Genomic DNA, 230686 nt, shown 5'->3' on the forward strand with positions numbered 1-230686 from the left:
GTCGGTCGTCCACCCGGGCCTTGCCGCGGGTATCTGTTGGAAGATGCGGCTCAAGCCGCGCGAACTGCTCGTCCGTCAGCCAGAAAACGTGCGTGCCCATCCGATGGCTCCCTTCGGGAACTTTGAATCAGAAAACGCTTAAAAGCGAAACTGTTTTTATGGGTCCGGAGCCTAGTGGATTGACCGAAACGAAAGAGTCCTGCGAGGGATTCGCCGCTTGCATTCCGTGAGAACCTTGGTCATGCGCACTGGTATTTCCTTTACTTTTTGCGGAGCTGACCGTCGGCGTCTTGAGGCACTGATCGCCGACCGCAACACATCGCAGAAGCATGCCTGACGCGCCCGGATCGTGCTGATGAGCGCCGACGACGTCGGCACATCAGCTATCATGGCAGAGGCCGGAACGGCGAAGACGACGCTCTGGTGGCGGCAGGCCCGCTTCATGGAGGAAGGCGTCGACGGTTTGTTGCGCGACAGGTCCCGGCCGCCGGGGAGAGCCCCCGGTCGCTGACCACAAGACCGCGACGATCGTGGCGATGACGCTGGAGCCCCCGCCCTTCGAGGCGACGCATTGGACCGCTCGCGCCATGGCCAATGTCGCGGGGCTAGCGGTCTCTACGGTCCAGAAGATCTGGAAGGCCCATGGTTTCGCTCCGCATCGGTCGCGGCGCTTCAAGCTCTCCAGCGATCCGGCCTTTGCCGGGAAGCTGGCGCGACGTCGTTGGGCTCTATGTCAATCCACCCGCTCACGCTCTGGTGCTCAGCATCGACGAAAAGTCACAGACCCTGGCGCTCGATCGCACGCAGCCAGGACTGCCGCTGAAGAAGGGGCGCGGCGCGATCATGACCCATGACTACAAACGAAATGGCACGACCACGCTGTTCGCGGCCCTCGACGTACTGACCGGGGAGGCGTTCGGGCGCAACATGCGACGCCACCGGCATCAGGAATTCATCCGTTTTCTCAATGCCCTTAAGCGCGCGACATTCCGGCAAGCAAGCTGGTCCACGTCATCCTCGACAACTACGCCGCCCACAAACATGAAAAGGTGCCCGTCTGGCTCGATCGACACCCGCGCTGGACGTTCCACAGAGCAGGCTCCGATTGCCCCACCATTCCCTCAACACCTGGATCCCTGTCTAAACGAGCAAAATTTGCGAAGGGCCATTTCGGCGCGTTGACAGCTGGACAGAACCACGAGAGGAAGCTGTGCATGTTCAGTCATTCCTTTGTTCAAGTTAGGTATGCGCACGCCGCGTAGGGCCCAGGAGGTGATTTGTGTGGAAACAGCTAGAAGCGGCCGCGTTCCGGTACTGCCCCGTCGTGTACCTTTGCATAAGTCTGCCAATTGTCCTGTTTCAGGTTTTCGTCTTGCCACCGTTTCAAGGAGCCGACGAAGCCGCACACTTTCTCAGGGTCGCCCATCTCACCAATGGGCATGTGATTGGTGAGAGGTTTGGGGAATTTTCATCGGGCGGCCCAGTTCCTCCCGCTGCAAACATGGTTCATCCCCCGTTTGCCTACATGCTTGCCAAGCCGGCTGCGAAGCTAGATGGCAGCAAATTGACTGAAGCGCGACAATTATTCTGGCGTGGAGCTGAACGGCCATCAACCTTCGAGACGAGCGTCATTTACCCACCACTCATGTACCTTCCCGCTATTGTTGGCTTAAAGATTGGTCAGGTCACCGGAAAGAGTGTGCTGGATTCCATTTATATGGCGCGTTTTTTAACTGCACTCTCCGCCATTGCGATATCTACAGTAGGTTTGGCACTAGCAGGACCTGGAAGAGCAACAATGTTTGTATTGTTATGCTTCCCCATGACCCTGCATCTTTACTCCTACGTGACGCAGGATGCGCTGCTGATATCGCTTGCTGCATTGATCGCCGGGTTGCTTTCGTACGCCTACGCGTCCGGAAAGCGGTTCCGGCTATCCAGTGGCCTGCTACTTTCGATGATAGTAGGATGCATGGTCGCAGCACGGACGCCGTTGTTTCCCATTATCGCAATCTTCCTCCTCCCTCTCTTCGCTCCCCAGATTGGAACCGTAAACCCAAAATGGCACGGGGACCGGCGCGTCCTGTACCTCGCCCTCTCAACGGCAATCGCCATTTCCTGGGTGCTGCTAGGCGCTGCACCCGTCAAGGTGCCGTTTAAATTGGAAGACGGCATATCCATAAGTGGGCAATTGGATTTCATACTTGGTCATATGACCCACATCCCTTCAATTGCGTTCAATACGTTAGAGTTTTACGCTATTGGATATCTTCAGCAGATTGTTGGCGTCCTAGGTAACCTAGATACCCCTCTCCCCCAGTGGTATTATGGATTGGCGGTTGCTCCCGTGTTTGCAGCTATGCTGGGCGACTATATGCGTCCGCAGAACAGCATGCGAATGCGTGACGCGTGGCTCATTCTGGGTCTTTGCGTTGTCGTGGCTGCGGCAATTTTCGCAGCCCAATATCTAAGTTGGACGCCTGTCGGCGCCAGCCGTGTGGAGGGTGTTCAAGGGCGATATTTCATTCCGGTTTTGCTGCTCTGCGCCATCTGCGTGCCCTGCCGATTAAGGGCGCGAGGTGGTGAGGATGAGTTTACGGCAGCGGTGACTTCTAGCAGCTGGCTCATAGTCTACGGCTATGCTTTTTACGGTGTGTGGCTTGTCCCACGCGTCATCTTTAGTCGCTTCATAGGTTGATTCGGCTTCACCGAAGCGATCCCTCGTTCGGCCGCTGTGTCTGGTGCGCCGACATTACGTACATTCCGATGCAGCGGGGCTTCCTCTATCTCGTCGCCGTCATGGACTGGGCGTGACGTTGCCCCCAAGTTCTATCCAGCCCCGAGTTCGACCTGGCGGTTGTGGGTTGTCTTTGCACGGATGGTTGAGGCGGGATCTGTCGTGGAGCCCGCGACCTGGCGCAACGGCAGATCCCGCCGCTGCGCAAACGTGGCCGAGAAGGCGGCTGGTGTCTGCCACGCCAGCGCAGAATGTGGGCGGGCCCCGTTGTAATCGACCCGCCATCTGTCCAGTTGGGCGCGCGCCTGGGTCAGCGTGGAGAATAACGTCTCATTCAGGAATTCGTCTCGCAGACGCCCATTGAAGCTCTCGATGAACGCATTCGGCATGGGCCTGCCCGGCGCGATGTCGTGCCTGCGCACCTTTGAGCTGTCTGCCCATGCCAGAATGGCGTTGGAAGTGAACTCACTGCCATTGTCGCTGACAATCATGGCTGGCTTGCCCCGGGCGCCTGTCAAGGCATCCAGTTCACGCGCCACCCGGGCGCGTGAAAGGGAAGTGTCAGCCACGAGCGCAAGGCACTCGCGGGTGCAGTCGTCGACGATTGTCAGCACGCGGAAGCGCCTGCCATCCGTCAGTTGATCCGACACGAAGTCCAGTGACCAGCGTTCGTTCGGCAGCAACGGGGTCTGCATCGGCGCCCGTGTCCCGATCGCCCGCTTGCGACCGCCGCGACGGCGCGCACCGAGCCGCTCCTCCCTGTATATCCGGAAAAGCCGCTTGTGGTTGATCTCAAAGCCTTCACGACGCAGTAGAACATGCAGACGCCGGTAGCCAAACCGCCGGCGTTCATGGGCCAGTTCTTTCATCCGCGTGCGCAGGACACCATCGTCCCTGCGCTGCGCCTGATAACGCATGCTCATGCGGCTGAAGCCGGTGGCTTTACACGCCCGACGTTCGCTCATCCCGTGCTGCTGCGTGAGATGGCCAACGGCTTGCCGCCTTGTGGCGGGCGTCACCACTTCTTTCCCAACAGGTCCTTCAGCGCCACGTTGTCGAGCATGGCATCGGCCAACATACGCTTCAGACGACTGTTCTCGTCTTCAAGGGCCCGCAGCCGTTTGGCCCCGGACACCTCCATGCCGCCAAACCGCGCCTTCCACTTGTAGATGCTGGCGTCGCTGACCCCGTGCTTCCGGCAGAGTTCAGCCACCGGAATGCCGGCCTCGTGCTCCTTCAGGATCGCGATGATCTGCTCTTCTGAAAATCGGGTGCGCTTCATACCTGGTCCTCTCAGCAGGGCCAGATCGAACTTCAAACCGGAATAGGGCACGGGGGCAACGTCAGTGAAAACTTGACCCCCCGATAACTACGGCACCATAAAACGCGTGGGTCACTTCTCGGTGCAAATCCCGGGTCAGTTCTCAGCGGAAATCAACAGTCTCCACATCGAAAGTGTGAATCACGCCAAAAGCCGATCATCAACCTTTTTCAAAAAACCTCTTAAATCCTGTAAAAGTCAGCGACCTCGTTCCAGGCAGTTTCCTCATCCCAGTCGGTAACGTAACGTTCAGCATTGTCCGTGTTCACGCGCATCAGCGGCTCTGAGAAGTCGGATTGCGTTCGCAATTCTACCTCGCAGGCCATCCCAAGGCGGGACCGCATGGCAGAAGCAAACCGCAGAGCAAAAGAGCCTTGGCTCTCGATATAACCGCTTGGGCTCATTTGGCGTATGGTTTGTCCGCCAGTTCCGTGTTCGGCAACAAATCGAACGTAGGCGCGCGCAAGCAGCATTACATGGATGTTGTCGCGGACATAAGCTGGCGTGTTCACAGCCGCAGTTTCGCCCTTCCTCCAAGTGCGGATGAGATAATTACAAAAGCGCGGTTCTTCCAAAGGTCCGAACGGATTTGGAATGACGAATTTCCCGTAGATAAGACCGGCCTCTCGACAGCGATACCTAACTACTTCCGCTGTGAGCCCTTTGGAAATACCATAAGGCGAGAACGCAACAAGCGGGTGCTCTCCGGCACCTTCATTCTGCTCGAAGACAGAGCCAGTCAGAACCACCCCCTTCAGTCCGCCCTTGCTAAGCGCTTCGAGTACGGCGCGAAGATTATGAGTGTTTTCCTCCAAGGCGCCGGAAATGTCGAAATCAGGGCTGCGGTAATCACCGACCCGCGCTGCATGATGACACAGCACGTCGAAACTGCCCGCTCTTGCGATATCGAGAAAGCGATCCGATCCGAAGGATGAGTGCTCCACAATTTCACTCACCCTCGCAAGCCGGCGAACTCGCTCGGCACGTATGCCGTCCCCATAATCAGCGACGCCCAGTCGCAGCGGGGCGACAACATGGACGCCTGCTGCCGCGAGGCTGTGGGCGAACCAATAGCCAGTAAATGAACTAGCGCCCGTAAGTAGGACTTTCATCAAAGCCCCCGCATCGCTTCGAAACCGTGGAAGGTCTCGTTGAGATCAGGCCACTTCGCGTCCTTCTCAGATATTTCGGTTGGTTGAATTGGCCATTCGATTCCGATTGCGGGATCATTCCAACGCACACCCCGCTCGCTCTGCGGGCCGTAGAACGCGCTCACGAGATACAAGGCCTCCACATTGTCGGTTAGCGTCAAAATGGCGTGTGCGAATCCGCGTGGCACATACATCATGAGCCGGTTCTCGTCATTCAGTTCCGCACCGAACCACTTGCCGAAAGTAGTCGACCCCGCCCTCAGGTCGACGATACAGTCCCACAGCGCGCCTTTGACAGCACGTACGACTTTGACCTCTCCGTCGGGCGGCAGCTGGTAGTGGAGTCCGCGTAGAGTTCCAGCCTTAGAACTCAGGGAGTTGTTGACCTGAACAAAGCGGGTATCCAGCCCATGATCCGCAAACTCCTTCTCACAGAAAAAGCGCGCGAAAAAGCCCCGATCGTCACCACGACGCTCCAACTCAATGAGATAGGCACCTTCAAGGGGCGTTTTATGAAATTTCATTCCCAAACTCCTCAGTACCGACCGCCGGCGCACCAGCGCAAGTCCATGCCAAGTCGGTCGGCCGACATAAGACTTTCCAATGTCTTCAAACGCATAAACTGGGAATTGCGGAAGTCCTTGTCAGCGAAAGCCATACCAATCAGGCCGTTCGTCAGCCGTTCGATCGATTGTCCAAGGCTCACCTGTGGAATCGCTTCTGGTGCCAGTTCCTTGAACAGGGAGAAATCTACTTTGTAGGAACGCTTATCGGGAGGTGCACTGGTATTAATCGACACCTTAGTGTTCGGGATATGGTTGGCTACAGCAGCAGCCAGTTCCGACACTTGATAATTGCCCTCGTCGCGTCCGGCATTCACAGCGAGGAATCGACCACCATTCGTAGCCTGACGCTGAATGGCCCAGCAGATGGCACGCGCCATGTCCTGAACATCGATCAACGGACGCCAAGGGGTGCCATCGCTGAGGACGGTAATTTCACTGGACGCAATAGCGCAGGCGACAAAATCATTAAGAACGAGATCTAGACGGAGCCTGTCAGACATGCCACACGCCGTAGCAAAGCGCAAGGATGTAACGCTCATGTCGCCGAGATCAATCTGCCCGAAAGCGTTTTCCGACCCGATTTTGGAGCGGGCGTAAGCTGTGAGCGGGTTGGTTGGATCCTTCTCCGAACGAGCCCCTCCCTCCGCATACCCGTACATAGAGCAGCTCGACGCAAAGACAAAATTCTTCACCCCACGCGCCGCTGCCGCTTCGGCCAATCTTGCGCTGGCAAGCTGGTTGATTTCATGGGTCACCGCCTCGAATTTGTTACCCATCGGGTCGTTCGAAACCGCGCTGAGATGAACAACAGCATCGATGCCATCGAGAATTTCGACTGGGAAGTCACGGATGTCACCGAATACCTGACGGTTGAGCAACGTCTCCGGCAAGGTGGAGGCATTGGTAAGACAATGCCCGAAAAAGCCCGCATCAAAGCCAACGATCTCGGTTTCAGGCGTTGAATCGCGCAAAAACCGCGTGAGGACGGGCCCGACGTAGCCCATGTTGCCGGTGATCAAAACGCGCATTCTTGAAGTCCTTTACGATTCACCACGTTTTCCAAGGTGCATTGCCGGAAGCCCACAATGCTTCCAGATGGCGCTTATCCCTGAGTGCATCCATCGGGTGCCAGAAACCACGATGGAAATAAGCTGATAGATTGCCTTCTTCCGCTAACGCACAGAGCGGCTCCTGCTCCCAGACGGTTTCGTCGCCGGCAATGTACTTACCGACCTCGGGAGAAAGCACAAAGAAGCCGCCATTGATCCAACCTCCGTCACCAACCGGCTTCTCCTGGAAGCCGGTAACGCGGGTACCGTCGAAATCGATGGCACCGAAACGTCCGGGCGGCTGAACAGCGGTCAGGGTTGCCAGCCGTTTTTCCTGACGGTGCAATGCGATTGCAGCGGTTATGTCGACATTTCCGACGCCATCCCCATATGTCAGGCAAAATTCCTTGTCGTCGCCGATATAAGGCAAGATGCGTTTAATCCTACCTCCGATCATCGTCGTCTCGCCCGTATCCACGAGAGTAACGCGCCAAGGTTCGGCGTCAACGTGATGCACTTCCATTTTATTATTCTTTATATCAAACGTAATATTTGACATATGCATAAAATAATTATCAAAATACTCCTTGATGAGGTACCCTTTGTAGCCCAAGCATATGACGAAATCGTTGATGCCATGGGTAGAGTAAATTTTCATAATATGCCAGATAATCGGCTTACCACCGATCTCAATCAGAGGCTTTGGACGAACATCCGTTTCCTCGGCAAACCGGGTACCTAAGCCTCCAGCTAAAAGAACCGCTTTCATTCCGACCACCATCTGCATTGGCAGAGATCTATCACATCGCTCAGATGGATAGACTCCTTTTCAAGGGACGATTCCAAAATCGAAACCATGTTGGTTTCTGGCGTCAGCGCCGACCCGTAGGGATCATACGAGCGCACGTCTCCCGTCAAGCCACAAAAGTCGGATAATGAAATTGGACGGTTCGAAAAACCTGGTGCTTTGAGGTCTGTGCTGAGAACCTGAGCAGGTCAGCTTTCGGAAGCGTCGATGGCCAGTCAGCCCGGTTTCTTTGATCTTGGGGATCGTTATACAGTTCTGAGCGCCACCGGCGATCCCCTTGAGCGGCTGGCGTCAGTCGTGGATTTCGAGACATTCCGGACGCCACTGGTTGGAGCTCTTCACCGGGCGACGAGGGGCAAGGGCGGGCGACCGCCGTACGACCTGGTCATGATGTTCAAGATCCTCGTCCTTCAGGCCCTTTACTCGCTGTCAGATGAGGCCACGGAGTTCCAGATCCGCGACCGCCTGTCGTTCCAGCGTTTCCTTGGGCTGGGCCTTGAAGGAGCCGTGCCGGACGCCACGACCGTCTGGCTTTTCCGTGAGCGGCTGGTGAAGGCCAAGGCCATCGACAGCCTGTTCGCCCGCTTTGACGCCGCCCTGACAGAGCGGGGCTTTGTCGCCATGGGTGTTGCGGACGACGCCTTCATCGCGAACTTTCACGCGCAGGGCGTCGAAAAACACCAGCGGATAAACCGGCTCCAGCGGCCGGGCCTGCCAGGCGGCGACTTCTTCGAGGACAGCGTCGGTGACAGCGCTGATCAGATCGGGCGAAACGTCAATGCCGTAGAGCTCGCGCAGATGCCCGACAATCTCACGCGCGCTCATGCCCCGGGCATATTGAGACGATCTTGTCATCAAAGCCGGGGAAACGGCGCCGGTAGCTGGCGATCAGTTGCGGATCGAAGGTCGCCTGCCGGTCACGGGGGATGTCCAGCTCGACCCGGCCTGTCTCGGTTGTGACAGTCTTGCGCCCATAGCCATTGCGGCTGTTGCCCGCTTCATCGGCCGCCAGATGATGATCCATCTCCGCGTTCAGGGCCCGTTCGGCCAACGCCTTCTTCAGATCATCGAACAGCCCATTGGCGTCAAAGGCCGTCTTTGGGTCTGCCCCAGCAAGCAACTGGTCAAGAAGCGCGTCTGGAATGCGGGGTGCTTTGCGTCGTGTCATCGGGAACCTCCATCAGGTCCAGTATGACCGCCCGCACACGAAATTCCTGACAGTCCCCCGTTGCGCTCGTGCCGGCCGGCGCCGATCAGGCCGTCAACGTCGGCCTCCATGATCAGCTGCATCACGCTCTCGGCGATCGCCCGCAAAAAATCTCCGTCACCGGTCTTCGCGGCAAGCTCTTCAATCAGTAGTCTGTCATCGGTCATCGGGAATTCCTCTTCGTCAGGGTTGAAGTCGTCAAACTCCACCATAACGATGAGCCCGGTGGCCACCAGAGACGCGGTATTCCGGGGTGGGGACCACGAACGCGGACGCTAACTCCAAAATCCTGCGACCATCTCTGCTGCGCTAGGGAGCACCGTATGAGCAACTACCAGACCGACGCCATTGTCGTGGGCGGCGGCGTCGTGGGCCTCGCCATCGCCCGCGCCATCGCCGCCACGGGCCGCGAGACTATCGTACTGGAGCGCCAGGCCGGCGTGGCCCGCGAGACCTCAAGCCGCAACTCCGGCGTGATGCATGCGGGCATCTATTACGCTCCGGGCTCGCTCAAGGCGCGGTTGTGCGCCCCCGGCCGCGCCATGTTGCAACGTTATTGCGCCGACAAGGGCGTGGATTTCCAGCAGTGCGGCAAGCTCATCGTGGCCACCGGCGATCAGGACGCGTCGGCGCTCCCTTCCCTACGTGACAAAGCGCGGGGCAATGGCGTGGCCGACATCGAACTGCTTGAAGGCAGGGAAGTGCGGCGTCTGGAGCCGGAGGTCGCCTGCGTGGCGGCCCTGCATTGCGGCGACACCGGCATCGTCGACGCCCTCGCCTACGCCGCCAGGCTCGCAGGCGACCTGACGGCGGCGGGCGGTGCCATCGCCTTGGGCACGACCGCCGTCGCCGTCATTCCAACGGGCGACAGCATCTGCGTGCAGGCGACCGACGGCGAGACGGAGACGGAGATCGCAGCACCCCTCGTGATCAATGCCGCCGGCCACGGCGCGCCGCGAATGGCACGCGCCACGCGGGGCCTCGCCGATCACGGCCAGCCGCAGCAATGGTTTGCCAAGGGCAATTATTTCGCCTTCACCGGACGCAATCCGTTCTCGCACCTAGTTTATCCGGTGGGCGCCGCCGCCAGCGGCCTCGCTGCCGGTCTTGGCGTTCACGCCACCATCGATCTAGGCGGGCAATTGCGCTTCGGCCCGGACGTGGAATGGGTGGAGGCGGAAGACGACTATACGGTGAGCGCCCACCGGCTGGAGATGTTCGAAGCCGCGATCCGCGACTGGTGGCCGGACCTGCCAGCAGGCGCGCTCGCGCCAGCATGGGCGGGGGTGCGCCCCAAGCTGCATGGCCCCGGCGAGCCCGCGCCCGACTTCCGCATCGATGGCCCGTCCGTCCATGGCGTGCCAGGGCTGGTCAACCTGTTCGGCATTGAAAGCCCCGGCCTCACCGCCTCGCTGGCGATCGCGGAACATGTGATGGCGATGCTCACCGATTGACGTCTGGCGGCGCTGCGGCGGCACGGCCAAAGAATGGCAGGGCCCATCTGGCCTACAACTTTATCCGGCCGGCATAGCTGGAGGGGGGAAGTGCGCCGCCGAGCGCCAGGCCGAGATGGTGAACGATTATCTCCAGTCGCTGGGTGCACCGACCATGGCGGGCCAGCACGTTGTCGCCGAACCGCTCGCAAAAGATCCGCCGGCCACACTGGACAGCATCGCACCAGAAACGACGCGCCATGATCGTCAGCATCACCCGCCAGCCGCCGAGAGGCAGGTCGGCCGGCCGCCGTGCGTATCGGCTCTGAACCCGGCGGCTTTGCCGCCCGCAATCTGGGCAGGTTCCTGCAATCTGACCAGAACGAGCAGCTTGACGTCAACGCCCCCTTCAGAGAAGGCTCTTAGAGTCCTTTTGAAAAAGAGGTCAATGAGCAATGCGTCTGATGAGGAGTGCACCGAGAGCGATGTGGATCATGGCCTCGGAAACGTCGATGCGCTGCTCATAATCGCGCACGAGGCGTCTCCAGCGCATCATCCATCCGAAGGTTCTTTCCACCACCCATCTGCGAGGCAGGACATGGAAGCCTTGCACGCCTTCGATACGGCGCACCACCTCGACGACGAAGTCGAGGAAGGCGGCCCTGTCCAAGAGCTTCGCCCGGTCGTAAGCGCCGTCGGCGAACAGATGCTTCACAAGGGCCATGGCGGCCTGAGTTTCTTCACGCCGCCCGCACACGAAATTCCTGACAGTCCCGCATACGCCTCCAGTTGATCGCCCAGTTCGCTCAGGCGCTTCAGACGCTCGTCGACATCAAAGAAGCCCGGCATCCCCGACCTAGACCCGTCTCCCTGCGCCAATGCCTCACATCACCACAAAATGGCCAAATGCGTGAGGTTCTTCGAACCCTCCACCTTCTCAAACGTGCGTTAATAGGCAATGTACGCATCAAGCCGCCTATGGGGTGGAAGCTGACCAGTGCTCGTGGATGGGACTAAATGAATAGCCATATCGACTCCATTCCTGAGAGGATTGTATCCGAACCGTTTCAGGAGGATCGACTCGCGTGGATAGGCTCTTCCGCTTTCTGGCCGCCTCAACACGTCGTCGAATCGGCTTGGCTGGAACATGCTCCCTTTGCGTTCTGGCTTGTGGATGCCATCCGCCCAGATACTTTTGTCGAACTCGGGACCCATAACGGCTTCTCCTATTTTTCTTTTTGCCAAGCGGTACAGTGGTTGCGGCTCTCGACGGCCTGTTATGCTGTCGATACCTGGCTTGGCGACGAGCATGCCGGTTCGTATGGCGAGGAGGTTTTCGAACAGGTTGCGGGTACAAACGATAAAGGCTATTCAGGCTTCTCGCGCCTGTTGCGTTGTCGTTTTGACGAAGCATTGCCCTATTTCGATGATGCTTCCATCGATCTGCTGCACATCGATGGTCGACATTTCCTCGATGATGTGCGCCAAGATTTCGAAACTTGGCGCCCGAAATTGTCGTCGCGTGGCGTGGTGCTGTTCCATGACATCAATGTGCGCGAGCGCGACTTTGGCGTCTGGCGCCTCTGGGCGGAGTTGTCCGCGCAGTATCCCTCCTTCTCGTTTCCACATGGTCATGGCTTGGGCGTGCTGGCGATCGGTCCGGAGATTCCGCACGGCTTACAGCCATTGCTGAATGCCGGTCCCGGCCGAACAGACCTCATCCGCACGGCCTATTCACGACTAGGTCTGGCCGTCAGGCGACAGAGTGAGCACGAGCGTACGCACGCCCACCTCCATGAGACTACAGTGGAGCGGGATCGCCTCCGTCAAGATCATCAGGCGGCACGCGCCGAGCTGGGCAGGCTCCAAGACGAGTGTCAGGCGGCTCTCACCGAAAGGGACAGGCTCCGGGGCGAGCATCAGGTGGCTCTCGCCGAACGGGACAGGCTCCAGGGCGAGCATCAGGTGGCTCTCGCCGAACGGGACAGGCTCCAGGGTGCCACGGACGATCAGGCAAAGGTCGCGGTAGAGCTACGCGACGCGTTGGCTCGAGAGGCTGCGGCCACTCATGCCGCAAGAGCGCATTCCCAACTTATCGAACAGAGCACTTTCTGGCGGGCTTCCGCCCCCCTCCGCGCGATCCTCGGCCGGACACCGCTATCGGTGCGGCGGACGCTCCGGCGCGCGACGAAAGCGTTGTGGTGGGCTGTCACTCCCCACCGCTTGCCCACACGCATGGCCTTTCTACGCGCCCGGCGTCGCGGCGAGCCGGTGCTCTCGACCGCCCCGGAATCCAGGTCGCCCCAAATCGTCGCGTTCGATCGCGGCTGGTTCGATCCGGACTACTACTTGAACCAAGAGCCCAAACTGGAGGGCATCGATGTCGATCCTTTCACGCATTATGTGACGATCGGCTGGCGCCAGAACCGCAATCCCCATCCACTGTTCGATGTCCAGTGGTGGTTGAAGCATCACCCGCCGGGCCCCGACGGCGAGATCGAGCCGCTGCAGCAGTTCCTGTCGCAGATCAGGTCCGAGCCGGCAGCCGCCGATGCCGGCGCTCCCAGAGGCTGGGCACGCTCCGCCCGCGACTTCGGAGGCATCCCCACCCGCGTCCCGGTCCCTTACACCCCACCGGAACGGGCGCATCTACCCAGCACCCAGGATGCGGCAGTTCTCGACCGGCTGGAGTCCGTCGAGGTCCTGTCGCTGGATATTTTCGACACCGCGCTCATCAGGCGGGTCGCCCACCCAACCTCGGTCTTCGACCTGGCGGAGGCGGCGGCGCGCACCATCCATCCACGCTTCGGCACGTTCGCCGATTTGCGTTTCTGGGCCGAACGCGAGGCACGCAATATCGGACAACGAGAAGCCGGGACGGTGGAGATCGGCCTGCGGCACATCTACGATGTCCTGCAGAAAGAGCTGGAGCTCAACGATGGCGAGCGCGATCGACTCGAACGGTTGGAGCTGGATATCGAACGACGGATGCTCCGCGCCAACCCGACGGTGCTGGGCTGGTATCGGAAAGCGAAAGCGGCGGGGAAGAAGACGATTTTCGTCAGCGACATGTACCTGCCTTCCGCCTTCCTGGCGGAAGTGTTGTCCGCTGCCGGCTACGAGGATCCGGTCGTCTATGTCTCCAACGAATACGGCGTAGGCAAAGGGCAGCTCGGCTTGTACGAGAAGGTCGCCGCGGATCTGGGAATTCCCGGCGAGAAGATCCTGCATCTGGGCGACAACCATCAGTCCGACAAGCAGAGCGCCGAGGCTATGGGCTGGAATGCCGTCCACTATGTCGAGCAGGCGTGGGAGCGGCCTTATGCGCTGCAGATGGCCGATGTCTCGACGCTCGACATCTCGAACGCGGCTGCATCCGTCGGACTGGGCCTGGCGCGGGAGCATCGCGTCCGGATCGAGGCCACGGATGTCGATGCCGCGGAACGCATCGCTCGTCATGTCGGCTATGAGGTTGTCGGACCTACGGCCCTTGCCTTTGCCGGATGGGTCGCGAAGCGGGCCAGGGCCGATGGCTTGGACAAGGTCCTGTTCCTAGCGCGGGATGGTATCCTGATCCAGAAAATCTATGAGCTCCTACGTGAAACGGGATTTTCTGTCGGCGAATCCCATTATATACTGGCCTCCCGTAGCCTTTTGTACAGTCAACGTATGCTCACGCTCGACCAGCTTCGGGATTCGGCCGCGAAACTGGACTTTTCGCGAGCCACGACGCTGCGTGATTACCTCGACATGTTCCTGATCCGAAACGACGACATCATCGTCCAATGCGCCAGCAGACTGGGCATCGGCGATGTCGATGCCCCGATCCTGGACCAACTCGGCAAGCGCGACGATTATGGCGCGGCCAAGCGCTTGCTCGGGGAGGCGCTCGCAGACCTTGCGCCGACGATCCTGGAACACGCGAATGCGGCATCGGACGATCTGTTGCGATACTATCGGGATGCCGGCGGCATCGAGGGCAGCAAGGCCATCGGGCTGGTCGATCTCGGCTGGTCAGGCAGCATCATGCCGTCGCTGAAATCCCTTTTCGCAACCCTGGCTCCCGGCGCCACGATGAGGTCCTACTTCTTCGGCCTCGTCCACAATCGCAAAAACCACTTGCCGGCGGACCTGCCGGCGGACGCGTATTTCTTCTCGGATGGCATATTCGAGTCGTACCCTTACACACCGCTCCGGATGCCCTCGCCTCGACAGCATGTCGACGTGATCGGAGCCTGTCCGGCACTGATGGAAGTCCTGCTCAGCGAAAACACGACCACGGCCATCGGGCTTCGATCCGACCCCGCGACAGGAGCGTTGAGCGCGGTCCGCTCCCAGGATACCTTGTCGACCGAGCAGCGGCGCCTGATCGCCATCATGCACGAGGAGGCTCTGCGCTTCGCCCGCGATGCCGTGGATATCCTGGGGAGCGATCCCGGCCGGTGGGATTTCAGCTCGCTGCTAGCCCAAGCTTGGAATCGATTGCTGTCCAGCCCCGATAGCGCGGAAGCGAGCCTGCTCGGCACGTTTCCGCACCGGGCGGATGCTGGGGGCGGGGCCGCGACCTCCACCCTGGTTTGCTCCGGATCCTATCATGGACGAGCCACCTTATCCGATGCCGGCCAGGTGCTGTGGCCTGCTGGATGGTTTGCCCTTCTGGATTCCTCGGAACGGGCTTTGCTGCTCGAACGGTTGCATGCTACGGCCATGGCATGACTTCTGGTTCGAGTTTTGGACAGCTCATGAACGCCTCCGAAAGCCCCCACCCGCTGATCGACCTCGCCTGGATTCGGCAGGCCAGCGGAGCCCCCGACCTGCCTTTCCAGGAGTGCCTGTGGCAGGCGGACCTGGTCGGTCCCAACATCCTGTTCGACGTTTTCTACTACCGCCAGACCTATGGACATGAGATGCCCGCCGGGATGACGTGCCTTGAGCATTTCTGCCGCCAGAGCGTGGACAGGCCTCGTAACCCCAATGCGTTGTTCTCAACCCGGCAATGGCACGAGACCATCGGTGAACATCTGGCCGATCGCACGGCCTGGCAGAACGTCCTGTTTCGGACATTGGCGGACGAGGCGCGCTTTTCCCGGGACGAGCAGCGCAAGCATGAAACCGGCGCAGTGATCTTGTCCAACCTCGAGCTCGGTCCCGCGCCCGCAGCGGAAGAGACGATCTGCCTGTTCGCCCATTACGATTTGCGGAGCGAGGTTCAGGACTACGTCCTGGATTATATCGACGCGATGCGCGCGCAGGGATGCTGCATCGTCTTCCTGACGAGCAACAGCGAGCTGACCCTGGAAGCCTGCTCCAAGCTTAGGGGCCGGGTCTGGCGTTTGGTTCATTGCGAGAACCTCGCGCGGGACTTCGGGCTCTATGCCATCGGGGTCCGCCTGCTCGACCGCCTCGGCGTCTCCGGTCATTCCGTCATCTTGGCCAATGACAGCGTCATCGGCACGATGAACAGCTTGGCCCCCCTGTTCGAGGTGGCCCGCTCGGGCCGGTTCGATATCACCGGCGCCGTGGATTGCCGGCTTCACAACTGGCACCTTCAATCCTTCTTCCTCTATTGCACGGTCGATCTGGTTGCCAGCGACATATGGGGGGGCTTCTGGGACGCCTATAAGCCACATAGTGACCGCTGGTTCGTGGTCAACAGCCATGAATCCGGTTTCTCCCGCTGGATGAACGGCCGGGGAGTCCGTATGGGCTCGGCATGGCGCTATGATGAGATCATTCGAAACGCAGCGGCGGATTGGAAGATGAACAATCCACAGGCGCATGATTGGCGGACTGGAGTTCTCAAGGGAGACATTCCCACCAATCCGAGCACCGAGCTCTGGGAGGTCATGCTGAAAGCCGGTTTCCCCTTCCTGAAGAAAGCCATCTTCACGACACCGCTCTTGTCTGAGAACCTCCTCGGGATCTGCAACGTGCTGAGTGCGCGGGCTCCAGTCGCGCCAGGGCGGCCATCTTCACCGCATCGAAACTGATCGTCCCCACAAGGCGATGCTGCTATCTGTGTGGTACGACCTGTCGGACGTGAAGCTCGCCGAAGCGCTGGACGACCGTGCTTCGTTCCGGCATTTCTGCGGCTTCTCGTTGTCGGAGCCGATGCCGGAACGCACCGCCTTCGTGCGCTTTCGCAAGGCGCTGGTCGAGCGGAACCTGGACACGGTGCTGTGCGGCGCGATCACCGGGCAACTCAAGGCGAAGGCGATCGGGGTCAAGACCGGCACGCTGGTTGACGCCACCATCATTGCATCAGCCAGCGAAGCCGATACCGAGGCCCATTGGTGTTGATTTCCGCTGAGAAGTGATGGCGTGGATGCCCCCTCCCGATGCTTGTGGCCGCTCAACACGGACCACGTTCCAAAATCCTGAACGGAGCAGTCACCATCAGGCTGAAGCCCTAATCACCCCATCTGTTTGGAAATGAAGCGGCCCCGAATTCCCCGGACATGTCTCACCCTTAAAATAAGGGTTGGGAGCAATGTCGTGGCTATGACTGGTTCTTATCCGAAGGCCGAGGTCCTGATCGGACCGGAGCGGCGTCGCCAATGGTCGGTTGCGGAGAAGCTGGAGATGGTGGCGCAGACGCACGAGGCGGGCGTCACGGTCAGTCTTGTCACGGTCAGCCTTGTCGCACGCCGGTGCGGCGTGTCATGGTCGCACCGCGCCCTTTCTTCAGCGGCAGTCCCGGTTGCGTGCGATCCAGAGCATGGATTTCTGACTTCCTGTCGATGCTGAGCACCAAGGCGTGGGCCGGTGGACTCACGTAGAGCCCGACCACGTCGCGCAACTTCCCAGCGAAACCCGGATCGTTAGAGAGCTTGGAGCGCCGCCAGCGATGCGGGGCGAGGCCGTGGGTCTTCCATATCTTTTGGACCGTGGAAACCGCCAGTCCCGCGACGTTGGCCATGGCGCGCGGTCCAGTGCGTCGCCTCGAAGGGCGGGGGTTCCGGCATCATCGCCACGATCGTCGCGGTCTTTTCGTCAGCGACCGGTGGCTTTCCCGGCGGCTGGGACCTGTCGCGCAACAAACCGACGACGCCTTCCCCATGAAGCGGGCCCGCCAACGCCAGACCGTCGTCTTCGCCGTTCCGGCCTCCGCCATGATGGCTGATGTGCCCACGCCATCGGCGCTCATCGGTACTATCCGGGCGCGCCAGACATGCTTCTGCGGTGTGTTGCGGTCCGCGATCAGTGCCTCAAGACGCCGACGGTCAGCCCCGTAAACAGTGATGGAAATCCCGGGGCACGGGAACGCAAGCGGCGGAATGCCTCGACGGACTCCTTCGTTTCGGTCAATCCACCAGCTCTGAGCATTCAGAGCACTCTTTCGCTGCCGTAGACCTCTTTACCACATGGATTCGGCGTCAAATCTCACGAGGCTGCGCGGTAGCGCGCTAAACACCTCCCTCAGCAAGGTTTTCACCACTTCCCCACTTTCGGCCTCCACATACACCCGCAATTCCGGCGCGTTGCCTGAGGCGCGCAGGTGCAGGGTGGAGCCGTCGCCGAGGGTCATGCGCAGGCCGTCGCGGCGGTCACGCGCCACCACGCCGCCGCGGCTGGCGAAGGCGGCGTCACGAAATGCTGGATCGTCATCATCGAGCCGGGCGATGAGCGCGGCGGTTTTCTCCTGGGGAACATTCTGCAACCGGTCGGACAGCGCGCAGTAAAACCCCGCCTCATTCGCCAGTTCCGCCAACGGGCGGCCCCGTCGCGCCGCAAGATCAAGGCAGGCAAGAATGGGCAGCATGGCGTCGCGCGTCGACAGGGCGGGCAGGCTGCGGCCGCCGCGCTGCACATCCGACCCCAGCAGCACGCCGCCGTTGGCCTCAAAGCCAACCACGATCGCAGCGCCTGCGGCTTTGGCCTCGGCCATGCCCGCGATAACGTAGGGACTTCCAACTTTGGTGCGCAGCACCTGACGGAACTGGCCCAGTTTTTCGAGCGCGGAATTCGACGTCACCGGCGTGACGATAACGTCAGCGCCCAGCGCCGTCGCCGTCAATGCGCCCACCAGATCGCCGCGCAGGAAGGCCCCGCTGGCGTCGCTGACCAGCGGGCGATCGGCGTCTCCATCCGTCGAAACGATGGCGTCCAGCTTCTGCTCGCCGGCCCACTGACGTGCAAGCGCATTGTCCTCCGGGCGCAACGCCTCCGTGTCGACCGGAATGAACGAGGACGCGCGTCCCAGCGGAACGGGCGTGGCGCCGGCGGCGCGCAGCACGTCGCACATGACGTCGCGGCCGACGGACGAATGCTGGTAGACGCCAACGGTCATGCCCTTCAGGGCGTCCGGACCGAAGAATGCGGCGTAACGATCAAGATAGGGCGTCAGGGCGTCATGGGCGGTTGCCCTGGCGGTGACAGCTGGCGCCTCCGTAATGGCGAGCCGCGCCTGCCAGGCAGAAATACGAGCCTCATCACCCTTGTTGATCTCTCCATCCGGCCGGTAGAATTTCAGCCCGTTGCGATCTTCCGGAATGTGGCTACCGGTCACCATCACCGCTGGCGCGCCAGCCGCCATCGCGGCCAGCGCCAGAGCCGGCGTCGGAACCGCGCCGCAATCCACTGGCGCAAAACCGGCGTCAGCGATCGCCTGAATGCACAACGCCGCGATCTCCGGGCTGGACGCGCGCAGGTCCCGGCCAACCATGACGGGCCCCGTGACGCCGCCCTCGCGCATCACCTCGCAAAACGCCCGCGTCCAGGCGTAGGCCGGCATACCCAGCAGTTCCGTAACCAGTCCCCGGAGGCCGGAGGTGCCGAACTTCAGCGACGTCATGTTGATCCAGGCTCCCTGTCTGCCGGGTACGCGTTCGACCGCGAAACGGAGGCGTGTGGCGTAACGGATCTGCGCCGCGCCACGAACTCGGGCTCACCGCAGTGGCGTCACAGAGGGTTGGCCGGCTCGGGCCGTTAGCTCCCGTACGGGCCGCCATCCTTTGAACAGGCGCGGTGCAACCGCAACCACGCGCCGTCGTGGATAGCAGAACAGGCGCGACCATCATGAAGGGGCGTGCTGCGGCCAGGACTTTCGCTGAGCGAGCCAGAGTTCTGAACTGCCATTACAGCATGTCCTCCGCGCCGGAGCGCCCTTCGCCCAGACGTTCGCGCACAACGTCAGCCCAGCTCATCTGGCCAACCGGGCACACCCTCACACCCGCCTGTAGATGTCCTCAATACGGACGATATCGTCCTCGCCGAGATATGAGCCGACCTGCACCTCAATCAGTTCCAGGGCAATTTTTCCGGGATTGGCCATACGGTGCACGGCCCCTATCGGCAGATAGATTGATTCATTTTCATGAACCACCAGTATCTCGTTGTTGCGCGTCACCTCGGCGGTGCCGCGCACCACGACCCAGTGTTCCGCGCGGTGATAATGCTTCTGCAACGACAGGATGCCGCCCGGCTTTACGGTGATTCGCTTCACCTGATGACGATCGCCCATATCGATCGACAGATACTTGCCCCAGGGACGCTGGATCTCCCGGTGCTGTCCCGCCTCCGCCTCGCCCTGACGGGCAATCAGCTTCACCATGTCCTTCACTTTGGCGGCCTGGGCGCGCGGGACCACCAGCGTCGCATCGCGCGTCGAAATCACGGCGACGCCGTCGAGGCCGATTACCGCGACAAGCCCTTCCCCGGAGTGGATCAGATTGTCCTTGCCGTCGAGCACATAGCCCCGCCCCTGAATGGCGTTGCCGTCTGCGTCGCGGTTTGAAAGCTCCCATACCGCGCCCCAACCACCGACATCAGACCAGCCGAAATCCCCGACGACGACCGCCGCCTTGTCCGTCTGCTCCATAACGGCGTAGTCGATGGAAATGGCTCTGGCCTTGCCAAATGCTGCGCCGTCGAGGCGCAGGAACGACAAATCCCGCTCGGCGCCAGCCACGGCGCTGGCCACCGGCTGCTGCACATCTGGCGCAAGCCGCTGCAACTCCTGTCGCATGAGCCGGGCGGGAAAGATGAAGTTCCCCGAATTCCAGAGATAACCTTCGAGCAGATATCCGGCCGCCCGGGCGGCGTCGGGCTTTTCGACGAAAGCCTCGACACGACGGCCGCCGCCGCCAATATCCTCGCCCGGACGTATATAGCCGTAGCCGGTCGCCGGACCTGTCGGCGGAATGCCGATGGTGACAATGCGCCCTTCCGTCGCCACCCGCGCGGCCAACTCGCAGATTTCTACGAACCGCCGGCCATCCTGAACCACGTGGTCGGCGGCGAAGACGCCAACGATCGCGTCCGGGTCGCGAAGCGCCGCCAGTTCAACGGCCGCCGCGACTGCGGCGGCTGAATCACGGCGCGCCGGCTCCAGCACGATCTCCGCGTCAACCCCGGCCTGCGCCAGTTGGTCCTGGACTGTGAACCGGTATTCGGCATTGGTAATGACAATCGGCCTGCCAAAGACCACAGCATTGTCAAGCAGGCGCATGACGCGCTGGAACGTCGACTCGCCGCCAAACAGCGAGATGAACTGTTTGGGCATCGAGTCCCGGGAAACTGGCCACAGACGCGTGCCGGCGCCGCCGCACATGATAACCGGGATGAGCTTCGTCAGGTCAGACATTCATAGCCCCGTCGCCAGAAGTTCCTGATGGCTGGACGACTATGGGGCCGGGCAAGCATAACTGCAATCAGCTTATAACGAACATGTTTTTTTCTTTGACTTACTGCGATTGGCAAAAATCCATATCCGTTCCGGCATCATCGTTTGTCACAAAAGAATGACATGATCCGCCAGCTCATTCTCCTTTTGGCCAGGGAGCGCCGGATGATGGAGAGCGAGAATGGCGCCAATGCGCGTCACCACGGCGACCAGGCCGTCGGCGACGCGTTCCGCCTGGATGGCGCCGACCAGATCGTCCACGGCCGTGCGCCACGCCGCCTCCTCCACGCATGAAGCGACGCCTTCGTCAGCGATCACCTCGACGTAGTGCTCGCCAGCGGCCAGAAAGATCAGCACGCCGGTGCGGCCGCTGGTGGCCGAGAGGCCGCGCGCCGCGAACTGGCGGTGGGCGGCCTCGCGCGCCCGCTCCCGCTTCAAAAAACCCGGCGTCAGGGCCAGCCGCGCCGGGCGCCAGGCGAGAATGCCCCCCAACAGCGCGGTGACGATGATCTGCGCCAGCCAGATGCGTCCGGCGCCCCACCCGGTTGTCAGCAGCAGCACGCCGGGGGTGGCGAAACCGGCCGAAGCCGCCAGAAACAGGGCCCAGCTGCGATATTCGCTGGCGGCGCGCGCCACGATGCAGACGATCTCGCCTGTCGTCCGTTGCTCGGCGTCGGCGATGGCCGCTGCAACCCGTTTGCGCCCGGCTTCATCCAGCATGTCGTATGTTCTCCCCATGGCGGTCCCGCCTCTCCACCAGAGAGGACCAGCCGACGCCGCTCAATCACCAGCTCCCCGACGCGCCGCCGCCGCCTGAGGAGCCGCCGCCGCCGCTAAAACCGCCGCCGCCAAAACCTCCCCCTCCGCCGCCGAAACCGCCGCCCCAGCCACCGCCCCAGCCGCCGCCGACAGGCGGCAGCACCACCGGCCCCCAGCGCCCGGTGCGGCTGCGGTGCATGCCGTTGCGACCGCCGCCGCCCGCCATGCGCGACATGATGCGGATGAAGATCAGCAGCAGGATGACATAGAAGATAACGGCCATGATGGACGGGCCATGGTCCTCCGCCCGGGCATCAGCGCGCCGGCTCCACGTTTCGGCGTCGCCGGTCAGCACGTCGACCATGGCGTCGACGCCGGCCTCGACGCCGCCAGCGAAATCTCCCTGGCGAAATTTCGGGATGATGGCGCTGTTAATGATGACGCTGGAGATGGCGTCGGTCAGGCCGCCTTCAACGCCATAGCCAACCTCGATGCGCACCTTGCGCTCGCGCGGCGCCACCAGCAGCAGCGCGCCGTTGTTTTTCTCGCGCGTCCCCAGCCCCCATTGCCGGAACAGGCGGTTGGCGTAGTCCTCAATCGGCAACCCGTCCAGCGAGGGCACGGTGGCCACCACGACCTGGTCGCTGGTTTTGGCCTCATAGGCCGCCAGCCTGTCAGCGATGCGCGCCCGCGTCGCGTCATCCAGAATATGCGCCGCATCGACCACCCGGCCGGTGAGGCGCGGAAACGAGGTCTTGCCGGGCGTGGCGTCCGCGGGCGGAGCCTCCTGCCCTGCCACCGGCGCAGGCTGCTGCGGAGCGCTTTGAGATGACGGGGCGTTTTGGGGCGGCGGCGCCGGGGTAACGGGCGCGGCGCGCTCTTGCGCCGAAACATGCCCCGGCTGCGCCGTCACGGCCACGCCCGCCAGCAGCGCGCCCACGGCCAGCAGCGCCAGGGCTGACGCACAGCGCCGCCAAACCCAGGTCGATGCGCCTGTCAGCGCCATGGCGTTCTGCCTCCGGTTGTCAGGTGTGTGGCGGACAGCATGTCCGGCCGGCGGCGCTGATCGGCGCCCCAGCCGGACAATGCCCTGGAGCGGTTTTCGCCCAATCCGGATCGGAAACCGCTCCAGCTTTCTTGAGCGAATTCTGACCGATCAGCCATCTGGCTGACCGAAAAGCGGGCTAAAACTTCACGGTCGGCGCGGTCTGCGCGCCCTCTGCGGCGGCGAAAGTCTCCATGGGTTTGGCCGACGGGTAAAGTATCTTCGCCACCCATGCGCCGGGAATGGTCGTCAACTCGGTATTGTAAGCCCGGACCGCCTCTATGTAGTCGCGTCGCGCAACAGAAATGCGGTTTTCCGTGCCCTCGAGCTGCGATTGCAACGCCAGGAAGTTCTGGTTGGCCTTGAGGTCCGGATAGCGCTCAACACTGACCAGCAGGCGGCTGAGGGCGCCGCTGAGTTCCGACTGGGCCTGACTGTACTGTTTGAACTTTTCGGGATCGGTGACGGTGGAGGCGTCCACCTTGACCTGGGTGGCCTTCGCCCGGGCCTCGACGACCTGGGTCAGGGTTTCCTGCTCGTGGGTGGCGTAACCCTTCACGGTCGCCACCAGATTGGGGATCAGATCAGCGCGGCGCTGGTACTGGTTCTGCACCTCGGCCCATTTGGCCTTGGCCTGCGCCTCATAGGTCGGCACGGCGTTGATCTGGCCGCAGCCGGCGAGCGGCGCGGCGATGACAAGCGCTGCGAGAACCATGCGAATTCGGGAAAACAGGGCCACTGGCGCCTCCGGTTGGCGGGCATTCCATACAGAATGCGGTTGAGCGGAATCTCAGGCCTCAGGAAATTTTCGCCAGCGTCGCCGGAAAGCTCCGGTTGCAACGCCGGCGCGTTGCACTAAACCAGAATAGCGCCAAACGGTTCCGCGTGCGACGTCTCCAACGTTCCTGTGAGCGCGGCCGGGCAGGCCCTTCCGGCATGTCCGGCCGGGCCCGGGGCGCCAGATACATGTTCAGGCGATATTTCCCATGGATTTCATACCCACCCTTCCGATACTTGCATCCTATACGCTGGCCTGCATTATCCTGTTCATCACGCCGGGCCCGGACATGAGCCTGTTCCTCGCCAAGACCATTGGCGAAGGCCGCCGCCCGGCCCTTGCGGCGGTGGCGGGGGCGGAAAGCGGCTGCCTCATCCACACCCTGCTGGCGGCGCTCGGCGTTTCCGCCCTGCTGGCGGCGTCGGCGACGGCCTTCCTGGTCCTGAAGATCGTCGGCGCCCTGTATCTTCTCTGGCTGGCCATTGGCGCCATCCGCCATGGTTCGGTGCTGAAGGTGGAGGCCCCCGTGCGGGCGCGAAAGCCGTCGCCGCTGTTGCAGTCCTATCTGACCGGCCTTGGCATCAACCTCACCAATCCGAAGGTGGTGCTGTTCTTCGTGACCTTCCTGCCGCAGTTCGTCAGCGCCCATGATCCGCACGCCATGGGCAAGCTGGCGTTTCTGGGGGTGTGGTTTGTCGTGCTGACTGCGCCGCTGTCGGTGTCGCTGGTGCTGGCGGCGGGAGCGATTGTCCGGGGCGTGCGCGCCCGACCCTGGCTGGTGCGGGCGCTGGACTATCTGTTCGCGGGAATTTTCGGTCTGTTCGCCCTGAAAATCCTGGCGACCCAGAGCCGTGGCGCCTGAGCGTCAGGGCGCGGAGGGCGTGCCGGCGCCTGGCGCAACCGCCGGCGCATCCGGGCGCGGCTCGCCCCCGGCGCTGCGGCCAGCCACCAGCCAGTAGGCCAGTCCGGCCATGGCCCCGCACAGGAACAGCGCCAGCGTCACCCGGCCCTCGCCCCAGTTGCCGGACAGCGGATCGGCCGAATAGCCGGTGCGGGCCGCCCAGGGCAGGGCCGCCGTCAGCACGCCGGTCGCGCCGGAATACCAGATGAACGAGCGGATGCGGGCGATTTCGCCAATCAGGCCGATCAGCGTCGGCGGCCCGGCCAGCACAATGGCCAGCACCGTCCACATGCGCATCAGCAGCTCAAACCCGGCGCGCGGATCATCATAGGCCAGGGCGTTGAACGCGTAGTCGATCAGGGACCGGGCGGCGAGCGCGATCATGCGGCCAAAGGCCGGCTCGGCCAGCGCCGCGAACCCCAGGGTCAACGCCCCAACCGAGAAAGCGCAGCACAGGGCGAACAGGATGAGAAAAGCCCGACCGATCACGCCCATGGCGGCTCCTTCAGGGTGTCCAGCGAGCAGGGCGCCGCTTCGCCGCAAACGCGCCAGTTCGAACAGGTAGAGCAGTTTTCCGGAAAGGCGGCGGCCATTTTGCCGGAAAAGCGCGTCACATCAGACAGTCGCACAAAGCGCCGGCCCGGTCAGGATGTCGAGGCCCGTTCCGGCCCCGCCACCCGCCGCCTTCGGCCGGCGCCCATCGTCCGAACCTTCGCCCGAACCTGCGCACGGCGCGGGCCGTCATCTGCTGTAGCGCCTTGTATATGGCGCCTTGCGCGGAAAATGGCAGGCCCTCCGAAAACGCCCGCCTCAGGAAGCCGCTTCCGCGGCCGGATCGCCGCCGTTTTCCAGCATCAGCCGGGCGCGGGCGCGCAGCTTTTCGGTTTCGCTCTTCAACTGGCCGCAGGCGGCGAAAATGTCGCGGCCGCGCGGCGTGCGCACCGGGCTGGCGTAGCCGGCGCGGAACACGATCTCGGAGAACGCCTCGATGGTGTCCCAGTCCGAGCACTCATATTTCGTGCCCGGCCACGGATTGAACGGAATGAGGTTGATCTTGGCCGGAATACCCTTGAGCAGGCGCACCAGCTCGCGCGCATGGGTCGGGCTGTCGTTGACGCCCTTCAGCATCACATACTCGAAGGTGATGCGTTTGGCGTTCGACAGGCCAGGATAGTTACGGCACGCCTCCAGCACCTCGTCGATCTTGTACTTCTTGTTGAGCGGCACGAGGCCGTCGCGGATCTCGTTGGTGGTCGCGTGCAGGGAAATCGCCAGCATCGCGCCGATCTCTGCGCCCGCCTTCCCGATCATCGGCGCCACGCCCGCCGTCGACAGGGTGATGCGGCGCTTGCCGAGGCCGATGCCGTCGCCATCGCTCATGGTGTCGACGGCGGCCTTGACGTTGTCGAAATTGTACAGCGGCTCGCCCATGCCCATCAGCACGATATTGGTGACCAGTCGCCCGGCCGGAACCGCGTCGTCATCGTGCTGAACGGCCTTCGAGGCCTTGTTGGGTCCAGGGACGCTCCAGTCACCCAGCCGGTCACGCGCCACCATCACCTGGCCAACGATCTCCGCGTCGCTCAGGTTGCGCACCAGCCGCTGGGTGCCGGTGTGGCAGAAGGTGCAGGTCAGCGTGCAGCCCACCTGGCTGGAGACGCACAGGGTGCCGCGATCCGCTTCCGGAATGTAGACGCACTCAATCTCCGCGCCCCTGTCATGCGGCCCGGTCGCGGGCATGCGCAACAGCCACTTGCGGGTGCCGTCGACGGAAATCTGCTCGGAAATCACCTCCGGCCGGTCGAGGGTGTAGCGCTCCGCCAGCGCGGCGCGCAGAACCTTCGAGATGGTGGTCATCTCCTCGAAGCTGACGGCGCCGCGCACGTAAATCCAGTTGAACAGCTGGGCCGCGCGCATGCGCAGCTCCCGGTCCGGCACGCCGATCTCCGCCAGCGCCTCACGCAGCCCGTCGCGAGACAGGCCAGCCAGCGAACGCCGGGCCGGCGCCGCGACGGCCTCCGGCTGCGGCGCGGCGACAACGGCGTCCGGCTGCGGCGCAGCCGGGCGTCTGGCCGGGGAGTTGAGATCGATCAGGACGGTCATGGCGGTTTACTACGGTCAGAATGTGGGCGGGGTAAGGCCGCGGCGCAGGCTGGCCGCCGTCAGGGTATTGGCGAGCAGGCAGGCGATGGTCATCGGGCCGACGCCGCCGGGAACCGGGGTGATGGCGCCGGCGATCTCCTTCGCTTCCTGGAAAGCCACGTCGCCGACGAGGCGGGTCTTGCCCTCGCCGCGCTCCGGCGCCGGAATCCGGTTGATGCCGACGTCGATAACCACGGCGCCTGGCTTGATGTAATCACCACGGATCATCTCCGGGCGGCCAACGGCGGCGACCAGCACATCGGCGCGGCGGCAGACCTCCGGCAGATCGCGGGTGCGCGAATGGGCGACGGTGACCGTGGCGTTGGCGGCCAGCAACAGCTGGGCGATCGGCTTGCCGACCAGGTTGGAGCGGCCAACCACCACCGCTTCCTTGCCGGAGAGGTCGGGCAACACCGAGCGGATCAGCATCATCGAACCCAGCGGCGTGCACGGAACCAGGCCAACGGCGCCATTGGCGAGACGGCCGGCGTTGGCGTGGGTCAGGCCGTCCACGTCCTTGTCCGGATGGATGGCGGCGATCACCGGCTCGGCGTCGAGCCCCGCCGGCAGCGGCAGCTGCACCAGAATGCCGTCCACCTCCGGGTCGGCGTTCAGACGCGCCACCAGCGCCTCCAGTTCCTGCTGCGACACGTCGGCCGGCAGCCGATGCTCGAACGAGCGCATGCCGACCTCGACAGTCTGGCGCGCCTTGGAGCCCACATAAACTTCGCTGGCCGGATCATTGCCCACCAGCACCACGGCAAGACCGGGATGCACGCCGTTGGCCTTCATGGCCTCCACCGCAGTGGCGATCCGGCCGCGCAGGCCTTCGGCGAAGCTTTTGCCGTCAATGATCGTGGCGCTCATGAATGTCGGTCTCCAAAGGGCGTCGGCAGGCGCCTGCCCGGCTATCCCGGCTTCGGAATGCCAATAGCCGGTCGGGGCGAGCGCCCCGCCGGTTCCGTGCCGGTCCTGAAATTCCGCCTGTTCCTATAACATTTTCAGGCGCGGTGAAAACCGCCTTGCGCGCACAAATCCGCGCCTGGCGGTCGCCCTGGGATCAGTCGCCGCCCGCCAGCCCGGCCAGCCGGGCCGCGAGCTCAGCGGGGCTGGCCGCGCCTGCGGCGATGCTCAGCGTCTTGACCCTGGCCGTATGGCCGCCCGTTACCTCGACCTGGGACGCGGCGACGCCAAGGCTCTTCGCCACCAGCCTGGTCAGGGCGGCGTTGGCCTGCCCGTTCTCTGGCGCGGCGCGCACCCGGGCCTTCAGCACCGGCCGGCCGTCATCGCGCATCTCCACCCCTTCAAGGGCGTCGCGGCCGCCGCGCGGCGTCAGGCGCACCATCAGGCGCAGGGCGCCGTTGTCGATGCGCCAGGGGCGCTCCCCGTCCGCCATGATCTGTCCGTCCCCGGTCAGATCACCGCCGGGTAGAGATAGAGCACGATGACGCGCTGCAGGAAGAAGATGATCAGCAGCAGGATCACCGGCGAGACGTCGACCCCGCCCAGATTGGGCAGGATATTGCGGATCGGCCGCAACGCCGGCTCGGTGACGCGCTCCAGGAATGTCCATATGGCGCGCACGAAATCGTTGCGGACATTCATGACATTGAAGGCGACCAGCCAGCTCAGGATCGCCGATGCGATGATGAGCCAGGTGTAAATCTCAAGAACGACCATGAGGACGTCGAGAATAGCGCGCATAAGCCCTCTCACCTGCAACAGAAACCTGCCGCCGGTTTAAACCGGAACCATAGCGCGAACAAGCGTGCTGGCGCACGCACACGTCGTCGGCGCGTCAGGCCGCCGTGCGCAGCAGGTCGGTGACCACCCGCTCAAGCTCCTTCAATGAACCGCAGCTGATGCTGCGGTTGCAGTAGGCGGCGTAGATGGGCATGACGCTGTCGCCGCTACCCCAGCGGCTGCGGTGCTCGGGGTTGAGGAACAGCACCCGCTTCGCCCGCTGCTGGATGGTTTGCAGGATGTCGGCGCGCGGGTCGCCATTATTGTTGCGGGCGTCGCCGAGGATGATCACCGTCGTGCGCCGGTCCACGTCGTCCAGCGCCAGCTGCTCGAAATCGCGGAAGGCGTGGCCATAGTCGGTGGAGCCGCCAAAGCGCTGCAGCGTGCGGCCCATGGCGACGTCGGGCGGATAATTGTCAAACAGCTCCGTCACCTCGCCCAGGTTGCTGGAGAAGGCGAAGGAGCGCACCTCCGGCAGCACCTCGTGCAGGGAGTGCAGGAACAGCAGCAGGAAGCGCGACACCTGGGCGACCGATCCCGAGACGTCGCAGATCAGCATCACCCTGGGCCGGTCGACCTTCGTGCGCTTCCAGATGGTGTGGAACGGCACGCCCTCGAACTGGATGTTGGCCCGGATCGTCCGCCGCGCGTCCAGCGTCCCGCGCCGCGCTTTGGTGCGCCGGCGCGAGTGCAGCGACACCAGCCGCTTGGCCATCTTGCGCACCAGCCCCTGCATGATCTGCATGTCGGAGCGTTCGATCAGGCCGATGCGCTGGCTGGCCAGCATGTCCTCGCGCAGCCGCCGGCCCTCATTGCCGGCGAACAGCTGCATCTGGGTTTCCACATACTCCCGCACCTGCTCGTGCAGGCCCGCGCGCAGGCCGCGCAGCCGTGTGGCCCGCGCCGCGGCGGCCGCGTTGGAGCCGCCCTCCGCCTGGTCGATCCAGCGGCCCAGCTCCTCGCTGCCCATCAATTGCAGGATGCGCCACTGATACATGCCGCGCTGGGTGAAAAAGCGGATATCGGAAAGCCCGGCCTGCTGCGCCGCTTCGGCCAGACGCAGCGCCAGGTGGGCAGCGTCGCCGGCCTCGAGCAACTGCGCCAGTTCCTCGGCCATGGTCAGGCTCTCGCCTTCCGCCCCGAACATCCCGGCGTCCTGGTCGCCGCCGGCCTTGTCGCCAGGTTTGCCCTCGCCCTTGCCGGTCGCCTTGCCGGAGCCCTGGCCCGAACCACCCGAGGACGCCATGCCAGTGACGCCGGCTTCCTCGTCGTCGCCGTCGGCCTGGTCGTCAGGGCCCTGCTCTTCGGCGTCGCAGTTACCGGCGGCGCTGTTGGCGGGTTCCGGCGGCGTGAACGGCGCGAAGGCGAAGAACCTGTCGAAGACGTCCCAGAACGCCTCCTTGTCAGCGTCGGACTTGGCCAGCGCCTGGGAGAGCCCGTGCGCCAGCAGCATACGGTCCTCATAGCCCACCAGCCCGAGCACGGCCTCCGCGTCGATCACCTCGGACGGCGAAATGCGTACGTCGGCCTCGCGCAGGGCCTTGATGAATTCGCCGAGAACCTGGGTCATGGCTTCCTTCCGGAGCAGCGGCGCGCGGGCGAGGGACCCGCGCCGCCTTCTCCCGTCTTGCTGTTCAGCGCAGGTTCGATTTGGCCTTGCCAACCAGATCGTTCAGCTTCTCGCCGACCCGCTCGATATCGTCCTGGAACTTCAGCAGCACGTTGAGGGTGTTCTCCACCAGCGCGCGGTCGAGTTCGCGGGCGTGCAGCAGCACCAGGGTGCGGGCCCAGTCGATGGTTTCGCTGATGGCGGGGACCTTCTTGAGGTCCATCTCCCGCAGCGACTGCACGAAGGCCACCAGCTGGGTGCGCAGCTTTTCCTCGGCGTCCGGCACGCGCGAGCGGATGATCGCCCGCTCCAGCGCCTGGTCCGGGAACGGAATGTGCAGGTGCAGGCAGCGGCGCTTCAGGGCGTCGCTGAGGTCGCGGGTATTGTTGGAGGTGAGGAAGACGATCGGCTTCTGGCGCGCCCTGATCGTGCCCAGTTCCGGAATCGAAATCTGGTAGTCCGAGAGCAGCTCCAGCAGAAAGGCCTCGAACTCGTCGTCCGCCTTGTCGATCTCGTCGATCAGCAGCACCGCGCCTTCCGGCTCCCACAGGGCCTTCAGCAGCGGGCGCGGTTCGAGGAATTCCTCGGAGAAGAAGGTGTCGTCGAACTCGTGCAGCCGCGCCACCGAGGCCTTCAGCCCCTCGGCGCCGGAGAGCACGTCGGCCAGCTTGTCCTTCAGCACCTGGGTGTAGAGCAGCTGCTTGGAATATTTCCACTCGTACAGCGCCTTGGCCTCGTCGAGGCCCTCATAGCATTGCAGGCGGATCAGCGGCTTGCCGGTGATGGCGCTGACCGCCTTGGCCAGCTCGGTCTTGCCGACGCCGGGCGGTCCTTCCACCAGCATTGGCTTTTCAAGGCTCTGGGCGATGAAAAGGGCCGTGGCGATGGCCTCGGAGGAAATATAGCCCTGCGCGCCCAGCAGACGGTGAATGCTCGCGACGCTTTCGGACGGCGTGCGCGCCGCGTCGTTCGCCGCGCGCAGGCCATCCCTGGCCTGGTCGCCGGCGGGCGCGTTCTGATGAATGGCGGTGGTCATGGAAATGATCTGGCCTCTTTAACCCGGATCAGCGCGATGCGGGGATACCTTTGGGATATCTTTGCTGGAGCATGTCCAGGAGGATAACCGGTGAAAATGCTGTCTCACTCTGTTGAGCCGGCGCCGGCGCGAACCCGCTCCGCCAGGCGCGCCTGGTAAACGCCCCGGGCATGACGCGCCACCGTGGCCATCAGCGCGAACCATTTGAACAGCCGCTGCGCGTCCGCGCTGTCAGCCCCGCCGCCCGGCAGGACCGCAAGCCGCTCCAGCGCCAGCGCGTTCAGGTTCTTGACGCCCACCAGCGTGGCGATGTCATGGTGCTCGCGCCCCGGGCCTGCGTCCAGGGCGCGGGCGGCTTTCTCCGCGCCCATATGGATCAGCGCGGCGAAACCGGCCAGGGCGCCAATCTCACCGTCCGCTTCCGCGGGAGCCGCGGTCGCCGCCTTCGCCAGCAGCGTCTCAAACGCCGCCGCCTGCACGCTCAGCCCCACGGAATCCTCCAGCGTGCGGAACGGCAGCGCCAGCCGGGTGAAGGCGTCGCCGTCAACCGGCAGCAACGCGTCATCTGACAGGAAGACGTTGTCGAGCACAACCGGGCAATGCTTGCCATGCTTGCCCGCGTCGTCGCCGGCCTGGATGTCGAGCCCTTCGGCGTCGCGCGGCGTCAGGAAGGCGCCAAAGCGCTTGCGCCCCTCCACCTCCCCGACAATGGCGATCACGATGATCAGCCCGGCGACCGGCGCGTTGGTCACCCAGGCCTTGCGGCCGTTCAGCCGCCAGCCGCCGGGCGCCTTTTCAGCGCGGGTTTTCAGCAGCTTCGGACGGGCGCCGGCGTCCGGCTCCGAGACGGCCAGGGACAGGGCGATGATCTCGCCCGTGGCCAGGGCCGGCAGCCAGCGCTGCTTCTGCGCCGGCGAACCATGCTCACCGATGAACGCGCGGGTGGCGATCTGGCGCACCGCATAGGCCATGCCCACGGAGGGGTCGCCCGATTCCAGCGTCAGCGCCCGCGCTGTCGCGGCGATGTCAGCATAACCGCCGCCATCGCCCCACGGCGCCGGAAGGCCGACGCGGAACAGGCCGCGCCGTTTCGCTTCCGCCATCCAGCCGGCGGCGGACTGATGCGCGGCGTGGCCGGCCGGCTCGGTCATGATGTCTCTCCCGTTAGAGCCGGACCTGCTGATGTTGAGGCGCTTTTGCGACCCAACAGGCGCCTCCGTCTCGTTTGGCGCGCTGGCGCGCCCTGGGGCGTCCGCGTGCTTTTTATTTTACCGCAAAGGGCGGCGGCGTCGCCCGGAGAGGACGCCGCCGCCGGTATCCCGACAGGGTCTTAACGCCGCAGCAGGCTGGCCGGAACCTTCACCGGCATGTCGAGCAGCTGCTGCGCCTTGCCCTTGGCCAGCGGATCCATGCGCAGGCTGGCGAACTGGCCGCCGCCCAGCGCGTCCATCAGGTGGAAGTTCATGGCGTTGAGGCCCGGCAGTTCGTAGGTCCGCACTTCCGGATTTGCTGCGCCCTCGAATTCATGGGCGAAGAACTTCAACAGCGCGTCCTGGGTCAGGGCCCGACGGATCACCGGCAGCAGCGCCGGATCACGGGCAATGACGCCGACGTTGAAGGCGTCGCCCTTGTCGCCGGAACGGGCCCAGGCAATGTCGACCAGCGGAACCTCCACTTCGTCGTCATTGGCCGGCAGCGGCGCCTCGCTGATCTGCGGCCGCACCAGGCGGGCCGGATCGAACGGCTGGGCCGACGCGCCTTCCTGCACGGCGATGCGCTGGTCGCCCAGCGAGATGACCGGCGTCACTTCAGAGCGCGGGATCAGGAAGGAGAACACGCGCGCCACCGGCGAGATCGCCGGACGGCCGCCGAACCAGCCGGTGGTGCCCACCGACATCGAGGTGGTCGGCGCGTCGAACTCGCGCAGGAACAGGTCCATGGCGCGGCGGTCGTCGTGCTCGACGCCGATGCGGGCGACGACTTCGCGCACGCCCAGATCACGCCCCTGCGCGCCATAGCTGGCCTCGGCGCCCAGGATTTCCACGCGCGAGGCGCGGAAAGGCCCAAGATTGCGCTGGCGCAACATTTCATCGAGGCGGGTCAGCACGGCTTCAGCCTGCCGCTGCGCCTTGCGCGCCGCGTCGCGACCCACCACCGGGCTGGCGGCGATGCAACGCCAGCCGTCTGTCCACGTCACCGACACCTTGTAACAGCCGGAAGGCGCATAGCCGCGCGTGTTGTCCACCAGCACCCGGTTCTCGCCGACCGGTTTCACCGTGACGGCCGAGAAATCGCACACCACGTCCGGCAGGGCGTAGGCCTGCGGGTCGCCAACCTCGTAAAGGATCTGCTCGGCCACCGCGGCCGGCGACACCAGCCCGCCCGTGCCCGGCGGCTTGGTGACGACGAAGCTGCCGTCCGCATGGCATTCGATCACCGGATAGCCGATGTGCGCCCAGTCCGGCACGTCTTCCCAGTCAGTGAAGAGCCCACCGGTCGCCTGGGCGCCGCATTCGATGACGTGACCGGCCAGCGAACCGGCGGCCAGCTGGTCGTAATCCGTGTCCTTCCAGCCGAACTCATGGATCAGCGGGCCGAGCGTCAGGGCGGAATCGACGACGCGGCCCGTGATCACCACGTCGGCGCCCTCGGCCAGGGCGCGGGCGATCGGGAAGCCGCCAAGATAGGCGTTGGCGCTCAGCACCGCGTCGGCGGCCGGGAAGGCGTCGCCCTTGAACATCTCGGTCTTGCCGGCGAATTCCGGCAGGCGGCCGATGAGATCGTCGCCTTCAATCACCGCGATCCTGAAGGAAAAACCGGCGTCAGCGGCGATTTTCTCCATGCGCGCCCGGCAGGCGTGCGGATTGACGCCGCCAGCGTTGGTGACGATGCGCACGCGCTTCTCGCGAATGGCGGCGAGATTGTCTTTCCACACCCAGTCCGTGAAGTCGCGGGCATAGCCCTCATCCGGCTTCTTGCGGCGCACACGGCCCAGCACCGACATGGTGGCCTCGGCCAGATAGTCCAGAACCAGATAATCGAGGTCGCCGCCGGCGATCAGTTGTGGCGCGGCGACTGATGAGTCGCCCAGAAATCCGCCTGCGCCGCCAATCCTCACGGCTTTCTTGCCGGCCATGGTATGCCTTCTCCCGAACAATCGCTTGATTGGGGAGGCACGTTACATGGCTTGCCCAGGGGCGGCAATGTTCACCAGAGCATGGACGGACGCCCTTTCCGGCGACCAGCACATGACGCAACGGCGCCAGATCATCGCATCCCTGGACGCGACGTCACCGGCGCCTGCCGCCGCCCCGACCTGAACCGGGCCGCCCGCACTGGCCCCGGACCGTGATCAGCGGACGCGGCGAATGACGCGCGGCAGGTCCGGCTCGACGACATGCGCCGCGCCTTCCGTTTCCGCCAGCAGGCGGTCGCCATGGTGCGGCGGGGCCGGATGCGCGCCCGGGTCACCGGCCATGGGATGCGCCGGCGTCCCGTCCAGGCGCTGCGCGCCGCGCCCGCCGTCGAGCCAGCGATCGAGAAACATCCCCAGCCACAGCCGCACCGCCGGATCGTACATGAAGCGGCCGCGATGGTGCAGCGGCGCCGCCTGGGCGCCTGGGGCATTCATGCGGGCGGCGGCCAGGGTGGTCCAGCGATACACCATGGCGTGCGTCACTTCCGGGTGAAACTGGAAGCCGAAGGCCGCGTCGCCGTAACGGATGGCCTGCACGGGAAAATCGTCGCCCTCGGCCAACGCCACCGCGCCGCGCGGCGTGTCGAACCCCTCGCGGTGCCAGTGGTAGACGTGGGTTGGCCACGGCGCGCCGAGCTCATCGGCGAAATCAAGGCCGGCGCGGGTCGGGCGGATGGGGTAGTAGCCAATCTCGGCCCGGCCGTCCGCATGGGCGCAAACATTGCCGCCGAGGTGGCGGCACAGCATCTGGGCGCCAAGGCACAGCCCGAGGAACGGCTTCTCTTCCTTCAACGCCACGCCGATGAAATCCGTCTCCGCCCGCAGCCAGTCGTCCCCGTCGTTGGCGCTCATGGGCCCGCCGAAAATCACCACGCCGGCGTGCAGCGCCAGGGTCTCCGGCAGGCGGTCGCCCAGGCGCGGGCGCCGGATATCAAGCGGGTGGCCACGCTCCGCCAGCAGGCGGCCGACGCGCCCCGGCGTCGAGCCCTCCTGATGCAGAATGATGAGAACCGGCAGTTTGTCCGCGCTCGCCGCAGGGCGCCTGACAAGCTGTTCATCACGCCGCGCGCCGGCGTCACTGAATTTCATCACCATGTCCCAGTCCTGCCGCAGCGCGCAGCTCCGGTATGCTTTGCCTCCAGCCTGCGACCCTGCGGACGCGCCTGTCGGCCAACGATCAATATTTTGGAATCCCGAAGCGCGACAGATGAATTTTCCATCGCGCGCCTCTCCATAAGGTTAATATATTTGCGGCGCGGCCATGGCGCCACGTGCATGGATGCACGCCTCCAGAGGCAACGTTGCAACCGGCGCGTGTCCGGCCCCCAAAGTCGCCGGTCAGGCGCGGATCACCATGCGGCCCGTTATGCGCGGCCGACCATCTGAAGGAAGATTGCGGCATGAGACGGGCGCGCCTCACCTGGACTTTCCTGCTTGCCGCCAGCCTGGCGGGCGTCGTGGAGGCGCGCGCGGCGCTGGCGCCCAACTACCAGCGTCTGGCGGAACTGCGCGCCATTCTTGATGATCCGGCCGTGATCGCGGCCTTCGGCGCCGCGCCCATTACCAGCATCACGCATGTTGGTTCCGACAGCTATCTGGTCGCCAGCGAAACCTGTCAGCTGTCCGTACGCATCGTCGGCCATGCCCTCCCTTCCGGCATGGTCGGCCCGCGCCGTTTTTCCGTGAGCGCTGGCAAGGCAAGCTGTCGCGGCGGCCGGTGAAAACATCAGGGTTGAATCATTAAAAAAACGGGTGACACGGAACACGTGTACCGTATATCCTGCCATCCAGGGCATGAACGACCTTGGCCGCCCCGCGCGGCGCGTACCGGATTGGCAAAAATATCCGGACGGTTTCACAAGCCCGGGAGGACGCACATGACGCAGCAGACAACGGCGGCGACATCGCCCGCTCTTGACCTCGATATTCCTGAAAATCTGGCGCGGGCCCTTGTGACGCCGCGCAGCTACGCCACCGGCGAAACCACCGAAGCGCACCGTTGGCTCCGCGCCAACAATCCGCTTGGCGTCGCCCGGCTCGAGGGCTTCGATCCGTTCTGGGTCGTCACCAGACACGAAGATCTCGCCGCCATCTCCCGCAACAACAAGCTGTTCCTTAGCGGCGAAAAACCAACCACCCTCACCGACCGGGCGACAGACGAGCGGGCGCGGGAAATCACCGGCGGCTCGCCCCACCTGGTGCGCTCGCTGGTGCAGATGGACGCGCCGGACCACCCCAAATACCGCGCCCTGACCCAGGGCTGGTTCATGCCGCAGAACGTCAAAAAACTTGAGGCGGCCATTCGCGGAATCGCCCGCAAGAACGTCCAGAAATTCCTCGACACCGACGGGACGTGCGACTTCGTCAAGGACGTGGCGCTTGGCTACCCGCTTCACGTCATCATGAGCATTCTCGGCGTGCCGGAGCAGGACGAGCCGCGCATGCTGAAGCTGACCCAGGAGCTGTTTGGCGCGCGCGACCCCGAGCAGACGCGCGTCATGGGCGAAATGACGCCCCAGCAGCTGGCGATGATGATCAAGATGGTGCTGGATGACTTCGCCAGCTACTTTGGCGCGATCAGCGAAGCCCGTCGCAAGGAGCCGCAAGACGATCTCGCCACGGTGATCGCCAACGCCATCGTCGATGGCGAGCCGATCTCCGACCGCGAAGCCGCCGGCTACTACACCATCGTCGCCACCGCCGGCCACGACACCACCTCCACCACCACCGCCACCGCCATGGCGGCGCTGGCGGACAATCCGGAGTTGCTGCGCGCGCTGAAGGCTGACCCGTCGAAGATCGGCGCCTTCATTGATGAAGCCATCCGCTGGGCCTCGCCGGTGAAGACCTTCATGCGCTCAGCCAGCGAAGACACCGAGTTGCGCGGCCGCAAGATCGCCAAAGGCGACTGGCTGATGCTTTGCTATGAATCGGCCAACCGTGACGAGGACGTCTTCGAGAAGCCGTACGAGTTTCGTCTCGACCGCACGCCGAACCGCCAGATCTCCTTCGGCGGCGGCGGCCACGTCTGCCTTGGCCAGCACCTCGCCCGCATGGAAATGCGCATCCTTTACGAAGAGCTGCTGCCTTATGTGGCCTCCGTCCGGCGTAATGGCGAACAGCGCATTTCCGAGAGCACCTTCGTCTGCGGCCTGAAGACGCTGCCGATCGTGTGGGAGCGCGATGCGTCGGCGCCCGCGCCGTAACGCCAGAACCGGCGCGACCCGCCAGGCGTGATTGGGCGTGACCTGGCACGGCACGGCATGGCGTGGGACGGGCGGCGACTGACGCCGCGCCGCCGGTGCCATCACGCCTTGCCGCTGGCGATGCCGGCGTGACGCCGCAAGCAGCATCCGGCGCGGTTCGCCGCGCCGCCCCTGTCATGGAGCAGCCCGCCCTGGCGGCCTCGCCAGGCGGGCGCTTCCCGCATGCTGAAAGTCCATCATGAAAGTTCAGGCCGCGGTCGCCGTTGGCGCCGGACAACCCTTCGTATTGCAGACACTCGACCTTGACGAACCGCGTGACGACGAGGTGCTGGTGCGCATCGCCGGCGTCGGCGTCTGTCACACCGACCTCGTGTTTCGCGAGGCCGGCGCCATCCCGGCGCCCGCCGTGTTCGGGCATGAGGGCTCGGGCGTCGTCGAGAAGGTCGGCGCGAAGATCAGCAAGTTCGCGCCGGGCGACCGGGTCGCCATCACCTTCCGCTCCTGCGGCGACTGCGTGCGCTGCGGCTGCGGCGACGCCGCCTACTGTCTGACCATGCCCCAGCTCAACTACGCCGGCATGCGCCCGGACGGCACGCGGGCTTTCCGCGCTGACGACGGCGCGGCTGTCGGCAGCAATTTCTTCGGCCAGTCGTCCTTCGCCACCCATGCGCTCACCTATGAGCGCAATCTGGTGAAAATCCCCGATGACCTGCCGCTGGAACTGATGGGTCCGCTTGGCTGCGGCGTGCAGACCGGCGCCGGGGCGGTGATGCGCTCCATGGCCTGCGAGCCCGGCTCATCGCTGCTGATCACCGGCGGCGGCCCCGTCGGCCTCAGCGCCGTGATGGGGGCGAAGATCCGCCGGTGCGCCACGATCATCGTGGTGGAGCCGCACGAAGCGCGGCGCGCGCTGGCGCTGGAGTTCGGCGCAACCCATGTCATTGATCCCGCCGCGACGCCGGACCTCGCGGCTGCGGTGCGGGCCATCATACCGGACGGCGTCAATTACGCCTTCGACACCACCGGCATCCCCGCCCTGCACGCGGCGGCCCTCGCATCGCTGGCCCCCAAGGGCACGCTTGGCATTGTCGGCGTCGCCGCTCCTGACACCCCATTGCCTGGCGACATCAATACGGTGATGACCTTTGGCTTCACCATTCGCGGCATCATCGAGGGCGACAGCGACCCTGGCGTTTTCCTGCCAGGACTGCTCGAATACTACCGCAAGGGCGAACTGCCGTTCGACCGCATGATCCGAACCTGGCCGTTCACACAGATCAATGAAGCCATCGCCGCCCAGCACATGGGCGAATGCATCAAGGTGGTTCTGTTGATGGACGAGACGGCGTAAGCTGCCGTCGCAACGATCGAAGATGACTGGCCCGCATGCGCCGGCCATGCTTTCTGGGGGAAATGCGCCATGATTTTCAACGACGTTTACGAAATGACGATCAACGGTCGCGGCGTCGCCGGCAGCGCGACCATCGACGTGATCAACCCCGCCACTGGCGAGGTGTTCGCGAAGGCGCCCGACTGCTCGCCCGGGCAGCTGGATGAGGCGGTGGCCGCCGCCAAAGCCGCCTTCAAAACCTGGCGCAACACCCCGATCGAGGAGCGCCAGGCGCTGGTGCGCAAGGCTGGCGAGGCCATCGCCGTCCATGCCGAGGCGCTCGCCCGCCTGTTCACCCGCGAACAGGGCCGGCCCGTCGACGCCGCCATGATCGAGGTCAATGGCGCCACCCAGTGGATGCAGGCGGTGTCGCAGATGACGCCGCCGGTGCATGTGTCGGAAGATTCGGACGACCAGCTGATCGAGACGCGCTATGTGCCGCTTGGCGTCATCTGCGCCATCGCGCCATGGAATTTTCCCATCTCCATGGCGATCTGGAAAATGGCTCCCGCGCTCGTCGCCGGCAACACCATGGTGCTGAAGCCGTCGCCGTTCACGCCCCTGTGCACGCTGAAACTCGGCGAGATTTTCCGCGACATCTTCCCGCCTGGCGTGATCAACATCATCTCCGGCGGCGACCAGCTTGGCCCGCAGATGACCGCGCACCCCGGCTTCGCCAAGATTTCCTTCACCGGCTCCACCGCCACCGGCAAGAGCGTGCTGGCCTCGGCGGCGAAGGACCTGAAGCGCGTCACGCTGGAGCTGGGCGGCAACGACGCCGCCATCGTCATGCCCGACGTGGACCTGGACGCCGTCGCCCAGAAGATTTTCTTCGGCGCCTTCTACAATACGGCTCAGATCTGCGTCGCCACCAAGCGGCTTTATGTGCACGAGGACGTCTATGACGGCCTGCGCGACCGGCTCGCCGGCATCGCCAAAGCGGTCAAGGTGGGCGACGGCGCCGAGCAGGGCACGGTGCTCGGCCCGATCCAGAACCGCCGCCAGTACGAGCGGGTGATGAACCTGCTGGACGACGCGAAGAAGAATAACCTCACGTTGCTGCAGGGCGCCGACGTGCCGGCGAATGGCGGCTACTTCATCCCGGTCACCATTGTCGACAACCCGCCGGAAGACTCGCGGGTGGTGCAGGAGGAAGCCTTCGGCCCGATCCTGCCGATGCTGAAGTTCCGCGACGTGGACGAAGTCATTGAGCGCGCCAACGCCAGTGACTATGGCCTCGCCGGCGCTGTCTGGTCGAAGGACACGGACAAGGCGGTGGAGATCGCCCGCCGCATCGAAACCGGCACCGTGTGGGTCAACCAGAACCTGAACCTGCGTCCCGACACGCCCTTCGGCGGCCACAAGCAGAGCGGCTTCGGCGTCGAGAACGGTATGGAAGGCCTGCTGGAATATATGGTTCCCCAGGCAATCTACGTGGCCCGCAGCTAATCGCCCCACCCGGGGCGGCGCGTCGCCTTGCTGTCAGCAATGGCGATGCGCCTGATCAGGCCTGGCCTGTCGCGGCGGCGTCCGCGCGACCGGCGAAGCGTTTTCCAGCGAAGCCTTTTCCAGCGAAGCCGGGGCCGCGCCTGGCTTTGCCTGGCCGGGACAGAGCGCTTTCCGGTCAGCCAGAACCGGGCTGATCGACCAGAGTTCGCCCAAAACAGGGAAAGCCGGGCCGTTTCCGATCCGGATTGATTGACACCGCGCCAGCCCGGCCATGAGCGCGCGAGGTAAAACGACCACGCGGCCCAAACCGCCGCGCATGGTGATCACCCGGTCGCCAGACTTCCGCCGACGCATTCGCTCCAGCCGCACCTGCCGCCTGCCGCCTGCCGCCTGCCGCCTGCCGCCTGCCGCCTGCCGCCTGCCGCCTGCCGCCTGCCGCCTGCCGCCTGCCGCCTGCCGATCGCGGCTGGGGCCTTCCCGTCGCGCGGTCAATGCTTCAGAGCGTCTTTGCATTTTCTCCCTCGCTTCGCCAGAAACTGAAGAAATAAATATAATAATTTCATCGCAAATTCAGTTGATGTTCCATTATTTTGAAATACTTGAAAATATTTGATCAACACTGAATCACCGAACGTTTCAGCAATTGGCAAATGTCGGCAAATTTCCCGAAACTGATCTGGAACAATTGTGTTTCTCGGGCGTTTCCCAACCACATTTTTGCGTCCGCCGCCCGCCATGGGCGCGCCGGCCGACTGACAGGAGCTTTGCGGTATGTGTGGAATTTGCGGAGAAGTGACATTCAACGGTACGCAAGCCTCACCATCCGCCATCGCAGCCATGAACCAGGTGCTCGCCCCGCGCGGCCCGGACGCCGAAGGCGTGGTGACCCGGGGGCGGTGGGGGCTTGGCCATCGCCGCCTGCAGATCATCGACCTGTCGGCCCGCTCCGAACAGCCGATGACCGCCCCCGATCTCGGCCTCACCGGCGTGTTCAATGGTTGCATCTACAATTACCGCGCCCTGCGCGCCGAGCTTGAGACGCTGGGCCACCGCTTCTTCTCGGAGGGCGACACCGAGGTGGTGCTGCGCGCCTACGCCCAGTGGGGCCTCGATTTCGCCAGCCATCTCACCGGCATGTTCGCCGTCGCCATTGTCGAGCGCGACAGCGGCCGCCTGATTCTCGCGCGCGACCGTCTGGGCGTAAAGCCGCTCTATCTTGCCCGCACGGCCAGCGGCCTGCGCTTCGCCTCGACCCTGCCGGCGCTGCTTGCCGGCGGCGGCGTCGATACGTCGATCGACGCCGTCGCTTTCCGCTTTTACATGAGCTTCCATGCGGTCGTGCCGCCGCCGCGCACCATTCTGAACGGCGTGAAGAAGCTGCCGCCGGCCACCATCCGCGTCATCGACGCCGCCGGCGCCGAAGAGGATCACGTCTACTGGCGCGTCTCTTATGACCGCTCCCGCGAGGACGCCGCGCGCCCGGCGGCGGAGTGGCGCGAGATGCTGAAGGCGTCGCTGACGGAGGCCGTGCGCCGGCGCATGGTGGCGGACGTGCCGGTTGGCGTGCTGCTCTCCGGCGGCGTCGATTCCAGCCTGATTGTCGGCCTGCTCGACGAGCTGGGCCAGAAAGACCTGCGCACCTTCTCCATCGGCTTCGAGGCGGCCAACCAGGAATCCGGCGACGAGTTCGTCTATTCCGACCTTATCGCCCAGCACTTTGCCACGGCGCACACCAAAATCTTCGTGCCCTCGGCGGATCTGCTTGGCGCCCTGCCCGGCGCCATCGCCTCCATGTCCGAGCCCATGGTGTCCTATGACAATGTCGCCTTTTACATGCTGTCGCGCGAGGTCGCGAAGCACGTCCGGGTGGTGCAGAGCGGCCAGGGAGCCGATGAAGTATTTGCCGGCTATCATTGGTATCCGCCGATGGCCAACGCGCCCGACCCGGTGGCCGCGTATGCGAAGGCCTTCTTCGATCGCGACAACGCCGCGCTGAGCCGGCAGATCGGCCCGGCGTACGCCGGCGACGACGTGGCGCTGGCCTTCGTGCGCGAGCAGTTCGCCAGGCCTGGCGCCGATGATCCGGTGGACAAGGCGCTGCGCCTCGACACCACCGTCATGCTGGTCGATGATCCGGTGAAGCGTGTCGACAACATGACCATGGCCGCCGGCCTTGAGGCCCGCGTGCCGTTTCTCGACCATGATCTGGTGGAGCTGGCTGCGCGCATGCCCGCCAGCCTCAAGCTGGCGGATGGCGGCAAGGGCATCCTCAAGGACGTGGCGCGCACGGTGATTCCGCCGCAGGTCATTGACCGGCCCAAGGGCTATTTCCCGGTGCCGGCGCTCAAATATCTCGACGGGCCCTATCTGGAGCTGGCGCGTGACGCGCTCGGCTCCACGGCGGCGCGCCAGCGCGGCCTGTTCCGGCAGGACTGGCTGGAGACGCTGTTCGCCGACCCGCGCGCCCACATCACGCCCCTGCGCGGTTCGGAGCTGTGGCAGACGGCGCTGCTGGAAATGTGGCTGCAGACCCAGGGCGTCTGAGGGAGGTCGCGGCGATGAACGACACCAGAAGCAACGGCAAAAGCGGCGCCCGCGAACGCAAGACCCGCTCGCGCATGATGGCCCACCGCATGCAGCGGCTGCGCGAGCACGGCCTCAAGCCGCCCGTGGAGCACGATCAGGAGCCATCGGGCGAGAACGTCACGCTGGAGTGCGGCTGGGGCCGGCTGCTGTTCAGCCACACGTTCCGCACGCCCGAGGAACTGGCCGCGGCGATGCGCGCCGAAAAGCCTGGCCAGCGCGATATCGCCGTCTATATCCGCGATCCGCACGTGGCCATCGCCGCCGCGCCGCAGGAGCTGTTCCTCGATCCCTCGCACACCTACCGGCTCGACCTGGCGACCTACCGCCCCGAGCACCGGCGCGGTCGTGGCTTCACCATCCGCCGGCTGTCGTCGATGTCGGAAGCGGACGCGGTCAACAACATCTACCTGCGCCGCAAGATGGCGCCGGTGCGGCCGGAGTTCTTCCTGTCCAAGGCGCGCAACGCCCGCGCCCTGATCCACCTCGTCGCCATCGATCAGGACACCAGGCGCGTGCTGGGCACGGTGACCGGCGTCGATCACGCGCGCATCGAGGGGGTGTCCGAGGCCGGCTCGTCGCTGTGGTGCCTGGCGGTTGATCCGCAGGCCCCGCGCCCTGGCGTCGGCGAGGCCCTGACGCGCCATCTCGCCAGCCTGTTCCATGCGCGCGGCGCGCCCTGGATGGACCTGTCGGTGCTGCATGACAACGCCCAGGCCATCGCGCTTTACGAGAAGCTGGGTTTCGTGCGCGTGCCGTTCTTCTCGGTAAAGCACAAGAATTCGATCAACGAGCCGCTGTTCGTCGGCCAGCCCGCCGACGAGGAACAGCTTAACCCCTACGCCGCCATTATCGTCCAGGAAGCGCGCCGGCGCGGCCTGCTGGTCGAGGTGACCGACGCCGAAGGCGGCTTTTTCCGCATCACCCATGGCGGCCGCTCGGTGCACTGTCGCGAAAGCCTCAGCGAACTGACCTCGGCGGTGGCCATGTCAATCTGCGACGACAAGCAGGTGACGCGCCGCTTCGTCGGGACGGCCGGGGTCCGCGTGCCCGACCAGATCGAGGCCGACGACATCGAACGGGTCGATGCGTTTGTGGCGAAGCACGGCAAGGTGGTGATCAAGCCGGCGCGCGGCGAGCAGGGCAAGGGCGTCGCCGTTGGCCTCGACGCCGATGACGACATCGCCGGGGCCATCGCCGCCGCCCGCGCCTTCAGCGACCGGGTGCTGGTCGAGCAATATGTGGAGGGGCAGGACCTGCGCCTCGTGGTCATCGATTACCAGGTGGTGGCGGCGGCGGTCCGCAGCCCGGCCAGCATCATCGGCGACGGCCAGCACACCATCGTTGACCTGATTGAACGGCAGAGCCGGCGCCGCGCCGCCGCGACCGGCGGCGAGTCACAGATACCGCTGGACAATGAAACCCGCCGCTGCGTCGCCGCCGCCGGCTACGCCATGCGCAACGTGCTGCCGCCGGGCGTGGAGTTGCAGGTGCGCAAGACCGCCAACCTGCACACCGGCGGCGCGATCCACGACGTCACGGGGTCGGTGAATCCGGCGCTGGCGGAAGCGGCGGTGAAGGCCGCCCGCGCCATCAATATTCCGGTCACCGGCATTGATTTCATCGTCCCGGACCCGGCCAGCGCGGACTATGTTTTCATCGAGGCCAACGAACGCCCCGGGCTCGCCAATCACGAGCCGCAACCGACGGCCCAGCGCTTCATTGACCTTCTGTTCCCCCACTCGCTCCCGGCCGCGTCCCGGCCATGATCCCCGCGCGATCCCCGCGCGCGCATCCCTCGCGCGCAATGGACAGCCGCCGCTGGCGCTCCAGGGCGCCCGGGCTTTCAGGACGTGGATAGCGCGGCATCGCCCGCGTCCCGTTCACCGCGCCAGACATTGTCCCATCAGGGAGACCAGACCTTCCCATGACCCGCAAGCCCACCGAACCAACCCAGGCGCAGCCGGAAGCCTTCCAGCCGTCCGGCGTCGACACCGTCTACCTCTGCAATGTCCTGCGCCGTCTGCTCGACATTCCAAGTCCCTCGGGCTTCACCGACAATGTGGTCCGCGCCTGCTGCGAGGAGCTGGCGGCGCTCGGCGTCAACTATGAGATCACCCGGCGCGGCGCCATCCGCGCCTGCCTGTACGGTGAGGAGCGTCGCCCGGCGCGCGCCATCATTGGCCACCTCGACACCCTGGGGGCCCAGGTGCGGGCGCTGAAGGACAACGGCCGGCTTGAGCTGGTTTCGATCGGCACGTGGTCGGCCAGGTTCGCCGAGGGCGCGCGCTGCACCGTGTTCATGGAAAACGGTTCCTGCCGCGGCACCATCCTGCCTCTGAAAGCTTCCGGCCATACCTATGGCGATGAGGTCGACACGCAGCCCACCGGCTGGGACCACATCGAGCTGCGCATCGACGAACACGCCGCCACCCGCGCCGATCTGGAGCACATTGGCGTCGCCATTGGCGATGTGGTGGCGATTGATCCCCAGCCGGAGTTCCTCGACAACGGCTTCATCGTTTCCCGCCACCTCGACGACAAGGCCGGCGTCGCGGCGATGCTGGCGGCGATCAAGGCGCTGGCCGACGCCAGCAAGGAAACCGGCCAGCGCCCGCCAGTCGACACCTGGTTCATTTTCTCGATCACCGAGGAGGTTGGCGTCGGCGCCGCCGCCGTGCTCACCGGCGACATCGCCTCCATGGTCACCGTCGACAACGGCACGACAGCGCCCGGCCAGAACAGCCGCGAAACCGGCGTCACCATCGCCATGGCGGATATGGGCGGGCCATTCGACTACCACCTGACGCGCAAGCTGATCCGGCTGTGCCAGGACAACGCCATCGCCTTCCAGCGCGACATCTTCCGTTACTATCGCTCAGACAGCGCCTCGGCGATTGTCGCCGGTCATGACGTGCGCACGGCGTTGATCACCTTCGGCGTCGACGCCAGCCACGGCTACGAACGCATCCATCTCGACGCGTTGCGTTCCGTCGCCGAACTGACCGCCGCCTACGTCAGCAGCGACATCGAGATCGGCCGCGACGCCATCGACCTCGGCCCGCTCACCGGCTTCACCACCCAGCCAACGGCGGAGGACTGAGGAAAGAGCGATACGGCGCGCTGGCTGACAAAACCTGTCATCACCGGCGCTGCCGGATCAGCAACGCCGCCAGTCCCGTGAAAATCAGCGCGATCAGAATTGTTTCGGTCAGTATCCCTGTTCCCATGACGCCTGTTTTCGCCCTTCTGCTTTTATTGCAGAGCCATCGTGCGCCTCCCCGCGACGGCGCTTATGTGCGCGCGCGCATGTCGTGACCCGCCCTGTTGCTGCAAATTGAACAGGCGGGCCTGCAGGTGGATTTGCAGGCAATTGGATTTGCAGGCGATTCTTCGCCGTGCGTCGCGCGCGTCGGGGCGCGCGGGAGGCGATCCAGGGGCCAGGGAGCGCATGGCGCATACGCGGAAGCAGCGCCCCACCCTCCGGGGACCAACTCCTGACGCAGCTGTCCGGCCGCGCCAGCGGCGGCGGGCCATATGGACTAGCGAAGCTTTGGAGGAAGTGGTGCCGCAGAAGGGATTCGAACCCCCGACCTACGCATTACGAATGCGCCGCTCTACCGACTGAGCTACTGCGGCTTCCGGGCGCTTCCTTGCCCCAAATGACGCCCGTTTGCAAGCCTCATGCCGCCGCAAACCACAACCCATGCGCTTCACACACGCTCCATAAGCCCCGCGCGGCCCCAAACGGCCGGATCGCGACGTCGTGGGCGCGCCCGCGACACGCGCCCGGCGCCCCCGTGCGTTGGCGCAGAATCGCGCCCGCGCGCGTCGTGGCCCGCGCCACATGGCGGCGGGCCGGACGCGGTTTTGCGACGTGAAAAAATCAGACGGCGCCATGCCCCTTCGCGCGCGCCCTTGCCGAAAGCGCCCATATGTTGCCTGATCGTCGCCGCCGCCGCATGACCGCGAAATGACGCCGCCGGTTTTGCGGCCATGTACAACAAGAGTGCTGGAACAGCAGGAAGGCCAATCCATGCAGGGCTTGCTCAGGCTGCAACTTCTCGGCCGCTACGCCGTTTTCGTCTGTTGCATTGTTCTGATGATTCTGTGCGGCCTGTTCGCCGACCACCTGTTGTTCGGCCGGTTTTGGGCCTGGCTGTTCGCGGCGCTGACGCTGGTCGGGATTTATGACCTGTTGCAAACCCGGCACGCCATCACCCGCAACTATCCGGTTATTGGCCACATGCGCTTCATGTTCGAGGCCGTGCGCCCCGAGATGCGCCAGTACTTCTTTGAAACCGACGCGGAAAGCCTGCCATTCTCGCGGGCGCAACGCTCGCTGGTCTACCAGCGCGCCAAGGCGGAGCCGGACCAGCGCCCCTTCGGCACCACGCTGGACACCTATGCGGACCGCTATGAGTTCATGGGCCACTCCATCCGCACGGCTCCGCTGGCGGACCCGAAAACCTTTCGCATCACCATCGGCAACAGCCAGTGCGGCCAGCCCTATTCGGGTTCGGTGCTCAACATTTCGGCCATGAGCTTCGGCGCCATCAGCGCCAACGCCATCATGGCGCTGAACCGTGGCGCGAAACTCGGCCAGTTCTGCCAGGACACCGGCGAGGGCAGCGTCAGCCCCTACCACCTGCGCCACGGCGGCGATCTCGTCTGGCAGATCGCCAGCGGCTATTTCGGCTGTCGCAACCCGGACGGCTCCTTCTCGCCGGAAAAATTCGCCGCCCGCGCCGCCGATCCGCGTATCCGCATGATCGAGATCAAGGTCAGCCAGGGCGCCAAGCCTGGCCACGGCGGCATTCTGCCAGCCAGCAAGATCACGCCCGAGATCGCCGAGACCCGCGGCATTCCCCTGGGCCACGACTGCGTCTCGCCGCCGTCCCACAGCCGCTTCCACACGCCGCTGGAGATGATGGCTTTCGTCAAGGAGTTGCGCGAGCTGTCCGGCGGCAAGCCGGTAGGCTTCAAGCTGGCGATCGGCCAGCCCTGGGAGTTCATGGCCATCGTCAAGGCGATGCTGGAGACGGGGATCGTTCCGGATTTCGTCGTGGTTGACGGCTCCGAGGGCGGCACGGGCTCGGCGCCGGTCGAGTTCACCGACAACATGGGCGTGCCGCTGCGCGAGGCGCTGCTGTTTGTCCACAACACCCTGGTCGGCGCCGGCCTGCGCGACCAGATCCGCGTCGGCGCCGCCGGCAAGATCATCTCGGCGTTCGACATGGCCTGCGCCATGGCGCTGGGCGCCGACTGGGTCAACAGCGCCCGTGGCTTCATGTTCGCCGTCGGCTGCATCCAGTCGCGCAGTTGCCACACCAATCACTGCCCGACCGGCGTCGCCACCCAGGACCCCTTGCGCCAGCGCGCCGTCGTGGTGACCGACAAGGCCGAACGCGTCGCCAATTTCCATCGCAGCACCCTGCACGCCCTGGCGGAACTGCTGGCGGCCGCCGGCCTGCGTCACCCATCGGAAATCGCGCCGCACCATATCGCGCGCCGGGTCAATTCAACGGAAATCCGGCTGTTTTCGCACCTCTTCCCGTTCCTGGAGCCTGGCGAACTCCTCGAAGGTCGCGGCGAGCATCCCTTTTACGCCGACACCTGGCGCATCGCCCGCGCCGACAGCTTCGCCCCGGCCGACGCCCCGCGCACCGATATCCGCGCCAGGGCGGCCTGAGGCCCGGAGCCGGACGCCCGGAGCTGGGAGCGGCGGCGGGCGGGACGCGTGCGCCCCGCCTGATCCAGGCTGGTCAGAGGTTGATGCGCCGGGAAACCTGCGGCGACCCTTCATCGTCGTCAGCGACCGGGCCCGGATCATCCGGCGCATGCGCCATCGGGAAGATCACCTCCGACGGCGGCCGCGATGCGACCACGCGCGGCCTGGGGGACGCTTCCCCTGCTCCGCCTGTCGCCACATCACCCGCCGCGCCGGCAGCCGCCGCCGGAACAGCGGCGGCCTGTTGCGTGGTTCCCGCGCCTGCCGGCGGCTGCGGAGCGGCGGCGCCTGATGGCCCGCGCGCTTCCGTTGCGCGCTCGGGCGGCGGCGCTGCGGACGCCACGGCGGCCGGCGACGGCTTGCCGGCTGTCGCCGCGACCGACGCCTCGATTAGCCGGCCTGCGGACGGAGCCGGCGCACCGGCCGCATCCTCCAGCCCGGGCAGATCGCCGGCCGCCATCGTCTCGTCGCCATCGGCGATCACGTCCTCCGATGTCCAGGCGGTGGGGTGGGCGCCCAGCAGTTCAGTCGGCGCCGCCCACACGAAGGCGTCGAGTCGGCCGCTAACCGGCGAGATCGGCTCCCAATGGTCGGACACGACGCCATCGGCGATCCACGCCGGATCACGCGGCGCCCGCGACGCCCGCGCCAGCCATTCGCGCACCGCGCCAGCGCCTGCCGGGCCGTGTTCCGCGATTTCCGCCATCATCAGGCAGACCCGCGCCGGCGGCCGGTCCTTCAGCAACGGCTCCAGCGCCGCCCGAGCCCGGTCGTATTCGCGGGCGTCGATGGCGGTCCGCGCCACGATGATGCGCGCTTCCTCGTGACCAGGCGTCAGCCGTTGCAGGTTGCGGGCCCGGTCGAGCCGGTCCAGCGCCGAATCGCCTGGCCGCATGTCGATGTAGGCGGCGGCGATCTCGGGATGCTGCGCCTGCTTCCAGCCAGCCTCCAGCACCCGCGACGCCTTGCGCAGGGCGCCCTGGCGCGACAGCAGCCGCCCGTACAGCGCCACCGCCGGAACCAGGTCCGGCGCCAGCTTCGTCGCCTGGCGCGCCGCCTCCAGCGCGCCATCTGGATCGGTATCGGCGCTGTCCAGCGCGTCAGCCGTCAGCAGCACCGCCCGCTGGCGACGGGCGAGGTCCCTGTCCATGCGGCCGGTGGCGAGGCGGCGCTCAAGCATGCCCAGCGCGTCGCGCCAGCGCCGCTGCGCCCCCAGATGCTCCAGCATGGCCTCATTGGCCCAACCCACCGCGGGATCGAGCTGCGCCGCCTTGCCGGCGAAGGCGAAAGCGTTGGCAAGGTCGCCCTTGCGCCGCGCCTCCACATACAGGCCGCGCAGTCCAAGCACCCGGGTTTCCGGCTGCTCCAGCATGGCATTGAAGGCGGCCTCCGCCGTCTTGCGGTCACCGGCAAGCTGCGCGGCCTGCGCGCGCAGCAGCAGCGTCATCGGCTCCCGCCCGAGCAGCTTTCCCGCTTCCAGCGCGTAGCGGCGCGCCATGGCGGCGTCGCCAGAGCCAACGGCGATCATGCCGCGCGACAGGGCGGTGAAGCCACGCGCCCGCCGCCGCCCGCTGGTCGCGGCCCCCACCAGGTCCGGCGTGCGCAAAATCATCCGCAACACGGACCAGGCCAGCAGCGCCGCCACGACGACCGCCAGCACCAGCAGCACCGCCACCGCCACCGACGTTTCGATGTGATAGCCCTGCCAGACCACGGCCACGTCGCCAGGCCGGTCCGCCAGCCAGGCGGCGCCGGTGGCGAGCACGGCGATGATGACGATGTACCAGAGGATGCGAATCATGGCCGCGCCCCCTGCCCGGCCCTGGGGGTGCCCTCGTGTTTGTCCGTTTCTGGCCGGGCGAGCGCCGCCAGCGCCGCGTCGAGGGCGCCGCGCGCCGCCCGCTCGGCGGCGACCCGCGCGGTGAGCGCCGCGCCAAACTCCGGCACCGCATCGCGCAGGGGCTGCGGCAATGCCCGCCAGGCGGCTTCGGCTCCGGCGAGATCACCGGCGGCAAGCAGGTCGGAAACCCGGTCCACCGATCCTTCGGCGGCGGCGATGGGCCGCCCCTCCTGATCAATCGGCCGCACTCGCACCAGGCGCGATGCGCTGGCGGTGAGCCGGTCCAGCACGCCTTCGTTCTGGTGCTGCAGGGCCGCGAGCCGGTCACGCACGGCGGCGAAATCATGTTGCAGCCTGGCTGTGGTGGCGACGCCGCCCGCCTCCACGCCCATCAGCGGCGTGGCGGCGCCCTGGCCGCCGGCGGCCGCCAGGTTCGCCACATCGCGCGGCAGTGGTCGGCCGTTACGAATCGCCGCCAGCGCGTCCGCCGCCGCCACGGCCTGGACCAGCGCCTTAACGCGTGGATCCTCGCCCCCGTCCGCAACCTGCCGCGCCAGATCGTTCAACCGCGCGTCAAGACCGCTGACGCGTCCGTCCGCCTGCTCGGCCAGACGCGTCGCGTTCTGCGCCGCTGCCTGCGCGGCCGCCGGATCGCGTTTTTGCACGGCCTCGTCCAGCGCCCGGACCTGGCCGCTCACGTCGTCGAGTTTCGTATTTGCCTCCCGGGCCGCCTGCTCGGCGCCGCCGAGGCGGCTTTCCAGCGCCGCGATCTGCGCTGTCAGCGCCGTATTATCCGCGGCGTCGTTCGCCGCCTGGGCATCGCCAGGGCCGGCCGGCCGCGCCGCCAGGGCGCGGATGTCAGCGCCGGTCCGCTCGCCCAGGGCCGCAAGCTGCTGGTTGAGGGCGGTCAGCCTGTCGGCCAGGGCCGCCACATCGGTTTTCGGCGCCATCGCCGCCATGCGGACCGACAATTCCTGCTCCACAGCCGAAATCCGCTGCTCGATGGAGCCATCCTGCTGGATCGTCGCAATGGAGCCGGGATGGATCACCGAAACGACCCAGGCCCCGGCGACGCCGGCGGCGGCGCCAATCACCGCCGCCAGCACTCCGCCAGCAAAGCCAAGCCCGGCCCTGGGCGAAGCTGGCGGCGAGGCGGACGGTGACGAAGCGGACGGCGGCGCCGACGCCCCGGCGGGCGGGCGCCGCGCCGCCTGGTCGGCGCCGCGACCCGCCGCATCGCCCGGCTTTCCTGATCCGCCAGCGGCGCCCGCTTCCGCCCGCCCGGCCGACGCCATGTCCGCGCCGGCCCGCGTCGTGGTCCCGGGGGAGTTCGCCGCGCCGGGCGGCGCGGGGGCGGCGGCGGACGGGGATGGGGCGGACGTGGTGGAGACGGTTTTCGGACCCGTCGCCGATGCTGGCCCGGAAGCGGTCGCCGCGCCGGCTGATGCGGCGGCCGCCGTGTCCGCCGCCGGCGGCTGGCCGGAGGCTGGCGTCGACGGGGCCGCGGGCGAGGCGGCGCCGCCAGGCTCGACGATCGAGGACGCCGTCGCCTTCAGGTCGATGGTGGTGGGCTGGCGCAATGATTTGCCGGCCGTGGACCTGCCCTCGCTTCCTGTTGAGCCGCCAGCGGCGCCGCCGGCGCCAGGGGAGCCTTTTCCAGTCGAAGAGCTGTCCGTCATCGTCCGTCGTTCTCCGTGAAAAAATTGTCTCAAACTTGCCTGGAAAGCTGTCCGCCGGCGTTACCTGGCCGCCTCCAGCTCCTCCAGCGCCGCCATCACGCCATCTTCGTCCGGATGGCGCGCCGTCACGATGCGGCCGACGCCAGCGTCCCGCAGCACCGCCGCGGCGTCATCGGAGATGGCGACATGGGCGATGGCGCCCACCGCCTCGCGCACGCCGGCCTGTTCGGCAAGCGCCATGAAAACCCCGGCGCTGCGCGGCGAATAATGCAGCGCGCAATCAATCCGCCCGTCGGCAAGGGCGCGCGCCGCGCCGGGCGGCAGCGCGTCGACGGCGTCAGCATGATAGCAAACCCAGATCACCGGGTCGTGGCCGGCGTGGCGCAGCAGATCGGCCAGGTCTTCCTTGCGCTCGCGCCCCACGGCCATCAGCAGGCGGCGCTCCGGCGCCAGGGTTTCGCGCGCCATGTCCGCCAGATCGAGCCGGTCGCCGGCGGCGGACATCACATGCAGGAAGCCGGCGCGGCGGGCGTCTTCCGCCGTGCGGTCGCCCACCGCCAGCACCGGCAGATGCACGGGCGGCTCGGGAAACGCCAGCAGGGCGCCAGGACTGGTGAGAATGATGGCGTCGAACACGCCATGCGGCATCGGCTCGCCGCTGGGAACGATCGTCAGCACCGGGGCGCGGACCACGTCATGCCCCATCGCGCGCAGGCGTTGCTCGGTCTGGCCGGCGCGTGATCCTGGACGCGTGACGAGTATCCGCATGGGCCTCTCCCGATCCGCCGCGACCTTCGCCAGAGGTCCCGCATTCGCGTACAACCGGCGCCGGCCGCATTCCCGGAAGGCATTGTGAACCGGTTCCCGGCAAAAGGCGACTGCGACCCGTGAATTCAATCGGCCGGTTACCGGCTCAGTTCCGGTCGCCCTGATGCTGCAACAACGCCGGGTTGGCGCGGGCCTGGATATCGCGGCCGGCGTCGTCGCCAAGCGCCCGGGCGTCGCTGACCGGTCCCTCGCGCACCGTCTCCACCCATTCGGAGCCATCGAGCGCCAGCAGCAGGCCGCGCAGCAGCAGCCGGCCGTCCCGCACCTGGGCGAGGCCGGCGATCGGCGTGCGGCACGAACCGTCGAGCACCGTCAGGAAGGCGCGCTCTGCGGCCAGCGCATGGCCGGTGTCGGGGCAGATGATGCGGTCCAGCGCAGCAAGCACCGGCGTATCGCCGGTGCGCGCGGTGATGGCGATGGCCCCCTGACCGACGGCCGGCAGCATCTCGTCCAGCTCAAGAATGGTGGCGGAAGGATCGGCCACGCCCAGCCGCCGCAACCCCGCCGAAGCCAGCAGGGTGGCGTCGAAACGGCCTTCATGCAGGCGGGCGAGACGGGTCTGCACATTGCCGCGCAACAGGCCCGTGGTCACGTCCGGGCGCAGGCGCCGCACCTGGGCGGCGCGGCGCAGCGAGGCCGTGCCCACCACGGCGCCAGGCCGCAGATCGGCCAGCCCGCGCGCGTTCGGCGCGATGAGCACGTCGCGCACGTCCTCGCGCTCCAGATAGCCGGCGATCGTCAGGTCGTCGGGCAGCCAGGTCGGCAGGTCCTTGGCCGAATGCACCGCCAGATCGATGGCTCCGGCCTGCAGCGCCGAATCCAGCTCCTTGGTGAACAGTCCCTTGCCCCCCGCCTCGGACAGGGCGCGGTCCTGGATCATGTCGCCGGTGGTGCGGATCACCTCCAGCACGACCTGATCGGGATCAAGGCCAATGCCGGCGATCAGACGGTCCCGCACGATGTTCGCCTGGGCGAGGGCCAGCGGGCTTCCGCGCGTGCCGACGACAAGGCGGGAAATGGACATGTGGCGGTCCTGTCTCAAAACAGGCGGGCGTCCCGGCGGCCAGCCGGAACGCCCGCTGCAGCATCGGCTGCGAAATCCGGGTGTCGCGCGGCGCGTTCCTGGCGGACAAGACCATCCAGGCGCGCTCCGGCGCGGTCTCTATAAAACATTGGTTGCAAAAGTGGGAGCCGATTTGCGGACAGGTTGCCGCAACCGCCGGCGCGTCGTCCACAGGGCCGCCGCCGCGGCCAGCGCGCGCGCCCTGCCGGCGCCGGGTTCCCGCGCTTGGCAATTTCCTTTGCCTGTAACATGCTCTAAAGCATCCCCAGACGGATCCGGCGCGGCTTCGCATCAGGAAAACGCGTCAAATCAAAACGATAGGGCAGACATCCTTCAACCGGGCGGGGCCTTCATCCTCCCGGAAGCCCGTCAGCGGCGGAGTTACGGGAGCACCATGCGCGTCCTCGGCATCGAGACCACCTGCGACGAAACGGCGGCGGCCGTGGTTGAAACCGACGGCGCCGGGCGTCCGATCATTCGCTCCAGCGAGGTGCTGAGCCAGATCGCCGCCCACGCCGCCTATGGCGGCGTGGTGCCGGAAATCGCCGCCCGCGCCCATGTGGAGGCGGTGGATCACATGGTCGCCCGCGCCCTGGAGCGCGCCGGCGTCGAACTCTCCGACATCGACGGTTTCGCCGCCGCGGCCGGCCCCGGCCTGATTGGCGGCGTCATGATCGGCCTCACCACCGCCAAGGCGCTTTCCCTCGTTACCGGCAAACCGCTGATCGCCGTCAACCACCTGGAAGGCCACGCCCTGACGCCCCGCCTGATCGAACAGGTGCAGTTCCCCTATCTGCTGCTGCTCGCCTCCGGCGGCCACACCCAGCTCATCGCCGTGCGCGGCGTCGGCGATTACGTCCGCCTCGGCACCACCATCGACGACGCCATCGGCGAGGCGTTCGACAAGGTGGCCAAGATGTTGGGCCTGCCCTATCCCGGCGGCCCGCAGGTCGAGCGCGAGGCGAAGAAAGGCAACCCGGAGCGCTTCCACCTGCCGCGTCCCATGCAGGGCCGGCCGGTGGCCGATTTCTCCCTGTCCGGCCTGAAAACCGCCGTGCGCCAGGAAGCCCAGAAAATCCTGCCATTGCGCGCCTCCGACGTCTCGGACCTGTGCGCCTCCTTCCAGGCGGCGGTGGTCGACGTGGTGGCGGACCGCACCCGCGTCGCCCTGCGCGGTTTCCGCGATATCGCCGGCCACCCCACGGCGCTGGTCGTCGCCGGCGGCGTCGCCGCCAACATGGCGATCCGGCGCGGGCTGGAGCGGCTGGCGGCCGAAGCTGGCGTTCGCCTCGTGGCGCCGCCGCTGGCCCTGTGCACCGACAATGGCGCCATCATCGCCTGGGCCGGGCTGGAGCGCCTGCGCATGGGCATCCAGGACGATCTCACCGTCGCCGCCCGTCCACGCTGGCCGCTGGACGCCAGCAAGGACACCCGCGCCGGCGCCAAGGCCTGACGGCGATGGCGGAGGCATCTGACGCTTTTGCGTCGCCCCTGCGCATCGCCGTCATCGGCGCCGGCGCCTGGGGAACCGCTTTGGCCAACGCCGCCGCCCGCGCGCAGCCTGACGTCATGGCTAGCGCGGAATCCGTTCCCCTGTGGGGGCGCAACGCCGCCGATATGGCGGCCATGGCGACGCGGCGCGTCAACGAACGCTTCCTGCCGGGGGTCACCCTCGCCGACGGCGTGGCGCCATCGTCCGACCCCGCCGTCATGGCGGGCGCCGACGCCGTGCTTCTGGTCATCCCGGCCCAGCAGATCCGCGCCGCCCTTGCGGGGCTGAAGCCGCATCTGTCGCGCCCGGGCCTGCCGGTCATCATCTGCGCCAAGGGCATCGAGCGCGGCTCCGGCCTGTTCATGTCGGACATCGTGCGCCAGTCCCTGCCGGAAGCTGTTCCCGCGGTGCTCTCCGGCCCCAGCTTCGCCGCTGACGTGGCGCGCGGCCTGCCAACGGCGGTGGTTCTGGCGGCCGATGACGAATGGCTGGCGGCGCGGCTGGCGCGACGCCTCTCCGGCCCGACCCTGCGCGTCTATCACAGTGGCGACATGCGCGGCGTCGAGATCGGCGGCGCCGCCAAGAACGTTTTGGCCATCGCCTGCGGCATTGTCATGGGGCGTGGCCTCGGCGAGAGCGCCCGCGCCGCCCTGGTGGCGCGCGGCTTCGCCGAACTGGTGCGCTTCGCCACGGCTTTCGGCGGCGAAACCGCGACGCTGATGGGACTTTCCGGCCTCGGCGACCTGGTGCTGACCTGCGGCTCCGCCCAGTCGCGCAACTTCGCCTTCGGCGAGGCGCTGGGCGCCGGCGTCGCCCTGGCGGCGGCGGGCGGCGGCAAGCTCACCGAGGGCGCGGCGACAGCGCCGGTGCTGTTGCAACGGGCCCGCGCCGCCGGCGTCGACATGCCGGTGGCGAGCGCCGTCGCCGATATCCTCGACGGACGCCTTGGCGTCGACGACGCCGTGGACGCGCTGATGATGCGACCGCTGCGGCGCGAGAGTTGACGCGCCATCGCGAAAAGCGGACGCCGCTTTCCGTGCGGGAATGCCCGCGAACACGGGCGAACGGGTTAAACCAGATGGAGGCGCCGAGGTCTGGCGCGGCGTGAGGGGAATTGCCCTGACCGCCGTTTCGTGGCCCCTCCAGATCAACCGCCAGGACTCAGGAGCAGAATTCATGGCTTACTGGCTGTTCAAATCCGAACCAGATACGTGGTCGTGGGAACAGCAGGTTGCGCGCGGCGACGCCGGCGAGCACTGGAACGGCGTGCGCAACCATGTCGCCAAACAGAACATGATGGCGATGAAGGTTGGCGATCGCGGCTTTTTCTACCACTCCAACCAGGGCAAGGCGATCGTCGGGATCGTCGAGGTCATCAGACCCTATTACCCCGATCACACCGATCCCACGGGCAAATTCGGCATGGTCGACATCAAGGCGATCGAGCCGCTGCCGCGCCCCGTCACCCTGGAGGAGGCGAAGCACGAGCCGCGCCTCAAGGACATGGTGCTGGTCAACAACTCCCGCCTGTCGGTCCAGCCGGTGAGCGCGGCGGAATGGCGGGTGATGCGCGAACTGGGCGGCCTGCCGGCCGAATGACGCCGCGACGATGCGGCGTCCACCGCCCTGATCCATTGGCCGCCTTGCGCCGCGCGGCCGCGCCCGGCTAACCTCGCCGCCAATCGTCCATATGAACGACGCGCGCCCCGGGGGACAGCGGTCCCGCCTGGCGGCGCCAGATTTACTGGGGAGCACGCAATGACCGATCTGTCCCACGGCAAGACCTATCCGCCGCCTCCCGAATGGCAGCCGCGCGCGTGGGTCAATCCCCAGACCAGCCGGGAGATGTACGACGCCTCGATCGCCGATCCGGAGCTGTTCTGGGACGAGCACGGCCAGCGCATCGACTGGTTCAAACCCTATACCCGCGTCAAGAACACCAGCTTCGCCCCCGGCGCCGTGTCGATCCGCTGGTATGAGGACGGCGTCACCAACGCCGCCTATAACTGCATCGACCGTCACCTGGAGACGCGCGCCGATCAGGTCGCCATCATCTGGGAAGGCGACGATCCGTCCGAGTCGAAGCACATCACCTACCAGGAGCTGCACGACGAGGTCTGCCGCTTCGCCAACGTGCTGCGCAACCGCAATGTCGGCAAGGGCGACCGCGTCACCATCTACATGCCAATGATCCCCGAAGCGGCCTACGCCATGCTGGCCTGCGCCCGCCTCGGAGCCGTGCATTCGGTGGTGTTCGGCGGCTTCTCGCCGGATTCGCTCGCCGGCCGCATCGAGGATTGCGGCTCGCGCGTCGTCATCACCGCCGACGAGGGCCTGCGCGGCGGCCGCAAGGTCGCCCTGAAGGCCAATGTCGACGCCGCCATCGACCGCCTGCCGCCTGGCGTTGACGTGGACCACGTGATTGTGGTGCGGCGCACCGGCGCCAATGTCGCCATGGATCCGCTGCGCGACGTCTGGTACGACGCGGCGCGCGAGATGGTCACCGCCGAATGCCCGTGCGAACATGTGGAGGCGGAGCACCCGCTGTTCATCCTGTACACCTCCGGCTCCACCGGCAAACCCAAGGGCGTGCTGCACACCACCGCCGGCTATCTGGTCTATACGTCGATCACTCACAAATATGTCTTCGACTACCATGACGGCGACATCTACTGGTGCACCGCCGACGTGGGCTGGGTGACCGGCCACAGCTACATCCTCTACGGACCGCTGACCAACGGCGCCACGACGCTGATGTTCGAGGGCGTGCCCAATTATCCGGACATGTCGCGGTTCTGGCAGGTGATCGACAAGCACCAGGTCAACACCTTCTACACCGCCCCCACCGCCCTGCGCTCGCTGATGCAGGCCGGCGACGCGCCGGTGAAGGCGACCTCCCGCGCCTCCCTGCGCCTGCTGGGCTCGGTGGGCGAGCCGATCAACCCCGAAGCCTGGGAGTGGTATCACCGGGTCGTCGGCGACGACCGCTGCCCCATCGTCGATACCTGGTGGCAAACCGAGACCGGCGGCGTGCTGATCAGCCCGCTGCCCGGCGCCACCACGCTGAAGCCTGGCTCCGCCACCCTGCCGCTGTTCGGCATCCGGCCCGAACTGGTCGACGCCGACGGCAAGGTGCTGGAGGGCGAGGCCGAGGGCAATCTGGTGATCGCCGACTCCTGGCCTGGCCAGATGCGCACGGTCTACGGCGACCACCAGCGTTTCATGGACACCTATTTCGCCACCTATCCGGGCAAATATTTCAGCGGCGACGGCTGCCGCCGCGACGCCGACGGCTATTACTGGATCACCGGACGCGTCGACGACGTCATCAACGTCTCGGGCCACCGCATGGGCACCGCCGAGGTGGAATCGGCGCTGGTGGCGCACGCCAGCGTCTCGGAGGCGGCGGTCGTCGGCTACCCGCACGACATCAAGGGGCAGGGCATTTACGCCTACGTCACGCTGATGTCCGGCGTGGAGCCGACCGAAACCCTGCGCAAGGAGCTGGTGGGCTGGGTGCGCCAGGAAATCGGCCCGATCGCCACGCCCGACCTGATCCAGTTCGCGCCCAATCTGCCAAAAACCCGCTCGGGCAAGATCATGCGCCGCATCCTGCGCAAGATCGCCGAGGACGATTTCGGCGCCCTGGGCGACACGTCCACCCTGTCGGATCCGGCCGTGGTGGATGAGCTGGTCAACAACCGCCAGAACCGGCGAGGCTAAAACGCTGTCCGGTCAGCCGGAAACGGCTGATCGACCAGGCTGCCCCCCACGCGTGCAGAACCGGAGCATTTGCTGATCCCGATGGATCGAAAAATGCTCCGGGACATTTTCTGAAAAAGGAGTTTCCACCTCCATCAGGAAATGCGTTGAATGAAGGCGACCAGCGCGCCTCCGTAACCAGATTTAAACGAAGCGCCCCAGCGCACGGTGCGAACAGGCCGTTAAAGGCTGTTCGCGAACAATCTTGCGTTCAAAAAAGATGGGAGGGGTGATGCAACACAACCGCATCCCGCTCCAGATTTGTCATTCCATCTCCATATGGGAGCCGACACGCCATCTGCTCCGCTCCAGAATCACCACGTCCTTACCGGCCGCCGCCGTCCCGGGCGTGATATGACTATGGAGACGCGTATGACACGGCTGATCATCATGACGTGCGCCGGCCTGCTGACCACCAGCGCCATGGCGCTCGATCAGACGCCGAAGCCTGTTTCCCAGGAAATATGGCAAACATGCGTGAACCACTGTCTGTGTCAGGCGCCCGAAGTCATCCTTACATGCGTCGAGGACTGCATCACACGCCTGTCGGGGCAGTGACATGAACCGATTGTCCGCAACGGTCTGGCGCAGATCGTCTGCCAGGGAACGATCCGGATGAAAAGACGGGCGCGCGCATCAGAGAAGTCCCGCAACTCCTTCAGGCATTGACCGCGCGCCCGCCTGTGACCAGCCATACTCAAAAGTCAGAAGGATATTTGCATGCTTCGGCCCGTCATCTGGGCGCTCATGATGCTCGCCGGTTCAGCCTCCGTCGCCGCCGCCGCCCCGGAGGATTCAACAGAGCAGGAAGTCATCTACTGCCAGAGCTACTGCATGGCGAGGCATCCGCTCCGCCCGGATAAATATGAGCAGTGCACCTATAACTGCCTCGCCCGCCACAGGCAGATCAGGCACGGCCGCCGTGGCTACTGAAACCAGCGCCCATCTGTCCGACAACGCGGCGGGCGGCGTGAAGCCCGCCGCGGGCGCTTAACGCGCCTCGGGCAAGCCCGCGATGGCCCGGGCGAAGTCGCGGGCGGAAAACGGCTCCAGATCATCGACGCTCTCGCCGACGCCAATGAAATGCACCGGCAGGCCAGATTTCGCCGCGATCGACACCAGAATGCCGCCGCGCGCCGTGCCGTCGAGCTTGGTCATCACCAGCCCGGTGACGCCAGCGGTTTTCGCGAAAATCTCCACCTGATTGACAGCGTTCTGGCCGGTGGTGGCGTCCAGCACCAGCAACGCCGCATGAGGCGCGCCGGCGTCGAACTTTTTCACCACGCGAACGATTTTCTCCAGTTCGGCCATCAGGCCGGCCTTGTTCTGCAGACGGCCGGCGGTGTCGATCATCAGAACGTCGACGCCGCGTTCCTTCGCCTCCTTCAGGGCGTCGAAGGCCAGGCCCGCCGCGTCCGAACCCTGCGGCCGGGCGATGACCGTCGCGCCGGTCCGCTCGCCCCAGACCTTGAGCTGCTCGATCGCCGCCGCGCGAAAGGTGTCGCCCGCCGCCAGCATCACCGAACGGCCCTCGGCGCGAAACTTTTGCGCCAGCTTGCCGATGGTGGTGGTCTTGCCGGCGCCGTTGACGCCGATCATCAGGATGACGAACGGCTTGTGGTCCGCGTCGATGACCAGCGGCTGCGCCACCGGCGTCAGCGTCGCCTCCACCTCGCGCGCCAGAACCTGCTTCACCTCATCGGCGGAGATTTCCTTGTCGTAACGGCCAGCGCTGACCGCCTTGATGATGCGATCCGTGGTGTCAACGCCGAGGTCGGCCTGGATCAGGATGTCTTCCAGATCCTCCAGCGCCGCCGCATCGAGTTTGCGGCGCACGAACAGATCGGTGATGCCGGTTCCGATCGAGGATGAGGTGCGGGAAAGCCCGCCCTTCAGCCGCTGCCACCAGCTTTGTTTGACTGGCGGGGTCGCAACGACCGCGACCGGCGTCGCGGCAGGATCGGGCGCCGGGGCAGGATCGGGCGCCGGGGCAGGCGTTGGGGGAGCAGGAATTGGCGCGGGCGCAGAAACCGGCGCGGGAGCGGAAGCCGCCGCGGCAGCCGGATGTGACGGAGCGGCTGGCGCGTCCTGCGGCGCCGGGGCAGATGTCTGCGGAGCAGGCGTCGCGGGCGCAAGCGCAACAGGCGAAGTAGCAGGGGTCGGCGAGGCCGGCGCAGGCGCAACAGGAGATGGCGCAACAGGAGATGGCGCGACAGGAGATGGCGCGACCGGCGCCGGCGGGGCAGGCGTTTCGGTTGCGGACACCGGCGCCGGCGTCACGCCAGGCGCCGGGGATTGCGCGACAGGCCCGGGCGCCGTGGCGGCGTGATCCGGTTTCGCAGCCGGCTCTTCCGGTTTCGCCGCTTCGTGGTCGAGCTTTTCGGGCGCTTCGGCAGGCTTTTCCGCTTCAGCGGCGTTTTTCTTGCCGCCGAACAGCCGCGAAAAGAAACCCTTCCTGTCGTTGTCGCTCATGTCGTTCCCAATGATCGCCGGCCATTGCCGTCCGTCTGTCCGCGTCCATGACGCCATGAATGCCGGCCATCACGGATGCGGGCCCGCCGCATTGTTTCCACGCCAGAATTCCGCGCGCGCCGCCGGCCTATGGTCTTAACCGCCGGCGCGGCGATGGCAACCGCAACCTGTCGGAATATGGCGACGCGGGGCAAAATTTGCGCCGCCCGCCGCACCGCTTTACAGCGGAGCTGACGACCGGACCCCGATGACCGCATGCCTCACGCCAACGCGCCTTCTCCCCCGACCCTCGACGACCTGCGCGCCGGCATGGCCGACCGGGTGCTGTATCGCGATGGGCTGATGCTGGTCATCAACAAGCCGTTCGGCGTGCCGGTGCATCGCGGGCCGGCGGCGGCGGACTGGAAAAACGCGCCGGATCTGGAAAGCGCCTTCGATGTCCTGCGCTTTGGCCTGCCGCGCATTCCCGCCCTCGCCCACCGGCTCGATCGCGACACCTCCGGCTGCCTGGTGCTCGGCCGCCACCGCAAGGCGCTCGACAGGCTGGGCCGCATGTTCAGGGCCGGCGACATCGACAAGACCTATCTGGCGGTGGTCGAGGGCCGCCCCGAAACCGACGCCGGCGAGATTGACCTGCCGCTGGGCAGGCGCGACCCGGATCGCGGCTGGTGGATGAAGGTCGATCCGGCCGGGCTGCCGTCCCTCACCCGCTGGCGCGTGCTCGGAGAAATGACCGCTAACGGCGCGCCGCGCGCTTTGGTGGCGCTGGCGCCGGTCACCGGGCGCACCCACCAGTTGCGGGTGCACTGCGCCGCCATGGGCTGGCCGATTCTTGGCGACGCTGTCTACGGCGCCGCGCCCCGCCATGGCGGCCCTGGCCTGCATCTGCACGCGCGCTCGGTGACTATTCCGCTCTACCCCAACAAGCCGCCGGTCGTGGTGACGGCGCCGCCGCCGCCCCATATGACCGCGATGCTTGAGACGATGCCTGGCTGGAGCGTGGTCGAGGAAAGCGGCGCCCACCCCCGGTGAACAACATGCGCCGCATGACAGGGCGTTTCCGGCGAACCGGACTTCACCGGGCATGCCCCAGGAGGCGATCGATCTGGCCCGAAGCAGCGGTGATCCCGCCGCAAGGCCCCGCGTTACTCCATCCGCTCATCCAGCACCGGTTCCTGCTGCGAGCGGGCCAGTTTGAGGCGCATGGGCGCGGTCATCACCTCGGCGCGCAACGCTTCGGCCAGGGCTTCCGGAGACATCAGTCCCTCCTCCAGAACGATGTCCGCCACCCGGCGGTTCTCGCGCAGCGCCCGCTTTGCGATGCGGGATGCGGCTTCGTAGCCGAGCGCCGGCCCCAGCGCCGTCACCAGACCAATGGCGTTGTCGACGCCGGCGCGGCAATGCTCCCGGTTGGCCTCGATGCCCTCCACGCAGCGCAGCCGCAGCGTTTCGATGGCCGCCGTCAGATGCCGCAGCGATGACAGCAGGCTCCAGGCGATGGTCGGCTCGAACGCGTTCAGTTGCAGCTGGCCGCCTTCGGCGCACATGGTCACCGTCAGGTCAGCGCCGATCACCAGATAAGCCACCTGATTGACCATCTCCGGAATCACCGGATTGATCTTGCCCGGCATGATCGACGACCCCGCCTGCACGGCGGGCAGCGTGATTTCGTTGAAGCCGGCGCGCGGGCCACTCGACAGCAGGCGCAGGTCATTGCAAATCTTCGACAGCTTGACGGCGAGGCGCTTCAGCACGCCGGAGAACAGCACGAACGCCCCCATGTCGGAGGTCGCCTCGACCAGATTGGCGGCGGGCGTCATCGGCTCGCCGGACAGCCGCGCCAGCTCCTCAACCGCCAGGCTGGCGTAGCGGGGGTCGGCGGTAAGGCCGGTGCCAATCGCCGTGGCGCCGAGATTGACTTCATGGAACAGAACGACGGCCTCGCGCAGTCGCCCGATATCCTCACGCAGGGTCGCGCTCCAGCCATCGAACTCCTGCCCCAGGGTCATGGGCACCGCGTCCTGCAACTGGGTGCGGCCAATCTTCAAGACGTCAGAGAAGGCGACGGCCTTCGCCTTCAGCGCGTAACAGAGGTCATCGATCGCCCGCAGCAGCGGCCGCGTCGCCGCGATCAGCGCCAGCCTGACCGCCGTGGGATAGGCGTCATTGGTCGACTGGGACATGTTGACGTCGTCATTGGGGTGCAGGCAGGCGTACGCGCCCCTGCCGCGCCCCATCAGCTCCAGCGCGAGGTTGGCGATGACTTCATTGGCGTTCATATTCGTGGAGGTGCCGGCGCCGCCCTGCACCACGTCGACGACGAACTGGTCATGCAGCCGGTCGCCGGTGTGAATCATGACGCAGGCAGCCGCGATGGCGTCGGCTTTCACGGGCGGCAGCAGGCCAAGGCGGCGGTTGGCCAGCGCCGCCGCGTGCTTCACCAGCGCCAGGCTCCGCACCAGATCGGGAAAATCACCGACCTTCACGCCGGTCACGGGAAAATTGCCAATGGCGCGTTGCGTGTGCGCGCCCCAATAGGCGTCGCCCGGCACACACACCGCGCCAAGGGAATCCGCCTCCCGCCGGACGGACGCGCCGGCGCCGTATCCATTCATGTCAGCGGGGCCGGTCGGGCCGGCGGCAACCGGCGGCGCATCGATATGGATGATGGGATCTGTTTTGCTGTCGCCGCTGCTCGCCATGGGCCACCACAGGCTGGCGCGGCGCAAAACCTGCGCGCCGCGCGCTCAAAAGCCCCCCGCCCCAATGATCTGTTACCGCAAATACATCATGCGATCCAGCTATTCATTTTTTCCTGTAATTAATTCCGACATGGATAGCCGTCGCAATTTTTGAAATTAGCATCGATATTCAATAATTTCACGCCGCAACTGGCGGAGCGTTACTGTTCGACGCCGCCCGCCGGACAGCGACTGCCTGATCAACCCGCTCATGTCTCGCGCCAGGCAGGCCTGACGCCGGGCAAAGTCTGACACGGGGCAAAGTCCGACACCGGGCAGCCCGCCCCGTGTGGCGGAGCCTGCCCCAGGGCCAGGCCCATGGGGACAGGGCGCGGGGCGGGTGAACGCCGCCGCGCCCCGCGATCAGTTCAGGGCGGCGCCGGCGGGGCGGGCGGCCTCGGGGCCAACCGCCATGTCGCCGACCGTCAGGCCAAGCGGCCCGGCGTTCACCGAAACCGCGTCGCCGTCCTTCACCTTGCCGGCCAGGATCAGCTCGGCCAGCGGATCCTGCACGTTCTTCTGCACCACCCGCTTCAGCGGACGGGCGCCGTAAGCCGGATCGTAACCGCGCCCCGCCAGCCAGTCGCGCGCCTCGTCGCTGACATCGAGCGTGATCTTGCGCTCCTCCAGCAGCCGCGCCAGGCGCTTCAGCTGGATGTCGACGATCGCCCCCATCTGGTCGCGCTTCAGCCTGTGGAACAGGATGATCTCGTCGACGCGGTTGAGGAACTCCGGCCGGAAGTGGCTGCGCACCACCGCCATCACCTCGTCGCGCACCGCATCCGAATCCTCACCCTCCTTCTGGTTGACCAGATATTCGGCCCCCAGGTTCGAGGTCATGATGATCAGCGTGTTGCGGAAATCGACGGTGCGACCCTGGCCGTCGGTGAGACGGCCGTCGTCGAGCACCTGCAGCAGCACGTTGAACACGTCCGGGTGCGCCTTCTCCACCTCGTCGAACAGCACCACCTGATAGGGCCGGCGCCGCACGGCCTCGGTCAGCGAACCGCCTTCCTCATAGCCGACATAGCCGGGCGGCGCGCCGATCAGCCGCGACACGGAGTGCTTCTCCATGTACTCGGACATGTCGAGGCGCACCATGGCGTTCTCGTCGTCAAACATGAACGACGCCAATGCCTTGGTCAGCTCGGTCTTGCCGACGCCCGTCGGGCCGAGGAACATGAACGAGCCGATCGGCCGGTTCGGGTCCTGCAGACCGGCGCGGGCGCGCCGCACCGCCGTCGACACGGCGATCACCGCCTCATGCTGGCCGACGACGCGCCTCGCCAGCGCCTCCTCCATGCGCAGCAGCTTGTCACGCTCGCCCTCCAGCATCCGGTCGACGGGCACGCCGGTCCAGCGCGACACCACCTGGGCGATATTGTCGGGCGTCACGGCCTCCTGCACCACGTCCTTGCCGCTGCTTTCGGTGTCGGCCAGTTCCTTCTCCAGGCCGGGAATGACGCTGTAGGTCAGCTCGCCGGCGCGCTGGTATTCGCCGCGCCGCTGGGCGATGGCCAGTTCGTTGCGGGCTTCATCCAGCTTGCGCTTCAGGTCGGCGGCCTTGCCGAGCTTGTCCTTCTCCGCCTGCCATTTGGCGGTCAGGGCGGACGACTGCTCCTCAAGGTCGGCCAGTTCCTTTTCCAGCCGGGCGAGCCGGTCCTTCGAGCCGGCGTCGCTCTCCTTCTTCAGCGCCTCGGCCTCGATCTTCAGGCGCACCACTTCGCGATCGATCGAGTCCAGTTCCTCCGGCTTGCTGTCCACCTGCATGCGCAGGCGGGCGGCGGCCTCATCGATCAGGTCGATGGCCTTGTCCGGCAGGAAGCGGTCGGTGATGTAGCGGTTCGACAGGGTGGCCGCGGCGACCAGGGAGGCGTCCTGGATGCGCACCCCATGGTGCTGCTCATAACGCTCCTTCAGCCCGCGCAGGATCGAGATGGTGTCCTCCACCGTCGGCTCGGAGACGAACACCGGCTGGAAACGCCGCGCCAGCGCCGGATCCTTCTCCACGTGCTTGCGATACTCGTCGAGCGTGGTGGCGCCGACGCAGTGCAGCTCGCCGCGCGCCAGGGCCGGCTTCAGCAGGTTGGAGGCGTCCATGGCGCCGTCGGTCTTGCCGGCGCCCACCAGCGTGTGCATCTCGTCGATGAACAGGATGATGTTGCCTTCGGCGGACTGCACCTCCTCCAGCACGCTCTTCAGCCGCTCCTCGAACTCGCCGCGATATTTCGCGCCGGCGATCAGCGAGCCCATGTCGAGAGCCAACAACTGCTTGTCGCGCAGGCTCTCCGGCACGTCGCCGTCGACGATGCGCCGCGCCAGCCCCTCGACGATGGCGGTCTTGCCGACGCCCGGCTCGCCGATCAGCACCGGATTGTTCTTGGTGCGCCGCGACAGAACCTGGATCGTCCTGCGGATTTCCTCGTCGCGGCCGATCACCGGGTCGATCTTGCCCTCGCGGGCCGCCTGGGTGAGGTTGCGGGCGTATTTCTTCAGGGCGTCATAGGCCTGCTCGGCCGAGGCGGAATCGGCCGTGCGGCCCTTGCGCAGCGCCTCGATGGCAGCGTTCAGCCCCTGGGCGGTGACGCCGGCGGCGGCCAGCGCCTTGCCGGCCTCACTGTCTTTCTCGATGGCCAGCGCCAGCAACAGCCGCTCGACCGTCACGAAACTGTCGCCCGCCTTGTCGGCGGCTTTCTCGGCGGCGTCGAAGACGCGGGCCAGCGCCGGCGACAGATACACCTGGCCGCTTCCGCCCTGCACTTTCGGCAAACGGCCCAGCGCCTGCCCGGTCTGCTGCAGCGCCAGACGCGAGTTGCCGCCAGCGCGGTCAATCAGCCCGGCGGCGAGGCCCTCGGGATCATCCAGCAGCACCTTCAGCAGGTGCTCGGGCGTGAACTGCTGGTGATTTTCACGCAGGGCAAGCCCCTGCGCCGACTGGAGGAAGCCCTTCGAACGGTCGGTGTATTTGTCAATGTTCATGCGCATCTCCTTTCGGGCCCCCGCATATGGGGCGACCCGCGACGGCGGCCCCTCGGGAGGCGACTGCCGGAATACGTCGCTGGCGCACTGCGCCGGCACTGACGTATCTGGGTGTTGCTGACCGGCAACACCAGAGGGGACGGTTGTTTTTTATCAGGCCCGAAAGCCCCGCCTCCGCCGGTGAGACACGGACCTGATCGCATGCGTCAGCAGCATCCGGCGCGCCCCGGCAATGCGCCAGACTGGATGCTGCTTCAGAGAATACAGGAATACATGGGGAGCCCGCCACGCGGGAAACCGGCGCAAGCCGATGAAATACGCCGGTTTCGGCGCGGCGCCGTCCGCATCCCTTCACGATCGCGCGCGCCGGCCGGAACCGGAGCCCGCTTCCCGGCCCATGCCCGTTCGAGCGAAATTCAATTCCACTGCGACCGATGCTCCCCTAGACTGCGCCGCAAGGGCGAAGACCCGCAACATATTGGGAGGGAAGTCATGTCGCAGGTGCTGTCCGGCGTCCGCGTGCTGGATTTTGGCCGCTTCATCGCTGGCCCCTATTGCGCCGCGCTGCTGGCGGATTTTGGAGCCGACGTCATCCGCATCGAAAAACGCGAGGGCGGCGAGGACCGTTATATCGCGCCGATCTGCGAGTCCGGCGCCGGCGGCATGTTCATGCAGATGAACCGCAACAAGCGCGGCATGACGCTTGATCCCATGAGCGAGGACGGCGCCGCCATCGTCCGCAAGCTGGTCGCCTCCGCTGACATTGTCGTCGCCAACCTGCCGCCGGACACCCTGCGCGCCATGAAGCTGGATTACGACAGCCTCACCGCCGTCAAACCCGACATCATCCTGGTCACCGCCTCGGCGTTTGGCGCCGTTGGCCCCTATCGCGACCGCGTCGGCTTTGATTCCATCGGCCAGGCCATGTCGGGCGCCGCCTACATGACCGGTCAGCCGGGCCAACCCGTGCGCGCCGTCGCGCCTTATGTCGATTTCGGCACCGCCTTCGGCATGGCGTTCGGCGCGCTGATCGCGCTGATGGACCGGGCGCGCACCGGCAAGGGGCAAATCGTTGAAGGCGCGCTGCTGCGCACCGCCGTCAACATGATGGGCTCCACCCTCATCGAGCAGGCCGCCATCCAGATCAACCGCACGCCAACCGGCAACCGCGGGCAAACCTCCGCCCCCTCAGACATTCTGCCGACGAAGGACGGGCATGTGCTCGTCGCCGTCACCGGGCAGCCCATCTACAAACGTTGGGTGAAGCTGATGGGCGATGAGGATTACTGGCTGAATGATCCGAAATTCGCCAACGACCTGGCGCGTGGTGACAACGCGGCGCTGATCAGCGCCCGGCTGGCCGCCTGGCTGGCGGAAAGAACCACCGATGAAGCGATCGCCGCGCTGGCGCAGGCGCGCATCCCCGCCGCGCCGGTGCTGACGCCGCAGGAAGTGCTGGAGGACCCGCACCTGCGGGAAACCGGTTACCTGCAACCGGTCGACTTCCCGGGCATGGCGCAGGCCGCCCTGCTGCCGCAGCCGCCCATGGTGCTGTCGCGCACCCCGGGCGAGATCCGCTCGCGGGCCCCCCTGAACGGCGAGCACACCGACCAGATCCTGCGCAGCATCGGCGTTGATGAGGCGGAGATCGCGCGCCTGCGCGAGGCGCGCGCCATCTAGGGCGCGACCGAAAAAGGCGCCGGGCGCAAAAAAAATCTGGCCGGAACACCCGGCCAGATCACACATGGCGGCGGGGCTGAAAAGCCTCAGCCCATATGGAAAACGCAGACCTTGTTGCCTTCCGGGTCGCGGAAATAGGCGCCGTAGAAGGTCGGCATGCGCTCGCCAGGCGCGCCCTCATCGGTGGCGCCGTTGGCCAGCGCCGTCTGGTAGGCCTTGTCCACCGACGCGCGGTCGGGCGCGGCGAGCGCCGGCATCACGCCATTGCCCACCGTCGCCGCCTTGCCGTCATAGGGCTTGCAAACCATGATCCCGGCGGCGCCCTTGCGGCCCCAGCCGATCATGCGCTCGTTGTCGACCGTGCGCCTGGCGCCAAGGTCGGCGGCAATCGCGTCATAAAACTTGCCTGCGGCGTCCAGGTTGTTGGAGCCGAGGGTCATGTAACCAAGCATGTGTTCCTCCCGATGAGCCTGAATTCCGGGCGTCCGCTCCGGCCAGACCTTGCCGCGCATGGCGCCCTGTTTGCGCTCCGCCGTCAAGCGGGATGTACAGGCGGATCGCGGAAATAGACAAGCTGATGGCTTGTGGCCAGCAGGGTTCCGTCCCGGCTCCACAACTCGGCCGACTGGTCGTGATAGCCGTGGTTGTACACCCGCGTGTCGGCGTGGCCGATCAGGGGCGCCTCGCCCTGCCGCGCCAGGGCCTCGGCTGTCGCGTGGAACCAGGTTGTCATGGAAATGGTGCCCACCGGCATCAACGTTCCGCGCGCCACGAACACCCGCGCGAAGAAACAATCGGCGAAGGCCGCCAGCGAGACGAAATCGAGCGGCCTTGGCGGCTCATCGCGCATCAGGCCGGTCTGGGCGCCGGCGACCGGCTCCGCCAGGGGCCGCGGCGCCAGCGGCGTGTAGCGATCGAGCCGCACGTCATAACGCGACATCCAGGCGCAGGGCGATTTCTCCCATGGAAAGCGCACCAGCTCCGCCTCCGGCGGCAGCGACGGCGGCTGCGCCGGGCGGTGGCTCCAGGTTTCGGGGCGGGCGCTGCAAATGGCCGTGGCGGTGATGGCCGGCGCGTCGTCGCCCTGGGCAAGCTCCAGGAACCAGTGCTGGGTCGATCGGTTGGTGCGGGCCGCCCGCAGGCTGATGCGGAGCGGACCTTCAGCAATGGTGGCGCAATAGTTCACAGTCAGGGCGATGGGATCGCCGCGCCGCTCCGGGTGCTGCATGAGCGCCCGCATCAGCAGGGCGGCGGTCAGCCCGCCATAGGGACCGGCGAAGTTCCAGTAAGCCCGCGTCATCAGACCGGTGAAGCCATCCCCGGTCCAGGTCAGTTGCGTCGCCGCGTCCAGCGGATGCAGCGCCCCATCCACCATGTTTCCGGCGTCGCTGTCGTGCGCCCGTTGCATCGATCCATCCTCCCCCCGGTCGGCCATAACCGCCAGCCATTTCCGGGCGAAGCCGCCCGTCATCGTATTGCCGGCAATGTGCATGGTCCCGCCGCGCCGGTCCAGCCCGGCTTCTGGCGTGCGCCAGACGCCCATGGCGCCGCCGTTACCTCCCGCGTAATCGCCAGGGCTCATGCGGCCGCGCATGATGACGTCACGATCCGCTGCAGGATCAACGCGAAAGGATACGTCATGCAACAGCAAGCCCATCTCCCTGCGGAAGCCGCCCGGCGCCTCGCGACGCAGTACATCGCCTTATGGAATGAGGCCGACGCCACCCGCCGGCAGGCGCTCGCCACGGAGCTGTTCACCCGCGGCGCGGCCTATCTTGATCCGATGATGGCCGGCGAAGGTCCTGACGGCATCTCCGGCATGGTCGGCGCGGCGCAGCAACAGTTTGCCGGCTTGTCATTCAACCTGCGCGGCGAACCTGAAGCCACCGGCGACTGCGTGCGCTTCTCCTGGTCGCTGGGGCCGGCCGGCGGTGCCTCCGTCGCCGCCGGAACCGATTTCGCCCGCGTCGACGGCGGCCGGTTCAGCAACGTCACCGGCTTTATCGACCAGAAGCCCGGCGATCCGCCGCCCGCCAGCTGATCGCCCGCGGCCCGGAGCAACACACCAACCAGGGAGTCCGGTCATGACCCGTTTTCACACCAGCCCCATGCTGCGCAACCTTCTTGTTCTTGACGCCGTGACCTGCCTTGGCGCGGGCGCGCTGATGGCGATCGGCGGCGGCCATCTGGCGTCGTTGCTGGCCCTGCCAGAACCGCTGTTGCGCTATGCGGGGGTATTCCTCATTGTCTTCGGCGGCGCCGTCGGCCTGCTGGCCCGCAGCGCCCGGGTCCCCCGGGCGGCTGTCCTGGCGGTCGTTGTCTGCAACGCGCTATGGGCGATTGAGTCGGTCGCGATCATCGCCGCCGGCTGGGTGACGCCCAACGCCTTCGGGGTCGCATTTGTCCTTGCCCAGGCGGTGTGGGTCGCGGCGTTGGCCGCGCTGCAATACGCCTGCCTGCGGCGCCAGGCCGTTGTGGCGTCCGCGCCGTGAGGCGCCGTTCAGTTCAGATCATCGGGGAGGGCGGGCAGCGGCATGATGTCGACGCCCTCCTCCAGCAGCGCCCGCACCTCTTCCGGCCGCGCTTCGCCGCGAATGGCCCGCGCCTCGGCTTCGCCAGAATGGATGCGCCGCGCCTCGTCAGGAAATTGCGCGCCCACGTCGATGGTGTTCTGCACCACATAATGGCGCACGGCGCGCATCACCGCCCGCACCCGCCGGGCGGCTTCGTCGCTCATGACGTCGGGAACAGCCGCCGCCGGCTGCGCCGGCCCGGCGGATGCTGGCGGGGCGTCGACCGTGACGGCGCGATCATGCGCGGCGGAGCGGGCCAGCGCCGGAGCCATGATGGTCTTGCCGACCTTCAGCGAACCGCATTGCGGACATGAGACAAAACCCGCCGCCGCCTGGGCGTCATAAGCCTGGCTGTCGGCGAACCAGCTTTCGAATTCGTGCCCCTGATCGCAGGCCAACGTGTAACGGATCATCCGCGCAGCGCGCCTCTCGCCCCTGGCTGCCGGCTGGCGGCGCCAGCCTGAATGGTGGTTGCGGCCGCGTCCCGCGTCCCGGTCGCCGGGCCTTCGCGGATCGCGCCACAGGCGTCAGATAAGCACTTTCGCCGGACTTTTCCACCAGACGGCTCAGCCGACCCGGCGCACCGAAAATGGCCGGGTGTGCCGCAACGCCGGAATGCGCTGGCGCGCCGCCGCCACCGCCGCCAGATCGATGCTGGCCAGAATGACGCCGGGCGCCTCGCCGGCTTCCGCCAGCACCACGCCCCACGGGTCGACGATGATGGAATGGCCGTACGTTTCGCGGCCATCCGCGTGCCGCCCTCCCTGGGCCGCCGAGATGACGAAGGCGCCATTCTCGATGGCGCGGGCCCGTTGCAGCACCTGCCAGTGCGCCTCGCCGGTCTGGCGGGTGAAGCAGGCGGGCGCGGTGAGGATATCGGCCCCGGCCTCCGCAAGGGCGCGATACAGATAGGGAAAGCGCAGGTCGTAGCAGATGGTGACGCCGACGCGCCCCACCGGCGTGCGCACCACAGGCGCCACGTCGCCGCCCGTGTAGGCGCCCGACTCGCGCCAGCTCTCGCCATTGGGCAAATCGACGTCGAACAGGTGAATCTTGTCGTAGGTGGCGAGGATGTCGCCGCTGGCGCCAATGATGATGGCGCGGTTGGCCACCTTGTCGCCGGCGCGCAAGGCCAGCGACCCAATGTGAACGGTGACGCCGCGCCGCCGCGCCAGGTCCTGCACGGCGGGAATCAGCGGGTCCTCATCCTGGCTATGGATATTTTCCATCAGGCCAGCGCGCGAGCGCTCGACCAGCCCGGTCATTTCCGGGGTCTGGATATAGGCCGCGCCGGCGTCCGCCGCCTCGCCGATCAGGCGAATGGCGGTTTCGCGATTCTCCGCCGGGTCACGGCTGGAGCGCATCTGCACGCAGGCGACGGTCAATGGCGTGGTCGGCGGCGTCGCGCCATGGCCTGAGCCGCGCGTCGCGCCGGTCGCCGGCGAAGGCGCATCCTGTTGTCCGGCCGCGGCGGCGACTCCTGCTTCCTCGGTCATGGCGGCCTCCTCCGGGCGTGGCGGCGTCAGAGCAAACATCCCGCTCAGGCAGTCTGTGCTCCGTTCTGAAATACCGGGCGCCTGCGCCCGAACATGCTGGAGCCTGGCTCCATTCCCGCAAACCGCGAGGCGGCGATGCCATCCACGCTCCCGGGACCGGAGCCAGGGCGTTAGCCCTTCAGCAGGGGATCAAGCTTGCCGGCGGCGTCGAGCGCATGCAGATCGTCGCTGCCGCCCACATGCTGGTCGCCAATAAATATCTGCGGCACGGTGGTGCGCCCGCCAGCGCGATCAATCATTGTCGCCCGCTGCTCCGGGTGTTGCAGGATGTCGATCTCCTCGAACGTCGCCCCTTTGGCGTTCAGCAGCTGCTTGGCCGCGTGGCAATAAGGGCAGGTGGATTTGGTGTAGATGGCGATGTGCGGCACCGGTAACTCCATGCAACCGTCGTAAAGCTGTCCAGGTTCATTATATGGCGCGCCGCGCCGCCGCCGTCACCCATCTGACCGGCCATGTTCAAACCTGCCGGTTTCATCCGGCGCGAACCACCAGGGCAAAGGTCAGCACGTCCACCTGCGCCGCGCCGGCCTTCAGCAGCGCCCGCGTCGCCGCGGCGGCGGTGGCCCCGGAGGTCATCACATCGTCCACCAGCAACACCCGCTTGCCCACGATCCGGGCCCGGGCGCCGGGCGCCACGACGAACGCCCCCCGCAGATTGCTGGCCCGCGCCGTGCGCGTCAGCCCCACCTGCGGCGCCGTGCGGCGCACGCGGCGCAGGATGTCGGGAACCGCTGGCGGCCCGCCATGCCGGCTCACCGCCGCCGCCAGCGCCGCCGCCTGGTTGAAGCGCCGGCTCCACAGGCGCGTCCGGTGCAGGGGCGTCGGCGTCAACAGGTCCGCCTCCGCCAGCAACCCCGCGCCGGCGGTCGCCATCATCCGTCCCAGCAAATGGGCGATGTCGGGGCGGTCGCCGAACTTCATCGCGTGCACCAGATCGCGCGCCACCCCGTCATAACGCACCGCCGCGCGGGCCCTGCTCCAGGGCGGCGGATCGGCGATGGCCGCCGGCGACACAACGCCCGCGCCGGGATCCGTGGCGAACGGCGCGCCGAGGCGCTCACAGCAGGGCCGGGTGATGAAGCCGAGGCTGCGCCAGCAGGCCGGGCACAGGGCGTGCGGCGCGCTGATCGCCTGGCTGCAATGCAGGCAGATGGGCGGGTACAGCATATTGAGGCCGGCGCGCCGCACGCCGGCGAACAGCGCCGGCAATCGCCGCCACGCCGCCAGGCGAGCCTGGCCATCATCTTCGGGAGCGTATTGGGCAGCGTTCTGGGTTTCCGTCATCCGGGCGGCTTCCCTGCTTTGACCGTGGACCGCCACGCGCCATATAAGCGGCATCATAAATGGCCGCCGCGCAGGTTGAAGCGGATTTCACGCCATCTGCGGGGCAAGGGCCGGCAGCCGCCGGAGCCGGAAGCCCGGAACAGGAAAGCCGCATGTCCGCTCCCGATACGCCTGAGGGCGCCGCCGCGCCGCTGGTTTTCGATCGCCCGCTGGCGCGCCGTTATCTTGAGCGCGCCGCCAGGGCCGGGCTGGCGGATTTTCTGGTCGACCGGGTGGCGGAAGACCTCGATCTGCGCCTGTCGGCGATCAAACGCGACTTTTCCTGCGCCCTCGATCTCGGCGGGCCGGGCGAGCAGGTGCGCGACGCATTACGCCGGCGCGGCGTCGCGCGGGTGGTGCGCGCGCCCGTTGGCCAGGGGCTTGGCGGCGACGTGGTGGTTGATGAGGAAGCGCTGCCGTTCGCGCCGGAATCCTTTGATCTGATCGTCGGCGTGCTGTCATTGCAGGGGGTGAACGATCTGCCGGGAGCCATGGCGCAGATACGCCGGGCGCTGAAGCCGGACGGCCTGTTCATCGGCTGTCTCCCCGGCGGCGCCACGCTCACGGAACTGCGCCAGGCGTTCACCCAGGCGGAGGCGGAGACGACGGGCGGCGTCAGCCCGCGCGTGGCCCCCTTCGCCGACGTGCGTGACATGGGCGCGCTGCTGCAACGCGCCGGCTTCGCCCTGCCGGTCGCCGACCTGGAAAGCCTGACGGTGCGCTACGGCCACCCGTTGCGCCTCGCCGCCGACCTGCGCGCCATGGGCGCCGGCAACGCTTTGGTCGATCGCCTGCGCAAACCCCTGCGCCGCGACACGCTGATGCGCATGGCCGAGGTGTATCTGCAACGCTTCGCCGATGCGGACGGGCGGGTGCGCGCCACCTTCGAGCTGGTGTGGATGTCCGGCTGGGCGCCGCATGAGAGCCAGCAGAAGCCGCTGCGGCCTGGCTCCGCCAAGGCCCGCCTCATCGACGCTTTGAAGGTGGACGCAGACGCCATGGCGGCGGTTCCGCGGCGCAAGGGCTGACAGGACCTTTCCGCGCCGATGAAATCCGCCCCGCCTGGCGGGAAAATGATCCACGGGCAGATGACATCGGCGCCAATTGGGGCCAGGCTTGCCCGACGCTGCCAGAACCGGTCGCAGGGGCAATACCGCCGACGCGCCGCGCCTCCAGCGAAGCGGAGCCCGGCCGCGCCGCGACGCCCGGCCCGAATGCTCCGACAGATGACGCTGGAGCGGTGGGCCTGGGCCGGTTGGGCGCGGGACCATGGGGGCTCCTGCATGACGGGAGCCGCCGCCATGAAACCGTTCACATTCGACACCGCGCATTCCATCGTTTTCGGGGCTGGCGTTTCAGGGCGCATTGGCGAACTGGCGCTGCAACGGCTTTGCGGGCCGGCTTCTGGTGAAGCGGCTTCTGACGGCGCCAACGCCCGGGTGTTGCTGGTGACGGACCAGGGCGTCGTCGCCGCGCACCTGCTCGACCCGGCGTTGCGATCCCTGCGCGCCGCCGGCCTTGCGACAGAGGTGTTCGATGGGGTCGTCGCCGATCCACCCGAGGCGGTGGTGCTGGCCGCCGTGGCGCAGGCGCGCGCCATGCGGGCCACGGCGGTGATCGGCTTCGGCGGCGGTTCGCCCATGGATACGGCCAAGCTGGTGGCGCTGCTGGCGCGAACCGGCGCGGCGCTGGGCGATATCTACGGCGTCGGCAAGGCCGTGGGGCCACGTTTGCCATTGATGCTGGTTCCGACCACGGCGGGCACGGGCTCGGAAGTGACGCCGGTGGCGGTGGTCACCACCGGCGCCCGGGAAAAGCAGGGCGTGGTGTCGCCGTTGCTGCTGCCGGACGTGGCGCTGCTCGATCCGGAGCTGACCTATGGCCTGCCGCACCATGTCACCGCCGCCACCGGCGTCGACGCCATGGTGCACGCCATAGAGGCGCACGAATCGCTGAACCCCAACAACAACCCGCTGTCCCGGCTGCTGGCTCGCGAGGCGCTGCGCCTGCTCGGCGACGGCATTCGCTCCGCCGTGCGCGAGGGCACCCACCCGGAGGCGCGCTGCCAGATGATGCTCGGCGCCATGCTGGCTGGCCAGGCCTTCGCCAATTCGCCGGTCGCCGCCGTGCATGCGCTGGCCTATCCGGTCGGGGCGCACTTCCATGTGGCGCATGGCCTGTCGAACGCGCTGGTGTTGCCGCACGTGCTGCGCTTCAACTGCGAAACCGACGGCGGCGCCTATGCCGGGGTCGCGCCGGCCCTGTTCCCGTTTCTCGCCGGGACGCCCGCGTCAAGGCGCGGTCTGGCGCTGGCCGATGCGCTGGCCCACCTGATCGAAGAAATCGGCCTGCCCACGCGCCTGCGCGACGTCGCGGCGGGAAACGGCAACCGGGCCGGCCGGGAGGTCCTGCCCGGGCTGGCGCGCGACGCCATGAAGCAGACCCGGCTGCTGGTCAACAATCCGCGCCCGCTGTCGGAGGCCGACGCCCTGGGGATCTACGAGGCGGCCTGGTAGGACGCCGGCGCGGTGCGAACCAGGCATGTTCATGCGGGGAGCCGGAGGCCCCGTTCGACCAAAGACCCATGCGCCGGAAGCGGAAGCCGCAAGGCGCGCGACTTGCGGGAATGGTTGCGACTCCCTTATAGAACACTATCAGAACGGGCGGCGAACAACGCCGTCTTTCGTCCACTCCGCGCGACTGGTCCCCGGTGGCGGAACGTGCCGGAAATCCGGCCTGAGCGAGGTGCTTGCTGATGCGAGGCGCTCTTGGCGGCCCACGCGTGCTCCTGCGCCGTCTCCGCGAGGTGATGGCGGAGACAGTCAGCGCCCAGGAGAAGCTCGACCGCATCGTCGTTCTGATCGCCAGCAACATGGTGGCCGAGGTTTGCTCGGTCTATGTGCTCCGCGCCGACGGAAACCTGGAGCTGTACGCGACGGAAGGCCTCAAGCGCGAGGCCGTTCACCGCACCATCATCAATTCCGATGAGGGCCTCGTCGGCCTGATCGCCGCCAGCGCCGAACCGCTGGCCCTTTCCGACGCCCAGAGCCACGAGGCGTTCTCCTACAAGCCGGAGACGGGCGAGGAAATCTATCACTCGTTCCTTGGCGTGCCGATCCTGCGCGCCGGCAACACCCTTGGCGTGCTGGTGGTGCAGAACCGCGCCTACCGCATCTACACCGAAGAAGAAATCGAGGCGCTGCAGACCACCACCATGGTCATCGCCGAAATGGTGGCCTCGGGCGATCTGCAAACCCTGGTGGAGCCTGGCCAGGACATCGCCATCCGCCGCTCGCTGGCCCAGCGCGGCGCCTCCCTGTCGGAGGGCATCGGCCTTGGCTACGTGGTGCTGCATGAGCCGCGCGTGGTGGTGCAGAAGCTGATCGCCGACGACGTCGCCGGAGAACTGGCGCGCATCGACGGCGCCATCACCAGCCTCAGGGCGCGCATCGACAACCTGCTGGCGCGCGGCGACGTCGCCCATAGCGGCGAGCACCGCGACGTGCTCGAAACCGTGCGGATGTTCGCCAATGACCAGGGCTGGCTGCGGCGGATACGCGAGGCCATCCACACCGGCCTGACGGCGGAGGGCGCGGTCGAGCGCGTGCAGTCCGATACCCGCGCCCGCATCCTGCGCCAGACCGACCCCTACCTGCGCGAGCGCCTGCACGACCTGGACGAACTGGCCAACCGGCTGCTGCATGAACTGTCCGGCGCCAATTTCACCGCGGCGCGCGAGGAACTGCCGGACAACGCCATTCTGGTGGCGCGCTCCATGGGGCCGGCGGCGCTGCTCGACTATGATCGCTCCCGCCTGCGCGGCCTGGTGCTGGAAGAGGGCGGCAAGACCAGCCATATCGCCATTGTCGCCCGGGCGTTGGGCATTCCGGCTGTCAGCGAGATCGACAATATCGTCTCACTTGTCGAAGCGGGCGACGCCATCATCGTCGACGGCGTCGCCGGCGAAGTCCAGATCCGCCCGCAGCCCAATGTGGAGGCCGCCTATGCGGAAAAGGCCCGGCTGCGCGCCCGCGCCCAGGCCAAATACAAGCGCCTGCGCAAGCTGCCCTCTACCTCGAAGGACGGGGTGCACGTCCGGCTGAACATCAACGCCGGCCTGCTGGTCGACATGCCGCATCTGGCCGAATCCGGCGCGGCGGGCGTCGGGCTGTTCCGCACCGAACTGCAGTTCATGGTGGCGGAAAAGCTGCCCTCCACCACAGAGCAGCAGATGCTTTACGAGCAGGTGCTGCAGGGCGCGGGTGAAGCGCCGGTGACGTTCCGCACCCTGGACATTGGCGGCGACAAGGTGCTGCCCTACATGGAGCGCGTCGAGGAGGAGAACCCGGCCCTCGGCTGGCGCGCCATCCGCATCGCCCTTGACCGGCCGGCGCTGCTGCGGGCCCAGATGCGCGCCCTGCTGCGCGCCGCCGCCGGCCGCTCGCTGCGCGTCATGTTCCCGATGGTGGCGACCGTCGACGAGTTCCTGCGCGCCCGCGCTTTGGTGGCGCGCGAGCGGGCCTACCTGAAGCGGCATGGCCATGCCGTTCCGGCGGAGGTCAGGCTCGGCGTCATGGTCGAGGTGCCGTCGTTGCTGTTCCAGCTTGAAGAAATCTGCGCCGAGGCCGATTTCATCTCCGTGGGCTCGAACGACCTGATGCAGTTCCTGTTCGCGGCTGACCGCGAAAACCGCCACGTGGCTGGCCGTTTCGATCCGCTCGGCCCGGCCGCGCTGCGCGCCTTGCGGCATATCGCTCACACCGCTGCCCGTCACAATTGTCCGGCCACGGTGTGCGGCGAGATGTCGGGGCGGCCGCTGGAGGCCATGACGCTGGTGGGTCTCGGCTTCCGCGCCCTGTCGATGCCCCCCGCCTCCGTGGGGCCGGTGAAAGCCATGCTGCTGGCCCTGGACGTGGCGCCGTTGACCGCCTTCCTCGACGAAGCCCTGCGCTGCGATGGCCAGCTTGAGACGCTGCGGCCACGGCTGGAGGCGTTTGCCGAAGCCAACTGCATCCCGGTATGAACCGCGGCGCCCCTGTCATGCGCGGCGCCGGCCCTGAAACTGGCGGCTTTTCACCGGCCGCGCTTTCTGCCATTGCGAAGCGATGAACGGATTCAGGCCTCCCGAGGACCGGCTGGACGCGATTCTCGCGCGTCACGCCCAGTTGAACGCGACCCTGGCTGAGGGACCGGACGGCGCCACGTTCGCCCGCGTTTCGCGTGAGCTGGCGGCGCTTGAACCCGTCGCCGCGGCCATCGCCGCATATCAGGGCGCCCGCGACAATCTCGCGGATCTTCAGGCCGTGCTGGACGATCCCGCTTCTGACGCCGACCTGAAGGCGCTGGCCCAGGACGAAATCGCCGGCGCGGAGGACGCGCTGGAGCGCCTGTCGCACGAGGTGCGGCTGATGTTGCTGCCGCGCGACGAGGCGGATGAAAAATCGGCCATTCTGGAAATTCGGGCCGGAACCGGCGGCGACGAAGCCTCGCTGTTCGCCGGCGACCTGTTCGGCATGTACAGCCGCTACGCCGCCCTGAAAGGCTGGACGGTGGAGCCCCTGTCGGTGAGCGAGGGCGTGGTTGGCGGTTACAAGGAAATCATCGCCGAAGTGCGCGGCGCCAGCGTCTTCGCCAGGCTGAAATTCGAATCAGGCGTCCATCGCGTGCAGCGGGTGCCGGCGACGGAGAGCTCCGGCCGCATCCACACCTCGGCGGCGACAGTGGCGGTGCTGCCGGAGGCGGAGGACGTCGACGTCGACATTGACGAAAGCGATCTTCGCATCGAGACCATGCGGGCGGGCGGCGCCGGCGGCCAGCACGTCAACAAGACCGAATCCGCCATTCGCATCACTCACGTGCCAACAGGCACGGTGGTGCATGTGCAGGAGGAGCGCTCGCAGCATCGCAACCGGGCGAAAGCCATGAGCCTGCTGCGCGCCCGGCTGCACGACGCAGAGCGCGGCCGCAAGGACGCCGAGCGCGCCGCCGACCGGCGCTCCCAGGTCGGCTCCGGCGACCGTTCCGAGCGGATCCGCACCTATAACTTCCCGCAGGGGCGTGTGACCGATCATCGCATCGGCCTGACGCTCTACAAGCTGGATGAGGTGATCGCCGGCGCCGCGCTTGATGAACTGGTGGACGCCCTGACGGCCGCCCGCCAGGCCGAATTGCTGGCCTCGGATGACGCTCCGTGAGCAGCGCTGTCGCCAATGACCGGGCGCGTGAAGGCCTGGCGATGCTCGACGCTTTGCCGGCTGGCTCCGGCCGTGGCGCAACCCTGACGGCGCTGGGCAAGGCCCTGGCCTTTCCCGACGCGGGCGAAGGCGCCCGCATCGCCCGCATCCTGTTTGCCGGCGTGCTTGGCCTTGAACTGGTCCAGGTCGTCGCCAGTCCTGAAACGCCCCTGTCCGGCGATGAACGGGCGCGGCTGCGCGCGGCGGCGGCCCGTTGCCTGGCGGGCGAGCCGCCGGGGCGGGTGCTGGGCAGGCGGGCGTTCTGGGGCATGGAGTTCCGGCTTGGCCCGGAGACGCTGGAGCCGCGCCCCGACACGGAAACCCTGGTGGAAGCCGCGCTCACGCGCCTCGGCGCGCAGCGGGCCGGCCAGCCGTTGCGGCTGCTTGATCTGGGGACCGGCACGGGGTGTATCCTGATCGCCCTGCTCAACGAACTGCCGCGGGCGTTTGGCGTCGGCGTCGACCTGGCTCCAGGGGCGGCGATGATCGCTCGCGACAACGCCCGCGACAACGATGTCGGCGGCCGCAGCGCTTTTGTGACGGGCGACTGGGCGACGGCCATCGGCGCGGCCCCGTTCGATCTGGTCGTCTCCAACCCGCCCTATATCGAAAGCCACTCCCTGGCCGGGCTCGACGCCGGGGTGCGCCTGCACGATCCGGTTCTGGCGCTCGACGGCGGCCCCGACGGGCTTGCGCCCTACCGGCTGCTGGCGCCGGAAGCGATGCGGCTGCTGCGCCCGGGCGGCGTGGCGGCCTTCGAGGTTGGCGCCGGCCAGGCGGCTGATGTCGCGGCGTTGATGCGCGCCGCCGGCTTTGCCGCGACGCAGGTTACAGCGGATCTGGCGGGCGTGATGCGGGTCGTTTCTGGCGCCAGACCTTGAGCGGCAAGGACGATGATCCTGAATTTCTGCTTGGCGATGGCGAACGAAACAGGTAATGTACCCGACATACGACGTGATTTGAGCCTGTGATCTGGCGCTTCGGAGGGAGAAGCGGCCTTACGGGCGCGTCGATCGGCCGTACCTCCCCGGCGTCTTTCCTGCCAGATCAGCGTCTGGCCGTCGGAAAGGTCCCAGGATTCAGATTGTTGGAGTTTGGTCTGGTCACCCGGATCCCGGGTCTGGACCAGTTGCGCTCTGACAACGGCTGATGGACGATTACGGAAGCATCCGCAGACCAGAGCATTTGAACGCGAAAGAAACCAGTTCGCGGACGGGAATGCGCCAGGCGGGAACAAGCCTGGTCTGGCGTCTGTCCGGGCGATTGCCGGTCAGGGACCGGCTTCGTTTCGGGGACCCGCCGGCGGCCGGATGCGCGCCGTCATCAGTTGATCACCTGAGCAAGGGGTATCGGCTTCTCCGCAGAGAGGCGCCCTGTAGCTCGCTGTGGATGTTGATCCCGGCCGTCCAGCGCGCGAAGCCGGCGCGGATCGGAAAGTAGTGCAAGACAATGGCTTCACATGAGAGACAGATGAGACCAGGTCAGAACAGGCGCGTGCGGGGACGGAACAACCGCAAGGGCCCCAACCCCCTGACGCGCAGCTACGAGTCCAACGGACCGGATGTGAAGATCAGGGGCACTGCCCAGCATATTGCCGAGAAATATGCGCAGCTGGCCCGCGACGCGCAGGTCACCGGCGATCCTGTCGCCTCCGAGAATTATCTGCAGCACGCGGAGCACTACTTCCGCATTATCGCGGCGGCCCAGGCGCAGTTCCAGCAGGCCTACGGGGCGCTGCCCCGCGCCTTCGATGACGCCGATGAGGGTGAGGTCGACGACGAATACGGCGCCGACGCGCCGGTCGCGACCCAGCGCCTGCCGCAGGGCGGCGACGAAGCTTATCCCGCCGGCGCGCCGCAACCCGGCCAGGGCGCGTCCTCCTATCGCGAACGGCAGGAGCGGTTCGATCGCCCCCAGCGCGGCGAGCGTTATGAGCGGCAGGATCGCGCTGAGCGGCAAGATCGCGCTGAACGACAGGAGCGCCCGGCGCGTGGCGAGCGCCAGCCGCGCGTGAACGCTGGCGATAACAGCGAACCCCGTCCGGCTGGCGAGCGTGAGCCACGCGGCCGTCGCGAGCGCTTCCGCCGTGACCGCGACGTCGCTCCGGCGCGTGACGTGGAGCTCCCGACGGACGAAGCGGACGCCGGCGGTTTGCCCGCTTTCCTGACCACGCCGCTGCGCGCGGCCCCCACGCCGGTGGAAACCCAGCCGGAGCCGGTGGCGGAAGACAATGCGGGCGCGTCAGAAGCTGCGCAGGCGCAGGATGACGCTGGCGTCGATGAGACGGGCGAGCGCTTTCCTGTCCGCGCCCGCCGGCGCCGGGGCCGCACCCGCGCTGACAGCGCGACGGATTCGGCTGATATCGAGCAGTCCGCCGCTGGCTGATCGCCGCGGTCGTTGACAGATCATGAAACCGGGCGACCCGCTGGTCGCCCGGTTTTTTTTTGCTTCCGCCTCCTCGTCATCCGGCGTTTTTGAACGCGCCAGGATCCAGGTGACCGCCGCTGGGGCGATATTCTTTCATCCACGGATGATCCCTGGCGGAGAATACCGGCGGCGCCCGGCGCGAACCGGAGGCCGCGTCACGGCCGGAACCGGCATGCGCCCGACGCCTTCCATGACCTTGCGGGTAATGGACGCCGCCCGGTCGCCATGGCCCATTTGGCGGCGCAACGCCTGGCGGCGGCCGCATCCTCGCGTGGCGCGCCAGGACACCGGGAAAACCTCCATGTCTGTCACCGCCGCCCCTGCCGCCAACGACGCCGCCGCGCTTCAGGCCCCGTGCCCGTCAGCGCCCGCGACGACCAGTTACGCCAGCCTGTCGCCGCGCACCCGCTGGCTGCTGGAAGGCCCCGTGTTCGGGCGCCTGCTGGTGCTCGCCGCCCCCAACGTCGGCGAGGCGATCGCCCGCATCACCTTCATTATCGCCGACGCCTTTTTCGTTTCCTGGCTGGGACCGGAGGCGCTGGCCGGCGTATCCGTGGTGTTCCCGCTGCTCATCATCATGCAGACCATGACGGCCGCCGGAGTGGGCGCCGGCGTGTCATCGGCGGTGGGCAGGGCGCTTGGCGCCGGCCTTATCGACGACGCCCGGCGGCTGGCCGGCGTATCCGTGGCGCTGGCGCTGGCGGGGGCCGCCCTGTTCACAGCGCTGGCCCTGGCGGGAGGACCGGCGCTCTACCGCATCATGGGCCTCAGCGGCGGCGCCCTGGAGGCCGCCGTCATCTACAGCGCCGTCGGCTTCAGCGGCTGTGTGCTGATCTGGCTGCAAAACATTTTCGCCAACATCTGCCGGGGCGCGGGCAACATGCTCGTGCCGGCGACGGCGATTGTCGTTGGCGAGCTGGCGCATCTGGCCCTGTCGCCAACGCTCATCATGGGGTGGGGGCCGTTCCCCCGGATGGGCGTGGCGGGGGCTGGCGTCGCGTTTCTCTCCGCCTATGCGGTGGGATCGCTGATCATTGGCGCCTATCTGCTGTCGCCCCGGGCGCTGGCCCGCCTGCGGCTGCGCGCCATCCGTCTTGACTGGCCCCATGTGCGCGACATCATGAGCGTCGGCCTGCTGGCGGCGATTTCAGCGCTGCTGTTCCAGATGGCCCTGTTTATCGTCACCGGCATGGTTGGCCGCTTCGGCAACGCCGCGATTGCCGGCTACGGCGCCGCCGCCCGCCTCGACCTGTTGCAGGCGCCCATTACATTCGCCTTCGGTTCGGCGGTCATCGCCATGGTCGCCACCGCCGTTGGCGCGCGCGATCTTGTCCGCGCCCGCCATGCGGCCTTTGCCGGCATGACCATCGCCGCCGGCATCGGCCTGGCGTTCAGCATCGTTTCATGGAACGCCGGGAGCTGGATGGCGCATTTCACCTCAGATCCGCAGGTTTCCCGCTATGGCGAACTTTACCTGCATTGCCTGACGCCGATTTTCCCGATCCTCGGCGCCGGGCTTGCCGCCTATTTCGCCTGCCAGGGCCTTGGCGATATCCGCCGGCCATTCATCCTGTCGATCGTCCGTTTTGTCATCGCCATCGGCGGCGGCTGGCTGGCGCTGGCGCTGTGGAACGACGTGCTCGGCGTCTATCTCGCCAGCGCCCTCGCCTCCCTGGTCTTCTCCGTCGCCATGATCGCCATGGCGACGCAGGCGTTCCGCCGGGCCGCCTGACGCGCCGGGCCGATCCCTGATGAAGGGCGTTTGCGCTGGAGCTCTCCGGTCAACCTGGGCCGGAAATGCTCCAGCTTTCTTTACTTTGGGCGGCTTCTGATCGATCCGCCGATTCTGGCTGATCAGAAAACGCCCTGGCCGCCCAGCCGTCTGGCCGACAGCATGTAATTGACGTCCGTGTCCCGTGAGCGGCGCCAGACGTCGCGCCAGGGCTCGTAGACCACGCCCTCGGTGCGCTGCACGGTCATGCCGCCGCCGGCGATGAAGGCGGCAAGCTCCTCGGGCGTGACGAAGCGGTTCCAGTCATGGGTGCCGCGCGGCACCCAGCGCAGCACATATTCGGCCCCTACGATGGCCAGGGCCCACGCCTTGCGGGTGCGGTTCAGCGTCGCCATCAACAGGACCCCGTCCGGCTTCACGGCGGCGCAGCAGGCGGCGACGAAGCCTGCCGGGTCCGGCACATGCTCGATCACTTCCATGGCGGTGACGATGTCAAAGCGCTCGCCAGCCGCCGCCACGTCTTCCACCAGTTCGCCGCGATAGGCGATCTCAAGACCGCCGGCCTCCGCATGCGCCCGGGCGACAGCGATGTTTTCCGGCGCCGGATCCAGCCCGGTGACGGCGGCGCCCATGCGGCGCAGCGGCTCACACAACATGCCGGCGCCGCAACCGACATCCAGGGCGGTCAGACCGGCGAACGGCGCGGTTTCCCGCGCGTCGCGGCCAAAATGCTCGCAAACCACATCGCGGATAAAGGCGAGCCGCACGGGGTTCAACCGGTGCAGCGGCTTCATCGGACCGTCCGGGTCCCACCACCGCCGCGCCAGGGCGTCGAAATGCGCCACTTCCGCCGGATCGGCGCGAGGGGGAAACGGCGCGGATGAATCATTGCTCACGGGCCACATTTCCTTGCAATCAAACCTGGCTTCCAGGAAAACGTCCTGTAACCTGGCCGCGCGGACGCCAAGGCATCCGCGACGCTGTGAAGCCCAGGCCGCCCGGGCTTCACCGGAACCCGATCAGCCAGGCTTGTCGGGCTCTGGTCTTACCATCACCGCTGGCGCGCGCCTAACCTGTCACGGGACGGTTTCCCGCATCTGGCAGGCTCCGCCGCGCGCTGCAGCAAGCAACCGCCTGCGGCGCCGCGCCACCGCGTCTTCGCGCAAAAACCGGCTCCCCTTTTCGCGCAAACTGGTTTACCTGCGCGCATTCGCACCCCGGATCAAAAGTGTCACGCCTCCAGACTGTTATACGCAAGACCGGCTCCCGCGTCGCCGGCATCCTCATGCTCGGCGCCGTGCGCGCCATCTTTGGCTTCTTTCGCCTGCTCGGGCCGGACCGCTCCAGCGCCCTCGGCGGCGCGCTGGCCCGCGCCATTGGGCCGCTCATGGGCGTCAATCGCGTCGCCATGGCCAATCTGCGGGCCGCCTTCCCGGACAGGCCTGACGCGGAGCTGAAGGCGATTGCCCGCAAATCGTGGGAGAATCTGGGGCGCACCGCCGGCGAATATCCGCATCTGGCGGAGATTTTCGACTACAACTACGACAATCCCGACCCGGACGGCCGCATTCAGGTTTCCGGCATCGAGCACTTCATCGCCCTGCGCGAGGACGAGAAGCCAGGCATCATCTTCTCGGCGCATCTGGCCAACTGGGAGCTGCCGGCGATCTGCGCCGCCCGTTACGATCTTGCGGTGACAGCGGTGTTCCGGGCGCCCAACGATCCGGCCATCGCCGGCGCGGTGCAGGAAATTCGCAGCCAGACCATGGGCGGCCTTGAGGCGGCGCGGCCCGGGGCCGCCTTCGCCATGGTCGAGGCGCTGGAAAACGGCGGCCACCTTGGCATGCTGATCGACCAGCATTTCACCCGCGGCGTGGTCACGCAGTTCCTCGGCCGCCCCTGCCTCACCAATCCGATCATGGGCAAATTCGCCCGTCGCTTCGATTGCCCGGTGCACGGCGCCCGCGTCATCCGCCTTGACGGCGCCCGTTTCCGCATCGAACTGACGCCGCCGCTGGAACTGCCCCGCGACGCCGGCGGTGAAATCGACGTGGCCGGGGCCATGCAGGCGATGACCGACGTGGTGGCGAACTGGGTGCTGGAGCATCCCGAACAGTGGCTGTGGATGCACCGCCGCTGGCGGCCGCAATTCATCAAGGCCCAGAAATCGCCGGACCAGAAGCCGGCGGAGCCCCCGCGTCCTGCGGCCTGACGCCGCCAGCCAGCGCCAGCACGAAAAAGGCCGGGCTTTCGCCCGGCCTCATGCTTTCAGCCTGTCCCGACCTTACTCGGCGGCCTGCTTGGGCGCGCCCAGAACGGCCTTGACCTCGAGGAACTCGCCAAAGGCGTGATCGCCCCACTCACGGCCGTTGCCGGACATCTTGTAGCCGCCGAACGGCGCCATCAGGTCCGGCGCGGCGCCGTTGAGGATGACCTGGCCAGCGCGCAGGCGCGACGCCACTTCACGTATCTTGGCCGGGTCCGACCCCGAGACATAGGCGGCGAGGCCATACTCGGTGTCATTGCCGATACGCACCGCCTCGTCCACGTCCTTGTAGCCGATGATCGACAGCACCGGGCCGAAGATCTCTTCCTTGGCGATGGTCATCTCGTTGGTGACGTTGGCGAATACGGTCGGCTTGACGTAATAGCCCTTGTCGAGACCTTCCGGGCGGCCGGGACCGCCGGCGACCAGGGTCGCGCCTTCGTCGACGCCCTTCTGGATCAGCCCCTGGATCTTCTTGAACTGGGTCTCGGACACCACCGGACCGATGGTGACCTTGTCCTGGGGCTTGCCGACCACGGTGGCTTCCGCCGCCGCGCGGGCGATGTTGATGGCCTCTTCCATGCGGGCCGCCGGCACCAGCATGCGGGTCGGGGCGTTGCACGACTGGCCCGAGTTGTTCATGACGCTGCGCACGCCGCCGGAGACGGCGCGGTCGAAGTCAGCGTCATCGAGAATGATGTTCGGGCTCTTGCCGCCCAGCTCCTGGTGCACGCGCTTGACGGTCGGCGCGGCGTTCTTCGCCACCTCGATGCCGGCGCGGGTCGAACCGGTGAACGACACCATGTCGATCAGCGGGTGCGAGCTGATGGCGGCGCCCACGGTCGGGCCGTCGCCATTGACCAGGTTGAACACGCCGGCCGGCACGCCAGCGGCGTCCATGATCTCGGCGAAGATCTGGCCCGAGAACGGCGCGATCTCGGACGGCTTCAGCACCATGGTGCAACCGGTGGCGAGCGCCGGCGCGACCTTGCAGGCGATCTGGTTCACCGGCCAGTTCCAGGGCGTGATGAAGCCGCAGACGCCGATCGGCTCCTTGACGATGATGGTGCCGCCGCGCTCTTCCTCGAACTTGTAATTCTTGAGAACGTTCAGCGCCGTCTGCAGGTGGCCAACGCCCATCGGGGCCTGGGCGCGCTGGGCGAGAACGGTTGGGGCGCCCATTTCTTCGGTAATGGCCGCGGCCATGTCGTCGAAGCGCTTCTTGTATTCCTCGATGATGCGCTCAAGCAGGGCGATGCGCTCTTCACGGCTGGTGCGCGAGAACGTCTGGAACGCCCGGTGCGCCGCCTTTGCCGCGGCGTCCACGTCCGCCGCCGTGCCCAGCGAAATGCGACCCGCAACGGATTCGTCAGCCGGATTGATCACGTCGAGGGTTTTGGCGCCGGCGGCGGGCTCAACCCATTTTCCGTCGATATAGAACTTCGTGTAATCGCGCATGACGTTCTCCCTGCCTTTCCGCCGAATTCGGGCCCGGGGGACCCGGCTGACGATGAACCTGGATGTTTTTGTGTACGGCCCGCCACAGGCGGCGCAACAGCGGCGCGCGGGGGCCGTCCCGCTTCATCAGATAGGGCGCCGGCGGCGCCTTCGCTACCGAAATCAGCAATTGTCCTGCGCCAGTATCGCCCGGGGCTGAGCGGCGTGACCAGAACGGACGCCAGCGCGACGCCCCCCATGGCGCCGCCAGCGCCGCGCCCCTGACGGCGCCCGCGCGCCAGGAGCGCTGGAGCGCATCGCCTTCCTCACGCCCTGGCGTTGCATGTCTCCGTCAACGCCTTGCGCACCGCATCCCGGTAGGCTGCGAAAATGCGCGGGGTGTCCGCGTTCGGCCCGCGCCAGTTAATGGTGAAACAGAACGTCGCCGGCCCGCCTGCGGTCAGCACCTGGCCCGCGAGGCTGAAGCAATGGAAGTCGCCCCAGTCAATGCTGCCGCCCTTGCCCCAGGCCAGGATGTCTGGCGGAACCACCTGCGGCAAGGCGTCGGCCATGGCCATGATGCGCCGGTACTGCTGCAAGGTTTCAGGCTTCTCAAAGAAGCGTCCGGTCATGGCGGCGCGGTGCCAGGCCACCAGGTCGCTCGCCGTGCTTCGCATGCTTGGGCCGTCGCCCGCCATCGGGCTGCGGCTGTTTGGCGGCGTGGATCCGGCGGCGATCGCCTGCAGCCCCTGCCAGCCCGGGTCAACGCCGGCGTCGCCGCCAGCGAGCCAGCCGAACAGCGCCCGGGTCGAATCCGGTATGCGGGTTTTCGTCAGTCCCGCTTTCTGGATCAGCGCCCGGACGTTGGCCGGCCCCGCAGCCGCCAGGGCGACGTCGGTCGCGGTGTTGTCGCTGTGGGTGATCATGGCCTCCAGCACGCTGACATGGGGCGTGCGGCCGGTCAGGTTGAGGAACACCGGGCTCGACAGCGAGCGCACAGAATCATCAATGAGAGCCTGGGCATTGAGGGAAACCTTGCCCGCCTCATGCTGGCGGAGAAATTCGGCCAGAATGAAGGTTTTGATGGCGCTGCCGACGAACAGCGGCTCGTCAGGCGCGTGCGACGCCCGCCACAGCGTTTTGGGTTCCGGGCCGCCAGGCTGCTCCTTGCCCCCCTTGCTCCCCTGACTATCCGCCTGTGGCCCGCTGGCTGGCGCGTTTGCGCCAGCGCGCGCATCGGCGACGATCAGGCAGGAGGCGCGGCCATCGGCCCCGAAGTCCAGGCTGGCGAAACCGCGCATCGCTTCATTCACCGCCTCAGGCGCCGCCGGCGCAGGCGGCTCGTGCTTCGCCGCCTGACGGCGCGGAGGCTTTGCCCGCGCCGGCGCGGCCAGACCAGCCGCGGTCGCCGCGGCTACTGATGCAAGCAGGAGTGTGCGCCTGTCCATGAATCCTCGCGCAAAAGCAGCTCCGGCTCCGCGCCGCATCACCCGCCCGCGGGGGAGAGGGGGCACGGCAATCCGGAGGTCCGGGACGATGTCGTGCGAAACGGACGCCATTTCGCGGGAAGAAAGCGCGGCCAGATCAGACGCCGGGTCGATGCCGGACGGAAGACCGTGCTCCGGCAGGCGGCCGTTCACGCCCTGACAGGTGCGTCAGACGATTTCCCGCGGATACAACCGCGCCTCCCGGCCGATGATTGTCGCACGCCCTGTGTCATGCAAGGGCCTGGCCGGTCCCGGTGGGATAATTTCAGCGCCGTGTGGCTCCGGCGGGACGAACCGAACTGGTCAGATCGCCGGCGGCCGGCTGGGCGCAGGCCGATGTCGGCGACGCATTGGCGGCGAACAGGGCGGCAATCTGCGGCTCATCCTGATCGCGCTGCCAGCGAACCGCATCGATAACGCAGGCCGCGGCCTCAGGCGCGGGGGGCGCATCGCCGTCGAGGCAAATCCAGCCGCTCAGGCGCAAATCTGGCTGGGCGCGCACCTGCCTGAACGTCACGCAACTGCGCGCGCCGGCATGCCCGCCAAAACGGGCCAGGGCAACGTCGACCGGCCCGAGCCGGGTTTCCAGGGACGGCAGGGGCGCGAATCGCTCCACCCACATGCCGGCCTCGCCGGCCCGCCGCGCCACATCGACAAAGAACGAGCCGCCAGGCTGCGGCTCGGAGCCAGGCCGGTACAGGGAAAGGCGCAGCAACGGTCCCGCCTGGCCAGCGTCGCCAATGATCAGCGCGTCGTCACGGCCGCCGCCGGAGGCGTGGAGCACCCCCTCGACCGCTCCGGTCATGGCCATCAGTCCCCTGAGCGCCGCCGTTCCCGGCAATTGCGGCAGGGGATCAAGGCGGAACGCCGGCTGCTCCTCACGCGCGGCCACCCAACCCGCCGCCGGCGATTTGTCCGGTTGCCCGGCTGTCTGGGCGCCGGCCTCGCCAGACTTCACGGCGTCCTGACCATTGACCATCTGAACCGCCGGCCGTTCCGGGGCGACCGGGCCTTCAGCGCTGGCGCGGGCTGGCGCGCTGGGCGGCGCACTGGCCGGCGCCGGATCGTCGCCGCCGGACATCGCCATGAACGCGGCGAAACCGCCGAGCAGCAGCGCCGAGAGCGCCGCCACGCCGCGCCATGAGCCCTTGCGGGCGGGCATGTCCTGCATTGGCGCGCGTCGCGTCGGTTTGCCGGCGGCCAGCCTGTGTCCGGTCAATCCTGCGCGCGCCAACGTTCCAATGCGTTTCATGGATGCAAAACCCTCAGGGCGCGGCCAGTCGCCGCCGCGCGTCCTCGCGTTGCTGGAAGGCCGCATCACGCGAAAAACGTGAGGCATACCTGCCGCCAGCGCCAGCTTTGCGCCGGATCAGGTTAACGTCCGCTTCACATGGCCAGCAGGCCCCCGACTTCCCCACGTTGTTCACGCAAATATTGACAACAGCGCCAGTCCCGTGCTTGTGGAAGCCAGCCGCGACAGGTGCGGCTTGCAGGACGTTTGACATGCTTCCGCTCAGGTTCTCTGGAAATCTGGCGAATGGCGCATCGCTGGGGACGGCGACCGCCGCCGCATCCACCATCATTCCGTCCACCACTCTCCGGATAAAAACGGCGAAACCCTGAATCGCGCCCTCTCCCGCGTCCTCCGACGGGTGAGGACGGCGTGTTGACGACCGGCGTGGCCGGCGCGGAGGGTGACGGCAATCCGGCGGCGACAGGGCCTGCGCCGGAATTGCCTCAGATCAGGAATACAGGCGTTTCCGCGATTTCATCATGTGAACGGGAATGACCTGAACGTGGTTTGTCCGGCGCAGACTCCCCATATGCGCGGACGGAACGCCAGCAACCTGGAACGGGACTGTCTTCCAGCCGGCTCTGGGGCGGAAAGGAACATCACCATGGGTTACAAGGTCGCCATCGCCGGCGCCACCGGCAACGTCGGGCGTGAGATGCTGCAAATCCTTGCCGACCGGGCCTTCCCGGCGGACGAGGTCGTGCCGCTGGCCTCGCGCCGCAGCCTCGGTCAGGAAGTCTCCTACGGTGATCGCACCCTGAAGGTGAAGGATCTCGCCACCTACGACTTCTCCGACGTCGATATCTGCCTGATGTCCGCCGGCGGCGACGTGTCGAAGGAATGGTCGCCGAAGCTGGGCGCCCAGGGCGTCGTCGTCATCGACAATTCGTCGGCTTTCCGCATGGACCCGGACGTGCCGCTTGTTGTGCCGGAGGTGAACGGCGACGCGGTGCGCGGCTTCACGAAGAAGAACATCATCGCCAATCCGAACTGCTCGACCGCCCAGCTCGTCGTGGCGCTGAAGCCGCTGCACGACAGGGCGACCATCCGGCGCGTCGTCGTCTCGACCTACCAGTCGGTGTCCGGCGCCGGCAAGGACGCCATGGACGAGCTGTTCAACCAGACCCGCTCGATCTTCACCGCCGGCGAACTGAAGACCACCAAGTTCCCGAAGCGCATCGCCTTCAACCTCATTCCGCAGATCGACGTCTTCATGGAAGACGGCTTCACCAAGGAAGAGTGGAAGATGGTGGCTGAGACCAAGAAGATCCTCGATCCGAAGATCAGGCTGACCGCCACCGCCGTGCGCGTGCCGGTGTTCATCTCCCATTCGGAATCGGTGAACATCGAGTTCGAGAACCCGATCACCGCTGACGAGGCGCGTGACATCCTGCGCAATGCGCCGGGCTGCATCGTCATCGACAAGCGCGAACCCGGCGGCTACATCACCCCGCACGAGGCGGCCGGTGAGGACGCCACCTATATCTCGCGCATCCGTGAGGATCCCACCGTCGACAATGGCCTCGCCATGTGGGTGGTTTCGGACAACCTGCGCAAGGGCGCGGCCCTCAACGCCGTGCAGATCGCGGAAGCGCTCATCAACCGCAAGCTGCTGACCCCGAAGAAGCAGGCGGCCTGATTACACAAGGTGTCCTAAACTGAAGACGCCGCCCTTTCGGGCGGCGTCGCCGTTTTCAACGCGCGCCGCCGCGGTTCAGTCGCAGCGCGGCGCCAGCCGGCCCAACGCCTCCAGACCGTCCACCGCCGGTTCGAATGCACCGGTTTCCGGGTTGCGCACCCGCAGCACGCCGTCGACCACGCCGAAATAGGCGCCGTGCAGCGCGATCTGGTTACGCTCCGCCAGAATGCGGACGCAGGGGAAGGTCATGAGATTGCGGAGCGACAGCTCGATGGCCGCGAACTCCAGCCGGGTGATGTAATCGGCCGCGTTGCGGGCCTGCGGACCGAGCGCGTCGGCCGCCGGCTGGATCTGCGCCATCCATTTGCCAATGAAATCACCCGGCGACAGGGGATCGGCATGATTGGCGAACGCCTTGATGCCGCCGCACATCTGGTGGCCGAGCACGACGATGTGCTTCACCTTCAGGGCCTGCACGGCGAACTCGAGCGCCGCGGACGTGCCGTGGAAATCACCGCCGGTTTCAAACGGCGGCACCAGATTGGACACGTTGCGGACCACGAACAGTTCGCCAGGGCTGGCGTCGAAAATCACCTCCGGCGACACGCGGCTGTCGCAGCAGCCGATAATCAGCGTCTCGGGACTCTGCCCGCGCTCGGCCAGAACCTCGAAGCGCTTGCGTTCGCTGGGAAAGCGCCCGTTCAGGAATGCCTTGTACCCCTCCGTCAAACGGCTGGGAAATGCGGGGGTGACAGCTTCTCTGGCCATGGGCGCTCCATGTCATGGGTGGTGACGATGTCCCGGGACACGCAGCCGGCGACCCTGACGCGCCGCAAAGGACGCGTCCTGGCAACACGCGCGACCGGCGCCCCGCAGACGGATTGCAACACCGTTTGCGCCCGTAAAGCCTTGTACGCAATCATTTTATGCACCATTGAAAAATGTGGAATTTGCCGGCGCAATAGCAGACGTCGGCGTCCGCACGCGTCTGCGACCCCGAACGTTTGCGGCCGTGCGCGGCTTGACGCCATGGGTCGCCGCCATGGCGAAGCCCTGAGGCATCCTGGCTGAATGGCTCCGGCGCCAGGCTTGCGAAATTGCGGAAATCCGGCACAAACACCTCCAGAAACACGCGCCGTTCCAGACAGGACGGCGACCACACACGCCAGGAGTTTCTGATGACCGCCATTCGCCCCCGCCGCAGCGTTCTTTACATGCCGGGCTCGAACGCCCGCGCGCTGGAGAAGGCGAAAACCCTGCCGGCCGACGCGCTGATTCTTGACCTGGAAGACGCGGTGGCGCCTGACGCCAAGGCCAGCGCCCGTGACCAGGTGTGCGGCGCCGTGAAGGCCGGCGGTTATGGCCCCCGCGAGGTCATCATCCGCGCCAATGGCCTCGACACCCCCTGGGGTCGCGATGACATCCTCGCCGCCGCCGCAGCGCGTCCCGACGGCATCCTGATTCCCAAGGTGTCCAATCCGGAAACCCTGCAGGAGGTTGGCAAGCTGCTGGCCGGCGCGCCGGACAACATTCGCGTCTGGGCCATGGTCGAAACCCCGGCCGCCATGCTCGACATCGCCCGCATCTCCGCCGCGGCCCGCGACAGGTCCACCCGCCTCGCCTGCTTCGTCATGGGCACCAACGACCTGGCCAAGGAAACCCGCGCCCGCTTCGTACCTGGCCGCGCGCCCATGTTGCCATGGCTGTCGCTGGCCCTCACCGCCGCCCGCGCCGAGGGTCTCGACATTCTCGACGGCGTCTACAACAACATTTCCGACATGGATGGCTTCCGCGCCGAGTGCGAACAGGGCCGCGATTTCGGTTTTGACGGCAAGACCCTGATTCACCCGACCCAGGTGGAGCCGGCCAACGAGATTTTCGCGCCGCCAGCCGCCGAGGTGGCGTGGGCCCGCAAGATCATCGCCGCCTTCCAGCTGCCGGAGAACGCCGGCAAGGGCGTGCTGTCGGTGGACGGCAAGATGGTCGAGATCCTGCACGCGGAAATGGGCAAGCGCGTCGTCGCCGTGGCCGACGCCATCGCCGCCCGCCAAGGCTGAGGCGGGTTGCCGGGCAGACGTGGCCGGGCAAGCGTTACCGGAGCTCAACGGACGCGCCAGGGCGTCCGGGCGCCCCTGAAGCGCGTGGGGTGGCGACAAACCGCTGCGGCGCGCCCATATAGGGACCATCCGGATGACCTGACCATAACCTGGCCAGTCGACCGGACCAGGGGACTTGCCAGGGGAACCTGGCGAGAACCTGGCTTCCACCTGGAAGCGCCCCCCTCAACCCAGAAGGCGCCGACCATGCCGGAGAATCGCTGTCCGCTCCGGCCAACCGGTCCAATGCCTTTCCGGGAAGCGGCCTTCCGCTTTCCGTAAAGGCGCCGGCGCTCCGGCCATGTGATGAGCAAACACACCTTTTCCGCCCGCGGCTCCCTCGCTCCTGGCGAACGCGCCCGCGGCGTCACCGCCATTCTCGGGCCCACCAACACCGGCAAAACCCATTTGGCCATCGAGCGTCTCGTGGCCCATGGCGAGGGCATGATCGGCCTGCCGCTGCGGTTGCTGGCGCGCGAGGTCTACCAGCGCGTGGTCGAGAAGGTTGGCGCCGCCCATGTCGCCCTGATCACCGGCGAGGAGAAGATCAAGCCGCCGCGCCCGCGCTACTGGATCTGCACCATCGAGGCGATGCCGCGCGACATCTCTGTCGCCTTCTGCGCCATCGACGAAATCCAGCTGGCGGCGGATTTCGGCCGCGGTCACGTCTTCACCGACCGGCTGCTCAACATGCGCGGCCGCGATGAGACGCTGATCATCGGCTCCCTGACCATGAAGCCGCTGATCCAGAAGCTGCTGCCGGGCGCGGAGATCGTCACCCGTCCCCGCCTGTCGACGCTGATGTTCGCTGGCGGCAAAAAAATTACCCGCCTGCCGCCGCGCTCCGCCATCGTCGCCTTCTCGGTAGAGGAAGTGTACGCGGTCGCCGAACTGATCCGCCGCCAGAAAGGCGGCGCGGCTGTGGTGCTGGGCGCCCTGTCGCCGCGCACCCGCAACGCCCAGGTGGAGATGTTCCAGTCGGGCGAGGTTGATTATCTGGTCGCCACCGACGCCATCGGCATGGGCCTCAACCTCGACCTGCATCACGTCGCCTTCGCCAGCGACCGCAAGTTCGACGGTTTCGGCTTCCGCCGTCTCAATCCGTCCGAGTTCGGCCAAATCGCCGGCCGCGCCGGGCGCTACATGCGCGATGGAACCTTTGGCACGACCGGACGTTGCCCCGCGTTCGAGCCTGAGCTGGCCGAAGCCATAGAGGAGCACCATTTCGATCCGGTGCGCGTGCTGCAATGGCGCAATCCCGACCTGAATTTCCGCTCGATCCGGGGCCTGCTGGCCTCGCTGGCCGCCACGCCGAAAGAAGGAGGCCTGACGCGGGCCCAGACCGCTGATGACATGGCGGCGCTGGAGGCGCTGGCCGGCGACGTCGGGGTGACCGGCCTGGTGCGTCACCCCCAGCATATCGCCCGTCTGTGGGACGTCTGCCAGACGCCCGATTACAGAAAAGTCTCGCCACACGCCCATGCAGACCTTGTCAGCACGATATTTCGTGCTCTGATGCGCCACGGCAGCCTTGATGAAACCTGGTTCGCCCGGCAAATAGCCGCTGTTGACCGCACCGACGGGGACATTGACGCCCTGTCGGCGCGCATCGCCCAGGTCCGAACCTGGACTTATGTCGCCAACCGCCCCGACTGGCTGGCCGATCCTGAGCATTGGCAGGAGCGCGCCCGTCAGGTAGAGGACAAACTTTCGGATGCATTGCACGAGCGGCTCGCCAGCCGTTTCGTGGACCGGCGCACAAGCGTGCTCATGCGGCGCCTCAGAGAGAACGCGCATATGGAAGCAGTAGTCACGCCCACGGGCGAAGTCAGCGTCGAAGGGCAGCACGTGGGCAATCTCCGCGGCCTTCATTTCGTGCCTGACCCGCAGGCGGATGGATCGGAAGCCCGCGCCTTGCGCGCCGCCGCGCAAAAATCGCTTGGCCCCGAGCTTGAAGCCCGGGCCGAGCGGGTGTCGATGGCGGTGGACGAGGCGTTTGTGCTGTCCAACGACGGCTCCCTGCGCTGGCTGGGCGACATCGTCGCGAAGCTGGCCCCCGGCGACAAACTGCTCGAGCCGCGCGCCATCCTGCTGGCCGATGACATGCTGGCGGGCGAAGCGCGCGAGAAAGCCCAGGCGCGCGTCGATCTCTGGGTGAAGTCGCACATCGCCAAACTGCTTGGCGCGCTGACCGCGCTGGAAGAGGCCGCCGACATCGAGGGTCTTGCCCGCGGCGTCGCCTTCCAGGTGGTGGAAGCGCTGGGCGTGCTGGAACGGTCGAAAGTCGCGCAGGACGTCAAGAGCCTCGACCAGAATGGTCGCGCCCAATTGCGCAAATATGGCCTGCGCTTCGGCGCCTACCACATCTACCTTCCGGCCTTGCTGAAGCCGGCGCCGCGCGCGCTCGCCGTGCAGCTCTGGGCGCTCAAGCATGGCGGCGCCGAGACGAAGGGCCTGGACGAACTGCCGCATCTGGCCGCCTCCGGCCGCACGTCGATCGTGCTCGATCCCGAAATCGGCCGCGACCTTTACCGGGCCGCCGGCTTCCGCGTCTGCGGCGCCCGCGCCGTGCGCGTCGACATCCTGGAACGCCTGGCTGACCTGATCCGCCCGGCCGTGACCTATCGCCCCGGCGTAACGCCGGGCGAGCCGCCGGCTGGCGCGGCCGATGGCGACGGCTTCGTCGTCACCGTGGCCATGACCTCGCTGGTGGGATGCGCCGGCGAGGATTTCGCCTCGATCCTGCGCTCCCTGAACTACGCCCCGGAGCAGCGCGAAGGCCCGGCCATCACCGTGCCGCTGGTCCCCCGCGCCGCGACCGCGCCGGCGGAAGCCGCGCCGGGCGAGGACGGGAAGGACGAAGCCGAAGCGAACCAGGCCGGGACCGATGAAAGCGCCGGGCCGGTTGACGCCGGCGCCGCTCCGGAAGAAGTCGCGCCTCCGGCGGCGGAAGCCCCAGCGGTAACCGAAGCCGCCGCCGAAGCGACGGCAACGCCGGCGCCGGAAGCAGACGATTCGGCGGCTGAAGCCTCCACGCCAGCCCCGGACGCCTCCGTCGAACCGCTGGCGGCCGGGCCCGCTGGTGAAACAGCCGGCGCGGAAGCAGCGGTGGAAGACGCCGCCACAGCGGAAGAGGTCGGGCCGGTCCTGCTCGAAATCTGGCGGCCGCAACGTCACCAGCACCATCGCCACGGTCGCGGCGGCCGTGACAACGCCGGACGCGGCGGACGCGGACGTGGCGGCCCGGGCAATCAGCAGGACGGCGAGCGCGGCGGCGGTCATCGTGGCGGCCAGCGTCAGGGCGGCCAAGGCCAGGCGGACGCTGGTGAAGGCGGACGCCGTGGCGACGACAGGCGCAAGGGCGGCTTTCGCGGCGGCTTTACGCCAGGTCAGGAAGGTACGCGCCCGCGTCCCCGACATGAGGGCCAGGGGCGTCAGGACAACCGTCACGAGGCCCGGGGCGACCAGCGCGGCGATCGCAAGCCGCAGCGGGCGGAAAAGCAGCCTGACCCGGATTCGCCCTTCGCCAAGCTGTTGGCGCTGAAGGAGCGGATGCAGTCCAGCGACAAGAAATCCTGATCCCCGGGCGCATCCCCGCGAAACGTCGCCATTTCGCGGGCAGGGCGCGCGTCAGCGCCGGTTCCAGGCAGCCAGATCCCGGTGACAGGATCTGGCGGTGCTGCTGCAAACGCCCCCCTTCGCCGCCGGGGTTGCGTTGCATCAAACAGCCTGTCCCCGTCGCGGGCTAAAGTCCGGCCTGAAGCGCTAGGGCGTCCACGGAACGGTTTTGGAACCCGCGGAGGCCGGAAACCGTCTCGTCCAGGCGCCGCGTCGCCAGCGGCGCGCGGGATTCTCCCTAGTGACGCCAGGCGCAGGAACGTCTGACCGGATGACAGAAACCCAGGAGCGGCAACGCATCGACAAATGGCTCTGGTTTGCCCGCATGGCGCGCACCCGGTCGCTGGCGGTCGCCCTGGTCGCCGGCGGCAGGGTCCGGCTTAACGGGGCCCGCGTTGACGCGCCGGGCAAGGGCGTAAAGATCGGCGACGTCCTGACGCTGAACCTGCCGCAGGGCGTGCGCGTGGCGCGGATTCTTGGCCTGCCACATCGGCGCGGCCCGGCGCCGGAAGCGGCGCAATGCTGGCTGGACCTGACCGGGACGGCTGGACCGGAGGACAATAGCCCGGGACGCGGCGTGGATGAGGACAATGCTGATTCAACCACGCTGGAAATGTGAAATAACTTAATCAACATTCCCGGTTGAGTATGGCGTCGTCGCGGATTATTTCAGCATCGTCCGGGCCACGAGGGATGCGCCGCGCGCGGGATGTTTGCGCCGCAAGCGCGTCCCGCCAGGTCCGGCGCGCTTTGCGAGCATGCCGGCCTTCAGGCGCGGCGGTCAGGCGGAGCTCCGGTCATGGCGGACCGGCATTCCGCCATTGATGCGTTATCCGCTGGCAGGGGTTCGCAGCCCCGCGTGGAAAACGCTCCAGGAATGCCTCTGGCGTCGTCCGCCAGGGCTCATACGAGGTCGCGATGACATACGTCGTCACTGAGAACTGCATCAAGTGCAAGTATACGGACTGCGTCGAGGTCTGCCCCGTTGACTGCTTCTACGAGGGTGAAAATTTCCTCGTCATCAATCCCGACGAATGTATTGACTGCGGCGTCTGTGAACCCGAATGCCCTGCCGAGGCCATCAAACCCGACACCGAGCCGGGGCTTGAGGACTGGCTGAAACTGAATGCCGACCTGTCCGTCTCCTGGCCCAACATCACCCGCAAGCGTGACGCGCCGCCAGACGCGAAGGAGTGGGACGGCAAGCCGGGCAAGCTGCCCCTGCTGTCGCAGGAGCCGGGCGAAGGCGACTGATCCCGCCTCCCCTGCGCCCAAACGCCTCACGATTACCCCGGGGAGCGGTTCGCCGGCCCGCGCTGGCGGAAGCGCGGCCCCCGAGCGGACGGGGTCCGGCTGCGTGAAAGCGCCTTCGGGACGTAACGGCAGTCAGGGCCGGCAAATCACGCTACGCCGCGCATGTCCCAACGGCAGGGCTGGCCTCGCGGCCGCACGCAGACATGCGCCCGGCGCGCATGCCGTCAGGCAAATGCTTTGATTCTTTGCAAATTTGTGATATGCAATGTGCTGAATGGCCGTTGCCCCATAAGTCATGGCGCAATTGCCCATCCAGGCATCAGGCAAATGAGTTTCTGTTTGTGGCTTCAACCCGTTTGGCGTCGCAGGCGGAGATGTTTTGCGAGCACCTTGTAGCGCGCAGGCGCAGCGTTTGTGTTGCACCCGCGTGACAATGGCGATTGTCCGCCCTGACCGTCGACGACCACGTCCCAATGGACCGTGATCAGGAGGCTTTCCGAATCATGACTGCAAAGAAAACAGCTAACAAGCTTGGTTTCAAGACTGGAGAGGCCATTGTCTACCCCTCTCACGGGGTTGGCCACATCCTTGCCATCGAGGAGCAGGAGGTCGCCGGTTTCAAGCTGGAGCTGTTTGTGATCAGCTTTGACAAGGACAAGATGACCCTCCGTGTTCCGACCTCAAAGGCAGCGAGCGTCGGCATGCGCAAGCTGGCGGACGGCGAGGTGGTGTCGAAGGCGCTCGTGACCCTGACCGGCCGCGCCCGCGTCAAGCGCACCATGTGGTCGCGCCGGGCGCAGGAATACGAAGCGAAGATTAACTCCGGCGATCTCGTCAGCATCGCCGAAGTCGTGCGCGACCTGCACCGCTCCGACGCCCAGCCGGAGCAGTCCTACAGCGAGCGCCAGCTTTACGAGGCTGCCCTGGAGCGGGTGATTTCGGAGCTCGCCGCCGTCAACCGCATTACCGACACTGAAGGGCGCAAGCTGGTTGAGGAAGCCCTCGCCAAGAGCCCCCGCGGCGCCGGCAAGACCGATGCGGCGGCTGCGTCCTCCGAGGACGACGAGGTTCAGGAAGAGGCCGCCTGATCCAGGCTGCCGATCAAAGCTGCCCCAAACCGCGGGACATTCCGGCGATGGCGGGCGACGCCGTTGCCAAAAAAGCCCTGTTGACGCCTCCGGTTCCAATGAGCCGGAGGCGTTTGCTTTTTGGGCGCGCGATTGCGAGCGGGCGCGGACGGCCCGCAAGGCAGCGGGACGTCGGCTCACACAGGAGGCTGACGCCCTTCATCCATATCCCGGACACAACGCCCTGACGCCCGCCCGGCCACGGGCCCCCACCGCCCTGCCGGGCCGGAAGCGGCCCGACGTCCACGCCCTGGCGTCCGGCCTGTCCGTTGTCCGTCAAGACGATTGCCCACCGGCAGGGCGTCAGTCGACGATCTTGTAGGAATAGCCGGGAACGGGCGCTTCCCCCTCGCGCAATCCATTGATGGCGGCGAAGCGCGCCAGCGGATTGTCGACGCCCTGCATGCGGGCGGCCAGGCTTTGCTGGGTGTCCTCAGGCCTGGCGGTCACGATGCGGATGCGCAGCGGCGCCACGGCGCGCGCTTCTTCCGCCGTCAGCTTCCGGATGCTGCGCAGGCTTTCCTCAAACCTGGCGCGCTCCTGGGCGCCTGGAGCGCGCGTGGCGTACAGCAGGCGATAGGTGATGTTGTCGATGCGAACGGCGCCCAGCAGGAACATCCAGTCTCTCCCCTGGGCTTCGGCGACAACCATCGGCGCGGCGCCGCCGTCAAGCGCGTGAATGTTCCGCGCTTCCAGGCCATCGATCCATCCCGACGCGATGAACGCCTCCAGGCTGTCGCTGACGTCAGCGATATGGTCGAAGCGCAACGCGCCGGCGGAGCCGCCGTGGGCAAGGCCAATAACCGCCTCCGGCGACGCCTCCAGCGCATAGCCCTCCGGCGCCGTGAAGGTCACCGCAAGGCGGGGACTGGCGAACACCCGCCCGCGCACCACGCCCGCTGACGGATCGTCGCCATAGAGCATGCCGTTGATCGCCCCGGCGTAGTCCTCCGCCGCGCCGGCGGTGGTTTCGCTGGCGCCAGTTTCACGCGCCACCGAGATCGCCGCCGCCACCCGCTCCGGCGTGGAGGGATGCGACGAGAGAAAGTCCGCGCTCTTGCCGCCATTGCCGCTGCGCAGCTTCGCGTGGCGATCCAGCGCCACCAGGAAACGCGCCGCGCTGTAGGGATCATAGCCGGCGCGGGCGATGACGTTGACGCCGATCCTGTCCGCCTCCAGCTCCTGGGCGCGCGAGAAGCGCGCCAGCGTCACCCGCCCCTCGCTTTTCGCCACCCGGCTGGCGTTGGGATCGTTGAGCACATCGGCCACCACGCGCGTCACCAGCGCCGAACGCTGCGCCAGTTCGGCGCGCGCCCGGGCGTGCTCAAGCGTCACATGGGCGATTTCATGGGCGATAACCGCCGCCACCTCACCCTCGTCCCGCGCAAGTTCAAGCAGACCACGGGTTACGTAAACCTTGCCGTTGGGCAGGGCGAAAGCATTGATGGTGGGCGAATTCAGAATCTCGACGCTGTAGGCGTTGGCCGGCCGGCCCGTGACCCTGGCGATGCGCTCCACCACCCGGTTCAGCAGGCCGTCCATCGGCGCCCAGCGATAGCGCCCGCCCAGCGAGGCCGCCAGCCGCTGCTGCTCACGCTCCACGGCGCGCTCCACCCCCGTGACCCGGGGGGCGCTTTCCGGAACCTTCAGGCTGGCGATGGCGTCCGGGTCCGCCGACACGCACCCGGCAAGGAGCAGCGCGACCGCCGGAACGCTCACGACGCGTCGCGTGATGCCGGGGAAACACAGCGCTCGTCTCGTCAAGGGCGACTTCCCGTTTCTGCGATTTCAAGCTCGGCGGGCGAAGCAAGCTCGATCATCGGACCGCCCCTGCTCTCGACAATACCCCTGACGCGGACCACGCGCCCCTGCAGCCGGGCAACCGTCAGCCCGCTCCTCTTAACCATACGCCAGATTCGCGCCGGCGCCGAGACTGTCATGTCTTCAGACCATCGTGAGCCGAAATTCAGCCAGGTCAGGCCCGGTCGCTCGTTAATACTCGTCACCGCGCCCTCAACGATCACGAAACGTCCCTCCCGCCGCAGGATGGCCTGCGGTAAATCGGCCGGGAGCGGCGCATAGGCCGGATCGGCCCACAAGGCAAGCCGGGCCGCCCGCGCGGCCGCCTCCGCCTTCCGCCAGGCCTGAAGTCCGGCGGGCGCGGGCTCATTGGCGGATTCCGGTCGCAGCCGCGCCAGCCCCTGCCCCAGCAACCAGGCCTGGACGTTGACGCATGGCTCCTTCGCGTCTCCCCTGGCCACGGCGACGTCGGCGACCACGCCAAATCCACCCCAGCGGTCATGCGCGCCGCCATTGCGCGCCCGGATCTCCGACGGGGGGGCTCCGGCGCCGCCAAGCAGCTGTTCAAGCGCCGCCTTGCGCGCGGGCAGCCAAGGCTCCGGCGTGTCAAGCCACGCGAGGCGCGCCACCGCGCCGCCTGCCAGCAACAATGCCCCCTGCCCGGTGACGCCCATGACCGCCAGCCGCACATCATCGGGCGCGGACCAGCACACAGGGGCGCCGTCACCGGCCGGAGCGCCGGCCATCACCTGTCCGGTCACGCCGCAGAGCCCCATGGACATGGCCATTACCAGGGTCCGCCAGCCAGGCGCGCCATGCCTCGCCATCTCCCCTCCGGTCACCAGGTTCACCGCATTCTGGAAAAACCCGCGAGCGTACGTGACGGCGGCCCGCGTCCGCGCTATATGATCCGCGTATCTTACATGCCCGCGCCTGCCGCGGCCATGCGGGACTCCCGGTAGCTCAGCAGGATAGAGCAACGGTTTCCTAAACCGTAGGTCAGGGGTTCGAATCCCTTCCGGGAGGCCATTTTTTTCGCGCCGCGCGGTCCATCGCCGCCTGGGTGGCCGGCCGTTTCGCAATATTCCGCCCCGTCGTGTTGCCCCGGCGCCGAATTGCCGGCGGTCCCCCCGCGTGATAGCCACCGCCGCATGAGCAAGCCGAAGCGCAGCGCCGCCCTTGACCTGAGCGGCGACACCATCGCCACCATCCGCCGCCTCTGGCAAAGCCAGATGCGGGCGCACTGGCGCATGCTCGCCGTGGTGCTGCTGTGCATCGGCCTGGTCGCCGGCGCCACCGGCCTCTATCCGGTGCTGATCAAGCACGCCTTCGACGCCTTCACCAACAAGGACACGCAGGCCATTCTCTATGCGCCGCTGTTCGTCATCGCCGTCACCTCGGTGCGCGGCTTCTCGCTGCTGGCGCAGAGCGTGCTCACCAACAAGGTGGTGACCCAGATCGAAGCGGACATGCAGACCGACCTGTATGGCCATCTGATCGACGCCGACCTGGCGCAGCTTGGCGAGGAAAGTCCCGCCGCCCTCACCCAGCGCTTCACCACCGACTTCGCCTTCATCAAGGAGGCGCTGACGCGGATCTCCACCGTGTTCCTGCGCGATCTTGCCCAGATCATCGCGCTCATCTGCGCCATGCTGTGGATCGACCCGGTGCTGACCATCGCCGCCGCCCTGGTCGTGCCTTTCGCCGCCATCCCCATCGGCCGCATCGGCAAGAAACTCCGCCGGGTCGCCAACTCCACCCAGGAGCAGATCGGCGCCATGGCTGGTCTGGTGTCCGAAAGCCTCTCCGGCGCCCGCGTCGCCAAGACCTTCAGCCTCGAAGGCTATCTCAAGCAACGCGCCTGGCGGGCGTTCGACGAGGTGCGCAAGCTGAAGATGAAGGCCGCCAACGCGCGCGGCCGCCTCGATCCGCTCCTGGAAGTCGGCGGCGGCGTCGCCGTGGCTGGCGTGCTGGTGCTCATCGGCCTGCGCATTTCGCGCGGCGAGAGCACCGTTGGCGAATTCACCGGCTTCGTCACGGCGCTGCTGCTTGCCGCCCAGCCGATGCGTTCCATCGGCAATCTCAACGCCATCGTCCAGGAGGCCATGGCGGCGCTGAAGCGTTATTACGCCATCATGGACCGGAGCCCGACCATTGTCGACCAGCCCGGCGCCGCGGACCTGCAGGTGAGCGCCGGCGCCATCGCCTTCGACCGGGTCAGCTTCCACTACCATAGCGGGGCGACGGCGCTGCGCGACGTCACCCTCAACGTTCCGGCCGGCGCGGTGACGGCGCTGGTTGGCCGCTCCGGCTCCGGCAAATCGACGCTGATGGCGCTGGTTCCGCGCCTGTACGACGTGACGGACGGGGCGGTGCGCATCGACGGCGCCGACGTGCGCGCCGTGACGCTGCAATCATTGCGCCGCCAGATCGCCGTGGTCAGCCAGGACGTGGTGCTGTTCGACGACACCGTGCACGCCAATATCGCCTTCGGCCGCCCCGACGCCACCGACGCCGAAATCCAGGCGGCGGCGGAAGCAGCGGCGGCGCACGGCTTCATCAGCCGCCTGCCGGAAGGCTACGCCACCCGCGTCGGCCATGGCGGCTCGCGCCTCTCCGGCGGCGAGCGCCAGCGCATATCGCTGGCCCGCGCCATTCTCAAGGACGCGCCGGTCCTGCTGCTGGATGAGGCCACCAGCGCTCTCGACGCCGAAAGCGAGCAGATCGTCCAGACCGCTTTGGCCCGGCTGATGCGTGGACGCACCACCCTCGTCATCGCCCACCGCCTCGCCACCGTGCGGGAAGCGGACCAGATCGTGGTGATGGATCAGGGCCAGATCATCGAGACAGGAACCCACGCCGTCCTGGTCGAAGCCGGCGGCGTCTACGCCCGCCTCAGCCGCATGCAGCTGGTGGACGACAGCCCCGTCGCCACATCGCCCGGCGTCGCCTGAGGCGCCGGCGTTTCCAGCGAAACGCGTCCCGTTGGCCCGGCGCCGGCCGCCGAAACAGCCGCCAGCCGGAAAGACAGGCGAAATCCGCTTCCCGTAAGCGGACTCCCCGCTGTAAAAATCAGTTCACTCGCGGCGGATGATGCGGTCGACCACCAGATCCGAGAGCAGCCCCGGCCTGAAGTCGCGCTTGACCGCTTCCGGGTCATAGATGGTGTCCACCCAGGTCAGGAAGTCGACGCCCTTCGCCTCGCCCTCACGCAGATAGGCGTCGAAGAAAGCGTCGAGCACGCCAGTGCGGGCGAAACGGAAGTGGCCATAGCGCCAGGACAGCTGTCGCATGGCTTCCCGCACCGGCAACTTCTCGTGCAGGATCAGGTACAGCGCCGACATCATGCCGGCCCGGTCGGCGCCGGACTTGCAATGCACCAGCGCCGGATATTCCAGCGTCTCGAAAAACCGCTTCGCCGCGTGGATGGTTTCGCGATCCGGCGCCTCCCGCGAGCGCACCACGAACTCCGTCAGCGTCACGCCGTGGCGCTCGCAGGCCTCGCGCTCCAGCGGCCATGAGCCGTATTCGCGGCCGCCACGCAGATTGACGATGGTGCGCAGGCCCTGCTTCGCCAGCCGGCCAATCTGGGTCGGCGTCGGCTGGGCGGCGCGCCAGAACCCGGGCGTCACCCGGAACAGGTTGAGGTAAACGACGCGGAACACGCCGTGGTCCACCAGCAACATGTTGGTCCACGCGCGCATGCGGTCCCATGCGCCGCCGACGGGCCTGTCCCAGCGGGCGATCCGCGCCATGCGCCGCGCATAGCGCTCCTCGTCCTTCAGTGGTCGACCAAACCCCATCTGCCTTCCTGATCAATCGCATCCGCCCATCGGGCCGCGCTGTGTAGCAGACAGTCGCAACAATCCAAAGCGACCGCCGCTTTTGGCTGGCGGTCCATGTCGCCGGCGGTTTTACCTGGGCGGCGGCCACAAATATACTTTACGCTGACGCCTCACGCTTTCGTCAGAACAGCACAGCTTGTCGATCCCGGCGCTGTTACATACGCTCTCCTTATGCGTGAACTTGTCATCAGCATCCGTCGCGCCAGACTCTCCGACGCCGAGGGTCTTTCAATCGTGCACGATGCCGCCTGGCGTGAAGCGTATCAGGGCGTATTGCCCGGCGTCGCCCTGGAGCGGATGATTGCCCGGCGCGGCCCTGAATGGTGGCGGCAGAACGCCGCGCGCGGCAACGAGCCCGGCAGCCGCCAGATGCTGGTTCTGGAAGTCGGCGATCAGGTGGGCGGTTATGTCATTTATGGTCAAAACCGCATGCTCTCCCTGCCGCAGCGCGGCGAGATCGACGCCCTGTATCTGGACCCGGTCTGCCAGGGGCTGGGCCTTGGCCGCCGGCTGTTTCGGGCGGCGCGGCGGGATCTGTCGGGGCGCTCCCTCGGCTCCACGGTCATCTGGTGCCTCGACGCCAACGCGCGCGGCAGCCAGTTTTACGCTGGCCTTGGCGGCGCGCCGCAAGCCCGCGCCGCGTTCCGCATTGGCGGCGAGAACTTTCCCGCCAGCGCCTGGGCCTTCAGCTAGACGCGCCTGATCCGGGCCAGCCCTGCTCATCCCGCTTCCGGATGAAAAAAACCTCTGTCTCACTTGTTGTTGCGGCCGATCGGACCTAAACAGACGCCGTTCACGGGACAAACCGTCCTGCAATCCATTCACGGCTTTTACCGGAAGACTTCCCATGCGCCTTGACGCAATTTCGATCGGCAAGAATCCGCCCCACGACATCAATGTCATCATTGAGGTTCCGCTCGGCGGCGAACCGATCAAGTACGAAATGGACAAGGATGCGCAGATCCTGACCGTGGACCGCTTCCTGTACACCCCGATGCGTTATCCGGGTAACTACGGCTTCGTGCCCCACACCCTGTCCGAGGACGGCGATCCGATCGACGTGCTGGTGGCCAACACCCGACCGATCGTGCCGGGCGCCATGATGAACTGCCGCCCCATCGGCGTGCTGAAGATGGAGGACGACGGCGGCGGCGACGAGAAAATCATCGCCGTGCCGTCCACCAAGCTGACGCGCCGCTACGAGAACGTGCAGAACTACACCGACCTGCCCGAGATCACCTGGAAGCAGATCGAGCACTTCTTCCTGCACTACAAGGACCTCGAGGCCGGCAAATGGGTCAAGCTGAGCGGCTGGGGCGACGCTGAGGAAGCCCGGCGCTACATCGCCGAGGCTGTCGAGCGCGGCAAGAAGCTGAAGGCCTGATTTTCAGCCCGTGCAGAACGCGAAAAAGCGCCCGGGAGGGCGCTTTTTTGTTGGTTGGGGCCCGATGAACCATCGGGGTGGCCGGCCTTGTTTTTCACGTCACGCCGGACCGCGAAAAGGCCGGCGCGCCGGCCTTTGCAACGCTCACGCCTTCCGGCGCACATGACGTTGCAGCCCCGCGGCGCCGCCCCTGATCGGCAGGCCTGCCGGTGGCCGTCACTCCGCGGCGCCGGCCTTGTCCTGGTTGTCGAGCGAGCGCTGGACCACGTGAACGATGCCCTTCATGACCTCGTCGAGGGCATAGTCCTTCGGCGTGTAGACCGCGGCGACGCCGATATTCTTCAGCACCAGCTCATCCTCCGGCGGCACGATGCCGCCGACCACCACCGGAATGTGATCGAGCCCCTCGGCGCGCAGCTTCGCCTTCACCTCGCGCACCAGCGGCACATGCGAGCCGGAGAGGATCGACAGGCCGATAACGTGGGCGTTTGTCTCACGGGCCCGGCGCACGATCTCGGTCGGCGTCTGGCGGATGCCTTCGTAGGTCACGTCCATGCCGACGTCGCGGGCGCGCAACGCCACCTGTTCGGCGCCATTGGAGTGCCCGTCGAGGCCCGGCTTGCCAACGACAATGCGCGGGGCCGCGCCGATGCGATCGGCGAGATCGGCGACCAGCAGCCGCACTTCACGCTCGATTTCCGGGGACTTCGTCTCGATGCTGACGCCAGTCGGCGCGCGGTATTCGCCGAAGATGTCGCGAAGGGTCTGGCCCCATTCGCCCGTGGTCACGCCGACGCGGGCGCAGGCGATCGACGGCTCCATGACATTGCGCCCTTCACGCGCCGCAGCGGCGAGATCGGCGAGCGCCGCGTCCACCGCCGCCTGGTCGCGGCCGGCGCGCCAGGCGCGGATCTTGCTCACCGCCTCCATTTCCACCGTCTCGGGAACGGTCAGGATGGAGCCTTCGCCGGCGGTCAGCGGCGATGGCTCGCTCTCCATCCAGCGGTTGACGCCGACGACCACCAGCGAGCCGTCCTCGATGGCGGCGAGCCGGCGGGCGTTGGATTCCACCAGGGCGCGCTTCATGACGCCATTCTCGACCGCGACGATGGCGCCGCCCATGGCGTCAATGCGGGCCAGTTCTTCCCGGGCCGCCGCCTTCAGCTCCTCCACCTTGCGGGTGATCTCGACGGAGCCGTCGAAGATGTCGCCATAGTCGAGCAGGTCTGTCTCATAGGCCATGATCTGCTGCATGCGGATCGACCATTGCTGGTCCCAGGCGCGCGGCAGGCCAAGCGCCTCGTTCCACGCCGGCAACTGCACGGCGCGGGCGCGGGCGTTCTTCGACAGCACCACCGCCAGCATCTCGATGAGGATGCGGTAAACGTTGTTCTCGGGCTGCGGCTCGGTCAGGCCCAGCGAGTTCACCTGCACGCCGTAGCGGAACAGTTTCTGGCGGGCGTCGGTGATGCCGTAGCGCTGGGTGCAGATCTCGTCCCACAGTTCGACGAAGGCCCGCATCTTGCACATTTCGGTGATGAAGCGCAGGCCGGCGTTCACGAAGAACGAGATGCGCGCCACCACCTTGCCGAAGCCGGCCTCGTCAACCTCACCGGAGGCCTTCACCGTGTCGAGCACGGCGATGGCCGTGGCGAGGGCGTAGGACAGCTCCTGCACCGGCGTCGCCCCAGCCTCCTGCAGATGGTAGGAGCAGACGTTCATCGGGTTCCACTTGGGAACCTCACGGGTGGTGAACAGCGCCACGTCCTTGATCAGGCGCATGGACGGCGCCGGCGGGAACACATAGGTGCCGCGCGACAGATATTCCTTGATGATGTCATTCTGCGTCGTGCCGGTGAGCGAAGAGCGCGGCGCGCCCTGCTCGTCGGCCACGGCGATGTACAGCGCCAGCAGCCAGGCCGCCGTGGCGTTGATGGTCATCGAGGTGTTCATCGTCGCCAGCGGAATGCCATCGAACAGCGCCCGCATGTCGCCGATGTGCGACACGGGCACGCCCACCTTGCCGACCTCGCCCCGCGCCAGTTCGTGATCCGGGTCGTAGCCGGTCTGGGTCGGCAGGTCGAAGGCCACCGACAGGCCGGTCTGACCTCTGGCGAGATTGCTGCGGTACAGGCGGTTGGACTCAACCGCCGTGGAGTGGCCGGCGTAGGTGCGGAAAATCCAGGGTTTGTCGCGTGCAACCGTCTTGCCGGCGTCGGCGCCTGCCGCGGTGCTGTCCTGTGCGCTCATCAAGCCACTCGCTCATAAGGTCCGGCCCACCGTGCTTCAGCGCCGGCGGCGGACAAAAACCTGCGCCCCGCGCGGGGCCATTTCACAAGTCGCCAATCTAGCCCGAAGATGACGAAACGTCTGCCGCACAGGCAACAGAAGCGCATCAAACTTTTGGCCAACTTCCGACTGCCCTCTTGCGTGTCTATATCTCGGGGGCTGGCGTTGTCGCGGTTCCGGGGATCGCTGACCGGCCGCCAGCCGCGCCGGATGTCCGGCCGACGCCGGCGCACGGATTTCGCGCCACAGCATTGCCTCACGCGGGGCGCCCGCGCCTCGTCAAGGGAAAATGCGGCAGATCAGCAAGGCGGAGCATGGCCCGGCCAACGGTCATGTTTCCGCCAGTCATCATAGCCCTTCCGTCCGGGCCATGGAGTGGAACATCATCATGACCGCCGTTCAGAAGTCGTCCAGTGGAGCGCAGAAGGATCTGTACCGCATGGGCGAAGTGCCGCCGCTCGGCCATGTGCCCGCCAACATGACGGCATGGGTGGTGCGCAAGGAACGCCACGGCCCGCCGGACACCGCGATGCTGCTGGAAACCGTGCCGACCTGGACTGTCGGCGAGGACGAGGTGCTGATCTATGTGATGGCCGCCGGCGTCAACTATAACGGCGTCTGGGCCGCCCTTGGCGAGCCGATTTCCGTGCTCGACGCCCACAAGCAGCCGTATCACATCGCCGGCTCCGACGCTTCGGGCGTTGTCTGGGCCGTTGGCAGCAAGGTCAAGCGCTGGAAGGTCGGCGACGAGGTCGTGGTGCACTGCAACCAGGACGACGGCGACGATGAGGAGTGCAACGGCGGCGACCCGATGTTCTCGTCCTCCCAGCGCATCTGGGGCTATGAGACGCCTGACGGCTCCTTCGCCCAGTTCTGCCGCGTGCAGTCGCGCCAGCTCATGGAAAAGCCGCGCCACCTCACCTGGGAGGAGGCCGCCTGTTACACGCTGACGCTGGCCACCGCTTACCGCATGCTGTTCGGCCACGCGCCGCACACCATCAAGCCCGGCGACAACGTGCTGGTCTGGGGCGCCTCGGGTGGTCTCGGCGTGTTCGGCGTGCAGCTCTGCGCCGCCTCCGGCGCCAACGCCATTGGCGTGATCTCGGACGAATCGAAGCGCGACTACGTCATGCAGCTCGGCGCCAAGGGCGTCATCAACCGCAAGGACTTCGACTGCTGGGGCCAGCTCCCCAAGGTCAACTCGCCGGAATTCAACACCTGGACGAAGAACGCCCGCGCCTTCGGCAAGGCGATCTGGGACATCACCGGCAAGAAGGACGTCGACATCGTCTTCGAGCATCCCGGCGAGGCGACTTTCCCGGTCTCCGCCCTGGTGGCCAAGCGCGGCGGCATGGTGGTGTTCTGCGCCGGCACGTCCGGCTTCAACATCACCTTCGACGCCCGTTACGTCTGGATGCGGCAGAAGCGCATCCAGGGCTCGCACTTCGCCCATCTCAAGCAGGCGTCGTCGGCGAACCAGTTCGTCATCGACCGTCGCATCGATCCCTGCATGTCCGAGGTCTTCCAGTGGAATGACATCCCCGACGCGCACATGAAGATGTGGCAGAACCGCCATGCGCCCGGCAACATGGCCGTGCTGGTCAACTCACCCCGGGCCGGCCTGCGCAACCTCGACGACGTCATCGAGGCCAGCAAGGGCGGCTGAGCCCCGTCCTGACGAACGCCGGGGGCGGGACAGACGCCGACCATCCCGCCAGGGCGCATGCGTTGCGCCCCCTGCGCGCCCCCTTCGCGGAGCGTCAACCGACACAAAAAACCGGCCCATGGCGGCCGGTTTTTTTTTGCATGAGCGAACCACGATTCTTCAGTCGCTCTCCTCCGCATGGTCGATCAGCGCCGCATTGACCTCGCCGCCGAGCAGGAAAAGCGCGCCCAGCACGTAAAGAAACACCAGCGCGATGGCGACCGAGGCGAGGCCCGCATAGGTCGTGACATAGCCCCGCTGGCCGAAGTCGGCGATATAGGCGCCAAAGATCGCCCCGCCCACGAACCAGGCGATAATCGTCAGCGCCACGCCCGGCATCACCTGGCGGAAGCTGCGCCGGCCGGCGGCGATCAGCAGGTGCGCGGCCGTCAGCACCACGAACATCACGGCGCCGGTCACCACATAGCGGATCACGCCAACAAGGAAACGCAGCGGCTGCAATTGCGCTTCCAGCGCCGGCGCCCACGCCATCACCGTCTGCCAGAGCACCGGCCACAGCACCACCAGCACGGCGAAGATCATCAACGCCGCGGCGCTCACCAGCACGAACAGGATGGATTCCAGCCGCGTCCAGTACCAGGCGCGCCATTCCACCGCCCCATAGGCGCGGTTGAGGCCGATGCGCAGCGCCTCGATGCCGTTGGAGGCGAAGTAGACAGCGAACAGGGCGCCGAACGTCAGCGCGTCGCCGCGCGTCACCGTCAGCACCTTGCGGATCTCGCTGGCCAGCGGCGCCGCGATGTCCGCCGGCCAGATCTCGAACAGCAGGGTGGCGGCGCGGTTGGCCAGATCGGAAGCGCCGATCATGCTCGCCAGCGAGGCGATGACGATCATGAACGGAAACAGCGCCATCAGCGCCGACATGGCGATATGGCTGGCGAGCGCCCAGCCGTCATGTTCGAGAAAACGGTTAATGGCGGCGCTGAACACCCGATAGATCACTGTGATGGCCCGTCCCCCCGGGTTTGCCTTGCGCGCTCGCCAGGGGCGGAAGCCGTCGCACGCCGCATCTGGCCCCATGAACGGCCCAGATCCCGGTTCACGACAAACGGATTCTGCCCCGTTCAGAGCACAACGCGGGCTGGCGCAAAAGGCAACCCCGGCGGCAGGCGCCCGCGCTATCCCATCTGGATCATGGCCCTCATGCGCCGCGATGATTGCTTTTGACCGCGAAAAATCCCACCACTGTTGCGCCTGGGCCCGGAGCCCGCGGCGTTTGATCAGGGCCCTGGGCCCTTTCAACCCGATCATCTCCGGTTTCCAGAAGGCCACATAATAACAACGCCGCCAGAATTTTCACGGCGCCGCGCGTTGCGTGGAAATTCTGGCGCGCATTGCTGCGATGTCGATGCGGCGATTACCCCGCTGCTGCGAGACCGCTTCCGGAAACGCCGTTCCCATGTCCCATTCCGCTCCGGCGGTCCGCCTCGCCGGCGTCGCCCTCGTTATCATTCTCGCCAGCGGCTACATCGTCGCCCGCTACGTCGCGCCCCATGCCGAGCCGCTGACCTTCCTTTCCGTGCGGTTCGCCGCCACCGCTCTGGTCATGGGGGTAATCGCCGTGGCGGCCCGCGCCCCATGGCCGACGACGATGCGGCAGTGGCGCGATATCGCCATCGCCGGGGCGCTGCTACAGGGCGTCATGCTCAGCGGCGTGTTCTGGAGCGTCCGTCACGGCCTGCCGGCTGGCGTCTGCGCCCTGATTCTTGCCCTGCAACCAGTGCTCACCGGCCTGCTGGCCGGCCCGTTCCTCGGCGAACGCGTCACCGTGCGCGCCTGGATGGGGCTGGGCGCGGGCCTGGTTGGGGCCGGCATGGTGCTGGCGCCGCGCCTTGCCGGCGACGACGCCCTGCCGCCGGCCGCCATCCTCGCCGCCGGCTGTGGTCTGGTCGCCATTTCCGTTGGGACGCTTTGGCAGAAAAAGACCGGCCAGACCGGCGACCTCAGGGTCAACGTGACCATCCAGTTCCTGGCCGCCTTCGTGCTGGTGACGCCGCTGGCGCTGCTGGTGGAGGACCTGCATTTCGACGGCGCCGGCGAATTGTGGGTCGCCATGGCTTGGTCTGTGCTCGGAACTTCGGCCGCCGGCATCCTGCTGATGTTGTGGCTGCTGCGGCGCATGCAGGTTTCGGCCATGTCGGCGCTGTTCTATCTGGTTCCCGTCGCCGCAGCGGCCATGACCTGGCTGGTTTTCGGCGAAACGCTGACGCCCGTGCAGATTCTCGGCATGGTCATCGCCGTCGCCGGCGTCTGGCTGGCCAACCGCACGCCCCGCCCGGTCGCGGCGCCGTCCGTTCCAGCCCCGCCCGCATGACGCCTGCCGCCATCTGCGTGGTTCTCGCCGTCACAACGCCGTTGCCTGCGCGGACAGCTTGTTTATTGTGCCGCCAACAACCGGTCCTGTTGTGACTTTTGCCGGATTGTCACGGACGCGCCATCCGGCGCAATGTGTCGCCGCAATCGCGCCTGGCAGGCTGACCGCGCCGTAACGACGCGTCCAGAACATCAGGAGCGTTTTTCCGGCAAGGCCGTCTCGCCTTGCGTCAGGGAAAGCGTCCAGCCAGGAGGACAGGGGCAAAACTCCCGGGCCGGCGCGCGTGGATTTTTGCCCTGACGGCCGGCCGGCCGGCCCCGATTTGCAACGAGACGGTTTCATGCCGGACGGGATCGCCCTGCGACGCCCGCCGGGGCAACCGGCTCCGGAATACAGCGCCGCGACGCCCCCCGGTGGCCGTCGCGTAACAAGGAAACTGCGTCATGAGCCAAGTGGCGACCGCCACCCTTCCCGCCGCCTCCGACCTCATCTCCCTGGTCAGCCGTGTTTCCGGCGATCTGGAGGCGTTGCAGAGCGCCGCCACCTCCGCGGTGCGCGCCCGCGTTTCCGAGAACGGCAAGGTTTCCGCCGCGCGCATCGACGCCGAGCAACACGCCGCCCACGGCCTGTCCTGGCTTGCCACCTATGTCACCGGCGTGCGCGAGGCCGCCGGCTGGGCGCAGCGCCTCAGCGATGAAGGCCGGTTCGGCGAAGTGGAGCAGTTGCTGCTGGCCATCGCCGCCGGCGAATATACGGCGCAGATTTTCGGCGGCATTCCGATCAGCCAGAACGAGATGGTCCGCCTCGGCGACCTGGGCGTCGACGCGGCGACCGTCGCCAGCCACCGCACCGCGGCGGTTGAGGAGCTGATCGCCGTCGGCAACACGCCGGCCACCCGCCTGCGCCTCGTCGAACTGATGAAGGACATGGACGGCGGCTCCAGCATCGGCGCCACCGGTCTTGACGAGACGCTGGAAGCGATTCGCTCCGAAATGAAGCGCTTCGCCGACGCCGAAGTGGTTCCCCACGCCCATCAGTGGCACCTGAAGAATGAATACATCCCGCTCGACGTGGTCGCCGGCATGGCCCAGCTCGGCGTGTTCGGCCTGACCATTCCGGAAGAATATGGCGGCATGGGCCTGTCCAAGGTCTCCATGTGCGTCGTCTCCGAAGAGCTGTCGCGCGCCTATATCGGCGTCGGCTCGCTGGGCACCCGTTCCGAGATCGCCGCCGAGCTGATCCTGGGCGGCGGCACCGACGCGCAGAAGCAGCACTGGCTGCCGAAGATCGCCTCGGGCGAGATCCTGCCGACCGCCGTGTTCACCGAGCCGAACACCGGCTCCGACCTCGCCTCGCTGCGCACCCGCGCCGTGAAGGAAGGCGAAGGGGACGCGGCTGTGTGGAAGGTGTACGGCAACAAGACCTGGATCACCCACCCGGTCCGCGCCGACGTCATGACCATGCTGGTCCGCACCAGGCCGGACGTTGCGGGTTATCGCGGCCTGTCGATCCTGCTGGCGGAGAAGCCGCGCGGCGACGACGCCAACCCGTTCCCGGTCGAGGGCCTGACCGGCGGCGAGATCGAGGTGCTCGGCTATCGCGGCATGAAGGAATACGAACTGGCGTTCGACGGCTTCCAGGTGAAGGGCGAGAACCTGCTCGGCGGCGTCGAGGGTGAAGGCTTCCGCCAGCTCATGCAGACCTTCGAGGCGGCCCGCATCCAGACGGCGGCGCGCGCCGTCGGCGTCGCCCAGGCGGCGCTGGAAGTTGGCCTGCGCTACGCCCAGGAGCGCATCCAGTTCGCCAAGCCGATCATCAGCTTCCCGCGTGTCTCCGACAAGCTGGCGATGATGGCGGCGGAACTTATGATCGCCCGCCAGCTCACCTATTTCGCTGGCCGCGCCAAGGACGAAGGCAAGCGCTGCGACCTGGAGGCCGGCATGGCCAAGCTGCTCGCCGCCCGCATCGCCTGGTCGAACGCCGACAACGCCCTGCAGATCCACGGCGGCAACGGCTTCGCGCTGGAGTACACCGTGAGCCGCCTGCTCTGCGACGCCCGCATCCTGTCGATCTTCGAGGGCGCGGCGGAAATCCAGGCGCAGGTCATCGCCCGCCGCCTGATCGAGGGCGGCAACTGAGCCGCGACAATGACAATGCCGGCGGGGCCCGATCCCGCCGGCGCATCTCCACTGGCTCGCCGTTCGAAAACGCATGGGGATATTCAAGGCTCGTCGTCGACGGGCCTTTTGCTTTCGTGGCCGGAACCACCGGCTATGACTATGCGACCATGCTTCTGCCGGAGAGCGCGGCGGAACAGGCGCGCAACGCGTGGGCGACGATTGGGAAAATCCTGCGGGAAGGCGGCTTCGCCCTGGAGGACATCGTCCGGGCCACCTATTACGTCACCAGCCGTAACGACGCCCGCGCCGTGCTGGACGTCTGCGGCGCGGTGCTGGCTGGTATCCGCCCGGCCGCCACGGTGCTGATCGTCGCCGGCCTCATTGAGCCGGAGATGAAGGTCGAAATCGAAGTGACGGCGCTCCGCAATCACGGCTGACCCCACAGGGAACTTGCCACCGGGCCGCCGCCGCGCCTAAACCCGGTCGCGAACAATTTCTGTGAGGCGTCCATGGCATCCTTCAATCTTCTCCTGCTCCCCGGCGACGGCATCGGCCCCGAGGTCAACGTCGAAGTCGAAAAGCTTGTGCGCTGGCTCGACCAGGCTGGCGTGGCGAAATTCGAAATCGAGAAAGACCTGGTCGGCGGTTCGGCCTATGACGCCCATGGCGTGTCGATCACCGAGGAAGCCATGGCGCGCGCACAGGCCGCCGATGCGGTGCTGTTCGGCGCCGTGGGCGGCCCCAAGTGGGATTCGGTGCCCTACGAGGTGCGCCCGGAAGCTGGCCTGCTGCGCCTGCGCAAGGATCTCGGCCTGTTCGCCAACCTCCGCCCCGCCATCTGCTACCCGGCCCTCGCCGAGGCCTCCTCGCTGAAGCGCGAGCTGGTCGAAGGCCTCGACATCATGATCGTGCGCGAGCTGACCGGCGGCGTCTATTTCGGCGAGCCGAAGGAAATCGTCACCCTGGAGAACGGCGAGAAGCGCGCCGTCGACACCCAGCTCTACACCACCCATGAGGTGGAGCGCATCGCCCGCGTCGCCTTCGATCTGGCGGCGAAGCGCAACAACCGCGTCGCCTCTGCCGAGAAGCGCAACGTCATGCGCACCGGCGTGCTGTGGCACGAGGTGGTGAGCCGCGTGCACCGCGAAGAGTTCGCCGGCGCGGCGCTGGAGCATGTGCTGGCCGACAATTGCGCCATGCAGCTGGTGCGCAACCCCAAGCAGTACGACGTGATCGTCACCGACAACCTGTTCGGCGACATCCTCTCCGACGTGGCCGCCATGCTCACCGGCTCGCTGGGCATGCTGCCGTCGGCCTCGCTGGGCGCGGAAGACCCGGCCACCGGCAAGCGCAAGGCGCTGTATGAGCCGGTGCACGGCTCGGCGCCGGATATCGCCGGCAAGGGCATGGCCAACCCGATCGCCATGATCGGCTCGCTGGGCATGGCGCTGCGCTATTCGTTCGGTCTTGGAGATGCGGCCGACAAGCTGGATCTGGCCATCGCCAATGTGCTGGGCGCCGGCCTGCGCACCCGCGATATCGCCGGCCCCGGCGCCAACGCCGTCTCCACCAGCGAGATGGGCGACGCCATCATCGCCGAGATGCAGCGCCTTTCCTGAAGCCGTCTGCTGGCGCAGCCGGTCCAGCCGGCTGCGCGTCCGGCCGCATTGCCGCCATGGAACGCAAAAAGAAACAGGGCCGGTCAGACCGGCCCTGTTTCTTCAATGTTGTCCGGCAGTCCAGACAGCCGCACGCCGGTGGGGCTGGGGGGCTGATAAACCCGGCGAAACAGCGTTAGACTGCCGGAACAACGAGGGATTATTGACGTGACTTTGCGGCAACCGCAAGGCATCGCCATGTCGATATCGTGTTTTTTCAATAACAATTTCTTGAACAGCGCTCAGTATAATAATCATAAACAATCATCGTTATCTGCACAATAAATATCCACCAACAATACGATGAGAATACATTTCCGGGATCAGGTCGCCCGCGCGCCGGCGGGAAAAGATGCAACCCGCGCGGTAATTTCCCCGGAACACGCACAGCCGCCGCCATATCTGCGCGCCAGAAGCCCGCATCCAGAGAAACCAGGATCGACAAAAGCCGGTATCTACAGAAACCAGCATCGCCGGGTCCGCCAGCATCCGGCTGGCTGCGCGCCATGGGCGCCGCCGCCATTTACCTCACGACCAATCCGCTTCAGACTGGCGGCGCAACCCATCGGTCTTGCGGCCTGCATCAAGGAGGATGGCGACCGACATGATGACATCCGAGCAACCCGCGGAAGATGAGCAGACGCAGCACGCGTCGCCTGGCGATATCGTCGCCATCAGCGCCCGGCCTTCCCGCACGAATGCCGCCACGATCGCCCCGGCGCTCCCGGCCGCCGCTCCCGCCCCACTCCCGACGCCCGTCCCCATCACGCCCACGCCGCCCCGCGTCAGCTTTGACCGGCGCGAACTGAATACGTTGCTCAACCTGTATGGACGTCGCGTCGCTGAGGGCGAATGGCGCGACTACGCCATCGACTTCCACAAGGACCGGGCCATTTTTTCCGTGTTCCGGCGGACTTCGGAAGCGCCCCTGTACCGCATCGAGAAGCAGCCGCGCCTGGAGCGCAAGCAGGGCGCCTGGAGCGTGGTTTCCGCGGCGGGCCTCATTCTGAAACGCGGCAACGACCTCTCCCGCGTCCTCGCCGTTATCGACAGGCCGCTCCGCCTCATACGCGGCTGAGGCGCTTTCGCCCAAAAAGGCCGCTCCCGCCCTTTCGCAAGAGTGTCCCGGAGGGCCAAAGAAAAAGGCCCCGCGAACGGGGCCTTCCACACTGCGGTCCAGGGCTGGGCCTGTCCTTACAACCGTTGTCAGTCGTTGCGCGAGCCGAACAGCTGCAGCAGCATCGTGAACAGGTTGATGAAGTCGAGGTACAGCATCAGCGCGCCGAGGATCGACTTCTTGGCGGCGGTCTCGTAGCCGTCAGCCTCGTAGTACATTTCCTTGATGCGCTGGGTGTCCCAGGCGGTCAGGCCGGAGAACACCAGCACGCCGACCAGTGAGATGGCGAACTGGAAGGCCGACGACTGCAGGAACAGGTTGACGATCGAGGCGATCACCACGCCGATCAGGCCCATCACCAGGAAGGTGCCGAAGGCCGACAGGTCACGCTTCGTCGTGTAGCCGTAAAGGCTCAGACCGCCGAACGCCGCCGCCGTGATGAAGAACACCCGGGCGATCGAGGCATGCGTGTAGACGAGGAAAATCGACGACAGCGACAGACCCATGACCGCCGCGAAGGCGTAGAACAGGCCCCGGGCCGTCGACGCCTGCATGCGCTCCATGCGGGCGCTGAGGAAGAAGACGAAGGCCAGCGGCGCGAAGATCACCACCCACTTCAGCGGGCTGGCGAACAGCGCGTAGCCCACGCTGGTCAACATGATGTTGCCGGCGCGCGCCGCGGCCTGCGACGCGTCGGTCGTCACCGACAGCATATATGTGCCCAAGGCGACAAGGCCGGTGATGGCCAGGCCGACCACCATGTGGTTGTAGACACCGAGCATGTAGGACCGCAGGCCCTGATCGAGCTCTACAGTCCCGGTCTGGGCATACCCCTGGTTCAGTTCCGGGGCGCCGCGGTTCCAGTTTGACATTAAACCCTCACAACGTCTCGTGATGCGCATGCGCAAGCCAGCACGGCCCGACAGTTGCACCGTGAGCAAAACATGGTTGCTCTGCGCGCATAATACAAGTGAAAACCCGTTCATGTGTTAATGCGCCCGCTGGAGCCGGCTCATGGTCGCTCCCGCGCCAGCTTTCGCCGTCAGTTCGCCCGCAGTCGTTGCGCCGGTGACTGGCCGAGCACCCGCCACGTGCCGGCGAGGCCCAGCGCCACCGTCACGACAATGGCGATGACGATAGCCATCAACGGTTCCGGCCAGCTGAACAGGAATTCGAGGCGCATCGGCCTTGTGACGATGAACCAGCCCGCCGCCGCGCCTGCGGCGAGGCCGAAGGCGCCGGTCACCACCGCCAGCCCGCCATATTCCAGCGCATAGGCCAGCAGCAGCCGGCCGCGCGTGGCGCCGAGGGTTTTCAGGATCACCGCGTCGTAGAGGCGCGCCCGCTGGCCGGCCGCCAGGGCCCCGGCCAGCACCAGAACGCTCGCAGCCAGTGAGATCAGGCTGGCGCCGGCGATAGCCCAGGACAGCTTGCCGACGATCTCGTCGATGGCGTTGAGCGCCTCGCGCACCCGCAGCGACGCCACCATCGGAAACGCCTTCGCCGCTTCGCGCACCACCGGATCAGCAGCCCCGGGCGGCGCGTCGGGGGCCATCCGCAAGGTAGCCAGCGCCGTGTGCGGCGCGCCGCGAAAGGTGTTGGGCGAGAAGATCATGACGAAATTGATGCCGAGCGAGCGCCATTCAATCGCCCGCAGGCTGGCGACCCGCGCCCGGATCTCACGGCCAAGCACATTGACCACCAGCTCGCCGCCCACCTCCAGGCCAAGTCCTTTGGCGATGCGCTGGTCCAGCGACACCAGCGGCGGACCGCTGTAGTCCGCCGGCCACCAGGCGCCCGATGCGATGCGCGATCCCTCTGGCGGCTTTTCGGAGAAGGTGACGCCGCGATCGCCGTCCAGCACCCACGCCACGTCCTGCGGCGCATTGATCTTCTCCGCCGGCGCGCCGTTGATGGAGACGATGCGGCCACGCATCATCGGCACGCGCTCGAAACGGCCGCCGGGAGCGAGCCGGTCGATCATGGCGGCGAAGGCGTCAGCCTGAGCCGAGGGAATGTCAACGAAATAGAAATCCGGCGCCGTGCCTGGAACGGACCGGGTCAGCTGGTCGCGGATATTGGTCTGCACCAGGGCCAGAGCGACCAGCAGGGTCACGCCGAGGCCAACCGACAGCACCAGCGACGGCGTCAGCGCGCCAGCCCGATGGATGTTGGCCAGCGCCAGCCGGGCCGGGGCATGGCGCGGTCGCGGCAAGCGGCGCGCCACGGCCATGACACCCATCGCCACCAGCCGCAGCATCAGGAAGGTGAGGAACGCGGCGACGACGAAGGCGATGGCAATGCGCCGGTCATAGGAGAAGCCGATGGCGACGGTGACCAGAATGGCGAGCCCCGCCGCCATGGCCAGCAGATAGGCAGGGCGCGGCCAGCGCCGGTCCGCGTCGGCCATGTCGCGGAACAGCCCGGAGACCGGCACGTCGCGCGCCCGCCCCAGCGGCCCGATGGCGAAGACGAACGCCGTCAGCAGGCCATACACCGCCGCCAGCGCCAGTTCCCGCCAGGCCAGGGTGGGAATAATGGGAACCGGCAACAGATCGCCAGCCAGCGCCACGGCGGCGAACGGCGCAACCGCCCCGACCATCAGGCCGATAATGACGCCGGCCAGCGCCACCAGCATCACCTGCGTCAGATAGATGGCGACGACGCGGCTGCCGGAAGCGCCAAGGCTCTTCATGGTGGCGATGCTGCGCCGCTGCCGGTCAACGAAGCCGCGCGTGGCGTTGGCGACGCCGACGCCGCCCACCAGCAGCGCCGTCAACCCCACCAGCGACAGAAACTGGGTGAAACGCTCGATATTGCGCTCGAATTCGGGCGCCGCCGCCTGGCGGGAGCGCACCTGCCAGCCGGCCTTGCCCCAGTCCGTCTCCAGCCTGGCCTGCACCGCCTTCAGGGCCGCGTCATCATTGGCGCCTGCCGGAAGCGCCACCTGCCGGGTCCAGCGCACCAGGCTGCCTGGCTGGATCAGGCCGCTCTCCCGCAGGGTCTGCGTGCTCACCATCAATCGGGGGCCGAAGCCATAGCCGCCGCCGAGCTTGTCCGGCTCGCTGACCAGGCGGGCGCGCAGTTCGACCGGCCGGTCGCCGATCAGGATGCGATCGCCGACCTTTACCCCAAGCCGGGCAAACAGCGCCGGTTCGGCCACGGCGCCGGGCGCGCCGTCACGCACGGCCAGCGCGTCGTCGAGCGGCAGGGCCGGCTCCAGCTCCAGCTTGCCGACCAGCGGATACGGGTCTTCGATCGCCTTCAGTTCGACCATGGCGGCCGAGCCAGCGTCGCCGCCCGGCCCGTCGACCCGGGCCATGGCGCGCAGATTGGCCGTGACGGCGTTGGCGCCCAACTTCTTGATATAGGCCGTTTCGCGGGCGTCAGGCTCGCGCTGGACGAAACTGATGGCGAGGTCGCCGCCCAGAATCGCCCGGCCCTCGCGCGCCAGGCCTTCGGTCAGGCTGCGCGAGATGCTGGAGACGCCGGCGATGGCGGCGACGCCCAGAATGATGCAGCCAAGGAACACGCCGAACCCGCGCAGGCCGCCGCGCAATTCGCGTAGCGCCAGACGCAGGGTCAACGGCAATATGGCCCGCCGGCCGCTCATGGCCCGGTCGCTCATGCCGCGGCTTCCGCCGAAGCGTCTGCCCCGGCCGCGTCGATCCGCCCGGAGCGAATGCGGATCACCCGGTCACATCGCGCCGCCAGATTGTTGTCGTGGGTCACGATCACCAGCGTCGATCCGCGCTCGCGGCGCAACGCGAACAACAGGTCGATAATGCTGGCGCCGGTGGCCTCATCGAGATTGCCGGTCGGTTCGTCCGCCACCAGCAGCGGCGGATTGGCGACGATGGCGCGGGCCACCGCCACACGCTGCTGCTCGCCGCCAGACAATTGCGCAGGATAGTGCCCGGCCCGGTCAGCCAGGCCGACGGCGGCCAGTTCGGCTGCGGCGCGGGCGAAAGCGTCGGCCGCGCCGGCCAGCTCCAGCGGCAGTGCGACGTTTTCCAGCGCCGTCATCGTCGGCACGAGGTGGAAAGACTGGAAGACGATGCCGACATTACGGCCACGAAATCGCGCCAGCTGATCCTCGCCATAGCTGGTGAGGTCCTGGCCAGCGACGACGACGCTGCCGCTGTCGGGGCGCTCAAGCCCGGCCAGAGTCATCAGCAGGGTGGATTTTCCCGAACCGGAAGGACCAACGAGGCTGACGATTTCGCCCCGGCGGATATTGAGCGAAATGCCTTTCAGGATATGAACCCGCGCCGCGCCGGCCCCCAGGGACAGTTGTAAATCTGTCAGCGCCACCGCCATATCATGGGTCGATTCGCGATCTGCGGCCTGCGCCATGCTTCCAGTCCAATCCTGCTGCCGTAACGTCTGGCCCTGGCAGGGCCACGCAAGGGTCCCGCGCCTCTTCAGATTTGCCGCAATTCCAGGGACAAAACATAAAAAGAGGCCCTTACAGGCAACGCCGCCACGCAAGCGGCTTTTGCTGCAAGGGCTCTGGCGCCTGACGCAATCAGCCTCATATGGGGTGCTACGGTCCCGGCGCCAGCCCTGATGCGCCGGTCGGTTCCGCGCCTCGCGCCCGCAATGCCCGCCATCCGCCACACCTGCCCGCCACGGAGATATGCTGAATGTTACGGCCCACCCATCGCCCCAGCGCATCCACGTTTCCGCCGGCCAGCGTTGGCCAACGCGCCGCGACGCCCGGACGGGCCCGCGTGAGCGCTTGCGGGACGATGGCGGGAAGCCGGCTCGCGGCGGCGGTGTTCGCCCTGACATTGGTCGCGGCGGCGCTGACGCCAACGGGCATCGTTTTCGCCCAGGAAGCAACGTCTCCCCCGCCTACCCCGGTCCAGCAAGCCCCGGCTTCGGCGCCATCGCCCGCACCAGCAGCTCCTGCACAACCGGAACAGCCCGCTACCCCCGCCCAGCCCGCGCCCCAACAGCAGCAGCCCGCGACAGGCGCCGCGCCGCAGGCCAGTCCGCCGCCAGCGGCAGAACAGCCGCCACAGGCGGGTGGGCAACCGTCCCCGGCCGAGCAGCCCCAGTCAAGGGAGCTGGTGCTGGTGGTGCTCGGCGACAGCCTCAGCGCGGGCTATAACCTGCCAGGCGACAAGGCGTTTCCCGCCGTGCTCGAAAAGGCCTTGCGGGTGCGCGGGCATCCCGTGAAGGTGGTCAACGCCGGCGTTTCCGGCGACACCACCACCGGCGGGCTGGAGCGGCTGGACTGGTCAGTGCCGGACAATGCGTCCGGCGTCATCGTCGAGCTGGGCGCCAACGACATGTTGCGCGGCATTGACCCGGCGATTCCGCGCGCCGCGCTCGACAAAATCATCAGCCGGCTGAAGCAGCGCAACATTCCGGTGCTGCTCGCCGGCATGCGGGCGGCGCCCAACCTCGGCGGTCGCTACAGCGAGGATTTCGAGGGCATCTACCAGGACCTGGCCAAACGCCACGGCCTGATGCTGTATCCGTTCTTCCTCGACGGCGTCGCCGGCGACCGCAACCTGCTGCTACCCGATGGCATGCACCCCAATCCGGTCGGGGTGCAGCAGATGGTCAGCAAGATCCTGCCGACGGTGGAGCAATTCCTGGCGTCGCTGCAACCGCGATGAGCCGCCTCCCGGGAGGCTGCGCCCGCATGCGGCCACCCGGATCGACAGGCGCGGCGCCTGCCTGCGATACTGCGACAACAGTTGCGGCGCCGCGCGGCGCCAGCCGCGCCCTGACCGGGGCCCGACGAAAACCGGTCAGGCCAGCCCCCCGTTTCGTCCAGCCATGCGCGCCTTGCCGTTGCCGGGAATGTCGCGCCCACGTGGAGGCCCCATGCCAAGACTGTTCACCGGACTGGAGCTTCCGACCGACCTCGCCGCCGCGCTGACCGGCGCGCGCGGGGGCCTGCATGGGGCCCGCTGGATCGACCCAGAAAACTACCACATCACCCTGCGCTTCATCGGCGACGTCGATCATGCCCTTGCCCGCGACGTCTATGGCCTGCTCGCTGAAATCCATCGCGACCCGCTGGAGGTCACCATCGAGGGGCTGGATGCTTTCGGCGGCAAACGCCCCCGCGCCATTGTCGCCCGGGTCGCGCCCGACAGGCCGCTGCTGGAATTGCAGGCGGCGCATGAGCGGCAGATTCGCAAGGCCGGCGCCGCCCCGGAAGGCCGCAAGTTCTCACCGCACATCACCCTGGCGCGGCTGCGCGACGCCTCGCCCCTCGACGTCGCCGATTATCTGGCTGTGCGCGGCGCTTTCCCCCGCGTCACCTTCACCGCGCGACGCTTCGTGCTCTATTCATCGCGCGATTCCGTGGGCGGCGGACCTTATGTGGTCGAAGCCGCTTACCCGCTGGGTTAGATCGCCGGGAGGCGTCGGGCCTTATCTCCGGGAAGATACGCAGAAAATCTTGAAATCGGCGTTATCGGGACCAGATTCCCGTCTATCCGTTCCCAATTGGCAACTGTCGGGAGAGGCGCGCCTTATGCCCCGTTCACTGACCGAACCCTTCACCGAGGCGGAAATGCAGGCGATCCGCCGGGCCGCCAGTGGCGGGGACGCTGGCGCCCATGCCAGTGAAGAGCACGTCAGAACCAACTTCTGGCAGGCGCTGAAACGCATCGCCCGCCATACGCCGTTCGCCCATGACCTGGCGGCGGCCTTCTATTGCGCCCGCGATCCGGCGACGCCGCTGAAGGTGCGGATGATCCTGTTCGGCGCGCTGGGCTATTTCATCATGCCCCTCGACGCCATCTCCGATTTGCTGCCGCTCATCGGCTTTACCGACGATATCGCCGTGCTGACCCTCGCCGTCGCCACGGTCGCCAGCGCCATCAAGCCCGAACACCGCCAGCTGGCGGAGGAGGCCCTCGCCGACAGCAAACCGGAGGCCGGACCGCCGACCATTGAAGGCGACGAGCCGGAAAAGCACGGCGGCTGGCGCGCATGGACCCGCCGTTTCCGGTGATGTGCGCCGGGCGTCTCAAGAAACACCGTGTCCGTTTTCACGGATTGCAGGATTTTTCCCCTGCGGACAAAAGTTCCTAACGCCCTGATAACGATCCCGGGGTATGATCGTAACATTCGCATCAGCGACCGTTCCGGTCCCGCCGCGCGGTCGTTGCCTCACGTCATTTATGAGGCCCTTCGGGCTCACCACCGCAGGGGATTTGATCATTCAATGATTCGTCCGGACCGTTTGTCGCGCCGCGCGCTTGTCTGCATGGGCTTGCTGCTTTCAACCACCCTCGTCGCTGGCCTGGCGACGGAAGCCAACGCCCAGGGGCGCAGCAGGGCCGCGGCCAAAGCCGCCGCTCCCGCCGGCGGCCAGTCCGTTGGAACCTATGGCGACTGGGGCGTCTATGTTTCCCGCAATGGTCGCGGCAAGGTCTGCTACGCCCTCTCCCATCCCAAGGTTCGGCTGCCCAAGGGACTGAACCGCGACCCCGGCTACCTGTTCGTCTCGGCGCGCCCGGCCGAGGGCGTGCGCAACGAAATCGCCTGGGGCCTTGGCTTCGCGGCCAAGCCCGACGGCGAAGCGCTGATTGATGGCGCGACCCTGCCGGTGGTGGCGCGCGGCGAGAACGCCTGGCTGCGCGACGCCTCCCAGGAAGGCCAGGCCGTGGCCGCCATGACGCGCGGAAGCAAGCTGGCGTTGAAAGTACAATCGCAGCGCGGCAACAGCCTCACCGACGAATATTCCCTGCGCGGCTTCACCCAGGCCATGGAGCGGGTGCGCAAGGAATGCCCCTGAGTAGGGACGCCTTGTGAACGACAACAGGCGGGCCGCGCGGCCCGCTTTTTTATTGTTCGCGCCACGCCAGGGCGCACAACCTGGGATCACCCCGGTCGCGGCGCCCCGCGCCGTCTTGAAAAGACGCGCCTTCCTGGCCATTTCCGCCACTGTGACAAATCGCGCACGCCCACGCGCCGGAGCATTTTTCCGGCAAAGTGGACGCCACTTTGCGTCAGGAGCAGGCATCAGGCGAAACTGGTCAGGCGATCGCCGTTGCGCCAGCAGCCGATCCTGCCCGGACCGCCATATGGGCGTCAGACATTTCAGGGAAGAAAGATGACGATGACAGACGACAGGAGCAGTCAGAAACAGGCGTTCGGCGCGGATGTCGCCCGGCTGCTGCACATGATGGTGCACTCGGTTTATTCCGACAAAAGCGTCTTTCTTCGCGAACTGGTCTCCAACGCCGCCGATGCCTGCGAGAAGCTGCGCTATCAGGCCATCGCCCACCCCGAACTGCTGGGTGACGACGCCTCCGCCATGGGTATCGACATTACCATCGACCGGGCGCGCCGCACCCTGACCGTCGCTGACAATGGCGTTGGCATGACGGCTGAGGAGATGACCGAGGCGCTGGGCACCATCGCCCGCTCCGGCACCCGCGCCTTCGTGGAGGGGCTTCAGGGCGACGCAGGCAACCCGGACAAGGCGCAGGACGCTGGAGAAGAAGCCGGAGAGGACGCCGCGACGGGCGCTGGCGGAGCGCATCTCATCGGCCAGTTCGGCGTAGGCTTTTACGCTGCCTTCATGGTCGCCGACCAGGTGGACGTCATCTCGCGCAAGGCGGGAACCGACACGGCGGCGCGCTGGTCCTCCGATGGCAAGGGCGCGTTTACCGTCAGCCCCGTCGACCTGGCGGACGCCCCGGCCCATGGCGCGCGGGTCGTATTGCATCTGATGGCGAACGCTGACGAATGGCTGGATCCGGCGAACGTTCGCCGTCACATCCGCGAGCAGTCCGGCCATGTCCCGGTGCCGGTCACCCTGCATTTCACGCGTCCCGCTCCGCAGGACGAAACCGCACAGGATGACGCAGCGGAAGCCGATGCGGAAAGCACTGCGCGGCCGGATGAGGCCGTCGATGAACAGATCGTCGACGGCAGCGCCCTGTGGACCCGTTCCCGCAACGACATCAAGCCGGAAGAATACACCGACTTCTACCGTTCCGTCGGCGGCATGTTCGACGAACCGGCAATGACGATCCATTATCGCGCCGAGGGCCGTCACGAGTTCAGCGCCCTGCTGTTCACGCCGTCGTCGCGGCCGTTCGACCTGCTCGATCCGGAGCGCAAGGGCCGGGTCAAGCTCTACGTCAAGCGGGTGTTCATCACCGACGACGCCGACATCCTGCCGCGCTATCTGCGCTTCGTGCGCGGCGTGGTCGATTCCGCCGATCTGCCGCTCAATCTCTCCCGCGAGATGATCCAGAACAGCCCGGTGCTGCGCGCCATCAGCCAGAATGTCACTGGCCGCGTGCTCACTGAACTGGAAAAACTGGCGGAGTCCGACGCGGACGCCTACGCGAAAGTGTGGGAGAATTTCGGAGCGGTCATCAAGGAAGGCGTGCACGAGGACTTCGCCCGCCAGGAGCGGCTGCTCGGTCTTGCCCGCTTCAGGACCACCGCCAGCGGCGACGCCTGGCGGTCACTGAAGGACTATGTGGCGAACCTGCGCGAGAATCAGACGGCGATCTATTACATCACCGGCGACGCGGCGGCGAAGCTGGAGAATTCGCCGCATCTGGAAGGCTACCGGGCGCGGGGCGTCGAGGTGCTGCTGCTGACGGACCCGGTCGACAGCTTCTGGGTGATGGGCGCGCCGGGCTTCGAAGGCAAGCCATTCCGTTCCGTCACCCAGGGCGGCGCTGATCTGGACCTCATTCCGCTCATTGATGCGGACGCCCGGAAAGGCGGCGACGCCACCCCCGAGGTCACCGCCTTCATCAGCGCTGTGAAGGAGACGCTTGGCGACGCCGTCACCGACGTACGCGCCTCAAGCCGGCTTACCGACAGCGTCGTCTGTCTGGTGGCCCCTGGCGGCGGCTATGACCGGCATATGGAGCGGCTGCTTTCCGGTTTCGGGCGGCTGGACCAGGTGACGAAGCCGGTGCTGGAGATCAACCCGCACCACGCGCTGACAGAGGCGCTGGCGGCCCTGCCGGCGGACGACCCGGAGTTCCGCAACGACGTGGCGCATCTGCTGCTGGATGAAGCAGCGATCCTCGACGGCGGCCAGGTCAGCGACGCCGGCGCTTTCGCCGGTCGCCTGACGCGGCTGCTTGCCCGCGCCGCGCGCAACTGAGCAACTGACGACAGCATTCCGGTCAGGCAGGCGCCTGGCCGGAATCATTGCCGGCTATAGGTAACCCGCCCGCCGGAGCCAGGCCCTTCGCCTGAAGCGGATTTCGCTCCCCTGACGCGTGTCATCGCGAAGCAGGCCAGCGCGTCTGACGATGCTTCAGCCAGGCCGCCCGCCCGCGGCGTCCTTGCGTCTGGCGGCGGAAAGCGCCTGCAACACATTGGCCGTCGCCTCGTCTACCGGGAAGAACGTTTCCAGCGCCAGCTCCGACAGGGTGATGTCCAGCGGCGTGCCGAACACGGTGGTGGTGCTGATGAACGACAGCACGGCGCCGTCCATGGCCAGTTGCAGCGGCGCGACGATGCCCGTCGCGGCGCTGCGGCGCGTGGCGCCGGGCGGCGCCGGATACCCCTTCAGCTCGTCCAGCAGGGCGATCAGTCCGGCGTCGGCGGTAACGTCGATCTGCTGGCGCAGCCGGGCCAGCAGATGCTCCCGCCATTCATGAAAATTCAGCGTCCGGCTGGCGAGGCCGTCCGGGTGCAGCGACAGGCGCATCACATTGACCGGAGGCTCCAGCAGTGCCGGCGCGACGCTGGCCAGCAGCGGCGCCACCGCCGCGTTGGCGGTGACCAGATTCCAGTGCCGGTCGATGGCCAGCGCCGGCCAGGGGTCATGCCCGGCCAGCACCTGTTCAACGGCGGCGCGGGCGCCGGCCATGTCGGGATGATCGAGCGGACGCTCGGCGAATACGGGGGCATAGCCGGCGGCCACCATGAGCACATTCCGTTCACGTAGCGGGATGGACAGGTGCTCGGCCAGCAGCATCAGCATGTCGCGCGACGGTTGCGCCCGGCCTGTCTCGACGAAGCTGAGGTGCCGCGTCGAGATATCGGCCTCGCAGGCCAGATCCAGCTGGCTCATGCGCCGCCGCAACCGCCATTCCCGCAACCGGGCGCCAACGTCGCCCTGCGTCTCCGCCATCACCGCTTCTCCCTTTCAGCCATGGCCTGATCGAAGCACGCCGGACGGCGCCGCGCCATTACCCGCGAAGTAATGAGAACACATGGCCACGCCAGGTCGCCAGGCCCGGGGGACGCGCCGCCGCGGCCTGAACAGCCCGGACGCTGCCCAGCCTGGCCTTGCGTCAGTCGCCCCCTGACCGGAAGGAAGCGTGATATTCCGGGTTCGGCCGCATATCGATGGCGGAGGCCATGCGGTTGCTCATGTTGTAGAACGAGGCCACCGCGCCGATGTCCCAGATATCGCGATCGTTGAAACCGGCGGCGCGCAGGGCGTCCCGGTCGGCTTCGACCACCTTCTCCGGCTCTTCGGTCAGCTTCGCGGCGAAATCCAGCATGGCGCGGTGGCGCGCGTCGAGATCGGCGGCGCGATAGTTCATCACCAGCAATTCGCCCAGCACGGGATCGCCGGACAGTTGCCGCACGGCGGCGCCGTGGGCGGTCAGGCAGTAGAAGCAGCGATTGATGCTCGACACCACCACCGCGATCATCTCGCGCTCCAGCTTGGACAGCCCCGACGGCGCCAGCATCAGATCGTTGTAGAAGGCGGAAAACGCCTGCAACTTGGCGTCATCGAAGGCATAGGCCTGGAGTACGTTCGGCACATAGCCGAGTTTCTCCTCGCACTTGCGGAAATAGGCCTGCGAGCGTTCGGAAAGCTCCCCCGGCGGCAGCGTCACCGCCATGACGTGATCGTCCCGTTGCCGGCGGGGCGCGGCGTCCGGCGCGACGCTCTTCGCCCTGTCAGCTTTCTTGGCCTTGTTGTCCGACTTCTTCGCCATTGGGTTTCCTCCGCTCGCGCGCCTTTATGCGCCTTCCCGCGCGAAGCAGCGCTGACTTCGCTGGAAACACGCTGGCGCCGGTTCCGGCACAGTGAGCGGAAGCCGCGATGGATGCAATGGCGATGGCGTCTGAACGGGAACCGCAGGCCACGCCGGCCTCGCGCGCCCGTCAGCCCTTGAGTTGCAGCGGCAGGCCGGCGGCCAGAAACAGCACCCGGCCGGCGATGGCGGCCACGGCCTGGTTCAGGCGGCCCGCCTCGTCGCGAAACCGGCGCGCCAGCGCATTGTCCGGCACGATGCCGAGGCCAACCTCATTGGCGACGACAAACCACGGGCCGCGCGGCGCCTGAAGGACGGCGATCAGCCCCCGGGTCGCCGTCGCCACGTCGGCGCCGGAGAGCATGACATTGGTCAGCCAGACTGTGAGGCAATCGACCAGAACCGGTTCGCCCTCCGGCTGTCCGGCCAGCGCGCCTGGCAGGTCGATGGGCGCCTCCAGCGTGCGCCAGCCCGCGCCGCGCCGGTCGATGTGGTGGGCGATGCGAGCCCGCATCTCATCATCAAACGGCTCCGCCGTGGCGATGTAACGCCACGGCGGAGCCAGCTGTTCGATCAGCGTTTCGGCGTGCCGGCTCTTGCCGGAGCGGGCGCCGCCAAGCAGCAGGGTCAAAGAGGGAGCGCGCGCATCACCCATGCAGATCACCCGGGCCGGTCACTCATGGCCCCCTCTCCCGCCAGGCGTCAGTGCCGGAAGTGGCGGTGGCCGGTAAAGACCATGGCGAGGCCAGCTTCGTCCGCCGCCTTGATGACCTCATCGTCGCGCATGGAGCCGCCGGGCTGGATCACCGCCGTGGCGCCCGCCTCGGCCGCGGCCAGCAGACCATCGGCGAACGGGAAGAAGGCGTCTGACGCCACCACCGATCCCACCGCGAGGCTCTCCGGCAGACCTGCCGCCTTCGCCGCTTCGGCCGCCTTCCATGCGGCGATGCGCGAGGAATCGACGCGGCTCATCTGGCCAGCGCCGATGCCGACAGTGGCGCCGTCCTTGACATAGACGATGGCGTTGGACTTGACGTGCTTGGCGACGCGGAAGGCGAAGCGCATGTCGGACAGTTCGCGCGCGGACGGCTGACGCTTGGTCACCACGCGCAGATCCATGTCGTCGACCACGGCGTTGTCACGGCCCTGCACCAGGAAGCCGCCCGAAACCGTGCGCACGGAGAGACCGGCGGCGCGCGGATCCGGCAGGCCGCCGGTGAGCAGCAGGCGCAGGTTCTTCTTCGCGGCGACGAGGGCGATGGCCTCCTCGCTGGCGTCCGGCGCGATGATCACCTCGGTGAAGATCTCGACGATCTTGCGCGCTGCGGCGGCGTCGAGCGTCTGGTTGAGCGCGACAATGCCGCCGAAGGCCGACACAGGGTCGCAGCGCAAGGCGCGCTCATAGGCCTCGACGAGGCTCGCGCCCTCGGCCACGCCGCAGGGGTTGGCGTGCTTGATGATGGCGACGGCGGCCGTGCGGGCCGGGTCAAACTCCGCCACGCATTCGAAGGCGGCGTCGGTGTCGTTGATATTGTTGTAAGAGAGCTGCTTGCCCTGGAGCTGGCGAGCGGTGGCGACGCCGGCGCGGGCGTCGGGGCCGCGATAGAACGCGGCGCTCTGGTGCGGGTTCTCGCCGTAGCGCATGGCTTCCGCCAGCTCGCCGCCAATGGCGCGGAACGCCGGGTTGGCTTCGCCGAGCTGGGCCGCGAACCAGTTGGAGATCGCCGCGTCATAGCTGGCGGTGCGGGCGTAGGCCTTCTGGGCCAGACGCCGGCGCAGCTCCAGCGAGGTGGAGCCGGCGTTGGCGTCCAGATCGTCCAGCACCGCCTGGTAATCGGCGCCTTCGACTACCACGGCGACATCGCCATGGTTCTTGGCGGCGGCGCGGATCATCGCCGGGCCACCGATGTCGATATTCTCGATGCAGTCGTCATAGCCAGCGCCGGAGGCGACGGTCGCCTCGAACGGGTAAAGGTTGACCACCAGCAGATCGATCGGGCCGATGCCATTGGCCAGCATCGCCGCCTGATGTTCCGGGTTGTCGCGGATGGCGAGCAGGCCGCCATGCACCGCCGGGTGCAGGGTCTTGACGCGACCGTCCATCATCTCGGGAAAGCCGGTGACTTCGGAAACGTCGAGAACCGGCAGCCCCGCCTGGGCCAGCGCCTTACGTGTGCCGCCGGTCGAAATCAGCGTCACGCCGCGATCCGCCAGGGACCTGGCGAAGTCAATCAGGCCGGTCTTGTCCGACACGGAGAGAAGTGCGCGGGTCACGCGCCGCAGTTCGTTCGACATGTAAGATCCGTGTATTGTCCGATGTCATCCGGCCGCGCGGCGCCCGGCGCCAAAAAACGTCGTGAAAGCGGCGCGATAGCACGGATGGGCCGGTGATCCAATCGCCGTCGCGTCACATGCCCGCAAGGCAGGCATGCGCGAGAGCCGCGACGACGCGCGAACCAGGGCGCGGATTCATCGATCAGGGCGCAGGCTGCAAGGCCTGGCCGGAACCACCGTCCTCCCGGCCCTCGCGTACGAACCGCCAGGCGATTTCGGTGGAGGCCGTGCGCTCCGGCGCCGTCATGTCAATGACCAGCTGCCGGGACGCGCGGGCGCCGCCGGGCGCGGCGAACCAGACGCTTTCCTCAATGTGCGCCACATGACCCGGCGCCTCGAAACGCCAGAACTGCCCATCCGGCAGACGTAATGACACGGCCATGCCGTCCTCTTCCGGCGCGACGTCCACCGCCGGGTGCAGATGGAAACGGATGACGGCCGAAACCCGGCCCGGCGCCGACTTGACCAGCCGGTCCATGCCGGCGAGCTCGTCGCCCTGGGCCGACAGGCGCCACTGGCGCTCGTGCGTCACCCCATGGCGGGGAAAGTAACCGTCATGTGACGCGATGAGCGCGTGGGCGCCGGCGTCGCTGCTGCGCTCGGCCAGCACATTCGCCGGTCCCGCGAGAATAACCGGACCGAGCAGCCGCTCCAGCCAGGCCGCCAGCCGGTCGCCGCGCGGCGCGCCGGCGAAATGGCACGATGAGGTTTCCTCGACCGTCACCGTGGAGTGGGCCGCCGTCGAGCGGGCCGCCAGCCGCGCCGCTGCCGAATCCACCGGCGAGGCGCCGCAGTTGACCACCAGCATCGCGCCGGCGACGGACATCTCGAACGACAGGCAACCCGCGTGCGCCTCGGTCGAGAACGCCCGTGGCGGCGGCGCGCCAACGTCGGCGATCACCAGCGTGCGCCCCGCCGTCATACGTTCATAACCGCTCCACGGCGCGTGGGTCATGGGCCGGGCATGGGCGTCGTCATAGGCCAGCACCGTCGCCAGCAGGTCCGGCGCCGATTCGCCCATGCCGTTGAACAGGGCGATGGCGCCGTCCTCGTGCCGGAACAGGCGCAACATCGGCATCATGCGGTCAATCGCGGTGATGAGCGCCAGCGGCGGCTCCATGCCGCGCGTGGCGTAGACCTGCCGTAGCGGCAACAGGTCGGCCAGCAATTCGATCAGCCGGCGCGGATTGCGGCTGACATGGCCGCCGTCCTGCAGAATGTGCTCGCCGAGCAGCGTTCCCAGCGTGGCGTCGGTGCGGGTCTGCGAGCGCGACGGGGCGGCGACGCACAGGCTGGCGAAGCTCTGGGCGATGGCGATCAACAGCCGATCGTCCGCCGCCACGTCCGGGCCGGCGGCGACGCGCAGCTGGGCCATCGAACGACCGATCGTGCGCATGAAACGCAGGTAAAACGCCCGGTCCGCCCCCTCCAGCAGCAGCGGCGCCTGGGAGAGGAACGAGATCAGCCGCCTGGCGACGACGCGCGGCAGGGCGCCGCCGCCGCGCCGGTCGCCATCGTGACGCAAAAAGTCATCAACGAGGCTGCGGGCGTGGGCGCGGGCAATATCGGTATTGGCGGCGCGCAAATGGCGCAACCAGCCGAACCCGCACAACGCCTCATCCCATGCCTGGCTGGGCGGCGGCACGCCAAACGGCGAATTCCCGCGCGTTTCCACCATGCGGCCGGCGAAAGCGAAACGGCCAGCGTAATAATCCGCCGCGAGCGTGGGATCAGCCGTGCGCAAATCCTGCGGCGCGACCAGCAGCCGCTCGGGCGCCCGCGCCGGCGCCGGAAGGACGCGGAGCGCGAGCGAGCCGGCCAGCGACAGGACGCTGCGCGCTGTCTCCCGCACGACCAGCGCATGAAGCCGCAATCTGTCGCCTGTCGCCGCCACCCAGAACATCCCTCCGGAGCATGTTTCCAGGATGTGGCGCGCCACCTCCGGATCAAGAACACGCCAGGGCGGTGTCGCCCCGGGCCGCACTGCGGAAACACGCCCGTCCGCCGTTTTCACGCACAAGCACGCGGCGCGGGCCCGCTTCACCGGCAGGCGCGTTTTCCGGCGAAGCAGCCATCGCCGCGCGCCAGAAACACGTCAAAACCGCAGAGCAAGGCGAGGAACGCTTCCAGGACGCAACGCCAATGCCTGCATCCCGATGAAAGCGCCCCGTGAATCGACCCCGCCGCACGCCTGGAGACTATACCGCGACGTCTGGCGACGGGAAGCATGCCGCCGCAATGAATCCACGCGCTTTCAGTTTTTGCGCTGCAACCGGGCGGCGAAAAACCCGTCGAGGCCGGCCATGCGGGCCTCGGCGTCTGGCAGCATGGAGGGAAAGGTTCGCACTTCGCCGGCCGCATTGATGGCTTCCCGCAGTCCTGGCAATTCCGCCGCGATGACGGGAAGGCGCTGCATCTGCGGATGCCGCTCCAGGAACCGGGCGATCTGCTGTTCGCCCTCTTCCGGCTCAAGCGAACAGGTCGAATAGACCAGACGGCCGCCAGGCTTCAGCAATGCGGCGGCGCAATCAAGCAGCCGCGCCTGCAAATCGGCGAGCGAGGCGATGTCGCCCGGGCGTTTGGTCCACGCCACGTCCGGGTGGCGGCGAATGGTGCCCGTTGCCGAACATGGGGCGTCAAGCAACACCGCGTCGTAAGGCCCACCCCGGATCTTCTCCGGAGCGACGGTCGCCAGGTTGACCACATGGCGCTCCGGCGCGAAGCCAAGCCGGCGCATGTTCGCGGCCAGCCGGTCCATGCGGGCGGGTGAACGGTCGAAGGCCGCGACCTTGCCGCCCGCCGCCAGCAACTGCGCCGTCTTGCCGCCGGGGGCGGCGCACAGATCGGCCACCTGCTCGCCTGGCTGCACGCCCAGCAGCCGCGCCGGCAGCGCCGCCGCCGCGTCCTGTACCCACCAGGCGCCTTCCGCGTAGCCGGGCAGCGCCTCGATGCCCCGCGTCGTGCGCAGGCGAATGGTCTGCGTCGCCGCCGCCGCCGGCGCCAGCGGCAGGGCCACGCCGTCGAGTTTCTCCGTCCACGGCCCGGCCGGCCCGCGCACGCTAACGTCCACCCCAGGCTCCTGGCGGAGCGCCGCGGCGATGGCTCTGGCCTGCGGTTCGCCCCAGGCGGCGCGCCAGCGGGCGGCGAGCCAGCGCGGCGTGTCGATATCGAGCGGATCGTAGCCAGCGACCTCATCCTTGCGGGCTACGACATTACGCAGCACCGCATTGGCCAGCCCGGCGAACGGCGCGGCGTTCCGGTCGGCCCGCGCCAGGTTGATGGCGGTGTCGACGGCGGCGTGATCAGGCGTATCCATGAACAGGATCTGCGCCGCCGCGGTGACCAGAATCGCCTCCAGCGGACCGCACTTGCGCGGGTAGCCGCGTTCCATCAATTGCGCCAGCAGATGCTGGATTGAACCCAGGCGCCGCAAGCTGGCGGTGACGATGGCGCGGGCCAGGCCCCGGTCACGATCATCAAGGTCGGCCGTGGCGTCAGCCAGCAGGACGTCGACCTGCGGCGCTTCATCCGGCTGCTCCAGCACCGCGCGCAACACGATGACAGCGGCGCGGCGCGCCGCCATGCCTGGTCCTGTGGCCGAACTCATGCCGCCGCCCTGACCGCCGCGCCCGCCCTGGCGCCCCGGGGCCCCGGCCTGCCGATGGTTGCCAGACGCGCCGCTCTTGCCCGAAGGGTGGCGGGAGGGACGCCCCTGACGATGATCGTCTCCAGACTTCAACCCCACGGCCCGCTCCTGCGCGACCAGGGATTGCCCGCGGCGCCCGTGGTGAAACCGCCGGAAGAGGGCGCGCCAGCCTGATCGGCCCGCCAGCCCTTGCCCCAGGCCGCGGCCAGTTGCTGCAATGCGTTGATGCGGTTCTGCGTCGAGGGATGCGTTGAAAACAGATTGTCCATGCCGCGCCCGGAAAGGGGGTTGATGATAAATAGCGGCGCCGTCGCCGGGTGCGCTTCCGCGCGCTCGTCGACCACCTGCGCCACGCCCTGCTCGATTCGCGCCAGGGCGGATGCAAGCCAGACCGGCTCGCCGCAGATTTCCGCGCCCAGCCTGTCTGCTTCATACTCGCGCGAGCGGCTGACCGCCATCTGAATAACCATGGCAGCGAGAGGCGCGACAATGGCGACGAGGAGACCGGTCAGCGCTCCGTGGCTGTTACCGTCCTGGCGGTTGCCGCCAAACAGCATGCCGAACTGGGCGATCGAGGAAATGGCGCCGGCGATGGTCGCCGCCACGGTCATTGTGAGGGTGTCCCGATTGCGGATATGCGCCAGCTCATGGGCGATGACACCGGCGAGTTCCTGACGCGACAACGCCTGCGTCAGCCCGGTGGTCACCGCCACCGCTCCCTTCTCCGGGGTGCGCCCCGTGGCGAAGGCGTTCGGCTGTGGACTGTCGATGAGATAGACGCGCGGCGGCGGCAGCTGGGCGCGCCGCGCCAGTTCATGCGTCATCTGCACCAGCTCCGGCGCGCTGTGCTGGTCGACCTCACGGGCGTTATAGGCGGCCAGGGCCAACCGGTCGGAGTTCCAGTAGGCAAACAGGTTCATGCCGGCCGCCACGACCAGGGCGATCATCATGCCGCCAGCACCGCCCAGCATGTACCCCACAACTCCGAACAGCGCGGTCAGCGCCGCAAGCAGCAATGCGGTTCTGGCGAAGTTCATCTGGCGTTCTCCCATTTTCGGGCGCCAACCGGCGCGAAAATGCGTAAAATCAGCGGCGACCCAGTCCTGACGAACGCCGCTACAACGCCAATGTGGGCGCCCGGTATGGCCTGCCGCAAGAGCAGGATGGCGTCCACCCATTGACATCCCGTGGCTTTTGCCTCTGGGCTGCCATGACGGAGCCGCCGCCGCGACCTGTCGTGATGCGCATGTTCCGGCGGACGGACCCGGGTTGCGTGAAGAATACGCGTTAAATCAACAGGACGGAGAAAATCCCGTTTCGATATGAACGGATTTGCTCTGTGATCGGGGAATCCGGCAGATGACCGACGACAATCCCACAGCTTCGCCCGCCGCCAGCGGGCAGGAGAACACGAGCCAGCCGCGCCAGCTGACGCCAGCGGCGCAGCGGGCGCTGGCGGAAGCGGAAGCGCGCCGCGCTGACCTGGAGGCGCGGATTGCCGCCCTCGGCGACAAAACCGAACTGGGCGGCCGGGCCGGGCCGGACCCGGTGCGCTATCAGGACTGGGAAAACAACGGCATCGCCTCGGATTTCTGAGCCTTTTCCGGTAACGGCCGCCGCTCCGCCTTGATGCGGCCACGGCGGTTTCATAGGGAGCCGACGCGCGACCGCGCCTCCCGGATCACACGACGACGCCGTCCGCCTGGACGATTGGGGACACAGTACGTGACAGCGCAATCCCGGACGATCTCTCCACTGGCCAAGTTCGCCCTCGAACTGGGCCCCCTCGGCGTGTTCTTCTTCGCCAACGCCCGTCCGCACCTGTTCACGCCGCTGGTAGGCGCGCTGGTTCCGGAAAACCTGGCGCAGACCGGCCAGCTGGGCATTCTCACCGCGACGGCGGTGTTCATGGCCGCAACCCTTGCTGCGCTGGTGATTCACTATGTGCTGGTGCGCAAGCTGCCGATCATGCCGCTGGTGTCGGCTGTCGTCGTGCTGATCTTCGGCACGCTCACGCTGGTGTTGCGTGATGACCACTTCATCAAGCTCAAGCCGACCATCGTGAACTGTCTGTTCGGCGGCGCGCTGCTTGGCGGTCTCGCCCTTGGCCGGCCGCTGCTCAATGTGGTGCTGGACAGCATGATTCGCCTGACTGACGAAGGCTGGCGCAAGCTCACCTTCCGTTGGGCAATGTTCTTTTTCGTGCTGGCGGCGCTCAATGAAATTGTCTGGCGCAACTGGTCCACGGACGCATGGGTGAATTTCAAGGTGTTCGGCATCATGCCGCTAACCCTTGTGTTCGCCCTGGCGCAGACGCCGCTGATCATGCGCCATACCCTGCCGGAAGACGCGGAGCCGGCGCCCCAGGGCGATCCCAATTCATTGATCGAATAAGGCAGACGGTGGGCCTGGTTCTCCCGGGGTTTTGCTGAAGCAAGGGGCTGAACTTCGCCCGTGGCCATACGCGCCTCTCACCTGGGGCAGGGCGAGATCTGCATCAGCTCCGGGGACGCTGGGCCAGCCGGTCAGTGGCGAGCGGCGCATAGAGGCGCACTGGCGCCGCCCGCCCCCGCAACTGCTCGGCGCCGACGAACCGGTAACCCGCCAGACGCTGCGGCGTATCGTCCCCCGCCGCCGCCAAAGCGTCGCCGGAAACCAGCAGGGGCGTGAGGCGGGTCTTGGTGGCCTGCTCCAGCCGCGCGGCCACGTTCACCGCATCGCCAAGCACGGTGAATTCCAGCCGGTCGTCGTTACCGATGGCGCCGACGAACGCCTCGCCGAAATGCACCCCCGCCCCCACGCGCACCGGCGGTTGACCCTCCGCCTCCCGTTCGCGCGACCACAGTTCCATGGTCTGCACGATTTCGACGGCGCATGCGATGGTGCGGCGGGCATCGTCCCGCCGCGAATCGAGCAGACCGCAAACCAGAAAAGCGCCATCGCCGATGAACTTGTCGATCACCGCGTCATGTTTTTGCGCGATCCGCGTCAGGTGATCGCGGAATGCGTTGATCATCACGCTTAGCGAACGGGCGTCGAGACTCTCTTCCATCGACGTGGAGTTGCGGATGTCGACGAACAGCAGGCCCACCTTCTTGCGGCTGCCCTGCTTGAGGTCATCCATGCTTTCCGTGGCGAGGATCTGCGACAGTTCCGATGGCAGATAACGGCCAAGATTCATCCGCCGTCGCGTTTCATCCACCGCCCGCAGCAGCATGGCCCGGCCGCGTACGGTCGCGAGCCAGGTGATCCCCGCCATTCCCACCAGAATCAGAAGCCGCATGGCATTGGCGTTATCGCCGAACATCGGGGCAAGCGGCCCGACCAGCGGCGCTGATCCAGCATCCACCCTTTGCCCCCAGACAGCCGCGATCGCCAGGGCGCCGACGATAATCAGCAGTCCAGCGTAGGCCTGCACCGCCGGGCGCATGCGCACGATCGACATCACCAGGATCAGGGGGATGCCGCTGGCGGCTGGATAGGCGGGGAGAAAATTACCGCCGAGCCTGATTGAGGCCGCCGTCATGCCGAGATTGATCAGAACCACGCCGGTATCGACGGTCACGGTGAGATAGGCCATCCATGGCCGCCAGCGCCCGGTCTGCACCAGCGCCAGGGCGATGCCCCCCGACAGGAAGAGCACGATGAGGGTGGCCTCGGCCACCCGCAGCATCACCGCTGGTTCGGGGCTGGCGTAGTCTTCCGGCGTCGTCAGCAGCCACAGCGCCACCAGCAGCAGCAGCGCTGTGGCAATGCGCACGTAACTGACCTGGCGCTCTGCTCCGAGGTCCGCGGTGCGCAACAATTCCCGCCCCTGGGGCGGCATCGGTCTGGCCATCGCACTCCTCAACAGCCCGGCGGCGCCCCATGCCGCGTTCGTCCGCGCCTGTCAGCGCGCCGCCTTGGCCAGCGCCGCGCCGAAAGCACCCCGTAACGCCTCTTCCGTCAACGGCCCCACATGCCGGTAGCGGATGATCCCGGCGCCATCAACGATGAATGTTTCGGGAACGCCATAAACGCCCCAGTTCACGGCTGTCGCGCCGTCCCGGTCGGCCCCGACGGCGACGAATGGATCGCCAAGCTGGCCGAGAAAGCGACGGGCGTTTTCCGGGACATCCTTGTAGTTGACCCCGAGCAGGCGCACCCGCCCCTCCCGCGCCAGCTGCATCAACTGCGGATGCTCGATCCGGCAAGGCCCACACCAGGAAGCCCAGAAATTCACCACCACTGGAGCCCCGGCTCCCATGAGGGACGGAACGAGGCCTGGCGTCGGCGTTCCGTCCGGCCGCTTCAGCCCTTCAAGGGGTGGAAGAACGAGCGCCGGCGCCTTCCTGCCAATGAGCGCAGACGGCACGATGGAAGGGTCGCCGCCCCGCCACAGCCGCCAGCCAAGCAAAACGGCCAGCAGCGCGAAAACCACAAGCGGAGCCGCCAGGAGCAATCGCCGGAATGCGCGTCCCTCACCGCCGCTCATGATTGCGTGCGCCTCCCCGGCGCCGCAGCCCCAGTACGCCGGGCGCTGAAGAGGGCGCTCTCGGCCTCGGTCCGGGCCAGTTCCCGTTTCGCCTGCCGTGCGCCAAGCACCGTCCAGAGGGTCAGGCCCGCCATCAGCACGAACGCCACCGCATAGGCGGCGAGCACATATCCAGCGTAAGTCCCGGTCATGACGCAAAGCCGACAGTTTCAGCGCCGGCCCGCGACATGCGGTCCAGCAGCACAATGCGCCGCGCCCTGATCCGGCGGCGCAGCACTTCGGTGCGCATGCCAGCCATATGCAGGCAGATGGCCACCAGGCTCATGGCGCCAGCCATCGCCAGCAACGGCCAGAGCATGGCGGGATGCATCGCCGGGCCGTCAAGGCGCAGCACGGAAGCAGGCTGGTGCAGCGTATTCCACCAGTCCACCGAGAACTTGATGATTGGCACGTTGATGAAACCGACGATGGTCAGGATGGCGACGGCCCGCGCGGCGCGCAGGGGATCCTCGATTGCCCGCCACAGGGCCAGCACCCCGCAATACATCAGGAACAGCACGAGCACCGAGGTCAGCCGGGCGTCCCACACCCACCAGGCGCCCCACATGGGTTTGCCCCAGATCGAACCGGTGATCAGGCACAGCAAGGTGAACACCATGCCGACAGGCGCCGCGGCGCGCTGGGACACGTCCGCCAGCGGATGCCGCCACACCAGCGTGCCAAGCGCAGAAATGGTCATGATCGTGTACATGAACAGCGCCAGCCACGCCGCAGGCACATGCACGAACATGATCCGCACCGAATCGCCCTGCTGATAGTCAGCCGGCGCCCGCCAGGCCAGCCACAACGCGCCCGCCAGCGCCAGCGCCGCCCCGGCCGTCAGCCACGGCAGCAGGCGCCCGGACCATTTCATGAACACCGCTGGATTGGCGAATGCCATCATGCTGAACGTCCCAAGGCGTTTCAAACCTGCGCATTGACCTCTGGCTGCGGAGCCGCGCACGCGCCAGACAAACTGGAGCGCAACTCCATGCAGGACAGGCGCCCCCCGGCCGCCAGCGCATCCGCCAGCCCGAGCCCGCGTTCCGGCGCGCAGCCAAAACAAAACATCCCGACCTGACAAGGCCGGGATGCTGTTTATACCGGAAAGCGGGGAAAATCGCGCGGACGGCCCTGCGGCAAATCAGGGCAGGCCCGCTTCAGCTTTTCAGCTCTGCAGTAAACCGCGGACTTCCTTCAGCTGCCCGAGCCGCTCCAGGGCCACCCGGCGCTGGTCATCGTCCGTGGCGGCGTCGACGGCCCTTTCGGCGTCGGTGATGACCACGTCGATCAGGTCGTCGGTCAGTTCCTCGACCGGCACAGCCTGTTCCGCGAGAATGGTCAATCCATCCGGACGGATGTCGGCGAAGCCGCCGCGCACGAAAATTGCCTGGGCCTTGCCAGCCGATTCAACCGTGATCAGGCCCGGCTTCAGCACGGCCATCAGCGGCGCGTGGTGCGCCAGAACAGTCAGGTCGCCGTCCACGGACGGAACGATGACTGCCTCCACGTCGCCGGAGAACAGCAGGCGCTCCGGGGCGACCAGCTCGAAGTGGAAGTTTTCCGCCATGGGGCGCTGCTCCAATAGGGCGTCCGGCGCCATCGCCGGATCACGTCGCGGGTCTGGACCTCGTCGCGCTCCGCAACTGAAGAAACGGGAGCGGACGGTGCGCGGACCCGTCGCCGGGTCCGCGAGCCTTCATCAGGCCTCAGCGGCGAGCTTCTGGGCCTTCTCGATCGCCTGATCGATCGAACCGACCATGTAGAAGGCCGCTTCTGGCAGATGGTCGTACTTGCCTTCGACCAGACCCTTGAAGCCCTTGATGGTGTCTTCCAGCGAAACCAGCTGGCCGGGCGAACCGGTGAACACCTCGGCGACGAAGAACGGCTGGCTCAGGAAGCGCTCGATCTTGCGGGCGCGGGCCACGACCAGCTTGTCCTCTTCCGACAGCTCGTCCATGCCGAGAATGGCGATGATGTCCTGCAGCGACTTGTAGCGCTGCAGCACTTCCTGGACCTGACGGGCGACGTTGTAGTGCTCTTCGCCAACGATCAGCGGCGACAGCATGCGAGAAGTCGAGTCGAGCGGGTCCACCGCCGGATAAATGCCCTTCTCGGAAATCGCGCGGTTGAGCACCGTGGTGGCGTCAAGGTGAGCGAACGAGGTGGCCGGCGCCGGGTCGGTCAGGTCGTCGGCCGGCACGTAAATGGCCTGCACCGAGGTGATCGAACCCTTGTTGGTGGTGGTGATGCGCTCCTGCAGGGCGCCCATGTCGGTCGCAAGGGTCGGCTGATAGCCCACGGCCGAAGGAATACGGCCAAGAAGCGCCGACATTTCCGAACCCGCCTGGGTGAAGCGGAAGATGTTGTCCACGAAGAACAGCACGTCCTGGCCCTGGTCGCGGAAGTGCTCGGCCACGGTCAGACCGGTAAGGGCGACGCGGGCGCGGGCGCCCGGAGGCTCGTTCATCTGGCCGAACACGAGGGCGCACTTGGAGCCGGCGGTCGAGCCATTGTTGGCGTGCGGATCCACGTTCACGCCCGACTCGATCATCTCGTGATACAGGTCGTTGCCTTCGCGGGTGCGCTCGCCAACGCCGGCGAACACGGAGTAACCGCCGTGCGCCTTGGCGATGTTGTTGATCAGCTCCTGGATGAGCACGGTCTTGCCCACGCCGGCGCCGCCGAACAGGCCGATCTTGCCGCCACGGGCGTAAGGAGCGAGCAGGTCCACGACCTTGATGCCGGTGACGAGGATCTGCGCCTCGGTCGACTGTTCGGAATAGCTCGGGGCCGGCTGGTGAATGGCGCGGCGACCTTCAGCGTCCACCGGACCGGCTTCGTCCACCGGCTCGCCGATGACGTTCATGATGCGACCGAGCGTGCCGGCGCCAACCGGAACCTCGATCGGCCGGCCGGTGTCGGTCACGGCCTGACCGCGCACCAGACCCTCGGAGGTGTCCATGGCGATGCAGCGCACGGTGTTCTCACCAAGCTGCGCGGCGACTTCGAGAACCAGGCGGTTGCCCTGGTTGCTGGTCTCGAGCGCGTTCAGAATTTCGGGCAGGTGGCCGTCAAACTGCACGTCGACGATAGCGCCAATGACCTGCGTGATGCGTCCTGCGGAGGTTGTTGCAACCATGGGAAGCTCCCGTCCGAGCCCGTACGGGCCTCGCCTTGAAGTAATGTCGGACGCTGCGGGTCAGACCGCGCGTCGCGCTGGAATGGTTCGTGGCCCACGCCCTGCCCGCCGCCGTGCGCTGGACAGGCCGCGGGCCTGCAGTGTCCTGTTCAGAGCGCCTCTGCGCCGGAAATGATCTCGATCAGTTCCTTCGTGATCATCGCCTGACGGGTGCGGTTGTAGAGCAGCGTCTGCTTGCGGATCATCTCGCCCGCGTTGCGGGTCGCGTTGTCCATCGCGCTCATCTGGGCGCCGTAGAACGACGCATTATTTTCCAGAAGCGCGCGCAGGATCTGAACCGTCACGTTGCGCGGCAGAAGCGATTCGAGAATCTCTTCTTCGCCAGGCTCGTAGTCGTAGACCGCGCCGCCCAACTTGTCGCCAAGCCCATCCGCCGGAATCTCGGCCGGAATGATCTGCTGCGCCGTCGGCACCTGCGAGATCACCGACTGGAAGCGGGCATAGTACAGGGTGGCGATGTCAAACTCACCGGCCTCATACAGGGCGAGCACCTTGCGGCCGATCTCGTCCGCCACGTCCCACGTCAGGTTCTTCACCGAACGCAGTTCGATGTACTCGACGATATTGCCCTCGAACTGGCGGCGAAGGGCGTCATAGCCCTTCTTGCCCACAAGGAGCATTTTGACCGTCTTGCCCTCGGCGATCAGCGCCTGCGCCTGCTCACGGGCCAGACGGACGATCGACGAGTTGAAGGCGCCCGCAAGACCGCGTTCACCGGTGCAAACGACCAGCAGATGCACCTTGTCCGAGCCGGTGCCGGCAAGCAGGCGCGGCGCGCCCGGCTGACCGACGACGCCGGAAGCGAGATTACCCAACACCTGACCCATGCGCTCGGCGAACGGGCGCGCGGCTTCAGCCGCGCTCTGGGCGCGGCGGAGCTTTGCCGCCGCGACCATCTGCATGGCCTTGGTGATTTTCTGCGTCGCCTTCACCGAGGCGATGCGATTGCGAAGATCCTTGAGCGAGGCCATGCGATGCGCCCTTCAATCAGGCGAAGGTCTTGGCGACGTCAGCGACGACAGCCTGCAGCTTCGCGGCGACATCGTCGCTCAGGTCCTTCGACGTACGGATGGCGTCGAGAATATCCGTGTGGCGACCACGCAGGGCGCCAAGCAGGGTGTCCTCGAACTCGCGAACCCGCGAAACCGGCAGGTTGTCGAGATAGCCATTGACGCCGGCGTAGATCACCGCGACCTGCTCTTCCATCTTCAGCGGCGAGAACTGCGGCTGCTTCAGAAGCTCGGTCAGGCGCGCGCCGCGGTTCAGCAGGCGCTGGGTGGTGGCGTCAAGGTCAGAACCGAACTGGGCGAAGGCCGCCATTTCACGGTACTGGGCCAGTTCGCCCTTGATCTTGCCAGCGACCTTCTTCATCGCCTTCGTCTGCGCCGACGAACCGACGCGGGACACCGACAGGCCGACGTTCACAGCCGGGCGGATGCCCTGGAAGAACAGGTCGGTTTCAAGGAAGATCTGACCGTCAGTGATCGAAATCACGTTGGTCGGAATGTAGGCCGAGACGTCGTTGGCCTGGGTCTCGATGACCGGCAGCGCCGTCAGCGAACCGTTGCCGCTGGCGTCGTTCATCTTCGCCGCGCGCTCCAGCAGACGGGAGTGCAGGTAGAACACGTCGCCCGGGTAGGCTTCGCGACCCGGCGGGCGGCGCAGCAGCAGCGACATCTGACGGTAGGCGACGGCCTGCTTGGAGAGGTCGTCATAGGTGATCACGGCGTGCATGCCGTTATCACGGAAGAACTCGCCCATGGCGCAACCGGAGAACGGCGCCAGGAACTGCATCGGCGCCGGATCCGAAGCGGTGGCGGCGATGATGATCGAGTACTCCAGCGCGCCGTTCTCTTCGAGAACCTTCACGAACTGGGCGACCGTCGAGCGCTTCTGGCCAACGGCGACATAGACGCAGTAAAGCTTCTGCGATTCGTCGTCGCCCTGGTTCAGGGGCTTCTGGTTCAGGATGGTGTCGAGCGCGATCGCGGTCTTGCCGGTCTGGCGGTCGCCAATGATCAGCTCACGCTGGCCGCGGCCAACCGGGATCAGTGCGTCAATGGCCTTCAGACCCGTCGCCATCGGCTCATGCACCGACTTGCGCGGAATGATGCCCGGCGCCTTGACGTCGACCTGACGGAACTCGGTCGCCTGGATCGGACCCTTGCCGTCGATCGGGTTGCCAAGCGCGTCCACGACGCGGCCGAGCAGGCCCTTGCCGACCGGGACGCTGACGATGTCGCCAGTGCGCTTCACGGTCTGGCCCTCGGCGATGTCACGGTCGGAACCGAACACCACGACGCCGACGTTGTCGTTTTCAAGGTTCAGCGCCATACCGCGGACGCCGGACTCGAACTCGACCATCTCGCCGGCCTGAACCTTGTCCAGACCGTAGCAGCGGGCGATGCCGTCACCAACGGACAGAACCTGGCCAACCTCGGAGACCTCAGCCTCCTGGCCAAAGTTCCTGATTTGCTCTTTGAGAATGGCGGAAATTTCTGCGGCCCGAATGTCCATCAGCCGACCTCTTTCATCGCGAGACGGATCGAATTGAGTTTATTGCGCAGGCTGGCGTCGAGCATCCGACTGCCAAGCCTGACGACGAGACCGCCGATGATCGACGGGTCGATTTTCACGTGCAGATCGACGTCGCCGCCGGCCACGTCGCGCAGCGCCTGCTTCAGGTCATCAAGAACCTGCACAGCCGGCAGCGCGGCAAGCGTCACGTCGGCGCGAACCACGCCCTTGCGGGCGGCGACCAGCGCCTTGTACGCCGCAATCATCTGCTGAACTGCAAACAGACGGCGACGGGATGCGACGAGTTTGAGAAAATTGGCGGCAAGGCCGCCGATGCCGGACCGATCAAGGATCGTGGTGACAGCCGCCAGTTGCTCATCCGCCGAGAAAACCGGACTGCGGACGAGGCGCTGCAGGTCGGCGCTCTCCCTCACCAGGGCGTCGAACCGGTCGAGATCCGCCTCGACCTGGTCGATCGCCGCGACGCCGGATTCCGCCGCCGTTTCGAGCAACGCGGAAGCATAGCGGCCAGCGACCCCTGAAATCGGACCTGTCATTGAAGGCTGTTCGGCCACGTCGGCGTCTCACTTTCAGGCTCACGGCGACTCACATTGCGTCACGTCAATGACGCACATGATTGCGCGAGCACATGGACAGGGAGCGGGAAGCGTTCAGCCACCCGTTGGCAGGTCCCCTATCATGGGGATTATTGACGTGCAACAGCTTGCAGGCGCCTGAACGTCGCAACCAGGCCACGTTTGCGCCAGGATTTCCGCGTCTGGGGCGGAAAGACCCATGGCGCAGCTATTGCGCCAGCCTGTTGTCACGATTTCTCACCGCGCCTGGTTGCGGTTTGCCGCGCCCGATCCTGTAAAAATCCCCAGCGTTCACAGCTTTTCACAGGCCTGGTGCGTCATGACGTCCATGTGCGCTGAATCTGGCGCGACCTCCTTGCGCGTCAACGGCAGCGAATCACCATTTCGCCAGTCACAATCCGTACAAGGCAGGGATACCTCTTGCGTCTCGCTGCCCGTCCTGGCGTCAGAAGAAACTTTGCGGATCGACGTCCACGGTAACCCGTATCCGGGCGGCCGGCGCGGACGTCGCGGCGAGAACCGCGCGCAGAAATCCCTGTAAATCCGTATTGCGCGCAGATTTGATCAGCAGGCGGAAGCGGTGCATGCCGCGGACGATGGCCAGCGGCGCCTCGGCGGGGCCCAGCACGACGAGGTCGCCGGAGGCATTCGGCGCGGCGTGGGCGGCCCGGGCCAGCGCCTGGGCGTGCGCCTCCGTCGCCTGCCGGTCCGGCCCCGCGACGATGATCGCCGCCAGCCGCCCGAAAGGCGCGAGGCCCGCCGCCTCGCGGGCGGCGATTTCTTCCGCATAGAAACGCTCGGACTGGCCTGACAGCAGCGCGGTCATCACCGGGTGCTCCGGCTGGTGCGTCTGCAGAATGGCCCGGCCCGGGGCGTCGCCTCGCCCGGCCCGGCCCGTGACCTGTTGCAGCATCTGGAAGGTGCGCTCTGCGCCGCGTGGATCGCCCGTGGCGAGGCCGACGTCGGCGTCAACGACGCCCACCAGGGTCAGGCGTGGGAAGTTATGGCCCTTGGCCACGAGCTGGGTGCCGATGATGATGCGGAAATCGCCGGCGGCGACGGCGTCCAGCTCCTTGCGCATCCGCTCGGAACCACCGGCCAGATCGCTCGACAGCGTGATCGCCGGCACGCCCGGAAACAGCGCCGCCACCTCCTCGGCCAGGCGCTCCACCCCCGGCCCGGCCGGAACCAGCGCGTCCACCTCGCCGCAGGCCGGACATGCGTCAGGCCGCCGTTCGGCATGGCCACAGTGGTGACAGATGAGGGCGCGCCGGAAACGGTGCTCCACCAGCGAGGCCGAGCAGTTCGGACACTGGAAGCGATGGCCGCACGACCGGCACAGGGTGAGCGGCGCATAGCCGCGCCGGTTCAGATAGAACAGCGCCTGCTCGTCGCGGGCCAGGGTTTCGCGCGCGGCCTCGACCAGCGGCGCGGACAGCCAGCGGCCTTTTGGCGGCGCCTGTTTGCGCAGGTCGATGGCCGACAGGCGCGGCATGGCGCGCTGGCCGAAACGTTCTGGCAGGCGCAGATGGCCATAGCGGCCGCGCATGGCGTTAACCCGGCTTTCGATCGACGGCGTCGCCGAAGCCAGCGCCACGTGGCAACGCTCGATGCGACCGCGCACCACCGCCATGTCGCGCGCGTGGTAGTGCACGCCGTCCTCCTGCTTGTAGGCCGCCTCGTGCTCCTCATCGACGACAATCAGACCAAGCTTGCTGAACGGCAGGAACAGCGCCGATCGGGCCCCGGTCACCACCTGAATCTCGCCGCTGGCGGCGCCGGCGTGGATGCGTTCGCGCTGACGGGGACTGACGCCCGAGTGCCATTCCGCCGGGCGAACGCCGAAGCGGGCGGCGAAACGATCGAGAAACTGGGCGGTCAGGGCAATCTCCGGCATCATCACCAGCGCCTGGCGGCCCTGACGCAATGCCTCGGCGATCGCCTCGAAAAAAACTTCGGTCTTGCCCGAACCGGTGACGCCCTCAATCAGGGTGACGCCAAATTGCCCGTCCGCCACGGCCGCCCGCAGGCTGGCGGCGGCGCCAGCCTGCCCGTCTGACAGCGCAGCTGGCGCGAATTCGGGGTCCGGCGCCGGCGCCGGCGTATCCGGCAACACGCGGGTTTCGAGACTGCCGTCGTCGATCAAACCATTGATGACAGCCAGGCTGACCCCAGCCGCCACGGCCAGCCCCTTGCGCGACATGGCGTCGTGACCGTCCAGCGCGGCCAGCGCCCGCCGCCGCGCCGGCGTCAGGCGCGCCGGCAGCCTGCCGGTCGCCGCCACGGCGACGCGCGGCGCTTCTGGCGGCAGCTTTTCGGGGTGACGCAGGGCAAGGCGCAGCACCTGACCACGCGGCGCCAGGGTGTATCGGGCGATCCAGTCAAGCAGCGTCCGTAACCCGTCGGGTAGTGACGGAACGTCATACCTCCCGCTGACGGTCTTCAGCTTGCGGCCACCGACGGTCGCCCCTGGCGGATGCACCGCCCAGACGACGCCAATGGCCTCGCGTGATCCAAACGGGATACGGACGATATCCCCGGCCGCCAGCGCAAGGTCCGGCGGCGCCAGATACGACCACACCATGTCGAGCGCCAGCGGCGCCAGCACATCGACAATGGCCGGGGCGCCAGCCTGCGCTTCATCATGCGCGGCCAGCGCCGGTTTCTGGTCCGGATCGTCAGCGTTCATCATGAGGGGCAGATAACATCGATTCGGCGCCGGCCGGGCGGCAATTCGCGCCGTGCGACGCCGCGGCGGCAACCTTGCGTTAGCCAGCCGGCGATAGTGTCCCGCAGGCGGGCCCTGTTTCCGCCCGGGCCGGAGCAGAGGAGCAGCGGATGATCGTCGCCACCGACGTCCAGGCGGTATTTCAACATTGGCTCGAACATCTGGCCAGCGTCCGCCGCCTGTCGCCATTGACCATCGAAGCCTATGGCCGGGATCTGCGGCAGTTCTTCGGCTTTCTCACAACCCATCTCGGAGCGCCGCCATCCATCGCCGGTCTTGCCGCGCTGAAACCGCTGGACCTGCGCGCCTTCCTGTCGGCGCGTCGTCGCGACGCCATCGACAACCGCACGCTGATGCGACAGCTCGCCGCCCTGCGCTCCTTTGCCCGCTATTGCGAGCGGGAGGGCGTCGTGACCCTCGCCGCCATCGCCGCCGTGCGTGGGCCGAAGCTGACCCGCAACCTGCCCCGACCGCTGACCTCGGCCGCCGCCGTGGCGGTGACCGACGTGGACAGCCGCGCCGGCGATGAGCGCCCCGCCTGGGTTCTGGCCCGCGACGCAGCTGTGCTGGCGCTGCTCTATGGCAGTGGCCTGCGCATCAGCGAGGCCCTGTCGATCCGCCGCAAGGACGCGCCTGTGCCTGGCGTCGGCCAGGTGACCGTCACCGGCAAGGGCGCCAAGACACGTTCCGCCCCGGTTCTGCCCAAGGTCGCGGCGCTCGTCGGCGACTATATCAGCCAATGCCCGTGGACCTTGCCGGCGGATGGCCCCCTGTTTGTCGGCGTGCGCGGCGGACCGCTCTCGCCGCGCATTATCCAGCTTGCCATGCAAAATATGCGCGGCGCGCTCAATCTGCCCGAAACCGCCACGCCCCATGCCCTGCGCCATTCCTTCGCCACCCATCTTCTCGGCGGCGGCGCCGATCTGCGCAGCATTCAGGAACTGCTGGGCCATGCCTCCCTGTCGACCACGCAGGGCTATACCAAAATCGACGCCGCCCGCCTGCTCACGGCGTATGATTCGGCCCACCCCCGCGCCTGATCCTAGCGCGTAACAGGCGCATGCGCCGGACAAGCCGACGCATGACGCCGCCGCCGCGCAGACGCAATTTCGCGGCGATGGCGCGTAAACGCGCCCGTAACGGCGCCGTCTGCTCCAGCGCCCAGGCATGCAGGCGCATCAGCCAGCCATAGCCGGTCGCGAACCACCCGATGGTCATGAGCTTCGGGCGCAGGATATCGAACAGGAACAGGCTGAGACCCGCCGTCAGCAAATGGGCGACGATGAAGGTCAGAACACCGGATTTGAATTTTCCCTGCGCCAGCAGCCACAACGAAACCAGCTTGAGCGGCTCGACGCAGGCGAAAGGGACGATGAAGGCCAGCAACGCCGCCCATGCCGGCAACCGGGAAAGCGCCGCCTCTGCCCGGGCGCGCAGCTGCGCCCACGGCAACACACGGCCGAGCCAGTGCAGCAGCGGCTGCAATTGCGCCCAGGCCCAGGCCTCCAGCAGGAACGCCAGCGCCAGCAGCAGCCACAGCGCCTTCTTGATCCTTTGCATGCGTCCGTCCTGCATGGGCCAGAAACAGCGACGGCGCGAACCGGAGGTCCGCGCCGCCCGCACCGCCGGAATGTGATCCGAAGATCAGATGTGAATCGCGCGCTTGTCCACCGCGAGCGCCGCTTCGCGCACCGCTTCCGACATGGTCGGGTGAGCGTGGGTCGAGCGGGCCAGATCCTCGGCCGAGCCGCCGAATTCCATCAACACCACCGCCTCATGGATCATTTCGCCGGCATTGGCGCCGACGATGTGCACGCCGAGCACCCGGTCCGTCGCCTTGTCGGCCAGCACCTTGACGAAGCCGTCCGTCGCAAGATTGGCGCGGGCGCGGCCATTGGCGGTGAAGGGGAACTTGCCGACGTTGTATTCAACGCCCGCCTTCTTCAGCTCTTCCTCGGTCTTACCGACGGAGGCGATCTCGGGCTGGGTGTACACCACCGCCGGGATGGCGTCGTAGTTCACGTGCCCGGCCTTGCCCGCCAGCATTTCGGCGATGGCGATGCCTTCGTCCTCGCCCTTGTGGGCCAGCATCGGCCCGATAACCACGTCGCCAACGGCATAGATGCCAGGAACGTTGGTGCGGTAATGATCGTCGATGGTCACGCGCCCGCGCTCGTCGACGGCGACGCCAACCTCCTGCAGGCCGAGGCCTTCGGTATAGGGCCTGCGACCGATGGCGACCAGCACGACATCCGCCTGCACCTGCTCGGCCTCGCCGCCGGCCGCCGGCTCGACCGTGAGGGTCACGCCTTTCGCGTTTGCCTTGGCGCCCGTCACTTTGGCGCCGAGACGGAACTTGACGCCCTGCTTCTGGAACAGGCGCTGGGCCTGCTTCGCCACCTCATCGTCCATGCCCGGCAGGATGCGGTCGAGGAACTCGATCACCTCGACCTCGGCGCCCAGACGCCGCCACACCGAGCCGAGCTCCAGGCCAATGACGCCGGCGCCAATCACCACCAGGCGGCCAGGAACCTTGTCCAGCTCCAGCGCGCCGGTGGAGGACACGATGCGCTTCTCGTCGATGTCCACGCCCTTCAGCGGCATGACGTCGGAGCCGGTGGCGATGACAATCGCCTTCGTCTCCAGGGTGGTCTTCGCGCCGCCCTCCGCCGTCACCTCAACCTTGCCCGGCGCGGTGATGCGACCGGCGCCGATGTGGCTGTCGATCTTGTTCTTCTTGAACAGGAAGGCCACGCCGTTGACGTTGGCCGAGACGGTGTCTGTCTTGTGCCCCATCATTTTCGGCAGATCGAGCTCCGGCGCGCCCACCTTGACGCCAAGCGCCGCCAGACCGTGACCGGCTTCCTCGAACATCTCGGAGGCGTGCAGCAGCGCCTTCGATGGAATGCAGCCGACATTGAGGCAGGTGCCGCCGAATGTCTTGCGCTTCTCCACCACCGCCGTCTTCAGTCCAAGCTGGGCGGCCCGGATGGCGCAGACATATCCGGCCGGGCCGGAACCGATGACGACGAGATCATAGGACATGATTGAACTCTCAGTGCCACGTACAGGGGAAGCGGTCGCCGCCGACGCCGGCGGTCAGGGCCGGTCCGGCGTCGGGATAATTGCGCGTCGGCTCAGAGATCGAGCACCAGACGGGTCGGATCCTCAAGGTTCTCCTTGATGCGAACAAGGAAGGTGACCGCTTCTTTCCCGTCGATGATGCGGTGGTCGTAGCTCACCGCCAGATACATCATCGGCCGGGCCACGATCTGGCCCTTGTAGACCACCGGGCGCTGCTCGATGCGGTGCATGCCCAGAATCGCCGACTGCGGCGCGTTCAGGATCGGCGTCGACATCAGCGAGCCGTAGATGCCGCCGTTGGAGATGGTGAAGGTTCCGCCCTGCATGTCCTCGATCTTCAGCTGACCGTCGCGGGCCTTGCGGCCATAGTCGGAAATCTGCTTCTCGATGTCGGCGATGGAAAGCATGTCGGCGTCACGCACCACCGGGACGACCAGCCCCTTGTCCGTGCCGACGGCGACGCCAATGTGGTAATAATTTTTGTAGACCAGATCGGCGCCGTCGATCTCGGCGTTGACCGAGGGCACGTCCTTCAGGGCGGCGACGGCGGCCTTCACAAAGAAGCCCATGAACCCCAGCTTGGCGCCGTGCTTCTTCTCGAAGGCGTCCTTGTACTGGGCGCGCAGTTCCATCACCGCCGTCATGTCGACGTCGTTGAAGGTCGTCAGCATCGCTGCGGTCTGCTGGGCGTCCTTGAGACGACGGGCGATGGTCTGGCGCAGCCGGGTCATGCGCACCCGCTCTTCGCGGGATGCGTCATCGGGAGCGGACGGCGCGCGCACCGCGGCCGGAGCCTCGGCCTGCGGAGCCGGCGCGCTGGCGAGACGCGCCACGGCGCCGAGCATGTCGCCCTTGGTCACCCGGCCATCCTTGCCGCTGCCAGCGACGGCAGCGGGATTGACGCCGCTTTCCGCCGCGATCCGGCTAACCGCCGGACCATTCTCCACCGCGGCTTTCGGCGCGGCGGCAGGGGCCGGCGCGGAAGCGGCCGGGGCGGCCTTCGCATCTTCCTTCTTCGGCGCAGGCGCTACGGGGGTTGCGCCAGCGGCGCCTTCCATGATGGCTCCGAGCAGCGCCCCGGCGGCGACCGTCTCGCCTTCCTGCGCCACGATCTCGGCCAGAACGCCCGAGGCCGGCGCATTCACCTCAAGCGTCACCTTGTCGGTTTCAAGTTCGCACAGGGGCTCGTCCGCCTTGACGGCGTCGCCAGCCTTCTTGAACCAGCGGCCAATGGTGGCCTCGGTCACCGACTCGCCAAGGGTAGGAACGCGGATTTCGGTCGCCATGATCGTATCGGTCTTTCTTTCAGCGACGGTGCGCCTCGGGCGTTTTCCGGGCGGGCCGGAAGCAGCGGGAGCGCCGCGTCAGATTTCGGATCGGGCGATTGGCGGCCAGGCCGCTGCGACTCGCCGAATTGTGTTTCCAGGCGCGCTCATTGCTGGCAGGACCAGCAGCGCGCTTCTTCCCGGACTGTCGCCCGACAGGCCTTTGTGAGTCCAGCCGCCCCTGTCATCTGGACGGGCGGCGCCCCGGGGCGAGGCGCGCCGGAAACCGGCCGCGCCGCGCCCCTGGTCCTCAGGACGCGAACGCGTCGTCGAGGAAGGCCTGAAGCTGGGCCTGGTGCTTCGACATCTGCCCCACCGCGGGGGAAGCCGCCGCCGGACGCCCGACGTAGCGGGGGCGCTGCGTCCTGGCGTTGCAATGCTCCAGCACCCAGTCGAGGTACGGTTGAACGAACGTCCACGCCCCCATGTTGCGCGGTTCTTCCTGGCACCAGACCAGCTCCGCGTTCGGGAAGCGGCTGAAGATATTGGTCAGCGTCTTCACCGGGAACGGATAGAGCTGCTCGGCGCGCAGCAGGTAGACATCGTCAACGCCGCGCTTTTCGCGCTCTTCCAGCAGATCGTAATAGACCTTGCCGGTGCACAGGATGACGCGACGGATACGGTCGTCCTTCACCAGCCTGATCGGGCTGGCGTCAGGATAACGCTCGGCGTCATCGTGCAGGATGCGGTGGAAGGTCGAATCTTCGCCCAGTTCCGACAGGTGCGACACGCAACGCTTGTGCCGCAGCAGCGACTTCGGCGTCATCAGCACCAGCGGTTTGCGGAAGTCACGCTTCAGCTGCCGGCGCAGGATGTGGAAGTAGCTGGCAGGCGTCGAGCAGTTGGCCACCTGCATGTTGTCTTCGGCGCAGAGTTGCAGATAACGCTCAAGGCGCGCCGACGAGTGCTCGGGCCCCTGGCCCTCATAGCCATGCGGCAGCAGCATCACCAGGCCGGACATGCGCAGCCACTTGCGCTCGCCCGACGAAATGAACTGGTCCACCACAACCTGGGCGCCGTTGGCGAAGTCGCCGAACTGGGCCTCCCAGATGGTCAGGGCGTTGGGCTCGGCCAGGGAGTAGCCATATTCAAAGCCGAGCACAGCTTCTTCCGAGAGCATCGAGTTGATGGCTTCGTAGCGCGCCTGGCCTTCACGCAGATGGTTCAGGGGCTTGTAACGGCGGTCCGTCTCCTGGTCGTGCACCACCGAGTGGCGCTGCGAGAAGGTGCCGCGCTCCACGTCCTGACCGGACAGGCGGACGGGATTGCCATCCAGCAGCAGCGAGCCAAAAGCCAGCGCCTCGGCGGTCGCCCAGTCAATGCCTTCGCCGCTCTCGATCGCCTTGCGGCGGGTGTCGAGGAAGCGGACAATGGTGCGGTGAGCGGTGAAGTCCTTCGGCAGCTCCGTCAGGCGCAGGCCAATGTCCTTCAGCTCTGCCACCGGCACGCCGGTGTGACCACGGCGCGGATCGTCGCTGTCCTCGCGGACCGCCTTCATGCCGGACCAGCGCCCATCGAGCCAGTCGGCCTTGTTGGGCTTGTAGGTCTGCGCCGCCTCGAATTCGGCGTCGAGGTGAGCGCGCCATTCGGCCTTGCGCTCATCCACCTGCGCCTCGGTGACCACGCCCTCGTCAATCAGCTTCTTCGCGTAGATGTCGAGAGTCGTCTGGTGCTTGCGGATGGTCTTGTACATCAGCGGCTGGGTGAACGCGGGCTCGTCGCCCTCGTTGTGACCGAACCGCCGGTAGCAGAACATGTCGATGACCACCGGCTTGTGGAAGCGCTGACGGAATTCCGTCGCCACCTTGGCCGCGAACACCACCGCCTCCGGATCGTCGCCGTTGCAGTGGAACACCGGCGCCTCAACCATCTTCGCCACGTCTGACGGATAGGGAGAGGAGCGCGAGAAGCGCGGATTGGTGGTGAAGCCGATCTGGTTGTTGATGATGAAGTGCAGCGAGCCGCCGGTGCGATGCCCCTTCAGCCCCGACAGGCCAAAGCATTCCGCCACCACGCCCTGGCCGGCGAACGCCGCGTCGCCATGGATCAGCAGCGGCATGGCCTTTGAACGCTCGATACGGTCGTCCAGCTGGTCCTGCTTGGCGCGCACCTTGCCGAGCACCACGGGATCGACGATCTCGAGGTGGGAGGGATTGGCGGCCAGCGACAGGTGCACCTGGTTATTGTCGAACACGCGGTCCGAGGAGGCGCCAAGATGGTACTTGACGTCGCCGGAGCCCTCGACGTCGTCCGGCTTGAACGAACCGCCCTTGAACTCGTTGAAAATGGCGCGGTGCGGCTTCGCCATCACCTGGGCCAGCACGTTGAGGCGGCCACGGTGCGCCATGCCGAAGGAAATGTCGCGCACGCCAAGCGCCCCGCCGCGCTTGATGATCTGCTCCAGCGCCGGAATGATCGCCTCGCCGCCATCAAGGCCGAAGCGCTTGGTGCCGGTGTACTTGAGATCGAGGAACTTCTCGAAACCTTCCGCCTCGATGAGCTTGTTCAGGATGGCGCGCTTGCCTTCCGGCGTGAACGCCACCTCCTTGTCAGGCCCCTCGATGCGCTCCTGGATCCAGGCCTTCTCGACCGGATCGGAGATGTGCATGAATTCGAAGCCGATGGTCTGGCAATAGGTGCGTCGCAGGATGTCGAGCATCTGGCGCACGGTGGCGAATTCCAGCCCGAGCACATTGTCGATGAAGATCTTGCGATCGTAGTCGGCTTCCTCAAATCCGTACGATGAGGGGTGCAGTTCGACATGATCTCCGCGCGGCTCAAGGCGCAGCGGATCGAGATCGGCGTGGAGGTGACCACGCATGCGGTAGGCGCGGATCATCATGATGGCGCGCACGCTGTCGCGCGTGGCCTGGGCGACAGCGCCTTCCGTCATGACGACGCCCTGATCCTGCGCCTTCTTGCGCAGTTTGTCGCCAACGATCTTTTCGGCCGGCCAGTCCCCGTCCATGGCCGAGACCAGCTCGCCATTGGCGGGCACAGGCCAGTTGGGGCGCCGCCAGGAGGCGCCTTCGGCATTCTTGCGCACCAGCGACGCGTCGTCGCTCAGACCGCCGAAAAACTCCCGCCACTCGGCGTCAACAGAGGCCGGGTTGTTTTCATACCTGGCCTGAAGTTGCTCAAGATAGGCGGCGTTACCTCCGTAGAGGAACGCTGTGTCGGCAAAAAGAGCGTTGTCGTCCTGTCGCGCCATAACTGTCTGTCCCTGCCGGAACCCGCCGGCCGCCACCTGAACGTGGCGCGCCATGGAAGGCCTTTCAGCCCTGGTCCGCCTCTCTCCGGTTGGAGAGGCGGAGCGCGAATCGGCCGTCGGTGGTCGATCCGCCATTGTTGATGTTCGCCTGGGCCTGTTACTGAAATCCAAAACTGGCGAGGATATGGTGTTTTTCGCCAGTTTTGCCAGTGAACGGCTGCGAACTGCTCACATCAGCCCTTGAGGACCTCAACGAGCGTCTTGCCGAGACGGGCCGGAGACGGCGACACGCGAATGCCGGCGGACTCCATGGCCTCGATCTTGTCCTCTGCGCCGCCCTTGCCGCCGGAGATGATGGCGCCAGCGTGGCCCATGCGGCGGCCGGGAGGAGCGGTGCGGCCGGCGATAAAGCCAACCATCGGCTTCTTGCGGCCGCGCTTCGCCTCGTCCTTGATGAACTGGGCTGCGTCTTCCTCGGCCGAGCCGCCGATCTCACCGATCATGACGATCGACTCGGTCTTTGGGTCAGCCAGGAACATCTCCAGCATGTCGATGAACTCGGTGCCCTTGACCGGATCGCCGCCGATGCCGACAGCCGTGGTCTGGCCGAGGCCTTCGTTGGTGGTCTGGAACACCGCCTCATAGGTCAGCGTGCCGGAGCGCGAGACGATGCCCACATTGCCGGGCTTGAAGATGTTGGCCGGCATGATGCCGATCTTCGACTCGCCAGCCGTGACGACGCCAGGGCAGTTCGGGCCAATGAGGCGCGACTTCGAGCCTTCCAGCGACCGCTTGACGCGCACCATGTCGAGCACCGGAATGCCCTCGGTGATGCAGACGATCAGCGGGATTTCCGCGTCGATGGCCTCGCAGATCGCGTCAGCGGCGCCTGGCGGCGGCACGTACACGACGGAAGCGTTGGCGCCGGTCTTCGCAGCCGCCTCGGCGACGGTGTCAAACACCGGCAGGCCGAGGTGGGTGGAGCCGCCCTTGCCGGGCGCGGTGCCGCCCACCAGGGTCGCGCCATAGGCGATGCCCTGCTCGGAATGGAAGGTGCCGGTCTTGCCGGTGAAGCCCTGGGTGAGGATCCGGGTGTTCTTGTCAATAAGAATGGACATCAGCCCTGCTCCTTCACGGCCTTCACGATTTTCTGCGCTGCGTCATCGAGATCGTCAGCCGGAATGACGTTCAGACCCGAATCACGAATGATCTGCTTGCCTTCCTCGACATTGGTGCCTTCGAGGCGGACGACCAGCGGAACCTGGAGGCCAACGGTCTTCACGGCGGCGATGACGCCGCGCGCGATGACGTCGCACTTCATGATGCCGCCGAAGATGTTGACGAGGATGCCCTTCACGGTCGGATCGGAGGTGATGATCTTGAACGCCGCGGTCACCTTTTCCTCGGAAGCGCCGCCGCCGACGTCCAGGAAGTTGGCCGGCTCTTCGCCGTACAGTTTGATGATGTCGAGGGTCGCCATGGCGAGGCCGGCGCCGTTGACCATGCAGCCAATGGTGCCGTCGAGGGCGATATAGGCCAGGTCGTACTTGGACGCCTCGATCTCCTTGGCGTCTTCTTCGGTGAGGTCGCGCAGCTCCATCACGTCCGGGTGACGGTAGAGGGCGTTGCTGTCGAAGCTGATCTTGGCGTCAAGGCACTTCAGCTGACCCTGGGTGGTCACGATCAGCGGGTTGATCTCGAGCATCGACATGTCCTTGGCCGTGAAGGCCGCGTACAGCGATTCAACCAGCTTGCCGGCCTGCCTGGCGAGCTCACCAGTGAGGTTCAGCGCCTGGGCGACGCGGCGACCGTGGTGCGGCATGACGCCGGTGGCCGGGTCAACCGAGAACGTGAGGATCTTCTCGGGCGTGTCATGCGCGACCTGCTCGATGTCCATGCCGCCTTCCGTCGAAACGACGAAAGCGATGCGGCCGGTCTCGCGATCCACGAGCATCGACAAGTAGAATTCCTTTTCGATGTCGGAGCCGTCCTCGATGTAGAGGCGGTTGACCTGCTTGCCGGCTTCGCCGGTCTGCACGGTCACGAGCGTGGCGCCCAGCATCTGCTGTGCGAATTCACGGACCTCCTCAACCGACTTGGCCAGGCGCACGCCGCCCTTCTCGCCAGCCGAGGCTTCCTTGAATTTGCCCTTGCCGCGACCGCCGGCATGGATCTGGCTTTTCACCACCCAGAGCGGACCGCCGAGCTCGCGCGCGGCAGCCTCCGCTTCTTCCGGAGAAAAGATCGCCTTGCCGCGGGAGACCGGCGCGCCGAACTCCTTGATGACGGCCTTGGCCTGGTACTCGTGGATATTCATACGAAGCGTCCCTCTATGCCCGACGGGGCTTCCTTTGTGAGCGCGCCAGCTTCGGGTAAAGCTGCGCGAACCGTCTGTCTGGCCCCATCAAGGCGCCGTTCCAGTCTGGACAGATGCCGGAGCAATGTCCGCGCAGAGCGCCATGCGCCTTCTGAAGGCGGCGACAGCCCCTGCAAACGTCGCGCGCTCCGCATCATCCAGACTCAACCCGATGATGCGTTCGACGCCGCGCCGCCCAATGACGACCGGCGCGTTCACGACAACGTCGCGCTCGCCATAGTCCCCATCGAGGCGCGCCGCCAGCGTGAGCACGCGTTTCTGATCGCTCAGATAACTTTTTGCCGCGATGACGGCCAAGGCGGCCGGCGCGCTGGACGCCGAACCGGTCTTCAACCCACTTCCAGGCTCGCCCGCAACCTTGCGCGCGCGCGCCACCACGGCCTCGATCCACCCCCGGCCGGACTGTCCTGAAGGGACAATTTCCAGGAGCGGAACACCGGCAACCGTCGAATAGCGCAGGAGGACCGCCGTGTCATCGGCGTCAAACTCACCGCCAATGACATTGACCCGCACATCGGCAACCGCCACATCCAGTTCACGAGCGAACTGGAGCGTGAGTTCCGCTGCGAAAGAAGACGCGGGGACACCCACAATACGTTGCGGCGCCATCCCCGATGCTTCCTGCAATCGCGCCGTCATGATCGCCGCAGGGCCGGCGAGACACACCACAAAGGCGTCACGCGCCACATCGCCAATCACCCTGCCGATCTGAGTCATGGCGGCGGCGTTCATCGCCATCCAGTCATCGCTGGAGGAGAGCGAGGCGGGCGGGAGCCCCGCGGCGACGATGACAACGTCGGCGCCCCGGATATCCGCGAGGTCCTCCGAGGCGACGACATCGAGCGCTTCGCCGGCCACCGCCGCGGCGCGACGCATATCGGCGGCGCGCTTCTCCGCAACGCCCGTGGCGGTGTCGATCAGGCGCAGCCCCGCCACACCGGAGCGATGCAACAGCTGGGCCACCAACTGCCCCGCATGCCCCACGCCAACAATCGCAACGACGCCTGTTCTCATGCCTCTGAGGCCACCGGTTCCTGTTCCCGCCACAATCGGGCATTCAAGCTCGCCAACCGCGACATGTTTCGCAGCGGCAGGGCCGTTTAGACAGGTTCCGCATTATGTTTCAAGTGGTTGACGCCGGCGCCTGGACCCCGCTGGACCCGCCCGCCGACCCACATCAAAAAGTCGGCAACCGACTGGCGACATTACCGAAAATCTAACAAACACTCCCCTTTCCGCCGGGGGGAAAGGTCAATCTACTGCAGTTACAGATTTCTATTTTTGTAAATTGTTACACGATGCCCGCGCGCATGACCCGCAGCACAATGCGCACCGAAGCCTGCAAGCGGTTGTCGATCAGAACCCGGACCCGCGTGGCGTCCTCAAGCACCGGGGAGGGGTGGGTGAAGCGGTGCAGCGCGTCGACAAGAAACGCCAGAGCGGCGTCGCGATCAGAGACTTCGAAAATCCCGGCGATGCGCCCTTCATCAATGACATCGCCGAACAGCCGTCGCACCCGGCCCAGGTGCCGGCGCGCCAGCGGCCGGTTGCCAGACGCAGCGCTGGCGTAAAGCGCGAACACGGGCGGTTCGCGCTCCAGCAGGTCGCGATATCCGCGCGCCAGGGCATAAATCATCCGCTCAAGCTTGTCGTCGGCGGGATCTGGGGCGCCGGCCACATCAGCCAGATGCGCTTCAACCGGCCGCAACGCTGCCGCCGCCACCGCATCGAGAAGGTCCTCGCGCGACGAAAAATACCGGTAGACGTTCGCATGGGTCATGCCGGCTTCCTCGGCGACAGCAACCAGCCGGACCCTTTTTGCGCCGCCCCTGCGCAGATGCTCCGTCGCGATCGTCAGCAACCGTCCCTTCGGATCACCGGACAGGCGACGGTCGGCGGCGGTCACCTGACGCTTCCCTCCGCATCGGCCCCCACGTCCGCCTCTTCCGGATTGGTCAGGTCGCCCAGATCGGTGGGACGCCCATAGGGAAGCGCCAGATAGGCCTCAGACTGCATTTCAATCAGACGTGAAACGGTGCGGTCAAACTCGAACGCTTCACGCCCGGATGTCGCGGTATACAGAGCCGTTGGCTGAGCCTGGGCGGAAGCCAGCAGCTTAACCCGATATTCGTACAGGGTGTCGATCAGCGTGATGAACCGTTTGGCCTCGTTGCGCTTTTCCATCGCCATCACCGGAATGTTTTCGATGATGACGGTGTGAAAATTCTCGGCGATCGCCCGATAATCGGAAGCGCCATAGGCCCGTGCGCACAGGTCATCGAAATCGAAGCGGCCGACGCCAGGACCGGCTTCCGGCACGGAAACCCGATGCCCCTTCACCGTCAGGGTCACCGCCCGTCCATGGGCCATGCCGGACAGACGACGGAAAGCGTCGCGCAGGGCTGCATGGGCTCCTTCATTCGCCGGCGTATGGAAGACCCGCGCGCCGGCGAGCTTCTCCAGGCGAAAATCGGTGCGTGAATCGAGTTGCACCACATCCATATGCGCGGTGATCAGATCGATAAACGGCAGAAACAGCCCGCGGTTGAGGCCATTCTCATACAGGCGGTGCGGCTCGACGTTTGAAGTCGCCACCACGATGACGCCGTGGCTGAACATCGCCTTGAACAGCCGTCCCAGGATCATGGCGTCGGCGATATCCGTCACCGTAAACTCATCGAAACACAACAGCCGCGCCTCGGAAGCCAGCTCCGCTGCCACCACCGGGATTGGATCGACGTCCTTCGTCCTGCCGTCCTTCACCTGCTGCCGGAACGCGAAAATGCGGTCATGGGCGTCAGCCATGAACTCGTGAAAATGCGCCCGCCGTTTGCGGTCGATGGCGATTTCCTCGAAAAAGAGGTCCATCAGCATGGTCTTGCCACGCCCGACCAGACCCCAGATGTACAGGCCGCGCAACGGCGCGGGCGCCGGTGGTTTTCGTCCGAACAGACGACCGAGCAAACCGCCGCTGCCCTGGACCGCCCCGGTCTCCATGCGTTCGAGCAGCGCGTCGAACTCACGTACCAGCATTTCCTGGGCCGGGTCACGTTCAATCGCCTCGCTGGCCACAAGCGCGTCATAGCGCGCCTGCACCTTGCCGGAGCCGTCGCGCCGCGCCATAGCCGATGCAGACTGAACGCCCAATATCCCGCTCCATCCCCGCGACACTGCAGGGGAACTCAAAACCATCTGATCACGGGCAAACGGCGCCCGCAGGCGCCGTTCTGTTTCCAACCGCCCTGTAACGCAAGCCTTATTTGCTCAGTGTCAGCGGCGCGCCGGATTTGGCGATTACGCCATTGAACTGCCCGCCGTTGTCGCGCAGGCGGGCGACGACGCCGCCGCGGGCGTACAGATAGACTTCGCCGTCACGGAACTCCCAGGCGTTGACGCTCTGAAGGTCCTTGTTGGCGCAGCCCGAGGTGCTGGCCCGGTACAGGTCGAGCGACGGGGTTGATGACAGGGTCACGCCGCAATTGCCCGCCGCCTCCCGCGCCGTCCAGCGACCGATGGCGCTGGAACGGGTCGCCGGCGGAGGCGCCGCCGGCGTCGCCGATGGCGTCGTTGCCGGGGAAAGGCCGGCGACATTGGTCCCTCCGGGAGCGGCTGCGCCTGGCATGTTTGGATCAGGCGCGATCACCGCGCCCGGGGCCGGCGGCAGGGGGCTGCTTTCCACACGGCCGGCCGCAGAGGCGCCAAGGCCAGGCTCGATATCCGAGTCCACCGCAGCCTGACGCGAAGGCGCGGACCGCCGGTAACCTCCGCCGTCATCGAAGCGGCTGGACTGGCAGGCGGTGAGCGCCGCGGCGACCGACACAACAGCCGCCAGGCGCAGAAAACCGGCGCCGCTCTTCCGTTCAAGCTGGGAGTAAGTGCCAAACAGCATGTGCGCGTTTCCCGGACCTCTTTGATGCGATCCCCAGCAGGGACCATGCCATGTCTAGCCCGGAACGTGCCCCGGGCGAAACGCCAGTCATCCGATATTCACGTAACTGTGGCCCCAAAACAAGGCGGCGCCGGGCAAGGCCCGACGCCGCGCATGCAAATAACGTCAGGACAGGTCAGACCTGGCGAACCACCATCATCTTCTTGATTTCCGCGATGGCCTTCGCCGGATTCAGGTGCTTGGGGCACACATTGGCGCAGTTCATGATGGTGTGGCAGCGATACAGCCGGAAGGGGTCTTCCAGCTTGTCGAGCCGCGCGCCAGTATCCTCATCGCGGCTGTCAATCAGCCAGCGATAGGCCTGCAGCAGGGCCGCAGGGCCCATGTAGCGACTGCCGTTCCACCAATAACTCGGGCAGGAGGTGCTGCAGCAGGCGCAAAGGATGCACTCGTACAGACCATCAAGCTTCTGCCGGTCTTCCGGCGACTGGCGCCATTCCTTTTCCGGGGCCGGCGTCACCGTCTTCAGGTAAGGCTCGATCGCGGCGTGCTGCGCGTAGAACGTGGTGAGATCCGGCACCAGATCCTTCACCACCGGCATGTGCGGCAGCGGATAAATGCGCACCACGCCCTTGTCGACGCACTCATCAATGCCAATGGTGCAGGCCAGCGTATTGGCGCCGTTGATGTTCATCGAACACGAACCGCAGATGCCCTCACGGCAGGAGCGGCGCAAGGTCAGGGTCGGATCGACGTTGTTCTTGATCCAGAGCAAAGCATCCAGAACCATCGGGCCACAATCATCGCGATCGACGTAGTATGTGTCGATGACAGGATTTTTGCCGTCGTCGGGGTTCCAGCGATAAATCCGGAACGTGGTGATGCGGGCGGCCGAGGCAGGCTTCGGCCAGGTCTTACCCTCGGAAATCCGGGAGTTCTTGGGCAGGGAAAATTCGGCCATCTCGCGTCCAGCCTCAATCTCGTCATCGGCCCGGCGACCTTCGCCGGCCGGGCCATTTCAACGTCCGTCCGGCGTCCGGACGAGGATGCTCAGTACACGCGCGCCTTCGGCTTGATGTACTCGATGTCGTCGGTCATCGTGTAGGTATGCACCGGGCGATAATCGATGGTGACGTTACGGGCGTGATCATCGACCCAGGTCAGGGTGTGCTTCATCCACTCTGCGTCATTCCGGTCCGGGAAATCCTCACGCGCATGGGCCCCGCGGGACTCCTTGCGGTTGACGGCGCCTTCCATGGTGACGACGGCCTGGGTGATCAGGTTGTCGAACTCCAGCGTCTCCAGCAGATCGGAATTCCAGACCAGCGAACGATCGGTGACGCGCACGTCGGCGGCGGAGCGCCACACGTCATGGATGAGCTTCTTGCCCTCTTCCAGAACTTCGCCGGTGCGGAACACGGCGCAGTTGGACTGCATGGTCTTCTGCATGGCGAGCCGCAGCTCCGCGGTCGGCGTCCCGCCATTCGCGTAACGGAACTTGTCCAGACGCGACAGGGCGAGGTCTGCCGAATCAGCCGGCAGGTCAGCGTGCTTCTGGCCGGGCTTGACCAGTTCGGCGGCGCGCAGGCCTGCGGCGCGACCGAAGACCACGAGATCAATCAGCGAGTTGGAGCCGAGACGATTGGCGCCGTGCACCGACACGCAGGCGGCTTCGCCAAGCGCCATCAGGCCGGGAACCACCGAATCCGGATCGCCGCCAACCTTGGTGAGCACTTCGCCGTGATAGTTCGTGGGAATGCCGCCCATGTTGTAGTGCACGGTCGGCAGCACCGGGATCGGCTCGCGCGTCACGTCGACGCCCGCGAAGATCTTGGCGCTTTCGGAGATGCCCGGCAGACGCTCGGCAAGGATCGCCGGATCAAGGTGATCCAGGTGAAGATAGATGTGATCCTTGTTCTTGCCGACGCCACGACCTTCGCGGATCTCGACGGTCATCGAACGGGAGACCACATCGCGCGAGGCCAGGTCCTTGGCGGATGGAGCGTAACGCTCCATGAAGCGCTCGCCTTCGGAGTTGGTCAGATAGCCGCCCTCGCCGCGCGCACCCTCGGTGATGAGGCAGCCGGCGCCATAGATGCCGGTGGGGTGGAACTGCACGAACTCCATGTCCTGCATGGGCAGGCCGGCGCGCAGCACCATGCCGCCGCCGTCGCCGGTGCAGGTATGGGCCGAGGTGGCCGAGAAATAGGCGCGGCCATAACCGCCGGTGGCCAGCATCGTCAGATGCGAGCGGAAGCGGTGAATGGTGCCATCGTCCATCTTGATGGCGATGACGCCGCGGCAGGCGCCATTGTCCATGATCAGGTCGATGGCGAAATATTCGATGAAGAACTCGGTCGAATTGCGCAGCGCCTGGCCATACAGCGTGTGCAGCATGGCGTGGCCGGTGCGGTCAGCGGCGGCGCAGGTGCGCTGGGCTGGCGGACCGTTGCCAAAATCGGTGGTCATGCCGCCGAAGGGGCGCTGGTAAATCTTGCCGTCCTCGGTGCGTGAGAAGGGCACGCCCCAGTGCTCCAGTTCATACACGGCGGCCGGCGCGTTGCGCACGAGATATTCGATGGCGTCCTGATCGCCCAGCCAGTCCGACCCCTTGACGGTGTCGTACATGTGCCACTTCCAGTTGTCCTCGCCCATGTTGCCGAGCGAAGCGGCGACGCCGCCCTGGGCCGCCACCGTGTGAGAGCGGGTGGGAAACACCTTGGTGATGCAGGCGGTGCGCAGACCGGCCTGGGAGCAACCGACGGTGGCGCGCAGACCGGCGCCGCCGCCGCCGACGATCACCACGTCGAACGTATGGTCAGTGATCGGGTAGGCCCGGCCGTTGATGGTGTAGGTAGCAGAGGCTGACATCGATCACCCCGTTGAGGCTCTCCGGGGAAACAGCGAGGCTTCCAGCGGCGGAGAGGCAAAATACGACGATTGAAAAAACGACCGGCGGCAGTCCGCCGGACAGCCTCAGAGCAGCAGGCGTCCGACGCTGAGCTTGACGATGGCGAACACGCCGACCAGCCCGACCGCCGCGCAGAAGAAGGTGTTGGCGATGACCGCGACGACGCGCTGCGCCCTGTTCGGCAGGTAGTCTTCGATCACCACCGTCATGCCGATCCGCATGTGGATGGCGACAGACACCACCAGAAGCAGCAGAACGACCGCCGAGAACGGATGCGACACGATCGCCACCGCGGAGGCATAGTCGCGGCCATAGGCGGCGGCGAGAATCCACAGGAACGGCACGATCAGCAGCAGGTTGGCGAGCGCCGTCAGGCGCTGGCGCCAGAAATGCTCGGTGCCATGATGAGCCGCGCCAAGGCCGGTGACATTGGCGCGGGGCGTGCGGAAAGAACGGTTTTGCGTAGCCATTGCCATGCCTCAGCGCGCCAGCGCCACGATCACCCAGAAGGCGATGGTGAGCACGATGGAGCCAACCAGGGTGAATTTCGCCAGCGCCATGCGGGCGTCGCGCTCGAAACCGGCGCCGGTATCCCAGATGAAGTGACGGATGCCGCCAAGCAGGTGATGGAACAGGGCCCACGTGTAGGCGACCAGCACCAGCTTGCCGATGATCGACGTCATCAGCCAGCGGGCGCATTCATACGGACCAGGACCGGCGGCGAGGGCGAGCAACCAGCCGACGATGAGCACCGTGCCGGCATAGAGCGCCAGGCCCGTCATGCGGTGGAACACGGACATCGCCATGGTCCACGTCCACTTGTAAATCTGAAGATGCGGCGACAGCGGCCGGATATCCTCCAGCCGCCTTGCGGGCGATTTCGCCTGAACCTCCGCCATGAAGACGTCTCCACTCAACCCGCGCGGCGTTCGCCGCAAATGACATCAACGCTGGGGCGCGCGCCACAGGCCTGAACCTGTCGTGACCACGCCGTCTGCAAGGGGCTGCGACACATGGCCCGCCCTAATTTGGAATGGTTCCTAACCAATGTTCGCGTTGCCTGCAACGGACGATTCGACATTCGTGCGAATCAGCCTGCCAACCAGTCGCCGGAACGCATTTACTCCCGCTTGCGCGAACATTGCGCCCGTCATGCGAGGGCAGCCGTCACCACGCACCGCGCAAACATGAAACAGGCGCCGCCTGCCGGTTCAGCAGCTTCCGGCCCCGGCTCCATCAGGATGAAACCGGCTCCGCGATGCGGAACAGCTTGCGGATTGCTGCATCTGTTTAGAATGACGTTAATCTGTAATGGCTCGCAATCAATGAGCTTTTCATGTACCCATCCTTCGCCATTCACGAAGGATGGATCATGCGTTTTGATCTCACCGATCTCCTGCTGTTTCGCAATATCGCTGAGGCCGGCTCCATCACCAGGGGCGCCGAGCGCAGCAATCTGGCGCTGGCGGCGGCCTCAACCCGCGTCCGGCAGATGGAGGAAAGTCTTGGCGCTGCGCTTCTTGTGCGGCGAAGGCAGGGCGTCACTCTCACCCAGCCCGGCATGACGTTCCTGCAGCACGCGCGCACCCTGCTGGGCCAGGCTGAGCGGTTGCGGGAGGATATGGGGCGCTACACCGAGGGACTGGCCGGTCACATCCGCGTGCTGTCCAACACCAATGCCCTGACTGAGTTCCTGCCGGAAGCGCTTTCGGCGTTTCTCGCAGCCCATCCGCATGTTTCCGTCGATCTGGAAGAGCGTCTGTCTGGAGAAATCGTCGGGATGATCGCTGAAGGAGCCGCTGAAATCGGTATCGTCGCCGGCACCGTGGACCGCGGCGCGCTGGAAACGTTCCCCTTCCGGCGCGACCGCTTCGTGCTGGTGGTCGCCCGGGACCATCCACTCGCTGGCGGCGAGACGCAAATACCCTTTGCCGCCATTCTGGATCATGAATTTGTGGGTCTGGACCGTTCCAGCGCCCTGCAACGCTTCCTCGCCGCCAAGGCGGCGCGCGCCGGCCGGCCGCTGCGCCTGCGGGTGCAGTTGCGCTCATTCGATGGCGTATGCCGGCTGGTTGAATGTGGCGTCGGCGTCGGCGTCGTCCCCGAAACCACTGCGCAACGGGCGAAGCGCATCATGAAGATCGCCGCCATTCCCCTCAGCGACGCCTGGGCCGAACGGGAACTGTTCCTTTGCGTGCGGAGCTACGCCGGGCTGACGCCGCTGGCGCGGGAACTGGTCAATCATCTGCAGCGCAACTGAGCCCGGCATGAAAAAGGCGCCCCCAACCGGGGCGCCCCTTCCGATATTGCTGGCCACCGACATTCGCCTTAACGAACCACCAGCACCCAGTAATCGAAGTCGAGAATGACTGACGGGTCCATGTCCTCGCCAACCTTGTACGGATGCGCGGCGCACGGCTGGTTCTTGGTCGCGATGGTGCGCAGACGCAGCGCGCCCACGTCGGAGCGGCCAGGAACCTCCGCCTTGTCCAGCACTTCGGTCCAGGCATAAACCGTATCGCCCGAAAACAGCGGCGCCACGTGACGGCCGCCATTGATCGCCGCGATGTGGAAGGCGTTGCCCAGGCCATTGAACGACAGCGCCCGCGCCAGAGAAATCACTACGCCGCCATAGATCAGGCGCTTGCCGAAGCGTGTGTCCTTCGCGGCGTGGCCGTCGAAGTGCACCTTGGCGGTGTTCTGGTACAGGCGGGTGGCGATCTGCTGTTCAGCCTCCTCCACCGTCATGCCATCGACGTGATCGATACGCTCGCCCACCTCATAATCGTCAAAGCGGTAACGGCTTCCGGCCAGTTCGTTCGACCAGGCGCCCACATCGAGCGCCGGAACGGCGGCGCCAAGATCTGCTGCGGCGACAGCCTTTTCGAGCTGCGGCACATGCTCGCCGGTGGGCGCCGCTGATTCGTCAGCCTTGCGCACCATCACCCACCGCACATACGCCAGCACCGCTTCGCCGTTCTGGTTGTAGCCGGTGGAGCGAACGTAAACGACGCCAGTCTTGCGGTTCGAATTCTCCTTGAGGCCAATCACCTCGGACACGGTGGAGATCGTATCACCCGGATAGACCGGTCGCAGAAAACGGCCTTCCGCATAGCCGAGGTTGGCCACTGCGTTCAGCGAAATATCAGGCACCGTCTTGCCGAACACCACATGGAACACCAGCAGATCATCCACCGGGCTGCGCGCATACCCGATGCTGCGCGCGAACGCGTCGGACGACTGCACGGCGAAGCGGGGCCCGTATAGCGCCGTGTAAAGCGCCACGTCGCCAGTGGTGATGGTGCGCGGCGTCGCGTGACGGATCACCTCGCCGATGCGGAAGTGTTCGAAAAAACGGCCCGGATCGGTCTTCTGCGATACCCCGGACGCCTTGTTGTCTGCAGTCATGGCCAGCTCATATATGAATGCACTCTCCGGCGAAATGAGCGTCAGTTCGCAGGAAGACAATGCGTGAAACCAGAAAGACGGATCGTCCGGGCGACCAGGTGGAAGCCCAGCTCAAGAGCGCATCAAAAGCGCACGATCACCTTGCCGAACGCCTGACGCCCTTCCAGCCGTTCGAGCCCCTTGAGGAAATCCGGCAGCTCGAACACCGAATCGATCACCGGATTCATGCCCCGCGCCATCTTGTCCAGCGACTGGACAATGTTGCCCATGCTGCAGCCGAAGGAGCCGGTGATGCGGTATTGCTGCTGGAACAGCTGCATCAGGTTCAGGGTGGTGGAAATGCCCGAGGTGGAGCCACAGGTCACCAGACGACCGCCGCGCTTGAGGCACAGCAGGCTGCCGTTCCAGGTGTCGACGCCGACGTGCTCGAAAACCACATCGACGCCCTTGCGCCTGGTCGCCTTGCGCACGACGCCTTCGAAGCGCTCGGTGCGGTAGTTGATGACCATGTCGGCGCCAAGCGCCTTCGCCCGTTCGCCCTTGGCGTCGTCACCGACCGTCGTATAGACGTAGCAACCGATATCCTTGGCCATCTTGATGGCGGCGGTGCCGATGCCGGAGCCGCCCGCGTGCACCAGGATGGTTTCGCCAGGCTCGAGTTTTGCATTGTCGAACAGCATGTGCTGCACGGTGCCAAAACCGATCGGCGCGCAGGCGGCGTCATCGAAGCTGACGTTGTCGGGAACCTTTATAACCAGGCGCTCGGGCCGGTTGATCAGTTCCCGGGCAAAACCATCGACATGGAAGCCAAGAATGCCGGCGACGTTCTCACACAAATTGTCGCGGCCTTCCCTGCAAGCCTTGCAATGCCCGCAGGTCTCAGCGCCGTACATCACCACCTTGTCGCCAGCCTGAAAGCGGCTGACGCCTTCGCCAACCGCCACAACCTCCCCGGAAGCCTCGACGCCCGCAACCTGGGGCATCTTGCGGCGGGCGAAGGCCATGCCGCGAAAACCCCAGACGTCGAGATAGTTCAGCGCGATGGCGCGCGTGCGGATCTGCACCTCGCCCGCGGCGGGCGGCGGCGGCGGCTCGATATCGGTGAGGCGAAGATCCCGATCACCAAAAAGCTGAAGTGCGCGCATGGTCGGTCCTGGTGCGCCCGTTTCGGGGCGGTTACGTGCGGCGGCCGAACGGAGCTCGCGCGCCGCCCGCCTGTCCGGCCCGGCCTGCTGCTCCAGCCCGGGCCCATGATCCTGCCGGCGCATCAGGCAACCGGCCAGTGAAGCGCCTCAGTACCGGTGCGCGCTGATCTGGGCCGACAGGCCGCCATCGACCGGCAGCACAGCGCCAGTTATGTATGAAGCGGCGTCGCTGAGAAGGAAGGCCGTCAGCGCCGCAACCTCTTCGGTGCGCGCGAAACGACCGGCCGGAATCTGCTTTTCAAGCGTGGCGCGATGCTCGGCGTAACGCGCCATCATGTCAGTGTCGATGAAGCCAGGCGCTATCGTGTTCACTGTAACGCCACGCTTTGCGGTTTCCACCGCGAGCGTGCGCAACCAGGAGGCCACGGCGCCCTTGGACGCTGCATAGGCCCCATTGCCTGCATTCGCGTGAATGGAGGTAATCGAGCCGATGGCTACGATGCGACCGGAGCGTCCCCGGACCATACCGCGCACCAGCGCCTTGGCGATCGTCGTCAGCGACCAGAAATTGACCTGCATGGCCTCCTCGGCCTTTTCGCGAGCCATCATCGCTGCCAGGGCGTCATAAGACTGACCGGCGTTGTGCACGAAGCCGTAATAACCCTCGTCCTCATGCGCGGCGCAAAAGGCGTCGACGGCGGCCTGATCCGCCAGATCGAGCTGGAAGGCGCGATGGGCTTCGGACGACGACGCTGCGGACAGTTCGGCTACCAGCGCCTCCGCGGCGGAGCCCGACGACCTGTAGGTGAAATCAACGTCGAATCCGGCCTGGGCCAGAGCGCGGACGATCGCCGCGCCAAGCCCCTTGCCCCCGCCCGTCACCAGAACGCGCCTGCTCATAAACCTTCCTTCAAATGAACACGGCGCCCATGGCGCCGCGTCGGTCTGCAGCCCATTCCGGCCAGTTCAACCTGGCTCGCCAGAGAACACCAGACAGGTGTTTTGCCCGCCGAAGCCAAACGAATTCGACAGAACGTAACGCACATTGGCGTCACGAGCGACATTCGGCACCACATCGAGCTCAATGGCCGGATCTGGAACGTTGTAGTTGATCGTCGGTGGAATCCGCCCCGTGGCGATGGTCATCAGCGACGCCACCGCCTCGACTGCGCCAGCGGCTGTCAGAGTGTGCCCCACCATCGATTTGTTGGACGAAATCGGCACGGACTTCATCCGCTCGCCAAGCACTGACGCCAGTCCCAGCGCTTCCATCTTGTCGTTCTCAGGCGTGCTGGTGCCGTGCGCATTGACATAGTCGATGTCGTCCGGCGACAGGCCCGCGTCGCGGATCGCGCCTTCGATGGCGGCGATCGCCGGCGCGCCGTCCGGACTGGAGCGCGTGCGATGGAAGCTGTCGCCTTTCTCGCCGCATCCCAGCACGAAGCCAAGAATCTTCGCGCCGCGCGCCAGGGCGTGGTCATAATCTTCCAGCACCACCGCAGCCGCGCCTTCGCCCATGACAAAGCCGTCGCGATTCTTCGAAAACGGCTTGGAGGCGCCTTCCGGCGGATCGTTCTGTGTCGAAAGGGCGGAGAGCAGCGAGAACCGGATCAACGATTCCGGGTGGACCGATCCATCGGTTCCCATGCAGAGCGCCGCCTGCGTTTCGCCGCGCCGGATCGCCTCGACGCCAAGCTGGATCGAGGTCGCGCCCGACGAACAGGCCGTCGACAACGAAATTGGGGATCCCTTGGTCCCGAAACACCGCGCGACATTCTCGGCGACGGTCCCGAACAGGAACAGTTCGTACCATGCCCGGAATTTCCCGGTGCGCGCGCCAGCCAGCAACGTGGCGTAGGTCACGTCCTCGCCATTGGCGCCAGCTTCCGCCAGCGCCCGCCGGTGCGGCCACTCCATCTCGACTGGCGGCACGGCGATGAATAGCGGACCGGGAAAATCCCCCGGCGCGCCGATGCCGGCCTGGCCAACAGCCTCCGCGCCAGCCCGCATCGCCATTTCCTGCGACAACGCCGGAGCGCAGAACGGCTCCGCCTTGATGAAATCAACGGTGGCGGCGATCGTGGTCTTGAGACCCGCAACGGGAAAGCGGCTGAGCCGCTTTACGCCCGACTGGCCTGCCGTGAGCGCGGCCCAGTTGTCCTCCTTGCCCTCGCCGAGGGAGGTGACAATGCCAAGACCGGTGACAGCCACCAGTGGCCGGCCTGCCCTATCGCGATGTGGCGACGTCATGCGCGCTGCTCCGCCAGAAAAACCATGCGTTTCAACCCACGCGCGACAGACGCGCGCTTCCCTCTCCACGCCGGTGACCGACGCCAGTCACCACCGCGTCGTCATACAACCCCTCCGAAAGGGCGGCGGCCGCCAGCGCAACGCCGGCCGGAAACTGCGGTTCGACCAGATGCCCGAACAGATCGCCCGTGACGTGGACCCTGGCGTCGCCAGCCCGCCGGGCGAGCACTGACTGCTCTTCGGCGGTCACGCCGACAGCGCCGGTGGCGCCGGAAAACACCACGCCTCGCGATGGATCAAAGTCCGCCGCAATCCGCCCCCACATCCCGTCCAGCGATGCAGCGACGGACCCTGGCTTGCGCGCGGGCATATCCGACGCGACAGCATCGAGACGGGCAAGCGGCGTAGCTCCCCGCGCCCTGGCGACGTCCGCCGCCTCCACAACCAGAAAGGCCGACCCCGAACCCAGAATGAAGCCGCCGCCGCGATCTTCACGCTCCGTCACTGGCGCATACTCATGCGTCCAAAGATAATCAGCCATGGCGTAGATCAGCAGCACGTCCGGGCGCTCGGCGTTGTAGGAGCCGCCGACAAGGAACGCGTCAGCCTGCCCGGCGCGGATGCGCGCCTCGGCAATGCGCAGGGCGTCAACACCAGCCTGCTCCTCGCCCATGAAGGTGCGGGAGCCACCGGTCACCCCGTGCACGATCGAGATATTCCCGGCCAGCAGATTCGAGAGCTGGGCCAGGAACATGGTGGGCCGGATATCGCTCATCAGACGCTCATTGAGCATCTCGGCTGGATGCTCGGAGAGCGGGGCCTGGGTCAGAATCTGGCCGTCCACCGCATAGTCGCGCTCGCCGCCACCTGCGGCGACAATCATTTCAAGCCGCCCCAGCCGCTCGGCGTCGCCTTTCAGGCCGGCGGCGTCCAGCGCCATGCCGGCGGCAAACACCCCAAGCTTCTGCCAGGCTTCCATCTGCCGCTGGTCAGCCTTCTTGGGGATTTGCTGCTCGTATGGAACCGCGACGACCGGGTGAACGCGATAGGGCGCGAAACTGTCGTTATCGACCTGGGGCGCGTCGCCTTTTTTCAGCGCCTCCAGATGCGCCGCGACGCCAACGCCAGCGGACGACACCATGCCAATGCCAGTAATCCAGATTTCGCGGTCCATTCAGGACGCCTCCGAAGGAGCAAGACCGATATCGCGCGCCCTCTCCTGCATCAGCGCCGACATACCGTCAGGGAATGGCAGCAGCCGGAACATGAGCTCGGCGTCGCAGATTGTTCTGTCGTCGCTGCGAATCCGGGCTTTGGTCACCGCATAGCCAGATCCGAGATGCTCAAGACGGGCTTCGATTTCAAGACGCGCGCCGGGGCCGACAAATGAACGAAACTTTGCCTTCTCCACCCCGGCAAGGAAGGGCATACGATCATAGTCGCTGAGGGCGAGCAAGAGAAAGCCCGAGGCCTGGGCCATCGTCTCCGTCAGCAGCACGCCTGGCATCAGCGGATACCCGGGAAAATGCCCTTCGAACACAGGACTTTCCATGGGAACGGTCGCTGTCGTAAGGATGCGCTTGTCGCCCATGTCGAGCGCAGCGACCCCGTCGATCATCCTGAAATATTCGAGATGCATAGAGGCGCCTTCAACGGGTTGAAGAGCCGTATCCGTCTGGATACGTCTCTTCAGGCACGGAACAGATCGTTATTCAGCCCTGCTTCGCGGCGACGAGCTGGTCGATGCGATCACACAGGTTCTTCAGGACGAAGTATTCTTCCGCCGGGACCTTGCCCTCGTTGACTTCCTGGGTCCACTGCTCGAGCGGCAGCTTGATGCCGAAAGCCTTGTCGATCGCGAAGGCAATGTCGAGAAAGGCCAGCGAATCAACGCCGAGGTCCTCGATGGCGTGCGACTCCGGCGTAATCTGCTCGCGCGGAATATCGCAGGTGTCGGCAATGATGTCTGCAACGGTGTCGAAAGTGGACGCCATTACGTGCTCCTGATCCTGTACAGGTCTGATGCATCCGGAGAAACACCGACTTGCTGAAATGATTCCAGCCAACGCGCGCTGGCCGGTTTGGGCGTACCTATACCGCCGTCGGGGGTGTTGTCCAATGGCGTTCACCGGATTTGATCGCGACGCCTCAGCGCCCATGTCGCAATGGCGTCAGTGGCCTGGTCCATTACAAGCGCCCGCCATCCGCCTGTCATCCACCACAGGACGACGTTTCGCGACATGCCTTCATGATGTATAGGTGCGCCTTTCGACCTGGTGGCCAACCAGCGTACAAGGCCACATTTTCCAGCAGTGCGGCAAGCTGGCGTCACGCCCGCGCCGCCATCGTCCCTCGGCGGACAACCAGGCTCCAGGAGTATCATGTCTCTCAAGCCATCATCCCGGGACTGGCAACGGGCGATCGCAGACGCGCGGCAGGGCCTGTCAGCCTGGCACGTCTGGAACCTGCTGGCGATGACGGACATACGCCAGCGCTACAAACGCTCGCGCGTCGGCCCTTTCTGGATCACGCTCAGCATGGCGGCCTTCGTCGGCGGCATTGGCCTCGTTTATTCGACATTGTTCAAACAGGACATCCGCACCTATCTGCCCTATCTGGCGGTCAACTATGTGGTCTGGACGCTGATCCAGGGCATCATCATGGACGCCACGGGGGTTTTCAGCAGTTCCGGCGTCTACCTCCGTCAGGAGGCCATGCCGAAGACCCTGTTCGCCATGCGGCTGATCATGCGCAACCTCATCATGTTTGCGCATAATATTATCATCATCCCCCTGGTGTTCCTGCTGTTTGGCGTCTGGCCCGACTGGGAGATGCTGCTCGCCATCCCGGGCATGATCATGCTGCTGGTCGCGGCCTATCCGGTTGTGATGCTGATCGGCATGATCTCCACCCGTTTCCGCGACACGCCGGTGATCATCCAGAACGTGCTGCAGATCGCTTTTTTCCTCACGCCCATCATGTGGAAAGTCGATCAGCTTGGCGCCGCCGCCCCCTTTGTGGTCGGCCTCAATCCCTTCGCCATCTTCCTCCGCATCGTCGCCGAGCCGATGAACGGCCGGGCGCCGAGCCTGTGGACCTGGGGCGTCGCCATTCTCGTCATCGTCTTGCTGTACGCCATCACCGGGCCCCTGTTCGCCAGGTTGCGGGCGCGTATCGTTTACTGGCTGTGAGGGAGAGACGTCTTGGCCTCGATTATCCTTGAAAACGCCTGCGTCGAATTCCCGATCTACAATGCGCGCGGTCGCTCGATCCGGCGCAATCTGATGGCTCGCGTTGGCGGCTCCGTCGCTGCGGACGGCGACGTCGTTTCTGTCAACGCCCTGAAGAACATCAACCTCAGGTTGACCAATGGCGACCGACTGGGCCTTCTCGGTCACAACGGCGCCGGCAAGTCGACGTTGCTGCGGGTGCTGTCAGGCGCTTACGAACCATCGTCAGGCACGGCCGAGATCGAAGGCGCCGTGTCGTCGCTGCTCGACATCACCATGGGCATGGATCCGGAGATGAGCGGGGCCGAGAATATCGTCCTGCGCGGGGCAATCATCGGCATGACCATACCGGAGGCGCGTGAGCGTATTCCGGAAATCGCTGAGTTCGCGGAAATCGGTGACTTCCTCGATCTGCCCATGCGCACCTATTCGTCCGGCATGAACTTGCGGCTGGCCTTCGCCATTTCCACGGCGATCCGACCCGACATCCTGCTGATGGATGAACTGATCAGCGTCGGCGACGCCGCTTTCGCCAGCAAGGCGCGGCAGCGGGTGCAGGAACTGATCGCCAGCGCCGGCATTCTCGTGCTGGCTTCACATGATCCAAAATCGCTGCTGGAATATTGTACGCGCGGCATCGTCATGGAACACGGCCAGATCGTCTTCGACGGCCCGATTGAGGAGGCCATCGTGCGGCACGGCATGGAAGTTCCCGAGATCAAAAAAGAGGTTCCCGCGGCAACGGGCGCGTAGTCCTGGCGGTCTCCCATCAAACCGCCCCTGCTATGGAAAGGGCCCGGGACACATGTCCCGGGCCCTTCTCAATTGCCGTTCCTGGGCCGTTGCCTCAGGCCGCGAGCTGGCGCAGCACATAGTGCAGGATGCCGCCGTTGCGGAAATATTCCAGCTCGTCGAGGGTATCGATGCGGCAGATCAGCGGCACACTGAGTTTTTCGCCATTGGCGCGGGTAATATCCGCCGTCAACGTCTGGCGCGGGCGCAGGCTTTCGCCAAGACCGTGGATCGTGACGGTTTCATCACCCTTCAGGCCGAGAGTCTGCCAGTTCGTTCCAGGCTCGAACACCAGCGGCAATACACCCATGCCCACCAGGTTCGAGCGGTGGATGCGCTCGAAGCTCTCGGTGATCACGGCGCGCACGCCAAGCAGGTTGGTGCCCTTGGCGGCCCAGTCACGCGACGAACCGGTGCCATATTCCTTGCCGGCGAACACCACCAGCGGCGTGCCCTCCGCCTGGTACTTCATGGCGGCGTCATAGATCGGCATCTGCTCGCCCCCCGGATAATGGATGGTGACGCCGCCTTCCACACCCGGAACCATCTGGTTCTTGATGCGGATGTTGGCGAAGGTGCCGCGCATCATCACCTCATGGTTGCCGCGACGGGTGCCGTACTGGTTGAAGTCGGCAACGGCGACGCCATGATCCAGCAGATATTTGCCTGCCGGGCTCGCCGCCTTGATCGAACCGGCGGGCGAAATATGGTCGGTCGTGATCGAGTCGAGGAACAGCCCCAGCACGCGCGCGCCGACGATGTCCTCCACCGGCTTCGGCGTTTTGGTGATGCCAACGAAGTAAGGCGGATTCTGCACATAGGTGGACTGGCTGTCCCACCCATAGGTGTTGCCGCCAGAAATCTCGATCTTGCGCCAGTTCTCATCGCCCGTGAACACATCGGCGTAACGGGCGCGGAACAGCGCCTGGGAGATGTTCCGGTCGATGAACTCCTGGATTTCAGCGGAGCTCGGCCAGATGTCGCGCAGGTAAACCGGCTGGCCGTCAGAGCCGACGCCCAGCGGATCGCTGGTCAGATCGACCTGCAGTGACCCGGCCAGGGCATAGGCGACCACCAGCGGCGGCGAAGCCAGATAATTGGCTCGCACGTCCGGATTGACGCGCCCCTCGAAGTTGCGGTTACCCGACAGCACGGCGGCGGCGACAATGTCGTTGTCGTTGATCGCCCTGGAAATCTCCTCCGGCAATGGCCCCGAGTTGCCGATACAGGTCGTGCAGCCGAAGCCGACCAGATTGAAGCCCAGCTTGTCGAGTTCAGCCTGCAGACCGGATTTGGCGAGGTACTCACCCACCACCTGCGATCCCGGCGCCAGCGAAGTCTTGACCCACGGCTTCGACTTCAGCCCCTTCGCGGCGGCGTTGCGCGCCAGCAGGCCAGCGCCGATCATCACGCTGGGGTTGGAGGTATTGGTGCAGGACGTAATGGCGGCGATTACCACGTCGCCATGGCCGAGGTCGAAATTCTTGCCCTGCACCTGATAGCGTTTGGCGATCTCGGCGGCCTTCCTGAACTCGCTCTCCATCGAAGCAACGAAGCCCTGCCTGGCGCCGCTCAGCAACACGCGGTCCTGGGGGCGCTTGGGGCCAGCAAGCGACGGCTCGACGTCATTGAGATCGAGGAACAGCGTATCGGTGAACACCGGATCCGGCGTCTCGCTGGTGCGGAACAGGCCCTGGGCTTTGGCGTATTCGGCCACCAGCGCCACCCGCTCCGGCGCGCGGCCGGTCTTGGCCAGCCAGTCGACGGTCGCCTGGTCGATCGGAAAGAAGCCACACGTCGCGCCATACTCGGGCGCCATGTTGCTGATGGTGGCGCGGTCTTCGACAGTCATGGCGTCGAGACCCGGACCATAGAATTCCACGAACTTGCCGACCACACCGCGCTTGCGCAGCATCTGGGTCACGGTCAGCACCAGGTCGGTGGCGGTGACGCCTTCGCGCAGCTTGCCGGCGAGCTTGAAGCCGACCACCTCGGGAATCAGCATCGACAGGGGCTGGCCCAGCATGGCCGCCTCAGCCTCGATGCCGCCAACGCCCCAGCCGAGCACGGCCACGCCATTGACCATGGTGGTGTGCGAGTCGGTGCCGACCAGGGTGTCCGGATAAGCGACTTCAACGCCATTCTCATTGCGCGTCCAGACCGTCTGCGACAGGTACTCAAGGTTAACCTGGTGGCAGATGCCGGTGCCCGGCGGCACGACGCGGAAATTGTTGAACGCTTCCGAACCCCAGCGCAGGAACTTGTAGCGCTCTGCGTTCCGCTGGTACTCAAGACGGACGTTGTCGCCGAACGCTTTCGGCGTGCCAAATTCATCGACGATCACCGAGTGGTCGATGACCAGATCCACCGGCACCAGCGGATTGATCTTCACAGGATCGGCGCCGAGGCTGTTCATGGCGTCGCGCATGGCCGCCAGATCCACAACCGCAGGCACGCCGGTGAAATCCTGCATCAGTACGCGCGCCGGGCGGAAGGCAATCTCACGCTCTTCGGAGCCACGGTTGTTGGCAAAGGCGGCCACCGCCAGGATGTCGTCCTTGCGGACGGAACGACCGTCTTCAAATCGCAGCAGATTCTCGAGAAGAACCTTCAGGGAGAATGGCAGGCGCGATACGTCCGGCAGACCATTTTCCTCGGCTTTCAGCAGAGAATAATAAGCATAGGCGCGCTCGCCGACCTGAAGCATCTGGCGGCTTTTGAAACTGTCGAGAGAAGTCATGGCGAATCCTGAGCGTGACTGCGGGGAGACCGATCGACGCCTGTGTCGCCAACGTCTGCGGACAGGGCGACCGGTCACCTTCCGGATGACAGCGGACGCCCCGACGCCACCGGCATGGCCGGAATCATCTGGACGCCCAATGCGCGCGCCGCCCCGGGAGTGCCCAGGCCCCGCGCGTCACGCGCGCGGCGCAGCCATGATTTTTATAGAGCGTTTCTTCACCTTTCGCCATAGCCGCGAGTCATTCTAATCTGCGCATGACGCCATCTGGCGGGCGGATTCGCGCCGTTTCAGCCCGTTGCCCGGCGCTTCGCGACATGGCACACAGCCTCCATGATCCTCACAGCCAACAACCTGTCGTGTCGCCGTGGCGGCCGGCTCATTTTCCGCGACATTTCCTTTCGCGTGGCGTCGGGATCAGCGCTTGTCATCACCGGCGACAACGGCGCCGGAAAATCGAGCCTTATCGCCATGATCGCCGGCCTTCTGCCGCCAGCAGGGGGCGACATCACGCTCAGCAATGATCAGGAGCGGGCGCCCGGCGAGCTGATCGGCCTCATGGCGCATCGCGACGGTCTGAAGCCGTCCCTGACCGTTCAGGAGAACCTGTCCTGGGCGCGAAGGCTTCTGGGCGCCTCCGCCACGGGAATTGGCGAAGCGTTGGAAGCGGTGGGCCTCAGCCACGCCATGGACATGCCGGTGGAGCATCTGTCCGCCGGACAGCGCCGCCGGGTTTCGCTGGCCAGGCTTCTCACATGCAGCAGGCCCGTCTGGCTGATGGACGAACCAGCCGGCGCGCTTGACCAACGCTCGATCCGCGGTCTCACCGCTCTGATGCAGCGGCATCTTGCCGGGGGCGGCATGATTATCGCGGCGACCCACCAGCCGCTTGGCCTCGACAACGCCCTGACGCTGCACCTCGCCCCTCCCGCTATCGACGCCGGCGACGAAGAGCCGTTTTGGGAAGACGACGACTGCGAAGACGAATTGCTGATGGGATACGCGCCGGCGCGGGCCGCACCATGACAGGAGCGCTGGCGGCCATCCTCCAGCGTGACATTCGCCTCGCCCTGCGTCAGGGTGGCGGCGCGGCGCTGGGCCTGGTTTTTTTCCTGCTGATCGTCACCATGACGCCGCTGGCGATCGGGCCGGATCCGGCGCTGCTGGCCCGCATCGGGCCAGCGATGCTCTGGCTTGCCGCTGTCCTTTCCATTCTCCTTGGACTGGACCGTCTGTTCCAGGCCGATGTGGAGGATGGTTCGCTGCAACAGATGCGTCTGTCATCGGCCCCACTGGAACTGGTTGTCCTGGCCAAGGCCACGGCGCACTGGCTGGTGACCGGCCTGCCCCTGGTGATCGCGGCTCCCGCCTACGGGTTGCTGCTGGCGCTGTCGCCAGCGGCCATGCTGGCGGTCACAATCACCCTGCTGGTCGGTACGCCTGCGCTGGTATTCATTGGCGCCACCGGGGCCGCGCTGACCGCCGGCATGCGCCGCGGCGGCCTGCTGCTGGCGATCCTTTCCCTGCCGCTGATGACGCCCGTGCTGATTTTTGGCGTATCGGCCACCATGTCGGCGCTGGACGGTCTGACCCCATTCCGGACCCCCTTGCTGGTCCTGGCGGCGCTCACCCTGTTCTCATTGGTTGTCGGCTGCGCAGCATCTGCCGCGGCGCTACGGGCGAGCGACTGAAACGGCGAGGGAAACGATCCGAGGATTGACAGCAAGGCAATGGCGCCCACTCTGGACCTGACAGACGCCGCCCTGGCAGGCGCGGCGCCAACCCTCTTTATGTGAAGCTGATACAGGCAGGTTATGGCGAAACGTTTTCTGGTTACCGGCGGGGCGGGCTTTATCGGATCGGCCGTGGTCCGCAAACTGGTGCGCGACACGCCGCACGACGTGCTCGTTGTCGACGCGCTGACCTATGCCGGCAATCTCGATTCGCTCGAGCCGGTCGCCAACAACCCGCGTTACCGTTTCCTTCAGGCCGACATTCGCGACCAGGGCGCCATGGACGCGGCGGTGACATCGTTCCGGCCGGACGTGATCATGCATCTCGCCGCCGAGAGCCACGTCGACCGTTCAATCGACGGCCCGGCCGAATTTCTGTCCACCAACGTCACCGGCACATTCACCCTGCTCCAGGCCGCCCTCGGTTACTGGCGCAACCTGGACGAAGCCGGCCGCGAGGCGTTTCGCTTTCACCACATTTCGACGGACGAGGTGTTCGGCTCCCTGGGAGCCGACGGCTTCTTCCACGAAGAAACGCCTTACCAGCCCAACTCGCCTTATTCCGCTTCCAAGGCGGCGTCAGACCATTTCGTCCGGGCCTGGCGCCATACCTACGGTCTACCCACGGTGATGACCAATTGCTCGAACAATTATGGGCCTTACCATTTCCCTGAGAAGCTGATTCCGTTGATGATCATCAACGCGCTCGAGGGCAAGCCGCTTCCAGTTTACGGCAAGGGCGACAACGTGCGCGACTGGCTGTATGTCGACGACCACGCCGGGGCGCTGATTGAAGTGGCGACCCGCGGTCGCGTCGGTGAGAGCTATAATATCGGCGGCTGGAACGAGCGGAAGAATATTGACGTGGTGCGCGCCATCTGCGCCCTGCTTGACGAGCTTGCGCCAGACAGCGCCGGGGGCAGCCGCGAGCGCCTGATCAGCTGGGTCGCGGACCGCCCGGGCCATGACCAGCGATACGCCATCGACGCCAGCAAGATCGAACGCGAACTTGGCTGGAAGCCGAAAGAGACGTTTGAAAGCGGTCTGCGAAAAACCGTCGAATGGTATCTCGCAAACCAGCAATGGTGGGATCGGGTGCGCTCAGGCGGATATCGGGGTGAACGCCTCGGCCTGTCCGCCTGATCCGTACACATAAAATCACAGGCTTTCTCCATGCTTTCCGTCACCCCTACCGCCCTGCCGGACGTCAAGATCATCACGCCAGTGCGCCACGGCGACCAGCGCGGCTTCTTCAGTGAAACGTGGAATCGGCAAGCCATGCGCGAAGCCGGCGTCGACGCTGATTTCGTTCAGGACAACCATTCGCTGTCCGGTCCGGTCGGCACCGTGCGCGGCCTGCACTTCCAGTCAGCACCGTTCGCCCAGGACAAGTTGGTGCGCGTGTCGCGCGGCCGGATTCTGGACGTGGCTGTCGACCTGCGTCGATCGTCCCCAACCTATGGCCAGCACGTTGCAGTTGAGCTTTCCGCCGAAAACTGGCGCCAGTTGTGGGTGCCCGTCGGGTTTGCTCACGGATTTTGCACGCTCGAGCCCGACACCGAGGTCCAGTACAAGGTGACGGCGCCCTATTCGGCGGCCAACGACCATGGCGTGTTGTGGAACGACCCGGATATCGGCGTCGACTGGCCGGTGTCCGGCGCAGAGGCCCTGCTTTCACCAAAGGATCTGAAGCAGCCGCGCCTTGCGGATCTTCCTTCCTGGTTCGATTGAACGCGCGCGTACGACAAACAATGGTGGTGAAAAGCCCATGCGGATTCTGGTGACCGGCACGGAAGGTCAGCTGGCGCGCTCGCTGCTGGAGCAGGCGCAAGGAGTAAATGATCTGTCAGTTTTTGCCTTGGGCAGACCTGATCTGGACCTGACGCGGCCGCACGCCATCGCCGGCGCCCTGGCTGGCGTCGACTGCGATGTGATCGTCAACGCCGCCGCCTATACGGCGGTGGACCAGGCAGAATCGGAACCCGATATCGCCCACGCGGTGAATTGCGATGGCGCCGAGGCCGTGGCCCAGGCCGCCGCGCGGGCAGACATCCCGTTCATCCAGATCTCGACCGACTACGTCTTCAATGGCCAGAAAGATGGCGCATGGAACGAAGACGACAGTCCCGATCCACTTTCCGTCTATGGCAAGACCAAACTTGCCGGAGAAATGGCGGTGCAGGCCGCGGCGCCCAAAGCCGCGATCCTGCGCACCGCCTGGGTCTACAGTCCTTTCGGCAAGAACTTCGCCAAAACCATGCTTCGGCTTGCCGAAAGTCGGGACGAGTTGTCCGTTGTCGCTGACCAGACCGGCGCGCCGACCTCAGCCCTCGACATTGCCGGTGGCGTCATTGCCGTGGCGCGCAATCTCGCCGCCCGTCCCGACGACCCGGCGCTGCACGGCGTCTTCCACATGACGGCGATCGCCGGAAGCACGGCCCCAACCTGGGCGGATTTTGCCGAGCAGATTTTCAGCGCCTCCCGCGCCCTCGGTGGACCTTCGGCGCAGGTGCGCCGCATCAGTACCGCCGGGTATCCAACGCCCGCCGCCCGGCCGCGCAACTCGCTGCTTGATTGCACACGGCTGGAACAGGCGCACGGCGTGCGCCTGCCATTCTGGGAAGTGCCCGTTGCAAACATCGTCCGGCGTATTCTGGCGGACAGCTAACGGGCAACGCCCTTCCATCAAAAGGCGATCCTGATTGAAGCGCAGAAAGGTCCAATCAGGAAATTGCCTTTGCCTCTGCTATGGCGCTTCCCCTCCTGAGGGGCAAAGACCATGACGATCCCCCGCCGCGCCCATTTCAAACTTCGGCGCGGCTTGCCGCCATCGCCCGGGGACCTCGCGCCGGCGCTGCAGGGTCGTTCGCGCGCCACCATCGCACCGTGTCCAGCAGGCCGTCACGCAAGCCGATACGTGGGCGCCAACCGAGCGCCCGGATCCGGGAACTGTCGAGCAATTTGCGCGGCGGGCCCTCCGGCCGCGATGGGTCGAAGATGATCCGGCCCCTGTAACCCACCGCATGCGCGACGAGGGTCGCGAGGGTGGCGATTGACACTTCCTCACCCGAGCCAATGTTGAGGGGCGCGTCTCCCGAGTAATACTGCAAGGCATGAACCACGCCATCGGCGCAGTCATCCACATGCAGGAATTCACGCCGGGCAAGTCCAGAGCCCCAGATCACGCATTCTGGAATCCCGGCGGCTTTTGCTTCGCCCATGCGGTAGACCAGCGCCGGAATGACATGTCCGCGCTCGGGATCGAACCTGTCGCCTGGCCCATAGAGATTGGTGGGCATCACCGAGATGAAGTCATGCTCATATTGCCGGCGGATCGCCTGGGCCAGCTTCAGCCCCGCGATCTTGGCGATGGCATAAGCCTCGTTGGTCGGCTCCAGCGCGCCGGTCAGCAAGGCGTCTTCTGTCACTGGCTGTGAAGCCTCTCTCGGATAGATGCAGCTTGAACCGAGAAACACCAGCTTCCTGACATCATATTTATGCGCGGCCCCGATAACATTGCCTGCAATCGCCAGATTGTCCGTCAGAAATTCCGCCGGCCGGGCGCTGTTGGCGGCAATGCCGCCGACAGTCGCCGCAGCCAGCAGCACGATGTCGGGCCGATTGCCGGCCATCCAGGTCTCCACCTCCTGTTGCCGTCGCAAATCCAGCCGCCGCCGGTCGATTGTCAGGATATCGCACCGCTCCCGCAGCAGCCGCCGTCGCAGCGCGCCGCCAACCAGCCCGGTGTGACCCGCGATAAATACCCGCGCGCCCTCCAGTCGACAGGACGGCGCCGGCAGGACATCGTTTCCGGGCTCTGGAAGATCAATGCGCCCGACGACGCCCGTCAGTGGAGAAACGTAAGATCGATGGATAGCCTGGCCCTGTACCGTAGCGCCCGACGTTAATCTCGCGCGGTCGACATAAGAAAGAGCCCTCATTTGACGTCGCCCCCTCGCTCATGTAGCTTTAATCAAATATTAGCAAACAACGATAAATAGCAACACAGAAATGTCGATAATTTTTACAGATGAATGCTTTTGCAACCGCCTATCGATAAATGGTTGTCTTTTTCGCCAACCGAACGTCGCATGTACGCGCAAGTAGGACCAAGAAAAAGACAAATGAAGACAGGGGGCCGCACTCCGGGCGGCTGCCTTCACCAGCGTGGCGGCTGGACGCCAGGCTCATGGACGCACAGGGGAGGAACTGAATTTTCCAAACGCGCGTGGCGTAGACAGGGCGCGCGCCCGTCAGTCGCGTGTGGACGCGCCGACGCCGGCCGCCTCGCGGATCAGCATCTGCTTCACAACCGAAGAGCGTCCGGCCAGCCGGGCGCCCAGGCCGCGAATCAGCCGTAGCGGGGTAAAATCGCTGGAAAACAGCCGGTTCAGACCGTCTGTCACCGTCGCCATGGCGATGACGTCAGCGCGCCGGTTACGGTCATACGCGCGCAGCAAATTCATCTCGCCGGCCGGCAGGCCAATGCGGATTGCCTCGACCAGCGCATCGCCCAGCGTCATCACATCTCTCAGGCCAAGGTTGAGCCCTTGTCCGGCAATCGGATGCACCTGATGGGCGGCGTCGCCCACCAGCGCCAGGCCATCTGCATAAAACCGGCGCGCCACGCCAAGCGCGAGCGGGAAGGCGCCCACGGGCCAGGTTTCAAGCCGCAGTGAGCCGCGCTCAAGGCCAAATCGCCGCCGGATCTCGGTGAGCATATCCTCCGCGTCCATTGCCAGCAGGGCGGGAACGTCAGCCGCCCTTTCCGTCCAGACGATCGAAGACCGGTTTCCCGTCAGAGGCAGAATGGCGAATGGCCCCGAGGGCAGGAAGTGCTGAATGGCCCGGCCGCCGTGTGGGCGCTCATGCGCGAGGGTCGCGACGATGGCGGTTTGGCCATAACCCCAGCCGTGCCAGCCGATACCTGCCAGTGCGCGCAGATTGGAGCGGGCGCCGTCCGCCGCCACCAGCAGGCTGGCCTGGCGTCGCGATCCATCGGAAAGCCTCGCCATTCCGGAAGAGCCGGCCGCAGCCCCGTTCCAAAGCCAGCGTTCGACCCGCGCATCGCACAGTTCAACGCCAGCCTCGACAGCAGCCTTCGCCAGGGCGTGCAAAACATCGTCATTCGCCAACATATGGGCGAATGGCTCGCCAGCGCCGACATCGCCCGAGAGGGAGAGAAGTTTCGCGCGCACCGGATCAGCCAGCGCGCTGTCGGTGATCTCCATGCTTGCGATGGCTTGGGCGCGGGCGGAAACGGCGTCCCATACGCCAAGCCCCTGGAGCAGTCGCCGGCCGTCCGCCGCCAGCGCCGAAACTCGCAGCGGGTTATCTTCCGGCGCCTTCTGCGCAGCTTCCGCCGCCGCCGGATCGCAGACCACGACCTGCACGCCAGATGCCAGCGCCTGCTTCAGCAACACCGCCAGCGTCATGCCCGCAATGCCGCCGCCTGCAATAATGATGGTCTGGGGGGAATGGGACACGACGCTTCCTGTCTGTGATCGGCACACCCGCCTTATAACGCGCCCGCTCCCAACTTTCACGCCAGGGCAAATATCCGCGCGCGATCCCCCACGCGGACAGACATGACAGCGACCCGCAAAGGCGTCACACTCCGCCCCAGGCAACGGTCAATCGGCTCTGAACGGGCCGGCGGAGGCGTCATGAGCAAGGCCATCGACAACCTTCTGTCGATTCTGGATCTGGAAACCATTGAAGTGAACCTGTTCCGCGGCAGAAGCCCGCAGGATCGCTGGCAACGCGTATTCGGCGGGCAGGTCATCGGTCAGGCTCTGGTCGCGGCCTGCCGCACGGTCGAGCAGCGCACCCTGCATTCGATGCACTGCTATTTCCTGCTCGGCGGCGATCCGCGTGTTCCGATTGTCTATGAAGTTGATCGCATTCGCGACGGGCGCAGTTTCACGACCCGCGGCGTTTCGGCCATCCAGCACGGCCGGCCGATTTTTTCACTCACCGCCTCGTTCCATGTCGATGAGACTGGCCTCGAACATATCCAGCCGCCACCAGACGTGCCGCAACCTGAAGATCTGCCCAGTCAGTCCGACATTGATCCGGCCCTGCTGGCGAAAATGCCGGAGAACCAGCGCCGGTATTATTCCACGGCGCAGCCAATCGAAATCAAGGCCGTCGATTACCAACATTATTTCTCCCGTTACTTTGCCCGTGAACCCACGACCCTGCCGTTCTGCGTCTGGATCCGGGCCGCCAACCGTCTGCCTGATGATCTGGCCATTCACCAGTGCGTGCTGGCTTACGCCTCCGACATGACGCTGCTCGACGTCACCCTGTTTCCCCACGGCCGCAGCGTCATCGAGCCGACGATCCAGAGCGCCAGTCTCGATCACGCCATGTGGTTCTACGGCGATTTCCGCGCCGACGAATGGCTGCTGTACGTGCAGGACACGCCGGTGGCGGGCGGCGCGCGCGGCCTGGCGAGGGGCAATATCTACACCCGCGATGGCCGGCTGGTCGCTTCCGTGGCCCAGGAAGGCATGATCCGCCTGCGCCCCGACCTGGCGCGCGCGCCGTGACAGACCTGCCCAAATCCAGATCATTCCCAATGACTAAAAATCAGGCGCCGGCATAAACGGCGCCTGATTTTCATTCCCCACCATTGTGATTGCCAAAACAGGCTTCCGACTCGCCAGCCACTCGCTGAATGATCTCATATCTAATTGAAATACATAATAAATATCTCATGCCGCCTGAATAAATCAAAAACTGGCGCCCTTCTTGCTTTTTGATTTCCGGAGCCATGACCGCCGCAACGGCGGACGCATGGAGGAACCGGGGCCAACCGACTTTCCGGCTGACACGCCGGCAGGTCGCGCGACCAGCAATCGGGGGAAAGCAATGAAGATCGTCATGGCGATCATCAAGCCATTCAAGCTTGAGGAAGTGCGCGATGCACTCACGGCCCTGGGCGTCCATGGCCTCACCGTAACGGAAGTCAAGGGTTACGGCCGGCAGCGGGGCCATACGGAAATCTACCGCGGCGCCGAATACGCCGTCAGCTTCCTGCCCAAGGTCAAGATCGAGGTCGCCGTGCCATCCGCGATGGTGGAGGCGACGGTCGAGGCTATCGCCGGCGCCGCGCGCACCGGCCAGATCGGCGACGGCAAGATCTTCGTAACCTCCATCGAAAAAGCCCTGCGCATCCGCACCGGCGAAACCGACGACGACGCACTCTGAGCCCGCTGCCGGCCAGTATCTGGAGAAATAACATGACGCTCATGCGCACAACCGGCGCGCCCTGGCGCCTGCCGAGGGCCCTGGGCCCCGCCGCCGTCGGCATTGGCCTCGCCCTGTTTGCAGGGGCGCCCGCTGCGTTCGCGGCCGGGCCCACGCCAGCGAAGGGCGACGTCGCCTGGATGGCGATTTCGACCATCCTCGTTCTGGCAATGTCGATTCCGGGTCTCGCCCTGTTCTATGGCGGCCTGGTCCGCACCAAGAACATGCTCTCGGTGCTGACCCAGGTATTTGCCATCGTCTGCCTCGCGGCGATGATCTGGGTTTGCTATGGCTACTCCCTTGCCTTCACGGACGGCGGCTCCCTGAACAGTTTTGTTGGTGGCTTCTCCAAGGCTTTTCTCGCCGGAATCACCCCTGAGAGCACCGCTGGCACGTTCTCCAACGGCGTGGTCATCCCCGAGCTGATCTATATGGCGTTCCAGATGACCTTCGCCTGCATCACGCCGGCGCTGATCGTTGGCGCCTTCGCCGAGCGCGTCCGCTTTTCGGCGCTGCTGGTGTTCGTCGGCCTGTGGCTCACCTTCATCTACTTCCCGATGGCGCACATGGTCTGGTACTGGGCCGGCCCCGACGCGGTTGCGGCGGCGGCGCGTGAACTGGCTGCAGCGACAACAGAAACAGCGAAGGCCGCGGCGCAGATCAAGCTTGATGCTGTCAACGCCGATGCGGGCATGCTGTTCAAGTGGGGCGCGCTCGACTTCGCTGGCGGCACCGTGGTGCACATCAACGCGGGCATCGCCGGTCTGGTCGGCTGCCTGATCATCGGCAAGCGCATCGGTTACGGCCGCGAACTGATGGCGCCGCACTCCCTGACCATGACCATGATCGGCGCATCGCTGCTGTGGCTGGGATGGTTCGGCTTCAACGCCGGCTCCAACCTGGAGGCCACCGGCGGCGCGGCCCTGGCCTTCGTCAACACCTTCGTGGCCACCGCCGCGGCGGCGCTGGCGTGGATGTTCGTGGAGTGGGCCTTCAAGGGCAAGGCGTCGCTACTCGGCCTCGTGTCGGGCGCGGTCGCCGGTCTGGTCGCCATCACCCCCGCCGCCGGCTTCGCTGGCCCGATGGGGTCGATCATTCTCGGTCTCGTCGCCGGCGCGATCTGCTTCTTCTTCTGCACCACCGTTAAGAACGCCTTCGGTTATGACGATACGGCGGACGTTTTCGGCGTTCACTGCATTGGCGGCATTGTCGGCGCCATCGCCACTGGCGTTCTGGTCGCTCCGGCGCTCGGCGGCGTCGGGCTTGTCGACTACGCGACCAATCCTGGAACCGCATCGCCTGCTGCTTATGTGATGGCGACGCAGGTCTGGGCCCAGATCAAGGCAGTGCTGTTCACCATCGTTTTCTCGGGCGTTGGCTCGGCCATCCTGTTCAAGATCGTCGACCTGGTCATCGGTCTGCGGGTCTCCGTCGAGGAAGAGCGCGAGGGTCTCGACATCGCCGATCACGGCGAGCGCGCCTACAACTATTGAGCGGAGGCGCCCGGATCTGGAGAACCCGGTGCGGACTCCCTGCCAAAAGACCTGGCGATCATCATTTGTCTCCGCGCCCTGTGGCGCGGAGATTTCTTTTGCGCAAGCGCGTCCTTCGCCCGCCCGGCGCGCCGCAAGGTTAAGCGGGTCTTAACCCCCCAGCGGCTAGCCTTCGGGCATACCTCCACGAACCGCCAGGTCGGCATGCGCACCGTCAGACGTTCCACCTCGCCAGCCCAGGATCTCTCGTTGGCCGCCCGCTACTTCATGAAGCGGCGCGCCTTCGATCTGGTTGGAATCGCCCTGATCGTTTTCGCCATCACCATGGCGATCGCCCTCATCACATGGTCGGTCAGCGATCCCAGCCTGACCCACGCCACCGATAGCCGGATTTCCAACTGGCTTGGCGCGCCCGGGGCCGTCATCTCCGACATGGCGATGCAATTGTTTGGCCTTGGTTCGGTCGCCTGGCTGTTGCCGCTGGCGGTCTGGGGGGTGTCGCTGGTCACGCGTCGCACCATGCCCGGCATGAAATGGCGAATTCCACTCTGGATCATCGGCGCCTCTGCGGCGGCGGCCGTCGCCAGCGCCATGCCGGCGACGGGCAGCTGGCCGCTGCCCACGGGGCTGGGCGGCGTGGTCGGCGACGGCGTGCTGTCCGCCGCGCGCGGCATGCTCGGCGTGCTTGGCGCATTCGGCCGGGTGCTGGCCGGCTTTATAATGGCCGCAATCGCCATTCTCGCGCTCAGCGCGGCCTGCGGCTACGGATTTGACGATCAGGCAAGCGAAGACGACACGGATATGGATTCATGGCGCGCCTCCCGGGGCAAGGAAACTGATTCGGACGAACCCGGCCTTGGCATCGTATCGCTCGGCGCCATCGTGCATGGCTTCATGATGCTTAAGGCCGCGATCAGCCGCCGGCGCAATCGCCGCAAGCTGGCGGCAGCCGCCGGCGCGGCGGCCCTGGGAGGCGTCTCCAGCGCATCAGCCAGGGGATCGGGAAGCCGGATCGAGCCCAGCGCCTTCCCGGACGGATTTCCACCATCGCCGCCCGACCATGCTCCGGCGGCTATCGCTGTCCCGGCGCAGCCAGTCGAGGCTCCCCGCTCCCGCGTGCGCATGCCGCCAACGTGGCGGGAGACGCCGGTCACGCCCGCCGCGTCGGGCGTGGTCGAGCCGCCGTGGCGTCAGGAGGAGGCCCCATCGCCTGTTCACGCCGCGTACGCTCCCGCGCACATGCGCGCCGCCAGCCGCCAGGACGTGAACGCCGGCTATTACCCCGAACCCGAGGCAACCGCGCCTCTCGCGCCCACCGCCGCCTGGTCAGAGCCAGATGGGGCCCTGACAGCCCACGCCCAAGCCCAGCCCGTGCAAGCCCAGCCTGTGCAGGTCCACGAGCCCGCTTCCGTTGCGTCGCCCTCCATGACGCACGCGGCCGAAATCGCCGCAACCGCCGCGCGCGCCGCTGTTGGCGCGACCCGGGCTGCCGCTGCTCCGCAAAAAATCATCCCAACCGCAGCCGCCATTGCCGCGGCCGCCGAACTGTCCTCGCGCTTTGCCGCGCGCGTACGCAGGAAAGCAACTGCACCGGAAGAGAATCCCGAAAGCAGGGGCACAACCGGTGAAGAGGCGGCTAGCGCCCCCGCGGACACAATCGACACGGCGGAGACTACGCCTGCCGAGGCCACCCAGCCCTTCGTCCTGCGCCGCAAGCGCAGGGAGCCGGAGAGCGACATCGCGCCTGAAGACGCGGAGCATGGCGCCGACGATGTCGACGCAGACTTCTCTACGGAAGCAGACCCTGTCGCGCCCACGCCGCCACGCATTCCGCCCCATGCGCTACGGGTTGGCGTTCCCCCCGCCATGACCTCCGCCGGTCCGGCGAATGATGACGCCGTTGCGGCGCGCCCTTCCCCGGTTCAGGGCGCAGCGGTCGCCGTGGCTGCGGCGCGGCCGGCCGCCAGGGCAGCCGTTGCCCCGCCACAACCCGCCTTCGATACGGAAAGCTACCAGTTGCCCGAACTGGCGCTGCTGGCGGAACCGCGCCGTCCGGCGGCGAACAGCATGCTGTCCGTGGAGGCGCTGGAGCAGAACGCCACGCTACTGGAAGGCGTGCTTGAAGATTTCGGCGTGCGCGGCGAAATCATCAATGTACGGCCAGGCCCCGTGGTGACGTTGTACGAACTGGAGCCGGCGCCCGGCACCAAATCTTCCCGGGTCATCTCCCTGGCTGACGACATCGCCCGTTCGATGAGCGCCATCTCGGCCCGCGTGGCCGTGGTGCCGGGTCGCAACGCCATCGGCATCGAGCTGCCCAACAGCAATCGCGAAACGGTCTATCTGCGCGAGCTGCTGGCCAGCGAGGATTTCTCGTCGTCCAAGTCCCGCCTTGGCCTGTGCCTCGGCAAGACCATCGGCGGCGAACCGGTGATCGCCGATCTGGCGCGCATGCCGCATCTGCTGGTGGCTGGCACAACCGGCTCGGGCAAGTCGGTCGCCATCAACACCATGATCCTGTCGCTGCTATACCGGCTGCGGCCCGATGAGTGCCGCCTCATCATGGTCGATCCCAAGATGCTGGAACTGTCGATCTATGATGGCATCCCGCACCTGCTGACGCCGGTCGTCACCGACCCCAAGAAAGCGGTCGTCGCCCTGAAATGGGCGGTGCGCGAGATGGAAGACCGCTACAAGAAGATGTCGAAGCTCGGCGTGCGCAACATCGACGGCTTCAATACGCGCGTCGGCGAGGCCAGGCGCAAGGGCGAGATCATCACCCGCACCCTGCAAACCGGTTTCGACAAGCAAACTGGCGAGCCCGTTTACGAAGAAGAAGTGATGGATCTGGATCCATTGCCCTACATCGTCGTCATCGTCGACGAAATGGCCGACCTGATGATGGTGGCGGGCAAGGAGATCGAAGGCACCATCCAGCGCCTGGCCCAGATGGCCCGCGCCGCCGGCATCCATGTGGTGCTGGCGACCCAGCGCCCGTCGGTGGACGTGATCACCGGCACCATCAAGGCCAATTTCCCGACGCGCATTTCCTTCCAGGTCACGTCGAAAATCGACAGCCGCACCATCCTTGGCGAGCAGGGAGCCGAGCAATTGCTCGGCCAGGGCGACATGCTCTACATGGCCGGCGGCGGCCGCGTCACCCGCGTGCATGGTCCGTTCGTCTCCGACAATGAGGTGGAGAAAGTTGTTTCCCACCTCAAGTCGCAGGGACGGCCGCAGTATCTGGAAGCCGTTACCGCCATGGAAGAGGGCGAGGGTGAGGAAGGCGGCGCCGTCTTCGACCAGAGCGCCATGGCCTCCGCTGGCGGCGATCTCTACGACCAGGCTGTCGCCATCGTGCTGCGCGACCGCAAGGCGTCAACGTCCTATATCCAGCGCCGCCTGCAAATCGGTTACAATCGCGCCGCATCGCTCATGGAACGCATGGAGCTGGAGGGCATCGTTGGCGCTGCCAATCACGCCGGCAAGCGCGAGATTCTGGCCCAGGGCGGTGGGGAGCAGGAAGACGACTGATTGCCCGCCCTCACAATGCCGGCTTCAAGGCTTATATTGTAACCGATGAGCCATTTGACCGACCAACCGGCGCGGGAAATCCCTTTCCCGTCGGCCGGACAGACGAACAACGGAAAGCGTGGCGTCATGCGGCATTCGGCACCGGGGCAATTCTCTGTCGGGACCCGCACGGCGCGCCGCCAGTCCGGCCGCCAGGCGTCCCTGTGGCTCGCGCCTGCCCTCGTTTCGCTCTTGTGCCTTGGCTCCGCTGGCGGAGCCAGGGCGGAATTCCAGTGGAACCCCTTCAAGCCAGGCTTCGGCAAGCAGGTCGCGCCGCAGGCGGAGCGCCCTCCAGTCGCGCCCCCACCCGCTTCACTGACCGCTCCCGGCAAAACGCAACCGGCGCCGGCTGCCTCAAAGTCCAAACCGCAGAATCCGGCGCCCACCAAGCCGGCGACAACTCCGGCGGCGTCCCAGGCCGCAACGCCCCAGGCTGCGCCGCAGCCGGATTCGCCCCAGGCGACGGCGCCACTGCCGCCGAGGCGGCCAGCCAGTCTCCAGGGCGGCGCGCCGGTAGCCGCCAGCGCGCCCACAGCTGCGGCGCAGCCGCGACCGGGCGTGCAGGCAGCGGCCGTGGAGGCGGCGAAAACAGCAGCGCGCACGGGCGCCAACCCCGTGCCGAAATCATCCGCTGAAGCCCTGGCGCGGGTGAATGAATGGCTTAACAGCTATGAGGCGATTCAGGCGCGCTTCATCCAGCACAATGCCCAGGGCCAGAAGGCGGAAGGTTCGCTCTATGTACGGCGGCCGGGACAACTGGTGTTCAAATACGATCCGCCCAGCACCCTGGAAGTGGTGGCGGATGGCAAATCCGTTGCGGTGCGCGACAGCAAGCTGCGCACCAATGACGTTTATTCCATCAGCCAGACGCCGCTGAAGTTCCTGCTGAAGGACCGCATCAACCTCGCCACCGACACCAAACTGCTGAACGTGGCGACCGACGCCGACGGCATCGTGCGGGTGGCGTTGTCCGATTCCTCCACGCTGGGAGGCACGTCGCAGATCACGCTGATCTTCGATTCCCGCGCCAACCAGCTCAAGCAGTGGAACATCGTCGATCCGCAGGGTTACCGGACCACCGTAGCGCTCTACAACCTTCAGGAGACGCCGCGCTAAAGCGCTTGCCGATCAGCATTCGCTTAAAACAGGAAAAACTGGAGCGGTTTCCGATCCAGTTGATCGAAAACTGCACCAAAGCAAACGGCCAGCGTCATCCTGATGCAGGCGGCGTCCGCCGTCACGGCAATTCCCTTCGGCGGCAACTTGCTCTAAATGCGGATATCCCCTGAAGTTTAACGTCCAGACCAGCGTAACTGAACCGGAGACCGCTGCTGACGTCCCGAACTGCCGGAGCAGACGTGCCGCTTTCCGTTACGACATGGAACATCAACTCGGTGCGGCTGCGCGCCGATCAGGTTATCCGCCACATCGACGCATGTAACCCGGACATCGTTTGCCTTCAGGAAACCAAATGTCCGGACGAGCAGTTTCCAAGCTCCGTATTCCGGCAGCGCGGGTACGGCCACATCGCCGTCAATGGTCAGAAGGGCTACCATGGCGTGGCCATTCTCTCGCGCATCCCGTTCGTCCGCACTGACGTGAAGGCCTTTTGTGGCCAGAACGATTGCCGCCACATATCAGTGCGCCTGCCAGCCCAGTGCGCCGACCTGGAAATTCATAACTTCTACGTGCCGGCCGGCGGCGATATCGCCGACCCGGCGCTCAACCCGAAGTTCCGTCACAAACTCGATTTTCTGGAAGAAATGCTGGCCTGGACCGGCGTCGACCAGCCAGCGCAGCGCAACAGCATCCTGGTAGGCGACCTGAATGTCGCGCCCTATGTCACTGACGTCTGGAACCACAAGGCGCTGCTCAATGTCGTCAGCCATACGCCCGTTGAGACCGAAGCACTGGAGAACATCCGGACAACCGCCGGTTTTGTTGACGCCGTCCGCAAGCTGGCGCCCGAACCGGAGAAGCTTTTCACCTGGTGGAGCTACCGCTCGAAGGACCACACGGTGAACGACCGCGGCCGCCGCCTGGATCATGTCTGGCTGTCGCCTGGCGTCGCCGCGGGGCTGGAAGATTTTGTAATTTCAAAGGAAACGCGAAGTTGGGAGCGCCCGTCCGACCACGTTCCCGTCACCGTGCGCCTCGATCTTAAAGCGATCCGGCGACCGGCCTGAAGCCAGTCCATGTCTCCACAAGCAGCCGCGCTCCAGACGCCCTTGCCAGCCAGTCAGCGTCGCATGCCGGAAAGGCCCTATTCCCCGTCCAGCCTGGCCAGACGCTGGCCGATCTGGCCAATTTCGCCTGACAGGCGGTCAAGGCGGTCCGACAGGGCATCCCGGACCGCTGCCGCAGAAGCCGGAAATTCAACCAGCACCCGCCGCACCATGTCGCGGGTCAACACCATCACCGTGACCGTTTCGGCGGCTTCGGCCCGCACGGTCCGCTCGGTGTCCACATACATGGCCATTTCATCCAGCAAATCGCCGGGACCCGCCTCCGTGCGGATATCCGGGCCGCCATCGGCAAGGATCACGCGACCGGAGAGGACAGCGACAGCGCCTTGCGCCATCTCGCCCGCTTCGAATAGCACGGCGCCCGGCTGGAATGTGGCGTGCGTCGCGGCAAACGCCAGCAGACGCAGAGCGTCCGGCTCAAAATTACGCAGTGCAGGCATTCGCGCCAATATGGCGACATCCTGGTCCAGTGACATCAGCTACCAGCCCGCCTGCTTTCTGGAATATCCCCAACTGGAACAAAACCGGTTCAACAGGAACGGCTTTTTGCGCCAGCTTCCTGCCTCGACGTATCTTCTCCACGCAGGGTGACGTCCACCTTGCCGAAAAAACGGGCTCACGGCGAAGTGGACTTCGCCCTCATCGCCATCATGGCGCGAGCCTGTAACCTCCAGCTTCGGTTACAAGTATCCGCGCCCGGGCCGGGTCTTCCTCGATTTTTTGTCGCAGACGATAAATGTGCGTTTCGAGCGTGTGCGTGGTCACGGTCGCATTGTAGCCCCAGACTTCTTGCAGCAATGTTTCCCGGCTGACCACCTTGCGGTCGGCGCGATACAGGAAACGCAGGATCGCTGTTTCCTTTTCCGTCAACTTCAGTTTGGATCCACGACCGTTGACCAGCAGCTTGGCGCTGGGCCGGAAAGTGTAGGGCCCAATTGTGAAAACGGCGTCCTCGCTGGCCTCATGCTGCCGCAACTGGGCGCGGATACGGGCGAGCAGCACGGCGAACTTGAACGGCTTGACCACAAAGTCATTGGCGCCAGCGTCGAGGCTGAGAACCGTGTCGGTATCGGTGTCGTAACCGGTGAGCACGATAATCGGGCTTTTGAAACCGTTCTGCCGCATCACCTTGACGGCGTCACGTCCGTCCATGTCGGGAAGCCCCAGATCCATGACGACCAGATCGACGCGACGGTCCCTGACCCGTTCGATAGCGGCGCTGGCCGTTTCCGCGCCTTCGACGGTGAACTCGTCATTGAGCAGCAACTGCTCCGACAGGGTGTCCCGCAAATCCTTCTCGTCATCGACGATGAGAATGTGGCTACGATGACTCAAGCGATTCTCTCCCAGACGGCGCCAGCTCACAGGTAGACCAGATGGTGACCATCAGGCAATATCGCGCCCGCAGGTCAGTCGGTCTGTGGCTATTGCAACTCAAGACGTCCAGCATGAAAAAAATTACGCGCGTGGTTGTTTATCAAACTCCAGGGAACCACAGAAGCGCAACCCTGATTGCAGGTTTCATGCGCTTTCCGTGCGTAATAGGCCGAAGCGGGATGCGGCCTCAGGGGCTTAAAACTGAAGGCGACGGGGTAACGCCCCAGGGACGTTTCCATGTTCGCAGGATTTTCTACCGGGCCGACAGGGTTAAAAGGCCGCTTACCAGCCTGCCCGCCACGCCGTTGCGACGGTCCGACGGCTGGTGCGACACAACCGGGGCTGGCGTCTACAACCGCCATGTCAGATTGCCGTGCAGATATGGCTGTGAGCAGATGTGGCGCGACGACCATCTATATGATATAGTTATGGAAATTGACCACAATCATCGACCGCGCATCCAGGGCAGAGGCAGCGCCGTCTTCATCCATCTGATGCGCCCTGACAGGACGCCGACCCAAGGCTGCGTGGCCCTGCGCCCGCGCGATTTGCGCTTGCTGCTGCGTCACATTTCTCCAGAAACGGTGATTGATATCCGCTGAACGGCCGGCGCTGATCATGGTGGAAGCGCCGCCTGCCGCGTCAGCCCGATGTTCACATTCTCGCGAATCACCTGGTTACAGCGGCAGGCTGAACCATCAGGCGCGCGAACCAAAGATGGCGCTGCCCACGCGCACATGCGTGGCGCCGAGCATGATCGCCTGCTCGAAATCGCCGCTCATGCCCATGGAAAGCCGTGACAGGCCATTGCGCGCGGCAATCTTGCGCAGCAGCGCGAAATGCGGGCTGGGCGGGTCCTGCACTGGCGGGATGCACATCAGACCAGCGATCTCCAGTCCGAACTCATTTCTGCAGCGGGCAATAAAGTCGTCCGCTTCAGAAGGCGCAACGCCGGCCTTCTGGAGTTCCTCACCGGTGTTCACCTGAACAAAAAGCTCCGGTCTGCGGCCTGCCCGGTCGATCTCCCGCGCCAGAACCTCCGCCAGCCCCGGGCGATCAAGGGTATGGATCGCGTCGAACAGGGCTACGGCTTCCCGCGTCTTGTTGCTTTGCAGGGGGCCGATCAGGTGTAAGACGACGTTCTCATACCGCTCCCTGAGCGGCGGCCATTTGCCGTGGGCTTCCTGAACACGATTTTCTCCGAACACGCGATGACCGGCTTCGAGCACGGGTATAATCTCCTCCGGCCCAAAGGTTTTGGAAACGCACACCAGCGTGACGTCCTGTCCGCTCCTGCCGCTTTTCGCGGCGGCGCGGTCACAGGCATGACGAACGGCGCCAAGACGCTCCGCGACCTGGAGGGATATGGTGGGGGGCGTTTCAGCGCTCATGGATGCCTCTGGATCTGTCGGGGGACTGCCACCGGTTCCGTTCCGGAAAAGCCGGTGGCTGTCTCTCCAGCCTGAATTGCGACGGGTCGCGGAAATGGGTGCGCATCCGCAAGCTTCAGGCTATGGGGAAAACGCTGCCGCCTTCGTACATCAGCGCCCCGCGCGAGGGAAACCGGACCGGGGCCTGGCGCAGACCGCAGATATCTCCTTCGCACGCCCGCGTCGCATTGACCCCTGCCCGCAATCGTGGCCTAGTCCGCGCCAGTTTGACCCAAGCGCCTTTGCGCTTACCGGAGACGGGACGCCGCCTCCGGCGATGATGAACTGGACCAGGCTGGAAGATGACGCGCGAGCGCTACAACCCGAAGGAAACCGAACCACGCTGGCAGGCAGCCTGGGAAGAAAAGCAGCTCTTCTCGACGTCCAACGACGACAGCCGCCCCGCGTACTATGTGCTTGAGATGTTCCCGTACCCGTCCGGGCGCATCCACATGGGCCACGTTCGGAACTACACGCTTGGCGACGTGCTGGCGCGTTACAAGCGGGCGAAGGGCTTCTCTGTGCTGCATCCCATGGGCTGGGACGCCTTCGGCATGCCGGCCGAAAACGCCGCCATGCAGAACAAGGTGCACCCTGGCGAATGGACCTGGGCCAATATCGCCAGCATGCGCAACCAGCTGAAGCCGATCGGCCTGTCGCTTGACTGGGCGCGGGAGTTCGCCACCTGTGACCCCAGCTACTACAAGCACCAGCAACGCCTGTTCATCGACTTTTACAAGGCCGGTCTGGTCGACCGCAAGACCGCCAAGGTCAACTGGGACCCGGTCGATCACACCGTGCTGGCCAACGAGCAGGTCATCGACGGTCGCGGCTGGCGTTCGGGCGCGGTGGTCGAGCAGCGCGAGCTGACCCAGTGGTTCCTGCGCATTACCAGGTTTGCCGACCAACTTGATAATGCTCTCGACAGTCTGGATCGCTGGCCTGAGAAAGTGCGCACCATGCAGCGCAACTGGATCGGCCGGTCGGAAGGCCTGCTGGTGCGCTTCGCCATCGCCAACGCCGCGGCGACGCCTGGCGCCGATGGCCAGCGCGATCTGAAGGTTTACACCACCCGCCCGGACACGCTGTTCGGCGCCGCGTTCATCGGCATCGCCGCCGACCATCCGTTGGCCCGGACGCTGGCGGCGCAGAACCCGGCGCTTGCCAGCTTTATTGCGGACATCCGCAAGACCGGCACCGCCCAGGAGGCAATCGACAAGGCGGAGAAGCGCGGTTTCGATACGGGCCTGCGCGTCGCCCACCCGTTCGATCCGGACTGGACGCTGCCCGTTTACGTGGCCAATTTCGTCCTGCTGGAATACGGCACCGGGGCCATCTTCGGTTGCCCGGCCCATGATCAGCGCGACCTGGATTTTGCCCGCGCCTATGACCTTCCGGTTACGCCAGTCGTCTGCCCCCCTGGCGTTGAGCCGGCTACCTTCCTGATTGGTGATGAAGCTTATGACGGCGAAGGCCAGCTGATCAATTCGCGCTTCCTCGATGGCATGTCCGCCAGCGACGCCTATGAGGAGGTAGCGCGCCGCCTGGAAACAGCCCAGCTCGACGGCGCTGCGGTTGGCGAGCGCAAGGTCAACTTCCGTCTGCGCGACTGGGGCATTTCCCGCCAGCGCTACTGGGGCTGCCCGATCCCGATGATCCACTGCGACGCCTGTGGCGTGCAGCCGGTTCCTGTCGACCAGCTGCCGGTTACGCTGCCGGAAGACGTGAGCTTCGACAAGCCAGGCAATCCGCTGGACCGGCACCCAACCTGGAGCAAGGTTGACTGTCCGAACTGTGGCGCGCCCGCCCGTCGGGAAACCGACACCATGGATACCTTTGTCGATTCATCCTGGTATTTCGCCCGCTTCACCGATCCGTGGAACGCCGGCGCGCCGACGACAGCCACGGCTGTGGCCAGGTTCATGCCCGTCGACCAGTATATCGGCGGCGTCGAGCACGCCATTCTGCACCTGTTGTATTCGCGCTTTTTCACCCGGGCGATGAAGGAAACCGGGCACGTCGATCTTGAGGAGCCGTTCACCGGACTGTTCACCCAGGGCATGGTTGTGCATGAAACCTACCGCGACGCCAGCGGCGCCTGGACAGAACCTGGCGACGTCCGCATCGAGAGCTCGGGCGCGGACCGGCGCGCGATTCATGTAAAAACTGGCGAACCCGTCTCGATCGGTCCGATCGAGAAGATGTCCAAGTCGAAAAAGAACACGGTCGACCCCGACGACATTATTGCTGCCTATGGCGCCGACACGGCCCGGTGGTTCATGCTGTCGGACTCACCGCCGGAGCGCGACGTCATCTGGACCGACGAAGGCGTCCAGGGCGCATGGCGGTTTGTCCAGCGCGTCTGGCGCATCACCCAGGAAGTCGCTTCGCTGGAGGCGGGCTCAGGCGACGGCCCCTCCCCCGTGGCCAGGGCATTGCGCAAGGCCGCCCATCACGCCATCGCCGCGGTGAGCGATGATATCGAAAAGCTGCGCTTCAACCGCTGTGTCGCGCAGATTTACGAGTTGGCCAACGCCATCCAGAGCGCCATCAACAACGCGACGGAATCAGGAGATGGTTCGGTCGACGTCGTCGACGCTCTGCGCGAGGCCAACGCCATTCTCATCCAGCTGCTGGCTCCGATGATGCCGCACCTTGCCGAAAGCTGCTGGGAAGCGTTGGGGCGCAAGGAACTGGTGGCGACAGCGCCCTGGCCTGTTCACGATCCGGCCATGTTGGTGGAGGATGAGATAACCTTGCCGGTGCAGGTGAACGGCAAGAGACGCGCAGATATCACCGTTGCCAGGGACGCGGACCGCGCTACCATCGAGCAGGCCGCGCTTGCGGAAGATGGGGTGAAGCGCGCCATTGGCGACGCCGCGGTGAAAAAGATCATCATCGTGCTGCAGAGGATTGTGAATGTCGTCATCTGAATCCGGGCATGCGGTTCGCAGCCGTCTTCGGTCCATGCGCCTTCTGCCCTTGCTGGCCGTCGGCGTCTCCCTCTCCCTTGGCGGCTGCTTCCGTCCACTCTATGGAACGTCCCCGACCGGGCACAATGTTGCTGACCAGCTCGCTTCGGTGGATGTCGTAGTCGTGCCGAAAACCTCCCAGGAGCGGCTGGCCCACTACGTTGAGCAGGAACTGCGGTTCAATCTGAATGGTAGTGGCCGTCCGGCCGCCAAGGCCTACCGCCTTGAACTGGATCTGAGCCAGGAGGTGTTGACCTCATCGGTGAACCAGGCCACCGGCCAGGCGGTCGCGGCGATCCTGCGCATCAAGGCCAATTACAAGCTCATCGAAAGCGGCTCCACCAAGGTGGTTGCGGAAGGCGCGGCCAGCGCCTCCGCCGGCTATGACCGTACCCCACAGCGCTACTCCAACCTTCGCGCCGCCCGGGATGCGGAAATCCGGGCGTCCAAGGTCCTGGCCGAACAGTTACAAACCAAACTCGCCGGTTGGTTCGTCGCGCGGCGCTGATCGGCCGGGCCGTGGCCTGCGCCGCAGCCAGCCCGGAGCTCCCCGCGCCGGATGACTGTTGTGGTTTCCATGCCGGTTTTGCCAGCGCGGAAAGGTGCCCATGGTTGCGGTCAAGCCAGCAGAGATCAACGCGGTCCTGAACCGTCCGCCAGACGTCCCGGTCGTGCTCGTCCACGGCCCTGACGCCGGCCTGGTGGCTGAGCGGGTCGGCAGGCTCATAAAAGCGGTCATCGACAGCGACGATGATCCCTTCCGCCTGTTGCGTCTGGATGGGGACATTGTGGCGGCGGATCCCATGCGGCTTGCCGACGAGGCCAACACCATCAGTCTCTTCGGCGGCAAGCGCGCCATCGTCATCCGGGCCGGATCAAAGAGCATTGTTCCGGGATTGAAGCCCCTTCTGGAGGCGCCGCCCGCGGATGCGCTGGTTATTGTCCAGGCGGGAGATCTGGCCCGTACATCGCCGCTCAGAACGCTCTGCGAGCGCTCCAGAGCGGCTTTGACCGTTCCCTGCTATGCGGATGGCCCCAGAGAGCTCGCCGCCCTTTTGGACGAGGTTATGGCGGTCCATGGACTACGCCTGGATAGCGACGCCCGGGTCCACCTTCTGTCGTTGCTGGGGGCCGACCGGCAAACGACCCGCAATGAACTTGAAAAACTCGCCCTGTACGCGCGTGGCGCCAACACTGTAACGATTGGGGACGTCGACGCTGTCTGCGGCGACGCCGCGTCCCTGGCCGTCGACTCGCTGGTTGACGGCACTTTTCTCGGCGACCTGAAGCGTCTCGACATGGATTGTAGCCGGCTGTTCGCCGACGGTAACGACCCGGGCGTGCTGGTGGGATTCCTGCTCAGACACGGGCTGATGCTGTTGTCGGCGCGTTCCCAGATGGAGAGCGGCGTTCCAGCTGGCCAGGCGCTTGAGAAAATGCGCCTTCACTTCAAGCGGAAGGACGCGGTTGATCGGCAGTTGGGCATCTGGCCAGCGCAGGATTTGCTGCTTGTAACCGGTGATCTGGGTCAGGCGGTCGCCCGATGCCGGCAGAATCCCCTGATGCGCCGCGAGATCGCACGGGTAGCCATGTGGGCGGTCGCCATGCGCGCAGCGCGCCATCGCGCCCGGAACTGATCGCGGCCTGGAAAGACCAGCGCCGCGCCCCGCAACGGCAACAGTTCATGATTGTTTGACCGGCTGGCGTGGAATGAACGTCAAACGGCTCCGGGCGCCTCAACGCATCCCTGCACGATCCGGCCGTGTTTCTTCCGGTTCTGGAGAAATCGCCATGCGTTCGCTAGCCTCGCAGGCGCTGACAAATCATGTCCAGCTGTTGCAGGGAGCTGTAACGCAACCGCAACTCACCCTTGTCGCCGTTATGAGATATCCGGACGCGGGCGCCCAAAACGTCTTCCAGAACCTTCTCCAGAGCCCTTGTATCGGCATCCTTCGGCGCCCGGGTACGAACGCGGCTGGGCGGCGTCTCCTCGCCCTGCTCGGCCTCCTCCTGCGCTATCCGTTCGGCATCGCGTACATTCAGGCCATTCTCGATAATCTGCCGGGCTACAGCCTCTGGATCAGCCACAGCCAGCAACGCCCGGGCATGACCCGCGGTCAGGTCGCCATTGTTGACCAGTTTCTGAATTGACTCCGGCAATTTCAATAACCGCAGCGTATTTGCTACGTGGCTGCGGCTTTTTCCGATAATTTTCGCCAGATCATTCTGTGTGTAGCTGAAATCCTGCATGAGCTGATCATACCCCATTGCCTCCTCAATGGGATTAAGATCCGCTCGTTGGACATTCTCGACGATTGCAAGTTCAAGAGACAGCTTGTCATCAGCTTCGATGACAACAACGGGAATATCCGTCAATCCAGCCCGCTGCGCCGCCCGCCAGCGGCGCTCACCAGCGATCAGTTCAAATACGTCTGGCAGATTGGGCAACTGCCGGACAACGACCGGCTGGATAACGCCCCGCTCAGCAATCGAGGCAGCAAGTTCCTCAAGATCACTTTCGGCGAAGTGTCGCCGCGGATTACGGGGATTGGGACGGACAAATTCAATGGCGACACGACGCTGCCCACGAACGTTACTGGCGTCGCCCAGCGCCATATCACTGCTGGCTTCGCCGATCAGGGCCGCCAGGCCGCGGCCGAGCCGCGGGCGAGGTTCATCCGCCATTTCTGATGTCCCGTAACCTGTTCAAACACTATCGAACCGCACAGATATTCACGCCGCCCGGATCATACGCTCCCGCGCGATGACTTCCGATGCAAGCTTGAGATACGCCTGGGAACCCGCACACTTGAAATCATACAGCAGCGCTGGCTTGCCATGAGAAGGCGCCTCCGACACGCGGACATTCCGGGGAATGACGGTGTCATAGACCTTTTGGCCCATATAGCGCCGGACATCGTCAACGACCTGGTTGGAAAGATTGTTACGCGGGTCAAACATGGTCAGGACAACACCATGAATGCCAAGGCGCGGATTGAGCGCCGCCTTCACCTGCTCCACGGTCTTGAGCAGCTGGCTCAAACCTTCAAGCGCAAAAAACTCGCATTGCAACGGAACAACAACCGCATCCGAGGCCGTCAGCGCGTTAATGGTCAGCAGATTGAAAGATGGAGGACAATCAACCAGAACGTAGGTAAAAGCCTCCGCATCTTCTTTAGCCGCCATGGCGGTAATGGCGTTCTTCAAACGCTGTGCGCGATCCCGTTCCGCAGCGATTCCCAGCTCAACGCCAAGAAGATCCAGTGTCGATGGCGCCACCCAGAGGTCAGGAACGGCTGTTTCCTGGGCGCAATCCTGCAAGGCAAGACCGTCCATCAACACGTCGTAGGTCGACAGCCGCCGCGCCTGAACGTCAATACCGAGACCAGTTGAAGCGTTGCCCTGTGGGTCCAGATCAACAATAAGCACCCGCTCGCCGATTGCCGCCAGGGCTGTGCCGAGATTGATGGCCGTCGTGGTTTTGCCAACGCCACCCTTCTGGTTGGCGAGCGCCAGCACGCGCGGCATCGCCCTCAGTGAGCCAGAAGCAGAGGCGCCAGCCGACAAACCTGAAGCCGGTTTATCCGAGATACCCATCGTCATCGCGTCGCTTCCCTGATTGACCTGATCCGCACGATCCGCGCCGCCTCATCCGTCCGACTCGCGATCAAATCATGCTCCATAGTCCAGGATATGGATGCCTGGGTCAACTCGGACACTACATATTGTCCCTTTGGAAACAATGCGATAGCGCCACTTCTCAACACGTCTTTTGACCAGCCGACAAGCTGATCCAGCGAAGCAAGGGCCCGGGCAGTCACCACATCGACATCACCTGCAAATTCCATGATGCAAGTCTCCACACGCCGCTGGTGAACGGTCGCAGAGGCGCCAGTCAATCTGATGACATGCCGGAGAAAAGCACATTTTCTGGCGTTGGCTTCGACCAGGTGGATGTGACCACCTTGCTCCGCCAGCAAAATTCCCAGGATGACCCCAGGGGCGCCCCCGCCTGAACCCAAATCCAGCCAACGCTTACGACCTGAAGCCAAGCTGAATAGTTGCGCCGAATCAATGACGTGCCGACGCCACGCGCTTACCAGGGTCGAGTTGCTAACCAGATTCTTGGCCTGTTGCCAGCGAATTAACTCGTCGATGTAGAGGCCGAATTTATCGATCGTTTCACGTGAAACAATACCGATATCCGCGAGCAGTTCGATATCTGCCGAAGAAGGTTCATGAACGACGCTCATGCCGCGGTCCCCCGAGCTGACGCCCGGCGAATCATCGCTGAAAGCAAGGTTAACGCCGCAGGTGTAATCCCCTCAATCCGTGCCGCTTGCCCGACGGTCCCGGGCTTCACCTCGGCAAGTTTAGCCTGAAGCTCTGCTGAAATCCCGGGAATTGAGAAGCTCATATCCTCGGGTATCAAAATCGCCTCAGATCGCCTGAAAGAGGCAATGTCCGCCTCCTGCCGTTCGAGGTAGACGGCATAGGTAGCGTCCGTTTTTAGCCTTTCCTGCAACGCCAGCGGTGCCTCGGCGAGCCTTCTGTCAATGGAGGAAATTTGGGAAAAAGTACAATCTGGCCTGGAAAGCAGATCCATAGCCGAGCGACGGACCCCGTCGCGATTAACCCGCACGCCGATAGCATCAGCCTCATTTGGGCTGAAGCTCACACCCTGCAGAACCTCGCGTAGTTCGGTCAGGGCCCGTTGCTTTTCTGCAAATCTGCCGGCCCTAACATCGCCAACGCAGCCAATTTTCAGTCCCAACGGCGTCAGACGTTCATCAGCATTGTCTGCGCGCAAACTCAGCCGATACTCGGCGCGCGACGTAAACATGCGATAAGGTTCCGTCACGCCGTTGGTAACCAGATCATCCACCAAAACCCCAATGTAAGACTGGCTTCTGTCAAAAACTACCGGCTCCAGGCCGCCAGCGAACCGGGCTGCATTGAGACCGGCGACAAGGCCCTGCGCCGCAGCTTCCTCGTAACCTGTCGTGCCGTTGATCTGCCCGGCCAGATAAAGACCTGGAACGGTCTTCACCCCCAATGTCACGCTGAGCGATCGGGGATCCACGAAATCGTATTCGACCGCATACCCGGGGCGAACAATACGGGCATCCTCCAGCCCATCCATCGTGCGGATAAATGCTTCCTGCACATCGGTGGGCAGGGATGTCGAAATCCCGTTTGGATAGACCAGCGTGCTATCAAGGCCCTCAGGTTCAAGAAAAACCTGATGCCCATCCCGGTCCCCGAAACGAACCACCTTATCTTCGATGGAAGGACAATAGCGCGGGCCACGACCGGTAATCTCACCAGAATACATCGGCGCCCGATGCAAATTGTCCCGAATCATGTCATGCGTGCGAGAGTTTGTACGGGTTACGCCGCATTTGATCTGCGGATTATCAATCCTATCTGTAAGTTCAGAAAACGGCTCAGGCGGCGTATCGCCGGCCTGAAGTTCCAGGCGTCCCCAGGCAATTGAGTCGCCATCCAGTCGCGCTGGGGTTCCTGTCTTGAGGCGCCCCATACGCAACCCGAGGGCGCGCAGGTTTCCGGATAACGAAATGGATGGCGGTTCACCGATCCGCCCGGCTGCGTGCTTCTCCTCGCCGACATGTATACGACCATTGAGAAATGTGCCTGTCGTTAAAATACAGGCGGCACACCGCACCGTTCGACCATCAGCCAGTTCCACGCCTTTAACGCGGCCATTCCGGAGGCTGAGAGAGCTGGCTTCCCCGACGATGATTTCGAGACCCGATCCATAGGAGTCCAGAAGCGAACTTACGGCGCGCGCATACAGCTTTCTGTCCGCTTGTGCTCGGGGACCACGTACAGCAGGACCCTTCCTCCGGTTCAGCATTCTGAACTGAATGCCCCCACGATCTGCTGCGAGTCCCATCAAGCCATCGAGAGCATCAATCTCCCGAACGAGATGACCCTTGCCGAGGCCGCCAATTGCGGGATTACAGGACATCACACCGATATTATCCGCAGAAAGCGTGATAATTGCGGTTCGGGCTCCGAGACGGGCAGAAGCTGCTGCTGCTTCCGCTCCCGCGTGCCCGCCCCCAATAACGACAACATCGTAAAATGCCGTACTCACGTTAGCTCCTGTTTCACGTGAAACACGGAAAACCCATTCCCAAGATTCGCCGCAAACTATCACTTTCCGATGCAAAAGGCTGCAAAAATTCGATCCAACACATCATCGGCGCGCGCGTGGCCTGTTATCATACCAAGCTGAAAAATAGCCGATCGCAGGTCCTCGGCCCATAGGACCAAATGCGTCCAGTCGAACAATTCGTCGCCTGAATCGAAAATACCAACAGGCAACCTCTCCAATGCAGTCAACGCGGATGAAAACGCATTTCTATGCCGGCGTCGGGTAATGGCGATACCCTCTCCCACAGCGCTCGCTGGAATGGCCCCCTTCAGAAGCTCTATCAGACCCTCTATTCCGGCGCCGGTTTTTGCAGAGACAGCAATATCGGCGCCAGAATCATCCACATGATCAGAAGCAATTCGGTCGATCTGCGTCAAAATCCGAAACACACGACCGTCGGTGGAACCTGGTATGTCTTTCCAAGCCGGGCGTAAACCCGGCACTGCACATTCAAGCCAAAGAACTATGTCCGCTACACCCACCTGATCCACTGCGCGGGCAATGCCGATCTGTTCAACCGCATCTTCCGACCCACGCATCCCCGCCGTGTCAACAAGCCGGACGGGATACCCGCCTATATCCAGATGGACCTCAAGCAAGTCGCGGGTGGTCCCGGCAACATCTGTCACGATAGCAACATCCCGACCGGCCAAACAGTTTAAAAGAGTTGATTTTCCCGCGTTGGGCGGCCCGGCTATGACAACGCGAAATCCATCGCGTACACGCTCACCAATACCCCGGTCGGATAGCAGCTTCCTGAGATCGGCGCGAACCGTGTCGGCAGTCTTCAAAGCGGCGATGAAATGCCCCTCGCCTACATCGCCTTCGTCGGAAAAGTCGATGTCAGCCTCTATCAGGGCCAGCGCATGAAGGAGAGAATCCCGCCACTGCGTCACAGGATCCGACAACGACCCATAAAGCTGGGCCATCGCCTGCTTGCGCTGTACTGAAGTTTCGGCATCGACGAGATCCGCAACGGCCTCAGCCTGAGCTAAATCCATTTTCCCGGCAATGACCGCGCGTCGCGTAAATTCGCCCGGGCCCGCAAGTCTCAGGCCCAGCTTAGTCAGTTCTTCCGTCAAAGTATCAACGAGAAGCATATTGCCGTGGATATGAAACTCCGCAGCGTCCTCCCCTGTTGGGCTCTTCGCGGCAGGAAAATATAGCGCTACTCCCTGATCGATTGCATCGCCCGAACTGTCACGCAAAGTGACCAACGTCGCCATCCGGGCCTCAGGCAGTCGCCCACAAAGCGATTCCAGCACGCTACAAACCTTGGTCCCCGTCACGCGGACGATGGCGAGGGCGCTCCTTCCGACAGCAGTTGCGGGAGCATAAATAGTGTCGGTTTCCGAGCCGTAGGAGAATTTCATCCGAGCCGTCCGCTATCGATGTTTCACGTGAATCATGTCGATGATCAGCAATCAGAGTTCAGGCCCTGAACCTGCAGCCACCAACCGGTTGCGTGGGTAAATCAATAAAAAACGCCAGGCGAGAGCCTGGCGTTGTTTCACGTGAATCACATGGCCCCGTTCAGGTGTTCATCGAATCGAAGAACTCCGAATTCGATTTGGTCTGCCGGAGCTTGTCCAGCAAGAACTCAATTGCATCGACCGTACCCATTGGATTCAGAATCCGGCGCAAGACATACATTTTTTTCAGCACATCAGCCGGAACGAGAAGCTCTTCCTTGCGCGTCCCTGAACGGGTGATGTCAATGGCCGGGAATACGCGCTTGTCAGAAACCTTTCGGTCCAGAATGATCTCAGAATTGCCTGTGCCCTTGAACTCCTCAAAGATCACCTCGTCCATACGACTTCCGGTGTCAATGAGAGCAGTCGCGATAATGGTCAGCGACCCGCCTTCTTCGATGTTTCTGGCGGCGCCAAAAAACCGCTTCGGCCGCTGAAGGGCATTGGCGTCGACGCCACCGGTCAGCACCTTTCCAGATGAAGGCACCACCGTGTTATACGCACGACCGAGTCGCGTGATCGAATCCAGCAAAATCACGACGTCCCTGCCATGTTCGACAAGACGTTTTGCCTTTTCGATCACCATCTCGGCAACCTGAACATGCCGCGCAGCCGGCTCGTCGAATGTCGATGAAATGACCTCGCCGTTCACCGACCGCTGCATGTCGGTGACTTCCTCGGGGCGCTCATCAATCAGCAAAACGATCAGATAGCATTCCGGGTGATTGGTCGTGATGGCCTGCGCGACGTTCTGAAGCAACACCGTTTTGCCGGTGCGCGGGGGCGCGACGATCAAACCACGTTGCCCTTTGCCAATCGGCGCCACGATATCGATAATTCGCGCCGAATAATCCTTCCTCGTGGGATCCTCGATCTCGAGCCGGAGCCGTTCAGAAGGATACAGCGGCGTCAGGTTATCAAAATGCACCTTATGCCGGATTTTTTCCGGATCTTCGAAATTAATGGTGTTGACCTTGAGCAAGGCGAAATAGCGCTCGCCTTCCTTTGGGCCCCTGATCGGACCTTCAACCGTGTCACCCGTTCTCAATCCAAACCGGCGGATCTGCGAGGGTGAAATATAGATATCATCCGGTCCCGGCAGATAATTGGAATCTGGCGAGCGCAAGAAGCCAAATCCATCCTGCAGCACCTCAACCACGCCCTCCCCGATGATATCCGTTTCCTGGGCGGCCAGCTGCTTCAGGATCGCAAACATCAATTCCTGCTTGCGCATGATTGAGGCGTTTTCGACCTGAAGCTCTTCCGCAGAGGCAAGCAATTCAGTGGGAGTTTTGGATTTGAGATCCTGAAGCTTGATCTCCCGCATGGGGGAATCTCTCACGTAATACAACTCCGGAAGGAGTTCTTGAGGGAAGGAAAAATCGCTCACGGCCAGACGGCGCGATATTTGACTGGCGAACGTCAAGCCAGGATGCAACAGATCGGATGGCCCGGATGCGTTGGATTTCCCGCGAAATCGGTACTCACACACACGCTGCACGGCTTGGAGGGAAGCTATCCATAGCGCAATGCCTTAACGATAACAAGCCTATCAGCCTGATCATGGCCACGGCTTGATAATCACCAGCGCGACGATAGCCACCATCAGCACCGCCGGAAGTTCGTTGATAGCGCGATAGAACCGGCTGGAATGAGCGTTGCGATCCTCCCGAAACGCCAACGCCTGCCGCGACAAAAATATATGGAATCCGAGCAATATAACCACCAAGGCAACTTTTGCGTGAAACCAGCCGTCGCGCCACAACCCTGCGTCCCAGGCAAGCCAAGCGCCAGCGAGTACAGACACCGCAGCCGCCGGGTTCATGATTCCCCGTAACAGCCTGCCTTCCATCACTTTAAACGTTTCAGCGGCGTCGCCGTTCTGTCGCGCCTCTGCGTGGTAAACAAACAGACGCGGCAGATACAACATGCCGGCCATCCATGAGATGACCGCAACTATATGAAGCGTTTTGATCCAGAGATACAGCACCACAGCCTCCGTATCAGGCGCTCCTGACAAGTCGCACCAGCTCCTCGACGTGCGCCACGGGCGTCGTCGGCTGGATGCCGTGCCCCAGGTTGAAGATATGCGGGCCGTTGGACAGGGCGTCGAGAATGCACCTGACGCCTTCCGCCAGCGCTTCACCGCCCGCCATCAGCGCCAGTGGATCGAGGTTACCCTGCACCGTTTTCATCGGCTGTACGGCCTGCGCAGCCCAGTTTACGTCCACGCCCCAGTCCAGCCCCAGTCCGTCAACCTCGGCGACCTTTCCGAATAGCGTGAGGTTCTGGCCGACGCCCCGGGCAAACACGATGACCCGAACATGAGGCCGCTGCGATTTCACGTTCTGGACAATCCGCGTAACCGGGTCATGACACCAGCGCTGAAACAGCGCCGGGGGCAGGGCCCCTCCGAAACTTTCGAATATCTGGACGGCCTGGGCGCCAGCATCAATCTGCGCGATGAGATAATTGGTCGACGCTTCCACGAGGAGGTCGATCATCGCCTGCAAAAAATCCGGATCCTGATAGGCAATCAACCTGATGGGCGCCTGGTCCGGCGTGCCCTTGCCGGCAATCATGTAACTGGCGACTGTCCATGGCGCGCCGCAAAAACCGATCAGGGCTGTCTGTCCGCCAGTTTCCTCGACCAGCTGCGCCCTGACGCGAGCAACCGTCTCCAGCACCGGATCGAGCCTTCCAAGATTTCCTGGATGGTCCAGACGGGAAAGGCGGGAATGATCGGTAACAGGATCGAGACGGGGACCTTCCCCCTCGGCAAACCAGACATTCTGCCCGAGCGCGTGGGGAACCACGAGAATGTCACTGAACAGGATTGCGGCGTCAAAACCAAATCGCCGGATCGGCTGCATGGTCACTTCAGCCGCAAGGGCAGGGTTGTAACAGAGATCCAGGAAGCTGCCAGCGTGGGCGCGGGTCGCCCGGTATTCCGGCAGATAACGGCCTGCCTGACGCATGAGCCAGAGCGGCGCGCGTGGGGTTCTTGCGCCGGACAATGCCTGCATGAAAAGCGATGCGTCCTGTCCCATGCGCACAGCCGTCCTTTTAAAAAGAGAGATATGAATCTTTGAATCTGTTTTTTCTTTTTAGGCAGGGGATTCCCCAAGCCCAACTCCGTCCACATACCATCCCCAGGGCCCGCTCCAAAGCGGCTCCGCCCGGACAAATGGTTAATGCTTCGTAAACGCTGGCGCGTTAACGGTCCGTTAATAATTATGGCGACTTGCAGGCAATGTTATGCACCTCCTGCGATCCGGGAGCGGATTCGGCGCACAGGCAGGGCGGTGTTGAGAAGGGCGTGCATGGAATTCGGCCATTGCAGGCTGGCCCGACACAAACCGGGGTTCCGTGCACAGGGGTCCACACCTTTCCCCGACGGGAGATGCAGGGTTGCGGGCCCTCACGGCTTTGATGGGGCGTCAGCGCTGAAGATTGCTGTGGCGTGGGAATGAGCGCGCGATCACAATGCGGCGCTATCGGGATCAGGAGCAGTCAATTGGGCAACCGGAGCTTTTTTCACTTACACCTGATATCGGATTCGACGGGTGAAACCCTGATCGCGGTGGCGCGGGCGGTTTCTGCCCAATATGACGGCATATCGGCCATCGAGCATGTTTACCCCCTGGTGCGTTCGCGCTCGCAGCTGGAGCGGGTTACCGATGGCATTCAGGCGGCTCCCGGCATGGTGCTGTACACCCTGGTGGACCCGGATCTGGCGTTGGAGGTGGAGAAGGTTTGCCTCGAAACCGGCTCGCCATGTCTGTCGGTGCTGTCGCCGGTGGTGAACATGTTCGAGGCCTATCTGGGCGCTGCGTCGCGTGGTCGGCCAGGAGCTCAGCACACCCTCAACGCCGATTATTTCAAGCGTATCGACGCCATGAACTATACGATGATGCATGATGACGGTCAGTTGGTCAGCGGCCTGGCCGACGCCGACGTCATCCTGTTCGGCGTCAGCAGAACGTCCAAGACCCCGACAAGCATCTATCTGGCCAATCGCGGCGTAAAAACCGCCAATGTGCCCTATGTGCCGGGCGTTCCAGTTCCCCAGGGCATGACAGAGTTTCGCGGGCCCCTTGTCGTTGGCCTGGTCGCCAGCGCCGAACGCATCGTCCAGATCCGGCAGAACCGGCTACTCAGCCTTAATGCCTCCGACAGTTCCTCTTACGTGGATGAGGAGGCCGTCGCGGCCGAGATCACTGAAACGCGCCGGATCTGTGCGCGGAATCGATGGCCAGTTATTGACGTCACCCGCCGGTCGATCGAAGAAACCGCGGCGGCTATCATGGACCTGTACCGGGATCACCGTTTGCGTCAGACCAGTTCATGGGAGACGAGAGGGCAGGGCGCAGCCACAGGCCCGACGACAACATCATGACAAGAGGGATGTAATGATAAAGGGGCTCTGGCTAGCTGACATGCCGCTGGTGCTGGCGTCCGGTAGCACAACGCGTCGTGACATGCTGGCAGCGGCGGGTATCCCTGTTGAGGCCAGTCCGGCCGCCATTGACGAGCGGGAAGTGGACAGGGCGGCGCGCTGCGCTGGCGCGCCGGCCGCGACTGTCGCCATGTTGCTGGCCAGGGCCAAGGCGATGGAGGTTTCCGCCCGTTATCCAGGAAGGCTGGTGCTCGGAGCGGACCAGACGCTGGCCTGTGAGGGGCGGCAATATGACAAGCCAGCCGATATGGCGCAGGGCAAGGCGCATCTGAACGCCCTTTCCGGGCGCACCCATCATCTCCATTCGGCCGCGGCTTTGATCAGGGACGGCCGGATCGTGGGGGAAGCGCAATCATCGGCGGACCTGACCATGCGCCATCTCGGGGCGGATTTCATCGACGCCTACGCGGCCGCAGTGGGCCCCAAATTCATGATGAGTGTCGGCGGCTATCAGCTGGAGGGACTTGGCTCCCAGCTGTTTGAACGCATTGATGGTGACTATTTCACCATCCTCGGTCTTCCGCTGTTGCCTCTGATGGGCCACCTGCGGGCAGCGGGTTATATGGCGGAGTAAGGCGTGGAACGGACAGAAAATGTTGTGCGGGCGTGCGTTGTCGGCGATCCGGTTTCCCATTCGCGCTCACCGCTGATCCATGGCCATTGGCTGCAGCGCCTGGGCATTGCGGGGGCTTATGACCGGCGCCAGGTGAAAGCTGACGAGGTCGACGCGTTTCTGGACGAGGTGCGAGCGGGCAAACTTCGTGGCGGCAACGTTACCGTCCCTCACAAGGAGGAGGCGGCGCGCCGTGTGGACGTCCTTACTGACACTGCGCGCCATTTGGGCGCCGTCAATACCGTCTGGGAAGTTGATGGCAAGGTCTGGGGTGACAACACCGACGTTACCGGCTTTCTGGCCAATCTCGACGAGCGCAGTCCAGGTTGGGACCGCGAGCGGGAGAAGGCGATCGTTCTCGGGGCTGGCGGCGCCGCGCGGGCCATTATTTATGGATTGCTGACGCGGGGTTTCCGCGAGATCGGCATCGCCAACCGCTCTGTGTCCCGCGCCCGGAAGCTGGCGGAAGAACTGCAGCCCCAGGGTGAGCAGCAGCTGGTCCCGATCGCGTGGGACGCGCGCTCCGACGCCTTGAAGAATGCAAACGTCCTCGTCAACACCACCTCGCTGGGCATGACCGGCCAGCCGCCGCTGGAGCTTTCCCTGGAGGCGTTGCCGGTTCAGGCTGTGGTGCATGACATCGTTTATGCGCCACTGGAAACTGACCTGCTGCGCGCTGCGCGCCAGCGTGGAAATCCGGCCGTGGATGGCCTCGGCATGCTGCTGCACCAGGCCGCGCCGGGCTTTTCCCGCTGGTTCGGCCAGGAGCCGCAGGTGACGGACGAACTTCGCCTGCTGATTATCGACGACATGAACAGGACCGCGGCATGACCTTCATTCTCGGACTCACCGGCTCCATCGGCATGGGCAAGTCAGCCACCTCCGCCATGTTCCGTGAGATGGGTGCCTGGATATACGACGCCGATGCGGCCGTGCACGCTATTTATGCCGGGCCGGCCACGCCGTTGGTTGAGGCAGCCTTTCCGGGGGTCGCTGATGAAAACGGCGTGGTGAACCGGGAGCGGCTTGGCGCCGCAGTGTTGGGTGATGCAGCTGCGCTCAAGCGTCTGGAGAGCATAGTCCATCCGCTGCTACGTCAACATCAGCTGGATCTCGTTCGACAGGCTGTCGAAGCCAATGTTCCCGTGCTGGTGATGGATGTGCCCCTGCTGTTCGAGACGGGCGGGGACCGGCGCTGCGATGCGGTGGCTGTCGTCAGCGCCGATCCGGAAATCCAGCGGGAGCGCGTTCTGGCGCGTCCTGGCATGACGCCTGAAAAATTTGAAATGATTCACGTGAAACAGATGCCTGACGCCGAGAAGCGCCGCAGGGCCCATTTCATTATCGACACGGGACACGGGTTCGACCATGCGCGGCGTCAGGTGGGCGATATCCTCAAGACGATCGCCGGCCGTGAAGGAGCAGCCGCAAAAGAGTTACTGGCGGCTGCCTGAGATCTACAGGCGCTACGCCATCGAAGGGGTTTACGGGCGCGCACTGGCCCTTCCGTGCAGCGGCGCCCTGCCATTGAACGTCCCGCCAACCGGAGATCAGCCGTGAAGCTCAGGGAGATCGTTTTCGATACAGAAACCACGGGTGTTGACCCCCATAAGGGGGATCGCATCGTCGAAATTGGCTGCGTCGAAATTCTCGACCATCTTCCGACCGGGAACACGTTTCATTGTTATATTAATCCGCAGCGCGACATGCCTGCTGAAGCGTTCGCCGTTCATGGACTGAGCGCCGAGTTTCTGGCGGACAAACCGGTATTCGCCTCTGTGGCCGACGATTTCCGCGCTTTTATTGGCGATGCGCCGCTGGTCGCTCACAACGCGCAGTTCGATGTGAACTTCATCAATGCCGAATTCGCCCGGCTTGGCGTTGCCGCGCTCGACCCTGGACGCATCGTTGACACGCTGTTCATCGCCCGCCGCAAGCATCCAGGCGCCAACAACTCACTGGATGGTCTGTGTTCGCGTTATGGCATTGATAACAGTCGCCGCACAAAGCATGGCGCCTTGCTCGACGCCGAAATTCTCGCGGAAGTGTATCTGGAACTGCGCGGCGGCCGGCAGACAGGTCTGGATCTGAGTGTGGCGGAGGCGCCGGCCCGCGCCCGGATCGTTATCCAGACGACAGTTTCCGAAACGGAGATCCTGGCGCGTAGCAAGCCATTACCGTCTGTTCTGACGGAAGACGACCTGACGGCGCATCGCGCCCTGGTCGCCAGTATGAAGGACAAGGCCATCTGGCTGGACTATATCCAGCTTGACGATGCGGGCGCCGAAAACTGAGGAAAAAGCTGGAGGCGCGACGCTTTGTTTGCCGGATAAGCAAAAAAGGGCGGTGGCATGGCCACCGCCCTTTTTCAGCAGTTTCAAAACCGCCCGCCTTACTGGGCTTGCGCCGGAGCTTCAGCGAACTGTTCGGCGCGCTCGCGGTACAGGGCGGCGAAGTCGATTGGATCGACATACAGCGGCGGAAAGCCGCCGCCGCGCACGGCGTCAGCAACGATCTGGCGTGCGAACGGGAACAGCAGGCGCGGGCACTCGATCATGATGACCGGATGCAGGTCTTCCGCCGGAATGTTCTGGGTGCGGAAAATACCGCAGTAGGTCAGGTCGAAGGCGAACAGGGTGTCGTTGTCGACCTTGGCGTTGCCCTCAAGCTTGAGCTCGACTTCAAAGTCCGTTTCCGACAGCTGCTGCGCGCCGACATTGACCTGGATGGAGATCTGCGGGGCCTTTTCCTGGGGAGTCAGGGACCGGGGCGCGTTCGGATTTTCGAACGACAGGTCGCGGGTGTACTGCGCCAGGCCGTTAAGCAGCGGGGCGCCGTCTTGCGGCTGCGGGCCGCCGTTTACAGACGTGTCTGACATGAAAGGATCCTCTCCAGGATGCGTCGCGTATACTCGGCGTCGCCGGTTATCTGTCGGCGAATGATTCGTGACGGACGTCAGAAGCCATGACGCCATGCGGGCGGAAGCGGCGCGCTAACATGGAACAGTCTCCCATACAAGCGCCAGTCTCTTCGCCGCCGAGATGATGAAAAGGCTAGATGTTCGACGATAGCACACCATATTATCCGGAGCATTCGCAAACACGACGGTTCTGGCGGTCCCCGATATCGCCAGCGCCTCCGAAAGCAGTCCGCCGCAGGTCGCGTCTGGCGTGGCCGGCGGTGGTTCTTACTGACCAGTTTTTACAGGTTTCCAGGGACCATGCAGGATTCGTTTGACCCGCTTACCATTATCTTTCTGGCCCTGGCGGTTTTCATTATCTGGAAACTGAGGTCGGTCCTCGGCCAGCGCACCGGCGGTGAGCGTCCGCCTTATGACCCCTTTGCCCGCAAGGACGCGGCGAAGCCCGATGAAAAGGCGTCGCAGCCGGATGGCGGCGGCAAGGTCATCCATCTGCCTGGCAGCGGTCCGGTTGCTCCCGCCGCCGGTCAGCCGTCGGGCGAGCGCTGGACGGGAATAGCCGAGAAGGGCGCGCCCGTCACAGCCGCCCTGGACAGCATTGCCGCCGCCGAACCACAGTTCGACGCCAGCCAATTTCTGGAAGGCGCCAAATCCGCCTACGAGACCATAGTGCTGGCGTTTTCGCGGGGGGATCGCATTACGCTGAAATCACTGCTGTCGCAGGAGGTCTATGAGGGCTTCGAGCGGGTGATCGCCGAACGTGAAAAAGAGGGCCAGCGATCTGAAACGACATTCGTCGCCATCGCCCAGCCGGTAATCTCCGATGCCGAGGTCAGCGGCAAAAACGCCCAGCTGACGCTGCGCTTCACCTCGAAACTGATTGCCGCTACCCGAAACAGGGCAGGTGATGTGGTTGATGGTGATCCAGAAGGCGTGGTTGATGTTACGGACGTCTGGACGTTCGCTCGCACCCTGGGCAGCCGGGACCCCAACTGGCGGCTGGTGGCGACCGAAGCTGGCGGCTGAGGGGCGTCTGGTTGCCTCCCGCTTGAGTGACGTGATGGATTGAGTCGGGAGCGTTTCCAGGTCATGGAAACGCTCCTTTCGTTGATGCGGTCCCGGATGTGAAAAACCCTGCGGGCGGTTGGGAAACCAAAGACAGCTGTTCGCGGGCATGATTCACGTGAAGCATTCCGGTTGCGCAGCAGAGCCGTCGCTGGACCACGTTGGTCCAGACTTTGCCTGGCCGGCCGCAAATGACCTGGCTGGAGTTCCTTATGACGCGCAAACGCCCGCGGGAGCTTGACCGGCAGGAGCGCCTCCTGTGGGAAACGGTGGCGCGAACCGTGACGCCCCTCCGGGGAAGACCACCGCTGCAGCTCCCCGTTGATCCATCGCCCGTGGAACGGACCGATGCGGCTCCATCACATGCCCGGGAAACGGTCGCTCAAACCAGCGGAAAGGCCAGCAGTTCGCGCGACCTGCCCGCGGGAAAACCACCGCCAGCTTTGCCGCCCATGGTCGCCATGGCCCGTAAGGAACGCAGGGCGGTGGTCAGCGGCTCCGTGCAAATTGACGCCAAGCTCGATCTGCATGGCTTACGTCAGGATGAGGCCCACCGCACCTTGCGCAATTTTCTGTTGCGTTCCGCCGCAGCCGGCTGCCGCACCGTGCTGGTGGTGACCGGCAAGGGCGCGCCGGCGCGGGACGACGCGCCGCTCTGGCATGGTGATCGTAGCGAACGCGGCGTACTGCGCCGGCTGGCGCCCTTCATCCTGGAGTCCGCTGAACTCAGGGAGGTTGTCCTGGGATATGAAGTGGCGGGTCAGCGCCACGGCGGCCTCGGGGCCCTTTATGTGCGGTTGCGCCGCCGCAGCCGCTGACAGCGGGCTTTTTTATTCGTGGCCTGACTTGTGGCGTCCCCATCCGGGAAGTCCGCCGCCGAACCAGATGACGCCGCCATAGAGGGCTCCGCCCGTCGCGCATACCAGCAGCAGGACCGCGAGACGGCGGAGGCTGCTCCCATGGTTGAGGAGCGGGGCGCTGGCCACGACGAGGAGCGCCGCCGTCATGATGCTCGCCGCCAGCGCCTGAACCAGCAACGGTTTGAGGATGGCCAGCGACGGTCGCCACCAGTTCTGGTACGCCAGGATCAGCGCAATGGCGGCGCATTGCGCCCACAGGCCCGCTGCGACGGCCGCGCTGGCGCCGCCGACGCCCCAGTACGGCGTCAACAGAACCGCTGCGACGGCAGTGACCATGACGCCGGCGCCGCCGCAGGCGGCCGACGCCCAGGCCTGCTCACGGACCAGAAGCTCCTGCAACAGGACCCGCGCCGCGACGCCTGCAGGCAGGCCCGGCGCCATCGCCATCAGCGCCAGCGCCGTGCCGGTGACGTCGCCGGGAGAAAATGCGCCCCGTCCGAACAGGGTCTGGATGATGGGCTCCGCCAGAACGAACAGCGCCGTCGCCGCCGGCAGGCCAATGGAGAGCGCGGAAACCAGCGCATGGTCCAGCATTTTGTTGTCTGCAAGCGCATGGGCGGCGGAGGCGCCGGCGCGGCTGGCGCCAAGCTCTGTCAGCACAACAGAGCCTATGACAACGCCGGCTAATGAAAGCGGTAGCTGGAACAGCCGGTCGGCGTAGTAGAACCAGGCCAGGGCCGCTGGTTCCTGTGAGGCCACGGCCGAAGCGACGAGGCCTATGATCTGGAAACTTGCCGTTGCAACAAGGGCAGGCGCACCAAGCCGCAAAGCTTTGCCGACGCTGACCATCACGCCGTGTTGCAGGCCTTCGGCTGCCTGACGCAGAACCGGAATGAGCGGCCAGAGGACAAGCGCCAACTGCAGCAACCCGCCGGCGCTCAGGGACAAGGCCATCAGCGAGCCCATGGTCCGGGGCGTGCTGGTGACGTGCGGGATCACCAGATAGGCTCCTGCCAGCGCCGCATTGACGATGGCCGGCGCCAGCGCCGCGATGACATAACGCCGCTCGGCGTTGAGAAACGCGGCGGCGATCGACGCCAGCGTTGCCGCCCCGATAAACGGCGTCATCAGCACGAACCACCAGCGCGCCAGATCAAAATCCTGGGGACGGCTTTCCAGGCCCGGCGCTGACAGATGGATGGCGGCGCCCGCGCCCAACGCCAGCAAGGCGCCCAGAATGCCAAGCGCAAGTGTCGCCAGTATCAATGTGGTCCGGGCGAAGGCTGCCGCGTGGACGTGGCCCTCCTGCATGCGCAGGCGCAGATAGATCGGGGTGAGGGCCGCGTTCAGCCCGCCTTCGCCGAGCGTACGGCGCAAGGCGTTGGGCGCCCGCAGGGCAGCCAGCAATGCCTCGGCCATGGGCCCGGCGCCCAGCAGGTTTGCCACCAGCACATCGCGAGCATAACCCAGCAGGCGGGATACGATCGCGGCGATGCCAACCGCTGCAGCTGGCGACGCCAGTTTCATGGACGGCCCGCCACAACAGATCGCTTGCCGGCCGCACAGCTATGGAGCTCTGGTCCGCATGGCTGGGCTTCACGCCGGGGCTCGCTTATGGTCGGCTGGCCTGAGGCCAATGCCCTGTGCGCAGACCTGTTCACCGAATGACCACTCCACCAGAACGCATATTCATGACCGATATGGCTTCAGATCGCCCGCAAGCGCCAGCCCATGGTCCTGCGCCATCCGCCGGATCACCGTCCGCGCCGGGCAGGGCAATTCTGTTCCTTGCCATGGCGTCGTTCGTCAGCGCCGCCACCGCCCGCGTCGCCGATCCCCTGTTGCCGGAAATCGGTCGGGAATTCGGCGCCACGCCTGGCCAGGCGGGCCTCATCGTCGCGGCCTTCTCCATATCCTACGGCCTGCTTCAGGCTGTCTACGGCCCAGTCGGCGATGCCTTTGGCAAATATCGCCTGGTCGCCATCGCCACGTTCCTTTCGTCGCTCGGCGTCATTGCCAGTGCGTTTGCCGGCTCCCTGCATGTGCTGGCTGTGACCCGGCTGCTGTCCGGAGCCACCGCGGCCGCCATCATTCCCCTGTCGATGGCGTGGATCGGCGATGTGGTGCCTTATGATCAGCGCCAGTCTGTGCTGGCGAAATTCATGAGCGGACAGATTCTGGGACTGGTGTTCGGTCAGGCGTTTGGCGGCATGCTGAGCGAAATCATGGGCTGGCGCCAGGTGTTCGTGGTGCTGGCGCTGCTCTACGTGTTGGCCTCGGCTGGCCTGACGGCCGACATGTTCCGCAAGGATCATCCGCCGCCGGTGCGGTCGGGTAATGGCGGAGTGGGACGCGGCGTGTTGCAGATGCTGGGACTGCTGGCGCGACCATGGCCGCGCACCGTCATTGTCATGGTCTTTCTGGAAGGCGCCATTGTCTTTGGCTGCTGGGCCTATGTCGGCTCGGAGTTGCAACGTCGGTTCGCCGTTGGTCCCGGAACCGCGGGCGCCATACTTGCGGTCTTTGGCTTTGGCGGACTGGCCTACGCCCTGAACGCCCGGACCATGGTTAAACGGTTCGGCGAGCGCGGCCTGGTGATCTGGGGCGGCGTTGGCCTGGCCATTGCCTTTACGTTGATCGCCATCACGCCGGTGCTGTGGAGCGCCGTTGTCGCATCGGCCATTTGCGGCCTGTCATTCTACATGCTGCACAACACGCTGCAGACCAACGCCACACAGATGGCGCCCGAGGCGCGTGGTTCAGCGGTGTCGCTGTTCGCTTCCGCGCTGTTCATCGGCCAGACCGTGGGCGTCGCTGTCATCGGCCCGACGTTTGATCGCTGGGGCGGTCAGCCCGGGCTGATTATCGCCGCCATTCTGACGCCACTGCTGGTGGTGTGGTTCGCCGGGCGGTTGCGTAACCGCCCGGAGTGAGCCGGTGGCGAAGCCGTTACAGGATAAAACGGCTGAGATCGGTGTTCCGCGCCAGTTCACCCAGGCGGGCCTCCACATAGGCGGCGTCGATCCGGACAGTTTCGCCAGCGCGGTCCGCGGCGGTGAAGGAGATGTCGTCGAGCACGCGCTCGATGACCGTCTGTAGCCGGCGGGCGCCAATGTTCTCCACCGAGGCGTTCACCTCCACGGCGATGCGCGCCAGTGCGTCGATGGCGTCGCTGGTGAAGTCCAGCGTCACGCCCTCCGTCGCCATCATGGCGATCGACTGGCGGATGAGGTTAGCCTCGGTGTCCGTGAGAATGCGCCGGAAATCGCTTTCATCCAGCGAGCTCAGCTCGACGCGGATCGGCAGGCGACCCTGCAGTTCAGGCAGCAGATCCGAGGGCTTGGCGACATGGAAGGCGCCGGATGCGATGAAGAGAATATGGTCCGTCTTCACCGGCCCGTGTTTGGTGGAGACGGTGGTGCCCTCGATCAGCGGCAGCAGATCGCGCTGCACGCCTTCACGTGAAACATCGCCGCCGCCACGGTGTTCACGCACGCAGATCTTGTCGATCTCGTCGAGAAAAACGATGCCGTCGTTCTCGACCTGGCGGATGGCCTCCTGAACCAGTTGCTCCTGATCGAGCAGTTTGTCGCTTTCCTCGCTCACCAGCGGCTCAAAGGCGTCGCGCACGGTGGTGCGGCGGGATTTGGTGCGGCCGCCCATGGCCTTGCCGAAAATGTCGCCAATATTGATGGCGCCAACGGAGGCGCCCGGCATGCCCGGCAGTTCGAACATCGGCATCCCGCCAGAAGGCGCCTGCAGTTCGATGTCGATTTCCTTTTCGTCGAGCAGGCCGTCGCGCAGCTTGCGGCGGAACGATTCCCGGGTGGCGGCGCCAGAGGTGGCGCCGACCAGGGCGTCGAGCACACGTTCTTCGGCGGCGAGTTGGGCCCGGGCCTGCACATCCTTGCGCCGGGTTTCCCGCACCAGCGAGATCGCCACTTCGACCAGATCGCGGACGATCTGCTCCACGTCGCGGCCCACATAGCCGACTTCGGTGAACTTGGTGGCTTCCACCTTGAGGAATGGCGCGCCGGCCAGCCGCGCCAGCCGGCGCGAAATCTCGGTCTTGCCGCAGCCGGTGGGGCCGATCATCAGGATGTTTTTCGGCATCACCTCATCGCGCAAGGTCGCGTCGAGCTGCTGCCGGCGCCAGCGGTTGCGCAGGGCGATGGCGACGGCGCGCTTGGCGTCACGCTGGCCAACGATATGCCGGTCCAGCTCCGAAACGATTTCACGGGGAGAGAAAGTGGTCATGGCGGCAACATGCTAGAGCGGTTCCCGGAAAAGTGGACGCCACTTCGGGTCCGGAAAGCGCATTGAACCAAATAGATAGGGCAAGCTCCGATTCAGCGGGAATGGATTTTGCTCCTGGCGTTTCTGGCGAAACTTGCAGGTGTTTCGCATCGACAATGCATGGGTTGCGGAGGCGTGAATTGCTTAACGCGCGATCTCGAGGCTTTCGAGGACAAGATTGCGATTGGTGTAGACGCAGATGTCGCCGGCGATCGCCATCGACTTGCGCACGATCGCTTCGGCGTCCCGGTCAGTATCGAGCAGGGCGAGCGCCGCGGACAGGGCGAAGTTGCCGCCCGAGCCAATGGCCATCACCGAACCTTCCGGGTAGGCTTCCGGTTCGACCACGTCGCCGGTGCCGGAAAGCAGCAGGCTGACGTTCCTGTCCGCCACCAGCATCATCGCCTCGAGCCGGCGCAGATAGCGGTCCGTGCGCCAGTCCTTGGCCAGTTCGACGCAGGCGCGGGTCAGTTGCGCGGGATATTGTTCCAGCTTGGCCTCAAGCCGCTCGAACAGCGTGAAGGCGTCTGCGGTGGCGCCGGCGAAGCCGCCGAGCACGCCGCCGCCGGCCAGGCGCCGAACCTTGCGGGCATTGCCCTTGATAACGGTCTGGCCGAGGCTGACCTGACCATCGCCGCCCATGACGACCCTGTCGCCCTTGCGGACCATGAGAATGGTGGTGGCGTGAAAAACGGCCGGGCCGTCACTGGGCATGGAAAGATCCGTCTACATGCTGGAACATTGCTCCTGCATGTAGGACGTCCGGCGCCGGCAATCCAGTGTCACGCCGGAAATGCGCCTTTCGGAGGCCCAGGACCGCGCCGGTCCTCTGGCGCAGGGCAGGGGATTGAACCACGCCCGCCCTGCGCTTCGTTCCTGATGGCGGAATTATTCTGCGGCCATTGGCAGCCGCTGGTAACGGCTGGCCCGGGCGTTGAGATCGGCGAGGGCGGCGGCGTATTCCTGACGGAAACGGGCGATGAGTTCGCCGGCGCCGATGATCCCCTTGATCGGACCCACGCCCTGGCCGGAGCCCCAGATGTCGCGCCACGGTTTCACCTGCTTGCCGTCGTCGCCGAAATTCATCTTCGACGGGTCCGAGGTTGGCAGATTGTCCGGATCGAGGCCGGCGCGTTCGATCGACTTGCGTAAATAATTGCCGTGCACGCCGGTGAACAGATTGCTGTAGACGATGCCCGAGGAATCGGCGTCGACGATGCCCTGCTTGTAGGATTCATGGGCGTTGGCCTCGCGCGTGGCGATGAATGCGGAGCCGATATAGGCAAGGTCCGCTCCCATGGCCTGCGCCGCCAGAATGGCCCGGCCGCTGGCGATGGCGCCCGACAGGGCGAGGGGACCGTCAAACCACTCGCGAATATCCTGGATCAGCGCCATCGGCGAAATGGTTCCGGCATGCCCGCCGGCGCCAGCGGCCACGGCGATCAGCCCATCGGCGCCCTTCTCGACAGCCTTGCGGGCGAAACGATTGTCGATGACGTCATGCAGCGTGACGCCGCCGTAGCCATGGATGGCCTGGTTCAGGTCTTCCCGGGCGCCCAGCGAGGTGATGATGACGGGAACCTTGTGCTTCACGCACAATTCGACGTCGTGGTCGAGGCGGTTGTTGGAGCGGTGAACAATCTGGTTGACGGCGAACGGCGCTGAGGGCTGGTCCGGATGGTCACGGTCATGGGCCGCCAGTTCCTCGCGGATCTGGTGCAACCATTCATCCAGCAATTCCTTGGGGCGGGCATTGAGGGCCGGAAAGCTGCCGACGACGCCGGCCTTGCACTGGGCGATAACCAGTTCGGGTCCCGAGACGATGAACAGGGGCGAGGCGATCGCCGGCAGGGACAGGCGTTCCGACAGGACCTTTGGCAAACTCATTTGTTCCTCCTGAACCGGCCGCGGGCCAGTCTGTGTAATGCTTCGCGAAACAGGCCTGTAGCGCCTGTTCCGGCAGGGTCGATATGGCTGACAGCAAGCCCCCATAACGCGTGGCCGACAATGCGGGATTGCGCCACAGACTTGTCAGAATGCGCCAGTCAGAATGCGCCCGGTGAAAAACCCGTTGATGACCGTGGACGCTATTTGACATTGAAACGCGACCGCGACAGCTTTTTCAAAATCAATATTGAACAACATTCAGGAGGGAACAAAAGATGGCGCAATGGCGCAAGAAAATGTTTGTCCGGAAAAGCACCACGTGTCTGCGGCGGGCCAGCGCGACCGCCCTGATGGGCGCGCTGCTCGCTTCATCCGCCCTGCACGGCGTGAAGGCCGGAGAACAGCCTGCGATTTCTGACGACGCCGTCAAGATCGGCCTGCTGCTCGACATGTCTGGCCCTTATGCCGATATCACAGGGCCCAACAGTGTCGCCGCGGCGCAGATGGCCATTGATGATTTTGGCGGCAAGGTACTTGGGAAAAAGATCGAGCTTTTGAGCGCCGACACCCTGAACAAGCCCGATATCACCGCCGCGCTCGCGCGGGAGTGGTTCGATTCCAAAAAGCTCGACGCCATCATGGATGTCGCCGCAACCGCCCCGTCGCTGGCGGCGCTGGAAGTCGCCCGTCCGCGCAACAAGATCGTGGTGCTGACCAGTCCGGCCTCGGCGCGCCTCACCAACGAAGCCTGCACGCCCACGTCCGTCCACTGGACCTATGACACCTATGCGCTGGCGCATGGCACCGGCAAGGCCGCCGTCAAACAGGGCTTCGACAGCTGGTTTTTCGTGACGGCCGACTACACCTTCGGCACGGATCTGGAGAAAGACGTCACGCGCGTCGTGCGCGAGGGCGGCGGCAAGGTGCTGGGGTCGGTGCGCGCGCCGCTCAACACGCTGGATTTTTCGTCGTTCCTGCTGCAGGCGCAGGCCTCAAAGGCGAAGATCATCGCCCTGGCGAATGGCGGCAATGATACCGTGAACTCCATCAAGCAGGCCCAGGAGTTTGGCGTGGTTCAGGGCGGCCAGAAGCTCGCCGGCATGCTGATCTTCCTGTCCGACATCCACAGCCTCGGCATCGACAAGGCCCAGGGGCTGGTGCTCACCACCGCATTCTACTGGGATCGCGATGAGGCCTCCCGGGCATGGTCGAAGCGTTATTTCGAGAAGACCGGACGCATGCCCAGCATGTCCCAGGCTGGAACCTATTCGGCGACGATGCACTATCTGAAGGCGGTGCAGGCGGCCGGCACGGATGCGACTGACGCCGTGATGAAGAAAATGCGCGAAACGCCGGTCAATGATTTTTTCGCGACCAACGGCAGGATTCGCGAAGACGGCCGCATGGTGCATGACATGTATCTGGCCGAGGTGAAATCGCCTTCCGATAGCAAGGGTCCTTGGGATTATTACAAGATCCTGCAAACCATTCCAGGCGATGAGGCGTTCCAGCCCCTGTCCGAATCGCGCTGTCCGCTGGTGAAGAAGCCATAAGCCTACAGGTTCGCGGCAGTGATTGACCGTTGACGCGCGACCGTCCCATGGTTGCGCATCAACGCGTCGCGCGTCGGGAGAAGCCGTTCTGACGGACTCTCCAGGACGATGTTTCGCGTGAAACATAAAAATCCGGGAGAGAAAACGTCATGACGCAATCCGGCCGCTGGAAGCAGCGGCCTGAAGGCTCCACCTGGGGCGACTTCGGGCCGGACGATCAGTTGGGACGGCTGAACCTCATCACGCCGGAAAAGGTGAAGCAGGGCGCGGCGGAAATTCGTGAGGGCCTTGCGTTTTGCCTCAGCCTGCCGCTGGAATATCCCGGCGGCAACGTGCTGAACCCGCGGCGCTTCCCACCCGTGCTGCGGCCGACGCGCCGCGGCGACGCGGTCAACATGAACTACCAGCTTGGGCGCGATCATGCCGGCGCCACCGATGTGCTGTGTGACGATCTGGTGCTCCTGCACCTGCAATATTCAACCCAGTGGGACAGCTTCGCCCACGTTGGCTCCATGTTCGACGCCGACGGTGATGGCGTGCCGGAGCCTTTGTACTACAACGGCTTTCGGGCGGGCGAGGACGTTGTTGGCCCCAGCGACCTGACGGACGCCGGCGCGCCGGAAGGTTATGGCCCCAGCACGTCCGGCGCCCGGCGCCTCGGCGTTGAGAATATGGCGGTGAAAGGCATGCAGGGCCGCGCCGTGATGATCGATCTGCACGCCCATGTCGGCCGGGCGCGGGAGATCATCGGCTATGACCAGCTGATGCCGATCCTGGAGAAAGACCGGGTGGAGATTGAACCCGGCGACATGGTCTGCCTGCACACGGGATTCGCCGAATTTCTGCTGGAGCTTGGTGGAAATCCGACCCATTTCGCTGTCGAAAATGCCTGCGCCCTGCTGGATGGCCGCGACGGGCGCCTGCTGCAATGGATTACGGACAGTGGCCTGGCCGCCCTCATCGCCGACAACTATTCGGTTGAGGCCTATCCAGCGCGCCCCGGCGGCGATTGCTGCGCCCAGCTGCCCCTGCATGAGCACTGCCTGTTCAAGCTCGGGGTTCATCTGGGCGAATTGTGGCATCTGACGCCGCTGGCCAACTGGCTGCGGGACCATGGCCGCAACCGCTTCATGTTGACCGCGCCCCCGCTGCGGCTTACGGGCGCCGTGGGCTCGCCGGCGACACCGGTCGCGACAGTCTGATGTCGCGCCTAGCCGGCGGATAGCGCCGCCGGCCCGGCCCCCTCCGGATTGCGCAGATAGGCCAGCATTGGCTCGGCGTTGATGCGGATATCTTCTTCCGCGCCCTGCCGCGCCAGTTGCGGGTCCTTCTGCCGCAGGCCGTCCAGCAACGTATGGTGGGGATGACGGCGGGGCAGAGTGGTCGGGCGGTGAACCAGCAGCGCATTCATCAGCGGGCCGATTTGCAGCCACAGGGTTTCGGCGATGCGATAATGCAGCGGCATATCGGCGATGGCGCAGAAGGCTGCGTGAAAACGCTGGTTCTCCGCGAATGATTCCTTGAAGTCGCGCGCCTTTTTCAGGGCGATCATACGGTCATGGATCGCTTCCAGCTCCGCCACCTGGTCAGCCGTGGCGATTTCGGCGGCCCGTGCTGCGGAGCGCCCTTCGACATCGATGCGCAACACGCAGATCTCGCTGAAGCGCTCCGGATCGATATGCGGAATGCGCACCGAGCGATGGTCAAGCTGGGCGACCGCCATGTCGGCGACGAGACGCGCCAGCGCCTCGCGCACCGGCGTCGGACTGACGCCGAGTTCCGCCGCGATGTCGCGCAGCTTCAGCTTTTCGCCCGGGGAGAACCGGCCGCTCATGATGTCGCGACGCAGACGGAAATACGCCTGGTTGCTCAGGCTTTCCCGGGCCAAGGGTTCATCGGACTGCTTTTGGAGTGCGGACATCATGGCGTTTTCTCCCGCCCCCTGGACAGGATGTCATTTCATATATGCGATGCGAAGCGGGTGTGGGCGCTACATGCACCGCCGCCGCCGCCAGCACAACCCCCCGGTCCGCGCGAAGCTGCGGGCAATCTGAAACTTTATGGGACGTTACAATAATTCAGGCGTCGTTTGTTGACGCCCGGGAGTCGCCGATCGGGAAAACTGCGCGTGCAGGTGCCGA

General features: G+C 65.6%; 192 protein-coding genes, 2 tRNA genes and 8 pseudogenes. 88 read left to right on the forward strand and 114 right to left on the reverse strand.

The features are described from left to right. Positions 1-100, reverse strand: a pseudogene (locus EV666_RS04535) (IS5/IS1182 family transposase); the annotation flags it as partial. A gap of 141 nt (positions 101-241) precedes the next feature. Between EV666_RS04535 and EV666_RS18550 the strand changes: the two are divergent. Both EV666_RS18550 and EV666_RS04545 read left to right on the forward strand, forming a co-directional pair. Then, positions 242-1145: pseudogene (locus tag EV666_RS18550) on the forward strand (IS630 family transposase); the annotation flags it as partial. 134 nt (positions 1146-1279) lie between these two features. Further along, positions 1280-2698 carry a DUF2142 domain-containing protein gene (locus EV666_RS04545; protein ID WP_132003796.1) on the forward strand — a complete coding sequence of 473 codons (1419 nt, stop codon included), beginning with the start codon at positions 1280-1282 and terminating at the stop codon, positions 2696-2698. A 131-nt stretch (positions 2699-2829) separates the two neighbouring features. On the opposite strand, the gene EV666_RS04550 is transcribed toward EV666_RS04545, so the two are convergent. From EV666_RS04550 to rfbF, 5 genes are all read right to left on the reverse strand, one after another. Then, positions 2830-4019 (reverse strand): IS3 family transposase gene (locus EV666_RS04550; RefSeq protein ID WP_376884705.1). Its coding sequence is split into 2 segments (ribosomal slippage): positions 2830-3770 and positions 3770-4019, totalling 1191 coding nucleotides; the frame shifts between segments, so codons are not numbered across the junction. A gap of 221 nt (positions 4020-4240) precedes the next feature. Beyond that, positions 4241-5170: an NAD-dependent epimerase/dehydratase family protein gene (locus EV666_RS04555; RefSeq protein ID WP_132003802.1), complete on the reverse strand. Its 930-nt coding sequence runs from the start codon at positions 5168-5170 to the stop codon at positions 4241-4243. Beyond that, positions 5170-5733 (reverse strand): dTDP-4-dehydrorhamnose 3,5-epimerase, encoded by a 564-nt coding sequence (gene rfbC, locus EV666_RS04560; RefSeq protein ID WP_132003804.1) that lies wholly within the window; start codon positions 5731-5733, stop codon positions 5170-5172. The genes EV666_RS04555 and rfbC (EV666_RS04560) overlap by 1 nt, the downstream gene beginning before the upstream one ends. An 11-nt stretch (positions 5734-5744) precedes the next feature. Continuing rightward, complete coding sequence (locus EV666_RS04565) at positions 5745-6803, reverse strand: NAD-dependent epimerase/dehydratase family protein (protein WP_132003806.1); 1059 nt, start codon at positions 6801-6803, stop codon at positions 5745-5747. Positions 6804-6822: 19 nt separating this feature from the next. Next, entirely contained in the window at positions 6823-7593 is a 771-nt protein-coding gene (rfbF, locus tag EV666_RS04570) for a glucose-1-phosphate cytidylyltransferase (protein ID WP_132003808.1), read from the reverse strand. A gap of 246 nt (positions 7594-7839) precedes the next feature. On the opposite strand from rfbF, the pseudogene EV666_RS04575 reads away from it, so the two are divergent. Continuing rightward, positions 7840-8259, forward strand: a pseudogene (locus EV666_RS04575) (transposase); the annotation flags it as partial. Here EV666_RS04575 and EV666_RS04580 read toward each other — a convergent pair. Together EV666_RS04580 and EV666_RS04585 are read right to left on the reverse strand one after the other, a co-directional pair. Then, a pseudogene (locus EV666_RS04580) lies at positions 8179-8800 on the reverse strand (transposase); the annotation flags it as partial. The pseudogenes EV666_RS04575 and EV666_RS04580 overlap by 81 nt on opposite strands. A gap of 59 nt (positions 8801-8859) precedes the next feature. Then, a pseudogene (locus tag EV666_RS04585) lies at positions 8860-9006 on the reverse strand (IS256 family transposase); the annotation flags it as partial. Between the two features lie 156 nt (positions 9007-9162). Here EV666_RS04585 and EV666_RS04590 point away from each other — a divergent pair. Beyond that, entirely contained in the window at positions 9163-10293 is a 1131-nt protein-coding gene (locus EV666_RS04590; protein ID WP_132003811.1) for an NAD(P)/FAD-dependent oxidoreductase, read from the forward strand. A gap of 55 nt (positions 10294-10348) precedes the next feature. Here the strand turns inward: EV666_RS04590 and EV666_RS04595 are convergent. After that, positions 10349-10657, reverse strand: a pseudogene (locus EV666_RS04595) (transposase family protein); the annotation flags it as partial. A gap of 60 nt (positions 10658-10717) precedes the next feature. After that, a pseudogene (locus EV666_RS04600) lies at positions 10718-10987 on the reverse strand (transposase); the annotation flags it as partial. 302 nt (positions 10988-11289) lie between these two features. Here EV666_RS04600 and EV666_RS04605 point away from each other — a divergent pair. The 3 genes from EV666_RS04605 to EV666_RS04615 are packed head-to-tail and all read left to right on the forward strand — an operon-like array spanning position 11290 to position 16572. After that, positions 11290-14988 (forward strand): class I SAM-dependent methyltransferase, encoded by a 3699-nt coding sequence (locus tag EV666_RS04605; RefSeq protein ID WP_132003814.1) that lies wholly within the window; start codon positions 11290-11292, stop codon positions 14986-14988. Between the two features lie 26 nt (positions 14989-15014). Next, positions 15015-16262: a rhamnan synthesis F family protein gene (locus EV666_RS04610; RefSeq protein ID WP_165909896.1), complete on the forward strand. Its 1248-nt coding sequence runs from the start codon at positions 15015-15017 to the stop codon at positions 16260-16262. Between the two features lie 16 nt (positions 16263-16278). After that, complete coding sequence (locus EV666_RS04615; RefSeq protein ID WP_245514210.1) at positions 16279-16572, forward strand: transposase; 294 nt, start codon at positions 16279-16281, stop codon at positions 16570-16572. Positions 16573-16930: 358 nt separating this feature from the next. Here the strand turns inward: EV666_RS04615 and EV666_RS18560 are convergent. The 6 genes and pseudogenes from EV666_RS18560 to EV666_RS04650 all read right to left on the reverse strand — a co-directional run. Further along, positions 16931-17551, reverse strand: a pseudogene (locus EV666_RS18560) (helix-turn-helix domain-containing protein); the annotation flags it as partial. 78 nt (positions 17552-17629) lie between these two features. Next, positions 17630-19066, reverse strand: a complete 1437-nt coding sequence (locus EV666_RS04630; protein WP_245514211.1) for a phosphomannomutase — start codon at positions 19064-19066, stop codon at positions 17630-17632. A 372-nt stretch (positions 19067-19438) separates the two neighbouring features. Beyond that, positions 19439-20857, reverse strand: coding sequence for a mannose-1-phosphate guanylyltransferase/mannose-6-phosphate isomerase (locus tag EV666_RS04635; protein ID WP_132003829.1), 1419 nt, complete (start codon positions 20855-20857; stop codon positions 19439-19441). 147 nt (positions 20858-21004) lie between these two features. Continuing rightward, complete coding sequence (locus tag EV666_RS04640; protein ID WP_132003832.1) at positions 21005-21634, reverse strand: TPM domain-containing protein; 630 nt, start codon at positions 21632-21634, stop codon at positions 21005-21007. A gap of 46 nt (positions 21635-21680) precedes the next feature. Continuing rightward, positions 21681-22661 carry a TPM domain-containing protein gene (locus EV666_RS04645; protein ID WP_132003835.1) on the reverse strand — a complete coding sequence of 327 codons (981 nt, stop codon included), beginning with the start codon at positions 22659-22661 and terminating at the stop codon, positions 21681-21683. A gap of 178 nt (positions 22662-22839) precedes the next feature. Beyond that, positions 22840-23415 carry a LemA family protein gene (locus tag EV666_RS04650; protein WP_132004551.1) on the reverse strand — a complete coding sequence of 192 codons (576 nt, stop codon included), beginning with the start codon at positions 23413-23415 and terminating at the stop codon, positions 22840-22842. A 271-nt stretch (positions 23416-23686) separates the two neighbouring features. Here EV666_RS04650 and EV666_RS04655 point away from each other — a divergent pair, with 271 nt between their 5' ends. Further along, positions 23687-24340: a LysE family translocator gene (locus tag EV666_RS04655; RefSeq protein WP_132003837.1), complete on the forward strand. Its 654-nt coding sequence runs from the start codon at positions 23687-23689 to the stop codon at positions 24338-24340. A 3-nt stretch (positions 24341-24343) separates the two neighbouring features. Here EV666_RS04655 and EV666_RS04660 read toward each other — a convergent pair whose 3' ends face one another. From EV666_RS04660 to EV666_RS04705, 10 genes are all read right to left on the reverse strand, one after another. Then, positions 24344-24874 carry a hypothetical protein gene (locus EV666_RS04660; RefSeq protein ID WP_132003840.1) on the reverse strand — a complete coding sequence of 177 codons (531 nt, stop codon included), beginning with the start codon at positions 24872-24874 and terminating at the stop codon, positions 24344-24346. Positions 24875-25189: 315 nt separating this feature from the next. Next, the gene (gene rlmN / locus EV666_RS04665; protein ID WP_132003843.1) at positions 25190-26482 is read right to left on the reverse strand and encodes a dual-specificity RNA methyltransferase RlmN; all 1293 of its coding nucleotides are present in this window, start codon (positions 26480-26482) and stop codon (positions 25190-25192) included. A gap of 15 nt (positions 26483-26497) precedes the next feature. Then, the gene (folD, locus tag EV666_RS04670) at positions 26498-27388 is read right to left on the reverse strand and encodes a bifunctional methylenetetrahydrofolate dehydrogenase/methenyltetrahydrofolate cyclohydrolase FolD (RefSeq protein ID WP_132003846.1); all 891 of its coding nucleotides are present in this window, start codon (positions 27386-27388) and stop codon (positions 26498-26500) included. A 193-nt stretch (positions 27389-27581) separates the two neighbouring features. Beyond that, entirely contained in the window at positions 27582-27917 is a 336-nt protein-coding gene (locus EV666_RS04675) for a DUF167 family protein (RefSeq protein WP_132003849.1), read from the reverse strand. 17 nt (positions 27918-27934) lie between these two features. Beyond that, positions 27935-28225, reverse strand: coding sequence for a YggT family protein (locus EV666_RS04680; RefSeq protein WP_132003852.1), 291 nt, complete (start codon positions 28223-28225; stop codon positions 27935-27937). 94 nt (positions 28226-28319) lie between these two features. Beyond that, the gene (locus tag EV666_RS04685) at positions 28320-29834 is read right to left on the reverse strand and encodes a VWA domain-containing protein (protein WP_132003855.1); all 1515 of its coding nucleotides are present in this window, start codon (positions 29832-29834) and stop codon (positions 28320-28322) included. 64 nt (positions 29835-29898) lie between these two features. Further along, positions 29899-30909, reverse strand: a complete 1011-nt coding sequence (locus EV666_RS04690; RefSeq protein ID WP_132003858.1) for an AAA family ATPase — start codon at positions 30907-30909, stop codon at positions 29899-29901. Positions 30910-31013: 104 nt separating this feature from the next. After that, on the reverse strand, positions 31014-32060 hold the full coding sequence (locus tag EV666_RS04695) for an acyl-CoA dehydrogenase family protein (protein ID WP_132003861.1): 1047 nt from the start codon (positions 32058-32060) through the stop codon (positions 31014-31016). 179 nt (positions 32061-32239) lie between these two features. Further along, positions 32240-34045: an acyclic terpene utilization AtuA family protein gene (locus EV666_RS04700; RefSeq protein ID WP_132003864.1), complete on the reverse strand. Its 1806-nt coding sequence runs from the start codon at positions 34043-34045 to the stop codon at positions 32240-32242. Positions 34046-34261: 216 nt separating this feature from the next. Beyond that, positions 34262-35200 carry a glutamine amidotransferase gene (locus EV666_RS04705; protein ID WP_132003867.1) on the reverse strand — a complete coding sequence of 313 codons (939 nt, stop codon included), beginning with the start codon at positions 35198-35200 and terminating at the stop codon, positions 34262-34264. A 305-nt stretch (positions 35201-35505) separates the two neighbouring features. On the opposite strand from EV666_RS04705, the gene EV666_RS04710 reads away from it, so the two are divergent. From EV666_RS04710 to EV666_RS04725, 4 genes are all read left to right on the forward strand, one after another. Continuing rightward, complete coding sequence (locus EV666_RS04710; RefSeq protein WP_132003870.1) at positions 35506-35826, forward strand: hypothetical protein; 321 nt, start codon at positions 35506-35508, stop codon at positions 35824-35826. A gap of 156 nt (positions 35827-35982) precedes the next feature. Beyond that, positions 35983-37311, forward strand: a complete 1329-nt coding sequence (locus EV666_RS04715) for a cytochrome P450 (RefSeq protein WP_132003873.1) — start codon at positions 35983-35985, stop codon at positions 37309-37311. A 238-nt stretch (positions 37312-37549) separates the two neighbouring features. Then, positions 37550-38662 (forward strand): NAD(P)-dependent alcohol dehydrogenase, encoded by a 1113-nt coding sequence (locus tag EV666_RS04720; RefSeq protein WP_132003876.1) that lies wholly within the window; start codon positions 37550-37552, stop codon positions 38660-38662. 69 nt (positions 38663-38731) lie between these two features. Continuing rightward, a complete protein-coding gene (locus EV666_RS04725; RefSeq protein ID WP_132003879.1) occupies positions 38732-40150 on the forward strand; it encodes an aldehyde dehydrogenase family protein in 1419 nt (472 codons plus the stop codon). A 488-nt stretch (positions 40151-40638) separates the two neighbouring features. Here the strand turns inward: EV666_RS04725 and EV666_RS18165 are convergent, their stop codons facing one another. After that, positions 40639-40989: a hypothetical protein gene (locus EV666_RS18165; protein ID WP_165909893.1), complete on the reverse strand. Its 351-nt coding sequence runs from the start codon at positions 40987-40989 to the stop codon at positions 40639-40641. Between EV666_RS18165 and EV666_RS04735 the strand changes: the two genes are divergently transcribed. From EV666_RS04735 to EV666_RS04745, 3 genes are all read left to right on the forward strand, one after another. After that, the gene (locus tag EV666_RS04735) at positions 40922-42694 is read left to right on the forward strand and encodes an N-acetylglutaminylglutamine amidotransferase (protein WP_132003882.1); all 1773 of its coding nucleotides are present in this window, start codon (positions 40922-40924) and stop codon (positions 42692-42694) included. The genes EV666_RS18165 and EV666_RS04735 overlap by 68 nt on opposite strands. A gap of 14 nt (positions 42695-42708) precedes the next feature. Continuing rightward, the gene (gene ngg, locus EV666_RS04740) at positions 42709-44502 is read left to right on the forward strand and encodes an N-acetylglutaminylglutamine synthetase (protein ID WP_165909897.1); all 1794 of its coding nucleotides are present in this window, start codon (positions 42709-42711) and stop codon (positions 44500-44502) included. A 158-nt stretch (positions 44503-44660) separates the two neighbouring features. Continuing rightward, positions 44661-45836, forward strand: a complete 1176-nt coding sequence (locus EV666_RS04745; protein WP_132003885.1) for an osmoprotectant NAGGN system M42 family peptidase — start codon at positions 44661-44663, stop codon at positions 45834-45836. 460 nt (positions 45837-46296) lie between these two features. Here EV666_RS04745 and EV666_RS04750 read toward each other — a convergent pair. Beyond that, positions 46297-46372: transfer RNA gene (locus EV666_RS04750), tRNA-Thr, on the reverse strand. Between the two features lie 397 nt (positions 46373-46769). On the opposite strand from EV666_RS04750, the gene EV666_RS04755 reads away from it, so the two are divergent. Then, positions 46770-48425 (forward strand): FMN-binding glutamate synthase family protein, encoded by a 1656-nt coding sequence (locus tag EV666_RS04755; protein ID WP_132003888.1) that lies wholly within the window; start codon positions 46770-46772, stop codon positions 48423-48425. A gap of 73 nt (positions 48426-48498) precedes the next feature. On the opposite strand, the gene EV666_RS04760 is transcribed toward EV666_RS04755, so the two are convergent. Both EV666_RS04760 and EV666_RS04765 read right to left on the reverse strand, forming a co-directional pair. After that, entirely contained in the window at positions 48499-50265 is a 1767-nt protein-coding gene (locus tag EV666_RS04760; RefSeq protein WP_132003891.1) for a heme biosynthesis protein HemY, read from the reverse strand. Further along, entirely contained in the window at positions 50262-51599 is a 1338-nt protein-coding gene (locus EV666_RS04765; protein ID WP_132003894.1) for a hypothetical protein, read from the reverse strand. The genes EV666_RS04760 and EV666_RS04765 overlap by 4 nt, the downstream gene beginning before the upstream one ends. Between EV666_RS04765 and EV666_RS04770 the strand changes: the two genes are divergently transcribed. Continuing rightward, complete coding sequence (locus tag EV666_RS04770) at positions 51598-52002, forward strand: hypothetical protein (protein WP_132003897.1); 405 nt, start codon at positions 51598-51600, stop codon at positions 52000-52002. The genes EV666_RS04765 and EV666_RS04770 overlap by 2 nt on opposite strands. 41 nt (positions 52003-52043) lie before the next feature. Here the strand turns inward: EV666_RS04770 and EV666_RS04775 are convergent, their stop codons facing one another. Continuing rightward, the gene (locus EV666_RS04775; protein ID WP_165909898.1) at positions 52044-52751 is read right to left on the reverse strand and encodes a uroporphyrinogen-III synthase; all 708 of its coding nucleotides are present in this window, start codon (positions 52749-52751) and stop codon (positions 52044-52046) included. A gap of 145 nt (positions 52752-52896) precedes the next feature. Beyond that, the gene (gene hemC, locus EV666_RS04780) at positions 52897-53835 is read right to left on the reverse strand and encodes a hydroxymethylbilane synthase (protein ID WP_132003903.1); all 939 of its coding nucleotides are present in this window, start codon (positions 53833-53835) and stop codon (positions 52897-52899) included. A 433-nt stretch (positions 53836-54268) separates the two neighbouring features. Between hemC and tsaD the strand changes: the two genes are divergently transcribed. The 6 genes from tsaD (at position 54269) to EV666_RS04810 (ending at position 60061) form a co-directional block, all read left to right on the forward strand. Next, positions 54269-55327, forward strand: coding sequence for a tRNA (adenosine(37)-N6)-threonylcarbamoyltransferase complex transferase subunit TsaD (gene tsaD, locus EV666_RS04785; RefSeq protein ID WP_132003906.1), 1059 nt, complete (start codon positions 54269-54271; stop codon positions 55325-55327). A 5-nt stretch (positions 55328-55332) separates the two neighbouring features. After that, positions 55333-56370, forward strand: a complete 1038-nt coding sequence (locus EV666_RS04790) for an NAD(P)H-dependent glycerol-3-phosphate dehydrogenase (RefSeq protein WP_132003909.1) — start codon at positions 55333-55335, stop codon at positions 56368-56370. A gap of 172 nt (positions 56371-56542) precedes the next feature. After that, positions 56543-56965: an EVE domain-containing protein gene (locus tag EV666_RS04795; RefSeq protein WP_132003912.1), complete on the forward strand. Its 423-nt coding sequence runs from the start codon at positions 56543-56545 to the stop codon at positions 56963-56965. A gap of 159 nt (positions 56966-57124) precedes the next feature. Then, the gene (gene acs, locus EV666_RS04800) at positions 57125-59089 is read left to right on the forward strand and encodes an acetate--CoA ligase (protein WP_132003915.1); all 1965 of its coding nucleotides are present in this window, start codon (positions 57125-57127) and stop codon (positions 59087-59089) included. A 411-nt stretch (positions 59090-59500) separates the two neighbouring features. After that, positions 59501-59686 (forward strand): hypothetical protein, encoded by a 186-nt coding sequence (locus EV666_RS04805; protein WP_132003918.1) that lies wholly within the window; start codon positions 59501-59503, stop codon positions 59684-59686. Positions 59687-59848: 162 nt separating this feature from the next. Beyond that, on the forward strand, positions 59849-60061 hold the full coding sequence (locus EV666_RS04810) for a hypothetical protein (RefSeq protein WP_132003921.1): 213 nt from the start codon (positions 59849-59851) through the stop codon (positions 60059-60061). 57 nt (positions 60062-60118) lie between these two features. Here the strand turns inward: EV666_RS04810 and ftsY are convergent, their stop codons facing one another. After that, the gene (ftsY, locus tag EV666_RS04815) at positions 60119-61600 is read right to left on the reverse strand and encodes a signal recognition particle-docking protein FtsY (RefSeq protein WP_132003924.1); all 1482 of its coding nucleotides are present in this window, start codon (positions 61598-61600) and stop codon (positions 60119-60121) included. A 255-nt stretch (positions 61601-61855) separates the two neighbouring features. Between ftsY and EV666_RS04820 the strand changes: the two genes are divergently transcribed. Beyond that, on the forward strand, positions 61856-62632 hold the full coding sequence (locus EV666_RS04820) for an RluA family pseudouridine synthase (protein WP_245514213.1): 777 nt from the start codon (positions 61856-61858) through the stop codon (positions 62630-62632). Positions 62633-62745: 113 nt separating this feature from the next. Here the strand turns inward: EV666_RS04820 and EV666_RS04825 are convergent, their stop codons facing one another. Both EV666_RS04825 and clpB read right to left on the reverse strand, forming a co-directional pair. After that, positions 62746-64302, reverse strand: a complete 1557-nt coding sequence (locus EV666_RS04825) for an aspartate ammonia-lyase (protein WP_132003927.1) — start codon at positions 64300-64302, stop codon at positions 62746-62748. A gap of 402 nt (positions 64303-64704) precedes the next feature. Next, a complete protein-coding gene (gene clpB / locus EV666_RS04830) occupies positions 64705-67320 on the reverse strand; it encodes an ATP-dependent chaperone ClpB (protein ID WP_132003930.1) in 2616 nt (871 codons plus the stop codon). Positions 67321-67812: 492 nt separating this feature from the next. On the opposite strand from clpB, the gene EV666_RS04835 reads away from it, so the two are divergent. Continuing rightward, positions 67813-69000 (forward strand): CaiB/BaiF CoA transferase family protein, encoded by a 1188-nt coding sequence (locus EV666_RS04835; RefSeq protein WP_132003933.1) that lies wholly within the window; start codon positions 67813-67815, stop codon positions 68998-69000. An 86-nt stretch (positions 69001-69086) separates the two neighbouring features. Here EV666_RS04835 and EV666_RS04840 read toward each other — a convergent pair whose 3' ends face one another. Both EV666_RS04840 and EV666_RS04845 read right to left on the reverse strand, forming a co-directional pair. Then, complete coding sequence (locus EV666_RS04840) at positions 69087-69452, reverse strand: VOC family protein (RefSeq protein ID WP_132003936.1); 366 nt, start codon at positions 69450-69452, stop codon at positions 69087-69089. Positions 69453-69535: 83 nt separating this feature from the next. Continuing rightward, positions 69536-70651, reverse strand: a complete 1116-nt coding sequence (locus EV666_RS04845; RefSeq protein WP_245514214.1) for an acyl-CoA thioesterase — start codon at positions 70649-70651, stop codon at positions 69536-69538. On the opposite strand from EV666_RS04845, the gene EV666_RS04850 reads away from it, so the two are divergent. Both EV666_RS04850 and EV666_RS04855 read left to right on the forward strand, forming a co-directional pair. Next, positions 70640-71041 carry a nuclear transport factor 2 family protein gene (locus EV666_RS04850; RefSeq protein ID WP_132003939.1) on the forward strand — a complete coding sequence of 134 codons (402 nt, stop codon included), beginning with the start codon at positions 70640-70642 and terminating at the stop codon, positions 71039-71041. The genes EV666_RS04845 and EV666_RS04850 overlap by 12 nt on opposite strands. Before the next feature lie 43 nt (positions 71042-71084). Further along, positions 71085-71492, forward strand: coding sequence for a hypothetical protein (locus EV666_RS04855; protein WP_132003941.1), 408 nt, complete (start codon positions 71085-71087; stop codon positions 71490-71492). Between the two features lie 8 nt (positions 71493-71500). Here the strand turns inward: EV666_RS04855 and EV666_RS04860 are convergent, their stop codons facing one another. The 4 genes from EV666_RS04860 to EV666_RS04875 form a co-directional block, all read right to left on the reverse strand. Further along, entirely contained in the window at positions 71501-71986 is a 486-nt protein-coding gene (locus EV666_RS04860) for a DUF1178 family protein (RefSeq protein WP_132003944.1), read from the reverse strand. Between the two features lie 153 nt (positions 71987-72139). Next, complete coding sequence (locus EV666_RS04865) at positions 72140-72937, reverse strand: carbon-nitrogen hydrolase family protein (RefSeq protein ID WP_245514244.1); 798 nt, start codon at positions 72935-72937, stop codon at positions 72140-72142. Positions 72938-73239: 302 nt separating this feature from the next. Continuing rightward, a complete protein-coding gene (gene grxC / locus EV666_RS04870; protein WP_376884738.1) occupies positions 73240-73509 on the reverse strand; it encodes a glutaredoxin 3 in 270 nt (89 codons plus the stop codon). Positions 73510-73600: 91 nt separating this feature from the next. Then, complete coding sequence (locus EV666_RS04875) at positions 73601-74413, reverse strand: ComF family protein (RefSeq protein WP_132003949.1); 813 nt, start codon at positions 74411-74413, stop codon at positions 73601-73603. Between the two features lie 152 nt (positions 74414-74565). On the opposite strand from EV666_RS04875, the gene EV666_RS04880 reads away from it, so the two are divergent. The 7 genes from EV666_RS04880 (at position 74566) to EV666_RS04910 (ending at position 84844) form a co-directional block, all read left to right on the forward strand. Further along, on the forward strand, positions 74566-75480 hold the full coding sequence (locus EV666_RS04880) for a methyltransferase domain-containing protein (RefSeq protein WP_132003952.1): 915 nt from the start codon (positions 74566-74568) through the stop codon (positions 75478-75480). 273 nt (positions 75481-75753) lie between these two features. After that, the gene (locus tag EV666_RS04885; protein ID WP_132003955.1) at positions 75754-76968 is read left to right on the forward strand and encodes an iron-containing alcohol dehydrogenase; all 1215 of its coding nucleotides are present in this window, start codon (positions 75754-75756) and stop codon (positions 76966-76968) included. A gap of 239 nt (positions 76969-77207) precedes the next feature. Beyond that, a complete protein-coding gene (gene ptsP / locus EV666_RS04890; protein WP_132003958.1) occupies positions 77208-79475 on the forward strand; it encodes a phosphoenolpyruvate--protein phosphotransferase in 2268 nt (755 codons plus the stop codon). A gap of 82 nt (positions 79476-79557) precedes the next feature. Continuing rightward, on the forward strand, positions 79558-80646 hold the full coding sequence (prfA, locus tag EV666_RS04895; protein WP_132003961.1) for a peptide chain release factor 1: 1089 nt from the start codon (positions 79558-79560) through the stop codon (positions 80644-80646). Then, complete coding sequence (gene prmC / locus EV666_RS04900; protein WP_245514215.1) at positions 80643-81566, forward strand: peptide chain release factor N(5)-glutamine methyltransferase; 924 nt, start codon at positions 80643-80645, stop codon at positions 81564-81566. The genes prfA and prmC overlap by 4 nt, the downstream gene beginning before the upstream one ends. A gap of 589 nt (positions 81567-82155) precedes the next feature. After that, on the forward strand, positions 82156-83070 hold the full coding sequence (locus EV666_RS04905; RefSeq protein WP_207906332.1) for a DUF4167 domain-containing protein: 915 nt from the start codon (positions 82156-82158) through the stop codon (positions 83068-83070). Positions 83071-83413: 343 nt separating this feature from the next. After that, positions 83414-84844, forward strand: a complete 1431-nt coding sequence (locus tag EV666_RS04910; RefSeq protein WP_165909899.1) for an MATE family efflux transporter — start codon at positions 83414-83416, stop codon at positions 84842-84844. A 122-nt stretch (positions 84845-84966) separates the two neighbouring features. On the opposite strand, the gene ubiG is transcribed toward EV666_RS04910, so the two are convergent. Beyond that, the gene (gene ubiG, locus EV666_RS04915; RefSeq protein ID WP_280990823.1) at positions 84967-85740 is read right to left on the reverse strand and encodes a bifunctional 2-polyprenyl-6-hydroxyphenol methylase/3-demethylubiquinol 3-O-methyltransferase UbiG; all 774 of its coding nucleotides are present in this window, start codon (positions 85738-85740) and stop codon (positions 84967-84969) included. Positions 85741-86072: 332 nt separating this feature from the next. Between ubiG and EV666_RS04920 the strand changes: the two genes are divergently transcribed. Continuing rightward, positions 86073-87056 (forward strand): lipid A biosynthesis lauroyl acyltransferase, encoded by a 984-nt coding sequence (locus EV666_RS04920; RefSeq protein ID WP_132003970.1) that lies wholly within the window; start codon positions 86073-86075, stop codon positions 87054-87056. Positions 87057-87128: 72 nt separating this feature from the next. On the opposite strand, the gene EV666_RS04925 is transcribed toward EV666_RS04920, so the two are convergent. The 3 genes from EV666_RS04925 to EV666_RS04935 form a co-directional block, all read right to left on the reverse strand. Beyond that, positions 87129-88568, reverse strand: coding sequence for an aldehyde dehydrogenase family protein (locus EV666_RS04925; protein ID WP_132003973.1), 1440 nt, complete (start codon positions 88566-88568; stop codon positions 87129-87131). A gap of 305 nt (positions 88569-88873) precedes the next feature. Further along, positions 88874-89995 carry a serine hydrolase gene (locus EV666_RS04930; protein ID WP_165909900.1) on the reverse strand — a complete coding sequence of 374 codons (1122 nt, stop codon included), beginning with the start codon at positions 89993-89995 and terminating at the stop codon, positions 88874-88876. Positions 89996-90299: 304 nt separating this feature from the next. After that, positions 90300-91205 carry a hypothetical protein gene (locus tag EV666_RS04935; protein WP_132003979.1) on the reverse strand — a complete coding sequence of 302 codons (906 nt, stop codon included), beginning with the start codon at positions 91203-91205 and terminating at the stop codon, positions 90300-90302. Positions 91206-91932: 727 nt separating this feature from the next. Between EV666_RS04935 and EV666_RS04940 the strand changes: the two genes are divergently transcribed. After that, the gene (locus EV666_RS04940; RefSeq protein ID WP_132003982.1) at positions 91933-92967 is read left to right on the forward strand and encodes an aspartate-semialdehyde dehydrogenase; all 1035 of its coding nucleotides are present in this window, start codon (positions 91933-91935) and stop codon (positions 92965-92967) included. 75 nt (positions 92968-93042) lie between these two features. On the opposite strand, the gene EV666_RS04945 is transcribed toward EV666_RS04940, so the two are convergent. Together EV666_RS04945 and EV666_RS04950 are read right to left on the reverse strand one after the other, a co-directional pair. Then, positions 93043-93735, reverse strand: a complete 693-nt coding sequence (locus EV666_RS04945) for a carbonic anhydrase (protein WP_132003985.1) — start codon at positions 93733-93735, stop codon at positions 93043-93045. Positions 93736-93886: 151 nt separating this feature from the next. Beyond that, positions 93887-94156, reverse strand: a complete 270-nt coding sequence (locus EV666_RS04950) for a hypothetical protein (protein WP_132003988.1) — start codon at positions 94154-94156, stop codon at positions 93887-93889. On the opposite strand from EV666_RS04950, the gene EV666_RS04955 reads away from it, so the two are divergent. The 5 genes from EV666_RS04955 (at position 94146) to EV666_RS04975 (ending at position 101023) form a co-directional block, all read left to right on the forward strand. Next, a complete protein-coding gene (locus EV666_RS04955; RefSeq protein WP_132003991.1) occupies positions 94146-95024 on the forward strand; it encodes an HpcH/HpaI aldolase/citrate lyase family protein in 879 nt (292 codons plus the stop codon). The two genes, EV666_RS04950 and EV666_RS04955, sit on opposite strands and share 11 nt — an antisense overlap. 345 nt (positions 95025-95369) lie before the next feature. Next, a complete protein-coding gene (locus EV666_RS04960; RefSeq protein WP_132003994.1) occupies positions 95370-98642 on the forward strand; it encodes a helicase-related protein in 3273 nt (1090 codons plus the stop codon). Positions 98643-98952: 310 nt separating this feature from the next. Further along, a complete protein-coding gene (locus EV666_RS04965) occupies positions 98953-99300 on the forward strand; it encodes an RNA-binding S4 domain-containing protein (protein ID WP_132003997.1) in 348 nt (115 codons plus the stop codon). Between the two features lie 299 nt (positions 99301-99599). Next, the gene (fdxA, locus tag EV666_RS04970; RefSeq protein ID WP_132004000.1) at positions 99600-99935 is read left to right on the forward strand and encodes a ferredoxin FdxA; all 336 of its coding nucleotides are present in this window, start codon (positions 99600-99602) and stop codon (positions 99933-99935) included. 500 nt (positions 99936-100435) lie between these two features. Continuing rightward, positions 100436-101023 (forward strand): CarD family transcriptional regulator, encoded by a 588-nt coding sequence (locus tag EV666_RS04975; protein ID WP_132004572.1) that lies wholly within the window; start codon positions 100436-100438, stop codon positions 101021-101023. A gap of 342 nt (positions 101024-101365) precedes the next feature. Here the strand turns inward: EV666_RS04975 and EV666_RS04980 are convergent, their stop codons facing one another. Together EV666_RS04980 and EV666_RS04985 are read right to left on the reverse strand one after the other, a co-directional pair. Continuing rightward, a complete protein-coding gene (locus tag EV666_RS04980; protein ID WP_245514216.1) occupies positions 101366-102826 on the reverse strand; it encodes a M48 family metalloprotease in 1461 nt (486 codons plus the stop codon). After that, entirely contained in the window at positions 102823-103689 is an 867-nt protein-coding gene (locus EV666_RS04985) for a hypothetical protein (RefSeq protein ID WP_132004003.1), read from the reverse strand. Before EV666_RS04985 ends, EV666_RS04980 begins: the two co-directional genes overlap by 4 nt. Positions 103690-103814: 125 nt before the next feature. Between EV666_RS04985 and EV666_RS04990 the strand changes: the two genes are divergently transcribed. After that, positions 103815-103891 (forward strand) — tRNA-Arg (locus tag EV666_RS04990). 122 nt (positions 103892-104013) lie between these two features. Beyond that, positions 104014-105816 (forward strand): ABC transporter ATP-binding protein, encoded by a 1803-nt coding sequence (locus EV666_RS04995; RefSeq protein WP_132004006.1) that lies wholly within the window; start codon positions 104014-104016, stop codon positions 105814-105816. 123 nt (positions 105817-105939) lie between these two features. On the opposite strand, the gene EV666_RS05000 is transcribed toward EV666_RS04995, so the two are convergent. Continuing rightward, on the reverse strand, positions 105940-106665 hold the full coding sequence (locus EV666_RS05000; RefSeq protein ID WP_132004009.1) for a protein tyrosine phosphatase family protein: 726 nt from the start codon (positions 106663-106665) through the stop codon (positions 105940-105942). 213 nt (positions 106666-106878) lie between these two features. Here EV666_RS05000 and EV666_RS05005 point away from each other — a divergent pair, with 213 nt between their 5' ends. Both EV666_RS05005 and ppa read left to right on the forward strand, forming a co-directional pair. Next, the gene (locus EV666_RS05005) at positions 106879-107400 is read left to right on the forward strand and encodes a GNAT family N-acetyltransferase (RefSeq protein WP_132004012.1); all 522 of its coding nucleotides are present in this window, start codon (positions 106879-106881) and stop codon (positions 107398-107400) included. Positions 107401-107554: 154 nt separating this feature from the next. Then, positions 107555-108091, forward strand: a complete 537-nt coding sequence (ppa, locus tag EV666_RS05010) for an inorganic diphosphatase (RefSeq protein WP_132004015.1) — start codon at positions 107555-107557, stop codon at positions 108089-108091. Between the two features lie 216 nt (positions 108092-108307). On the opposite strand, the gene EV666_RS05015 is transcribed toward ppa, so the two are convergent. After that, positions 108308-110341, reverse strand: coding sequence for a protein meaA (locus tag EV666_RS05015; RefSeq protein ID WP_132004018.1), 2034 nt, complete (start codon positions 110339-110341; stop codon positions 108308-108310). Between the two features lie 427 nt (positions 110342-110768). On the opposite strand from EV666_RS05015, the gene ccrA reads away from it, so the two are divergent. Next, on the forward strand, positions 110769-112046 hold the full coding sequence (gene ccrA / locus EV666_RS05020; RefSeq protein ID WP_132004021.1) for a crotonyl-CoA carboxylase/reductase: 1278 nt from the start codon (positions 110769-110771) through the stop codon (positions 112044-112046). 159 nt (positions 112047-112205) lie between these two features. Here the strand turns inward: ccrA and EV666_RS05025 are convergent, their stop codons facing one another. Continuing rightward, the gene (locus EV666_RS05025) at positions 112206-113048 is read right to left on the reverse strand and encodes a YihY/virulence factor BrkB family protein (RefSeq protein WP_245514217.1); all 843 of its coding nucleotides are present in this window, start codon (positions 113046-113048) and stop codon (positions 112206-112208) included. A 457-nt stretch (positions 113049-113505) separates the two neighbouring features. On the opposite strand from EV666_RS05025, the gene EV666_RS05030 reads away from it, so the two are divergent. The 4 genes from EV666_RS05030 (at position 113506) to leuB (ending at position 118159) form a co-directional block, all read left to right on the forward strand. Next, positions 113506-114420 carry a DMT family transporter gene (locus EV666_RS05030; RefSeq protein ID WP_132004027.1) on the forward strand — a complete coding sequence of 305 codons (915 nt, stop codon included), beginning with the start codon at positions 113506-113508 and terminating at the stop codon, positions 114418-114420. Positions 114421-114863: 443 nt separating this feature from the next. Next, positions 114864-116558: an acyl-CoA dehydrogenase family protein gene (locus tag EV666_RS05035; RefSeq protein ID WP_132004030.1), complete on the forward strand. Its 1695-nt coding sequence runs from the start codon at positions 114864-114866 to the stop codon at positions 116556-116558. After that, positions 116555-116977, forward strand: coding sequence for a RidA family protein (locus EV666_RS05040; protein ID WP_132004033.1), 423 nt, complete (start codon positions 116555-116557; stop codon positions 116975-116977). The genes EV666_RS05035 and EV666_RS05040 overlap by 4 nt, the downstream gene beginning before the upstream one ends. 72 nt (positions 116978-117049) lie before the next feature. After that, entirely contained in the window at positions 117050-118159 is a 1110-nt protein-coding gene (gene leuB, locus EV666_RS05045) for a 3-isopropylmalate dehydrogenase (protein WP_132004035.1), read from the forward strand. A 256-nt stretch (positions 118160-118415) separates the two neighbouring features. Here leuB and EV666_RS05050 read toward each other — a convergent pair whose 3' ends face one another. After that, positions 118416-118706, reverse strand: coding sequence for a hypothetical protein (locus tag EV666_RS05050; protein ID WP_132004038.1), 291 nt, complete (start codon positions 118704-118706; stop codon positions 118416-118418). A gap of 96 nt (positions 118707-118802) precedes the next feature. On the opposite strand from EV666_RS05050, the gene EV666_RS05055 reads away from it, so the two are divergent. Further along, positions 118803-119276, forward strand: coding sequence for a DUF2794 domain-containing protein (locus tag EV666_RS05055; protein ID WP_245514218.1), 474 nt, complete (start codon positions 118803-118805; stop codon positions 119274-119276). 128 nt (positions 119277-119404) lie between these two features. On the opposite strand, the gene EV666_RS05060 is transcribed toward EV666_RS05055, so the two are convergent. From EV666_RS05060 to EV666_RS05070, 3 genes are all read right to left on the reverse strand, one after another. Then, a complete protein-coding gene (locus tag EV666_RS05060) occupies positions 119405-120187 on the reverse strand; it encodes a Bax inhibitor-1/YccA family protein (protein WP_132004040.1) in 783 nt (260 codons plus the stop codon). 170 nt (positions 120188-120357) lie between these two features. Continuing rightward, complete coding sequence (locus EV666_RS05065) at positions 120358-122943, reverse strand: ABC transporter permease (protein WP_132004043.1); 2586 nt, start codon at positions 122941-122943, stop codon at positions 120358-120360. Continuing rightward, positions 122940-123671 (reverse strand): ABC transporter ATP-binding protein, encoded by a 732-nt coding sequence (locus tag EV666_RS05070; protein ID WP_207906333.1) that lies wholly within the window; start codon positions 123669-123671, stop codon positions 122940-122942. Before EV666_RS05070 ends, EV666_RS05065 begins: the two co-directional genes overlap by 4 nt. Before the next feature lie 716 nt (positions 123672-124387). Between EV666_RS05070 and EV666_RS18565 the strand changes: the two genes are divergently transcribed. The 5 genes from EV666_RS18565 (at position 124388) to htpG (ending at position 129426) form a co-directional block, all read left to right on the forward strand. Beyond that, positions 124388-124945, forward strand: a complete 558-nt coding sequence (locus EV666_RS18565) for an arylesterase (RefSeq protein ID WP_245514247.1) — start codon at positions 124388-124390, stop codon at positions 124943-124945. Between the two features lie 211 nt (positions 124946-125156). After that, a complete protein-coding gene (gene thpR / locus EV666_RS05080) occupies positions 125157-125690 on the forward strand; it encodes an RNA 2',3'-cyclic phosphodiesterase (protein WP_132004046.1) in 534 nt (177 codons plus the stop codon). A gap of 124 nt (positions 125691-125814) precedes the next feature. Further along, positions 125815-126297, forward strand: a complete 483-nt coding sequence (locus EV666_RS05085) for a YkvA family protein (protein WP_132004049.1) — start codon at positions 125815-125817, stop codon at positions 126295-126297. 255 nt (positions 126298-126552) lie between these two features. Beyond that, complete coding sequence (locus tag EV666_RS05090) at positions 126553-127083, forward strand: invasion associated locus B family protein (protein ID WP_245514219.1); 531 nt, start codon at positions 126553-126555, stop codon at positions 127081-127083. A 318-nt stretch (positions 127084-127401) separates the two neighbouring features. Continuing rightward, positions 127402-129426, forward strand: coding sequence for a molecular chaperone HtpG (htpG, locus tag EV666_RS05095; RefSeq protein ID WP_132004052.1), 2025 nt, complete (start codon positions 127402-127404; stop codon positions 129424-129426). 156 nt (positions 129427-129582) lie between these two features. Here htpG and EV666_RS05100 read toward each other — a convergent pair whose 3' ends face one another. The 7 genes from EV666_RS05100 to htpX form a co-directional block, all read right to left on the reverse strand. Next, on the reverse strand, positions 129583-130404 hold the full coding sequence (locus EV666_RS05100) for a helix-turn-helix domain-containing protein (protein ID WP_132004055.1): 822 nt from the start codon (positions 130402-130404) through the stop codon (positions 129583-129585). 163 nt (positions 130405-130567) lie between these two features. Next, on the reverse strand, positions 130568-131128 hold the full coding sequence (locus EV666_RS05105) for a peroxidase-related enzyme (RefSeq protein WP_245514248.1): 561 nt from the start codon (positions 131126-131128) through the stop codon (positions 130568-130570). A gap of 265 nt (positions 131129-131393) precedes the next feature. Continuing rightward, positions 131394-131918: a bifunctional adenosylcobinamide kinase/adenosylcobinamide-phosphate guanylyltransferase gene (cobU, locus tag EV666_RS05110; protein ID WP_132004060.1), complete on the reverse strand. Its 525-nt coding sequence runs from the start codon at positions 131916-131918 to the stop codon at positions 131394-131396. 47 nt (positions 131919-131965) lie between these two features. Continuing rightward, positions 131966-133558, reverse strand: a complete 1593-nt coding sequence (purH, locus tag EV666_RS05115; protein WP_132004063.1) for a bifunctional phosphoribosylaminoimidazolecarboxamide formyltransferase/IMP cyclohydrolase — start codon at positions 133556-133558, stop codon at positions 131966-131968. A 181-nt stretch (positions 133559-133739) separates the two neighbouring features. Further along, positions 133740-135491 (reverse strand): heparinase II/III family protein, encoded by a 1752-nt coding sequence (locus EV666_RS05120; RefSeq protein ID WP_245514220.1) that lies wholly within the window; start codon positions 135489-135491, stop codon positions 133740-133742. A gap of 360 nt (positions 135492-135851) precedes the next feature. Then, on the reverse strand, positions 135852-137204 hold the full coding sequence (locus tag EV666_RS05125) for an RsmB/NOP family class I SAM-dependent RNA methyltransferase (RefSeq protein ID WP_132004066.1): 1353 nt from the start codon (positions 137202-137204) through the stop codon (positions 135852-135854). 128 nt (positions 137205-137332) lie between these two features. Then, positions 137333-138280, reverse strand: coding sequence for a zinc metalloprotease HtpX (htpX, locus tag EV666_RS05130; protein WP_132004069.1), 948 nt, complete (start codon positions 138278-138280; stop codon positions 137333-137335). 322 nt (positions 138281-138602) lie between these two features. Here htpX and EV666_RS05135 point away from each other — a divergent pair, with 322 nt between their 5' ends. Both EV666_RS05135 and EV666_RS05140 read left to right on the forward strand, forming a co-directional pair. After that, complete coding sequence (locus EV666_RS05135; RefSeq protein ID WP_132004072.1) at positions 138603-138839, forward strand: DUF1674 domain-containing protein; 237 nt, start codon at positions 138603-138605, stop codon at positions 138837-138839. A gap of 129 nt (positions 138840-138968) precedes the next feature. Continuing rightward, positions 138969-139637 carry a septation protein A gene (locus tag EV666_RS05140; RefSeq protein ID WP_245514221.1) on the forward strand — a complete coding sequence of 223 codons (669 nt, stop codon included), beginning with the start codon at positions 138969-138971 and terminating at the stop codon, positions 139635-139637. Positions 139638-139740: 103 nt separating this feature from the next. On the opposite strand, the gene EV666_RS05145 is transcribed toward EV666_RS05140, so the two are convergent. From EV666_RS05145 to EV666_RS05190, 10 genes are all read right to left on the reverse strand, one after another. After that, on the reverse strand, positions 139741-141081 hold the full coding sequence (locus EV666_RS05145; RefSeq protein WP_132004078.1) for an adenylate/guanylate cyclase domain-containing protein: 1341 nt from the start codon (positions 141079-141081) through the stop codon (positions 139741-139743). A 51-nt stretch (positions 141082-141132) separates the two neighbouring features. Then, positions 141133-141717 (reverse strand): DsbE family thiol:disulfide interchange protein, encoded by a 585-nt coding sequence (locus tag EV666_RS05150; protein WP_132004081.1) that lies wholly within the window; start codon positions 141715-141717, stop codon positions 141133-141135. Continuing rightward, the gene (gene ccmD / locus EV666_RS05155) at positions 141714-141908 is read right to left on the reverse strand and encodes a heme exporter protein CcmD (protein WP_132004084.1); all 195 of its coding nucleotides are present in this window, start codon (positions 141906-141908) and stop codon (positions 141714-141716) included. Before ccmD ends, EV666_RS05150 begins: the two co-directional genes overlap by 4 nt. Beyond that, complete coding sequence (locus EV666_RS05160; protein WP_132004087.1) at positions 141905-142660, reverse strand: heme ABC transporter permease; 756 nt, start codon at positions 142658-142660, stop codon at positions 141905-141907. The genes ccmD and EV666_RS05160 overlap by 4 nt, the downstream gene beginning before the upstream one ends. 264 nt (positions 142661-142924) lie before the next feature. Continuing rightward, a complete protein-coding gene (locus tag EV666_RS05165) occupies positions 142925-143326 on the reverse strand; it encodes a F0F1 ATP synthase subunit epsilon (RefSeq protein WP_132004090.1) in 402 nt (133 codons plus the stop codon). A gap of 132 nt (positions 143327-143458) precedes the next feature. Next, positions 143459-144898 carry a F0F1 ATP synthase subunit beta gene (gene atpD / locus EV666_RS05170; protein WP_132004093.1) on the reverse strand — a complete coding sequence of 480 codons (1440 nt, stop codon included), beginning with the start codon at positions 144896-144898 and terminating at the stop codon, positions 143459-143461. A 149-nt stretch (positions 144899-145047) separates the two neighbouring features. After that, positions 145048-145929: a F0F1 ATP synthase subunit gamma gene (locus EV666_RS05175; protein WP_132004096.1), complete on the reverse strand. Its 882-nt coding sequence runs from the start codon at positions 145927-145929 to the stop codon at positions 145048-145050. A gap of 16 nt (positions 145930-145945) precedes the next feature. Continuing rightward, positions 145946-147475, reverse strand: a complete 1530-nt coding sequence (atpA, locus tag EV666_RS05180) for a F0F1 ATP synthase subunit alpha (RefSeq protein WP_132004099.1) — start codon at positions 147473-147475, stop codon at positions 145946-145948. Beyond that, positions 147475-148050, reverse strand: a complete 576-nt coding sequence (locus EV666_RS05185; RefSeq protein WP_132004102.1) for a F0F1 ATP synthase subunit delta — start codon at positions 148048-148050, stop codon at positions 147475-147477. Before EV666_RS05185 ends, atpA begins: the two co-directional genes overlap by 1 nt. A gap of 466 nt (positions 148051-148516) precedes the next feature. Next, on the reverse strand, positions 148517-150760 hold the full coding sequence (locus EV666_RS05190; protein ID WP_132004593.1) for a primosomal protein N': 2244 nt from the start codon (positions 150758-150760) through the stop codon (positions 148517-148519). A 149-nt stretch (positions 150761-150909) separates the two neighbouring features. Between EV666_RS05190 and EV666_RS05195 the strand changes: the two genes are divergently transcribed. Next, a complete protein-coding gene (locus EV666_RS05195; RefSeq protein ID WP_132004105.1) occupies positions 150910-151839 on the forward strand; it encodes a tyrosine recombinase XerC in 930 nt (309 codons plus the stop codon). Here EV666_RS05195 and EV666_RS05200 read toward each other — a convergent pair. From EV666_RS05200 to sdhC, 14 genes are all read right to left on the reverse strand, one after another. Continuing rightward, positions 151805-152359, reverse strand: coding sequence for a hypothetical protein (locus tag EV666_RS05200; protein WP_132004108.1), 555 nt, complete (start codon positions 152357-152359; stop codon positions 151805-151807). The genes EV666_RS05195 and EV666_RS05200 overlap by 35 nt on opposite strands. Before the next feature lie 84 nt (positions 152360-152443). Continuing rightward, a complete protein-coding gene (gene lpdA / locus EV666_RS05205; protein WP_132004111.1) occupies positions 152444-153844 on the reverse strand; it encodes a dihydrolipoyl dehydrogenase in 1401 nt (466 codons plus the stop codon). 92 nt (positions 153845-153936) lie between these two features. Continuing rightward, the gene (gene odhB, locus EV666_RS05210) at positions 153937-155169 is read right to left on the reverse strand and encodes a 2-oxoglutarate dehydrogenase complex dihydrolipoyllysine-residue succinyltransferase (RefSeq protein WP_132004114.1); all 1233 of its coding nucleotides are present in this window, start codon (positions 155167-155169) and stop codon (positions 153937-153939) included. Positions 155170-155458: 289 nt separating this feature from the next. Further along, positions 155459-158419: a 2-oxoglutarate dehydrogenase E1 component gene (locus EV666_RS05215; protein ID WP_132004117.1), complete on the reverse strand. Its 2961-nt coding sequence runs from the start codon at positions 158417-158419 to the stop codon at positions 155459-155461. Between the two features lie 233 nt (positions 158420-158652). Then, positions 158653-159537, reverse strand: a complete 885-nt coding sequence (gene sucD, locus EV666_RS05220) for a succinate--CoA ligase subunit alpha (RefSeq protein ID WP_132004120.1) — start codon at positions 159535-159537, stop codon at positions 158653-158655. Continuing rightward, on the reverse strand, positions 159537-160736 hold the full coding sequence (sucC, locus tag EV666_RS05225; protein ID WP_132004123.1) for an ADP-forming succinate--CoA ligase subunit beta: 1200 nt from the start codon (positions 160734-160736) through the stop codon (positions 159537-159539). The genes sucD and sucC overlap by 1 nt, the downstream gene beginning before the upstream one ends. A gap of 87 nt (positions 160737-160823) precedes the next feature. Next, positions 160824-161810: a lactate/malate family dehydrogenase gene (locus EV666_RS05230; RefSeq protein ID WP_132004126.1), complete on the reverse strand. Its 987-nt coding sequence runs from the start codon at positions 161808-161810 to the stop codon at positions 160824-160826. Positions 161811-162087: 277 nt separating this feature from the next. After that, a complete protein-coding gene (locus tag EV666_RS05235; protein WP_245514222.1) occupies positions 162088-162702 on the reverse strand; it encodes a TetR/AcrR family transcriptional regulator in 615 nt (204 codons plus the stop codon). Continuing rightward, positions 162699-163919 (reverse strand): cell division protein ZapE, encoded by a 1221-nt coding sequence (zapE, locus tag EV666_RS05240; protein WP_132004601.1) that lies wholly within the window; start codon positions 163917-163919, stop codon positions 162699-162701. The genes EV666_RS05235 and zapE overlap by 4 nt, the downstream gene beginning before the upstream one ends. Positions 163920-164052: 133 nt before the next feature. Continuing rightward, positions 164053-164685, reverse strand: a complete 633-nt coding sequence (locus EV666_RS05245) for an AprI/Inh family metalloprotease inhibitor (RefSeq protein ID WP_132004129.1) — start codon at positions 164683-164685, stop codon at positions 164053-164055. A gap of 175 nt (positions 164686-164860) precedes the next feature. Further along, positions 164861-165646 (reverse strand): succinate dehydrogenase iron-sulfur subunit, encoded by a 786-nt coding sequence (locus tag EV666_RS05250; RefSeq protein WP_132004132.1) that lies wholly within the window; start codon positions 165644-165646, stop codon positions 164861-164863. A gap of 89 nt (positions 165647-165735) precedes the next feature. Beyond that, positions 165736-167556, reverse strand: a complete 1821-nt coding sequence (gene sdhA / locus EV666_RS05255; RefSeq protein WP_132004135.1) for a succinate dehydrogenase flavoprotein subunit — start codon at positions 167554-167556, stop codon at positions 165736-165738. Between the two features lie 105 nt (positions 167557-167661). After that, a complete protein-coding gene (gene sdhD / locus EV666_RS05260; protein ID WP_342635645.1) occupies positions 167662-168066 on the reverse strand; it encodes a succinate dehydrogenase, hydrophobic membrane anchor protein in 405 nt (134 codons plus the stop codon). Between the two features lie 9 nt (positions 168067-168075). Continuing rightward, positions 168076-168495, reverse strand: a complete 420-nt coding sequence (gene sdhC / locus EV666_RS05265; protein WP_132004141.1) for a succinate dehydrogenase, cytochrome b556 subunit — start codon at positions 168493-168495, stop codon at positions 168076-168078. 473 nt (positions 168496-168968) lie between these two features. Here sdhC and EV666_RS05270 point away from each other — a divergent pair, with 473 nt between their 5' ends. Then, positions 168969-169856 (forward strand): LysR family transcriptional regulator, encoded by an 888-nt coding sequence (locus EV666_RS05270; RefSeq protein ID WP_132004143.1) that lies wholly within the window; start codon positions 168969-168971, stop codon positions 169854-169856. A gap of 68 nt (positions 169857-169924) precedes the next feature. On the opposite strand, the gene EV666_RS05275 is transcribed toward EV666_RS05270, so the two are convergent. The 7 genes from EV666_RS05275 to EV666_RS05305 form a co-directional block, all read right to left on the reverse strand. After that, positions 169925-171004: a MaoC family dehydratase gene (locus tag EV666_RS05275; protein ID WP_132004146.1), complete on the reverse strand. Its 1080-nt coding sequence runs from the start codon at positions 171002-171004 to the stop codon at positions 169925-169927. A gap of 122 nt (positions 171005-171126) precedes the next feature. After that, a complete protein-coding gene (locus EV666_RS05280) occupies positions 171127-172149 on the reverse strand; it encodes a zinc-binding dehydrogenase (protein ID WP_132004149.1) in 1023 nt (340 codons plus the stop codon). Positions 172150-172296: 147 nt separating this feature from the next. Next, on the reverse strand, positions 172297-173049 hold the full coding sequence (locus tag EV666_RS05285) for an SDR family NAD(P)-dependent oxidoreductase (RefSeq protein ID WP_132004152.1): 753 nt from the start codon (positions 173047-173049) through the stop codon (positions 172297-172299). Between the two features lie 66 nt (positions 173050-173115). Continuing rightward, positions 173116-174399 (reverse strand): beta-ketoacyl-ACP synthase, encoded by a 1284-nt coding sequence (locus tag EV666_RS05290; protein ID WP_132004155.1) that lies wholly within the window; start codon positions 174397-174399, stop codon positions 173116-173118. Between the two features lie 31 nt (positions 174400-174430). Further along, the gene (locus EV666_RS05295) at positions 174431-175573 is read right to left on the reverse strand and encodes a beta-ketoacyl-ACP synthase (RefSeq protein ID WP_132004158.1); all 1143 of its coding nucleotides are present in this window, start codon (positions 175571-175573) and stop codon (positions 174431-174433) included. Then, positions 175574-176038 (reverse strand): 3-hydroxyacyl-ACP dehydratase FabZ family protein, encoded by a 465-nt coding sequence (locus EV666_RS05300; protein ID WP_132004161.1) that lies wholly within the window; start codon positions 176036-176038, stop codon positions 175574-175576. A gap of 73 nt (positions 176039-176111) precedes the next feature. Beyond that, on the reverse strand, positions 176112-176393 hold the full coding sequence (locus tag EV666_RS05305) for an acyl carrier protein (protein WP_132004164.1): 282 nt from the start codon (positions 176391-176393) through the stop codon (positions 176112-176114). A gap of 387 nt (positions 176394-176780) precedes the next feature. Between EV666_RS05305 and EV666_RS05310 the strand changes: the two genes are divergently transcribed. Further along, positions 176781-177590, forward strand: coding sequence for an ABC transporter permease (locus EV666_RS05310; RefSeq protein WP_132004167.1), 810 nt, complete (start codon positions 176781-176783; stop codon positions 177588-177590). Between the two features lie 12 nt (positions 177591-177602). Further along, positions 177603-178382 carry an ABC transporter ATP-binding protein gene (locus tag EV666_RS05315; protein WP_132004170.1) on the forward strand — a complete coding sequence of 260 codons (780 nt, stop codon included), beginning with the start codon at positions 177603-177605 and terminating at the stop codon, positions 178380-178382. Between the two features lie 94 nt (positions 178383-178476). On the opposite strand, the gene acnA is transcribed toward EV666_RS05315, so the two are convergent. Further along, positions 178477-181161 (reverse strand): aconitate hydratase AcnA, encoded by a 2685-nt coding sequence (gene acnA, locus EV666_RS05320; protein ID WP_132004173.1) that lies wholly within the window; start codon positions 181159-181161, stop codon positions 178477-178479. 333 nt (positions 181162-181494) lie between these two features. Here acnA and ccmA point away from each other — a divergent pair, with 333 nt between their 5' ends. The 5 genes from ccmA (at position 181495) to rfbD (ending at position 185562) form a co-directional block, all read left to right on the forward strand. Next, positions 181495-182187, forward strand: a complete 693-nt coding sequence (gene ccmA, locus EV666_RS05325; protein ID WP_132004176.1) for a heme ABC exporter ATP-binding protein CcmA — start codon at positions 181495-181497, stop codon at positions 182185-182187. Then, on the forward strand, positions 182184-182852 hold the full coding sequence (gene ccmB / locus EV666_RS05330; protein ID WP_132004179.1) for a heme exporter protein CcmB: 669 nt from the start codon (positions 182184-182186) through the stop codon (positions 182850-182852). The genes ccmA and ccmB overlap by 4 nt, the downstream gene beginning before the upstream one ends. Before the next feature lie 123 nt (positions 182853-182975). Next, on the forward strand, positions 182976-184037 hold the full coding sequence (rfbB, locus tag EV666_RS05335; RefSeq protein ID WP_132004182.1) for a dTDP-glucose 4,6-dehydratase: 1062 nt from the start codon (positions 182976-182978) through the stop codon (positions 184035-184037). 30 nt (positions 184038-184067) lie between these two features. After that, positions 184068-184625, forward strand: a complete 558-nt coding sequence (rfbC, locus tag EV666_RS05340) for a dTDP-4-dehydrorhamnose 3,5-epimerase (RefSeq protein ID WP_132004185.1) — start codon at positions 184068-184070, stop codon at positions 184623-184625. Positions 184626-184662: 37 nt separating this feature from the next. Further along, positions 184663-185562, forward strand: coding sequence for a dTDP-4-dehydrorhamnose reductase (gene rfbD / locus EV666_RS05345; protein WP_132004188.1), 900 nt, complete (start codon positions 184663-184665; stop codon positions 185560-185562). Between the two features lie 136 nt (positions 185563-185698). Here rfbD and EV666_RS05350 read toward each other — a convergent pair whose 3' ends face one another. Further along, the gene (locus EV666_RS05350) at positions 185699-186694 is read right to left on the reverse strand and encodes a GDP-L-fucose synthase family protein (RefSeq protein ID WP_245514250.1); all 996 of its coding nucleotides are present in this window, start codon (positions 186692-186694) and stop codon (positions 185699-185701) included. Positions 186695-187147: 453 nt separating this feature from the next. Continuing rightward, positions 187148-188380, reverse strand: coding sequence for an FAD-dependent monooxygenase (locus EV666_RS05355; RefSeq protein ID WP_245514223.1), 1233 nt, complete (start codon positions 188378-188380; stop codon positions 187148-187150). A gap of 180 nt (positions 188381-188560) precedes the next feature. Here EV666_RS05355 and EV666_RS05360 point away from each other — a divergent pair, with 180 nt between their 5' ends. The 7 genes from EV666_RS05360 to EV666_RS05385 all read left to right on the forward strand — a co-directional run bounded on the left by EV666_RS05360 (position 188561) and on the right by EV666_RS05385 (position 197400). Then, positions 188561-189448 (forward strand): acyl-CoA thioesterase, encoded by an 888-nt coding sequence (locus EV666_RS05360; protein ID WP_132004194.1) that lies wholly within the window; start codon positions 188561-188563, stop codon positions 189446-189448. Positions 189449-189770: 322 nt separating this feature from the next. Further along, the gene (locus tag EV666_RS05365) at positions 189771-190109 is read left to right on the forward strand and encodes a P-II family nitrogen regulator (RefSeq protein WP_132004197.1); all 339 of its coding nucleotides are present in this window, start codon (positions 189771-189773) and stop codon (positions 190107-190109) included. Positions 190110-190141: 32 nt separating this feature from the next. Next, the gene (locus tag EV666_RS05370; RefSeq protein WP_132004200.1) at positions 190142-191641 is read left to right on the forward strand and encodes an ammonium transporter; all 1500 of its coding nucleotides are present in this window, start codon (positions 190142-190144) and stop codon (positions 191639-191641) included. 204 nt (positions 191642-191845) lie between these two features. After that, a complete protein-coding gene (locus EV666_RS05375; RefSeq protein WP_132004203.1) occupies positions 191846-195175 on the forward strand; it encodes a DNA translocase FtsK in 3330 nt (1109 codons plus the stop codon). 126 nt (positions 195176-195301) lie between these two features. Beyond that, positions 195302-196330, forward strand: coding sequence for an outer membrane lipoprotein carrier protein LolA (locus tag EV666_RS05380; protein WP_165909901.1), 1029 nt, complete (start codon positions 195302-195304; stop codon positions 196328-196330). A 5-nt stretch (positions 196331-196335) separates the two neighbouring features. Further along, a complete protein-coding gene (locus tag EV666_RS18170; protein ID WP_165909902.1) occupies positions 196336-196503 on the forward strand; it encodes a hypothetical protein in 168 nt (55 codons plus the stop codon). Positions 196504-196572: 69 nt separating this feature from the next. Continuing rightward, positions 196573-197400 (forward strand): exodeoxyribonuclease III, encoded by an 828-nt coding sequence (locus EV666_RS05385; RefSeq protein WP_132004209.1) that lies wholly within the window; start codon positions 196573-196575, stop codon positions 197398-197400. 77 nt (positions 197401-197477) lie between these two features. On the opposite strand, the gene EV666_RS05390 is transcribed toward EV666_RS05385, so the two are convergent. Both EV666_RS05390 and EV666_RS05395 read right to left on the reverse strand, forming a co-directional pair. Beyond that, positions 197478-197900, reverse strand: a complete 423-nt coding sequence (locus EV666_RS05390; RefSeq protein WP_165909903.1) for a Crp/Fnr family transcriptional regulator — start codon at positions 197898-197900, stop codon at positions 197478-197480. Positions 197901-198108: 208 nt separating this feature from the next. Further along, positions 198109-198795, reverse strand: a complete 687-nt coding sequence (locus tag EV666_RS05395) for a response regulator transcription factor (RefSeq protein ID WP_132004215.1) — start codon at positions 198793-198795, stop codon at positions 198109-198111. Between the two features lie 41 nt (positions 198796-198836). On the opposite strand from EV666_RS05395, the gene EV666_RS05400 reads away from it, so the two are divergent. Then, on the forward strand, positions 198837-199439 hold the full coding sequence (locus EV666_RS05400; protein WP_245514224.1) for a L,D-transpeptidase family protein: 603 nt from the start codon (positions 198837-198839) through the stop codon (positions 199437-199439). Positions 199440-199535: 96 nt separating this feature from the next. On the opposite strand, the gene EV666_RS05405 is transcribed toward EV666_RS05400, so the two are convergent. Then, the gene (locus EV666_RS05405; protein WP_132004218.1) at positions 199536-200228 is read right to left on the reverse strand and encodes a YggS family pyridoxal phosphate-dependent enzyme; all 693 of its coding nucleotides are present in this window, start codon (positions 200226-200228) and stop codon (positions 199536-199538) included. 341 nt (positions 200229-200569) lie between these two features. On the opposite strand from EV666_RS05405, the gene leuS reads away from it, so the two are divergent. The 3 genes from leuS (at position 200570) to holA (ending at position 204876) form a co-directional block, all read left to right on the forward strand. Then, positions 200570-203200 carry a leucine--tRNA ligase gene (gene leuS, locus EV666_RS05410; RefSeq protein WP_132004221.1) on the forward strand — a complete coding sequence of 877 codons (2631 nt, stop codon included), beginning with the start codon at positions 200570-200572 and terminating at the stop codon, positions 203198-203200. Then, complete coding sequence (locus tag EV666_RS05415; protein ID WP_132004224.1) at positions 203187-203747, forward strand: LPS assembly lipoprotein LptE; 561 nt, start codon at positions 203187-203189, stop codon at positions 203745-203747. Before leuS ends, EV666_RS05415 begins: the two co-directional genes overlap by 14 nt. A 100-nt stretch (positions 203748-203847) precedes the next feature. Next, on the forward strand, positions 203848-204876 hold the full coding sequence (holA, locus tag EV666_RS05420) for a DNA polymerase III subunit delta (protein ID WP_132004227.1): 1029 nt from the start codon (positions 203848-203850) through the stop codon (positions 204874-204876). A 163-nt stretch (positions 204877-205039) separates the two neighbouring features. Here the strand turns inward: holA and EV666_RS05425 are convergent, their stop codons facing one another. From EV666_RS05425 to hemE, 8 genes are all read right to left on the reverse strand, one after another. Continuing rightward, positions 205040-205924, reverse strand: coding sequence for a ParB/RepB/Spo0J family partition protein (locus EV666_RS05425; RefSeq protein ID WP_132004230.1), 885 nt, complete (start codon positions 205922-205924; stop codon positions 205040-205042). A gap of 48 nt (positions 205925-205972) precedes the next feature. Then, on the reverse strand, positions 205973-206767 hold the full coding sequence (locus EV666_RS05430; RefSeq protein ID WP_132004610.1) for a ParA family protein: 795 nt from the start codon (positions 206765-206767) through the stop codon (positions 205973-205975). 71 nt (positions 206768-206838) lie between these two features. After that, positions 206839-207492, reverse strand: a complete 654-nt coding sequence (rsmG, locus tag EV666_RS05435) for a 16S rRNA (guanine(527)-N(7))-methyltransferase RsmG (RefSeq protein ID WP_132004233.1) — start codon at positions 207490-207492, stop codon at positions 206839-206841. Next, complete coding sequence (gene mnmG / locus EV666_RS05440; protein ID WP_132004236.1) at positions 207489-209360, reverse strand: tRNA uridine-5-carboxymethylaminomethyl(34) synthesis enzyme MnmG; 1872 nt, start codon at positions 209358-209360, stop codon at positions 207489-207491. The genes rsmG and mnmG overlap by 4 nt, the downstream gene beginning before the upstream one ends. Positions 209361-209419: 59 nt before the next feature. Then, the gene (mnmE, locus tag EV666_RS05445; protein ID WP_132004239.1) at positions 209420-210793 is read right to left on the reverse strand and encodes a tRNA uridine-5-carboxymethylaminomethyl(34) synthesis GTPase MnmE; all 1374 of its coding nucleotides are present in this window, start codon (positions 210791-210793) and stop codon (positions 209420-209422) included. Positions 210794-210953: 160 nt separating this feature from the next. Beyond that, positions 210954-212219, reverse strand: a complete 1266-nt coding sequence (gene rho / locus EV666_RS05450; protein WP_132004242.1) for a transcription termination factor Rho — start codon at positions 212217-212219, stop codon at positions 210954-210956. A gap of 234 nt (positions 212220-212453) precedes the next feature. Beyond that, entirely contained in the window at positions 212454-212885 is a 432-nt protein-coding gene (hemJ, locus tag EV666_RS05455) for a protoporphyrinogen oxidase HemJ (RefSeq protein ID WP_245514225.1), read from the reverse strand. A gap of 10 nt (positions 212886-212895) precedes the next feature. Then, complete coding sequence (gene hemE / locus EV666_RS05460) at positions 212896-213942, reverse strand: uroporphyrinogen decarboxylase (protein WP_132004245.1); 1047 nt, start codon at positions 213940-213942, stop codon at positions 212896-212898. Between the two features lie 419 nt (positions 213943-214361). On the opposite strand from hemE, the gene EV666_RS05465 reads away from it, so the two are divergent. The 5 genes from EV666_RS05465 to dnaQ all read left to right on the forward strand — a co-directional run bounded on the left by EV666_RS05465 (position 214362) and on the right by dnaQ (position 218258). After that, complete coding sequence (locus tag EV666_RS05465) at positions 214362-215291, forward strand: pyruvate, water dikinase regulatory protein (protein WP_132004248.1); 930 nt, start codon at positions 214362-214364, stop codon at positions 215289-215291. A gap of 13 nt (positions 215292-215304) precedes the next feature. Beyond that, positions 215305-215925 (forward strand): Maf family protein, encoded by a 621-nt coding sequence (locus EV666_RS05470; protein ID WP_132004251.1) that lies wholly within the window; start codon positions 215305-215307, stop codon positions 215923-215925. A 3-nt stretch (positions 215926-215928) separates the two neighbouring features. Beyond that, the gene (locus EV666_RS05475) at positions 215929-216795 is read left to right on the forward strand and encodes a shikimate dehydrogenase (RefSeq protein WP_207906334.1); all 867 of its coding nucleotides are present in this window, start codon (positions 215929-215931) and stop codon (positions 216793-216795) included. After that, positions 216792-217418, forward strand: a complete 627-nt coding sequence (gene coaE / locus EV666_RS05480; RefSeq protein WP_132004254.1) for a dephospho-CoA kinase — start codon at positions 216792-216794, stop codon at positions 217416-217418. Before EV666_RS05475 ends, coaE begins: the two co-directional genes overlap by 4 nt. Before the next feature lie 102 nt (positions 217419-217520). Continuing rightward, entirely contained in the window at positions 217521-218258 is a 738-nt protein-coding gene (gene dnaQ / locus EV666_RS05485) for a DNA polymerase III subunit epsilon (RefSeq protein WP_132004257.1), read from the forward strand. Positions 218259-218356: 98 nt separating this feature from the next. On the opposite strand, the gene secB is transcribed toward dnaQ, so the two are convergent. Further along, complete coding sequence (gene secB, locus EV666_RS05490; protein WP_132004260.1) at positions 218357-218842, reverse strand: protein-export chaperone SecB; 486 nt, start codon at positions 218840-218842, stop codon at positions 218357-218359. A 342-nt stretch (positions 218843-219184) separates the two neighbouring features. Between secB and EV666_RS05495 the strand changes: the two genes are divergently transcribed. Together EV666_RS05495 and EV666_RS18570 are read left to right on the forward strand one after the other, a co-directional pair. Beyond that, positions 219185-219910, forward strand: a complete 726-nt coding sequence (locus EV666_RS05495) for a Tim44/TimA family putative adaptor protein (RefSeq protein WP_132004263.1) — start codon at positions 219185-219187, stop codon at positions 219908-219910. A gap of 500 nt (positions 219911-220410) precedes the next feature. Next, entirely contained in the window at positions 220411-220767 is a 357-nt protein-coding gene (locus tag EV666_RS18570; RefSeq protein ID WP_245514228.1) for a Smr/MutS family protein, read from the forward strand. Positions 220768-220779: 12 nt separating this feature from the next. On the opposite strand, the gene murJ is transcribed toward EV666_RS18570, so the two are convergent. Continuing rightward, entirely contained in the window at positions 220780-222336 is a 1557-nt protein-coding gene (murJ, locus tag EV666_RS05505) for a murein biosynthesis integral membrane protein MurJ (RefSeq protein ID WP_132004269.1), read from the reverse strand. 266 nt (positions 222337-222602) lie between these two features. On the opposite strand from murJ, the gene EV666_RS05510 reads away from it, so the two are divergent. Further along, the gene (locus EV666_RS05510; RefSeq protein ID WP_165909904.1) at positions 222603-223742 is read left to right on the forward strand and encodes an MFS transporter; all 1140 of its coding nucleotides are present in this window, start codon (positions 222603-222605) and stop codon (positions 223740-223742) included. Between the two features lie 16 nt (positions 223743-223758). Here EV666_RS05510 and hslU read toward each other — a convergent pair whose 3' ends face one another. The 3 genes from hslU to EV666_RS05525 all read right to left on the reverse strand — a co-directional run bounded on the left by hslU (position 223759) and on the right by EV666_RS05525 (position 226992). After that, positions 223759-225066, reverse strand: coding sequence for an ATP-dependent protease ATPase subunit HslU (hslU, locus tag EV666_RS05515; RefSeq protein WP_132004275.1), 1308 nt, complete (start codon positions 225064-225066; stop codon positions 223759-223761). Between the two features lie 183 nt (positions 225067-225249). Next, complete coding sequence (gene hslV, locus EV666_RS05520) at positions 225250-225819, reverse strand: ATP-dependent protease subunit HslV (protein WP_132004278.1); 570 nt, start codon at positions 225817-225819, stop codon at positions 225250-225252. 174 nt (positions 225820-225993) lie between these two features. After that, positions 225994-226992, reverse strand: coding sequence for an NAD(P)H-dependent flavin oxidoreductase (locus EV666_RS05525; protein WP_132004281.1), 999 nt, complete (start codon positions 226990-226992; stop codon positions 225994-225996). Between the two features lie 350 nt (positions 226993-227342). Here EV666_RS05525 and EV666_RS05530 point away from each other — a divergent pair, with 350 nt between their 5' ends. Both EV666_RS05530 and EV666_RS05535 read left to right on the forward strand, forming a co-directional pair. Next, positions 227343-228545, forward strand: coding sequence for an ABC transporter substrate-binding protein (locus EV666_RS05530; protein WP_132004619.1), 1203 nt, complete (start codon positions 227343-227345; stop codon positions 228543-228545). A 149-nt stretch (positions 228546-228694) separates the two neighbouring features. Next, positions 228695-229747: a cyclase family protein gene (locus tag EV666_RS05535; RefSeq protein WP_132004283.1), complete on the forward strand. Its 1053-nt coding sequence runs from the start codon at positions 228695-228697 to the stop codon at positions 229745-229747. Between the two features lie 8 nt (positions 229748-229755). Here EV666_RS05535 and EV666_RS05540 read toward each other — a convergent pair whose 3' ends face one another. Further along, complete coding sequence (locus EV666_RS05540) at positions 229756-230469, reverse strand: GntR family transcriptional regulator (protein WP_132004286.1); 714 nt, start codon at positions 230467-230469, stop codon at positions 229756-229758. Positions 230470-230686 lie beyond the last annotated feature (217 nt).

Origin of the sequence: Camelimonas lactis (assembly GCF_004342915.1) — a bacterium.
GTDB lineage: Bacteria > Pseudomonadota > Alphaproteobacteria > Rhizobiales > Beijerinckiaceae > Camelimonas > Camelimonas lactis.

What these genes read in the sequence shown, in the direction of transcription:
- EV666_RS04565 (WP_132003806.1), bottom strand. Translation starts at nt 6,803, where the DNA reads ATGCGCGTTTTGATCACCGGCAACATGGGCTACGTCGGGCCCGTCCTC.
- ccmA (WP_132004176.1), top strand. Translation starts at nt 181,495, where the DNA reads ATGATCCTCACAGCCAACAACCTGTCGTGTCGCCGTGGCGGCCGGCTC.
- rfbC (WP_132004185.1), top strand. Translation starts at nt 184,068, where the DNA reads ATGCTTTCCGTCACCCCTACCGCCCTGCCGGACGTCAAGATCATCACG.
- EV666_RS18165 (WP_165909893.1), bottom strand. Translation starts at nt 40,989, where the DNA reads ATGGCTGCGATGGCGGATGGTGAGGCTTGCGTACCGTTGAATGTCACT.
- EV666_RS05165 (WP_132004090.1), bottom strand. Translation starts at nt 143,326, where the DNA reads ATGGCGGAAAACTTCCACTTCGAGCTGGTCGCCCCGGAGCGCCTGCTG.
- grxC (WP_376884738.1), bottom strand. Translation starts at nt 73,509, where the DNA reads ATGGAGTTACCGGTGCCGCACATCGCCATCTACACCAAATCCACCTGC.
- EV666_RS05280 (WP_132004149.1), bottom strand. Translation starts at nt 172,149, where the DNA reads ATGCGCGCACTTCAGCTTTTTGGTGATCGGGATCTTCGCCTCACCGAT.
- EV666_RS05245 (WP_132004129.1), bottom strand. Translation starts at nt 164,685, where the DNA reads ATGCTGTTTGGCACTTACTCCCAGCTTGAACGGAAGAGCGGCGCCGGT.
- EV666_RS04650 (WP_132004551.1), bottom strand. Translation starts at nt 23,415, where the DNA reads ATGGTTCTCGCAGCGCTTGTCATCGCCGCGCCGCTCGCCGGCTGCGGC.
- clpB (WP_132003930.1), bottom strand. Translation starts at nt 67,320, where the DNA reads ATGAACATTGACAAATACACCGACCGTTCGAAGGGCTTCCTCCAGTCG.
- sucD (WP_132004120.1), bottom strand. Translation starts at nt 159,537, where the DNA reads ATGTCCATTCTTATTGACAAGAACACCCGGATCCTCACCCAGGGCTTC.
- EV666_RS05055 (WP_245514218.1), top strand. Translation starts at nt 118,803, where the DNA reads ATGATGACATCCGAGCAACCCGCGGAAGATGAGCAGACGCAGCACGCG.
- EV666_RS05275 (WP_132004146.1), bottom strand. Translation starts at nt 171,004, where the DNA reads ATGACTGCAGACAACAAGGCGTCCGGGGTATCGCAGAAGACCGATCCG.
- leuS (WP_132004221.1), top strand. Translation starts at nt 200,570, where the DNA reads ATGACGCGCGAGCGCTACAACCCGAAGGAAACCGAACCACGCTGGCAG.
- EV666_RS05000 (WP_132004009.1), bottom strand. Translation starts at nt 106,665, where the DNA reads ATGGGGTTTGGTCGACCACTGAAGGACGAGGAGCGCTATGCGCGGCGC.
- ccmB (WP_132004179.1), top strand. Translation starts at nt 182,184, where the DNA reads ATGACAGGAGCGCTGGCGGCCATCCTCCAGCGTGACATTCGCCTCGCC.
- EV666_RS04700 (WP_132003864.1), bottom strand. Translation starts at nt 34,045, where the DNA reads ATGGCCGGCAAGAAAGCCGTGAGGATTGGCGGCGCAGGCGGATTTCTG.
- EV666_RS05030 (WP_132004027.1), top strand. Translation starts at nt 113,506, where the DNA reads ATGTCCCATTCCGCTCCGGCGGTCCGCCTCGCCGGCGTCGCCCTCGTT.
- EV666_RS05290 (WP_132004155.1), bottom strand. Translation starts at nt 174,399, where the DNA reads ATGACGTCGCCACATCGCGATAGGGCAGGCCGGCCACTGGTGGCTGTC.
- EV666_RS05105 (WP_245514248.1), bottom strand. Translation starts at nt 131,128, where the DNA reads ATGGCGGTGACGCTGCCGCCGGGGGAGCTTTCCGAACGCTCGCAGGCC.
- EV666_RS05425 (WP_132004230.1), bottom strand. Translation starts at nt 205,924, where the DNA reads ATGGCGGATGAACCTCGCCCGCGGCTCGGCCGCGGCCTGGCGGCCCTG.
- EV666_RS05310 (WP_132004167.1), top strand. Translation starts at nt 176,781, where the DNA reads ATGTCTCTCAAGCCATCATCCCGGGACTGGCAACGGGCGATCGCAGAC.
- EV666_RS04955 (WP_132003991.1), top strand. Translation starts at nt 94,146, where the DNA reads ATGACCGCCATTCGCCCCCGCCGCAGCGTTCTTTACATGCCGGGCTCG.
- EV666_RS04855 (WP_132003941.1), top strand. Translation starts at nt 71,085, where the DNA reads ATGACCCGTTTTCACACCAGCCCCATGCTGCGCAACCTTCTTGTTCTT.
- EV666_RS04945 (WP_132003985.1), bottom strand. Translation starts at nt 93,735, where the DNA reads ATGGCCAGAGAAGCTGTCACCCCCGCATTTCCCAGCCGTTTGACGGAG.
- EV666_RS05085 (WP_132004049.1), top strand. Translation starts at nt 125,815, where the DNA reads ATGCCCCGTTCACTGACCGAACCCTTCACCGAGGCGGAAATGCAGGCG.
- EV666_RS04680 (WP_132003852.1), bottom strand. Translation starts at nt 28,225, where the DNA reads ATGCGCGCTATTCTCGACGTCCTCATGGTCGTTCTTGAGATTTACACC.
- EV666_RS04765 (WP_132003894.1), bottom strand. Translation starts at nt 51,599, where the DNA reads ATGGCGTCGGCCGGGCGGGCGGAAGCGGGCGCCGCTGGCGGATCAGGA.
- EV666_RS04720 (WP_132003876.1), top strand. Translation starts at nt 37,550, where the DNA reads ATGAAAGTTCAGGCCGCGGTCGCCGTTGGCGCCGGACAACCCTTCGTA.
- EV666_RS05300 (WP_132004161.1), bottom strand. Translation starts at nt 176,038, where the DNA reads ATGCATCTCGAATATTTCAGGATGATCGACGGGGTCGCTGCGCTCGAC.
- htpG (WP_132004052.1), top strand. Translation starts at nt 127,402, where the DNA reads ATGACGATGACAGACGACAGGAGCAGTCAGAAACAGGCGTTCGGCGCG.
- EV666_RS04850 (WP_132003939.1), top strand. Translation starts at nt 70,640, where the DNA reads ATGCAACAGCAAGCCCATCTCCCTGCGGAAGCCGCCCGGCGCCTCGCG.
- hslV (WP_132004278.1), bottom strand. Translation starts at nt 225,819, where the DNA reads ATGCCCAGTGACGGCCCGGCCGTTTTTCACGCCACCACCATTCTCATG.
- folD (WP_132003846.1), bottom strand. Translation starts at nt 27,388, where the DNA reads ATGAGCGCCACGATCATTGACGGCAAAAGCTTCGCCGAAGGCCTGCGC.
- EV666_RS05375 (WP_132004203.1), top strand. Translation starts at nt 191,846, where the DNA reads ATGCGCACCGTCAGACGTTCCACCTCGCCAGCCCAGGATCTCTCGTTG.
- EV666_RS18570 (WP_245514228.1), top strand. Translation starts at nt 220,411, where the DNA reads ATGGCCCGTAAGGAACGCAGGGCGGTGGTCAGCGGCTCCGTGCAAATT.
- EV666_RS05145 (WP_132004078.1), bottom strand. Translation starts at nt 141,081, where the DNA reads ATGGCCAGACCGATGCCGCCCCAGGGGCGGGAATTGTTGCGCACCGCG.
- EV666_RS04640 (WP_132003832.1), bottom strand. Translation starts at nt 21,634, where the DNA reads ATGGGGAGAACATACGACATGCTGGATGAAGCCGGGCGCAAACGGGTT.
- EV666_RS05360 (WP_132004194.1), top strand. Translation starts at nt 188,561, where the DNA reads ATGAGCAAGGCCATCGACAACCTTCTGTCGATTCTGGATCTGGAAACC.
- EV666_RS04725 (WP_132003879.1), top strand. Translation starts at nt 38,732, where the DNA reads ATGATTTTCAACGACGTTTACGAAATGACGATCAACGGTCGCGGCGTC.
- EV666_RS04705 (WP_132003867.1), bottom strand. Translation starts at nt 35,200, where the DNA reads ATGGTGATGAAATTCAGTGACGCCGGCGCGCGGCGTGATGAACAGCTT.
- mnmE (WP_132004239.1), bottom strand. Translation starts at nt 210,793, where the DNA reads ATGAAATTCTCCTACGGCTCGGAAACCGACACTATTTATGCTCCCGCA.
- leuB (WP_132004035.1), top strand. Translation starts at nt 117,050, where the DNA reads ATGGCATCCTTCAATCTTCTCCTGCTCCCCGGCGACGGCATCGGCCCC.
- EV666_RS05005 (WP_132004012.1), top strand. Translation starts at nt 106,879, where the DNA reads ATGCGTGAACTTGTCATCAGCATCCGTCGCGCCAGACTCTCCGACGCC.
- rfbB (WP_132004182.1), top strand. Translation starts at nt 182,976, where the DNA reads ATGGCGAAACGTTTTCTGGTTACCGGCGGGGCGGGCTTTATCGGATCG.
- EV666_RS05175 (WP_132004096.1), bottom strand. Translation starts at nt 145,929, where the DNA reads ATGGCCTCGCTCAAGGATCTTCGCAATCGCATCGCCTCGGTGAAGGCG.
- EV666_RS05190 (WP_132004593.1), bottom strand. Translation starts at nt 150,760, where the DNA reads ATGAACGCTGACGATCCGGACCAGAAACCGGCGCTGGCCGCGCATGAT.
- EV666_RS05270 (WP_132004143.1), top strand. Translation starts at nt 168,969, where the DNA reads ATGCGTTTTGATCTCACCGATCTCCTGCTGTTTCGCAATATCGCTGAG.
- EV666_RS04885 (WP_132003955.1), top strand. Translation starts at nt 75,754, where the DNA reads ATGAAACCGTTCACATTCGACACCGCGCATTCCATCGTTTTCGGGGCT.
- EV666_RS05065 (WP_132004043.1), bottom strand. Translation starts at nt 122,943, where the DNA reads ATGAGCGACCGGGCCATGAGCGGCCGGCGGGCCATATTGCCGTTGACC.
- EV666_RS04555 (WP_132003802.1), bottom strand. Translation starts at nt 5,170, where the DNA reads ATGAAAGTCCTACTTACGGGCGCTAGTTCATTTACTGGCTATTGGTTC.
- atpA (WP_132004099.1), bottom strand. Translation starts at nt 147,475, where the DNA reads ATGGACATTCGGGCCGCAGAAATTTCCGCCATTCTCAAAGAGCAAATC.
- murJ (WP_132004269.1), bottom strand. Translation starts at nt 222,336, where the DNA reads ATGAAACTGGCGTCGCCAGCTGCAGCGGTTGGCATCGCCGCGATCGTA.
- EV666_RS04635 (WP_132003829.1), bottom strand. Translation starts at nt 20,857, where the DNA reads ATGTCTGACCTGACGAAGCTCATCCCGGTTATCATGTGCGGCGGCGCC.
- EV666_RS04610 (WP_165909896.1), top strand. Translation starts at nt 15,015, where the DNA reads ATGAACGCCTCCGAAAGCCCCCACCCGCTGATCGACCTCGCCTGGATT.
- EV666_RS05070 (WP_207906333.1), bottom strand. Translation starts at nt 123,671, where the DNA reads ATGGCGCAGGCCGCAGATCGCGAATCGACCCATGATATGGCGGTGGCG.
- EV666_RS05015 (WP_132004018.1), bottom strand. Translation starts at nt 110,341, where the DNA reads ATGAGCGCACAGGACAGCACCGCGGCAGGCGCCGACGCCGGCAAGACG.
- EV666_RS05495 (WP_132004263.1), top strand. Translation starts at nt 219,185, where the DNA reads ATGCAGGATTCGTTTGACCCGCTTACCATTATCTTTCTGGCCCTGGCG.
- EV666_RS04660 (WP_132003840.1), bottom strand. Translation starts at nt 24,874, where the DNA reads ATGGGCGTGATCGGTCGGGCTTTTCTCATCCTGTTCGCCCTGTGCTGC.
- EV666_RS05365 (WP_132004197.1), top strand. Translation starts at nt 189,771, where the DNA reads ATGAAGATCGTCATGGCGATCATCAAGCCATTCAAGCTTGAGGAAGTG.
- EV666_RS05530 (WP_132004619.1), top strand. Translation starts at nt 227,343, where the DNA reads ATGGGCGCGCTGCTCGCTTCATCCGCCCTGCACGGCGTGAAGGCCGGA.
- EV666_RS05465 (WP_132004248.1), top strand. Translation starts at nt 214,362, where the DNA reads ATGAGCGCGCGATCACAATGCGGCGCTATCGGGATCAGGAGCAGTCAA.
- EV666_RS04675 (WP_132003849.1), bottom strand. Translation starts at nt 27,917, where the DNA reads ATGGCGGACGGGGAGCGCCCCTGGCGCATCGACAACGGCGCCCTGCGC.
- EV666_RS04710 (WP_132003870.1), top strand. Translation starts at nt 35,506, where the DNA reads ATGAGACGGGCGCGCCTCACCTGGACTTTCCTGCTTGCCGCCAGCCTG.
- acs (WP_132003915.1), top strand. Translation starts at nt 57,125, where the DNA reads ATGACCGATCTGTCCCACGGCAAGACCTATCCGCCGCCTCCCGAATGG.
- sdhC (WP_132004141.1), bottom strand. Translation starts at nt 168,495, where the DNA reads ATGGCGGAGGTTCAGGCGAAATCGCCCGCAAGGCGGCTGGAGGATATC.
- rlmN (WP_132003843.1), bottom strand. Translation starts at nt 26,482, where the DNA reads ATGACCGTCCTGATCGATCTCAACTCCCCGGCCAGACGCCCGGCTGCG.
- EV666_RS05250 (WP_132004132.1), bottom strand. Translation starts at nt 165,646, where the DNA reads ATGGCCGAATTTTCCCTGCCCAAGAACTCCCGGATTTCCGAGGGTAAG.
- EV666_RS05060 (WP_132004040.1), bottom strand. Translation starts at nt 120,187, where the DNA reads ATGTCAAACTGGAACCGCGGCGCCCCGGAACTGAACCAGGGGTATGCC.
- EV666_RS04715 (WP_132003873.1), top strand. Translation starts at nt 35,983, where the DNA reads ATGACGCAGCAGACAACGGCGGCGACATCGCCCGCTCTTGACCTCGAT.
- rfbF (WP_132003808.1), bottom strand. Translation starts at nt 7,593, where the DNA reads ATGAAAGCGGTTCTTTTAGCTGGAGGCTTAGGTACCCGGTTTGCCGAG.
- EV666_RS04985 (WP_132004003.1), bottom strand. Translation starts at nt 103,689, where the DNA reads ATGGCGAGGCATGGCGCGCCTGGCTGGCGGACCCTGGTAATGGCCATG.
- EV666_RS05405 (WP_132004218.1), bottom strand. Translation starts at nt 200,228, where the DNA reads ATGAGCGCTGAAACGCCCCCCACCATATCCCTCCAGGTCGCGGAGCGT.
- EV666_RS05215 (WP_132004117.1), bottom strand. Translation starts at nt 158,419, where the DNA reads ATGGCGCGACAGGACGACAACGCTCTTTTTGCCGACACAGCGTTCCTC.
- hemC (WP_132003903.1), bottom strand. Translation starts at nt 53,835, where the DNA reads ATGTCCATTTCCCGCCTTGTCGTCGGCACGCGCGGAAGCCCGCTGGCC.
- hslU (WP_132004275.1), bottom strand. Translation starts at nt 225,066, where the DNA reads ATGACCACTTTCTCTCCCCGTGAAATCGTTTCGGAGCTGGACCGGCAT.
- EV666_RS05400 (WP_245514224.1), top strand. Translation starts at nt 198,837, where the DNA reads ATGGTGACCATCAGGCAATATCGCGCCCGCAGGTCAGTCGGTCTGTGG.
- EV666_RS04840 (WP_132003936.1), bottom strand. Translation starts at nt 69,452, where the DNA reads ATGCTTGGTTACATGACCCTCGGCTCCAACAACCTGGACGCCGCAGGC.
- EV666_RS04805 (WP_132003918.1), top strand. Translation starts at nt 59,501, where the DNA reads ATGACACGGCTGATCATCATGACGTGCGCCGGCCTGCTGACCACCAGC.
- EV666_RS04835 (WP_132003933.1), top strand. Translation starts at nt 67,813, where the DNA reads ATGTCGCAGGTGCTGTCCGGCGTCCGCGTGCTGGATTTTGGCCGCTTC.
- EV666_RS05535 (WP_132004283.1), top strand. Translation starts at nt 228,695, where the DNA reads ATGACGCAATCCGGCCGCTGGAAGCAGCGGCCTGAAGGCTCCACCTGG.
- EV666_RS04735 (WP_132003882.1), top strand. Translation starts at nt 40,922, where the DNA reads ATGTGTGGAATTTGCGGAGAAGTGACATTCAACGGTACGCAAGCCTCA.
- ngg (WP_165909897.1), top strand. Translation starts at nt 42,709, where the DNA reads ATGAACGACACCAGAAGCAACGGCAAAAGCGGCGCCCGCGAACGCAAG.
- EV666_RS05390 (WP_165909903.1), bottom strand. Translation starts at nt 197,900, where the DNA reads ATGCCTGCACTGCGTAATTTTGAGCCGGACGCTCTGCGTCTGCTGGCG.
- EV666_RS05200 (WP_132004108.1), bottom strand. Translation starts at nt 152,359, where the DNA reads ATGCAAAGGATCAAGAAGGCGCTGTGGCTGCTGCTGGCGCTGGCGTTC.
- ppa (WP_132004015.1), top strand. Translation starts at nt 107,555, where the DNA reads ATGCGCCTTGACGCAATTTCGATCGGCAAGAATCCGCCCCACGACATC.
- ftsY (WP_132003924.1), bottom strand. Translation starts at nt 61,600, where the DNA reads ATGAGCGACAACGACAGGAAGGGTTTCTTTTCGCGGCTGTTCGGCGGC.
- EV666_RS05430 (WP_132004610.1), bottom strand. Translation starts at nt 206,767, where the DNA reads ATGCCGCGCGTGCTGGCGCTCGCCAACCAGAAGGGTGGCGTTGGCAAA.
- EV666_RS04760 (WP_132003891.1), bottom strand. Translation starts at nt 50,265, where the DNA reads ATGATTCGCATCCTCTGGTACATCGTCATCATCGCCGTGCTCGCCACC.
- EV666_RS04795 (WP_132003912.1), top strand. Translation starts at nt 56,543, where the DNA reads ATGGCTTACTGGCTGTTCAAATCCGAACCAGATACGTGGTCGTGGGAA.
- EV666_RS04995 (WP_132004006.1), top strand. Translation starts at nt 104,014, where the DNA reads ATGAGCAAGCCGAAGCGCAGCGCCGCCCTTGACCTGAGCGGCGACACC.
- EV666_RS05135 (WP_132004072.1), top strand. Translation starts at nt 138,603, where the DNA reads ATGACCGACGACAATCCCACAGCTTCGCCCGCCGCCAGCGGGCAGGAG.
- EV666_RS05150 (WP_132004081.1), bottom strand. Translation starts at nt 141,717, where the DNA reads ATGAGCGGCGGTGAGGGACGCGCATTCCGGCGATTGCTCCTGGCGGCT.
- secB (WP_132004260.1), bottom strand. Translation starts at nt 218,842, where the DNA reads ATGTCAGACACGTCTGTAAACGGCGGCCCGCAGCCGCAAGACGGCGCC.
- coaE (WP_132004254.1), top strand. Translation starts at nt 216,792, where the DNA reads ATGACCTTCATTCTCGGACTCACCGGCTCCATCGGCATGGGCAAGTCA.
- zapE (WP_132004601.1), bottom strand. Translation starts at nt 163,919, where the DNA reads ATGGCGCGGCGCGACGGCTCCGGCAAGGTGCAGGCGCGCTATGACGCG.
- EV666_RS04950 (WP_132003988.1), bottom strand. Translation starts at nt 94,156, where the DNA reads ATGGCGGTCATCAGAAACTCCTGGCGTGTGTGGTCGCCGTCCTGTCTG.
- EV666_RS05035 (WP_132004030.1), top strand. Translation starts at nt 114,864, where the DNA reads ATGAGCCAAGTGGCGACCGCCACCCTTCCCGCCGCCTCCGACCTCATC.
- rfbC (WP_132003804.1), bottom strand. Translation starts at nt 5,733, where the DNA reads ATGAAATTTCATAAAACGCCCCTTGAAGGTGCCTATCTCATTGAGTTG.
- acnA (WP_132004173.1), bottom strand. Translation starts at nt 181,161, where the DNA reads ATGACTTCTCTCGACAGTTTCAAAAGCCGCCAGATGCTTCAGGTCGGC.
- thpR (WP_132004046.1), top strand. Translation starts at nt 125,157, where the DNA reads ATGCCAAGACTGTTCACCGGACTGGAGCTTCCGACCGACCTCGCCGCC.
- EV666_RS04645 (WP_132003835.1), bottom strand. Translation starts at nt 22,661, where the DNA reads ATGGCGCTGACAGGCGCATCGACCTGGGTTTGGCGGCGCTGTGCGTCA.
- EV666_RS05125 (WP_132004066.1), bottom strand. Translation starts at nt 137,204, where the DNA reads ATGAGTTCGGCCACAGGACCAGGCATGGCGGCGCGCCGCGCCGCTGTC.
- prfA (WP_132003961.1), top strand. Translation starts at nt 79,558, where the DNA reads ATGAACGGATTCAGGCCTCCCGAGGACCGGCTGGACGCGATTCTCGCG.
- EV666_RS04825 (WP_132003927.1), bottom strand. Translation starts at nt 64,302, where the DNA reads ATGGCGAGCAGCGGCGACAGCAAAACAGATCCCATCATCCATATCGAT.
- EV666_RS05525 (WP_132004281.1), bottom strand. Translation starts at nt 226,992, where the DNA reads ATGAGTTTGCCAAAGGTCCTGTCGGAACGCCTGTCCCTGCCGGCGATC.
- cobU (WP_132004060.1), bottom strand. Translation starts at nt 131,918, where the DNA reads ATGGGTGATGCGCGCGCTCCCTCTTTGACCCTGCTGCTTGGCGGCGCC.
- EV666_RS05415 (WP_132004224.1), top strand. Translation starts at nt 203,187, where the DNA reads ATGTCGTCATCTGAATCCGGGCATGCGGTTCGCAGCCGTCTTCGGTCC.
- EV666_RS04685 (WP_132003855.1), bottom strand. Translation starts at nt 29,834, where the DNA reads ATGACCCAGGTTCTCGGCGAATTCATCAAGGCCCTGCGCGAGGCCGAC.
- EV666_RS05195 (WP_132004105.1), top strand. Translation starts at nt 150,910, where the DNA reads ATGATCGTCGCCACCGACGTCCAGGCGGTATTTCAACATTGGCTCGAA.
- EV666_RS04875 (WP_132003949.1), bottom strand. Translation starts at nt 74,413, where the DNA reads ATGACGGAAACCCAGAACGCTGCCCAATACGCTCCCGAAGATGATGGC.
- EV666_RS05370 (WP_132004200.1), top strand. Translation starts at nt 190,142, where the DNA reads ATGACGCTCATGCGCACAACCGGCGCGCCCTGGCGCCTGCCGAGGGCC.
- atpD (WP_132004093.1), bottom strand. Translation starts at nt 144,898, where the DNA reads ATGGTTGCAACAACCTCCGCAGGACGCATCACGCAGGTCATTGGCGCT.
- holA (WP_132004227.1), top strand. Translation starts at nt 203,848, where the DNA reads ATGGTTGCGGTCAAGCCAGCAGAGATCAACGCGGTCCTGAACCGTCCG.
- EV666_RS05470 (WP_132004251.1), top strand. Translation starts at nt 215,305, where the DNA reads ATGATAAAGGGGCTCTGGCTAGCTGACATGCCGCTGGTGCTGGCGTCC.
- EV666_RS04755 (WP_132003888.1), top strand. Translation starts at nt 46,770, where the DNA reads ATGCAGGGCTTGCTCAGGCTGCAACTTCTCGGCCGCTACGCCGTTTTC.
- EV666_RS05285 (WP_132004152.1), bottom strand. Translation starts at nt 173,049, where the DNA reads ATGAGCAGGCGCGTTCTGGTGACGGGCGGGGGCAAGGGGCTTGGCGCG.
- lpdA (WP_132004111.1), bottom strand. Translation starts at nt 153,844, where the DNA reads ATGTCCTATGATCTCGTCGTCATCGGTTCCGGCCCGGCCGGATATGTC.
- EV666_RS05230 (WP_132004126.1), bottom strand. Translation starts at nt 161,810, where the DNA reads ATGAGAACAGGCGTCGTTGCGATTGTTGGCGTGGGGCATGCGGGGCAG.
- EV666_RS04925 (WP_132003973.1), bottom strand. Translation starts at nt 88,568, where the DNA reads ATGCGCGATTACACGAAGTTCTATATCGACGGAAAATGGGTTGAGCCC.
- EV666_RS04905 (WP_207906332.1), top strand. Translation starts at nt 82,156, where the DNA reads ATGAGACCAGGTCAGAACAGGCGCGTGCGGGGACGGAACAACCGCAAG.
- rfbD (WP_132004188.1), top strand. Translation starts at nt 184,663, where the DNA reads ATGCGGATTCTGGTGACCGGCACGGAAGGTCAGCTGGCGCGCTCGCTG.
- ccmD (WP_132004084.1), bottom strand. Translation starts at nt 141,908, where the DNA reads ATGACCGGGACTTACGCTGGATATGTGCTCGCCGCCTATGCGGTGGCG.
- EV666_RS05160 (WP_132004087.1), bottom strand. Translation starts at nt 142,660, where the DNA reads ATGATGGCATTCGCCAATCCAGCGGTGTTCATGAAATGGTCCGGGCGC.
- EV666_RS04615 (WP_245514210.1), top strand. Translation starts at nt 16,279, where the DNA reads ATGCTGCTATCTGTGTGGTACGACCTGTCGGACGTGAAGCTCGCCGAA.
- EV666_RS04930 (WP_165909900.1), bottom strand. Translation starts at nt 89,995, where the DNA reads ATGGACAGGCGCACACTCCTGCTTGCATCAGTAGCCGCGGCGACCGCG.
- EV666_RS05540 (WP_132004286.1), bottom strand. Translation starts at nt 230,469, where the DNA reads ATGATGTCCGCACTCCAAAAGCAGTCCGATGAACCCTTGGCCCGGGAA.
- EV666_RS04590 (WP_132003811.1), top strand. Translation starts at nt 9,163, where the DNA reads ATGAGCAACTACCAGACCGACGCCATTGTCGTGGGCGGCGGCGTCGTG.
- purH (WP_132004063.1), bottom strand. Translation starts at nt 133,558, where the DNA reads ATGTCGAACGAACTGCGGCGCGTGACCCGCGCACTTCTCTCCGTGTCG.
- EV666_RS04770 (WP_132003897.1), top strand. Translation starts at nt 51,598, where the DNA reads ATGTCCGCGCCGGCCCGCGTCGTGGTCCCGGGGGAGTTCGCCGCGCCG.
- hemE (WP_132004245.1), bottom strand. Translation starts at nt 213,942, where the DNA reads ATGGGACAGGACGCATCGCTTTTCATGCAGGCATTGTCCGGCGCAAGA.
- EV666_RS04910 (WP_165909899.1), top strand. Translation starts at nt 83,414, where the DNA reads ATGTCTGTCACCGCCGCCCCTGCCGCCAACGACGCCGCCGCGCTTCAG.
- odhB (WP_132004114.1), bottom strand. Translation starts at nt 155,169, where the DNA reads ATGGCGACCGAAATCCGCGTTCCTACCCTTGGCGAGTCGGTGACCGAG.
- EV666_RS04745 (WP_132003885.1), top strand. Translation starts at nt 44,661, where the DNA reads ATGACCCGCAAGCCCACCGAACCAACCCAGGCGCAGCCGGAAGCCTTC.
- EV666_RS04865 (WP_245514244.1), bottom strand. Translation starts at nt 72,937, where the DNA reads ATGCGCTCCAGCCGTGACCCGGCGGAGAATCGCGAAACCGCCATTCGC.
- fdxA (WP_132004000.1), top strand. Translation starts at nt 99,600, where the DNA reads ATGACATACGTCGTCACTGAGAACTGCATCAAGTGCAAGTATACGGAC.
- sdhD (WP_342635645.1), bottom strand. Translation starts at nt 168,066, where the DNA reads ATGGCTACGCAAAACCGTTCTTTCCGCACGCCCCGCGCCAATGTCACC.
- htpX (WP_132004069.1), bottom strand. Translation starts at nt 138,280, where the DNA reads ATGAACTTCGCCAGAACCGCATTGCTGCTTGCGGCGCTGACCGCGCTG.
- EV666_RS05305 (WP_132004164.1), bottom strand. Translation starts at nt 176,393, where the DNA reads ATGGCGTCCACTTTCGACACCGTTGCAGACATCATTGCCGACACCTGC.
- EV666_RS04605 (WP_132003814.1), top strand. Translation starts at nt 11,290, where the DNA reads ATGAATAGCCATATCGACTCCATTCCTGAGAGGATTGTATCCGAACCG.
- sucC (WP_132004123.1), bottom strand. Translation starts at nt 160,736, where the DNA reads ATGAATATCCACGAGTACCAGGCCAAGGCCGTCATCAAGGAGTTCGGC.
- ptsP (WP_132003958.1), top strand. Translation starts at nt 77,208, where the DNA reads ATGCGAGGCGCTCTTGGCGGCCCACGCGTGCTCCTGCGCCGTCTCCGC.
- EV666_RS04960 (WP_132003994.1), top strand. Translation starts at nt 95,370, where the DNA reads ATGAGCAAACACACCTTTTCCGCCCGCGGCTCCCTCGCTCCTGGCGAA.
- tsaD (WP_132003906.1), top strand. Translation starts at nt 54,269, where the DNA reads ATGCGCGTCCTCGGCATCGAGACCACCTGCGACGAAACGGCGGCGGCC.
- EV666_RS04810 (WP_132003921.1), top strand. Translation starts at nt 59,849, where the DNA reads ATGCTTCGGCCCGTCATCTGGGCGCTCATGATGCTCGCCGGTTCAGCC.
- EV666_RS05100 (WP_132004055.1), bottom strand. Translation starts at nt 130,404, where the DNA reads ATGGCGGAGACGCAGGGCGACGTTGGCGCCCGGTTGCGGGAATGGCGG.
- EV666_RS04695 (WP_132003861.1), bottom strand. Translation starts at nt 32,060, where the DNA reads ATGACCGAGCCGGCCGGCCACGCCGCGCATCAGTCCGCCGCCGGCTGG.
- EV666_RS04860 (WP_132003944.1), bottom strand. Translation starts at nt 71,986, where the DNA reads ATGATCCGTTACACGTTGGCCTGCGATCAGGGGCACGAATTCGAAAGC.
- EV666_RS04965 (WP_132003997.1), top strand. Translation starts at nt 98,953, where the DNA reads ATGACAGAAACCCAGGAGCGGCAACGCATCGACAAATGGCTCTGGTTT.
- EV666_RS05090 (WP_245514219.1), top strand. Translation starts at nt 126,553, where the DNA reads ATGGGCTTGCTGCTTTCAACCACCCTCGTCGCTGGCCTGGCGACGGAA.
- EV666_RS04790 (WP_132003909.1), top strand. Translation starts at nt 55,333, where the DNA reads ATGGCGGAGGCATCTGACGCTTTTGCGTCGCCCCTGCGCATCGCCGTC.
- ccrA (WP_132004021.1), top strand. Translation starts at nt 110,769, where the DNA reads ATGACCGCCGTTCAGAAGTCGTCCAGTGGAGCGCAGAAGGATCTGTAC.
- EV666_RS04940 (WP_132003982.1), top strand. Translation starts at nt 91,933, where the DNA reads ATGGGTTACAAGGTCGCCATCGCCGGCGCCACCGGCAACGTCGGGCGT.
- rho (WP_132004242.1), bottom strand. Translation starts at nt 212,219, where the DNA reads ATGCGGGAGATCAAGCTTCAGGATCTCAAATCCAAAACTCCCACTGAA.
- sdhA (WP_132004135.1), bottom strand. Translation starts at nt 167,556, where the DNA reads ATGTCAGCCTCTGCTACCTACACCATCAACGGCCGGGCCTACCCGATC.
- EV666_RS04655 (WP_132003837.1), top strand. Translation starts at nt 23,687, where the DNA reads ATGGATTTCATACCCACCCTTCCGATACTTGCATCCTATACGCTGGCC.
- EV666_RS04775 (WP_165909898.1), bottom strand. Translation starts at nt 52,751, where the DNA reads ATGCGGATACTCGTCACGCGTCCAGGATCACGCGCCGGCCAGACCGAG.
- EV666_RS05050 (WP_132004038.1), bottom strand. Translation starts at nt 118,706, where the DNA reads ATGGCGCGCAGCCAGCCGGATGCTGGCGGACCCGGCGATGCTGGTTTC.
- EV666_RS04690 (WP_132003858.1), bottom strand. Translation starts at nt 30,909, where the DNA reads ATGACCACCGCCATTCATCAGAACGCGCCCGCCGGCGACCAGGCCAGG.
- EV666_RS05380 (WP_165909901.1), top strand. Translation starts at nt 195,302, where the DNA reads ATGCGGCATTCGGCACCGGGGCAATTCTCTGTCGGGACCCGCACGGCG.
- EV666_RS04880 (WP_132003952.1), top strand. Translation starts at nt 74,566, where the DNA reads ATGTCCGCTCCCGATACGCCTGAGGGCGCCGCCGCGCCGCTGGTTTTC.
- EV666_RS05295 (WP_132004158.1), bottom strand. Translation starts at nt 175,573, where the DNA reads ATGGACCGCGAAATCTGGATTACTGGCATTGGCATGGTGTCGTCCGCT.
- EV666_RS04820 (WP_245514213.1), top strand. Translation starts at nt 61,856, where the DNA reads ATGCCTCACGCCAACGCGCCTTCTCCCCCGACCCTCGACGACCTGCGC.
- rsmG (WP_132004233.1), bottom strand. Translation starts at nt 207,492, where the DNA reads ATGAGCGTCGTTCATGAACCTTCTTCGGCAGATATCGAACTGCTCGCG.
- EV666_RS05510 (WP_165909904.1), top strand. Translation starts at nt 222,603, where the DNA reads ATGGCGTCGTTCGTCAGCGCCGCCACCGCCCGCGTCGCCGATCCCCTG.
- EV666_RS04630 (WP_245514211.1), bottom strand. Translation starts at nt 19,066, where the DNA reads ATGACGTCGCTGAAGTTCGGCACCTCCGGCCTCCGGGGACTGGTTACG.
- EV666_RS04935 (WP_132003979.1), bottom strand. Translation starts at nt 91,205, where the DNA reads ATGCAGGACATGCCCGCCCGCAAGGGCTCATGGCGCGGCGTGGCGGCG.